The organism is Actinomadura opuntiae (genome assembly GCF_030283205.1).
Lineage (GTDB): Bacteria > Actinomycetota > Actinomycetes > Streptosporangiales > Streptosporangiaceae > Spirillospora.
Genome location: NZ_JASNWF010000008.1, coordinates 166,189 through 389,503 on the forward strand (window position 1 = coordinate 166,189; position 223,315 = coordinate 389,503).

212 protein-coding genes (2 of these 212 running past the window's edge) are annotated in these 223,315 nt (G+C 72.1%); 85 read left to right on the forward strand and 127 right to left on the reverse strand.

What is annotated here, in order from left to right:
* Window positions 1–136, reverse strand: partial view of an NADPH:quinone oxidoreductase family protein gene (locus tag QP089_RS18955; protein ID WP_285912987.1) — the 5' portion only. It extends 851 nt beyond the left edge of the window; 136 of the gene's 987 nt are visible here — the first part of the coding sequence; the start codon lies at window positions 134–136; the stop codon falls past the left edge of the window.
* A gap of 112 nt (window positions 137–248) precedes the next feature.
* On the opposite strand from QP089_RS18955, the gene QP089_RS18960 reads away from it, so the two are divergent.
* Window positions 249–932 (forward strand): TetR/AcrR family transcriptional regulator, encoded by a 684-nt coding sequence (locus tag QP089_RS18960; RefSeq protein ID WP_285912988.1) that lies wholly within the window; start codon window positions 249–251, stop codon window positions 930–932.
* A 42-nt stretch (window positions 933–974) separates the two neighbouring features.
* Window positions 975–1,802, forward strand: coding sequence for an acyl-CoA thioesterase (locus QP089_RS18965; protein WP_285912989.1), 828 nt, complete (start codon window positions 975–977; stop codon window positions 1,800–1,802).
* A gap of 4 nt (window positions 1,803–1,806) precedes the next feature.
* On the opposite strand, the gene meaB is transcribed toward QP089_RS18965, so the two are convergent.
* Genes meaB through QP089_RS18980 form a run of 3 tightly spaced genes read right to left on the reverse strand, consistent with a single transcriptional unit; the run spans window position 1,807 to window position 5,312 of the window.
* On the reverse strand, window positions 1,807–2,685 hold the full coding sequence (gene meaB, locus QP089_RS18970; RefSeq protein WP_285912990.1) for a methylmalonyl Co-A mutase-associated GTPase MeaB: 879 nt from the start codon (window positions 2,683–2,685) through the stop codon (window positions 1,807–1,809).
* Window positions 2,686–2,704: 19 nt separating this feature from the next.
* Window positions 2,705–3,859 (reverse strand): thiolase family protein, encoded by a 1,155-nt coding sequence (locus QP089_RS18975; RefSeq protein WP_285912991.1) that lies wholly within the window; start codon window positions 3,857–3,859, stop codon window positions 2,705–2,707.
* Window positions 3,852–5,312, reverse strand: a complete 1,461-nt coding sequence (locus tag QP089_RS18980) for a class I adenylate-forming enzyme family protein (RefSeq protein WP_285912992.1) — start codon at window positions 5,310–5,312, stop codon at window positions 3,852–3,854. The genes QP089_RS18975 and QP089_RS18980 overlap by 8 nt, the downstream gene beginning before the upstream one ends.
* Window positions 5,313–5,365: 53 nt before the next feature.
* Between QP089_RS18980 and QP089_RS18985 the strand changes: the two genes are divergently transcribed.
* From QP089_RS18985 to QP089_RS19015, 7 genes are all read left to right on the forward strand, one after another.
* Entirely contained in the window at window positions 5,366–6,133 is a 768-nt protein-coding gene (locus QP089_RS18985) for an SDR family NAD(P)-dependent oxidoreductase (protein ID WP_285912993.1), read from the forward strand.
* Complete coding sequence (locus QP089_RS18990; protein WP_285912994.1) at window positions 6,130–6,873, forward strand: SDR family NAD(P)-dependent oxidoreductase; 744 nt, start codon at window positions 6,130–6,132, stop codon at window positions 6,871–6,873. Before QP089_RS18985 ends, QP089_RS18990 begins: the two co-directional genes overlap by 4 nt.
* A gap of 210 nt (window positions 6,874–7,083) precedes the next feature.
* Window positions 7,084–8,064: a ferredoxin--NADP reductase gene (locus QP089_RS18995; RefSeq protein ID WP_285912995.1), complete on the forward strand. Its 981-nt coding sequence runs from the start codon at window positions 7,084–7,086 to the stop codon at window positions 8,062–8,064.
* A 91-nt stretch (window positions 8,065–8,155) separates the two neighbouring features.
* On the forward strand, window positions 8,156–8,551 hold the full coding sequence (locus tag QP089_RS19000; RefSeq protein ID WP_285912996.1) for a carboxymuconolactone decarboxylase family protein: 396 nt from the start codon (window positions 8,156–8,158) through the stop codon (window positions 8,549–8,551).
* On the forward strand, window positions 8,548–9,402 hold the full coding sequence (locus QP089_RS19005) for an NAD(P)-dependent oxidoreductase (protein WP_285912997.1): 855 nt from the start codon (window positions 8,548–8,550) through the stop codon (window positions 9,400–9,402). The genes QP089_RS19000 and QP089_RS19005 overlap by 4 nt, the downstream gene beginning before the upstream one ends.
* A 7-nt stretch (window positions 9,403–9,409) precedes the next feature.
* Window positions 9,410–10,321: a TIGR03619 family F420-dependent LLM class oxidoreductase gene (locus QP089_RS19010; RefSeq protein WP_285913257.1), complete on the forward strand. Its 912-nt coding sequence runs from the start codon at window positions 9,410–9,412 to the stop codon at window positions 10,319–10,321.
* 4 nt (window positions 10,322–10,325) lie between these two features.
* Complete coding sequence (locus QP089_RS19015; RefSeq protein WP_285912998.1) at window positions 10,326–11,198, forward strand: SDR family NAD(P)-dependent oxidoreductase; 873 nt, start codon at window positions 10,326–10,328, stop codon at window positions 11,196–11,198.
* A gap of 21 nt (window positions 11,199–11,219) precedes the next feature.
* Here QP089_RS19015 and QP089_RS19020 read toward each other — a convergent pair whose 3' ends face one another.
* From QP089_RS19020 to QP089_RS19050, 7 genes are all read right to left on the reverse strand, one after another.
* Window positions 11,220–12,626 (reverse strand): class I adenylate-forming enzyme family protein, encoded by a 1,407-nt coding sequence (locus QP089_RS19020; RefSeq protein ID WP_285912999.1) that lies wholly within the window; start codon window positions 12,624–12,626, stop codon window positions 11,220–11,222.
* Window positions 12,623–13,666, reverse strand: a complete 1,044-nt coding sequence (locus QP089_RS19025) for a CaiB/BaiF CoA transferase family protein (RefSeq protein WP_285913000.1) — start codon at window positions 13,664–13,666, stop codon at window positions 12,623–12,625. The genes QP089_RS19020 and QP089_RS19025 overlap by 4 nt, the downstream gene beginning before the upstream one ends.
* Window positions 13,663–14,619, reverse strand: a complete 957-nt coding sequence (locus QP089_RS19030; RefSeq protein WP_285913001.1) for a TIGR03564 family F420-dependent LLM class oxidoreductase — start codon at window positions 14,617–14,619, stop codon at window positions 13,663–13,665. The genes QP089_RS19025 and QP089_RS19030 overlap by 4 nt, the downstream gene beginning before the upstream one ends.
* A 187-nt stretch (window positions 14,620–14,806) precedes the next feature.
* Window positions 14,807–15,211, reverse strand: coding sequence for a cobalamin B12-binding domain-containing protein (locus QP089_RS19035; RefSeq protein ID WP_285913002.1), 405 nt, complete (start codon window positions 15,209–15,211; stop codon window positions 14,807–14,809).
* Window positions 15,211–16,791, reverse strand: coding sequence for a methylmalonyl-CoA mutase family protein (locus tag QP089_RS19040; protein ID WP_285913003.1), 1,581 nt, complete (start codon window positions 16,789–16,791; stop codon window positions 15,211–15,213). The genes QP089_RS19035 and QP089_RS19040 overlap by 1 nt, the downstream gene beginning before the upstream one ends.
* 24 nt (window positions 16,792–16,815) lie before the next feature.
* Complete coding sequence (locus QP089_RS19045; protein ID WP_285913004.1) at window positions 16,816–17,994, reverse strand: amidohydrolase family protein; 1,179 nt, start codon at window positions 17,992–17,994, stop codon at window positions 16,816–16,818.
* A gap of 36 nt (window positions 17,995–18,030) precedes the next feature.
* Window positions 18,031–19,569 carry an AMP-binding protein gene (locus tag QP089_RS19050; protein WP_285913006.1) on the reverse strand — a complete coding sequence of 513 codons (1,539 nt, stop codon included), beginning with the start codon at window positions 19,567–19,569 and terminating at the stop codon, window positions 18,031–18,033.
* Between the two features lie 216 nt (window positions 19,570–19,785).
* Between QP089_RS19050 and QP089_RS19055 the strand changes: the two genes are divergently transcribed.
* A complete protein-coding gene (locus QP089_RS19055) occupies window positions 19,786–20,505 on the forward strand; it encodes an enoyl-CoA hydratase/isomerase family protein (protein ID WP_285913007.1) in 720 nt (239 codons plus the stop codon).
* Window positions 20,495–21,226 (forward strand): alpha/beta hydrolase fold domain-containing protein, encoded by a 732-nt coding sequence (locus QP089_RS19060; protein ID WP_285913008.1) that lies wholly within the window; start codon window positions 20,495–20,497, stop codon window positions 21,224–21,226. Before QP089_RS19055 ends, QP089_RS19060 begins: the two co-directional genes overlap by 11 nt.
* A gap of 42 nt (window positions 21,227–21,268) precedes the next feature.
* Here the strand turns inward: QP089_RS19060 and QP089_RS19065 are convergent, their stop codons facing one another.
* The gene (locus QP089_RS19065; RefSeq protein WP_285913009.1) at window positions 21,269–22,474 is read right to left on the reverse strand and encodes a CaiB/BaiF CoA transferase family protein; all 1,206 of its coding nucleotides are present in this window, start codon (window positions 22,472–22,474) and stop codon (window positions 21,269–21,271) included.
* A gap of 293 nt (window positions 22,475–22,767) precedes the next feature.
* Here QP089_RS19065 and QP089_RS19070 point away from each other — a divergent pair, with 293 nt between their 5' ends.
* Genes QP089_RS19070 through QP089_RS19085 form a run of 4 tightly spaced genes read left to right on the forward strand, consistent with a single transcriptional unit; the run spans window position 22,768 to window position 26,507 of the window.
* Window positions 22,768–23,628 (forward strand): mycofactocin-coupled SDR family oxidoreductase, encoded by an 861-nt coding sequence (locus QP089_RS19070; RefSeq protein WP_285913010.1) that lies wholly within the window; start codon window positions 22,768–22,770, stop codon window positions 23,626–23,628.
* Between the two features lie 34 nt (window positions 23,629–23,662).
* Window positions 23,663–23,854 (forward strand): ferredoxin, encoded by a 192-nt coding sequence (locus QP089_RS19075; protein ID WP_285913011.1) that lies wholly within the window; start codon window positions 23,663–23,665, stop codon window positions 23,852–23,854.
* A 41-nt stretch (window positions 23,855–23,895) separates the two neighbouring features.
* Complete coding sequence (locus QP089_RS19080) at window positions 23,896–25,566, forward strand: thiolase C-terminal domain-containing protein (protein WP_285913012.1); 1,671 nt, start codon at window positions 23,896–23,898, stop codon at window positions 25,564–25,566.
* Window positions 25,563–26,507, forward strand: coding sequence for an alpha/beta hydrolase (locus QP089_RS19085; RefSeq protein WP_285913013.1), 945 nt, complete (start codon window positions 25,563–25,565; stop codon window positions 26,505–26,507). Before QP089_RS19080 ends, QP089_RS19085 begins: the two co-directional genes overlap by 4 nt.
* Before the next feature lie 34 nt (window positions 26,508–26,541).
* Here QP089_RS19085 and QP089_RS19090 read toward each other — a convergent pair whose 3' ends face one another.
* The gene (locus QP089_RS19090) at window positions 26,542–27,225 is read right to left on the reverse strand and encodes a TetR/AcrR family transcriptional regulator (protein ID WP_285913014.1); all 684 of its coding nucleotides are present in this window, start codon (window positions 27,223–27,225) and stop codon (window positions 26,542–26,544) included.
* Between the two features lie 66 nt (window positions 27,226–27,291).
* Here QP089_RS19090 and QP089_RS19095 point away from each other — a divergent pair, with 66 nt between their 5' ends.
* From QP089_RS19095 to QP089_RS19115, 5 genes are all read left to right on the forward strand, one after another.
* Complete coding sequence (locus QP089_RS19095) at window positions 27,292–28,623, forward strand: AMP-binding protein (RefSeq protein ID WP_285913015.1); 1,332 nt, start codon at window positions 27,292–27,294, stop codon at window positions 28,621–28,623.
* A 117-nt stretch (window positions 28,624–28,740) separates the two neighbouring features.
* A complete protein-coding gene (locus QP089_RS19100; protein WP_285913016.1) occupies window positions 28,741–29,619 on the forward strand; it encodes an acyl-CoA dehydrogenase family protein in 879 nt (292 codons plus the stop codon).
* Complete coding sequence (locus QP089_RS19105) at window positions 29,616–30,764, forward strand: acyl-CoA dehydrogenase family protein (RefSeq protein ID WP_285913017.1); 1,149 nt, start codon at window positions 29,616–29,618, stop codon at window positions 30,762–30,764. Before QP089_RS19100 ends, QP089_RS19105 begins: the two co-directional genes overlap by 4 nt.
* A gap of 63 nt (window positions 30,765–30,827) precedes the next feature.
* Window positions 30,828–31,682 (forward strand): NAD(P)-dependent oxidoreductase, encoded by an 855-nt coding sequence (locus QP089_RS19110; protein ID WP_285913018.1) that lies wholly within the window; start codon window positions 30,828–30,830, stop codon window positions 31,680–31,682.
* A 52-nt stretch (window positions 31,683–31,734) separates the two neighbouring features.
* Window positions 31,735–32,529 carry an enoyl-CoA hydratase gene (locus QP089_RS19115; RefSeq protein WP_285913019.1) on the forward strand — a complete coding sequence of 265 codons (795 nt, stop codon included), beginning with the start codon at window positions 31,735–31,737 and terminating at the stop codon, window positions 32,527–32,529.
* A 14-nt stretch (window positions 32,530–32,543) separates the two neighbouring features.
* On the opposite strand, the gene QP089_RS19120 is transcribed toward QP089_RS19115, so the two are convergent.
* From QP089_RS19120 to QP089_RS19145, 6 genes are read right to left on the reverse strand one after another with little or no spacing between them, the layout of a single operon-like run.
* Complete coding sequence (locus QP089_RS19120) at window positions 32,544–33,413, reverse strand: acyl-CoA thioesterase (RefSeq protein WP_285913020.1); 870 nt, start codon at window positions 33,411–33,413, stop codon at window positions 32,544–32,546.
* Window positions 33,414–33,418: 5 nt separating this feature from the next.
* A complete protein-coding gene (locus QP089_RS19125; protein WP_285913021.1) occupies window positions 33,419–33,808 on the reverse strand; it encodes a DUF427 domain-containing protein in 390 nt (129 codons plus the stop codon).
* A gap of 11 nt (window positions 33,809–33,819) precedes the next feature.
* Window positions 33,820–35,454 carry an AMP-binding protein gene (locus QP089_RS19130; RefSeq protein ID WP_285913022.1) on the reverse strand — a complete coding sequence of 545 codons (1,635 nt, stop codon included), beginning with the start codon at window positions 35,452–35,454 and terminating at the stop codon, window positions 33,820–33,822.
* A gap of 10 nt (window positions 35,455–35,464) precedes the next feature.
* The gene (locus tag QP089_RS19135; RefSeq protein WP_285913023.1) at window positions 35,465–36,658 is read right to left on the reverse strand and encodes an acyl-CoA dehydrogenase family protein; all 1,194 of its coding nucleotides are present in this window, start codon (window positions 36,656–36,658) and stop codon (window positions 35,465–35,467) included.
* 27 nt (window positions 36,659–36,685) lie between these two features.
* Window positions 36,686–37,450, reverse strand: coding sequence for an SDR family NAD(P)-dependent oxidoreductase (locus tag QP089_RS19140; protein WP_285913258.1), 765 nt, complete (start codon window positions 37,448–37,450; stop codon window positions 36,686–36,688).
* 2 nt (window positions 37,451–37,452) lie between these two features.
* Window positions 37,453–38,310, reverse strand: coding sequence for an enoyl-CoA hydratase/isomerase family protein (locus QP089_RS19145; protein ID WP_285913024.1), 858 nt, complete (start codon window positions 38,308–38,310; stop codon window positions 37,453–37,455).
* Window positions 38,311–38,465: 155 nt separating this feature from the next.
* Between QP089_RS19145 and QP089_RS19150 the strand changes: the two genes are divergently transcribed.
* Entirely contained in the window at window positions 38,466–39,686 is a 1,221-nt protein-coding gene (locus QP089_RS19150; RefSeq protein WP_285913025.1) for a CaiB/BaiF CoA transferase family protein, read from the forward strand.
* A gap of 34 nt (window positions 39,687–39,720) precedes the next feature.
* Window positions 39,721–40,950, forward strand: a complete 1,230-nt coding sequence (locus QP089_RS19155) for an acetyl-CoA C-acetyltransferase (protein WP_285913026.1) — start codon at window positions 39,721–39,723, stop codon at window positions 40,948–40,950.
* 28 nt (window positions 40,951–40,978) lie between these two features.
* Here the strand turns inward: QP089_RS19155 and QP089_RS19160 are convergent, their stop codons facing one another.
* Window positions 40,979–41,644 (reverse strand): TetR/AcrR family transcriptional regulator, encoded by a 666-nt coding sequence (locus tag QP089_RS19160; protein ID WP_285913027.1) that lies wholly within the window; start codon window positions 41,642–41,644, stop codon window positions 40,979–40,981.
* A 200-nt stretch (window positions 41,645–41,844) separates the two neighbouring features.
* Here QP089_RS19160 and QP089_RS19165 point away from each other — a divergent pair, with 200 nt between their 5' ends.
* Complete coding sequence (locus QP089_RS19165) at window positions 41,845–42,282, forward strand: Zn-ribbon domain-containing OB-fold protein (RefSeq protein ID WP_285913028.1); 438 nt, start codon at window positions 41,845–41,847, stop codon at window positions 42,280–42,282.
* On the forward strand, window positions 42,275–43,426 hold the full coding sequence (locus tag QP089_RS19170; protein ID WP_285913029.1) for a thiolase family protein: 1,152 nt from the start codon (window positions 42,275–42,277) through the stop codon (window positions 43,424–43,426). Before QP089_RS19165 ends, QP089_RS19170 begins: the two co-directional genes overlap by 8 nt.
* Before the next feature lie 101 nt (window positions 43,427–43,527).
* Here QP089_RS19170 and QP089_RS19175 read toward each other — a convergent pair whose 3' ends face one another.
* Both QP089_RS19175 and QP089_RS19180 read right to left on the reverse strand, forming a co-directional pair.
* On the reverse strand, window positions 43,528–44,691 hold the full coding sequence (locus QP089_RS19175; protein WP_285913030.1) for an acyl-CoA dehydrogenase family protein: 1,164 nt from the start codon (window positions 44,689–44,691) through the stop codon (window positions 43,528–43,530).
* 62 nt (window positions 44,692–44,753) lie between these two features.
* The gene (locus QP089_RS19180) at window positions 44,754–46,349 is read right to left on the reverse strand and encodes a FadD3 family acyl-CoA ligase (RefSeq protein WP_285913031.1); all 1,596 of its coding nucleotides are present in this window, start codon (window positions 46,347–46,349) and stop codon (window positions 44,754–44,756) included.
* Between the two features lie 206 nt (window positions 46,350–46,555).
* Here QP089_RS19180 and QP089_RS19185 point away from each other — a divergent pair, with 206 nt between their 5' ends.
* From QP089_RS19185 to QP089_RS19195, 3 genes are read left to right on the forward strand one after another with little or no spacing between them, the layout of a single operon-like run.
* Complete coding sequence (locus QP089_RS19185; protein ID WP_285913032.1) at window positions 46,556–47,608, forward strand: acyl-CoA dehydrogenase family protein; 1,053 nt, start codon at window positions 46,556–46,558, stop codon at window positions 47,606–47,608.
* A complete protein-coding gene (locus tag QP089_RS19190; RefSeq protein ID WP_285913033.1) occupies window positions 47,595–48,725 on the forward strand; it encodes an acyl-CoA dehydrogenase family protein in 1,131 nt (376 codons plus the stop codon). The genes QP089_RS19185 and QP089_RS19190 overlap by 14 nt, the downstream gene beginning before the upstream one ends.
* Window positions 48,722–49,507, forward strand: a complete 786-nt coding sequence (locus tag QP089_RS19195; RefSeq protein WP_285913034.1) for an enoyl-CoA hydratase/isomerase family protein — start codon at window positions 48,722–48,724, stop codon at window positions 49,505–49,507. The genes QP089_RS19190 and QP089_RS19195 overlap by 4 nt, the downstream gene beginning before the upstream one ends.
* Before the next feature lie 63 nt (window positions 49,508–49,570).
* On the opposite strand, the gene QP089_RS19200 is transcribed toward QP089_RS19195, so the two are convergent.
* From QP089_RS19200 to QP089_RS19210, 3 genes are read right to left on the reverse strand one after another with little or no spacing between them, the layout of a single operon-like run.
* Complete coding sequence (locus QP089_RS19200) at window positions 49,571–50,548, reverse strand: acyl-CoA dehydrogenase family protein (protein WP_285913035.1); 978 nt, start codon at window positions 50,546–50,548, stop codon at window positions 49,571–49,573.
* On the reverse strand, window positions 50,545–51,675 hold the full coding sequence (locus QP089_RS19205) for an acyl-CoA dehydrogenase family protein (protein WP_285913036.1): 1,131 nt from the start codon (window positions 51,673–51,675) through the stop codon (window positions 50,545–50,547). The genes QP089_RS19200 and QP089_RS19205 overlap by 4 nt, the downstream gene beginning before the upstream one ends.
* Before the next feature lie 11 nt (window positions 51,676–51,686).
* The gene (locus tag QP089_RS19210) at window positions 51,687–52,130 is read right to left on the reverse strand and encodes a nuclear transport factor 2 family protein (RefSeq protein ID WP_285913037.1); all 444 of its coding nucleotides are present in this window, start codon (window positions 52,128–52,130) and stop codon (window positions 51,687–51,689) included.
* Window positions 52,131–52,350: 220 nt separating this feature from the next.
* Here QP089_RS19210 and QP089_RS19215 point away from each other — a divergent pair, with 220 nt between their 5' ends.
* The 4 genes from QP089_RS19215 to QP089_RS19230 all read left to right on the forward strand — a co-directional run bounded on the left by QP089_RS19215 (window position 52,351) and on the right by QP089_RS19230 (window position 56,193).
* Window positions 52,351–53,640, forward strand: coding sequence for an aromatic ring-hydroxylating oxygenase subunit alpha (locus tag QP089_RS19215; RefSeq protein WP_285913038.1), 1,290 nt, complete (start codon window positions 52,351–52,353; stop codon window positions 53,638–53,640).
* 17 nt (window positions 53,641–53,657) lie between these two features.
* Window positions 53,658–53,987, forward strand: a complete 330-nt coding sequence (locus tag QP089_RS19220; RefSeq protein WP_285913039.1) for a hypothetical protein — start codon at window positions 53,658–53,660, stop codon at window positions 53,985–53,987.
* A gap of 45 nt (window positions 53,988–54,032) precedes the next feature.
* Entirely contained in the window at window positions 54,033–55,283 is a 1,251-nt protein-coding gene (locus QP089_RS19225; RefSeq protein ID WP_285913040.1) for a metal-dependent hydrolase family protein, read from the forward strand.
* 145 nt (window positions 55,284–55,428) lie between these two features.
* Entirely contained in the window at window positions 55,429–56,193 is a 765-nt protein-coding gene (locus tag QP089_RS19230) for an NAD(P)-binding domain-containing protein (RefSeq protein ID WP_285913041.1), read from the forward strand.
* 41 nt (window positions 56,194–56,234) lie between these two features.
* Here the strand turns inward: QP089_RS19230 and QP089_RS19235 are convergent, their stop codons facing one another.
* Window positions 56,235–57,557 carry an FAD-binding oxidoreductase gene (locus tag QP089_RS19235; RefSeq protein ID WP_285913042.1) on the reverse strand — a complete coding sequence of 441 codons (1,323 nt, stop codon included), beginning with the start codon at window positions 57,555–57,557 and terminating at the stop codon, window positions 56,235–56,237.
* A 103-nt stretch (window positions 57,558–57,660) separates the two neighbouring features.
* Between QP089_RS19235 and QP089_RS19240 the strand changes: the two genes are divergently transcribed.
* Entirely contained in the window at window positions 57,661–58,491 is an 831-nt protein-coding gene (locus tag QP089_RS19240; RefSeq protein WP_285913044.1) for an AraC family transcriptional regulator, read from the forward strand.
* Window positions 58,492–58,509: 18 nt separating this feature from the next.
* A complete protein-coding gene (locus QP089_RS19245) occupies window positions 58,510–59,928 on the forward strand; it encodes a pyridoxal phosphate-dependent decarboxylase family protein (protein ID WP_285913045.1) in 1,419 nt (472 codons plus the stop codon).
* Window positions 59,929–59,974: 46 nt separating this feature from the next.
* Here QP089_RS19245 and QP089_RS19250 read toward each other — a convergent pair whose 3' ends face one another.
* From QP089_RS19250 to QP089_RS19260, 3 genes are read right to left on the reverse strand one after another with little or no spacing between them, the layout of a single operon-like run.
* A complete protein-coding gene (locus tag QP089_RS19250; RefSeq protein WP_285913046.1) occupies window positions 59,975–60,391 on the reverse strand; it encodes a (R)-mandelonitrile lyase in 417 nt (138 codons plus the stop codon).
* Between the two features lie 31 nt (window positions 60,392–60,422).
* On the reverse strand, window positions 60,423–60,794 hold the full coding sequence (locus tag QP089_RS19255; protein WP_285913047.1) for a DUF2255 family protein: 372 nt from the start codon (window positions 60,792–60,794) through the stop codon (window positions 60,423–60,425).
* Window positions 60,795–60,854: 60 nt separating this feature from the next.
* Window positions 60,855–61,874 carry a zinc-dependent alcohol dehydrogenase family protein gene (locus QP089_RS19260; protein WP_285913048.1) on the reverse strand — a complete coding sequence of 340 codons (1,020 nt, stop codon included), beginning with the start codon at window positions 61,872–61,874 and terminating at the stop codon, window positions 60,855–60,857.
* Window positions 61,875–62,034: 160 nt separating this feature from the next.
* Between QP089_RS19260 and QP089_RS19265 the strand changes: the two genes are divergently transcribed.
* Entirely contained in the window at window positions 62,035–62,940 is a 906-nt protein-coding gene (locus QP089_RS19265) for a helix-turn-helix transcriptional regulator (RefSeq protein WP_285913049.1), read from the forward strand.
* Between the two features lie 13 nt (window positions 62,941–62,953).
* Here the strand turns inward: QP089_RS19265 and QP089_RS19270 are convergent, their stop codons facing one another.
* Window positions 62,954–63,874 (reverse strand): AraC family transcriptional regulator, encoded by a 921-nt coding sequence (locus QP089_RS19270; protein WP_285913050.1) that lies wholly within the window; start codon window positions 63,872–63,874, stop codon window positions 62,954–62,956.
* Between the two features lie 189 nt (window positions 63,875–64,063).
* On the opposite strand from QP089_RS19270, the gene QP089_RS19275 reads away from it, so the two are divergent.
* From QP089_RS19275 to QP089_RS19290, 4 genes are read left to right on the forward strand one after another with little or no spacing between them, the layout of a single operon-like run.
* On the forward strand, window positions 64,064–64,948 hold the full coding sequence (locus tag QP089_RS19275; RefSeq protein WP_285913051.1) for a carbohydrate ABC transporter permease: 885 nt from the start codon (window positions 64,064–64,066) through the stop codon (window positions 64,946–64,948).
* Window positions 64,945–65,766 (forward strand): carbohydrate ABC transporter permease, encoded by an 822-nt coding sequence (locus tag QP089_RS19280; RefSeq protein ID WP_285913052.1) that lies wholly within the window; start codon window positions 64,945–64,947, stop codon window positions 65,764–65,766. Before QP089_RS19275 ends, QP089_RS19280 begins: the two co-directional genes overlap by 4 nt.
* Window positions 65,763–68,531 (forward strand): alpha-L-rhamnosidase, encoded by a 2,769-nt coding sequence (locus QP089_RS19285; RefSeq protein WP_285913053.1) that lies wholly within the window; start codon window positions 65,763–65,765, stop codon window positions 68,529–68,531. The genes QP089_RS19280 and QP089_RS19285 overlap by 4 nt, the downstream gene beginning before the upstream one ends.
* 8 nt (window positions 68,532–68,539) lie before the next feature.
* Complete coding sequence (locus tag QP089_RS19290) at window positions 68,540–69,808, forward strand: ABC transporter substrate-binding protein (protein ID WP_285913054.1); 1,269 nt, start codon at window positions 68,540–68,542, stop codon at window positions 69,806–69,808.
* Between the two features lie 14 nt (window positions 69,809–69,822).
* Here the strand turns inward: QP089_RS19290 and QP089_RS19295 are convergent, their stop codons facing one another.
* From QP089_RS19295 to QP089_RS19345, 11 genes are all read right to left on the reverse strand, one after another.
* A complete protein-coding gene (locus tag QP089_RS19295) occupies window positions 69,823–71,283 on the reverse strand; it encodes an MFS transporter (RefSeq protein ID WP_285913055.1) in 1,461 nt (486 codons plus the stop codon).
* 87 nt (window positions 71,284–71,370) lie between these two features.
* A complete protein-coding gene (locus QP089_RS19300; protein ID WP_285913056.1) occupies window positions 71,371–71,970 on the reverse strand; it encodes a TetR/AcrR family transcriptional regulator in 600 nt (199 codons plus the stop codon).
* 92 nt (window positions 71,971–72,062) lie between these two features.
* Window positions 72,063–72,884, reverse strand: a complete 822-nt coding sequence (locus QP089_RS19305) for a hypothetical protein (RefSeq protein WP_285913057.1) — start codon at window positions 72,882–72,884, stop codon at window positions 72,063–72,065.
* A complete protein-coding gene (locus QP089_RS19310) occupies window positions 72,881–74,176 on the reverse strand; it encodes an MCE family protein (protein WP_285913058.1) in 1,296 nt (431 codons plus the stop codon). The genes QP089_RS19305 and QP089_RS19310 overlap by 4 nt, the downstream gene beginning before the upstream one ends.
* Window positions 74,173–75,213: an MCE family protein gene (locus QP089_RS19315; RefSeq protein WP_285913059.1), complete on the reverse strand. Its 1,041-nt coding sequence runs from the start codon at window positions 75,211–75,213 to the stop codon at window positions 74,173–74,175. The genes QP089_RS19310 and QP089_RS19315 overlap by 4 nt, the downstream gene beginning before the upstream one ends.
* An 8-nt stretch (window positions 75,214–75,221) precedes the next feature.
* On the reverse strand, window positions 75,222–76,265 hold the full coding sequence (locus QP089_RS19320) for an MCE family protein (RefSeq protein WP_285913060.1): 1,044 nt from the start codon (window positions 76,263–76,265) through the stop codon (window positions 75,222–75,224).
* Complete coding sequence (locus QP089_RS19325) at window positions 76,262–77,362, reverse strand: MlaD family protein (protein ID WP_285913061.1); 1,101 nt, start codon at window positions 77,360–77,362, stop codon at window positions 76,262–76,264. The genes QP089_RS19320 and QP089_RS19325 overlap by 4 nt, the downstream gene beginning before the upstream one ends.
* The gene (locus QP089_RS19330; protein WP_285913062.1) at window positions 77,362–78,525 is read right to left on the reverse strand and encodes an MCE family protein; all 1,164 of its coding nucleotides are present in this window, start codon (window positions 78,523–78,525) and stop codon (window positions 77,362–77,364) included. The genes QP089_RS19325 and QP089_RS19330 overlap by 1 nt, the downstream gene beginning before the upstream one ends.
* Entirely contained in the window at window positions 78,525–79,592 is a 1,068-nt protein-coding gene (locus QP089_RS19335; protein WP_285913063.1) for an MlaD family protein, read from the reverse strand. The genes QP089_RS19330 and QP089_RS19335 overlap by 1 nt, the downstream gene beginning before the upstream one ends.
* Window positions 79,589–80,440 (reverse strand): ABC transporter permease, encoded by an 852-nt coding sequence (locus QP089_RS19340; RefSeq protein WP_285913064.1) that lies wholly within the window; start codon window positions 80,438–80,440, stop codon window positions 79,589–79,591. The genes QP089_RS19335 and QP089_RS19340 overlap by 4 nt, the downstream gene beginning before the upstream one ends.
* Before the next feature lie 11 nt (window positions 80,441–80,451).
* On the reverse strand, window positions 80,452–81,273 hold the full coding sequence (locus QP089_RS19345; RefSeq protein ID WP_285913065.1) for an MlaE family ABC transporter permease: 822 nt from the start codon (window positions 81,271–81,273) through the stop codon (window positions 80,452–80,454).
* A 351-nt stretch (window positions 81,274–81,624) separates the two neighbouring features.
* On the opposite strand from QP089_RS19345, the gene QP089_RS19350 reads away from it, so the two are divergent.
* A complete protein-coding gene (locus tag QP089_RS19350; RefSeq protein WP_285913066.1) occupies window positions 81,625–82,251 on the forward strand; it encodes a TetR/AcrR family transcriptional regulator in 627 nt (208 codons plus the stop codon).
* 26 nt (window positions 82,252–82,277) lie between these two features.
* Here QP089_RS19350 and QP089_RS19355 read toward each other — a convergent pair whose 3' ends face one another.
* The 10 genes from QP089_RS19355 to QP089_RS19400 all read right to left on the reverse strand — a co-directional run bounded on the left by QP089_RS19355 (window position 82,278) and on the right by QP089_RS19400 (window position 93,786).
* On the reverse strand, window positions 82,278–83,486 hold the full coding sequence (locus tag QP089_RS19355; protein ID WP_285913067.1) for a cytochrome P450: 1,209 nt from the start codon (window positions 83,484–83,486) through the stop codon (window positions 82,278–82,280).
* A gap of 14 nt (window positions 83,487–83,500) precedes the next feature.
* Window positions 83,501–84,337: a mycofactocin-coupled SDR family oxidoreductase gene (locus tag QP089_RS19360; protein ID WP_285913068.1), complete on the reverse strand. Its 837-nt coding sequence runs from the start codon at window positions 84,335–84,337 to the stop codon at window positions 83,501–83,503.
* 28 nt (window positions 84,338–84,365) lie between these two features.
* Entirely contained in the window at window positions 84,366–85,031 is a 666-nt protein-coding gene (locus QP089_RS19365) for an SRPBCC family protein (protein ID WP_285913069.1), read from the reverse strand.
* Entirely contained in the window at window positions 85,028–85,531 is a 504-nt protein-coding gene (locus QP089_RS19370) for a (2Fe-2S)-binding protein (RefSeq protein ID WP_285913070.1), read from the reverse strand. The genes QP089_RS19365 and QP089_RS19370 overlap by 4 nt, the downstream gene beginning before the upstream one ends.
* Entirely contained in the window at window positions 85,524–86,471 is a 948-nt protein-coding gene (locus tag QP089_RS19375; protein ID WP_285913071.1) for an FAD binding domain-containing protein, read from the reverse strand. Before QP089_RS19375 ends, QP089_RS19370 begins: the two co-directional genes overlap by 8 nt.
* A complete protein-coding gene (locus tag QP089_RS19380; protein WP_285913072.1) occupies window positions 86,468–88,810 on the reverse strand; it encodes a xanthine dehydrogenase family protein molybdopterin-binding subunit in 2,343 nt (780 codons plus the stop codon). The genes QP089_RS19375 and QP089_RS19380 overlap by 4 nt, the downstream gene beginning before the upstream one ends.
* A 537-nt stretch (window positions 88,811–89,347) precedes the next feature.
* Window positions 89,348–90,430: an acyl-CoA dehydrogenase family protein gene (locus tag QP089_RS19385; RefSeq protein WP_285913073.1), complete on the reverse strand. Its 1,083-nt coding sequence runs from the start codon at window positions 90,428–90,430 to the stop codon at window positions 89,348–89,350.
* Window positions 90,427–91,632, reverse strand: a complete 1,206-nt coding sequence (locus tag QP089_RS19390) for an acyl-CoA dehydrogenase family protein (protein ID WP_285913074.1) — start codon at window positions 91,630–91,632, stop codon at window positions 90,427–90,429. Before QP089_RS19390 ends, QP089_RS19385 begins: the two co-directional genes overlap by 4 nt.
* 17 nt (window positions 91,633–91,649) lie before the next feature.
* Window positions 91,650–92,603, reverse strand: a complete 954-nt coding sequence (locus QP089_RS19395) for an acyl-CoA dehydrogenase family protein (RefSeq protein WP_285913075.1) — start codon at window positions 92,601–92,603, stop codon at window positions 91,650–91,652.
* A 37-nt stretch (window positions 92,604–92,640) separates the two neighbouring features.
* Window positions 92,641–93,786: an acyl-CoA dehydrogenase family protein gene (locus tag QP089_RS19400; protein WP_285913076.1), complete on the reverse strand. Its 1,146-nt coding sequence runs from the start codon at window positions 93,784–93,786 to the stop codon at window positions 92,641–92,643.
* 108 nt (window positions 93,787–93,894) lie between these two features.
* Between QP089_RS19400 and QP089_RS19405 the strand changes: the two genes are divergently transcribed.
* Entirely contained in the window at window positions 93,895–94,701 is an 807-nt protein-coding gene (locus tag QP089_RS19405) for a FadR/GntR family transcriptional regulator (protein ID WP_285913077.1), read from the forward strand.
* Window positions 94,702–94,712: 11 nt separating this feature from the next.
* On the opposite strand, the gene QP089_RS19410 is transcribed toward QP089_RS19405, so the two are convergent.
* Together QP089_RS19410 and QP089_RS19415 are read right to left on the reverse strand one after the other, a co-directional pair.
* Window positions 94,713–95,483: an SDR family NAD(P)-dependent oxidoreductase gene (locus QP089_RS19410; RefSeq protein WP_285913079.1), complete on the reverse strand. Its 771-nt coding sequence runs from the start codon at window positions 95,481–95,483 to the stop codon at window positions 94,713–94,715.
* A gap of 16 nt (window positions 95,484–95,499) precedes the next feature.
* Window positions 95,500–97,029 (reverse strand): class I adenylate-forming enzyme family protein, encoded by a 1,530-nt coding sequence (locus QP089_RS19415; protein WP_285913080.1) that lies wholly within the window; start codon window positions 97,027–97,029, stop codon window positions 95,500–95,502.
* Window positions 97,030–97,115: 86 nt separating this feature from the next.
* On the opposite strand from QP089_RS19415, the gene QP089_RS19420 reads away from it, so the two are divergent.
* The 3 genes from QP089_RS19420 to QP089_RS19430 are packed head-to-tail and all read left to right on the forward strand — an operon-like array spanning window position 97,116 to window position 100,437.
* A complete protein-coding gene (locus tag QP089_RS19420; protein ID WP_285913081.1) occupies window positions 97,116–98,279 on the forward strand; it encodes a CaiB/BaiF CoA transferase family protein in 1,164 nt (387 codons plus the stop codon).
* Window positions 98,276–99,169 (forward strand): HpcH/HpaI aldolase/citrate lyase family protein, encoded by an 894-nt coding sequence (locus QP089_RS19425; protein ID WP_285913082.1) that lies wholly within the window; start codon window positions 98,276–98,278, stop codon window positions 99,167–99,169. Before QP089_RS19420 ends, QP089_RS19425 begins: the two co-directional genes overlap by 4 nt.
* Complete coding sequence (locus QP089_RS19430) at window positions 99,166–100,437, forward strand: acetyl-CoA hydrolase/transferase family protein (protein ID WP_285913083.1); 1,272 nt, start codon at window positions 99,166–99,168, stop codon at window positions 100,435–100,437. The genes QP089_RS19425 and QP089_RS19430 overlap by 4 nt, the downstream gene beginning before the upstream one ends.
* On the opposite strand, the gene QP089_RS19435 is transcribed toward QP089_RS19430, so the two are convergent.
* The 7 genes from QP089_RS19435 to QP089_RS19465 form a co-directional block, all read right to left on the reverse strand.
* Window positions 100,434–101,879 carry an aldehyde dehydrogenase family protein gene (locus QP089_RS19435; RefSeq protein ID WP_285913084.1) on the reverse strand — a complete coding sequence of 482 codons (1,446 nt, stop codon included), beginning with the start codon at window positions 101,877–101,879 and terminating at the stop codon, window positions 100,434–100,436. The two genes, QP089_RS19430 and QP089_RS19435, sit on opposite strands and share 4 nt — an antisense overlap.
* A gap of 5 nt (window positions 101,880–101,884) precedes the next feature.
* A complete protein-coding gene (locus tag QP089_RS19440; protein ID WP_285913085.1) occupies window positions 101,885–103,591 on the reverse strand; it encodes a thiamine pyrophosphate-binding protein in 1,707 nt (568 codons plus the stop codon).
* Between the two features lie 5 nt (window positions 103,592–103,596).
* Window positions 103,597–104,523, reverse strand: a complete 927-nt coding sequence (locus QP089_RS19445; RefSeq protein WP_285913086.1) for an SDR family NAD(P)-dependent oxidoreductase — start codon at window positions 104,521–104,523, stop codon at window positions 103,597–103,599.
* Complete coding sequence (locus tag QP089_RS19450; RefSeq protein ID WP_285913087.1) at window positions 104,516–106,345, reverse strand: flavin-containing monooxygenase; 1,830 nt, start codon at window positions 106,343–106,345, stop codon at window positions 104,516–104,518. Before QP089_RS19450 ends, QP089_RS19445 begins: the two co-directional genes overlap by 8 nt.
* A gap of 68 nt (window positions 106,346–106,413) precedes the next feature.
* A complete protein-coding gene (locus QP089_RS19455; RefSeq protein WP_285913088.1) occupies window positions 106,414–107,790 on the reverse strand; it encodes an aromatic ring-hydroxylating oxygenase subunit alpha in 1,377 nt (458 codons plus the stop codon).
* A gap of 62 nt (window positions 107,791–107,852) precedes the next feature.
* Window positions 107,853–108,698 (reverse strand): SDR family NAD(P)-dependent oxidoreductase, encoded by an 846-nt coding sequence (locus QP089_RS19460; RefSeq protein WP_285913089.1) that lies wholly within the window; start codon window positions 108,696–108,698, stop codon window positions 107,853–107,855.
* Window positions 108,695–110,326, reverse strand: a complete 1,632-nt coding sequence (locus tag QP089_RS19465; RefSeq protein ID WP_285913090.1) for an SMP-30/gluconolactonase/LRE family protein — start codon at window positions 110,324–110,326, stop codon at window positions 108,695–108,697. The genes QP089_RS19460 and QP089_RS19465 overlap by 4 nt, the downstream gene beginning before the upstream one ends.
* 223 nt (window positions 110,327–110,549) lie before the next feature.
* On the opposite strand from QP089_RS19465, the gene QP089_RS19470 reads away from it, so the two are divergent.
* The 4 genes from QP089_RS19470 to QP089_RS19485 all read left to right on the forward strand — a co-directional run bounded on the left by QP089_RS19470 (window position 110,550) and on the right by QP089_RS19485 (window position 115,087).
* Entirely contained in the window at window positions 110,550–111,737 is a 1,188-nt protein-coding gene (locus QP089_RS19470; RefSeq protein ID WP_285913091.1) for a MaoC family dehydratase, read from the forward strand.
* A gap of 22 nt (window positions 111,738–111,759) precedes the next feature.
* Window positions 111,760–113,466: a class I adenylate-forming enzyme family protein gene (locus QP089_RS19475; RefSeq protein WP_285913092.1), complete on the forward strand. Its 1,707-nt coding sequence runs from the start codon at window positions 111,760–111,762 to the stop codon at window positions 113,464–113,466.
* A gap of 65 nt (window positions 113,467–113,531) precedes the next feature.
* Complete coding sequence (locus tag QP089_RS19480) at window positions 113,532–114,611, forward strand: NAD(P)H-dependent amine dehydrogenase family protein (protein WP_285913093.1); 1,080 nt, start codon at window positions 113,532–113,534, stop codon at window positions 114,609–114,611.
* Entirely contained in the window at window positions 114,608–115,087 is a 480-nt protein-coding gene (locus QP089_RS19485; RefSeq protein WP_285913094.1) for a carboxymuconolactone decarboxylase family protein, read from the forward strand. Before QP089_RS19480 ends, QP089_RS19485 begins: the two co-directional genes overlap by 4 nt.
* Before the next feature lie 4 nt (window positions 115,088–115,091).
* Here the strand turns inward: QP089_RS19485 and QP089_RS19490 are convergent, their stop codons facing one another.
* From QP089_RS19490 to QP089_RS19515, 6 genes are read right to left on the reverse strand one after another with little or no spacing between them, the layout of a single operon-like run.
* Window positions 115,092–115,397: a DUF4286 family protein gene (locus QP089_RS19490; RefSeq protein ID WP_285913095.1), complete on the reverse strand. Its 306-nt coding sequence runs from the start codon at window positions 115,395–115,397 to the stop codon at window positions 115,092–115,094.
* Window positions 115,398–115,437: 40 nt separating this feature from the next.
* The gene (locus tag QP089_RS19495; protein WP_285913096.1) at window positions 115,438–116,682 is read right to left on the reverse strand and encodes a metal-dependent hydrolase family protein; all 1,245 of its coding nucleotides are present in this window, start codon (window positions 116,680–116,682) and stop codon (window positions 115,438–115,440) included.
* On the reverse strand, window positions 116,679–117,011 hold the full coding sequence (locus tag QP089_RS19500) for a hypothetical protein (RefSeq protein WP_285913097.1): 333 nt from the start codon (window positions 117,009–117,011) through the stop codon (window positions 116,679–116,681). Before QP089_RS19500 ends, QP089_RS19495 begins: the two co-directional genes overlap by 4 nt.
* Window positions 117,008–118,267 (reverse strand): aromatic ring-hydroxylating oxygenase subunit alpha, encoded by a 1,260-nt coding sequence (locus tag QP089_RS19505; RefSeq protein WP_285913098.1) that lies wholly within the window; start codon window positions 118,265–118,267, stop codon window positions 117,008–117,010. Before QP089_RS19505 ends, QP089_RS19500 begins: the two co-directional genes overlap by 4 nt.
* A 24-nt stretch (window positions 118,268–118,291) precedes the next feature.
* Window positions 118,292–118,927, reverse strand: coding sequence for a carboxymuconolactone decarboxylase family protein (locus tag QP089_RS19510; RefSeq protein WP_285913099.1), 636 nt, complete (start codon window positions 118,925–118,927; stop codon window positions 118,292–118,294).
* Window positions 118,924–119,688 (reverse strand): SDR family NAD(P)-dependent oxidoreductase, encoded by a 765-nt coding sequence (locus QP089_RS19515; RefSeq protein ID WP_285913100.1) that lies wholly within the window; start codon window positions 119,686–119,688, stop codon window positions 118,924–118,926. Before QP089_RS19515 ends, QP089_RS19510 begins: the two co-directional genes overlap by 4 nt.
* Window positions 119,689–119,855: 167 nt before the next feature.
* Between QP089_RS19515 and QP089_RS19520 the strand changes: the two genes are divergently transcribed.
* Window positions 119,856–120,476 carry a TetR/AcrR family transcriptional regulator gene (locus QP089_RS19520; RefSeq protein ID WP_285913101.1) on the forward strand — a complete coding sequence of 207 codons (621 nt, stop codon included), beginning with the start codon at window positions 119,856–119,858 and terminating at the stop codon, window positions 120,474–120,476.
* Between the two features lie 24 nt (window positions 120,477–120,500).
* On the opposite strand, the gene QP089_RS19525 is transcribed toward QP089_RS19520, so the two are convergent.
* Genes QP089_RS19525 through QP089_RS19535 form a run of 3 tightly spaced genes read right to left on the reverse strand, consistent with a single transcriptional unit; the run spans window position 120,501 to window position 122,964 of the window.
* The gene (locus QP089_RS19525) at window positions 120,501–121,346 is read right to left on the reverse strand and encodes a TauD/TfdA dioxygenase family protein (RefSeq protein ID WP_285913103.1); all 846 of its coding nucleotides are present in this window, start codon (window positions 121,344–121,346) and stop codon (window positions 120,501–120,503) included.
* On the reverse strand, window positions 121,343–121,678 hold the full coding sequence (locus tag QP089_RS19530; RefSeq protein WP_285913104.1) for a hypothetical protein: 336 nt from the start codon (window positions 121,676–121,678) through the stop codon (window positions 121,343–121,345). Before QP089_RS19530 ends, QP089_RS19525 begins: the two co-directional genes overlap by 4 nt.
* On the reverse strand, window positions 121,675–122,964 hold the full coding sequence (locus QP089_RS19535; protein WP_285913105.1) for an aromatic ring-hydroxylating oxygenase subunit alpha: 1,290 nt from the start codon (window positions 122,962–122,964) through the stop codon (window positions 121,675–121,677). The genes QP089_RS19530 and QP089_RS19535 overlap by 4 nt, the downstream gene beginning before the upstream one ends.
* Before the next feature lie 128 nt (window positions 122,965–123,092).
* Between QP089_RS19535 and QP089_RS19540 the strand changes: the two genes are divergently transcribed.
* Entirely contained in the window at window positions 123,093–124,541 is a 1,449-nt protein-coding gene (locus QP089_RS19540) for an aldehyde dehydrogenase (RefSeq protein WP_285913106.1), read from the forward strand.
* Between the two features lie 28 nt (window positions 124,542–124,569).
* Here the strand turns inward: QP089_RS19540 and QP089_RS19545 are convergent, their stop codons facing one another.
* The 4 genes from QP089_RS19545 to QP089_RS19560 form a co-directional block, all read right to left on the reverse strand.
* Window positions 124,570–125,172: a TetR/AcrR family transcriptional regulator gene (locus QP089_RS19545; RefSeq protein ID WP_285913107.1), complete on the reverse strand. Its 603-nt coding sequence runs from the start codon at window positions 125,170–125,172 to the stop codon at window positions 124,570–124,572.
* Window positions 125,173–125,253: 81 nt separating this feature from the next.
* Complete coding sequence (locus QP089_RS19550) at window positions 125,254–126,939, reverse strand: nitric oxide reductase activation protein NorD (protein ID WP_285913108.1); 1,686 nt, start codon at window positions 126,937–126,939, stop codon at window positions 125,254–125,256.
* The gene (locus QP089_RS19555; protein ID WP_285913109.1) at window positions 126,936–127,754 is read right to left on the reverse strand and encodes a CbbQ/NirQ/NorQ/GpvN family protein; all 819 of its coding nucleotides are present in this window, start codon (window positions 127,752–127,754) and stop codon (window positions 126,936–126,938) included. The genes QP089_RS19550 and QP089_RS19555 overlap by 4 nt, the downstream gene beginning before the upstream one ends.
* Window position 127,755: 1 nt before the next feature.
* On the reverse strand, window positions 127,756–128,940 hold the full coding sequence (locus tag QP089_RS19560; RefSeq protein WP_285913110.1) for a spirocyclase AveC family protein: 1,185 nt from the start codon (window positions 128,938–128,940) through the stop codon (window positions 127,756–127,758).
* Between the two features lie 148 nt (window positions 128,941–129,088).
* Here QP089_RS19560 and QP089_RS19565 point away from each other — a divergent pair, with 148 nt between their 5' ends.
* Window positions 129,089–130,570, forward strand: coding sequence for an alpha/beta fold hydrolase (locus QP089_RS19565; RefSeq protein WP_285913111.1), 1,482 nt, complete (start codon window positions 129,089–129,091; stop codon window positions 130,568–130,570).
* Here the strand turns inward: QP089_RS19565 and QP089_RS19570 are convergent.
* The 17 genes from QP089_RS19570 to QP089_RS19650 all read right to left on the reverse strand — a co-directional run bounded on the left by QP089_RS19570 (window position 130,515) and on the right by QP089_RS19650 (window position 146,999).
* On the reverse strand, window positions 130,515–131,108 hold the full coding sequence (locus QP089_RS19570; RefSeq protein ID WP_285913112.1) for a TetR/AcrR family transcriptional regulator: 594 nt from the start codon (window positions 131,106–131,108) through the stop codon (window positions 130,515–130,517). The two genes, QP089_RS19565 and QP089_RS19570, sit on opposite strands and share 56 nt — an antisense overlap.
* Entirely contained in the window at window positions 131,105–131,941 is an 837-nt protein-coding gene (locus tag QP089_RS19575; protein ID WP_285913113.1) for an alpha/beta fold hydrolase, read from the reverse strand. The genes QP089_RS19570 and QP089_RS19575 overlap by 4 nt, the downstream gene beginning before the upstream one ends.
* A gap of 65 nt (window positions 131,942–132,006) precedes the next feature.
* The gene (locus QP089_RS19580) at window positions 132,007–132,213 is read right to left on the reverse strand and encodes a hypothetical protein (RefSeq protein ID WP_285913114.1); all 207 of its coding nucleotides are present in this window, start codon (window positions 132,211–132,213) and stop codon (window positions 132,007–132,009) included.
* Window positions 132,214–132,288: 75 nt separating this feature from the next.
* Window positions 132,289–133,419, reverse strand: coding sequence for a VWA domain-containing protein (locus tag QP089_RS19585; RefSeq protein WP_285913115.1), 1,131 nt, complete (start codon window positions 133,417–133,419; stop codon window positions 132,289–132,291).
* Between the two features lie 181 nt (window positions 133,420–133,600).
* Complete coding sequence (locus tag QP089_RS19590) at window positions 133,601–134,725, reverse strand: LLM class flavin-dependent oxidoreductase (protein ID WP_285913116.1); 1,125 nt, start codon at window positions 134,723–134,725, stop codon at window positions 133,601–133,603.
* 14 nt (window positions 134,726–134,739) lie between these two features.
* Entirely contained in the window at window positions 134,740–135,936 is a 1,197-nt protein-coding gene (locus tag QP089_RS19595) for an LLM class flavin-dependent oxidoreductase (RefSeq protein ID WP_285913117.1), read from the reverse strand.
* Window positions 135,933–137,297: an NtaA/DmoA family FMN-dependent monooxygenase gene (locus QP089_RS19600; protein WP_285913118.1), complete on the reverse strand. Its 1,365-nt coding sequence runs from the start codon at window positions 137,295–137,297 to the stop codon at window positions 135,933–135,935. The genes QP089_RS19595 and QP089_RS19600 overlap by 4 nt, the downstream gene beginning before the upstream one ends.
* Complete coding sequence (locus QP089_RS19605; RefSeq protein ID WP_285913119.1) at window positions 137,294–137,821, reverse strand: NADPH-dependent FMN reductase; 528 nt, start codon at window positions 137,819–137,821, stop codon at window positions 137,294–137,296. Before QP089_RS19605 ends, QP089_RS19600 begins: the two co-directional genes overlap by 4 nt.
* A gap of 18 nt (window positions 137,822–137,839) precedes the next feature.
* A complete protein-coding gene (locus QP089_RS19610) occupies window positions 137,840–138,880 on the reverse strand; it encodes an LLM class flavin-dependent oxidoreductase (RefSeq protein WP_285913120.1) in 1,041 nt (346 codons plus the stop codon).
* A gap of 3 nt (window positions 138,881–138,883) precedes the next feature.
* On the reverse strand, window positions 138,884–139,705 hold the full coding sequence (locus tag QP089_RS19615; protein WP_285913121.1) for a DUF1684 domain-containing protein: 822 nt from the start codon (window positions 139,703–139,705) through the stop codon (window positions 138,884–138,886).
* The gene (locus QP089_RS19620) at window positions 139,702–141,378 is read right to left on the reverse strand and encodes a dipeptide ABC transporter ATP-binding protein (RefSeq protein ID WP_285913123.1); all 1,677 of its coding nucleotides are present in this window, start codon (window positions 141,376–141,378) and stop codon (window positions 139,702–139,704) included. The genes QP089_RS19615 and QP089_RS19620 overlap by 4 nt, the downstream gene beginning before the upstream one ends.
* Entirely contained in the window at window positions 141,375–142,307 is a 933-nt protein-coding gene (locus QP089_RS19625; protein WP_285913124.1) for an ABC transporter permease, read from the reverse strand. The genes QP089_RS19620 and QP089_RS19625 overlap by 4 nt, the downstream gene beginning before the upstream one ends.
* Window positions 142,304–143,263, reverse strand: a complete 960-nt coding sequence (locus tag QP089_RS19630) for an ABC transporter permease (RefSeq protein ID WP_285913125.1) — start codon at window positions 143,261–143,263, stop codon at window positions 142,304–142,306. The genes QP089_RS19625 and QP089_RS19630 overlap by 4 nt, the downstream gene beginning before the upstream one ends.
* A 36-nt stretch (window positions 143,264–143,299) precedes the next feature.
* Window positions 143,300–144,220, reverse strand: coding sequence for an ABC transporter substrate-binding protein (locus QP089_RS19635; RefSeq protein ID WP_285913126.1), 921 nt, complete (start codon window positions 144,218–144,220; stop codon window positions 143,300–143,302).
* A gap of 159 nt (window positions 144,221–144,379) precedes the next feature.
* Window positions 144,380–144,853, reverse strand: a complete 474-nt coding sequence (locus tag QP089_RS19640; protein WP_285913127.1) for a flavin reductase family protein — start codon at window positions 144,851–144,853, stop codon at window positions 144,380–144,382.
* On the reverse strand, window positions 144,850–146,016 hold the full coding sequence (locus QP089_RS19645; RefSeq protein ID WP_285913129.1) for an LLM class flavin-dependent oxidoreductase: 1,167 nt from the start codon (window positions 146,014–146,016) through the stop codon (window positions 144,850–144,852). Before QP089_RS19645 ends, QP089_RS19640 begins: the two co-directional genes overlap by 4 nt.
* Window positions 146,017–146,129: 113 nt before the next feature.
* Window positions 146,130–146,999: an esterase/lipase family protein gene (locus tag QP089_RS19650; RefSeq protein WP_285913130.1), complete on the reverse strand. Its 870-nt coding sequence runs from the start codon at window positions 146,997–146,999 to the stop codon at window positions 146,130–146,132.
* A 145-nt stretch (window positions 147,000–147,144) separates the two neighbouring features.
* Here QP089_RS19650 and QP089_RS19655 point away from each other — a divergent pair, with 145 nt between their 5' ends.
* Window positions 147,145–147,837 carry a TetR/AcrR family transcriptional regulator gene (locus QP089_RS19655; protein ID WP_285913131.1) on the forward strand — a complete coding sequence of 231 codons (693 nt, stop codon included), beginning with the start codon at window positions 147,145–147,147 and terminating at the stop codon, window positions 147,835–147,837.
* Window positions 147,838–147,917: 80 nt separating this feature from the next.
* The gene (locus QP089_RS19660; protein ID WP_285913132.1) at window positions 147,918–148,340 is read left to right on the forward strand and encodes a cupin domain-containing protein; all 423 of its coding nucleotides are present in this window, start codon (window positions 147,918–147,920) and stop codon (window positions 148,338–148,340) included.
* 46 nt (window positions 148,341–148,386) lie between these two features.
* Here QP089_RS19660 and QP089_RS19665 read toward each other — a convergent pair whose 3' ends face one another.
* On the reverse strand, window positions 148,387–149,583 hold the full coding sequence (locus tag QP089_RS19665; RefSeq protein WP_285913133.1) for an MFS transporter: 1,197 nt from the start codon (window positions 149,581–149,583) through the stop codon (window positions 148,387–148,389).
* A gap of 211 nt (window positions 149,584–149,794) precedes the next feature.
* Between QP089_RS19665 and QP089_RS19670 the strand changes: the two genes are divergently transcribed.
* Both QP089_RS19670 and QP089_RS19675 read left to right on the forward strand, forming a co-directional pair.
* Window positions 149,795–150,874, forward strand: coding sequence for a helix-turn-helix transcriptional regulator (locus QP089_RS19670; protein WP_285913134.1), 1,080 nt, complete (start codon window positions 149,795–149,797; stop codon window positions 150,872–150,874).
* 426 nt (window positions 150,875–151,300) lie between these two features.
* Entirely contained in the window at window positions 151,301–152,932 is a 1,632-nt protein-coding gene (locus tag QP089_RS19675) for a sigma factor (protein ID WP_285913135.1), read from the forward strand.
* Window positions 152,933–153,028: 96 nt separating this feature from the next.
* Here the strand turns inward: QP089_RS19675 and QP089_RS19680 are convergent, their stop codons facing one another.
* Window positions 153,029–153,856 (reverse strand): amidohydrolase family protein, encoded by an 828-nt coding sequence (locus tag QP089_RS19680; protein WP_285913136.1) that lies wholly within the window; start codon window positions 153,854–153,856, stop codon window positions 153,029–153,031.
* A gap of 172 nt (window positions 153,857–154,028) precedes the next feature.
* On the opposite strand from QP089_RS19680, the gene QP089_RS19685 reads away from it, so the two are divergent.
* Window positions 154,029–154,814: a maleylpyruvate isomerase family mycothiol-dependent enzyme gene (locus tag QP089_RS19685; RefSeq protein WP_285913138.1), complete on the forward strand. Its 786-nt coding sequence runs from the start codon at window positions 154,029–154,031 to the stop codon at window positions 154,812–154,814.
* A 148-nt stretch (window positions 154,815–154,962) separates the two neighbouring features.
* On the opposite strand, the gene QP089_RS19690 is transcribed toward QP089_RS19685, so the two are convergent.
* The 3 genes from QP089_RS19690 to QP089_RS19700 all read right to left on the reverse strand — a co-directional run bounded on the left by QP089_RS19690 (window position 154,963) and on the right by QP089_RS19700 (window position 158,778).
* Window positions 154,963–157,779 carry a glycoside hydrolase family 2 protein gene (locus tag QP089_RS19690; RefSeq protein ID WP_285913139.1) on the reverse strand — a complete coding sequence of 939 codons (2,817 nt, stop codon included), beginning with the start codon at window positions 157,777–157,779 and terminating at the stop codon, window positions 154,963–154,965.
* Window positions 157,780–157,938: 159 nt separating this feature from the next.
* Window positions 157,939–158,430 (reverse strand): flavin reductase family protein, encoded by a 492-nt coding sequence (locus tag QP089_RS19695; protein WP_285913142.1) that lies wholly within the window; start codon window positions 158,428–158,430, stop codon window positions 157,939–157,941.
* Between the two features lie 78 nt (window positions 158,431–158,508).
* The gene (locus QP089_RS19700) at window positions 158,509–158,778 is read right to left on the reverse strand and encodes a helix-turn-helix domain-containing protein (RefSeq protein ID WP_285913144.1); all 270 of its coding nucleotides are present in this window, start codon (window positions 158,776–158,778) and stop codon (window positions 158,509–158,511) included.
* An 87-nt stretch (window positions 158,779–158,865) separates the two neighbouring features.
* Here QP089_RS19700 and map point away from each other — a divergent pair, with 87 nt between their 5' ends.
* Window positions 158,866–159,669, forward strand: coding sequence for a type I methionyl aminopeptidase (gene map / locus QP089_RS19705; RefSeq protein WP_285913145.1), 804 nt, complete (start codon window positions 158,866–158,868; stop codon window positions 159,667–159,669).
* 17 nt (window positions 159,670–159,686) lie between these two features.
* On the opposite strand, the gene QP089_RS19710 is transcribed toward map, so the two are convergent.
* Complete coding sequence (locus tag QP089_RS19710) at window positions 159,687–161,084, reverse strand: MDR family MFS transporter (RefSeq protein WP_285913147.1); 1,398 nt, start codon at window positions 161,082–161,084, stop codon at window positions 159,687–159,689.
* 90 nt (window positions 161,085–161,174) lie between these two features.
* On the opposite strand from QP089_RS19710, the gene QP089_RS19715 reads away from it, so the two are divergent.
* The gene (locus QP089_RS19715) at window positions 161,175–161,789 is read left to right on the forward strand and encodes a TetR/AcrR family transcriptional regulator (RefSeq protein ID WP_285913150.1); all 615 of its coding nucleotides are present in this window, start codon (window positions 161,175–161,177) and stop codon (window positions 161,787–161,789) included.
* Window positions 161,790–161,804: 15 nt separating this feature from the next.
* Here QP089_RS19715 and QP089_RS19720 read toward each other — a convergent pair whose 3' ends face one another.
* The gene (locus QP089_RS19720) at window positions 161,805–162,863 is read right to left on the reverse strand and encodes a sensor histidine kinase (RefSeq protein ID WP_285913152.1); all 1,059 of its coding nucleotides are present in this window, start codon (window positions 162,861–162,863) and stop codon (window positions 161,805–161,807) included.
* Between the two features lie 55 nt (window positions 162,864–162,918).
* The gene (locus tag QP089_RS19725; protein ID WP_285913154.1) at window positions 162,919–163,632 is read right to left on the reverse strand and encodes a response regulator transcription factor; all 714 of its coding nucleotides are present in this window, start codon (window positions 163,630–163,632) and stop codon (window positions 162,919–162,921) included.
* Between QP089_RS19725 and QP089_RS19730 the strand changes: the two genes are divergently transcribed.
* The 3 genes from QP089_RS19730 to QP089_RS19740 all read left to right on the forward strand — a co-directional run bounded on the left by QP089_RS19730 (window position 163,631) and on the right by QP089_RS19740 (window position 165,559).
* Window positions 163,631–163,948, forward strand: a complete 318-nt coding sequence (locus QP089_RS19730; protein WP_285913155.1) for a hypothetical protein — start codon at window positions 163,631–163,633, stop codon at window positions 163,946–163,948. The two genes, QP089_RS19725 and QP089_RS19730, sit on opposite strands and share 2 nt — an antisense overlap.
* A 46-nt stretch (window positions 163,949–163,994) precedes the next feature.
* Window positions 163,995–164,417 carry a M15 family metallopeptidase gene (locus tag QP089_RS19735; RefSeq protein WP_285913157.1) on the forward strand — a complete coding sequence of 141 codons (423 nt, stop codon included), beginning with the start codon at window positions 163,995–163,997 and terminating at the stop codon, window positions 164,415–164,417.
* A gap of 143 nt (window positions 164,418–164,560) precedes the next feature.
* On the forward strand, window positions 164,561–165,559 hold the full coding sequence (locus tag QP089_RS19740; protein WP_446474069.1) for an endonuclease/exonuclease/phosphatase family protein: 999 nt from the start codon (window positions 164,561–164,563) through the stop codon (window positions 165,557–165,559).
* Window positions 165,560–165,603: 44 nt separating this feature from the next.
* On the opposite strand, the gene QP089_RS19745 is transcribed toward QP089_RS19740, so the two are convergent.
* Complete coding sequence (locus QP089_RS19745; RefSeq protein ID WP_353070593.1) at window positions 165,604–166,125, reverse strand: EF-hand domain-containing protein; 522 nt, start codon at window positions 166,123–166,125, stop codon at window positions 165,604–165,606.
* Between the two features lie 274 nt (window positions 166,126–166,399).
* Between QP089_RS19745 and QP089_RS19750 the strand changes: the two genes are divergently transcribed.
* A complete protein-coding gene (locus QP089_RS19750; RefSeq protein ID WP_285913161.1) occupies window positions 166,400–167,194 on the forward strand; it encodes an IclR family transcriptional regulator in 795 nt (264 codons plus the stop codon).
* 47 nt (window positions 167,195–167,241) lie between these two features.
* On the opposite strand, the gene QP089_RS19755 is transcribed toward QP089_RS19750, so the two are convergent.
* The gene (locus QP089_RS19755) at window positions 167,242–167,736 is read right to left on the reverse strand and encodes a VOC family protein (RefSeq protein ID WP_285913163.1); all 495 of its coding nucleotides are present in this window, start codon (window positions 167,734–167,736) and stop codon (window positions 167,242–167,244) included.
* Window positions 167,737–167,873: 137 nt separating this feature from the next.
* Here QP089_RS19755 and QP089_RS19760 point away from each other — a divergent pair, with 137 nt between their 5' ends.
* The 7 genes from QP089_RS19760 to QP089_RS19790 are packed head-to-tail and all read left to right on the forward strand — an operon-like array spanning window position 167,874 to window position 174,742.
* Entirely contained in the window at window positions 167,874–168,689 is an 816-nt protein-coding gene (locus QP089_RS19760; protein ID WP_285913164.1) for a fumarylacetoacetate hydrolase family protein, read from the forward strand.
* 10 nt (window positions 168,690–168,699) lie between these two features.
* A complete protein-coding gene (locus QP089_RS19765) occupies window positions 168,700–169,680 on the forward strand; it encodes a hypothetical protein (RefSeq protein WP_285913165.1) in 981 nt (326 codons plus the stop codon).
* The gene (locus QP089_RS19770; protein ID WP_285913167.1) at window positions 169,677–170,363 is read left to right on the forward strand and encodes a class II aldolase/adducin family protein; all 687 of its coding nucleotides are present in this window, start codon (window positions 169,677–169,679) and stop codon (window positions 170,361–170,363) included. The genes QP089_RS19765 and QP089_RS19770 overlap by 4 nt, the downstream gene beginning before the upstream one ends.
* 20 nt (window positions 170,364–170,383) lie before the next feature.
* Window positions 170,384–171,961, forward strand: a complete 1,578-nt coding sequence (locus tag QP089_RS19775; protein ID WP_446474070.1) for a bifunctional 3-(3-hydroxy-phenyl)propionate/3-hydroxycinnamic acid hydroxylase — start codon at window positions 170,384–170,386, stop codon at window positions 171,959–171,961.
* Window positions 171,958–172,920 carry a TAXI family TRAP transporter solute-binding subunit gene (locus tag QP089_RS19780; protein ID WP_285913172.1) on the forward strand — a complete coding sequence of 321 codons (963 nt, stop codon included), beginning with the start codon at window positions 171,958–171,960 and terminating at the stop codon, window positions 172,918–172,920. The genes QP089_RS19775 and QP089_RS19780 overlap by 4 nt, the downstream gene beginning before the upstream one ends.
* Window positions 172,917–173,645: a dienelactone hydrolase family protein gene (locus tag QP089_RS19785; RefSeq protein ID WP_285913175.1), complete on the forward strand. Its 729-nt coding sequence runs from the start codon at window positions 172,917–172,919 to the stop codon at window positions 173,643–173,645. Before QP089_RS19780 ends, QP089_RS19785 begins: the two co-directional genes overlap by 4 nt.
* Before the next feature lie 5 nt (window positions 173,646–173,650).
* A complete protein-coding gene (locus tag QP089_RS19790) occupies window positions 173,651–174,742 on the forward strand; it encodes an alcohol dehydrogenase catalytic domain-containing protein (protein ID WP_285913259.1) in 1,092 nt (363 codons plus the stop codon).
* A gap of 60 nt (window positions 174,743–174,802) precedes the next feature.
* On the opposite strand, the gene QP089_RS19795 is transcribed toward QP089_RS19790, so the two are convergent.
* The 5 genes from QP089_RS19795 to QP089_RS19815 form a co-directional block, all read right to left on the reverse strand.
* A complete protein-coding gene (locus QP089_RS19795) occupies window positions 174,803–176,050 on the reverse strand; it encodes an MFS transporter (protein WP_285913177.1) in 1,248 nt (415 codons plus the stop codon).
* A 126-nt stretch (window positions 176,051–176,176) separates the two neighbouring features.
* Window positions 176,177–177,718 (reverse strand): FAD-dependent monooxygenase, encoded by a 1,542-nt coding sequence (locus QP089_RS19800; protein WP_285913178.1) that lies wholly within the window; start codon window positions 177,716–177,718, stop codon window positions 176,177–176,179.
* Window positions 177,715–179,328, reverse strand: a complete 1,614-nt coding sequence (gene mhpA / locus QP089_RS19805; RefSeq protein ID WP_446474066.1) for a bifunctional 3-(3-hydroxy-phenyl)propionate/3-hydroxycinnamic acid hydroxylase MhpA — start codon at window positions 179,326–179,328, stop codon at window positions 177,715–177,717. Before mhpA ends, QP089_RS19800 begins: the two co-directional genes overlap by 4 nt.
* Complete coding sequence (locus QP089_RS19810; RefSeq protein ID WP_285913180.1) at window positions 179,315–180,241, reverse strand: VOC family protein; 927 nt, start codon at window positions 180,239–180,241, stop codon at window positions 179,315–179,317. The genes mhpA and QP089_RS19810 overlap by 14 nt, the downstream gene beginning before the upstream one ends.
* A 40-nt stretch (window positions 180,242–180,281) precedes the next feature.
* Window positions 180,282–181,127, reverse strand: coding sequence for a fumarylacetoacetate hydrolase family protein (locus QP089_RS19815; protein ID WP_285913181.1), 846 nt, complete (start codon window positions 181,125–181,127; stop codon window positions 180,282–180,284).
* Window positions 181,128–181,211: 84 nt separating this feature from the next.
* Here QP089_RS19815 and QP089_RS19820 point away from each other — a divergent pair, with 84 nt between their 5' ends.
* Window positions 181,212–181,943 (forward strand): FadR/GntR family transcriptional regulator, encoded by a 732-nt coding sequence (locus QP089_RS19820; protein WP_285913182.1) that lies wholly within the window; start codon window positions 181,212–181,214, stop codon window positions 181,941–181,943.
* A gap of 190 nt (window positions 181,944–182,133) precedes the next feature.
* On the opposite strand, the gene QP089_RS19825 is transcribed toward QP089_RS19820, so the two are convergent.
* The gene (locus tag QP089_RS19825; RefSeq protein ID WP_285913183.1) at window positions 182,134–182,802 is read right to left on the reverse strand and encodes a TetR/AcrR family transcriptional regulator; all 669 of its coding nucleotides are present in this window, start codon (window positions 182,800–182,802) and stop codon (window positions 182,134–182,136) included.
* A 111-nt stretch (window positions 182,803–182,913) separates the two neighbouring features.
* Between QP089_RS19825 and QP089_RS19830 the strand changes: the two genes are divergently transcribed.
* The 3 genes from QP089_RS19830 (at window position 182,914) to QP089_RS19840 (ending at window position 186,742) form a co-directional block, all read left to right on the forward strand.
* Window positions 182,914–184,470 (forward strand): class I adenylate-forming enzyme family protein, encoded by a 1,557-nt coding sequence (locus QP089_RS19830; protein WP_285913184.1) that lies wholly within the window; start codon window positions 182,914–182,916, stop codon window positions 184,468–184,470.
* A 73-nt stretch (window positions 184,471–184,543) separates the two neighbouring features.
* Window positions 184,544–185,365, forward strand: coding sequence for an SDR family oxidoreductase (locus QP089_RS19835; RefSeq protein WP_285913185.1), 822 nt, complete (start codon window positions 184,544–184,546; stop codon window positions 185,363–185,365).
* 357 nt (window positions 185,366–185,722) lie between these two features.
* Complete coding sequence (locus QP089_RS19840) at window positions 185,723–186,742, forward strand: aminotransferase class V-fold PLP-dependent enzyme (protein ID WP_285913186.1); 1,020 nt, start codon at window positions 185,723–185,725, stop codon at window positions 186,740–186,742.
* 139 nt (window positions 186,743–186,881) lie between these two features.
* Here QP089_RS19840 and QP089_RS19845 read toward each other — a convergent pair whose 3' ends face one another.
* On the reverse strand, window positions 186,882–187,520 hold the full coding sequence (locus QP089_RS19845; RefSeq protein WP_285913187.1) for a hypothetical protein: 639 nt from the start codon (window positions 187,518–187,520) through the stop codon (window positions 186,882–186,884).
* A gap of 202 nt (window positions 187,521–187,722) precedes the next feature.
* On the opposite strand from QP089_RS19845, the gene QP089_RS19850 reads away from it, so the two are divergent.
* The gene (locus QP089_RS19850) at window positions 187,723–187,971 is read left to right on the forward strand and encodes a DUF4873 domain-containing protein (RefSeq protein WP_285913188.1); all 249 of its coding nucleotides are present in this window, start codon (window positions 187,723–187,725) and stop codon (window positions 187,969–187,971) included.
* A 28-nt stretch (window positions 187,972–187,999) separates the two neighbouring features.
* On the opposite strand, the gene QP089_RS19855 is transcribed toward QP089_RS19850, so the two are convergent.
* On the reverse strand, window positions 188,000–188,854 hold the full coding sequence (locus QP089_RS19855; protein WP_285913189.1) for an AraC family transcriptional regulator: 855 nt from the start codon (window positions 188,852–188,854) through the stop codon (window positions 188,000–188,002).
* A gap of 70 nt (window positions 188,855–188,924) precedes the next feature.
* Here QP089_RS19855 and QP089_RS19860 point away from each other — a divergent pair, with 70 nt between their 5' ends.
* Window positions 188,925–189,707 (forward strand): phytanoyl-CoA dioxygenase family protein, encoded by a 783-nt coding sequence (locus QP089_RS19860; protein ID WP_285913190.1) that lies wholly within the window; start codon window positions 188,925–188,927, stop codon window positions 189,705–189,707.
* Here QP089_RS19860 and QP089_RS19865 read toward each other — a convergent pair.
* From QP089_RS19865 to QP089_RS19895, 7 genes are all read right to left on the reverse strand, one after another.
* A complete protein-coding gene (locus tag QP089_RS19865) occupies window positions 189,655–193,374 on the reverse strand; it encodes a glycosylhydrolase-like jelly roll fold domain-containing protein (protein ID WP_285913191.1) in 3,720 nt (1,239 codons plus the stop codon). The two genes, QP089_RS19860 and QP089_RS19865, sit on opposite strands and share 53 nt — an antisense overlap.
* Window positions 193,371–194,198 carry a carbohydrate ABC transporter permease gene (locus QP089_RS19870; RefSeq protein WP_285913192.1) on the reverse strand — a complete coding sequence of 276 codons (828 nt, stop codon included), beginning with the start codon at window positions 194,196–194,198 and terminating at the stop codon, window positions 193,371–193,373. Before QP089_RS19870 ends, QP089_RS19865 begins: the two co-directional genes overlap by 4 nt.
* On the reverse strand, window positions 194,195–195,178 hold the full coding sequence (locus tag QP089_RS19875) for a carbohydrate ABC transporter permease (protein WP_285913193.1): 984 nt from the start codon (window positions 195,176–195,178) through the stop codon (window positions 194,195–194,197). Before QP089_RS19875 ends, QP089_RS19870 begins: the two co-directional genes overlap by 4 nt.
* Window positions 195,175–196,464: an ABC transporter substrate-binding protein gene (locus tag QP089_RS19880; RefSeq protein WP_285913194.1), complete on the reverse strand. Its 1,290-nt coding sequence runs from the start codon at window positions 196,462–196,464 to the stop codon at window positions 195,175–195,177. The genes QP089_RS19875 and QP089_RS19880 overlap by 4 nt, the downstream gene beginning before the upstream one ends.
* A gap of 77 nt (window positions 196,465–196,541) precedes the next feature.
* Window positions 196,542–199,259 (reverse strand): alpha-L-rhamnosidase, encoded by a 2,718-nt coding sequence (locus tag QP089_RS19885; protein WP_285913195.1) that lies wholly within the window; start codon window positions 199,257–199,259, stop codon window positions 196,542–196,544.
* 293 nt (window positions 199,260–199,552) lie between these two features.
* Window positions 199,553–200,341, reverse strand: a complete 789-nt coding sequence (locus tag QP089_RS19890) for a DeoR/GlpR family DNA-binding transcription regulator (protein ID WP_285913196.1) — start codon at window positions 200,339–200,341, stop codon at window positions 199,553–199,555.
* 443 nt (window positions 200,342–200,784) lie between these two features.
* Window positions 200,785–201,072 (reverse strand): hypothetical protein, encoded by a 288-nt coding sequence (locus tag QP089_RS19895; RefSeq protein WP_285913197.1) that lies wholly within the window; start codon window positions 201,070–201,072, stop codon window positions 200,785–200,787.
* A gap of 881 nt (window positions 201,073–201,953) precedes the next feature.
* Here QP089_RS19895 and QP089_RS19900 point away from each other — a divergent pair.
* The 4 genes from QP089_RS19900 (at window position 201,954) to QP089_RS19915 (ending at window position 205,904) form a co-directional block, all read left to right on the forward strand.
* A complete protein-coding gene (locus tag QP089_RS19900) occupies window positions 201,954–202,814 on the forward strand; it encodes an SAM-dependent methyltransferase (protein WP_285913198.1) in 861 nt (286 codons plus the stop codon).
* 658 nt (window positions 202,815–203,472) lie between these two features.
* A complete protein-coding gene (locus QP089_RS19905; RefSeq protein WP_285913199.1) occupies window positions 203,473–203,763 on the forward strand; it encodes a phage holin family protein in 291 nt (96 codons plus the stop codon).
* Between the two features lie 41 nt (window positions 203,764–203,804).
* Window positions 203,805–204,635 carry a DUF3618 domain-containing protein gene (locus QP089_RS19910; protein ID WP_285913200.1) on the forward strand — a complete coding sequence of 277 codons (831 nt, stop codon included), beginning with the start codon at window positions 203,805–203,807 and terminating at the stop codon, window positions 204,633–204,635.
* Window positions 204,636–204,848: 213 nt separating this feature from the next.
* Entirely contained in the window at window positions 204,849–205,904 is a 1,056-nt protein-coding gene (locus QP089_RS19915) for a YihY/virulence factor BrkB family protein (RefSeq protein WP_285913201.1), read from the forward strand.
* Between the two features lie 67 nt (window positions 205,905–205,971).
* Here QP089_RS19915 and QP089_RS19920 read toward each other — a convergent pair whose 3' ends face one another.
* From QP089_RS19920 to QP089_RS19945, 6 genes are all read right to left on the reverse strand, one after another.
* Window positions 205,972–206,610, reverse strand: a complete 639-nt coding sequence (locus tag QP089_RS19920) for a carbonic anhydrase (RefSeq protein ID WP_285913202.1) — start codon at window positions 206,608–206,610, stop codon at window positions 205,972–205,974.
* A 259-nt stretch (window positions 206,611–206,869) separates the two neighbouring features.
* Window positions 206,870–208,123, reverse strand: a complete 1,254-nt coding sequence (locus QP089_RS19925; RefSeq protein ID WP_285913203.1) for an ATP-grasp domain-containing protein — start codon at window positions 208,121–208,123, stop codon at window positions 206,870–206,872.
* 1 nt (window position 208,124) lies between these two features.
* Complete coding sequence (locus QP089_RS19930) at window positions 208,125–209,420, reverse strand: MFS transporter (protein WP_285913204.1); 1,296 nt, start codon at window positions 209,418–209,420, stop codon at window positions 208,125–208,127.
* The gene (locus tag QP089_RS19935; protein WP_285913205.1) at window positions 209,417–210,610 is read right to left on the reverse strand and encodes a YcaO-like family protein; all 1,194 of its coding nucleotides are present in this window, start codon (window positions 210,608–210,610) and stop codon (window positions 209,417–209,419) included. Before QP089_RS19935 ends, QP089_RS19930 begins: the two co-directional genes overlap by 4 nt.
* Before the next feature lie 54 nt (window positions 210,611–210,664).
* On the reverse strand, window positions 210,665–210,841 hold the full coding sequence (locus tag QP089_RS19940) for a hypothetical protein (protein WP_285913206.1): 177 nt from the start codon (window positions 210,839–210,841) through the stop codon (window positions 210,665–210,667).
* Between the two features lie 40 nt (window positions 210,842–210,881).
* Window positions 210,882–211,505, reverse strand: coding sequence for a TfuA-like protein (locus tag QP089_RS19945; protein ID WP_285913207.1), 624 nt, complete (start codon window positions 211,503–211,505; stop codon window positions 210,882–210,884).
* A 232-nt stretch (window positions 211,506–211,737) separates the two neighbouring features.
* Here QP089_RS19945 and QP089_RS19950 point away from each other — a divergent pair, with 232 nt between their 5' ends.
* Window positions 211,738–212,703, forward strand: a complete 966-nt coding sequence (locus tag QP089_RS19950; RefSeq protein ID WP_285913208.1) for an ATP-grasp domain-containing protein — start codon at window positions 211,738–211,740, stop codon at window positions 212,701–212,703.
* A gap of 5 nt (window positions 212,704–212,708) precedes the next feature.
* Here QP089_RS19950 and QP089_RS19955 read toward each other — a convergent pair whose 3' ends face one another.
* Window positions 212,709–213,608, reverse strand: coding sequence for an ArsR/SmtB family transcription factor (locus QP089_RS19955; RefSeq protein ID WP_285913209.1), 900 nt, complete (start codon window positions 213,606–213,608; stop codon window positions 212,709–212,711).
* Between the two features lie 272 nt (window positions 213,609–213,880).
* Between QP089_RS19955 and QP089_RS19960 the strand changes: the two genes are divergently transcribed.
* Both QP089_RS19960 and QP089_RS19965 read left to right on the forward strand, forming a co-directional pair.
* Window positions 213,881–214,759 (forward strand): hypothetical protein, encoded by an 879-nt coding sequence (locus QP089_RS19960; protein ID WP_285913211.1) that lies wholly within the window; start codon window positions 213,881–213,883, stop codon window positions 214,757–214,759.
* On the forward strand, window positions 214,756–215,193 hold the full coding sequence (locus QP089_RS19965; RefSeq protein ID WP_285913212.1) for a hypothetical protein: 438 nt from the start codon (window positions 214,756–214,758) through the stop codon (window positions 215,191–215,193). The genes QP089_RS19960 and QP089_RS19965 overlap by 4 nt, the downstream gene beginning before the upstream one ends.
* Window positions 215,194–215,283: 90 nt before the next feature.
* On the opposite strand, the gene QP089_RS19970 is transcribed toward QP089_RS19965, so the two are convergent.
* On the reverse strand, window positions 215,284–215,781 hold the full coding sequence (locus tag QP089_RS19970) for a MarR family winged helix-turn-helix transcriptional regulator (protein ID WP_285913213.1): 498 nt from the start codon (window positions 215,779–215,781) through the stop codon (window positions 215,284–215,286).
* A gap of 120 nt (window positions 215,782–215,901) precedes the next feature.
* Between QP089_RS19970 and QP089_RS19975 the strand changes: the two genes are divergently transcribed.
* The 3 genes from QP089_RS19975 (at window position 215,902) to QP089_RS19985 (ending at window position 219,760) form a co-directional block, all read left to right on the forward strand.
* Entirely contained in the window at window positions 215,902–216,846 is a 945-nt protein-coding gene (locus QP089_RS19975) for an NADP-dependent oxidoreductase (RefSeq protein WP_285913214.1), read from the forward strand.
* A 152-nt stretch (window positions 216,847–216,998) separates the two neighbouring features.
* Window positions 216,999–218,270 carry a PucR family transcriptional regulator gene (locus tag QP089_RS19980; protein WP_285913215.1) on the forward strand — a complete coding sequence of 424 codons (1,272 nt, stop codon included), beginning with the start codon at window positions 216,999–217,001 and terminating at the stop codon, window positions 218,268–218,270.
* A 362-nt stretch (window positions 218,271–218,632) separates the two neighbouring features.
* Window positions 218,633–219,760: a GDSL-type esterase/lipase family protein gene (locus tag QP089_RS19985; RefSeq protein WP_285913216.1), complete on the forward strand. Its 1,128-nt coding sequence runs from the start codon at window positions 218,633–218,635 to the stop codon at window positions 219,758–219,760.
* A gap of 72 nt (window positions 219,761–219,832) precedes the next feature.
* On the opposite strand, the gene QP089_RS19990 is transcribed toward QP089_RS19985, so the two are convergent.
* Window positions 219,833–220,963 (reverse strand): FAD-dependent oxidoreductase, encoded by a 1,131-nt coding sequence (locus QP089_RS19990; RefSeq protein WP_285913217.1) that lies wholly within the window; start codon window positions 220,961–220,963, stop codon window positions 219,833–219,835.
* 53 nt (window positions 220,964–221,016) lie between these two features.
* On the opposite strand from QP089_RS19990, the gene QP089_RS19995 reads away from it, so the two are divergent.
* Window positions 221,017–221,709, forward strand: coding sequence for a TetR/AcrR family transcriptional regulator (locus QP089_RS19995; protein WP_285913218.1), 693 nt, complete (start codon window positions 221,017–221,019; stop codon window positions 221,707–221,709).
* A 179-nt stretch (window positions 221,710–221,888) separates the two neighbouring features.
* On the opposite strand, the gene QP089_RS20000 is transcribed toward QP089_RS19995, so the two are convergent.
* The 3 genes from QP089_RS20000 to QP089_RS20010 all read right to left on the reverse strand — a co-directional run.
* Window positions 221,889–222,803 carry an alpha/beta hydrolase gene (locus QP089_RS20000; RefSeq protein WP_285913219.1) on the reverse strand — a complete coding sequence of 305 codons (915 nt, stop codon included), beginning with the start codon at window positions 222,801–222,803 and terminating at the stop codon, window positions 221,889–221,891.
* 67 nt (window positions 222,804–222,870) lie between these two features.
* Complete coding sequence (locus QP089_RS20005) at window positions 222,871–223,119, reverse strand: hypothetical protein (protein ID WP_285913220.1); 249 nt, start codon at window positions 223,117–223,119, stop codon at window positions 222,871–222,873.
* A gap of 92 nt (window positions 223,120–223,211) precedes the next feature.
* Window positions 223,212–223,315, reverse strand: partial view of a hypothetical protein gene (locus QP089_RS20010; RefSeq protein ID WP_285913221.1) — the 3' end only. 361 nt of this gene lie beyond the right edge of the window; 104 of the gene's 465 nt are visible here — the last part of the coding sequence; the start codon falls outside the window, past its right edge; its stop codon occupies window positions 223,212–223,214.

The window sequence follows — 223,315 nt, forward strand, 5'->3', positions numbered from 1 at the left end:
CGAGGATGTCGGCGAAGTTGACGGCGGCGGCCCGCACGTCGACGACGACCTGGCCGGTGCCGGCGACCGGCTCGGGGATCTCGCGCACCGCCAGGTCGTCCAGGGAACCGTGCACGGTGCAGCGCAGCGCTCTCACAGCGAAGAGAATATCATTCTCCAAATCGGATACTACTGATCTCGACACGTTTCCCGAGTGAACGGGTAACACTGCAAACGTCGTCCCGCCAGCGTGCAGTAAGGTTCTTGTCATGGCACAGAAGACGGATCCGTCCGCGAGCGCCCCGGCCGAGGAACCGGCCTGGAAGCAGCGCGCGGTCGAGCGCTCCACCAAGGCCGCCAAGCTCCGCGCCGAACAGCGGGTGGAGCGCTTCCTCGACGCGGCACAGGCGATCATCACGGAGAAGAACACCACCGACTTCACCGTGCAGGAGGTCGTCGACCGCTCCCGCCAGTCGCTGCGCAGCTTCTACCAGCACTTCGACGGCAAGCACGAGCTGCTGCTCGCGCTCTTCGAGGACGCCCTGCGCAAGTCGTCGGACCAGATCCGCGCCGCCGCGGCCGGGCAGCCCGACCCGCTCGACCGGCTCAGGGTGGCGGTGCAGCTGCTGTTCGAGCTGTCGCGCCCCGACCCGGGCGCGCAGCGGCCGCTGTTCACCGACTTCGCCCCGCAGCTGCTGATCTCCCATCCCGCCGAGGTGAAGATCGCGCACGCCCCGATGCTCGCGCTGTTCACCGAGCTGCTGACGCAGGTGGAGGAGGCCGGGCGGCTGCGCCAGGACGTCAGGCCGCGCCGCGCCGCCGCGCTGGTGATGCAGACCGTCATGTTCGTCGCGCAGTCCAGCGGCGTCTCCGACGACGAGGACGCGCATCCGCTCAGCGCCGACGAGGTCTGGGACTTCTGCGCGAAGGGCCTCGGCCGCCCCGGAGAGTGAGAACGCTCTTCTCATATTGAAGAGCATCGTTATGCTGAAGGCATGCCCGATCTCTGGAGCGACCTTCTGGCCTGCCTCGACCTGCGCGAGCTCCCCCCGGCCCGGGACGCCGGCGCCGGGGGCGCGCCCGCGGTGTACGAGGGCCGCAACCAGCGGCTGAGCTACCACCGGCTGTTCGGCGGGCAGCTGCTGGCCCAGTTCGCCCGCGCCGGGGCGCTCGCCTGCCCCGGCAAGGCCGTCAAGTCCCTGCACGTCCTGTTCCCCCGCGAGGGCCGCTCCGACGAGCCGGTCCGGTACGAGGTGGAACGCCACCGCGAGGGCGGCACCTTCGCGACGCTGACGATCGACGCGCGGCAGTCGTCCGGCGTCATCGCCACCGCCTCGGTGTCCCTGCACGCCGCCGAGGGCGGGCCCGACCACCAGACGGTCCCGAAGGCGCCGGCGGTCCTCGGCCCGGAGCACCGGGTCGAGATCGACCTGCTCCCCTGGGAGACCCGCGCGTCCGCCGACCTGGACGCCGCCGCCTCCGGGCCGCCCGAACTCGACCTGTGGATGCGCATCCCCGACGCCGGCCCGGACGGCGCGCCCGCCCTCACCGCCTACGCGACGGACCTCAGCCTCATCGGGACGGCGCTGCGCCCGGTCCAGGGCATCGGCCAGCGCGACGCCGGCACGGCGTTCATCTCCGCCGTCACCTCGCACACGCTCTGGTTCCACCGGCCGTTCCGCACCCGCGACTGGCTCCTGTTCCGCCAGCACAGCCCGCTGCTGGCCCATGGCCGCTGCTTCGGCCGGGGCGACGTCCTCACCGAGGACGGCGCGCTGGTCGCCTCGTACGCGCAGGAGGCCCTCCTGCGCTTCCGCCGCTGATCGTTCAGCCGTCCGGGCCGGGCGGCCGCCGGAGGAGTTCCTCGGCGGCTGCGTAGGCGTCGGTGCGGCCGGCCGCCACCTCGGCGGCCAGCTCCGCGAGGTCCGGGTGGACGCGCAGGCGGCTCTGCGCCAGGGACAGGATCTGCGCGCGTGCCCGCCCGGCGCGCCGGTCGGGATCGTCGGCGCGGGCGTGCGCCGCGATCGCCTCGACGAGCCGGGGCAGGCCCTCCCCCTTCGGCGCGACGAGGGTGAGGACCGGGGCGCGGGTCTCGGCGCGCAGGTCGCGGACGGTCCGCTCGGCGCCGTCGCGGTCGGCCTTGTTGACGACCAGGACGTCCGCGACCTCCAGCAGCCCGGCCTTCGCGGCCTGGACGGCGTCGCCCGCGCCGGGTGCGAGCACGACCACCACCGGGTCGGCGACCGCGGCGACCTCGATCTCCGACTGCCCGACGCCGACCGTCTCCACGATGACCGGGTCGTAGCCGAGCGCGGCCAGGACCGCGACGGCCGCGGGCACGGCGGCGGCGAGGCCGCCGAGGTGCCCGCGCGCCGCCAGCGAGCGGATGAGCACGCCGGGGTCGGCGGCGTGCGCGGACATCCGGATCCGGTCGCCGAGCAGGGCGCCGCCGCTGTAGGGCGAGGACGGGTCGACGGCCAGCACCGCAACCCGCCGCCCCTGCCCGCGGTAGGCGCCGACGAGCGCCGCGACGGTCGTCGACTTGCCCGCGCCGGGCGGGCCGGTCACCCCGACGACCCGTGCGGCGCCCGGGCCGAGGACGTCCAGGAGCTCGCCGCGGCGCGGCCCCTCGGCCAGGCTGAGCAGCCGGCCGGCCGCGCGGACGGACCCGCCGCGCGCCGCGGCGATCAGCTCCGGGACGTTCACCGGGCGCCGGCCCCCGCGGTCACGGCGCCGGGACCTCGATGACGGTGGCCGACCCCATGCCGCCGCCCGCGCACATCGCGGCGACGCCGACGCCGCCGCCGCGGCGGCGCAGCTCGTGCACCAGCGTGACCAGCATGCGGGCGCCGGTGGCGGCGACCGGGTGGCCGAGCGAGCAGCCGCTGCCGTTGACGTTCACCCGGTCGGGATCGAGCCCGAGCATCCCGACCGTGGCGACGCACATCGCGGCGAACGCCTCGTTGATCTCGAACACCTCGACGTCGTCGGGCTTGAGCCCGGCGCGGGCGAGCGCCTTGGGGATCGCCTTCACCGGGGCGAGCCCGGTCACGGCGGGGTCGACCCCGACCGACGCCCACGAGCGGACCGTGGCGAGCACGGGCAGGCCCTGCCGGGCGGCGAGCCGGTCGCTGGCGACGACGAGGGCGGCCGCGCCGTCGTTGCTGCCGCAGGCGTTGCCGGCGGTGATGCTGAACCCCTCGATCTCCGGATGGAGCGGCTTGAGCGAGGCGAGCCTCTCCAGGGACGTGTCGCGCCGCGGATGCTCGTCGACGGAGAACGTGCCGTGCGGCGTCTCGATGGGGACGATCTCCTCCTTGAAGCGGCCCTCGTCGATGGCACGGATCGCGTTGCGGTGCGAGCGCAGCGCCCAGGCGTCCATCTCCTCGCGGGACACGCCCGCCTTGACGGCCGCGTTCCACCCGACGGTGATCGACATGTCCAGGTTGGGGGCGTCCGGACGGTCGGGGTGGGTGGGCGGGTTCCAGGGGTCGACCCACTCCGCGCCGGCCCGGAACCGCGACTTCGGCGAGGTGGAGGCGGAGTTCACGCCGCCGGCGATGACGAGCTCGTCCATGCCGGCCCGGACGCTCGCGGCGGCGTCCTGGACGGCGGCCTGTCCGGCGGCGCAGTGCCGGTTGCAGGCCTGACCGGCGACGGAGGTGAGCCCGGCGGTGATCGCGGCGTGCCGGGCCACGACGCCGCCGCCGTAGAGCCCCTCTCCGAGGATCACGTCGTCGACCTGCTCGGGGTCGAGCCCCGATGCGGCCGCGGCGACCACGTGGTGCGCCAGGTCGTAGGCGGTGGTGTCGCGCAGGGTCCCCTTGAAGGCGGTGCCCACGGGGGTGCGCAGGGCGGAGGTGATGACGGCTTCAGGCACGGGTGTTCTCCAAGGTCGTGTCCATCTCGGACAGCAGGACGCGGCGCAGCAGCTTCCCGGTGTCGGTCTTCGGCAGGTCGGCGCGGAACACGATGTCGTCGGGCGTCTTGGAGGAGCGCAGCCGCTCGCGGACCCACCGGCGGATCTCCTGCGGGTCGCCCTCCCCGACGACGACGGCGACGAGGCGCTGCCCCCACTCGGGGTCGGGCACGCCCAGCACCGCGGCCTCCTCGATCCCGGGATGCGCGACCAGGACGTCCTCGATCTCGGCCGGGGCGATGTTCTCCCCGCCGCGGATGATGGTGTCGTCGGCGCGCCCCTCGATGAACAGGTAGCCGTCGGCGTCGAACCGGCCCCGGTCCCGGGTGGCGAACCAGCCCTCCGGGTCCAGCACGCTGTTCCCGCCGTACTCGCCCGAGATCTGCTCGCCGCGCACGAACACCAGCCCGGTCCGTCCCGGCTCCAGGGGCTCGCCCTCCTCGGAGCGGATCTGGAACTCGACGCCGGGCAGCGCGCGGCCGACCGATCCGAGGCGCGCCCGGATCTCCGGGTCGTCCGAGGCGAAGGCCGTGCGGTGGTCGTCGGGGTCGAGGACGGCGACGGACGACGCGGTCTCGGTCAATCCGTAGGCGTTGACGAACCCGGTGCCCGGGAAGATCCGCAGGGCCCGTTCCAGGACGGGCAGCGGGGTGCGCGCGCCGCCGTAGGCGAGGTTGCGCAGCGTCGGCGTCGCGGCGTCGTCGCCGGGTACCTCCGCGACGATCCGCGCCAGCATCGTCGGCACCACCAGTGCATGCGTGATCCGTTCGCGCCGGACGGTCTCCAGCCATTCCCGCGCGTCGAACGCGGACAGGTACACGAGGCGGCGGCCCGTGTAGAGGTTCGAGAGCAGGTTCGCCAGGCCGGCGACGTGATAGGGCGGGACCGCGACCAGCGCCGCGTCCTCCTCCCCCGCGGACCCGAATTCGAGGGTGTTGAGCACGTAGGCGAGCAGGTGCCGGTGCCGCAGCACGGCCGACTTCGGGGCGGCGGTGGTGCCGCTGGTGTACAGCAGCACCGCGACCGCGTCCCGGTCGTTGTCGGGGACCGCCTCCAGGCCGGGCTCGTTCGCGGACGCCGCCGCCTCGGTCTCCGCCATGAAGGAGTCGAGGTCGCCGGGCCGTAGGACCAGCGCGCCGGGGTGGCGGGATTGCAGCTCGTCCAGCTGCTGCTCGCCGAGCCGGTAGTTGAGGGGGACGAAGGGCACGCCCGCCACGGCGGCGCCGAACAGCGCCACGGGGTAGGCGAGGTGGTTCGCCGCCAGGTAGAGGACGGCGGGATGCCGCCGGAACCGGTGGGCGGCCGCCCGGGCCAGGCGCAGCAGCGCGGACGCGCCGAGCGAGCGGCCGTCCGCCGTCACCGCCGCCCGGTCGCCGGCCGAGGCAGCCATCTCGAGGATCATGATGATGTTCATGAGAATGCTATTCTCGCTTACTAAGATTCCTACTCGCAAGAGAGGGTAACGGAATGCAGATCGAGGGCAGCTCCGCGATCGTCGTCGGCGGCGCCGGCGGGCTCGGCGAGGCCACCGTCCGCCGCCTGCACGCGGCCGGCGCGAAGGTCGTCGTCGCCGACCTGGCCGACGACAAGGGCAAGGCGCTGGAGGACGAGCTCGGCGTCCGCTACGCGCGCACCGACGCCACCGACGAGGACTCCGTGCTGGCGGCGATCGCGGAGGCCGAGGCGGCGGGGCCGCTGCGGATCTCCGTGGACGCCCACGGCGGCCCGGCCAGCGGCGGCCGGCTCGTCGGCAAGGACGGCTCGCCGCTGGACCTCGCCGGCTTCCGCACGACGATCGAGGTGTACCTGACCGGCGTCTTCAACGTGATGCGCCTGGCCGCCGCCGCGATCGGGAAGCAGGAGCCCGTCTCGGAGGAGGGGGCCAGGGGCGTCATCGTCAACACCGCGTCGATCGCCGCCTACGAGGGGCAGATCGGGCAGATCCCCTACGCGGCCGCGAAAGGCGGGGTCGTCGGCATGACCATCGTCGCCGCCCGCGACCTGTCCCCGCTCGGCGTCCGCGTCGTGACCATCGCGCCGGGGACGTTCCTCACCCCGGCCTACGGCAAGGCGGGCGACCAGTTGGAGGCGTACTGGGGGCCGCAGGTCCCGCACCCCAAGCGGATGGGCCGGTCCCCCGAGTACGCCGCGCTCGTCCAGCACATCTGCGAGAACGACTACCTCAACGGCGAGGTCATCCGCCTCGACGGGGCCCTGCGGTTCCCGCCGAAGTGACCGGACCGCTGGCGGGCAAGGTCGCGTTCGTCGCCGGCGCGAGCCGCGGCATCGGGCGGGCGGTGGCGGTGGCGCTCGCCGACGCGGGCGCCGCCGTCGCCGTCGCCGCCCGGTCCGAGCAGGAGGGGCGGCTGCCCGGCACGATCCACTCGGTCGCCGAGCGGATCGGCAAGTCGGGCGGCCGCGCCCTGGCCGTCCCGTGCGACGTCACCCGGGAGGACTCGGTCGAGGCGGCCGTCGCCGCGACCGTCGCGGAGTTCGGCGGCATCGACATCCTGATCGCCAACGCCGGGGTCCTCTGGCTCGGCCCGGTCGAGTCGACGCCGCTCAAGCGCTGGCAGCTGTGCCTGGACGTCAACCTCACCGGCGTGTTCCTGGTGACCAGGGCCGTCATCCCGCACGTCAGAGCGCGCGGAGGCGGTTCGCTGGTGGCAGTGACGACCTCGGGCGTCGCCATGACGGACCGGGGCGCCAACGCCTACTGGGTCTCCAAGGCGGCGGTCGAACGGCTCTACCTGGGGCTCGCCGCCGACCTCAAGGCCGACAACATCGCGGTGAACTGCCTCGCGCCGTCCCGCGTCGTGCTCACCGAGGGCTGGACGGCCGGTGGCGGCGGACGGGAGATCCCCGCGGAGATGGTCGAGCCGCCGGAGGCCATGGGCCGGGCCGCGGTGCTGCTCGCCGCCCAGGACGCGGCCGGCATCACCGGCACCGTCCAGCGTTCGGAGGCCCTGCCCTGACCCGCCCGGTCAGTCGGGCCGCAGGCCGCGCAGGAACAGGCGCACCGCGACGCGCGTGTGGTGCTCCCAGGTGACCTCGCGGACTGCGCGGGAAGTGCCCTGCCGCGTAGGCGCGGCGGGCGACGTCGGGGTAGCGCGAGGCGTGCGTCACGGCGATCCGCCCGAGTCCGAGAATTGCGTTCTCTATGATTGAGAAGCTAGATTTCATATATGGCGCACGACCATGGCTTCCACCCGGTCCGGATCACGCGGGTCATCGACGAGACCGCCGACGCGCGCACGTACGCGCTGGACGCCCCGTTCCCCTACCAGGCCGGCCAGTTCCTGACGTTCCGGGCCTGCGGCGCCCTGCGCAGCTACTCGATGTCGAGCTCGCCGGACACCGACGCCGAGCTGCGCACGACGGTGAAGCGGGTGCCCGGCGGGCTGGTCTCCAACTGGATGCTCGACAACCTCGCGCCCGGCGACCTGGTCGAGGTCACCCGCCCGGCCGGCGCGTTCTGCCTGCGCGAGACCTCCGCGCCGCTGGTCGCGTTCTGCGGCGGCAGTGGGATCACGCCGATCGCGTCCCTCGTCAAGAGCGCGCTCGCCACCACCGACCGCCGGGTCCGGGTGCTGGCGGCCGACCGGGACGCGGACTCGGTCATCTTCCGCGACGAGCTGGCGGAGCTGGCCGCCCGGCACCCCGGGCGCTTCGAAATCGAGCACCACCTCGACGCCGAGAGCGGCTTCGTCACCGCCGACCGGGTGCGCGGCTTCACCGGCGCCGACCAGGACGCCGACTTCTACATCTGCGGCCCGGCCCCCTTCATGGACCTGGTCGAGCGGGCCCTGCTGTCCCTCGGCGTCGGCGAGGACCGGATCTTCATCGAGCGGTTCACGGCGGTGGAGGACGAGCCGGCGGGCCCGGAAAAGGAGGGCACGGTCACCATCGTCCTCTCCGGAAAGCGGCAGACCATCCCGCAGCGCGCGGGCGAGACGCTGCTGCAGAGCGCGCGCAGGGCGGGCCTCACCCCGCCGTTCTCCTGCGAGGCGGGCAACTGCGCCACGTGCATGGCCCAGGTCACCGAGGGCGAGGCCAAGATGCGCGTCAACAACGCGCTGGAGGACGACGAGGTCGCCGAGGGCTGGGTGCTCACCTGCCAGGGCGAGCCGATGACCGAGCACGTCACCGTCGTCTACGAGGACTGAGCCGGCGGAACCCAGATACACGAGTACGCCCGAGTGGAGACCGTCAGCCTTTTCCTGCGCCGCTGAACGTGCGGCCCCCTTGAGAGGACCCATGGACGAGAGCGAAGATCTGCGCGCCGCGCGCGCCGTGCGCCGCGCGGTGCTGGGCGACGCCTACGTCGACGGCACGGCCGCCGACCCGGGCTCGGTGGCCGGCGAGTTCCAGGACTACATCACCGCGATGGCGTGGGGCGTGTGGGCCCGGGACGGCGCCCTGACGTCCCGTGATCGGAGCCTGCTGGTGATGGCGATGACCGCCGCGCTCGGGCGGATGGAGGAGTTCCGGTTGCATGCGGGCGGCGCGCACCGGGCGGGCGTCAGCGACGCGGAGGTCGACGAGCTGCTGTTCCAGGTCGCCGCCTACTGCGGCGCACCGGCGGGCGTCGCGGCCAGGCGGAGCGTCAAGCAGATCCGGGCGGCGCGGGAAGACGACGGAGCGGCACGGTGACGGCCGTCGGGTTCGTGGGTCTCGGCAACATGGGCGCCGTGCTGGCGTCCAACCTGGTCGGGGCCGGGCTGACGGTGGTCACGTACGACGTCGCGGGTCCGGACAGCTCCCCCGCGGGCGCCGCGCGCGCCGAGGACGTCGCGGAGGTCGCCGAGAGGGCCGACGTCGTGGTGTTCAGCCTGCCGGACGGGGCCGCCTCCGAGCAGGTGGCCCGGAGCATCGCCGAAGCGCCCGTCCTCCGCGTCACCCACGTCGTCGACACCTCCACGATCGGCGTCGCCGCCGCCCGGGACGTCGCCGGCCTGCTGGCCGCGCGCGGCATCGGTTACGTCGACGCCCCGGTCTCGGGCGGTGTAGCGGGGGCCCGCGCCCGCACCCTCACGGTGATGTACTCGGGGCCGGACGACGCCTGCGACCGCGTCGAGTCGGTGCTCACCGGGCTCAGCGACCGCCGCCACCGCGTCGGTGACCGGCCGGGGCTGGCGCAGGCGCTCAAGCTCGCCAACAACTTCCTGTCGGCCACCGCGCTCGCCGCCACCAGCGAGGCCGTCGCGTTCGGTCTGGCCGCCGGGCTCGACATGGGCACCATGCTCACCGTGCTGAACACCGCGAGCGGCCGCAGCGGCGCGACCGGCGACAAGTTCCCCGACCACGTGCTCACCGGCCGCTACGCCTCCGGCTTCAGCAACTCGCTGATGTGCAAGGACGTGCGGCTCTACCTGCGCTCGGTCGCCGACCAGGGCGGCCCGTCCACGGTCGGCGCGGTCACCGCGTCGATCTGGGAGCGGTTCGCCAAGGCCGAACCCGGCGCCGACTTCACCCGGATCTTCCCCTTCGTCCAGCACCCGTGAGGTGACGATGCGGTTCATCTTCCACTACCCCGAGACCAGCGGGCTCGACGGCGACGTCCTGGACGCCGGCCCGCTGCGCGACGTCGCGGCCGCGGCGGAACGGGCCGGTTTCGACGGCCTGTCCCTCAGCGAGCACCCGGTGCCCGGCGCCCGGTGGCTCGCGGCGGGCGGGCACCAGACCCTGGACCCGTTCGTCGCGCTCGCCTTCGCCGCCGCGGCGACCGAACGGCTGCGGCTGCTCACCCACCTGGCCGTCGCGCCCTACCGCAACCCGTTCCTGCTCGCCAAGGCGGCGGCGACGCTCGACAAGCTGTCCGGCGGACGCCTGCTCCTGGGCCTCGGCACCGGCTACCAGAAGAGCGAGTTCCACGCCCTCGGCGTCGACATGGACGAGCGCAACGCGCTGTTCGACGAGGCCCTCGACGTGCTTCCCCTGCACTGGAGCGGCGAGCCGTTCGGCTACGAGGGCCGGCACTTCAGCGCCCGGGACGTGATCGCGCGGCCCCGGCCCGTCCAGGACCCGATCCCGATCTGGATCGGTGGCAACTCCAAGCTGAGCCGCCGCCGCGCCGCCGAGCGCGCGCAGGGCTGGATGCCGATGAACGGCGGCGCGCAGCTGAGCGCCACCGCCCGCACCCCCGCCCTCGGCTCGCTCGGCGACCTCGCCGCGGCCATCGCCGAGTTGCGGGAGGCGGCGGCCGCGGCAGGCCGCACCGACCGGATCGACGTCCTGCACTCCTACCAGGACGCGGGAATCGAGACTCCGGCCGCCGAAGCCGACCGGCATCGCGAAGCACTCGCCGAAATCGAGAAGGCGGGCGTGACCTGGGTGCTGGTGTCGAGCCGCACCGGTTCGCTCCCGGCCACGCTGGAGTTCCTCGAAGCCTTCGGCGCGACTTATCTCCAGGACGGGCGGTAGCGGCATGGGCTGGTTCGAGGAGCGGGGCGGCCTGGACGGCACCGTCGCCGTCATCACCGGCGGAGCGGGCGGGCTGGGGAAGGCCGTCACGACCGACCTCGCCGCCAACGGCGTCCGCCCGGCGGTGCTCGACATCGACGCCGACGCGGCTGACGCCCTGCGCCGCTCGCTGGACGACCAGGGACACGACGCGATCGTCCGGCACGGCGACGTCCGCGACCCCGAGGCGCTGGCGGCGCTCTTCGCGGCCGTGGACGAGCGCTGGGGCCGCCTCGACACCCTCGTCAACGTCGTCGGCGGCACGTTCCGCGCGCCCTTCGCCGACACCGCCCCCAAGGGTTGGGACGCGCTGCTGCGCGCCAACCTGTCCCATGTCCTGCACGCCTGCTCGCTCGCCATCGACCGGATGCGGGCGGGCGGGCGCGGCGGCAGCATCGTCAACATCACGACCATCGAGGCGCACCGCGCGGCGCCCGGCTTCGCCGTGTACTCGGCGGCGAAGGCGGCGGTGGAGCAGTTCGGCCGGACGCTCGCGGTCGAGCTCGCGCCCGACGGCATCCGCGTCAACAACGTCGCTCCCGACTACGCCCCGACCGACAACCTCGCGAAGCTCTCCACCGGCGACCACGCCCTCGCCGGTGCCGACGGCGTCCGCATCGCCTTCCCCATGGGACGCGTGGGCCGGGTCACCGACATATCGGGCTGCGTGGTGTTCCTCGCGTCGGGGCTGTCCGCGTACGTCACCGGGAGCACCCTGCACCCGGACGGAGGCACGTACGCGTCCTCGGGCTGGTTCAACTGGCCGGGGTCGGGCTGGGCGAACCACGTCCCCGCGCCCGTACTCAAAGCCATGGCCGCGCGCGACGGGCACGGCTGACCGGCCCTCGCGCGCCTGGGCTCAGCCGCCGGGCGCGCGCATGTGGCGTTCCTTGAGGAGCCGCCGCAGCACCTTGCCGGACGGCAGGCGCGGGATCTCCTCGACGAGCACGACCTCGCGCGGCCGCTTGTAGGAGGCCAGCCGGTCGCCGACCAGCGCGCTCAGCTCGCCGGGGTCGACCGGGCCGTCCGCGGCGACCGCCGCGACGACCGCCTCCCCGTTCGCGCCGTCCGGCACCCCGTACACCGCGCAGTCGGCGACGCGCGGGTGGCCGTGCAGCACGGCCTCGACCTCGGCGGGCGCGACCTGGAACCCGCGCACCTTGATCATCTCCTTGGCGCGGTCGGTGAGCCGGACCCAGCCGCCCGCGTCGATGTGCCCGACGTCCCCGGTGCGGTACCAGCCGCCGTCGAAGGCGGCCGCGGTCGCCTCGGCGGGCAGGTAGCCGGCCATCAGCGAGTCCGACCGCGCCTGGATCTCGCCGGTCTCCCCCGGCCCGGCCGGTGCGCCGGTCTCCAGCGACACCACCCGCAGCTCGACGCCGGGCGCGGACCGTCCGACGCTGTCCAGCCGCGCGCCGGAGACCGGGTTGCAGGCGATGACGGGAAGCTCGCTCGCCCCGTACGCGGGCACCCACCCGACGCCGGTCCGCCGGGTGACGGTCTCGGCGATCTCCGGGGTGACCGGCGTCGCGCCCCACATGATGTAGCGCAGCGACGACAGGTCGAACGCCTCCAGCTTCGGATGGGAGGCGATCGCCAGCGCGATCGGCGCGACGGCCATCTCGACGGTGATCCGGTCGGACTCGATGGTGCTTAGCAGCAGGTCCAGGTCGTAGCGGCGGTGCAGCCTCATCCAGGCACCGGTCTCCAGGGCCGTCTCAATGTTGAGCAGCCCGAGGATGTGGGAGGGCGGCGTGGCGATCTGGATCCGGTCGCGCGCGGTCAGCTCCAGCGTCGCGCGCCAGTTCCGGACCGCGGCACCGAACGAGGCGTGCGTGTGCCGGACCGCCTTCGGCAGGCCGGTCGTGCCGGAGCTGAACACCAGGAGGGCGTCGGCGTCCGGCGGCGGATCGGGGAAGGCGGCGCCGGACGGCCGGACGGGCTCCTCGTCCAGGTGCAGCATCGGCATCAGCCCGGCCAGCAGCGGATGGTCGCCCACCGCGTGCGCCGGCTCGGTGATCCTCAGGGCGTGCTCGACCTCGCCGCGCTTCCAGGACGGGCTGAACAGCACGACCGCCGCGCCCAGCCGCCAGACCGCCCGCACGGCGACGACGAGCTCCGGCCGGTTGGAGGCCATCAGCGCGACGCGGTCCCCGGCCCGCACGCCCCGCCGTGCCAGCGTCCCGGCGAGACCTGCGGCGAGCGCGTCCAGCCGCGCGGCCGTGTACGCATGCTCCTCGAAGACGAGGGCGATCTGCTCGCTCACGTCAGGTCTCCGTGCTCCCCCAGACGCGGCGGTGGCGTGTAACGGGGCTCGTATCCGGCGACCCGGATCGGGCTGCCGACCAGCCGGTATCCGCCGGCCTTCACGATGGTGTCGGGTGCGGCCGTCAGCGCCTCCGGCAGCGTCCGCACGGCCGCCGCCGGGATGCCGAGCGGGTGCAGCCGGGCCTCCCAGCCGGCGGCGGTGTCGGTAGCCAGGACGGCGGTCACGGCGGCGAGCACCTCCTCGCGACGCGCGACGCGCTCGGCCATCGTCGCGAACCCCTCGACGCCCGCCTCGGCGCAGAACGCCTTCCAGAAGCGGTCGTGCGTGATGAACAGCGCGAGATGCCCGTCCGCCGTCGGGAACAGCTGCGCCGGGACGTAGTAGGAGTGCGCGCCGAACGGCAGGCGGCGCGGCTCGACGCCCTCGTTCAGGTAGGCGGACGCGCGGTAGTTGAGCTGGGACAGCATCACGTCCCGCAACGACACCTCCACCTGCCCGCCGCGCCCGGACACGATCTGGGCGAGCAGCCCCAGCGCGGCGGTGAGGCCGGCGGAGTTGTCGGCCGAGGAGTAGCCGGGCAGCGTCGGCGGCCCGTCCGGGTCGCCGGTGAGCGAGGCGACGCCGGTGGCGGCCTGCACGACGTAGTCGAACGCGGGGTGGTCGCCCGCGTCCAGCCCGAAGCCGGTGAGCGCGACGCAGACGATCCGCTCGTTGTGGTGCCGCAGCGCGTCGTAGGTGAGCCCCAGCCGGTAGATCGCCGAGGGCTTGAGGTTGACCAGCAGGGCGTGGGCGTCGGCGACCAGTTCGCCGAGCCGCGCCCGGCCCGCCTCCGAGGCCAGGTCCAGCCGGACGCTGCGCTTGTTCCGGTTGAGGCTGGCGAAGTAGGCGTCGCCGACCTGCCGCGACAGGTCGCCGCCCGGCGGTTCGATCTTGGTAACCTCGGCGCCGAGGTCGGCGAGCAGCATCGTGGCGTAGGGGCCGGCGAGGATGTGGCCGACCTCCAGCACCCGGACGCCCGCCAGCGGCCCGGCGCTCATCTCAGCTCCGCCGCGAGCCCCGCGAGCATCTCCTTGGTCCGCTCCTTGGAGGCGACCAGCTCGTCCCTGCCCTCGCCGATCGGCAGCAGCCGCACCGACAGGTCGGTGACGCCCGCGTCGGCGAACCGGCGCAGCCGCGCCGCGATGGCCGCCTCGTCGCCCGCCGCGCAGATGTCGCCGACGTCCCGGGCGTCGCCGTACTGCAGCAGGCGCTGGTAGTTCGGGGAGATCTCGGCCTCGCCGAGGATGCGGTTGGCGCGCTCGCGCGCCGCGCCGACCTCCGACGGCCTGCACAGGCACACCGGGACGCCGGCGACGATGCGCGGCGCGCCGCGTCCGGCCTCCTCGGCGGCCTTGGTGATGCGCGGGACGACGTGCTCCCCGACGGCCTTCTCGTCGGCCATCCACAGCACGGTCCCGTCGGCGCGCTCCCCCGCGAGCTTCAACATCACCGGCCCGAGCGCGGCGACCAGGACCGGCAGCGGCGCCACCGGCCCGAGCCCCAGCGGGTTGTGCACGGTGAACGTCTTGTTCTCCACGTCGACCGGGCCGGGCCCGGCGAACGCGGCGTCGAGGACGTCGAGGTAGTCGCGGGTGTACGCGGCGGGCCGCTCGTAGGGCAGGCCGAGCATGTCCCGGACGATCCAGTGGTGCGACGGCCCGACGCCGAGCGCGAGCCGCCCGCCCGTGGCCGCCTGCGCGGACAGGGCCTGCCGGGCCAGCGCGACCGGGTGCTGCGCCTGCAGCGGCACCACCGCGGTCCCGATCTCGATCCGGGCCGTCGCCGTCCCCATCAGGGCCACCGCGAGCAGGGCGTCGAAGTCCGTGGGGACCTGGGGCACCCACACGGTGTCCAGCCCGGCGGACTCGGCCCACCGGGCGTCCTCGACCATCCGGCTCGCCTTGCGCGCGGAGTCCCCGCGCTCGGGCCCGCTCATCACACCGATCCGCACGGCTCCTCCAAGTTCGCTGGGTCAGTACCGCCCGAGGAGGCCGCCCCATTGGGGCCGGCTTCGCCGGGATCAGGTCGATGCGCACGCGGCCGGGAGCGCCGGCCCGGCCGCGTGCGCCTCCGCGCCGCGCCGGGCGCGGAGGGTCCGGTAGCCCCGGCCGGCCGCGGCGCGCCGCCGGCCGGGGCCGTCAGGTGGTGGCCGGCGGCGCCGCCGTCAGGGCGCGCACCTCGGCGACCAGGTCGTCCAGCGCGGTGCCGGTCGGGAAGACCGCGGCGGCGCCCGCGTCGCGGAGCCGGGGCACGTCGGCGGCGGGGATCGTGCCGCCGACGATGACGGTCATGTCGCCGGCGTCGGCGGCGCGCAGCGCCTCGACGGTGCGGCCGGTCAGCGCGAGATGGGCACCGGACAGGATGCTCAGGCCGACGACGGCGACGTCCTCCTGGAGGGCGATCGCGACGATGTCCTCGACGCGCTGGCGGATGCCGGTGAACACGACCTCGAAGCCGGCGTCGCGCAGCGCGCGGGCGACGACCTTCGCGCCGCGGTCGTGCCCGTCCAGCCCCGGCTTGGCGATCAGTATGCGCGTCGGCATCAGAACACCACCGGCTGCTGGAACTCGCCCCAGACGGCCTTGAGCGCGGCCACCATCTCGCCGACCGTGCAGTAGGCGGCCGCGCAGTCGATCAGCGGATCCATCAGGTTGGCGTCTCCCTCCGCGGCGCGGGACAGCTCGGCGAGCCGGGCGCGGACGGCCGCCGGGTCGCGTTCGGCCTTCACCCGCGCCAGCCGTTTGAGCTGCCGCTCCCGGCCCTCGGCGTCCAGTTCGTAGCCGGCGATGTCGGGCGCCGGCTCGGCGGAGGCGAACCGGTTGACGCCGACGACGGGCCGCTCGCCCGACTCGAGGTCGCGCTGGATCCGGTATGCCTCGTCGGCGATGAGGCCCTGCAGGTAGCCGTCCTCGATCGCGCGGACCATGCCGCCGTGCCGGTCGAGGTCGTCCATGATCTCGACGATCCGCTCCTCGGTGGCGTCGGTGAGCGCCTCGACGAAGTAGGAGCCGCCGAGCGGGTCGGCGACCCGGGCGACGCCGGTCTCGTGCGCGAGGATCTGCTGGGTGCGCAGCGCCAGCGTCGCCGACTCCTCGCTGGGCAGCGCGAACGGCTCGTCCCACGCCGCAGTGAACATCGACTGGACGCCGCCCAGCACCGACGCCATCGCCTCGTAGGCGACCCGGACCACGTTGTTGCGCGCCTGCGGGGCGTACAGCGACGCGCCGCCCGCCACGCAGCCAAACCGGAACATCGACGCCTTGTCGGTGCTCGCGCCGTACCGCTCGCGGACGATCGTCGCCCACCGCCGCCGTCCCGCCCGGTACTTGGCGATCTCCTCGAAGAAGTCGCCGTGGGTGTAGAAGAAGAACGACACCTGCGGCGCGAACTCCTCGATCGTCATCCGGCCGCGCTCGACGACGGTGTCGCAGTAGGTCACCCCGTCGGCGAGCGTGAACGCCATCTCCTGGACGGCGTTGGCGCCGGCGTCGCGGAAGTGCGCGCCCGCGACGGAGATCGCGTTGAACCTCGGCACCTCCGCCGCACAGAACTCGATGGTGTCGGCGATCAGCCGCAGCGACGGCTCCGGCGGCCAGATCCACGTGCCGCGCGAGGCGTACTCCTTGAGGATGTCGTTCTGGATCGTCCCGGTGAGCTTCGCGCGCGGCACGCCCGCCTTCTCCGCGGCGGCGACGTAGAACGCCAGCAGGATCGCCGCCGTCCCGTTGATGGTGAAGCTGGTGCTGATCCGGTCGAGCGGGATGCCGGCGAACAGCACCTCGGCGTCGGCGAGGGTGTCGATGGCGACGCCCACCCGGCCGACCTCGTCGGTCACCTCCGGGTCGTCGGAGTCGTGGCCGCACTGGGTCGGCAGGTCCAGCGCGACCGACAGCCCGGTGCCGCCCTGGTCCAGCAGGTACCGGTACCGGCGGTTGGACTCCTCGGCGGTACCGAACCCGGAGTACTGGCGGATCGTCCAGAGCCTCCCCCGGTACCCGGAGGGGTAGTTCCCGCGGGTGAAGGGGTACCGGCCGGGTTCGGGCGGTTCCCCGCGGACGTCCTGCGGCCCGTAGACGGGGCGGAGGGGGAGGCCGGAGGAGGTCCGGACGGCGTCGTCGTTCATGTCGGCCATGGCGCGGCGGACGCGTCAGACCGACATCAGGCGGGCCAGGTTGCCGCCCATGATCTTGGCCTGGTCGGCCTCGCTCATCGTGCCGAGCGCGTCGACGTAGCTGACCGGGTCGGCGAGGCCCTCGGGGTGGGGGTAGTCGGAGCCGAACAGCACCCGCTCGACCCCGATGAGGTCGGCGAGCTCGGCCATGTCCTCCTCCCAGAACGGGCTGACGTGCACGTTGCGCTTGACCGCCTCGACCGGGTCCTCGTCGAACGCCTCCGGCGCCTTCTTGCGCACGTCGGCGAGCTGGTCCAGCAGCGGCGGCAGCCAGGACGAGCCGTTCTCGATGACCGCGATCTTCAGCTCGGGGAAGCGGGCCAGCAGCCCGTGGCAGGCCATCGAGCCGACCGCGTCGGTGACCGGCCGCCACTCGGCCAGCATCCGGAAGGCGTTGGTCTTGAACGGCAGCATCTCCGCGCCGTGGCCCTCCCAGTCGTTGGCGTACCGGCTGTAGCCGCTGTCGGAGGAGTGCATCCCGATCAGCACGCCCTCGTCGACGACCCGCTTCCAGAACGGGTCGAACTCCGGCAGCGCGAACGAGCGGGGCCCCCGCCACCCGGGCACGGGCGCGGGCCGGATCAGCACGGTCTTGGCGCCGCGCTCCAGGCACCAGTCGAGCTCCTCGATCGCCTTCTCGACGATGGGCAGGCTGATGACGGGGGTGGTGAAGATGCGGTCCTTGTAGTTGAAGGACCAGGTCTCGTCCAGCCACTGGTTGAGGGAGTGGACGACCACGTGGATGAGCTCGGGGTCGTCGCGCATCCGCTCCTCGATGAGGCTGGCGAGGGTCGGGAACATCAGCGTGCGCTGGATGCCGAGCTCGTCCATCAGCTCCAGGCGCGGCCCGGGCTCGCGGAAGGCGGGGACGGCGCGCATCGGCTCGCCGAAGATCTCCCGCTTGCTCTTGCCCTCGGGGTTGCCGTGCCGGAAGTAGTCCTCCATCGCGCCCGGGCGGGCGACGACGTCGAAGGTCGGGTTCGGGATGTACTCGCTGATCTGGCCGCGGATGGCGATCTTCGTACGGCCGTTCACCTGGACGTACTGGATGGCCCCGGCGTACCGCTTCGGCAGGTGGCGGGTGAGCGCCTCCTGGGTCTCGTAGAGGTGGTTGTCCGCGTCGAACAGCGGATACGGCAGCGCGCGCGACGGCATCGATATCCTCCTTAGTCGATATTGAGAATAGTATTCTCACTCAGCGCGTACCGCAATGTCCCGGCGGAGCCGGAACTTCTGGACCTTGCCGCTCGCGGTGCGCGGGAAGTCGTCCACGACGTGCAGCTCCTCCGGCCACTTCTGCCGGGCCAGCCCCACCCGCTCCAGGTGGGCGCGCATCGCCCCGATCGTCGGCGCCGGCCCGCCCGGCCGCGGCCGCAGCACCGCCGCGGCGTGCTCGCCGAGCCGGGCGTCGGGCGCCGACACCACCGCCGCCTCGGCCACGCCCGGCATGCCGAGCAGCGCCTCCTCGACCTCCAGCGCGCCGATGTTCTCCCCGCCCCGGATGATGACGTCGGACTTGCGGTCGGTGATCGTCAGGTAACCGTCCTCGTCGAGCACGCCGATGTCGCCCGTCCGGTACCAGCCGTCCTCGTCGAAGGCGCGGGCGGTCAGCTCCGGATCGGTGTAGCCGACGCACAGGTCCGGCCCCCGGCTGAGGATCTCCCCGTCCTCGCCGAGGCGGATCTCCACCCCCGGCAGCGCCGCGCCGTCGGTGTGCAGGCGCTTGGCCGCGGGGTCCGTGTAGTGCGAGCCCGTGATGGACGGGTGCTCGGTGCTGCCGTAGGACCGGAACACCGTGATGCCAAGGTCCTGGAGCCGGGTGGTGACCGCAACCGGGACGGCAGCCCCGCCGAGGCCCGCGAACCGCATGTGCGGCAGGTGCTCGGCAGTGAAGTCGGGATGGTCGAGCAGGCTCGTCATGTAGTACGGGACGCCGCCGCACACGGTGAGGCCGTCGCTCTTCATCAGCGCCAGCACCCGCGCCGGGTCCCAGACGTCGGCGATGTTCACCGCCGCGCCGCTCAGCACCGGAATCAGGTACGCCGAGACCATGCCGATGAAGTGGCCCACCGGGGCGGAGATGATCTGCCGGGCGACGTCGGGCGGGTAGCGCTCGGAGAGCTGGCGGGTCTCGAACCCGAGCGTCCGGTGGCTGTGCACGACCCCCTTCGGGTCGCGGGTCGTGCCGGAGGTGAACGCGATCACCGCGGGGCCCGCCGGGTCCACGGCGGCCGTGCCGGGCAGCGGGTCGTCGGCGAGCAGGTCGTCGAAGTCGCGGCCGACGACGCCGACGACCGGCACGTCCGCGCACACGTCGGGCTGGAACTCCAGGCGGCCGAACCGCTCGGCGCCGACGAACACCTTCGGCCGGACGGCCTTCAGGATGTAGCCGACCTCCTTGCGGCCGTAGAAGTGGACGATCGGCACGACGGTCGCGCCGAGGAAGGCCGACGCCCAGAAGACCGCCGCCGCCTCCATCCAGTTCGGCAGCTGGAACGCCACCACGTCGCCGGGCCGCACCCCGCGGGCTCGGAGCCCGGCGGCGAGCCGGCGGGCTACCAACTCCACGTCGCGGAACGTGCCGGACCACGGCCGCACCGCCGAGTGCACCCGGAACACCGCGCCTGGCGCGCGGCCGAGCCCGCGCGCCAGCATCTCCCCGAGGGCCTCGTGGGTCCACCACCCCTCCGCCTCATATCGCTCGACCAGTGCGTCGGGGATCGTTCGCATGGTGATGGCTCCCATTCGCCGGTGCGGACCGCCGCCGCCCTGTGGATATCACGTTCTCATCGCAGAGAACAGTCATCTCTGAGTTGGCGCGGCCGGCAGCGATCACCCAGCCCCGGCGGTCGTCCGGCCTGCCGGAGGGTTGCCTGCGCGGTGACGGGCGAATACGCTATTTCCGTAAATGAGAATGTCAATCTCTCGTCATCTGGAGAGGCCCGCATGGTCGATCTCGAGCTGGAGCGGGGGGTGGCGGTCATCACCATCGACCGCCCGCAGGCCCGCAACGCCATCGCCCCGGCCACCATGGACCAGCTGGACAAGGCCCTCGACGCGGCGGAGGGCGCCGACGCGCTGGTGGTCCGCGGCGGCGGCGACCGGGCGTTCGTCTCGGGCGGCGACCTGAAGGAGCTCGCCGCCATCCGCACCGAGGACGAGGCGGTCGCGATGGCCCTGCGGATGCGCGGCGTCTGCGACCGGATCGCGGCCTTCCCCGCCCCGGTGATCGCCGCGCTGAACGGGCACGCGCTGGGCGGCGGCGCCGAGGTGGCGGTGGCCGCCGACATCCGGGTGGCCGCCGATGACATCAGGATCGGCTTCACCCAGTCGACGCTGGCGATCATGCCGGCGTGGGGCGGTGCGGAGCGGCTCGCGGCGCTCGTCGGCCGGGGCCGGGCGCTGCTGCTCGCGGGCGCGGGCACCGTGCTCGGCGCGGCGGAGGCCGAGCGGCTCGGGCTGGTGGACCTGGTGCTGCCGCGCTCCTGCTTCGAGGAGGGCTGGCGGTCGCTGGCCGCCTCGCTCGCCACCGGCGCGGCGCGGGAGATCAAGCGCGTCGTCGCGGGCGGGCCGACGGCGGACGAGGCCGCCCGCGCCTTCGCCCGGCTGTGGGTGGCGGACGAGCACTGGGAGGCGGCGGAGAGGGCGATGAACCGTGCGCGATGACGTGTGGCTGACCGAGAGCCCGGTGGGGCTCATCGTGCGTCCGGCTCGCCCCGCCGAGACGACCGTCCTGTACCTGGCCGGCGACGGCGACCCGCACGCGACGCCGGAGCCGGTCCTCGACCTGGCCGGGCACCTCGCGGTCCGGACGGCGTCCACCGTCGTCTGCGGCCGGTACGGGGCGTCGTTCGCCACCGCGCTGGACGACGTCGGCGCGGCCTACGACCACTGCCGGGCGTCGGGGCCGACGGTGGTCGCGGGCGAGCGGCTCGGCGCCGGGCTGGCCGCGGCGCTGCTGCTGCGGCTGCGCGACCTCGGCGCCGAGCCGCCGCAGTGCGCGGTGCTGGTGTCGGCGCTGCTCGACCTGACGCTGGAGGCGCCGAGCCTGCGGCTCAACGCGAGCGCCGATCCCGCGTTCGACATCGCCCGGCTGCGGCGGCGCGTCGAGCGCTACGCCGCCGGAGCGGACCCGGCCGACCCGCTGCTCAGTCCCCTGTACGGCAACCTGCACGGGCTGCCGCCCGTCAAGCTCCTGGCGGCCGGGCCGGATCCGCTGCTGGACGACTCGCTGGCGTTCGCCGCCCGCGCCGCCCGTTCCGGCGTCACCGTGGACCTTCGCGTCCTGCAGGACCGGTCGCTGCTGCGTCCCGAGACCGTCACGGCCATCGCCGGCTTCGCCGCCGAGTGGTCGCGCGCGAACGGTTCGCCCGTTCCCTCCCGCTGACGTCAGACTCCGGCCGGGCCGGCCACGCGCCGCGGATGGGGTTCAGGTGACGGCGCCCGCAGCCTTGAGGGCGATGATGCGGTCCCAGTCCAGCCCGAGTTCGGTGAGGATCTCCTCGGTCTGCGCGGCGAACTCGGGCGCCGGGCCGAGCTCGGGCTCGGCGACGTCGAACTGCACGGGGCTGGCGACCAGGTCCAGGTCGCCGGCCCGGACGACGTAGCCGTTGGCGCGGGCCTGCGGGTCGTTGCCGGCCTGCAGCGAGTCCTGCACCGGCGCCCACGGCCCGGCGAGGGTGGCGAACCGGTCGGTCCACTCCGCCAGGGTCCGGGCGGCGATGGCCTCGCGGAGGATGTCCACGGCCTGCGCGGTGTTGGCGGCGATCCGCTCGGCGTCCGCGAAGCGCGGGTCGTCGGCCAGCTCCGGCCGCCCGATGTGGCGGCACACGTCCGGCCAGAACTTGCCGGGCTGCAGCATGACGAACGCCAGATGGCGGCCATCGGACGTGGCGTAGAGGCCGGACAGCGGGTTGGTCGGCGAGCCGTGCGCGCCCGCCGGCGGCGGCACCAGCGGCTCGCCGGCGTGCAGCGACAGCGCGATCCCGTGCCCCATGGCCCACAGGCCGCTGCCGAACAGCGACACGTCGACGACCGACGGCTCGCCGGTGCGCTCGCGCCGGAACAGCGCCGCCGCGATCCCGCCGGCCAGGTTCGTGCCGGAGATCGTGTCGCCGTAGGCGGGGCCGGGCGGGCTGATCATCCCCTCCGTCCCGGCGGGCGTGAGGCTGGCGGCGGTGCCGCCGCGCGCCCAGAAGGCCGTCATGTCGTAGCCGCCCTTGCCGGCCTCCCGGCCGCGCGGCCCGAGCGCGCTGCCCCGCGCGTAGACGATCGCCGGGTTGACGGCGCGGACGTCGTCGACGTCGATCCCGAACTTGGTGCGCGCGCCGGGGAGGAAGCTGGTCAGGAACACGTCCGAGCGGCGGATCAGCCCGTCGAGGACCTCCCGGCCCTCGGCCACGGTCAGGTCGAGCCCGAGGGAGCGCTTGCCGCGGTTGGCGTGCTCGATGTTGGGGTTGGGGTCGCCCTCGACGCGGATCGTGCCGATCTGCCGCAGCCCGCGCTGCGGGTCGCCGGTGACCGCGTGCTCCACCTTGACCACGTCGGCGCCCCAGTCGGCCAGCACGGCGCCCGCCGAGGGGACGAACCCGTACATCGCGACCTCCAGGACGCGGATCCCCTCCAGCGGCCTCACGCGGCCACCGCCGCGACGAATCCGGTCTCCATGAGCTCCTCCAACCCCGCGGCGTCCGTCGTGCGCACGGTGCCCGGCGGCGCGCCGCCACGTAAGGCACGTCTGGCTGGAAGTTACATTCTCAAATACGGAGAATCAACTCATCATTCGGGGACGGCGCAGGCGAACGGCGGCCGCGGGTCTTCCGGGCGGGCCGCGTATGAGAGTAATGTTCTCATATCCGGAACGAAGGTTCTCTGGACCTGCGACCCGGAGCGGGCGGGCCGAGCGGCTCCAGACCGGAAGGACACTCGATGGGACGTGTTGCGGGAAAGGTCGCGTTCATCACCGGCGCGGCCCGGGGCCAGGGCCGCAGCCACGCGGTGCGGCTGGCGGAGGAGGGCGCCGACATCATCGCGGTCGACCTCTGCCAGGACTACGGGACGGTCGGCTACCCCCTCGCCCGGCCGGACGACCTGAAGGAGACCGTCCGGCTCGTCGAGGAGCTGGGCCGGCGGATCGTGCCGGTGCAGGCCGACGTGCGCGAGGCCGCGCAGCTGCGCGAGGCGGTGGAACGCGGCATCGCCGAGCTCGGCCGGCTCGACATCGTCGTCGCGCAGGCCGGGGTGGCCGGGATGAAGGGGCAGCCGCCGCTGCAGGCGTGGAGCGACGTCGTCGACACCAACCTCGTGGGGACGATCAACGCGGTCCAGGCGGCGCTGCCGCACCTGCCCGAGGGCGGCTCCATCATCGCGACCGGGTCGACCGCCGCGCTGATGATCGTCGGCACCATCGACGAGCCGGGCAAGGACCCCGGCGGGCACGCCTACATGTACGCCAAGAAGGCGCTCTCGCAGTACATCCACGAGCTGGCGAGGAACGTCGCGCCGCTGCGGATCCGGGCCAACGTCGTGCACCCCACCAACTGCAACACCGACATGCTGCAGAGCGAGCCGATGTACAGGTCGTTCCGGCCGGACCTGGAGCATCCGACCCGCGCGGACGCCGAGCCGGCGTTCAGCGTGCAGCAGGCGATGCCCGTCCCCTACGTCGAGCCGCGCGACATCAGCGACATGGTCCTGTTCCTGGCGTCGGACGAGTCCCGCTACGTCACGGGCATGCAGATGCGGGTCGACGCCGGCGGCTACCTCAAGTGGCACGACTACAAGGTCTGAGCCCAAGGCCAGAGCCCTCAAAGGAGGAGACATCGTGAAGGTACAGGTGGACTCGGAGCGCTGCCAGGGGCACACGCTCTGCGCCATGCGGGCGCCCGACGTCTTCGAGCTCGACGACGTCGACGGCCACTCCTCGCCGGTCAGCGAGGAGGTCCCGGCCGACCAGGAGGGGAAGGTCCTGGAGGCCGTCCGGTCGTGCCCGGAGCGCGCGATCTCGGTGTCCTGACCGGCCCGTTCCCAGCACAGCGAGGATGACTAGGAGGCCGTGTGGCCGGACCGTCGGGCCGCCCCCTGCCGTCGATCACCGATGAGAACGCCTTCTTCTGGACGTCCGGGGCGGACGGCCGGCTGCGCTTCCAGCAGTGCGAGGCGTGCGAGGCGCTGATCCATCCGCCGCAGCCGGTGTGCCGGTACTGCCGGGGCACCCGGCTGCGGGTGCGGGCGGTCTCGGGCGCCGCCACGCTCATCGGCTTCACCGTCAACCACCGGTTCGCGCTGCCCGGGCTGCCGCCGCCCTACGTCGTGGCGCAGGTGGCGATCGAGGAGGACCCCCGCGTCCGGCTGACGACCAACGCCGTCGAGTGCGATCCCGCCGACCTCGAGCTCGGCATGCGGATGGAGGTCGTCTTCGAGCAGGCCGAGGACGTGTGGCTGCCGCTGTTCCGCCCGGCGGCGGAGCAGGGCGAGCCGGCCGCGCCGCCGCGGGACGCGGTGGAGCCCGAGCGGATCGGGCGGCACGTCCGGCCGATGGTCGCGGCGGACAAGTTCGAGGACCGTGCCGCGATCACCGGCATCGGCGCCTCGGAGATCGGGCGCCGCCTGATGGTCCCGCCGCTGTCGCTGACCGTGGCGGCGTGCGAGCGGGCCGTCGCGGACGCCGGCCTCACCCTCGACGACATCGACGGCCTGGCGACCTATCCGGGGGCCGGGGCCTTCGGCGGGTTCGCCGAGGGCGGGATCACCGCGCTGGAGTCGGCGCTGGGCATCCGGCCGACCTGGTACAACGGCGGCGCGGAGACCTTCGGCCCCGGCGGCTCCCTGATCGCGGCGATGCTCGCGGTCGCGGGCGGCCTGGCCCGGCACGTGCTGTGCTTCCGCACGCTCTGGGAGGCCACGCACACCGAACTGATGCGGCAGGGGAAACTCGCCCCGCCTAGCGGCGGGCGGGTCTCCGGCGGCTCGGCCTGGATGCACCCCTTCGGTGCGGTCTCGGCGGCGCACACGCTCGCGCAGAACGCCCAGCGGCACTTCGCCCGGTACGGGACGACCCGCGAGACGCTCGGCTGGATCGCGCTGAACCAGCGGGCGAACGCCGCGCTGAACCCGGCGGCGATCTACCGCGACCCGATGACGATGGACGACTACCTCGGCGCCCGCCCGATCACCACGCCGTTCGGGCTCTACGACTGCGACGTGCCCTGCGACGGCGCGATCGCGGTCATCGTGTCGGCGGCCGACGCCGCCCGCGACCTGCCCAAGCCGCCGGTTCGCGTGGAGGCCGTCGGGACGCAGATCGTCGAGCGGCTGGAGTGGGACCAGAGCACCCTGACCCACGAACCGCAGGTCCTCGGGCAGGCCGCGCACCTGTGGACCCGCACGTCGCTGCGGCCCTCCGACGTCGACGTGGCGCTGCTCTACGACGGCTTCACCATCAACTGCCTGTCGTGGATCGAGGCGCTGGGCTTCTGCGGCATCGGCGAGGCCAAGGACTTCCTCGACGGCGGCAAGAACATCGCCCGCGACGGCCTGCTGCCGCTCAACACCCACGGCGGGCAGCTCTCGCACGGACGCACCCACGGCATGGGCCTCGTCCACGAGGCCGTCGTGCAGCTGCGCGGCGAGGCCGGGGAACGGCAGGTGCCGGACGCCCGCGTCGCGGTGGTGAGCAGCGGCGGCCTCACGCCGAGCGGAGCCATCCTGCTGCGGTCGGACGCGTGACGGCCGCCGCCGGTCCCGCACCGTCCCGCCTGGTCGCCGACGTCGGCGGCGTCGCGATGTCGGCGCTGCTGGCGGAGGCCCCCCGGCCCCGCGCCGTGGTCGTGGCGCTGCACGGCGGCGCGACGACCTCGGTGTACTTCGACGCGCCGAACCGGCCGCGGCTGTCCCTGGTGCGGACCGGGGCGGCGCTCGGCTTCACCGTCCTCGCCCTGGACCGTCCGGGCTACGGCGCGTCGGCGGCCCGCGCGGACCGGATGGCGACGGCCGGGGAGCGCGTCGACCTGGCGTACGCGGCGGTGGACCGGTTGCTGGCGTCGCGCCCGCGCGGCGCGGGCGTCGTCCTGGTGGGGCACTCGCTGGGCTGCGAGCTGGCCGTCCGGATGGCGGCCGACGAGCGCGGCCGCGACCTGCTCGGGCTGGAGATCTCCGGGACCGGGCGGCACTACCGGCCGTCCGCCGCGCGGATCCTGACGGGCCGGTTCCGGGACGGCGCCTCGCCGGCGTCCCGGGCGGGCGCGGTCCGCGACCTGGTGTGGGGCGGCGACGCCCTGTACCCCGAGCGCATCGCGAGCGAGGCGGGCGTCCTGGTGCCCGGTCCCCCGCACGAGGGCGGCGTCGCGCGGAGCTGGCCGCACGACTTCCCGGCGGTCGCCGCCCGGGTGCGCGTTCCGGTGCACTACACCCTCGCCGAGCACGAGGGCGTGTGGCGGTCCGGTCCCGCCGGCCTGGCCGACGTCACGGCCATGTTCACTGCCGCGCCGCGCGTCGCGGGCGAGGAGCAGGCGGGCGGCGGGCACAACCTGAGCCTGGGCCTGTCGGCGAGGGCGTACCACCTGCGGGTCCTGGCCTTCGCGGAGGAGTGCGTCCTGGCGCGCGAGCGAGCGGATCGCGAGCGGCCTTCGCAGCGGGCCCCCGTGCCGCGCGAGGAGACGCCAAGCTGAACCGTCCGGCCGGACGCCGCGACGGCCGCGGCGCTCAGTCGGCGGCGTTCGGGGCGCGGGACGCGACGGCGGCGCCGGAGATGCCGTGGAAGCAGAAGTCCCAGACCTCCCGCGAGGTGAAGGGCGCGGCGCGCCCCTCGACGGCGACGCCGTTGCCCTGGGCCGCGAACATGATCGTCTGCATCACGAGGGAGGCGCGGCGCCGCGGCCGGCCCGCGGGGATCGCGCCGGCCTCGGCGGCCTGCTCGATGAGCTCGGTGAACACCGCGAGCAGCGGAAGGTGCGCGGCCGCCACCTGGGCGGGGTGCCGGACGAGCAGCTGCTGCGCGAAGTCGCTGAACAGCGGGCGCCGCACGTCCGGTTTCGGACGGGACTGCTCGTAGAGCAGCTCGACGGCGCCCCGCAGGCGGCGCAGCGGATCGGCCTCGGCCACGGCGGCGTGCCTGATCTCCAGCGCCCCGCGGGCCAGCGCGTCCTCGAACAGCGCCAGCAGCAGCTCGTGCTTGCCGTCGAAGTGCTGGTAGAAGCTGCGCAGCGACTGCTGGGACCGGTCGACGACCTCCTGGACGGTGACGTCCGTCGTCCCCCTCTCGGCGATGAGCCCCTGCGCCGCGTCCAGGAAGCGCTGCACGCGCTGCTCGGCGCGGAGCTTGGCGGCTCGGGTGGAGCGCTCGACGGCCCGCCGGCGCCACGCCGGCTCATCGGAGACTTCGGTCACGCGCAGAACGATACTCCGCTGTCGAGACTCTTACTATCGATTCTTGAGAATGTTATTCTCTCGGCCATGCACCACCTGGGCTGGCAGGCGCGGCGGCGCCCCGACGCGGCCGCCGTCATCGAGAGCGACGGCACGACCGTGACCTACGCGGAGCTGGACGCCCGCTCCCGCCACCTGGCCGCCGCGCTGGACCTGGACCCGGGCGAGCGGATCTCCGTCCAGATGCCCAACGGCGCCGCGCTGCTGGAGGTCGCCTGGGCGGCCCAGCGCTCGGGCCTGTACTACACGCCGGTGAACACCCACCTGCGACCGTCGGAGATCGCGGAGATGACCGACGGCACGCTGCTGGTCACCACCGAGGTCTACGAGCGGCTGCTCGCCACCCCGGTCGGCGGCGGGCCCCGCGAGTGCGAGGGACGCGAGCTGCTGTTCTCCGGCGGGACCACGGGACGCCCCAAGGCGATCCGCAAGCAGCTCACCGCCGGGCCGATGGGCGATCCGACAGCCGAATGCGTCCGCGTCGCGATGGGCCTGGAGCGCTACGGCCTCGGCCCCGGGAGCGTCTACCTGTCCCCCGCCCCGCTCTACCACGCCGCGCCGCTGGTGTACTGCATGTCGCTGCTGCGGCTGGGCGCGACCCTCGTCGTCATGGACCGCTTCGACGCGGCCCGCTGCCTGGAGCTGATCGAACGCCACCGGGTCACCCACGCGCAGTTCGTCCCGACGATGTTCATCCGCATGCTGAAGCTGCCCGCCGAGCAGCGCGACCGCGACCTGAGCAGCCTCGAGCTGGTCTTCCACAGCGCGGCGCCCTGCCCGGTGGAGGTCAAGCGGCGGATGCTCGACTGGTTCGGCCCGATCATCCACGAGTACTACTCGGGCACCGAGGGGTACGGGCACGTCGCCATCGGCCCGGAGGAATGGCTCGCGCACCCCGGCTCGGTCGGCAAGGCCGGCGACGACGTCAGCATCAGGGACGGCGTCGTCCACTTCGGCGACCGCACGCTCGGCGACGTCGGCCACCTGGACGAGGACGGCTACCTGTACCTGACCGACCGCGTCGCCCACATGATCGTGTCCGGCGGCGTCAACATCTACCCGCAGGAGACCGAGAACCTCCTCGTCATGCATCCCCGCGTGGCCGACGCCGCGGTGATCGGGGTGCCCGACCCGGAGATGGGCGAGCGCGTGCTGGCGGTGGTCGAGCCGGCGGACGGGCAGGGCGGCGACGAGCTGAAGGACGAACTGCTCGCGTACTGCCGGGACCGCCTGGCCCACTACAAGTGCCCCCGCGACGTCGACTTCGTGCCCGCCCTCCCACGGGACCCGAGCGGCAAGCTGCGCAAGGCCCTGCTCCGGGAGGGCTACTGGCAGAACCACGAAACGAGGATCGTCTGAATGGCACCCGACTCCGACACCCCGACGATGTCCCACCACGGCGGCGCGGTCCGGCGAACGGCGGCCGAGGCCGCGGAGCCGGCCGCCACGACACGGCTCTGAGGGCGAGGGGCGCACATGGATTTCGAGTTCGACGAGGACCAGCGGCTGCTGCAGGAGATGGTCCGCGACACGGTGACGAAGTCGCGGTCGCAGCCCGAGGAGAAGCTGTGGCGGACCTACCAGGAGCTGGGCTGGCTGGAGACGCCGCCGGTGGAGCTGGCGATCGTCCTGGAGGAGCTCGGCTACGTGGCCGACCCCACCCCCTTCCTCGCCACGACGACCTGGTTCGCGCCGCTCGCCGGGCGGCTGCCCGCGGGCTCCGGGACGGGGGTGTGCGACGGCACCGGACGCTTCGTCCTGGACGCCGACCGCGCCGACGAGGTCGCGCTGCTCACCGGTGACGGCGTGACCGTCGTGGCCGGCGCGGAGCTGGCCGCCGAGCCGGTCCCGGTCTTCGACCCGACCCTGCACGTCGCACACGTCGAGGCTGCGGGCCTCGCCGCCGGGGTCCCCGACCTGACCCTGATGGGCCTGGCGGTCACCGCCGTCGGCGCGTGCCGCCGCATCCTGGACCTCGCGCTGGCGCACGTGAAGCGGCGCGAGCAGTTCGGCGTGCCGATCGGCTCGTTCCAGGCCGTCAAGCACAAGGCGGCGGACATGCACGTCGCGATCGAGCGGGCCAGGGCGCTGGCGTACTACTCGGCGCTGACCATCGCCGAGGACGACGCGCGCCGCCGCGAGGCCGCGCTGATGGCCAAGGCCGCCGCCGGGGAGTGCCAGCGGATCGTGTTCAAGCACGGGTACCAGCTCTTCGGCGCCATGGGCTACACGTGGGAGAACGACCTGCAGATCTACCTCAAACGGGCGAAGGCGTGCGACCTGCTGCTGGGCGGTGCGTCCGTGCACCGGCGGGCGCTGCTGGAGGAACACGCGCGGAAGGGTGCCGTCCGATGAAGCTCGCCCCCGACCCCGAGGTCGAGGAGTTCCGCGCCGAGTTCGCCGCGTTCCTCGACGCGAACCTCCCGAGCGCGGAGGAGGCCGCCGTCCGGCCGAAGTCCAGCGCCGACATCCCGGAGTGGGCGCGGCGCTGGCAGCGCACGCTGTTCGACGCGGGCTGGCTGCTGCCGGGAAACCCGCCGGAGTACGGCGGCCGCGACGCCACGCTGCCGCAGCAGCTCGCCCATCTGGAGGAGCTGTCCCGGCGGCGGATCTACCACAGCTTCAACCCGCAGGGCCTCGGCATCGTCGCCGCCTCGCTGCTGACGTTCGGCACCGAGGAGCAGAAGCGGCGGTGGGCCGTCCCGATCCTGCGCGCCGAGATCACCGCCGCGCTCGGGATGAGCGAGCCGGGCGCCGGCTCCGACCTGGCCGGGCTGCGCACCCGCGCCGTCCTCGACGGCGACGAGTTCGTGATCAACGGTCAGAAGGTGTGGACGTCCGGCGCGCACGACGCCGACATCCTGCTGACGTTCGTGCGCACCGACCCCGATGCGCCCAAGCACAAGGGCATCAGCGTCCTGATCGTCCCGACCGCCAGCGAGGGGCTGGTCCGCCGGCCGTTCGGGTCGATCGCCGCCCCCGACGACTACGACTTCAACGAGGTGTTCTTCACCGACGTCCGGGTCCCCCGCGAGAACCTCGTCGGCCCCCTGCACGGCGGCTGGGGGGTGGCGCACGGCTCGCTCGGGCACGAGCGGACGCTGCTGTGGCTGAGCTACGCCGACTGGATGAGCTACCTGATCGAGGACTCGCCCAGCACCCAGGAGTGGTACGCGACCCTGCTCATGGACCTCCAGGCGATCCGGCTGCTCGGCTACCGCCAGCTCGCCGGCGGCCGGGACCCGGCCGAGCTCTCGGTGCTCAAGCTGTTCGGGTCCGAGGCGGTGCAGGAGGCGTCCCTGCACGCGCTGGAGGAGCACGGGCCCGATTCCCTGATGCATCCCACGCTGACCGCCTCCTTCAACCACATGGACCTCGCCGACCACTACGCGAGCTGGTTCGAGCGGTACGCGCGCAGCTTCGGCGGGACGATCGCGGGCGGCACGTCGGAGATCCAGCGCAACATCATCGCCGAACGCATCCTCGGCCTGCCCCGGTAACGGGAGGCCCGCACAAGGCCGCGCCACTCGCGGCACCCGGTCGGATCTCAGTGAGGAGGGCGCATGAGCCCATCGGCAGTGCGCGTCGGCCCATCGGCAATGCGCGTCGGTTTCATCGGGCTGGGCAGCCAGGGCGGCCCCATGGCGCAGCGGATCGTCGACGCCGGGCATCCGACGACGCTGTGGGCGCGGCGTCCCGCGACGCTGGAGCCGTTCGCCGGCACCGGCGCGGCCGTCGCCGCGTCCCCCGCCGAGTTGGCGCGGGGCAGCGACCTGGTCTGCGTCTGCGTGGTCGACGACGCGGGGGTCGAGGAGGTCCTCTCCGGCGAGGACGGTGTGCTGGCGGGACTCGCGGACGGCGCGGTGATCGCCGTGCACAGCACCGTCCACCCCGACACCTGCCGCCGCCTCGCCGCCGAGGCGGAGAAGCAGGGCGTCGCGCTCATCGACGCGCCGGTGAGCGGGGGCGGGCCCGCGGCGGCCGAGGGGCGTCTTCTGGTGATGGCGGGCGGCGAGGAGGAGACCGTCGAGCGCTGCCGCCCGGTGTTCGCCTCCTACGGCGACCCGATCGTCCACACGGGGCCGCTCGGCTCCGGGCAGGTCGCCAAGCTGCTGAACAACCTGCTGTTCACCGCCAACCTCGCGACGGCGTCGACCGCGCTGGCGCTCGGCCGGGCGCTGGACGTCGACCCCGGCGGCCTGGCCGAGGTGGTCTCCCGCGGCAGCGGCGCCAGCTTCGCCCTGGACCGGGTCGCCCCCACCGGGGGAAGCCTCGACCGGCTCGCCGCCTACGCCGGCGGGCTGCTGCGCAAGGACGTCGGGCTGATCGCGGGCATCGCCGACGCGGCCGGCGCCGAGGCCGGCGCGGTCCTGGACGCCGCCGACGCCGCCCTCGCCCTCATGCGCCACCCCAGATGACCCGGCCGCCCGGTCCCATGAACGAATGTCAGCCCGCTCGGAGGAGAGTGCGATGGACCAGATCCTGTACGAGGTGAAGGACCGCGTCGCGGTCATCACGCTGAACCGGCCCGAGGCCGCCAACGCGCAGACCATGGCGCTGCTGGACGATCTCGACGCCGCGTGGAGCCGCGCCGCCAGCGACGCCGAGGTGCGGGTCATCGTGCTGAAGGCCAACGGCAGGCACTTCTCGTCCGGCCACGACCTCAAGGGCGGCGGCGGGCCCGCCCCAGACAAGATCACGCTGGAGCACATCTACGGCGTCGAGGCGCGCCGGTACCTGGAGTACACGCTGCGGTGGCGCAACGTCCCCAAGCCGTCGATCGCCGCCGTGCAGGGCAAGTGCATCGCGGGCGGCCTCATGCTCTGCTGGCCCTGCGACCTGATCGTGGCCGCCGAGAACGCGCAGTTCTCCGATCCCGTGGTGCACATGGGCATCGGCGGCGTGGAGTACCACGGCCACACGTGGGAGCTCGGCCCGCGCAAGGCCAAGGAGATCCTGTTCACCGGCCGTCCCGTCACCGCGGACGAGGCCGAGAAGGTCGGCATGGTCAACCGGGTCGTCCCGCTGGACGAGCTGGAGACGACCGCGATGGAGCTGGCCGGGCAGATCGCGCAGATGCACCCGTTCGCGCTGCGGCAGGCCAAGCGCGCGGTCAACCAGACCCTCGACGTGCAGGGCTTCTACGCGGCCGTCCAGTCGGTGTTCGACATCCACCAGACCGGCCACGGCAACGCGCTCAGCGACGGCGGGTTCCCCGTCCTCATGCGGCTCGACGGGATGAAGGACAAGCTCAAGAGCCAGTGAGCGCCGCGCGGCCGTCAGAGCGCGGTGGACGGGTCCGCGAGCGGGCCGGTCGGACGCCGGATCATCCCCTGCACGGAGAACGAGGCGACCATGCGCTCGTCCTCGGTGTACACGCGGCCCTCGCTCTGGGTCGTTCCACGGCCCGTGTAGACGACGCGGGTGGCGTACAGCAGCCACTCGGTGACGTCGGCGTCCTCGTGGTAGGCGATCGTGACCTTCGAGATGCCGGTGGAGATGGTCTTGTGGGCCATGGCCTCGCTGTAGCCGGCGTGCGGGCGCAGCGCTGCGGCGATCGTCCAGTGCGCGACCGACTGCGTCATCAGGGCGGTGTGCAGGTACGCGGCGGGTGGCGCGTCGGCGAAGCGGATCCATGCGAACAGCTCGGGCGGTCCGACGCGTCGCGGGTCGTCGTCGTAGGCGTCGTCGACGATGCGCAGCTCGCGGCCCCGCACCTGCATGCCGGGCCGCTCGAACGAACGCGCAGGGCGGGAGACGTCGGGCATCGGCGCCGTCTGCGTGATGAGGTCGCCGGCGTCGGCTCCCATGAGGATCAGTCCGGCGCAGCAGGGCCGGCCGTTCTGCGTCACCCGCGTCTGGACGGTGGAGTAGGTCCGGCCCCGGTGCGGCACGTCGAGGCCAACCTCGATCGGCGTGTCATGGCGGACGGCTCGCGAGAACACCATGGACGCCGACGCGACCCGCTGATCGGGGATCTCCTTCGACGCCGCGACGACGGCCGCGCCCAGCAGTTGCCCGGCCTCCACTACGTTGCGGGCGGTGGCCCCGTGGGCGGGAGCCGTGTACCGCCCGGGTCCGGCCGGGCGGACGTCCATCAGCCGGAGCAGCTCGCCTTCGTCCCACGCGTCCGCCGCCGGAGTCCCCATGGTCCTCACCCTCGGGCGGAGGTGACCGGGTCGGCCGCGCCCAGCTGGACGACGGCCCGGTCCTGGTAGAAGGCGATGTGGTCGCGCAGGAGGGCGACCTCGGTGTACGGCTCCGGATACTCCCAGGCGATGGGGTCGGCGTCGTCGTGCAGCCGCCAGTACTTCGCCCGTCCCTTGAACGGGCACCGCGACGTCCGGTCGGAGGGTGCGAGGTGCTCGGTCCGCACGTCCGCTCGCGGTATGTAGAGGACGAGCCCGTGGTCCTGCTCGTCGACGACGAGAGCCGCGGTGGTCTCGGCCAGAGTCACGCCCTCGTGCGTCACGCGGACGAGGTTGTGCTTGCGGCGTACGTCCACCCGGTAGTCCGGGCGGTCGATGTAACCCGATGGTTCCAACGCCTACCTCCTCAGGGCGTGGCCCGCAGCGTGCCGTCGCGGACCTGTTCGCGCAGACGGAACTTCTGGACCTTGCCGGTGGCGGTGCGCGGGAAGTCCGCGACGAGACGCACCGACTCCGGCCACTTCTGCCGGGCGAGCCCGGACGCGGCGAGATGCGCCCGCACGTCGTCCAGCGTTACCGGGGGCGTCCCCTCGCGCGGGCGGACGACGGCGCAGGCGTGCTCGCCCAGCCGCTCGTCGGGTTCGGCCACCACGCTGACCTCGGCGACCTGCTCCATCCTCAGCAGCAGCGCCTCGATCTCCTGCGCGCTGATGTTCTCGCCGCCCCGGATGATGACGTCGGCGACCCGGTCGGTGATGGTGAGATAGCCGTCGCCGTCCACCTCGCCCATGTCGCCGGTGCGGTACCAGCCGTCGGCGTCGAACGCGCGGGCGGTGAGTTCGGGGTCGGTGTAGCCGATGCAGCAGTCGGCGCCGCGGGTGAGGATCTCGCCGTCGTCGTCCAGCCGGAACTCGGCGCCCGGCAGCGCCCGGCCGTCGGTGCGCAGGCGCTTGCCCGGAGCGTCGTCCAGCAGGCTCGCGGTGACCGACGGATGCTCCGTGCTGCCGTACGACCGGTACACCGCGATGCCCTCGCGGGTGGCGCGCTCGGTGAACGCCTCCGGCACCGTCGCGCCGCCGAGGCCCATGTACGGGATCAGGGCCAGGTGTTCGGGCGTGAAGTCCGGGTGGTCGAGCAGGCTGGTCAGGAAGTAGGGCGGCCCGCCGGCGATGCCGACGCCCTGCTCGCGCATCAGCGCCAGCACCTCGGCCGGGTCCCAGACGTCGATCAGGTGCACGGGCTCCGCACGCAGCAGCGGCAGCAGGAACGCGTTGATCATGCCCATGAAGTGGCCGACCGGGGTGCCCACCACCTGCGGTGGCCCGCCCCTGCCGTAGAAGTGGTCGGCCTGCCGCGCCTCCCAGCCGATCGTCTGGTGGCTGTGCACCACGCCCTTGGGCTTGAGCGTCGTCCCGGAGGTGAAGCCCACGATCGCCGGGGACGCGGGGTCGACGGGCACCGGCTCCGGGAGCGGGTCGGCGTCCAGCATCCGGTGGAAGGGGACGGCGGTCCTCGGCAGTTCCCGTTCCGGACGATCGCTCACCACGAGCCACAGCGGTTCGCCGCCGCGCGACGCCGGCAGCTCCTCGTACTGGCGGAGGTGGTCGGTGCGGCCGAAGCGGTCGGGCGTGACGATCACCGCGGGACGGGTGTCGCCCAGGATGTGACCGACCTCCTTGGGGCCGTAGAAGTGCACCACCGGGACGACGATCGCGCCGGCGTAGGCGGCGGCCCAGAAGGTGATGGCCGCCTCGACCCAGTTCGGCAGCTGGAGCATGACCACCGAGCCGGGGCCGACGCCGCGGTCTCTGAAAGCTCGGGCGAGCGAGCGCGCGGCCCGGTCCACGTCGGCGAAGGTGCCGGTGTAGGGACGCACCCGGGAGCGGACATGGAACGGCAGGTGCGGGGCGCGGTCGAGCCCGGCGGCCACCGTCGAGCCGAGAGACTCCCCGGTCCACCTGCCCTCGTCGCGGTAGCGCCCGGCGAGTTCGGCCGGAACCGTTCGGACGCCCCAGCCGTCGGGAGCGGAGCTTCGGGTCATTGTTCCGTCCTCAGTACGACTTCGGCAGGCCGAGGACGTGCTCGCTGATGTAGTTCAGCACCATCTCCTGGCTGACCGGGGCGATGCGCATCAGCCGGGACTCCCGGAAGTAGCGCTCGACGTGGTACTCGCGCGCATAACCGAACCCGCCGTGCGTCTGGACGGCCGCGTCGGCGGCGGCGAAGGCGGCGTCCGCGCACAGGTACTTCGCCGTGTTCGCCTCCTTGCCGCACGGCTGCCCCGCGTCGTAGCGGGCGGCGGCGTGCCGCGCGGCCAGCTCCGCCGCGTCCAGCCGCATCGACGCCTCGGCGAGCGGGAACGCGATCCCCTGGTTCTGGCCGATCGGGCGGTTGAAGACCACGCGCTCCCCCGCGTACCGGACGGCCCGGCGCAGCGCCGCACGGCCGATGCCCAGCGACTCGTGTGCGAGCAGGATCCGCTCGGGGTTGATGCCGTCGAGCAGGTAGGTGAACCCGCGTCCCTCCTCCCCCACCAGCGCCGACGCCGGGACGCGGAAGTCGTCGATGAACAGCTCGTAGGAGGAGACCGCGTTGCGGCCGAGCTTCGGGATCGCGCGCATCTCGACGCCGCCGCCGGTCAGGTCGACCACGAACATCGACAGCCCGTCCGTCGGGCGCTTCCCCTCGCGCGGCTCGCTCGTGCGGGCCAGCAGCACCGCCTTCTGCGACTGCGCCGCCTTGGTGATCCAGACCTTCCGCCCGTTGATCACGTAGTCGGAGCCGTCCCGGCGGGCGAAGGTGCGGATCCGGCTGGTGTCGGAGCCGGCGTCGGGCTCGGTGATGGCGAAGCAGACGTGCAGGTCGCCGGTGGCCGCCGCGGGGAGCAGCTCGCGGCACAGCCGGTCGCCGCCGTGCCGGGCCACCAGGTTGAGCCCGAAGATCGTGAGGTGGAACGGGCTGCAGCCGTTCATGCCCGCCCCGGACGCGGCGATCTCGTACATCATGGACGACGCCGCCGAGATCCCCATGCCCGCGCCGCCGTACTCGCGCGGGATCGCGATGCCGAGCCAGCCCGCCTCCGCGAACGCGTTGTAGAACTCCCAGGGGAACCGGGACTCCTGGTCGGCCTCGGCCCAGTAGGCGTCGTCGAACCGCCCGGCCACGTCCCGCACGGCCGCGCGCAGTTCCTCGTCGGTGAGCGCCTCGTCGGCGGTGGCGCCGTCCGGCGCGGTGTCCTGGCTCATCGAAAGCTCCTCGATCGGTTTCCTGCGTCAGCGCACCGAGCGTCCGCCGTCGACATAGAGCACCTGCCCGGTCACGAACCCCGACTCCTCGGCGGCCAGGAACAGGGCGGCGTTGGCGATGTCGGCGGGCTTGCCGGTGCGCCGCACCGGCAGCGTGGCGGCCACCTCGGCCAGCCGCTGGTCGGCCGGGACGCCGAGGCGCTCCGCCGTCGCCCGGGTCATCTCCGTGTCGACGTAGCCGGGGCCGATCGAGTTGACCGTGATGCCGAACGGACCGAGCTCGATCGCGGTCGTGCGGGTGAAGCCCTGGATGCCCGCCTTCGCCGCCGAGTAGTTCGCCTGGCCGCGGTTGCCCAGCGCCGAGGTCGAGGAGATGTTGATGACCCGCCCGTACCGGCGCTCGACCATGATCTTCTGCGCGGCGCGCGTCACCAGGAACACGCCGCGCATGTGGACGTTCACCACGGTGTCCCAGTCGTCCTCGGTCATCTTGAACAGCAGGTTGTCACGGGTGACTCCAGCGTTGTTGACCACGATGTCGAGGCCGCCGAACTCCTCGACGACCCGCTCCACCGCCCGCTCGACCTGCCCGGCGTCGGTGACGTCCGCGCCGATGCCGAGGGCACGTCCGCCCTCCTTCTCGATCGAGGCCACGGTCTCGCGGGTCAGGTCCTCCTCGAGGTCCAGGACGCCGACCCGGGCTCCGGCGCGGGCGTAGGTCCGCGCGATCTCCGCTCCGATGCCGCGGGCGGCGCCCGTCACCAGCGCGACGCGGCCGTCGAGGTTCGTCATGGTCACTTGGCTCCTGTGTTCTCGGGGGCGGTGGAGGCGGGCACGCCGCGGGCCCGCCCGATTGCGCGGACCGCGTCGCGGTGGGCGCCGGACTCCAGGAGCCGGACGTGCCACTCGGCCTCGGCGTCCGCGCAGTCGGCGAGGTCGTGGTCATGGGCGCGGGCCACATGGCATTTCATCGCCGTGACGGCGTCCGGGGAGACGGCGGCGAGGCGTCGGGCCACCTTGTCGACGTGGCCGTGCAGCTCGTCGTCGGGGACGACCTCGGTGACCAGGCCGAGTTCGCAGGCGCGCGCGGCGCTCAGCGGCGGGGACAGGTACAGCAGCTCCAGCGCCCGGGAGGGGCCGACCAGCCGGTTCAGCGCCCACGTGCAGCCGAAGTCGCCCGCGAGCCCGAGCCTGCCGAATCCGGTGCGCAGCGTCGCGGACGCGGCCGCGTAGCGCAGGTCGCAGGCGAGGGCGAGGCCGAGCCCCGCGCCGACGGCCGCACCCTCGATCAGCGCCACGGACGGCTTGTCCAGCTCGCGGAGCCGGACGACGGTCGCGCGCTGGAGTCCCTTCTGGGCGGCCAGCCGCACGTCCGGGGCGTCCGCCGGGCCGAAGATGCTCTCCCCCGCCGCGAGCTTGGCGAGGTCGCCGCCGGCGCAGAACGTGCCGCCGGCCCCGGCGAGGACCACCGCCCGGACGTCGTCCGCGGTCGCGGCGAGGTCGAGCATCGCGGCCAGGCCGTCGAGCATCTCCCGCGAGAACGCGTTGCGGGCCTCCGGGCGGTCGAGCGTGAGGGTCAGCACCCCGCCGGCCCGCGCGGCGCGCAGGTGCGCGGTGCCCGTCGCCACGGCCCCGTCCGCATTACTTGACATAGACGTCGAAATTATAATGAGCCGATCGCCAGGTCAATGGCCGCGCCCCGGGTGGTCCGCGCGCCGGCCGCTGTCGATCAATATTGACGTCGAAGTTAGACTTCGTCCGTAGCCGGCCGGCCCGCGCCGGCGCCGCACGTCCCCGGAGGAGCCCGATGCCCGACCGGCCAGGCAGCCCCGACCCGGCGCCCGCCCCCGCGCCGCCCCTCGCCGGCACCGTCGTGGTGAGCTTCGAGCAGGCGGTGTCGGCGCCCTACTGCACGCGGATGCTGGCCGACCTCGGCGCCGAGGTGATCAAGGTCGAGCATCCGCGCGCCGGTGACCTCACCCGCTGGTTCGACGACGCGGCCGACGGCATGGCGACCTACTTCGTCTGGCTCAACCGCAACAAGCGGTCGCTGGCGCTGGACTGCAAGCGGCCCGAGGCCCGCCCGGTCCTCGACCGGCTGCTCGACCGCGCCGACGTCGTCGTGCAGAACCTCGCGCCCGGCTCGGCCCGCCGCCTCGGGCTGGACGCGGCGACGCTGGTCGAGCGGTACCCGTCAATGGTGGCCGTGGACATCTCCGGTTACGGCACCGGCGGCCCGCTCGACCACCGCCGCGCTTACGACCTGCTCGTCCAGGCCGAGAGCGGGTCGTGCGCCGCGACCGGGCAGGCCGACGCGCCCGCCAAGCCCGGCATCCCGATCGCCGATATCGGGACGGCGATGCAGGCCGCGTCCGGAATCATGGCCGCACTGCTCGCACGCGCCCGCAGCGGTACCGGCGCCGCCCTGCACGTGAGCATGTTCGACACGGCGACCGACTTCCTCGGATTCGCGCTGCTGTACGCCCGCTACACCGGCGAGGAGCGGGCGCCGATCGGGATGTCCTCGCCGATCGTCGCCCCCTACAACGCCTACCCGACCAAGGACGGGCGCACGGTCGTGCTCGGCACCACGAACGACGCCGAATGGCAGCGTCTCGCCCGCGACCTCATCGAGCGTCCCGACCTCGCCGACGACCCGTCCCTGGCCACCACCCCGCAGCGGTGCGGGCAGCGCGCCAGGCTGGACGAGGCCGTCGCCGCCTGGACGTCCACCCTCCTCCTCGCCGAGATCTGCGCGCGCGCCGACGCGGCCGGCATCGGCAACGCCGAGTTCCACCGGGTCACCGAGGTCGTCGACCACCCGCAACTCACCTCGCGCGACCGGTGGCAGGAGGTCGGGTCGCCGGTGGGACCGCTGGCCTCGCTGCTGCCGCCGATCGTCACCGCCGCGTGGACCACGCCGCTGGACGGCGTCCCCGCCCTCGGCGAGCACACCACCGCGATCCTCACCGACCTGGGCTTCGACTCCGACGCGCAGGACGGGCTCCGCAAGGCCGGCGCGGTCTGAACCCGCGGCCGGCTCACGAACAGTCAGGAGAGACATGAACGAGGCTGTGATCTGCCGGCCGCTGCGGACCCCGATCGGCCGGTTCGGCGGTGCGCTGCGCACGGTCCCCGTCCAGGATCTGGGCGTGACCGTCGTCAAGGCGCTGCTCGGCGGCACGGGGCCGGACGGCGGCGGGCTGGACGGCGCGCTCATCGACGACGTGGTGTTCGGCCACTGCTACGGCACCGCCGAGGCGCCCGCGATCGGGCGGGTCGTCGCCCTGGACGCGGGCCTGCCGACCACGGTGCCGGGCGTGCAGATCGACCGGCGCTGCGGATCCGGCCTCCAGGCCGTGGTGTACGCGGCGGCGATGGTGCGCTCCGGCGCCGCGCAGGCGATCATCGCGGGCGGCGCGGAGAACATGTCGCAGGCCCCGCACTACTCGCTGACCGCGCGCTGGGGATCGCGCGCCGGGGACATCACGCTGACCGACACGCTGACGCGCGGCCGCACGACCGCCGGCGGCAGGCACCACCCCGTCCCGGGCGGCATGCTGGAGACGGCCGAGAACCTGCGCCGCGAGTACAAGATCGGCCGCGAGGAGCAGGACGAGCTGTCCTACGCCTCGCACCGCCGGGCGCTGGACGCCCAGGACCGGGGCGCGTTCGCGGAGGAGATCGTCCCGGTGACGGTGCGCACCCGCAAGGGCGAGGTGGTGGTCGACGCCGACGAGCACCCGCGCCGCGACATCTCCCTGGAGAAGCTGGCCGCGCTCCGCCCGGTGATGGCGAAGGACGACGCCGAGGCCACGGTCACGGCCGGCAACGCCAGCGGGCAGAACGACGGTGCCGCAGCCTGCCTGGTGACGACGCCCGAGTTCGCCGCCGAGCACGGCCTGCGCCCGCTGGCCCGCGTGGTGTCGACCGCGATCGCCGGGGTCCCGCCCCACCTGATGGGCATCGGGCCGGTGCCGGCGACGCGGAAGGCCCTGGACGCCGCCGGGCTCGCGCTGGCCGACATCGACCTCATCGAGCTGAACGAGGCGTTCGCGGCGCAGGCGCTGGCGGTGACGCGGGAATGGGGACTGGTCCCGGACGACTTCGAGCGGCTCAACGTCAACGGCTCCGGCATCTCGCTGGGGCACCCGGTCGGCGCCACCGGGGCGCGGATCGTGGCGACGCTGCTGCGCGAGATGGAGCGGCGGGACGCGCGCTACGGCCTGGAGACCCTGTGCATCGGCGGCGGGCAGGGCATCGCCGCGGTGTTCGAGCGGGTGCGCGGCTGAGCGCGTGCCCTCGCCACGGGCGGAACGGTCAGGCCTTCGCGGCCCTCGCGGCCTCTGCGCCCCTGGCGCGCGCCTTGCCGCCGGCGTCCGGGCTCAGGCCGAGCGCGTTGGCCCACAGCAGCGTGAGCTGCTCCACCGCCTCGTTCATCGCGAACCGGGCGCCGCCGATGAACATCATCTCGGCGAACTTGGCGACCATGCCGCCGAGCGCGGTGGCCGCGTACCGCTCGTCGACGCGCTCGTCGGCCAGCCCCTCCGCCTGCAGCCGTTTGATCGCGGACTCCAGCCGGGCCGCGAGGTAGTCGTCGCGCTTGGAGCGCACCCGGCGGACGTCCTCGTCGTAGCGGCTGACCTCCTCGATGACCCGCATGATGCGGGCCTCCTTGCGGTAGGCGGTCAGGTAGGCCTTGTTGGCCGCGCGGATGCGCTCGATCGGACCGGCGTCGTCGGCCAGGTCCTGGGCGATGTCGTCCATCGACACCAGGCGCACCTCGACCTCCTCGGCGATCTCCCGGAAGAGGGACTCCTTGGAGTCGAAGTAGTGGTAGAACGACCCGTGCGACACGTTGGCCTCGGTGGCGATGTCGGTGATCCGCGCCTGGAGGAAGCCGTCGCGTTCGAACACGGTCTTGCCGGCCGCGACCAGGCGCGCCCGCGTCCGGCGGCCCTTCGCCGAGCGGGGCTCGGGATCCATGCTGCTCTCCCTACGGATGAATTCGACGTCGGAAACACCTTGACGTCGAGACTACCAACGTCCCCGCCCGCCTGACCCGCGTCCGACCGCCGCGCCGGACTCGGCGCCGACCTCGTCCCTTTATTTGACTTCGACGTCAGTATAAAATGATTCGTCACGGTATCCCCGCCCCCGGCGGGCGGGGACGCAAGGGAGATGAGATGGCAGCGGTCCCCATCGCCGACGACCTGTTCACCTGGCCCGACGACGAACCCCGCCTGATCGGCGGCAGGTGCGCCGAGTGCGGGACGCACGTGTTCCCGCTCCGCGCCGGCTGCGCGCGGTGCGGTGCCGCCGCCGTGGAGCGCGCCCTGCTGAACCGCGAGGGGACGCTGTGGACGTGGACGTCCCAGGGCTTCCCGCCGAAGGCGCCGTTCCGCGGCGAGTTCGCCGGGACCGACCCGTTCGAGCCCTGGCTGGTCGGCGTGGTCGAGCTGCCCGGCCAGCTGCGGGTGGAGAGCCTCATCACCGGGTGCGCGCAGGACGACCTGGAGTTCGGCATGCCGGTGCGGCTGGTCACCATGCCGTTCCGCACCGGCGAGGACGGCCGGGAGATCATCACGTTCGCCTTCAGCCCGGAAGGGGCCGAGCATGCCTGACGTCGCGATCATCGGAGTGGGGATCCACCGGTTCGGCCGCTTCCCCGGCAAGCCGGCCCTGGCCATGGGCGCCGAGGCGGCCCGGGACGCGCTGGCCGACGCGGGGCTGGGCTGGTCGGACGTGCGGTTCGCCGTCGGCGGAAGCTACGAGGTCGACCAGCCGGACGCCGTCGTCGCCGAGCTGGGCCTGACCGGCGTGCAGTTCACCAACGTCTACAACGGCTGCGCGACGGCCGGCAGCGCGCTGGCCTTGGCGAGCCAGACGATCCGGCTGGGCGAGCACGAGATCGGCCTCGTCCTCGGCATGGACAAGCACGAGTCCGGCGCGTTCACCGCCGACCCGCAGGAGTACGGCTGCCCGTCCTGGTACGGCGAGATGGGGCTGTTCCTCACCACCAAGTTCTTCGGCATGAAGATCAACCGCTACATGCACGACCACGGCATCACCCACGAGACGCTCGCCGCCGTGGCCGCGAAGAACTACCGCAACGGCGAGCTCAACCCGCACGCGCACCGGCGCAAGCCGCTGACCCCGGAGGAGATCCTCGGGTCGCGGATGGTCAACTACCCGCTGACCCAGTACATGTTCTGCAGCCCGAACGAAGGCGCGGCGGCGCTCGTCGTGTGCAGCGCGGACGTCGCGCACCGGTACACCGACAAGCCGGTCTACCTGCGCAGCGTCGTCACCCGCACGCGGCGGTTCGGCGCGTTCGAGGTGCACACGCCGTCCGCGTCCGTGGCCGCCGACCACGTCCCGGCGCCGACCGTGGACGCCGCGCAGGCCGCGTTCGAGGCGGCGGGCGTCGGCCCGGAGGACGTCGGGATCGCCCAGCTCCAGGACACCGACGCGGGCGCCGAGGTGATCCACATGGCCGAGGTCGGGCTGTGCGCGGACGGCGAGCAGAACGACCTCGTCGCGTCCGGGGCCACGGCGCCGGGCGGCCGGCTGCCGGTCAACACCGACGGCGGGCTGATCGCCAACGGCGAGCCGGTCGGCGCCTCCGGCCTGCGGCAGGTGCGGGAGCTGGTGCTCCAGATGCGCGGCCGGGCGGGCGAGCGGCAGGTCGCCGGCGAACCGCGGGTCGGCCTCGCCCAGCTGTACGGGGCGCCCGGCGTCGCCGCGGTCTCCATCCTGTCCACCTGACGGGACGCCGCCCGCGCGAAAGCGGAGCGGCCGCGCGAAAGCGGAGCGCCCGCGCGGAAGCGGAGCGGCCCGGGTGCGCGCTCCGGACCGCTCCGCCGCTCTCAGCCCGCCGCCGCGCCGAGCGTCTGGCGGGCGATGATGACCTGCTGGATCTGGCTCGTCCCCTCGTAGATGCGGAAGAGCCGCGCGTCCCGGTAGAACCGCTCGACCGGGACCGACCGCATGTACCCGGCGCCGCCGTGCACCTGGACGGCGCGGTCGGCCACGCGCCCGACGGCCTCGCTGCAGAAGTACTTCGCGGCGGCCGGTCCGGTTCGGCGGTCGGAGCCGTCGGCGTAGGCGCGCGCGGCGTCCAGGACGAGCGCGCGGGCCGCCATGGTGTCGGTCACCGAGTCCGCGATCATCGCCTGGACGAGCTGGTGCGACGCGATCGGCTTCCCGCCCTGCTTGCGGTCGGAGGCGAACCGGACCGACTCGTCGACCAGCCGCCGGCACATCCCCACGCAGGCGGCGGCGAGCAGCAGGCGCCCGTTGGACAGGCAGCGCATCGCGGTCCGGAACCCGCTGCCGGCGGCCGCCTCGCCGCCGACCACGGCATCGGACGGGACGCGCACGCCGTCGAGGTTCACGTCGGCGGTCCAGGCCCCGAACTGGCCCATCTTGTGGTCGCGCGGCCCGACGGTCAGTCCGGGGGTGTCCGCCGGGACGATGAACACGGCGATGCCCCGCGACGACCTGGCGTCCGGGTCGGTCCGGGCGAAGACCATGAACACGTCGGCGATCGGAGCGTTGGTGATGTAGCGCTTGACGCCGTCGAGCACCCATTGGTCGCCGTCGCGGACCGCGCTGGTCCGCAGGTCGGCCGGGTCGGACCCGGCGTCCGGCTCGGTGAGCGCGAACGAGGCGACCGCCTCCCCCGAGGCGAGCCGGGGCAGCCAGTGCCGCTTCTGCTCCGCCGTCCCGGCGTCCATGATCACCTGTCCGGCGATGCCCACGTTCGTGCTGAACATGGAGCGCAGCGCCGGGGTGGTGTAGCCGACCTCGATCAGCAGCCGGCACTGGTCGACGACGCCGAGGCCGAGGCCGCCGTACTCCTCGGGGATGGTGAACCCGAACAGGCCCATCCGCTTCGCGGTCTCGCGCAGCTCGGCGGGCACCTCGTCCTTCTCGTCGATCTCCGCCTCGCGCGGGATCACGTCCCTGCGGATGAAGTCGCGGACGGCCTCCAGCATCGGCTCGAGGTCGTCGTCGTGGGTGTCGGCCACCGGTCAGCCACCTTCCATGGGCATTAGTTTCGACGTCGGAGTCGGTAATATGCCGAGACGCGTCAGGTCGCCGCGCGGGCGGCGGCGCGCTCCTGCAGGGCGGTCTTGAGCACCTTCCCGCTCGCGGTGAGCGGCAGTTCCCCGATCAGCTCGACGAAGCGCGGCACCTTGTAGTTGGCCATCCGCTCGCGGCACCAGGCGATCACCTCGTCCGCGGACGGCGCGGGCGCGCGTGGCACGACGAACGCCATGCCCACCTGGCCGAGCCGCGCGTCGGGGACGCCGACGACCGCCGCCTCCCGGACGCCCGGGTGCTCCAGGAGCATGGCCTCGATCTCGGCCGGATAGGCGTTGAACCCGCCGACGATGAACATGTCCTTGGAGCGCCCGGCGATGCGCAGGCAGCCGCGCTCGTCGAAACGCCCCAGGTCACCGGTGCGCAGCCAGCCGTCGGGGGACAGCACCTCCGCCGTCGCGTCCGGGTCGTCCAGGTACCCGGCCATGACGGACGGCCCGCGCAGCACGATCTCGCCGACCTCGCCTCGCGCGGCGTCCTCGCCGGTGCCGTCCACGACGCGGATCTCGAAGCCGGGACGGGCGCGGCCGACGGTCGTGGCGATGGTCTCCGGGTCGTCGCCGGGCCCGGTGGAGCTGGCCGTCCCCGCCTCGGTCAGGCCGTATCCGGCGACGACGACCGAGAACGGCAGCTCGTCGCGGATCCGCCGGATCAGCTCGACCGGGATGTCCGCCGCGCCGGTCACCGCGACGCGCAGGCTCGACAGGTCGTACCGGTCGCGGCCGGGGTGCTCGAGGATGGCGTGGTACAGCGTCGGGGCGCCCGGCAGGACGGTCGCCCGTTCCTCGGCCACCAGCGCCAGCACCGCGTCGACGTCCAGAACAGCCTGCGGGTACATGGTGGCGCCGGCCGCCAGGCAGGCGAGGATGCCGGCCTTGAAGCCGAACATGTGGAAGTAGGGGTTGACCATCACGTAGCGGTCGCCCTCGCCGAGCCCGGTCATCGCGACCCAGTCGTTCGCCACGCGCATTGTCCGGCCGTGGGTCATGACCACGCCCTTGGGCGTCCCGGTCGTGCCGGACGTGAAGAGGATGTCGGAGGTGTCGTCCGGGCCGAGGGCCGCGCTGCGCCGGTCGACCTCGGCGAGGCCGTCACCGGTCGCGCACGCGAGGAAGTCGTCCCACGGCACGCCGGTCCCGGACGGGCCGCCGCGCGCGATGACGACGGTCCGCAGGTCGGGCAGGGGGACGCCCGCGCCGGCGAGCATCTCCACGTAGTCGGTGCCGAGGAAGTCCGTCACCGTCACCAGCACCTTCGCCTCGGCGCGGCGCAGGATGCCGGTGGCCTCCCGCCCCTTGAACCGGGTGTTGACCGGGACGAGGACGGCGCCCGCCTGGTGCAGGCCCAGCAGCGCGACGATCCATTCGCGGCTGTTGAACGCCCAGATGCCGACGCGGTCGCCCGGTCCGACGCCGCTCGCGACCAGCGCGGCCCCGAAGCGGCGAGCCTCCTCGTGGAGCCGCGCGTAGGAGACGCGGGCGGCGCCGTCCACGACGGCGGTCCGGTCGGGGAAGCGCTCCGCCGCGGCCGCGGCCATCGCCGCGATGCTCGGCCGGTCCGGCCCGGGGTCGTCGTCGCTCATGTCAGGCCTCCGTGATTGACATCGACGTCAGTATAGACTTTTATCGAGGGCAGAGAAGAGCTCCTCCGCATCCGCGCCGGCGGCCCGCGCGGCACACCCGCGGGCCGGGCGCGCCTCCCCCGAGGTCGCCGCCACATGATCACTGAGTCCGACCGTCCCCCGGCCGCCGCCGTCGCGGCTCGCACCGCGCCGCGGAGTGAGCGCTGATGGACGTCCGCCTGTCCGCCGAGCAGCGGGCGCTGCGCGAGGCGGCCGCCCGGCTCGTCGACGACCACGCGCCCGGCTCCGTCGCCGACCTGGACGACGCCGCCCGCACCGCCCGGCTGGAGGCGGCGCTGACCGGCTCCGGCTGGCGCGAGCTGCGCGTCCCGGACCCCGATGCGCCGGCCCGTCCGCTGGCCTCGGCCGTCGAGACCGCGATCGTGGCCGAGGAGCTCGGCCGCGGACCGGCCGACGCGTCCTTCCTCGGGCCCACACTGGCCGCCGAACTGCGGCGCCGCGCGGGCACCGACCCCGCCGCGACGCTCGAAACCGTCCTGCTGCGGCCCGACCTGTCCGGACTGGTCGTCATCGAGGACGGGCAGGCGCACTGCTCCGGCGTCGCGATCGACGCCCGCGGCGCCACGGCCGCCCTCGCGCTCGTCCGGACCGGCCACGGCTACGACCTGGCCCGCGTCCCGGTGCGCGACGCGTCGCCGGGACGCGACCTCACCCGTCCCGCGGCAGTGGTCGAGGACGCGGCGGCCGAACGGCCGCCCGGCACGACCCGCGGACCGCTCACCGCCGAGGACGTCGAGGCCTGGTCGGCGTTCGCCCTCGCGCTCACCTGCGCCGACCTCGTCGGGACGATGCGCGGCGCGATCGACCTTGCACGCGGGTACGCCGGCGTCCGGCACCAGTACGGCGTGGCCATCGGCACCTTCCAGAGCGTCCAGCACATGCTGGCGGACGCGTTCGTCTCGATGGAGGGCTCCGGCAGCGTCACCCGGCACGCGGCCTGGGCGGCCGACACCCTCCCGGCCGGGGAGGCGCTCGCCGCCGCGGCCGTCGCCAAGGCGTACTGCGCCCGCGCCGCGCGCGAGGTGTGCGAGACCGCGATCCAGGTGCACGGCGGCATCGGCATGACCTGGGAGTGCCTCGCGCACGTCCACCTGCGGCGGGCGCTGCTGTCCACCCGGGTGCTCGGCGACGCGGGCGTGAACCTGGCCCGCGTCGTCGCGCACCGCAAGATCGGAGGCCTGCACGATGGACTTCGCTGACTCCCCGGAGGAGGCCGCGTTCCGCGCGCGGCTGCGGGCCTGGCTCGCCGAGCACAACCCCGGGCTCCCCCACTCGTCCACGGCGGACGAGTACTGGGACGGCCAGGCGCCCTGGCACCGGGCCCTGTACGACGCCGGGTTCTTCGGGCTGTCGTGGCCCGAGGAGGTCGGCGGCCACGGGCTGCCGAGCGTGTACGAGGCGATCCTCGACGACGAGCTGGCCCAGGCCGGAGCGCCGCCGCGTCCGAGCCTCGGCTACCTGGTGCAGGGCATGATGCGGCACGGGAGCGAGGACGTGCGGCGCCGCTTCCTGCCCGGCCTGGTCAGCGGCCGGGAGCGCTGGTGCCAGGGGTTCAGCGAGCCGGACGCCGGGTCGGACCTGGCCTCGCTGCGCACCCGAGCGGTCCGCGACGGCGACGAGTACGCCGTCACCGGCCACAAGGTCTGGACGAGCTACTCCGACGAGGCCGACTGGTGCCTGGTGCTGGCCCGCACCGACCCGGACGTCCCCAAGCACAAGGGCCTGTCGGCGTTCGCGGTCCGGATGGACCAGGCCGCCATCGAGCAGCGCCCACTGAAGATGATCAACGGGGTGACCCGCGAGTTCGGCGAGGTGCTCTTCGACGGGGCGATCGCGCGGGCGTCCGACATGATCGGCGCGCCCGGCGAGGGCTGGCGGCTGGCCATGACGGTGGTCGGCCACGAGCGGGAACCCGGCGAGCTCGGCTACGTCGCGCGCTACAGCAAGGCGGTCAACGAGCTGGTCGGCGTGCTGCGCTCCGAGCCCGGCCGGTTCACCGAGGAGAACGTCCGGGACGTGGCGTGGGCGGTCGTCGAGGCCGAGATGCTGCGGCTGCACGTGTGCCGGCGGCTCTCCGACCGGCTGGACGGCACCTCGCACGGGCCCGAGGGATCGGTGGACAAGCTGCTGATGACACGGGTCGAACAGGCCGTCGGGCACGCCGCGCTCGGCATCAGCAACCTGACCGGCGGCATCGAGGAGGACACGTGGCTGAAGACGTACCTGTACAGCCGGGCGCAGAGCATCATGGGCGGGACGTCGCAGGTGCAGCGCAACCTGGTGGCGACCCGGATCCTCGGGCTCCCGGTCGCGTGAGCGGCGCGTACGGGATGCCCCCGGAGATCGAGGTCACCGCGGACGGGCCGATCAGGATCGTGACGCTCAACCGTCCCGAGTCGCTGAACGCGACGAACCACGTGCTGCACGAGGGCCTCGGCGCGCTGTTCCCCCGGCTCGACGCCGACGACGAGGCCCGCGCGGTGGTGCTGACCGGCGCGGGCCGCGCGTTCTCGGCGGGCGGCGACTTCTCCTATCTCGACGAGCTGACCAAGGACGACGGCCTGCGGCGGCAGACCCTCGTGGACGCGCGCCGCATCGTCACCGGGATGGTGCAGTGCCGGCTGCCGATCGTCGCCGCGGTCAACGGGCCGGCCGTCGGGCTGGGATGCAGCCTCGTCGCGCTCTCCGACATCGTGTTCATCGCGGAAAGCGCCCACCTCGCCGACCCGCACGTCATGGTCGGGCTCGTGGCGGCGGACGGCGGCCCGGTCACCTGGCCGCTGCTGACCAGCCTGCAACTGGCCAAGGAGTACGCGCTCACCGGCGACCGGATCAGCGCCCGCCGCGCCGCCGAGATCGGGCTGGCGAACCACGTCTGCGCCGACGGCGAGGTGCTGGAGTCCGCGATGGCCTGCGCGCGCCGGCTCGCGGCCCTGCCCCGCCGGACGATGGAGGACACCAAGCGCGTCCTCAACCTGCACCTGGAGCGCGCCGTCCTCGCCACGCTCGACTTCGCGATCGCCGCGGAGGACCGGTCGTTCCTGTCGCCGGAACTGCGGGCGACCCTGGACAGGCAGCTGGCCAAGCAGAAGAAGTAGGGCCGTACGTCCTGGTCCGCCGGTGGCAGGGGCTCGCCGTTGCCCTGCCACCGGCGGCGCCTTTCACAGGGGCGGCGCGTCCGGCAGGCGCCGCGTGCGCAGCAGCTCCTCGCCGAGCTCGCGCGTCAGCGTCCTGGAGTCGCCGAGCAGGCCGTCGAGGGCGAGAACGCGCCGGAAGAGGTGGTGGAAGCCGTGCTCGGCGGTGAACCCGACACCGGCGAGCACCTGCTGGCAGTGGCGCGCCACCGTGCGCGCGTTCCGGCCGGCGACGGCCTTGGCCATTGCGGCGAGCTGCGGGGACACCGCGTCGCCGGCCTCGATGGCGATAGTGGCGGCGGCCTCCGCGCTCTCGATCGCGATCAGGCAGTCGGCCAGGCGGTGCCGGACGGCCTGGAACGCGGCGATCGGCCTGCCGAACTGGACGCGCGTCACGGCGTGCTCGCGCGCCAGGCGCAGCATCGTCCGGCTCGCGCCGATCAGCTCGTACGCGACGGCCGCCCGTCCGGCCGCCAGCGCGCCCTCCCATGCGGCGGCCGTGATCGCAGTGCCATCGGACGCGGCCGGGCCCCGGCCTTCGACCGCGACCAGCCCGAGCCGGGGATCGGCGCCGCCGATCGGCCGTGTTTCGAGCTTGCCCGTCTCGACGGTGAAGGCCTGGAGCGCGCCGAACTGACCGGCGGCGAGCACCACGGCGCGGGCGGCGCCCGGCATCCGGACGGTGCCGAGGCCATGCACGGTAAGCCCGCCGTCCCGGACGGAACCGGGGCCAGCGTAGGCACCGAACTCCGGGAGCACGAACGCGGTGCGCGCGTCGGCCGGAAGCCCGAGCGCGGCCGTCAGCAGATCGTCCAGCGCGCCGGAGGCCGCGTTCGCCATGCCCTGCCGGGTGAACAGCAGCGGGATGACCGCGCTCCCCTCCTCCGCCAGCGCCTCCCGCCAGCCGACCTCGTCCAGCGACGCCTCGACCTCCGCGGCGGTCGCGTGCCGGAAGGCCCGGTCCAGGCTCTGCCCGAGCAGCTCGGCGGTGTCGGCGTCCATCATCGTTCCGCCCCCAGGTCGAGCAGGCGGCGCGCGATGATGTTGCGCTGGATCTCGGCACTGCCGCCGTAGATCGTCGCCGCCCGCGAGTACAGGAACCCGGTGCGCCAGCGGTCGGCGTCCGCGTCGTCGCCGACCGCGAGGGCCGCCGGCAGCGCGTCCGCGACAAGGTCGAACACCGCCTGCTCGGTCGTGGCGAGCAGCACCTTGTCGATCGAGGTCTCCGGGCCGAGCCGCTCGCCGCGGGCCATCCGGTGCTGCGTCCCGCGCGAGCGGGCGTGGAACGCGAACGCCAGCTGGACGGCCTCGCCGAGGTCGCCGGGGTCGAGCGCGCCGTCCGGCGCCGTCGCGAGCAGGTGCCCGAGCCGTTGCCGCAGGTAGGCGCTGCGATGCCAGAGCGAGGTGCTCCGCTCGTAGGGCAGCAGGTCCATCGCGACGGCCCAGCCGCCGTCGACCTCACCGAGGGTGCGGTCGAGCGGGACGCGCACGTCGTCGAAGAACACCTCGCAGAACTCGTCGCGGCCGTGCATCGCGCGGATCGGCCGCACGGTGATGCCGGGCGCGTCCATGTCGACGAACAGCGCGGTGATGCCCCTGCTCCCCGACTCCGGCGTGCCGGTGCGGGCCAGCAGGACGCACCGGTGCGCGTACTGCGCCAGGCTCGTCCAGACCTTCTGCCCGGTGACGCGCCAGACCTCGCCGTCGCGGCGCGCGCGGCACGCCAGGGAGCCCAGGTTGCTGCCGGTGCTCGGCTCGGAGAAGCCCTGGCACCAGGTCTCGTCGCCGCGCAGCAGCCGCGGCACCATCTCCGCCGCCAGCTCCGGCGGGGCGAACTCGATCATGGTGGGGGCGAGCACCTCGGTCATCGAGTAGATGCCGGGCTCGATCAGGTCGCGGTACGCCAGCGCCTCGCCGAGGTAGGCGCGCATGAGCGTGGACCCGCCGAGCCCGCCCACCCGCTCGGGCCAGCCCCGGCGCATCCAGCCCGCGTCGTAGGTCATGCGCTTGACCAGGGAGAGGTGCTCGACCTCCTGGTCGAAGGTGACGTCCGGCCCGGACTCGGCGCGCAGCTCGGGCTCGTGCTCGTCGAGCCACGCGTCCAGGCCGGTACGGAACTCGTGCAGCTCCATCGGGCCCGCGTTCAGTTCGCGGACGTCCGCTTCGGCTCCGGGCGCAGCGGGTCGTGGGGGCGCCCCGAGTCGCGGGCGCCGCTGCGCCGCAGGAACGTCATCGCCCGGGTCTGCAACCGCCATCCGTCCGGGGTGCGGGTGTAGGTGTCGGTGTACCAGCCGATCCGCATCGCGTGGTCGTGCTGGGCGACGAAGCACAGCGGCTGCTCGCCCCGGGCCGAGGCGTCCCCGTCGAACGTGATCGCCGGGGTGCCCACCGAGAACAGGCCCTTGGGGGCCGCCGCGACCAGCTCGGGGAAGTCGGCGACCCCGTAGCGCTCCCCGAATGCGCTGTAGGTGCCGTCCGGCGCGAACACGGCCACGACCCCGTCCACGTCGTCCTTCGTCATGCCGACCGCGTAGCGCGCGAGCAGCTGCTCGATCTCGATGATGTCGGCGATGCGCGAGCTGTCCACGCTTCGGCCTCCTTGGCGGGCGTCGGGATGCGGGCCGTGCGGCGCACGGTGCCCGCGATGCTATCTCGACTTCGACGTCAAAACCAGTATCGCCCGAGAGCGCCGCTCCAGGCCGTCGCGCGGTCGTCCGGCAGGGCTTCGCACGTGCGAGAATGAGCTTCTCATAAATTGAGATCCTTGCTACCATCGGCACGTCGACCCGACCGGAGAGGCAGAGCACATGGCGCACTTCCCCAAGCCCGCCGAGGGCAGCTGGACGGAGCATTACAAGATCGACAAGGGGCCGCTCTCCTACGCCGACTCGATCTCGCCGGAGCACTACGAGCTGGAGCGCGACGCCATCTTCCGGCGCACCTGGCTGAACGTCGGCCGCGTCGAGCAGCTGCCGAGGAAGGGCAGCTACTTCACCAAGGAGCTCGACGCGGCGCGCACGTCGGCCATCGTCGTCCGCGGCATGGACGGCGAGATCCGCGCCTTCCACAACGTTTGCCGGCACCGCGGCAACAAGCTCGTATGGAACAACTTCCCGCGCGAGGAGACCAGCGGCGTCTGCAGGCAGTTCACCTGCAAGTACCACGCCTGGGGCTACGACCTGAAAGGCGACCTGACCTACGTCCAGCAGGAGTCGGAGTTCTTCGACCTGGACAAGTCCGACTACGGGCTGGTCCCGATGCAGGCGGAGGTCTGGGAGGGGTTCATCTTCGTGAACCTCGACCGCGAGAACAGGACGCCGCTGCGCGAATACCTGGGCAAGTTCGGAAAGGGCATCGAGGGCTATCCCTTCGACAAGCTGACGCAGGTCCACAAGTACCGGGCCGAGGTCGGCAGCAACTGGAAGCTGTTCATCGACGCCTTCGCCGAGTTCTACCACGCGCCGATCCTGCACTCGGGCCAGTACATGCCCGAGGAGGCCCAGAAGATCAAGAAGTACGGTTACGAGGCGATCTCCTACGACGTCGACGGCCCGCACGGGATGGTGTCGTCCTGGGGCGGGATCGCGCCGCCGCACGACCAGAAGATGGTCAAGCCGATCGAGCGCGCGCTGCGCAGCGGGCTCTTCGGCCCCTGGGACGCGCCCGACATCGGCCTGGACGAATGGCCGCCGAGCGTGAACCCGACCCGGCACCCGCACTGGGGCATGGACTCGTTCGTCTTCTTCCCGAACTTCATGCTGCTGATCTGGCGGCCGAACTGGGTCCTCACCTACCACTACTGGCCGACCTCCTACAACACGCACATCTTCGAGGGGACGGCTTATTTCGTCCCGCCGAAGAACGCGTTCCAGCGCCTGCAGCAGGAACTCGCCGTCGTCTCGTTCAAGGAGTACGGCCTTCAGGACGGCAACACGCTGGAGGCCACGCAGACGATGCTCGAGTCCCGGACGGTGACGGACTTCCCGCTCAACGACCAGGAAGTGCTCCTGCGCCACCTGCACAACACCGCGGGCCGGTACGTGCGCGACCACCAGCAGGAGCGGGCCGGGACGCCGGCGGCCTCCGCCTCGTCCTGACCGAAGGAGATACGCATATGGCCAGCAAACTGCCGCCCGAATTCGCCGACCTGGAGCCGTTCGCGGATTGGGCGCTCCCGACCGAACGCGAGCGCTATGCCAAGCGCATCGCGAGCACCATGGAGGAGCTTCAGTCCTTCTATGACGCCGCGTACCCGCGCCTGGAAAACGCCACTCCCTATCTCGAGCAGCTCGAAATGGAGGGCATCTCCGAGCCGGACAAGCATCTTCTCTGGCTGTTCTGCGCGCTGGTGACGGTCGCCTTCCCGGTGGAGGCGTGGAGCCAGCCGACGGTTCCCGACAGCGGCGCCTCCAGCATCGACTCCGTTCTCGAACCCGCCGTCTGAGCAGCCGGTCCCTGTTCCCGCCCCCCGAGCGTCGAAGGAGCGCGCATGTCCCGCCCGAGGAAGCCGCAACCGCCGATCCACCTGCTGAGCGCCCGGCTGCTCGACGTCGACAAGGGCGAGCTCGTCGAGCCGGGCTCCCTGCTCGTCGTCGGGGACCGCATCGCCGAGACGGCGCCGTCCTCGGTGCCCGACGACGCGGTCCGGATCGACCTCGGGGACGTGACGATGCTGCCGGGCCTCATGGACATGGAGGTCAACCTGCTGCTCGGCGGGCCCGACCACCGCAGCCCGCTCAACCCCGTGCAGGACGACCCCGCCGTCCGCACGCTGCGGGCCGTGGCGAACGCCCGCCGGACCCTGCGGGCCGGCTTCACGACGGTGCGCAACCTCGGCCTGTTCGTGCAGACGGGCGGCCTCCTCCTCGACGTCGCCCTGAAGAAGGCCGTCGACCACGGCTGGATCGACGGGCCGCGCGTCGTGCCGGCGGGCCATGCCATCACCCCGACGGGCGGCCACCTCGACCCGACGATGTTCCAGGCCTTCGCACCGCACATCATGCCGCTCACGGTGGAGGAGGGCATCGCCAACGGCGTCGCCGAGGTCCGCAAGGCGGTCCGCTACCAGATCAAGCACGGGGCACGGGTCATCAAGGTGTGCGCATCCAACGGGGTCATGTCGCACACCGGTCCCGCCGGCGCGCAGCAGTACTCCGACGAGGAGCTGCGGGCGATCGCCGACGAGGCCCACCGCGCCGGGCTGAAGGTGGCCGCCCACTGCATGGGCGACAGCGCCATCCGCAACGCCATCGAGGCGGGCATCGACTGCATCGAGCACGGCTCGCTCGCCGGCGACGAGACCCTCGACCTGATGCTCGAACGCGGGACGTTCCTGGTGGCGACCACCTACCTCACCGAGGGCATGGACGTCTCCAGGGCGGCGCCCGAGCTCCAGGCCAAGGCCGCCGAGGTCTTCCCGCGCTCCCGGGCGACGATCAGCAAGGCCATCGCGAAGGGCGTCAAGGTCGCGTGCGGCACCGACGCCCCCGCCATCCCCCACGGCAAGAACGCCAAGGAGCTGCTCGCGCTGGTCGAGCGCGGCATGACGCCGCTCCAGGCGATCCGCGCCGCCACGACGGTCGCGGCCGACCTCATCGACGTCACCGACCGCGCCCGCCTCGCGGAGGGACTGCTCGCCGACATCATCGCCGTTCCAGGCGACCCCCTCGCCGACATCGGCGTGCTGGAGGACGTCCGGTTCGTCATGAAGGGCGGCCAGGTCCACCACCACAACGACTAGAAGACGTCTTCGTGCCTTCGCATGCGGGATGCTGACGTTGCTTCCCTGCGTCGCCGGGCCCGCCGCCGTGGTCGGTCTGGCGGCCCCTGCGCGCATGAACGCAACCACGCAGGGTCGCGGACAACCGCTCACATCGGAGGACGAAATGAAGCGCATCGGCATCATCGGGGTGGGCGAGATCGGGCGAGCCATCGTGATGGGCCTGTGCGATGGAGGCGGCGCATCCCCGGAGGTGTTCCTCTCGCCCCGCGGGGCCGGCACGGTCGCGGAGTTGTCCGAGCGTTACGAGAGCGTGCGGGTGTGCGCCGGCAACCAGGAGGTGGTGGACCGCTCCGACGTGGTGATCATCGCCGTCCGACGCCAAGACCGGCACGAGGCGCTCGCCGGCCTGCGCGTGGACGACGACAGGATCGTGGTCAACGTGATGGCCGGCGTCGGCAACGACGACCTGCGCCGGACACTGGCCACCGAGGCCCCGCTGGTGCGGGCCATTCCCCTGCCCGCCATCCGCGAGCGCCGCTCCGTCACGGTGACGTGCCCGTCGCACCCGGTCGTGGACGCTTTGTTCGAGCACCTCGGCGGAGCGCTCCCGGTCGCGGACGAGGCGGCCTTCAACGTCTTCTCCGCGCTGACGGGAACGCTGACCACCCACTATTCGTACCTCGCCACGCTCACGTCGTGGGCGATCGGCCACGGCATCGGCCCGGACGACGCGGAGGGCTACGTTCGCAGCCTCTTCCAGGGCGTCGGCCGCGCGCTGAGCGACGAGACCCGCTCCCTGCAGCGGATCGCGGCCGACCACGAGACCCCGAACGGGAACAACGAACGCATCCGCACCACCTGGTTCACCCCCGCCAACGCCGAGGCTCTGGAACAGGCCCTCGACGCCCTCCTCACCGACCTCGGATAGCGGAGAAGGCAGGGCGAGCATGACCTTGGGCAACCGCGAGATCAGACCCGGTCGTCTTCGCGAATCGCCTGCTTGAGGACGGGATGGTTGGCGCGGAAAACGCCGTGCGGGTCGCGGGAGCGCTTCAGTTCGCGCAACCGGGCGAGGACCGGTTCGGTGAAGGCGTCGGCGGCCGTCTCCTCGGGGGTCAGCAGGGTGTACGGCTTGCGGCCCGCCATGATGTCCTCGAACCGCCCGACGATCTCGGCCTGCCTGGCACGGACGGCGCGCGCACGGTCCGGGTCCGGTCCGGAGCCGACCATCTGGAGGAGGTACGGCTCGGGCAGGGCTCCGCTCGCACCCGTGCCCGGCTCCGCCAGCGCGCCGGACAGGTGCCGGATCTGGACGGAGATCAGCGGGTCGATCGGCTCCGTGGCCAGGCCCTCGTCCAGGCGGGTCAGCAGTTCCGCGCGGGGCAGCGAGGCGGCCGGGGCGGTCGGCTCCGCGGCGATCCCGCCGAGGTCGGGCACCGCGACGATCCCGCGATCGTCGCTGATGGCGCCGTCGATCCCGTCGATGCCGCGCACCAGCGCCGCGCCCTCGCGCGGGTCGCCCAGGAAGGTCAGGTCCAGCGCCACCATCGGCGGGGCGCCGGGGAATCCGAACCGGTTGAACCAGACGGTCAGCTCGCGCGGCGCCCCGTCGGTGAGCTTCCGGAAGAGCTCGAACACGGCGCCGGCGCGTTCCTGCGGCCAGATCACCCGCCCGCCGTACACCGAGGGCGCCGGGTGCAGGGCGAACTCCAGTGACGTCACCAGCGCGAAGTCACCGCCGCCGCCCTTCAGTCCCCAGAACAGGCCGGGGTCGGACGCGGCGCTCACCCTCGTACGGTCGCCGTCGGCATCGACGATGTCGAAGGCGCGCACGCTGTCGGCGGCCCAGCCGTACCTGCGGCCGAACCAGGACAGGCCGCCGCCCAGCGTGTACCCCACCACGTTGACGACGGGCGAACTGCCGGCCAGGCCCGTCAGGCCGTGAGGCCCGACCGCCGACAGCACGCTCCCCCAGTTCACCCCGGCTCCGACGCGGGCCACCCGTTCCGCCGCGAGCACCCGCAGGCCGTCCAGGCGGCCGGTGCGCAGCAGGATCGCGCCCTCCACGTCGCCCGAGGCATCGTGGCCGCCGGCCTGGGCGGTCACCGCCAGGCCCGATCGCCGCGCGTAGCGGACCAGCGCGGCCACGTCCTCGGCGTCCTCGGCCTCCACCACGGCCGCCACGGGCTGGTCGACCGTCAGGTTCCAGGCCTTCCGCGCTTCGTCGAAGCCCGCGTCGCCGGGCCCCAGCACCCGCCCCTTGATCACTTTCCGCATGTCCGCGCTCGTCATCTCGCTCCCCCTCCACGGCGGCGGGATCCGGGCGTCCGCCGGTCTCCGCCGTCCAGCTAACTTACTAAAATGCTAGCTTCCTTGCAGAGGTAACGTGCGGAGAGTGAGCGCAGCGGCGACCTGGTGGCGGCTTCGGGGCCTGGACGGCCTGGAGCTGATGCGGGCCCACTTCGTGCGGCACGCGTTCTCCCGCCACGGCCATGAGACCTTCGCGATCGGCGTGGTGCAGTCGGGCGCCGAGGACATCTGGTTCCGGGACGGCACCGAACGCGTCGGCCCGGGCGGCCTGGTGTTCATCCACCCCGAGGAGATCCACACCGGGACCGCGCCCGACCGCGGCGGCTGGCATTACCGGGTGCTCTACCCGGCGGCCGAGGTCATGGCCGGGCTCGCCGGGACGCGCGGCACCCCGCGCTTCCGCGAGCGGGTCGTCTACGCCGCCGATCTGGCCGACCGGTTCGTCGAGGCGCACGCCGCCACCGAGACCGAGGACGCGCTGACGGCCGAGACGCTGACGCGCCTCGCCCTGGCCACCCTGCTCCGCGGGTACGGCGCGGCCCGCGCCCCCCGGTCAGCGCGCTCGCCCAAGGGACCGCACACCACCAGGGCGCGCGAGATCCTGCACACCCGGATGGCGGATCCGCCGGGTCTCGACGAACTCGCGGCCGAGGTCGGGGTCGGCCCGTTCACGCTGCTGCGATCGTTCCGGGACGCCTACGGGCTTCCGCCGCACGCGCTGCTCATCCAGCTGAGGGTTCTCGCGGCGCGCCGGCTGCTGGAACGCCGCGTGCCTCCGTCCGGGGTGGCGACCGCGGTCGGCTTCTTCGACCAGGCGCACCTGACCCGTCATTTCCGCAGGGCCGTCGGTGTGCCACCGGGCGCCTACCAGCGGGCCGTCGGAGCGCAAGATCGTACAAGCCGCCCGACCCATTGACCTCGTAGGTTCGCGCCCATGCGAGAAGACACCGAGACGCCCCTACGGAGCCTGCCGCTGGAGCCGGACCGCCAAGCCGTTGAGGCGATGGGACGCGCCGTCCTCGACCGGATCGCCGCCTTCACCCGGACCATCGCGGACGCGCCCGCAAGCCGCTACGACGGCGTGGAAACGGTCGTCGAGGACATGCTGCGCCCGCCGCCGGAGGAACCGGGGGAGCTGCACGCGCTGCTCGACGCGTTCGAGGCCGCAGCGCGGCAGGGGGTGGACACCGCGTCCCCCGGCTATCTCGCCTACTTCCCCGCGGGCGGGCTGGTCAGCTCGGCCATGGCCGAGTTGCTCGCGCAGGTCTACAACCGGTTCACCGGGGTCGCCGAGCTCGCCCCGGCCCTGGTCGCGATGGAGCACGGCGTGCTGCGGTGGCTGTGCGACCGGTTCGCACTGCCGCCGGGTTCGGTCGGCATCACCACCACGGGCGGCTCGATGGCTACGCTGACCGCGCTGGTCGCGGCACGCCACGACCGGCTCGGAGACGCCATCGCCACCGGCACTCTCTACGTCACCGAGCACACGCATTTCTGCGTGGAGCGCGCCGCGCGGATCGCCGGGATACCCGACGACCACGTGCGGATCGTGCCGACCGAGGGACTGCGCATGGACCCCGCGTCGGCACGGCACATGATCCAGGCCGACCGCGCCCAAGGGCTGCGGCCCTTCCTGCTGGTCGGCACCGGCGGCACCACGAGCACCGGGACGGTGGACCCGCTGCCCGAGCTGGCCGCGCTGGCCCGCGCCGAAGACCTCTGGTTCCACGTGGACGCCGCGTACGGCGGCGGCTTCCAGCTCACAACGCGCGGCCGCGCGCGGCTCAGCGGAATCGAGCACGCCGACTCCATCGTCCTCGACCCGCACAAGAGCCTGTTCCTGCAGTACGGAACGGGTGTCCTGCTGATGCGGGACGCCGAGGCGCTGGCCTCGGCGCACCGCGGCGGCGGCCACTACGTCCAGGACGTGCGCACGGTCCAGGACCTTCCCGACTACGGCTACCTCGGCCCCGAGCTGACCCGCGACTTCCGCGGCCTGCGGCTGTGGCTCCCGCTGCACCTTCACGGCGTCGCGGCGTTCCGGAGCGCGCTGGACGCCAGGCTCGACCTGGCCCAGCACGCCTATCGGGACCTGGCCGCCGATCCGCTCCTCGATGTGCCGTGGGGGCCCGACCTGACCGTCGTGACGTTCCGGATGCGCGGGGACAACGAGCGCAACCGCGGGCTCCTCGAACGGATCAACGCGTCCGGGTGGTTCTTCCTCTCCAGCACGCGCGTCCACGACAGGCTGCTGCTCCGGCTCAACCCGACGAGCCACCGGACCGGCGCGGACACCGTCCGGCAGGTGCTCGACCTCATCCACGACCAGGCCCGGAAGAGCACCGCCGACTGACGGACCACGCGTCACGTCCCAGGACGCGTGGCCGCTGTCCGCGGGGTCAGCGGGCGGGCGTGCGCGGGGCGTTGTACTCCTCGTCGGTGACCTTGTCTCCCCAGACCGTCTCGGGGACGTCCGGATCGCCGGTGCCCTCCCACAGCGCGAGGTGCTCCATGAACGCGTCCGGCGCGGCGCCGTGCCAGTGCTCCTCACCCGGCGGCGTGTAGATCGTGTCTCCGGGACGCGCCTCGATGATCCCGCCGCCGCGGGCCTGGACGAGCGCGACACCGGAGACGATGTGCAGGGTCTGGCCCAGCGCGTGCGAGTGCCAGTCGGTCCGGGCGCACGGGGCGAAGCGGACGAGGTTCAGGCGGGCGCGGGACGGCTCCTCCCCCGCGTAGTACACGTCCCACCAGACGTCTCCGGTGAACCACTCGGCCGGTGCCTTGGCCGACGGCCGGCGGTCGAGGACTTCCATGTCTCCCCTTTCGGTCCCCCCGCCGCGCGGGTCAGCGGGGGACGAGTTGCAGCGTGGTGTCGCGCGGTCCGGGCCTGGTCATCGGCTCGGCCCACGGAGTGGTGCCGTACTTGGCCAGGTAGGCGGCGTCGATCCGCTCGTTGGCGGCCGGGTCGGCGGCCTCGGCGAAGGCGACGTCCCTGGTCAGCCCGGCGGCGGTGATCCGGCCGCGGTGGGTGCCGCCGGCGGTGCGGTACCAGCGGCCCTGCGGGCCGTTGACCGACCGGACGAACAGGTCGTCGCCGTCGCGGACGATCCAGATGGTGGTCGGCGGGCGCAGCGTGCCGTCGCCGTTCTCGGGCGCGATCTGGATCTCCTGGGCGTCGCCGATGCGGTCCAGGTCGTCGGTGCTCCATGTGGTCATGCCGCGGTGGTTCCCCCTGATCGCAGCGATGTGCGCGGTTTGACGGCGATTTGGCGTTGTTCAGGGACGCAGCAGGGTCTTCACGGCCCGGCGCTCGTCCATGGCCCGGTAGCCCTCGGCGGCGTCCTCCAGGGGCAGGGCGAGGTCGAAGACCTTGCCGGGGTCGATCTCCCGGTTCCAGATCAGGCCGATCAGCTCGGGCAGGAACCGGCGCACCGGGGCGGGCCCGCCGTGCAGGTGCACTCCGGAGAAGAACAGCTCCTCGCCGGGCAGTTCGACGCCGTGGGCGACGCCGACATAGCCGACGTGGCCGCCGGGACGGGTCGAGCGGATCGCCTGCATCATCGACTCCTGGGTGCCGACCGCCTCGACGACCGAGTGCGCGCCGAGCCCGTCGGTGAGCTCCTTGACGTCGGCGACGCCGCCGGCGCCGCGCTCGGTGATGACGTCGGTGGCGCCGAACTCGAGGGCGAGCTTCTGGCGGTCGGCGTACCGGCTGAAGATGACGACCCGCTCGGCCCCGAGCCGCCGGGCGGCCAGGACCGCGAGCAGCCCGACCGCGCCGTCGCCGACGACCGCGACGGTCTTGCCGGGTCCGGCCTCGGCGGCCACCGCGCCGAACCAGCCGGTGCCGAGCACGTCGGAGGCGGCCAGCAGGCCGGGGACGAGGTCGGCGTCGGGCATGCCGGGGGTGGCGACCAGGGTGCCGTCGGCCAGCGGGACGCGGGCGTACTGCGCCTGCGTGCCGATCGCCCCCATCGGCTCGGCGTGCACGCACCGGGACTGGTATCCGGCCCGGCAGATCGCGCAGGTGTTGTCGGAGGCGAAGAACGACCCGATGACGAAGTCGCCGGGCTTGACGTTCTCCACCTGGTCGCCGACCTGCTCGACCACGCCGACGTACTCGTGGCCCATCGGCTGGTGCTCGACCTTCTCCACGCCGCGGTAGGGCCACAGGTCCGAACCGCACACGCACGCCGCCTCGACGCGGATGACCGCGTCGGTCGGCTCGATGATCCGCGGGTCGTCGCGGTCCTCCACCCGCACGTCCCCGGGAGCGTGCATCACTACACCGCGCATGCTTCCACTTCCTTGGTCTGGTGTGTCCACGTTCTGCTTCCACGGCCGTCAGGCGGCCACTACCCAGCAAAGACGCTGGTCAGCCCGGCAGGAAGGCACTGGTGAAAGGTGTACTGGCAGGGCACCCCTGGCGGCCGCGGGGCCGCCTAGCCTGGAAGGCGTGGACCAGCGCAGCGAAGTCCGTGAGTTCCTGACCTCCCGCCGGGCCAGGATCACCCCGCAGCAGGCCGGGCTGCCGTCCTACGGCACGCGGCGGGTGCCCGGCCTGCGCCGCGCCGAGGTCGCCCAGCTCGCCGGCGTCAGCGTGGAGTACTACTCCCGCCTGGAGCGCGGCGACCTGTCCGGCGTGTCCGACCACGTCCTGGACGCCCTGGCCCGCGCCCTGCGGCTCGACGACGAGGAGCGCATCCACCTGGAGGACCTGGCCCGCGCGGCCGGGCCCGGGCCGCGCCGCCGGCGCCGCTCCGCCCCGCAGCGGGTACGGCCCACGGTGCAGCGGATGCTGGACTCCATGACCGACGCGCCCGCGATCGTCATGAACGGCCGCGGCGACATCCTCGCCACGAACCTGCTCGGCCGGGCCCTGTACTCCCCCATGATCGACGCCGCGCGCGGCAGCACCCCCAATCACGCCCGGTTCATCTTCCTGGACCCGCGCTCCCGCGAGTTCTGGGGCGACTGGGAACGCGCCGCCGACACCACCGTCGCCCTCCTGCACGCCGAGGCCGGCCGCGACCCCTACGACAAGGAGCTCACCGACCTGATCGGCGAGCTGTCCACCCGCAGCGACGACTTCCGCGCCCGCTGGGCCCGCCACGACGTCATCCAGCACCACATCGGCGCCAAGCCCGTCCACCACCCCCTCGTCGGCGAACTCCACCTCACCTACGAGTCCCTGGACCTGCCCGCCGACAACCTCACCCTCGTCGCCTACGGCACCGAGCCCGGCGGCGACTCCGAGGACAAGCTCCGCCTCCTGGCCAGCTGGGCCGCCGGCCAGGGCGACCGCGCCGGCACGGCCCGCGCCGACCGCGAAAGCGCGCCGCGCAGGGAATCGGACGCCTGACGCGCCGCGGCCGTCACTCCTGGACGCAGCCGCGTTCGGACGGGCTCAGGCCGAAGGCGTTGTGGCTGAAGCGCTGCCGGTAGGTGGTGGCCGACAGCCCGTAGTGGGCCCGGAAGCGGCGGGCGAAGTAGTTCTGGTCGGCCCAGCCGACGGCCTGGCCGATCTGGGTGATCGACTGGTCGGTGTGCAGCAGCAGCGAGGCGGCGGTCTCGACGCGGTGCTGGGCGAGGTAGGCCATCGGCGGCAGGCCGGTGGTGGTCTTGAAGATCCGCACCAGGTAGCGCGGGGACAGGTGCAGGTGGTCGGCGAGTTCGGTGAGCGTCCACCGGTGCGCCATGCGCGCCTCCAGCAGCCGCATCGCCTGCGCCACCGCGGGATGGGCGGCGCCCGACCCCGGCGCGCGGTGCTCGGCGACGGCCCGGGCCAGGTGGCTGAGGAACAGCGTGAGGCGGCCGATGATGTCGCCGCGGTGGTGGTCGATGCTCTGGCGGCTGAGCCGGTCGAGGGCGTCGAGGTGAACGATCGACGCTTTGAGCGCTTGTGCGTCGAGCCGCGTGGTGAGCATGCCGCGGCGCTGCATGGAGTTGGGCGCGGTCCACAGCAGGTATCCCAGCAGCGGGTCCTCGCGGGTCCAGGCGAGCTCGCGGTGCAGCAGCTCGGTGCTGAAGCAGCAGTTGTACAGGTCCAGGTCCTGGCAGTCCTCGTAGCCGTGCCAGACCCCCGGCCGCAGCAGGATGACCTCCCCGACCTCCAGGTTCCTGCGCCCGTCGAGGGACCGGTGCCTGCCCCGGCCGCCGGTGACCACGGCGATCTCCATGAAGCTGTGCGTGTGGACCGAATGGTCTCCCTGGTGCAGGTAGTGGCCTGCGTAGGCCAGGGAGCCGTCGGTGAAGTACAGCAGTCCCTTGGCCGTCCCGACGGGCGGTTCCTCCATGCCGGGCACCCTAACCCCTCCGCGCACCCATGAGGTGGGGTGAACATCGTGCTACCGCAGGACCATTCCGGGCTATCGGCGCCCCTGGTCGCGGGCGCACGATCCCTCACTAACCGGTGACGTGGTTCACCGGTCCGCAACGAGTTCGTCATCCGCCGTGCGCCGCGCGCACGGCGCTGGGAGGTGCTGATGTCCGCGCGACGTGCCAAGGGGGTGCCACCTGGATGGTTCGCGCTCCCCGCCCTGGTCCTGTACGCGTTCGTGGTGCTGGTGCCGAGCGTCAAGGGAGCGGGGTTCGCCTTCACCGACTGGGACGGGCTGAACCCGGCCAAGCACTTCGTGGGGCTCGGCAACTTCCGGCAGATGTGGTCCGACCCGGCGGCGCGCGGTGCGCTCCGGCAGACGCTGATCATCGCGGTGGCGATCACCGTGGTGCAGAACGCGCTGGGGCTGGCGCTGGCGATGGGCGTGCACAGCCTGGTCAAGAGCCGGTTCGTGCTGCGGGTGCTGCTGTTCGCGCCGGCGGTGATGACGCCGGTGGTCACCGCGGCGCTGTGGAAGTACATGCTCGCGCCGGACGGGGCGATCAACGGCCTGCTGGACGGCATCGGCCTCGGGTCCTGGCAGCAGAACTGGCTGGGCGAGGGGAACCTCGCGCTGGGCAGCGTGATCGGCGTGATCGTCTGGCAGTTCGCCGGCTACTCGATGGTCATCTTCCTGGCGGGCCTGCAGGGCATCCCGGCCGAGATCTCCGAGGCCGCCGCGGTGGACGGGGCGGGCGCCTGGCAGCGGTTCCGCAGCATCGTGCTGCCCCTGCTGGCACCGGCGATGACCATCAACCTGATGCTGTCGATCATCGGCGGCCTGAAGCTCTTCGACCAGGTGTGGGTGATGACCGCCGGCGGCCCCGGCAACTCGACCGAGACCCTGTCGACGCTCATCTACAAGAACGCCTTCCAGTTCAACGAGTACGGCTACAGCGTCGCCATCGCGATCGTGCTCACGGTCTTCGTCGCGATCATTTCCAGCGGCCAGTACGGGCTGCTGCGGCGGCAGGAGAGGTCGGCCCGGTGAACCGCTATTCGGCGCGCACCCTGCTGCGCGAGATCCTGATGATCGCGGTCACCCTGGTGATGGCGTTCCCGCTGTACATCCTGGTGAACCTGTCGCTGCGCGATCCCCACGACGGCTCGTCGGTCATCATGCCGACGACGTCCCCGACCCTGCGCAACTACGCCGACGCGTGGCGGGACGCCGGGCTGGCCGGCGCGATCGTCAACAGCGTCATCGTCACCGCCGTGAGCGTGGCGTTGATCGTGGTGCTGTCGGCCATGGCCGCCTACCCGCTCGCGCGGGTGACCGCCCGCTGGTCGCGGTGGCTGTTCTGGCTGGTCATGCTGGGGCTGCTGCTGCCGTTCCAGCTCGCGCTGCTGCCGCTGTACCAGACGATCCGCGACCTGCACCTGCTCGGCACGCTGTGGTCACTGGTGCTGTTCTACAGCGGTCTCCAGATCCCTTTCGCGACCTTCCTGTACGTGGGGTTCCTGCGGGCTATCCCCCGCGATTACGAAGAGGCCGCGCTCATCGACGGCGCCCAGCCGATGCAGGTCTTCTGGCGCGTCCTGTTCCCTCTGCTCCGCCCCATCACCGGGACGGTCATCATCCTCAACGCCATCTTCGTCTGGAATGACTTCTTGACTCCTTTCCTTTATCTCAGCGGCAGCGACCAGCAGACCATTCCGGTCGCCATCTTCGGTTTCCTCGGCCAGTACGTCTCGCAGTGGAACCTGGTGTTCGCGGGCCTGGTCCTGGCGATGCTGCCGATCCTGGCCGTCTATTTCGTCATGCAGCGGCACATCATCAAGGGCTTCGCCGGAGGACTGAAGGGATGACCGTGCCCCCGATCACCGTGTCGCTGACGCCTTACGGGCTCACCTGCGAGCAACTCGACGAGCCTCTCGGCCTGGACGAACCGACGCCCCGCCTGTCGTGGAAGCTGCGATCGTCGCGGCGAGGCGATGCCCAGAGCGCCTACCGGCTCACCGTCGCGCTGGCGGAAACCGACCTGGACGAGGGCCGTCTCCTCTGGGACACCGGCCGCGTGACCAGCCCTGACACTCTCCTGATCCCCTATGACGGGCCGCCGCTGCACTCCTCGACCCGCTACCACTGGCGCGTCACCGTCTGGGACGCGCGCGGCGAGCAGACCGCCGACGCCGATTCGTGGTTCGAGACCGGACTCTTGCACCCGGACGAGTGGAAGGCGGCGTGGATCGCCCGCGATCGGGACGCGGCACCGCCGCAGGATCCCCCGGCCGTCGAGGACCGCACGGAGCGCACCCGCCACCTGGAACCCTGCCCGCATCTGCGGCGCGCCTTCACCATCGACAAGCCCCTGGTGCGAGCCCGCGCGTACGTGAGCGCGCGCGGCCTGTACGAGCTGCGGTTGAACGGCCGCCGGGTGGGCGACGCCGAACTCGCCCCGGGATGGACCGAGTACCGGCATCGCGTCCTGTACCAGACCTATGACGTCGGTGACCTGCTGCGCGAGGGCGACAACGTGGTCGGCGCGGTGCTGGCCGACGGGTGGTGGAGCGGCTTCGTCGGCTTCGACTCGCGGCGGCACGCCCAGCACTACGGCGAGGCGCCGCAGCTGATCGTCCAGTTGCTGCTGGACTTCGCCGACGGATCGCGCCGCTGGATCCTGTCGGACGGCGACTGGCGCGAGCACGCCGGGCCGATCCGGCACTCCGACCTGCTCATGGGCGAGTACGTCGACGCCCGCCGCGAGCTGACCGGCTGGGACGAGCCCGGCTTCGACGACGGCGGCTGGCGTCCGGTCGTGGTCGCAGGCACCGACACCGCCGTGCTGCGGGCCGCGCCCGACCGTCCCGTCCGAGTGCTGGAGGAGCTGCCCGCCCGCTCGGTGGAGCGCCGCGCCGACGGCCGGTTCATCGTCGACCTCGGGCAGAACATGGTCGGACGCGTCCGGCTGACCGTCCGCGACGCCCCGTCCGGCAGCCGGATCCAGCTCCGGCACGCCGAGATCCTCGACGGCGGCGATCTGTACGTCGACAACCTCCGCACCGCCGAGGCCACCGACGTCTACGTGACCGCCGGACGCGACGTCGAGGTGTTCGAGCCGCGCTTCACCTTCCACGGCTTCCGCTACGTCGAGGTCACCGGTTACCCCGGCGACCTGGCCGCCGAGGACGTCACCGGACGCGTCCTGCACAGCGACACCCCCTGGACCGGCGAGTTCGCGTGCTCGGACGACACCGTCATGCGGTTGCAGTCCAACATCCGCTGGGGGCAGCGCGGCAACTTCGTGTCGGTCCCGACCGACTGCCCGCAGCGCGACGAGCGGCTCGGCTGGCTGGCCGACGCGCAGGTGTTCCTGCCCACCGCCTGCCGCAACGCCGACGTCGCCGCGTTCTTCGCCCGCTGGATGCGCGACGTGGTCGACGCCCAGCACCCCGACGGCGCGTTCCCCGACGTCGTCCCGGAACTGTGCATGACCCGCGAGGGCGCGCCCGCCTGGGGCGACGGCGGCGTGATCATCCCCTGGCACCTGTACCGCGAGTACGGCGACCGGCGCGTGCTGGAACGCAGCTTCCCGGCCATGAAGGCGTGGGTCGACCACGTCCACCGCGACAACCCCGACCTGATCTGGCGGCACGGCGTCGGCAACCACTACGGCGACTGGCTCCAGGTCAACGCCGAGACCCCGCGCGACGTCCTGGCGACCGCCTACTTCGCGCGCAGCACCGAACTCGTCGCCAGGACGGCCGAAGTCCTCGGCGCCGAGCACGACGCCAAGCACTACGGGGCTCTGCACACCGCCATCCGGGACGCGTTCATCGACGCCTTCGTCGACGCCGACGAGGGTCGCGTGGCGGGCGAAACCCAGACCGGCTACCTGCTCGCCCTGGCTTTCGGCCTGCTCCCCGAACGCGCCGTCCCGGCGGCCGTGGACCGCCTCGCCGCCGACATCGAGGCCCGCGACCACCACCTGACCACCGGCTTCGTCGGCGTGGCGCTGCTGTGCCCGGTCCTCGCCGCGCACGGCCGCCACGACCTGGCCTACGCCCTGCTGCATCAGGACACCTATCCGTCCTGGGCGTACTCGATCCGGCACGGCGCCACCACCATCTGGGAGCGCTGGGACGGCTGGACCGAGGAGCACGGCATCAAACCGCCCGCGATGAACTCCTTCAACCACTACAGCCTCGGCTCGGTCGGCGAATGGCTGTACGGCGGCGTCGCCGGCATCGGCCAGCCCCCCGGCTCGGTCGCCTACCGCGAACTCCGCCTCGCCCCCGCCGTCGGCGGACGGCTGACCTGGGCCCGCGCCCGCCAGGAGACCGCGCGCGGAACCGTCGAATGCGGCTGGTCCCTCGAAGCGGGACGGCTGCGGCTCCAGGTCACCGTCCCGCCCGGCGCCGACGCCACGCTGACCGTGCCGACCGGGGCTCCCGACGGTGTGGCCGAAGGCGGCGCGCCGTTGTCGGCCTCCGAAGACCTCCACGTCGTCGAGCGTTCCGACCGTTCCGTGACCGTCCGCCTGCGCGGCGGCCACTACGACTTCAGTGCGACGCCCCCCGCCGCCGACCCATCCCCGTCCCCGGTCCTGGCCCAGGACCAGCCCACCCCCTGAGGAAGACCATGTCCAAGACCCATCGCCTGGCCGCCGTCTGCGCGGCCTCGGCCCTCACCCTGTCCGCCGCCGCGTGCAGCAGCGGCACCAACGCCAACTCCGGCGGCGCCAAGAGCCTGCGCGTGTCGGCCGTCGCCACCGACCGCGCCGGCACCGAGGCCGCCATCAAGGCGTTCAAGCAGCGCAACCCGGGCGTGCAGGTCACCGCCTCCTACGCCGACACCGACCAGTACCAGGGCACGCTGCGCACGCAGCTGTCGTCCGGCACCGCGCCGGACGTCTTCTTCGCCTGGCCCGGCAACGGCAACCCCGGCGCGATCGATGTCCTGGCCCCCACCGGCTACCTCGCCGACCTGTCCGGACGGTCCTGGACCTCCCAGATCCCTCCCGGTATCAAGCCCGTCACCCAGGTCGGCGGCAAGACCTACATCGTCCCGCTGACCTTCGTCGGCATCGGCGCCCTCTACAACAAGAAGGCCCTGGACGAGACCGGCGCCAAGATCCCCACCACCTGGACCGAGACGCTGGCCTTCTGCGACGCCGCCAAGGCCAAGGGCAAGGTCGCCTTCGCCCTCGGCAACCAGACCGACTGGGTCACCCAGCTCGTCGACTACGCCCTCGTCCCCACCACCGTCTACGCGGCCACGCCCGACTTCGACCAGAAGATGAAGGCCGGCTCGGCCACCTTCGCCGGTTCCGGCTGGAAGACCGCGATGGACAAGTACCTGGAGATGGACAAGCGCGGCTGCTTCTCCAAGGACCCGCTCGGCACGTCCTTCGAGAGCTCGGTCTCGCAGCTGGCCAAGGGCAAGGCCGTCGCCGCCGTCCAGGTCACCTCCACCCTCAACCAGCTCAAGTCCGAAGCGCCGCAGGGCACGCAGTTCGCCCTGTTCCCGCTGCCCGCCACCGACAACGCCGCCGAGACCCGCATGCCCGGCGCCGCCGGCGGCGCGTTCGCCCTCAACGCCAAGGCCAAGAACAAGGACCTGGCCTCCAAGTTCATCGACTTCCTCGCCACCCCCGAGGCCATGAACCTGTACGCGAACGCCACCGGCAACCTGCCCAGCATCCCCAACGCCCAGTTCACCGCCGACCCCGCCCTCCAGCCGCTCATCGACTTCCAGAAGGCGGGCAAGACCGTCCCGTTCATGGACCAGCTGTGGCCCAACCCCAAGGTCCAGCAGGCCCACTTCACCGGCGTGCAGAACCTGTTCGCCGGCAAGGCCGACCCCGCCAAGGTCCTCAAGCAGATGGACGAGGCGTACGCGCAGAAGTAGCGACCGACCACCGGTCAGACGCGCGGGCGGCACCCGGGACGGCGGGTGCCGCCCCGCACGTCGTCGGGCCTGGTGGCGCGCAGGCCGAAGGCGGAGACCGCCGCCCCCAGCAGAATCATGACCGCCGGGACGACGAGCGCGGTGCGGTAGGCGTCCAGCACCGCCTCCGGTGAGCCGTCGCCGCCGGCCGAGGCGATCCCGTACACCGCGGTCACCGCGGAGATCCCGACCGCCGAGCCGAACTGGGTGAAGGTGTACAGCAGCCCGCCGGCCAGGCCCTGCTCCTCCGGGGCCACGCTGTCGGTCGCCGCGATGGTCAGCGGACCGTAGGCGAGGGCGAACGCGACGCCCGAGAGGATCAGGCTCGGGAACATCGCCGCGTAGGACCAGTCCATCCCGACCGGCAGGAAGAGCCCGTAGGCCGCGATCGCCAGCAGGAAGCCGCCGAAGATCACCCGGCCGTTGCCGTAGCGGTTCACCAGCCGCGGGGTGAGGGTCGGCGCCAGCACGGCGTCGCAGCCCATGGCGATCAGCGCTATGGCGGCCTGCAGGGAGGACCAGCCGCGCAGTTCCTGCAGGTAGAGCGTGATGATGAACTGGAAGCCGAAGAACGCGCCGAGAAAGAGCAGCGCACCGGCGTCGGCGCGCACCATCGCGGCATGCCGGAAGATCCCCAGCCGGACGAGCGGCACTCGGGCGCGCCGTTCGATCACCACGAACACCGCCACCAGTACCGGGCCTGCGGCGAGCGCGCCGAGGGTGAGCGCGAGCCCTTCGCCGCCGTGCTCGATCCGGACGATGCCGAAGGCGAACAGCAGCATCGCCGCGGCGGCGGTGGCGGCGCCGGCCAGGTCGTAGCCGCGCCGCGCGGGCTGGGGACGGGTCTCGGCCGGCACCAGCTTGAACGCCGCGAGCAGGATGGCGCCGGCCAGGAACACCGGGGCGAAGAACACCCAGCGCCAGCCGAGTTCGGTCAGCAGCCCGCCGATGACCAGGCCCAGCGAGAAGCCGCCGGCGCCGACGCCGGAGAACACCAGCAGGGCCTTGTCGCGCTGCGGCCCCCTCGGGTACGAGGTCGTGATGATCGACATGGCGGCAGGGGTCATGAAGGCCGACGCGACACCGGTCACGAACCGGGCCGCGACCAGCATCCAGCCGTCGACCGCGAAGCCGCCCAGCATGGAGAAGGCCAGGAAGACGCCCAGCCAGGTGAGGAACATCCGGCGCCGGCCCAGCAGGTCGGCGGCGCGGCCGCCGAGCATGGTGAAACCGGCGTAGCCGAGCACGTAGCCGCTCATCACCCACGCCGTGGTGCCGGTGGTCAGGCCGAGGTCGGCGCGGATGCTCGGGACGGCGACGGCCAGCATGGCGACGTCGCCGCCCTCAAGGAAGATCGTCCCGCACAGGACGAGCAGCAGCGCCCACCCTCGCCGACCAGGTCGAACCCCCGGTCCCGGAGCCCCTGCCATCGCCATGGCCGCGACCGTACCGAGCGGCGGCGAGCCGGGGCCACACGTTTTCGTCCGGCCCGGAAGGACGGATGGGCGGCCGGCCCCGTCCGGTCAGGGAGCCGCCCTGGCCAGCAGGGCAGGGGTCAGCCAGCGGCGCAGGAACGGACGCGGGTCGCTGCCGGTGGCCTCGGGCACCGAAAGGTAGGAGTAGAGCAGGCGCATGAAGAACTCGGCGAGACCGGCGAGTTCCTCGTCGTCGTAGCCGAGGGCCGCCCAGTCGATGTCCAGCCGGGACAGGAAGACCTTCATCTCGTCGAGGGCGGCGGCGGACAGGATGTCCGGGCCGAACATGGGGGCGCGCCCGGTGGCGAAGATCATTCCGACGTGCGGGTCGCGGGGCAGCTGCTCCACGGCCTGGGCGAAGACCTCGACGAGGATCTCGCCCGGGTCGGTCAGCGGCCCGATGTCGGCGGCGATCCGCGTCTCGAACTCGGCGGCCGCGGCGAACCCCGCCGCCTTCATCAGCTCGTCGATGTTGCGGTAGTAGCGGTACACCGTCGCGCGGGTGACGCCGAGCTCCTCGGCGACCTGCGTGAATCCGGTCTTGCGCGCGCCGTACCGGTCCACGCACCGGATCAGCGCCTCGATGATCCGCCGCCGGGCCTCGTCGTCGTCGCGAGGAGGGTCGCCTCGCCACCCGTGCGTGCGCATCAGTGCCTTTCACAGCGGACGCTCCGACCGGAGCGGTGAGGAAGCCGGTGGCCGGCCGGGGACGGCGTCGCGGGGCATCGGCCGGCCGTGCGTCAGTGCGCCGGCCGGGCCGAGGGGACGGTGCCCGGCAACCCGGAGGAGCCGGTCCCGCCCGAGACCGGCTTGCCGTTCTCGTCGGTGGCGGACTCCACACCCTGGCTCAGCAGCGTGATGTTACCAGCCAGCCATTTCCCCGAGACGAGCTTCATGCTGAGCGCGACCGTGGCGCCGCTGTTGGCCTGCACCGTCTTGCCCGTCGTCACCCTGGTGTTGATGACCACCATGACGTTGGCGGCGCCGCGCTTGACCGCGCCCGGGTAGACGCCGGTGACGGTGGCCCGCGAGCTCACCTTGTTGGTGGTGAAGTAGCTGGTCAGGGTGTCGGCGGTCGGGCGGATGGCGTCGGCGGCGGCCTTGGTGAGCAGCGGGTACTTCGCGGCGAACGACTGGGACATGTGCTGGTAGTCCCAGTTGAAGAAGACGTCGGCGACCTTGCGCGCGCTGGCGGCCAGGTCGCGCTGCCGCCGGGCGTCCGCGGACATGTCCTCCTTCTGCTGCCAGACGACGTAGAGGAGCGCGCTCACCGCGACCAGCGCGATGGCGGTGACGACCGTCAGGAGGCGCATGCCGATGCCCGTGAGACGGCGCGGCGGCGCTTCCTCCGCCGGGGCCTCCTCGGCGGCCGGCTCGTCCACTTCTCCGGCGGCCGGCTCGTCCGCTGCTCCGGCGGCCTGTTCTTCGCTCTCGCCGGGCTCGGCGTCCGCGCTCTTCTTCCTGACGACGACGTAGATCCGCTCGTACTCGTCGCCGTCCGGGAGCTCCTCGTCCAGGAGGTCCTCGTCGATCGTCCGGACGGCCGGGGCCTTGGCCTTCATCGGCTTCTCCTTCTCCAGATCGGGCGCCAGGCCAGCCCAAGCATGCCCATGACGACACGCAGCAGGACCAGCCCCGCCACCAGGGGCGGCAGGTAGATCAGCCACGCCGGCGGCCCGTGGCGGTCGGTGCCGGTGCCGGCGGCGTTGCGGGCCGGCACCGCGGCCGGCGTGGTCGCGGCGGCGGACCCGGAACCGCTCTTGCCGGTCGTCTCCGCCTTCTTCAGCGGCGGGCTCTGCCGGGCGGGCAGGTCCACGCCGGGGCAGGTCGGGATGCGCGGGATGGACGGCAGCGGCCTGAGGTTGCGGTACTCGACGGCGCCCTTCTCCGGTGTCAGCGTGAGGATGAACTTGATGTTGAGGTTGGGCTGGCCGTTGACGAAGGTGATGACGCCGCGCATCGCGGACGCCAGCTGGGGCGACCACTGCAGCCCCCGGGAGAGGGCGGACACGTTGGCGGGCGTCAGCAGCGCCGGCAGGGCGTCGCTCAGCGCGCCGAGCAGGCACTGCGCGGCCGGCTTCGACTCGCGCAGCAGCTTGGCGGTCCGCGCCAGCAGGTCGGGGGTCCGGTCGCGGATCTGGACGAGCGAGTCGTTCACCTCGGCGAGCGAGGAGGTGATGTCGGCGGTGGCGGAGATCCCGGCGGCCAGGTCGGCGCGCCGGCCGGCCAGCACGCTCGTCAGCGAGCCGAGGTTGGTGATGAGGCTGTCGAGCGTGTCGGTGTGGGTCGCGAAGGTCCGGGCGAGCTGGGAGGCGCCGTCGACGCTGAGCCGGAGCGTGTCGCCGCGCCCGTCCAGGCCCTGCGCCAGCTCCCGCGTGACGATCCTGAGGTTGGCCGGGTCGAGCCCGTTGACGGCCTTGGTCACCGACGCGAACAGGTCGCCGTAGCTCTCGCTGACGCTCGTCCTGGACAGCGGGATGACGTCGCCGGGACGCATCGGGGGCGCGCCCGCCCGGCCGCCCGCGGGCTCCAGGTCCACGTACGGCTCGCCGATCGCGGACTTGAGCGCGGCCGTGGCGGTGACGCCCTGCGGGACCCGCCGGCCCTTGTCGATGGCGAGGCGGACGACGACCTTGCCGCCGTCCAGCCGCACCGACTGGATCTTGCCGATGGCGACGCCGAGGTAGGTCACGTCGAAGCCGGGCTGCAGGCCGCGGGAGTCGGAGAACTGCGCGCTGATCCGGTACGGGCGGGACAGCGGGTCGAAGCCGAGCACGTTGCGCACCGCCCACACCGTCAGGACGGCGCCGAGCAGCGCGAACACCGCCAGGTTGAGCCTGATCCGGCGGTTCACCGCTGCGGTCCCAGCATCCGGACGAGCCCGGCCAGCGACGACGGCGCCGTCCCGCCGCCCCGGGTGGCCGAGCCGTTGAAGTCCATGACCGGATAGGTGAGCAGCTGGCCGTTGTAGACCTGCCGCGGCATCCGGGTCACGAACTCCTGGAGGCGGTTGATGAGCGTGCCGAGCCTGGTCTTGTCGGAGGCGAGCACCTGGAGCGTCGGCCCCATCTGCTCGATGAGCCGGCGGAGCTGCTCGGTGTGGCCGATGAGGACGGTGTCGTTCACCGTCCGGGCGAGGTCGGACAGCGAGTGCACGGCGGTGAGGATCTTCTGCCGGTCGTCGGCGAGGAGTTCGGTGGCGTCGGCGACCCGTCCGGGCAGGCTCTTCAGCGAGCCCTCGTGGGCGGCGAGCTTCTTGCCGAGGGCCGCGAGGTCGTCGACGGCCCGTCCGAGTTGCTCGCGCCGCTCGCCGAAGGTCTTCAGCAGCGTGTCGGCGTTGGCGATCATCGCGTTCAGCTGGGGGCCGCGGCCGGCGAAGGCGGTGCCCGCGGTGCGCACGAGCCCGGGGGCGTCGCCGTCGGCGAGGGCGCCGACGAGCGGGGCGGCCTTGCCGACGATGTCCTCGAAGCCGGGGCTGGTCGTGGTCAGCGCGAGGCGGGCGTGGTCGGCGAGGAAGGGCCCCTGGTTCAGCGCGCGTCCCGGCGGCGGCTGGAGCTGCACGTAGTTCTCGCCGAGCAGCGAGGTCGTGGTGACCTTGGCCGTCGTCCCGGTGGGGACGCGCACGCCCTTCTTGATCGACATGGTGACGCGGGAGCGGTAGCCGTTTCCCGCGTCCACCAGCGTGATCTTCGTGACGGAGCCGACGGCGACGTCGGCGACCTTGACGCTGTGCCCGGTGACGAGGTTCTGCACGTCGGCGAAGTCGGCGGTGAGGGTGAGCGGACCCTTCGGCGCGTGCAGCGTCTGGACCGAGCAGCCGGACAGCGCCGCGCAGCCGGCCAGCACCGCGCAGAGCACGAGCGTCCCGGCGCGCAGGAGGGTTCGTCTCACGGTGGCTCCTACTGGCAGTTGGAGTAGGGGGGCGGGAGCGGGCACGGCACGTTCTCGTCGATCGTGGGCGACTTCAGGATCGCGGCCAGGTAGGAGCGCGCGAAGTTGTCGAGGGTGACCCGCAGGACGATCGCGCGGTTCTTCGGTTCGTAGGCGTTGACGAACTGGAAGCCGAAGTTCGGCAGCGCCTGCAACACCCCGCCGAGCGTGTCCGCGCTGCCCTTGAGCGTCAGGCTGACCTGCGCGGCCTTCTCCAGGTCGGCGGGGATGGTGTCCTGGTGCATCTTGATCAGGACGTCGCCGCGCCTGGCGAGGTCGGCGATCGCCTCGACCAGCGTCCGGATGCTCGACCGCTCGCCGGCCAGCATCGTGGACGCCTTGGAGAAGTCGCTGACGAGCCTGCCGAGCGTCTTCTCCCGGCCCTTGACGATCCCGGCGAGCCGGTCGAGGTTCTGCGCGACCTTGAGGAGCTGCTCGTCCTGCCCGGCGAGGTTGTTCACCAGCTGCCCGGCCTGCTGGAACGCCTGGTTGAAGGCGGCGCCGTTGCCGTTGAGGGTGCCCGCGGCGTTGCCCAGCGCGGTGTCGGCCTTGGCGGGGTCGAAGTTGTCCAGGAGCTTGCCGAACGACTTGAGGGCGTCGTTGACCTCGACGGGGACCTGCGTGCGGTCGGTCCGCAGGACGGCGCCGTCCGCCATCTTCGCCAGGCCGGGGTGCCAGGCGGGGGCGAACGTCAGCGTGCGCTCACCGATCAGGCTCAGCGGCACGATGGCGGCGGTGGCCGTCGCGGGCAGCGGCACGTCGCCGTCGATCGAGGCGACGACGCGGACCTGCCCGTTCACCGGGGTGACCGAATCGACCTTCCCCACGTTGACGCCCATGACCTGCACCTGGGAGCCGGGGTAGAAGGACACGGCCCGGGTGAAGTAGGCGGTGACGCGGTAGGACGACCCGGACGACAGCGGGCCCGCCAGCACCGAGCAGGCGCTGAGGGCGGCGCCGAGCACCACCGCCATGGCGGCGGCGAGCGGGCGGCGCGGCGGTCGCATCCTCATCCTCCGACCTGTCCCGTCGGGACGAGCGGGTAGTTGGGCGGGTTGAAGTTCGGCTGCGGCCCGACCACGCCGGGCTGGACCGGGCCGAACCCGACGAACCCGCCCTCCATCCACCGGCCGGCCCGGCTGCCGGCCATGCCCAGCTGGTAGAACGCGGGCCCGAACCAGGCGAGGGCGACGTTCATCGACGGCAGGTTGTCGCCGGCCATCGTCTGCGCGGCGAGGTGGAAGTCGTTGAGCACCGTGTTCAGCTGCTTCTGGTGCGTGGCGAGGGTGTCGTCGAGGCTCTTGACGACGCGGCTGCCGCTGCCGAGCGCGGCGGCGAGGTCGTCGCGCCGCCGCACCAGCTCCTTCAGCAGGGTGTCGCCGTAGTCGAGCAGCTGGGTGAGCTGCCGGTCCTTGGACGCCAGCGCGCCGCTCAGCTTCCCGCTGTTGGCGATGATCGCGGCGACCTGGGGGAAGGAGTCGTTCAGGGCCGTGCTGACCTTCCGCAGGTCCGCGAGCATCTTCGCGGTCTCCTGCTGGGACGGCAGCTTCACCTTGGCGGCCTCGCCGAGCAGCCGGTCGACCGACCGGGCGTCCAGCCTCCCGGCGATGGTCGACGCGGAGCCGAGCGTGTTGCTCAGCGTGTACGGGATGCTGGTGCGCTCCAGCGGGATGCGCCGCCGGCCGTCCGGCAGCGTCTTCAGGTAGGGACGGGCGACCGGTCCCGACAGCCGGACGTACTGGCCGCCGAGCAGGTTCGACAGCCGGATGTCGGCGTGCATCCGCGGGCCCAGCCTGATCCCGGAGTCGACCTTCCAGGTCACGATGACGTGGCCGTCGCGGAAGTCCGGCCGGACCCCGGTGACCTTGCCGACCTTGACGCCGGCGAGCTGCACCTCGGCGCCCTTCTGCAGGCCGCCGGTGCCGGCGAAGACGCCGCTCATGGTGTAGCCGCCCTGGAAGAGGCCGAGGCTGCCGTAGGCGTAGGCCGCGATCACCAGCGCGGCCAGCGTCGGGATCGTCACCGCGGCGATCGCCACGGGACTGCGGTCGCGGAACGACCGCGCGAACGCGTCCTTGGTCCGGTTCCTCTTTCGGTCCGTCCGGCCCATCACCGGCCCCCGTTCTGGCCGCCCAGGAACGCCAGCTTGACCATGGCCCGGAAGACCTGCTGCTGGGCCGGGCTGAGCTTCGCGTCGTTGCCGGTCACCGCCGCCCCGCCGCCGGAACCGCCGCCGGAACCGCCCGGGCCGCTGGCGGGCGGGGGCGGCAGGTTCTCGGGGAAGGGGCAGGTGTCGCTGTAGACGACGTTCATGCACAGGGCGTTGCCGCGCACGAACTTGCCGCCGTCGGTGAGGGTCAGCAGCGCCTGCAGCGCCGCCGGCAGGCTCTTGATCATCTTGTCGATGTCGCGCATCCTGCGGTGCGCGATCTCCATCAGGTCGGTGGTGCCCTGCACCAGCCGGCCGAGCTGCGGGGCCGAGCCGCCGAGCACCTTGTCCAGGTTGGTCGCGACGTCGCCGAGCCGGGTGCTCGCGGTGCCGAGGGCGGCGCGGTCCTGGGCGAAGGCCCGGGTGAGGTCGGTCAGGTTGGTGACGGTCTCGGTGATCTGCCGGTCGCGGGCGGCCAGCGCGTCGGTGACCGTCGCGTAGTTCCCGATCATCTGCCGGATCGTGTCGCTGCGCGAGCCGAGCGTGCGCAGGAGCGCCGCCAGGTTCACCGACATCTGGTTGATCTTGTCCTGGTTGCCGTCCAGCGCGGTGGCGAACGACTGCAGGATCTTGTTGATCTCATCGGGGTCGATGCCGCCGACCAGCGGCCCGAGGTCGTTGATGAGCGCGCCGAGGTCGGCCGCCGACCGGGTCCGGGTGAGCCGCTGGCCGTCCTCGAGCATGACGCGGCTGGAGCCGGTCTCCAGGTAGATCTCGCGCTTGCCGATGAGGTCCTTCCACCGGATGACGGCCGAGGAGTCGGCGGGGATGTGCAGCGACGGGCGGATCTTCATCCCCACCACGGCCCGGCCGTCCACCACCTTCACCGAGGTGACCCGGCCGACCGGGGTGCCCGCCACCTTCACCTCGTCGCCCGACCGCAGGCCGCTGACGTCGTCGAACGTCGCCCGCAGATGCAGGCCCGACCCGAAGTCCGTGCCGACGATCCGGAACGCCATGTAGACGGTCAGCAAGGTCGTGACGATGGCGAACACGACGAACCGGCGCGCCGAGCGCGCGTCCAGGCCCTGCCTGCGCAGCCGGCTCCGGCGCGGGGCGGCCATCAGTCGCCCCCCTTCGCGGCCGGGTTCGGCTTGTTCGGGACCGCGGGCTCGATCGGCCCGCAGATCCCCGGCAGCGAGTCGCACAGCGCGGTGCTCGGGTTGATGTGGATGGTGACGCGCGAGAGCAGGGTCCCGTGCGGTCCCGGGATGTTGGCGATGCCGGCCAGCTGCGTCAGGATCAGCCCGCTGCTGCTGATGAGGTCGGGGAAGTAGCCGCGGTACCTGGACAGGACGGCGGCCGCCGGTGTGACCGCGTCGATCACGCGGCCGGCGCCCTTCGGGTCGGACGCGAGGATCTGGTTCAGGGTGCGGGCCGAGTCGTCCAGGCCGGCGAGCATCTTGGCGAACTGCCCGGGGTCGCCGGTGATGGACGGGGCGATCTTGTTCAGGTCGTCGGTGATCCCGCCGATCTCGTCGCCGTGGCGGGCGGCGGTGCCGGCCAGCGCGCCGCCGTCGCCGACGATGGAGCCGAGGTCGCCGCTGCGCCGCGCCGTCAGGCCGAGCAGCTTCGCGGAGTCGTCGACCAGGCCGGCGAGCTCGGCTCCCCGGCCGTCCAGGCCGGTGCCCAGCGACCGCATGATGGTGGCGACGTCGTCCGGGCCGAGCGCGTCGAGGAGGTCGACGGTCGGCGCCGCGACGTCGGTGAGGTCCTGCGGGTCGCTGGTCCTGGTGATGGTTCCGCCGTCGTGCAGGTACGGCCCGGTGCTCTCGCCCCGGCCGGGCCGCAGGTCGACGTACTTGGGGCCGAACGCCGACAGCGGCGAGATCGCCGCCTCGGACGTGACGGGCGCGTGGACGCCGTGGTCCAGCCGGATCCTGACGAGCGCCCGGCCCTGCGGGGTGAGCCGGACCGAGGCGACCTGCCCGACCTTGACGCCGCGGATCTTGACGTCGGAGCGGTCGTCCAGCCCCTCCCCGGCCCGGCCGAAGGTGGCCCTCAGGTAGGTCGAGCCGGGGTGGGTGTCGCGCGCGGCCAGGTAGGAGGCCAGCGCGGCGCCGGCCACCAGGGCGGCCCCGAGGGCGCCGAACCGGCGGCGGGTGCGCGGCGTGAGGTCGACGGTCCTCATCCGGTCAGGCTCACTGTTCCGCCGTTGCCCCAGAAGATGTAGGACAGCAGCAGGTTGACCATGACGATCGTCACCATGGACTCGCGGATCGCCTGCCCGGTCGCCAGGCCCACCCCGACCGGGCCGCCGGCGGCGTTGTAGCCGCGGTAGCAGTGGATCAGCACGATGATCACCGTGAAGACGACCACCTTGAGGACGCTGTAGAAGACGTCTATCGGCGGCAGGTACAGGTGGAAGTAGTAGTCGTAGATGCCGGGCGAGATGCCGAAGAAGTCGATCGAGATGATCCGGGTGGCGAAGAAGCTGGCGAACAGCGCCAGCAGGTACAGCGGGACGAGCGTGATCAGCGCCGCCGCCAGCCGGGTGCACACCAGGTAGGCGAGCGAGTTGATGCCCATGACCTCCAGGGCGTCGATCTCCTCGGAGATCCGCATCGCCCCGAGCTCGGCGGTGAACTGGCCGCCGAGCTGGAACACCATCGCGACGCCGGCGATGATCGGCGTCACCTCGCGCACGTTGGCGTAGCTGGCGATGATCCCGGCGAGCGACTGCACACCGACCCGCTGCAGCCCGGGGATGGCCTGCAGGCCGACGGTGGTGCCGGTGAAGAACGACATGAAGAAGATGACGACGACCATGCCGAGGCCCATCACGACCGCGCCGACGCCGGCGCTGATGTCGCTGACCTGCCGGATGACCGCCTTCAGATGCTTGCCCCGCGCGATGTCCACCACCATGTGGTGCAGGACCATCCCGGAGAAGACGAGGAACTCGGTGAACTCGGGATTGCGGGGGATCCACCGGCGGCGCAGGACGCGGGCCGCCCGGTACGGGACGATCGCGGTCATCGGGACTCCCGTCAGATCCGGGGCGGGAAGAGGCTGTAGGCCAGCGTGGACAGCACGTAGTTCGCCGCGAACACCAGCATCGCGGCGACGACCGCCGACTGGTTGACCGCGCGCCCGACGCCGCTCGCGCCGTACCGGCAGGTCATGCCCTTCCAGCAGGCCACCGCGGCGGCGATGAAGCCGAACACCCACGCCTTGAACAGGGTGATCAGCAGGTCGGACAGCTGCAGGAGCGAGGTCGCCCCGTCGAAGTAGGACCCGGGCGTCACCCCTTCCCGGATCACGTTGAAGAAGAAGCCCCCGGCGATGCCCGCCAGGATGATCAGCGAGCAGAGCATGACGCCGACCGTGCTGGCCGCCCAGAGCCGCGGCGTGACCAGCCGGTGCACCGGGTTGATGCCCATCACCTCCATGGCGTCCAGCTCGTCGCGGATCCGCCGCGAGCCGATGTCGGAGGTGATGGCCGAGCCGCCGGCCCCGGAGATCAGCAGGGCCGCCGCCATCGGCGCCACCTGCGTGACCAGGGCCTGCACGACGGTGGCGCCGGTGCCGGACTCGGCGCCGATCTGCCGGACGATCTGCCCGACCTGCAGCGCGATCGTGCCGCCGAGCGGCAGCGCGATCAGCATCACCGGCAGGGTCGTGACCCGGGCGATGAACCAGCACTGCTCGATCCACTCGCCCCACCAGCGGCGCACGTCCCAGGTCTTGCGGAACCCCTCCAGCGTGATCGCGAACAGCAGGCCGGCCTGCTCCAGCCAGCCGAACAGCAGCCGTCGCGGCGCCCCGGCCCAGGAGGCGCGCGGTGCGCGGTGTTCCGCGGCCGCGGTCATGGGCGTGTCCCCTGCCGATCGCGCATCCTCTGCTCTCCTCGCCGGACGGCGGCCCGAACCGCTGTGAGAACTATCGGTGTCGACTTCGAGAGTACAGTTCTTCACTGTGAGAACATGAATAGGCATTCAGAGAGTCTGTGACTCTCATCTCAGGCGAATGACAGTACATCCCCGGTCACGCCGTACTGTCAAGTGCCGTACGGAAAAGGATGCGGACGGTGCGTGACCGGGGGGTCGCCCTGGCCGCCGGGCCGCCGGGCCGACGACCGGCGGCTGCCGGCCCCGCTCCCCCGATACGATCGGGAGCGGAGGGGAAGCGGCCCCGGCCCGGGTGCGCGGGAGGCGAGAGGCATGGCAACGCGCCGCCGGATCGGTGCACCGGACGCCCGGAACCGAGGCGTCCTGCTCGACGCCGCGGAACGCCTCATGCTGGAGGAGGGCTACGCCGCGGTGACCTCGCGGCGCGTCGCCGGCAGGGCCGGTCTCAAGCCCCAGCTCGTGCACTACTACTTCCGCACGATGGACGAGCTCTTCCTGGAGCTGTTCCGGCGCCGCGCGGAGGAGGGCCTGCGCCGGCAGGCGGAGGCGCTGTCCTCGCCCCGCCCGCTGCGCGCGCTCTGGGAGTTCAGCACCGACCCCGCCGCGGTGGCGCTGACGATGGAGTTCGCCGCGCTCGCCAACCACCGCAAGGACCTGCGCGCGGAGATCGCCCGCTACGCCGAGCGGTTCCGGCACGCGCAGGCCGAGGCCATGGCGGGCCTCGCGACCCGGTACGGGATCGACACCGCGGAGTTCCCGCCGATCGCACTGTCGCTGCTGATGACCAGCGTCGCGCGGGTCCTCGTGATGGAGGAGGCCGGCCTCGGCATGTCCGCCGGGCACGCCGAGGCCGTCGAGATCGTCGAGCGGTGCCTCCGCCGATACGAGGGCGGTCCGGAGGCCGCGGGCACGGCCCCCGGGCCGCCGGAGTCCCGCTAGGGCGCGGCCGGCTCCGGCCGGGCGCATCAGCGCAGGACGAGCGGCAGCGTCTCCCACCCCCGGACGGTCGAGGTCTGCGCGAGCCTGGCGCCGTCCCAGTCCACCTCCCAGCTCGGGAAGCGCCGCAGCAGCTCCTCCAGCGCGAGCCGGCCCTCCAGTCGGGCGAGCGCGGCGCCGAGGCAGTAGTGCGCGCCGACGCCGAACGCCAGATGCTGGCCGATCTTGCGATGGATGTCGAAGCGGTCCGGGTCGGGGTAGCGCCGCTCGTCGCGGTTGGCGGCCGCCGCGACGAGCATCAGGGCGCTGCCCTCCGGCACCGTCCGCCCGTGGAACTCCACATCCCTGTTCACGTAGCGCGCGATATAGGGGCCGGGCGACTCGTAGCGCAGCACCTCCTCCACCGCGTTGTTGACCAGCGAGGGGTCGTCGACGATTTCCTGGCGCTGGTCGGGATGCTCGGCGAGGACCGAGGCGATCCACCCGATGAGCCGCCCGGTGGTCTCGTTGCCGGCGCCCGCGACGACCGTGCAGTAGGTGAGCACCTCGTCGCGGGTGAGGGTGCGCCGCTCCCCGTTCTCGTCCTCGAACTCCGCGGTCATCAGCATCGTCATGAGGTCGTCGGACGGGTTCTCGCGCCGCCAGTCGATGTAGTCGCCGAACATGTCGTTGCTGAGGCCGGCGCCGCCGCGCACGTCCATCTGCCCGCCGGCCTCGGTGCGCAGGCTCTCGTCGGCGGACTCGCGCAGCGCGGGCAGGTCGGCCTCGGGGATCCCGAACAGCATGCCGATGACCCGCATCGGCATGTCGGTGGCGACGGCCTCGATGAGGTCGAACCGGTCCCGTCCCACGAGCGGGTCGAGGGTGCGCGCGCAGAACTCGCGCACCCGCGGCTCCAGCTCGGCGATGCGGCGCGGGGTGAAGACGCGGACCAGCAGCCTGCGGTGGATGTCGTGGATCTCGGGGTCCTCGAAGATGAGGGTGCCGGGCGGCATCTCGATGCCCGACTTGACGAACTCGAGGATGTTGCCGCGCGCCGAGGAGAACGCCTGCCAGTCCGGCAGGCACCGGTCCACGTCCTCGTACCGGCCGAGCGCGTAGAAGTCGTGCTTCTCGTTGTAGTAGAGAGGCGCCTCGTCTCGGAGCCTGCGGTACGTCGGGTAGGGGTCGGCGGTGAACCGCGGGTCGAAGGGGTCCCAGTAGAAGGCGTCGTCGGTGCTCATGTCGTCGGTGCTCATCTGGTCCCTCCGGGTCACTTGAGCATCGAGCCGGCGTCGATGGGGAGCGGGACGCCGGTGATGTAGCGGCTCTCGTCCGAGACGAGGAAGAGAACGGCGTTGGCGATGTCCTCGGCCTCGACCCAGGGCACCGGGAGCGCGTTCATCATCTGCGAAATCGGCGCCATGTCCTCCTGGGTCGGGTTCTCCAGGTCGGGCCGGAACATCCGGTAGGTGAGGTCGTTCAGCAGCATCGGCGTGCCCACCTGGGTCGGGTGAACGGAGTTGACGCGGATGTTGTGCGCCGCCAGCTCGACGGCCATCGACCGCATGAGCCCGACCACGCCGTGCTTGCCGGCCACGTAGTTGGCGATGTTCGGATGCGCCTTGAGCCCGCCGACGGAGCTGGTCAGCACGATGGAGCCGCCGCGGCCCCCCTCGATGAGGTGCGGGATGGCGGCCTTGCCGGTGTGGAAGACGCCGGTGAGGTTGACGTCGATCGAGTCGCGCCACAGCTTCTCGTCGAGGTCCTGGACGGGGGCGCCGTCGGCGGCGAGCCCGGCGTTGGCCACGACGATGTCGAGCCGGCCGAGCTGGGTGACGCCGTCGTCGACGGCTGCCTTCAGCGCGTCGTAGTCGCGCACGTCGGCCTGGGCGGCGACGATGCGGCGGCCCGTGGCCTTCACCTGCGCCACGGTCTCGTCCAGGTCCTCCGGGGTGGACATGGGGATGGGCACGGTGTCGAGCTGCTTGCAGATGTCGATCGCGATGATGTCCGCGCCCTCCTGCGCGAGGCGCACGGCGTGGGCGCGTCCCTGCCCGCGGGCGGCTCCGGTGATGAACGCGACCTTGCCTTCGACTCGTCCGGGCATCGCTTCCTCTTCTCTTCGGTGGGGTGGGCTACGGGCGCCGGGCCCGCCGCCGGCGGCGGACGGCCAGGGCCATGAGCAGGGCGAAGACGGCCGCGGCCGGGGCGGCGGCGAGACGGACCGCGCCGGGGCCGGTCGCGCGGAGCAGGTCCACGGGCGCGGCCGCCCGTCCGGGTTCCGCAGGTACGGCGGCGGGAGGGGGCGGCGCGTCCCGGGTGCCGGAGGAGGTGTCCGGGGCCGGGGCCGCGTCCCCGCCGGGCGCGATCTCCTCGGCGAGGTTGGCGGCGAACCGGTCGAGGAGGGCGGCGGACACGTCGGCGAGGGCGCCGCGCCCAAACTGCGCGGGCTTGCCGGTGATGGCGAGGTCGGTCTCCACGTGGACGTCGGTGGCGTCGCCGCGTCCGGTGAGCCGGCAGGTGACGACCGCCTTCGCGGTGCCGCCACCGCGGGTCTCCCGCCCGGTGGCCTCCATCACCGCGACCCCGGCGTCCTCATCGAGGAAGGCGAACGCGACCGACCCGCTGTAGGTGAGGCCGATCGGGCCGAGCCTGACCTTGACCTTCCCGTGGTAGCGATCGCCGTCGCGGGAGGTCAGCGTCGCGCCCGGCACGCACGGCGCGATCCGCTCGATGTCGAGCAGGACGCGCCACGCCTCGTCCACCGGCACCGGGAGGGTCAGGGTGTTGTCGAGCTTCATCCGGTCTCCTCCGGCGCGACGGCGGCGCCACCGGTCGTGCGGGCGGCCGCGCGGACGGCCTTGAGAATCCCCTGGTAGCCGGTGCAGCGGCACAGGTTGCCGGACAGGCCGTCGCGGATCTGCTCGTCGGTCGGGTCGGGGTTGTCGCGCAGGAACGCGGTGACGGAGACGACGAAGCCGGGCGTGCAGAAGCCGCACTGAAGCCCGTGGTGGTCGCGGAACGCCTCCTGCACCGGGGACAGCTCGCCGTCCGCCGAAGCGATCCCCTCCACGGTCGTGATCTCGGCGCCGTCGGCCTGGACGGCGAGGACGAGGCAGGCGCGGACGGCCTGCCCGTCCAGCAGGACCGTGCAGGCGCCGCACACGCCGTGCTCGCAGCCGAGGTGCGTGCCGGTGAGCCCGCACCGCTCGCGCAGGAAGTCGGCGAGGGTGAGCCGGGGCGGGACGGCCGCGCTCCGCGGCCCGCCGTTGACCCGCATCCGGACGGTGACGTCAGCCATTCGCGGCCTCCTCAGCGGCGCGCCGCCCTGCTTCCTCGGTGGCGCGCCGCCCTGCTTCCTCGGCGGCGCGCCGCCCTGCTTCCTCGGCGGCGCGCCGCCATGCGCGCGCCACGATGACGGCGCCGACGTGCGCGCGGTGGTCGGCGGACGCGTGCAGGTCGGCGGGGACCGAGTCCAGCTCCCCGAGGGCCGTGCGTCCGAGTTCGTCGGCGTCGATGTCGGTGAGCGCGGCGCCGGTCGCGGCCGCCTCCGCGGCCGGGGCGCGCAGCGGCGTGGAGCCGAGCCCGAACAGCCCGATGCCGCACCGGGCAACCCGGCCCGCATCGTCCAGTTCGACGGCGACGGCCGCGCCGGCGATGGCGAAGTCGCCGCCGCGCCGTGCGAACTCCTCGATCGCGAAGCCGCTGCGGCCGCGCCGTACCGGGAAGTCGACGGCGGTCAGCAGCTCGTCCTCGTCCAGCGCGGTGCTCCACAGGCCGGTGAAGAAGTCGGCGGCGGGGATGGTGCGGGTGCCGCGCGGCGAGACCGCCTGGAGTTCCGCGTCGAGCGCGAGCACGACGGCGGGGTACTCGGCGGCGGCGTCGGCGTGGGCCAGCGAGCCGCCGACGGTGCCGCGGTTGCGGATCTGGAAGTGCCCGATCAGCGGGGTCGCGCGGGCCATCAGCGGGACGGACCGGGCGACCTCGGCGGACCGCTGCACGGCGGCCTGGGTGGTGCCCGCGCCGATCCGGACCGTCGCGCCGCGTTCCTCGACGCCGCGCAGGCCGTCCAATCGGCGCAGGTCCACGAGGTGTTCGGGGTTGGCGAGCCGGAGCGCGAGCATCGGGACGAGGCTCTGCCCGCCCGCGATGGCCTTGGCGTCCTCGCCGAGGCCGGCGAGCAGTCCGACGGCCTCGTCCACGTCCCCGGGGACGTGGTACTCGAAGGACGGCGGTTTCATCGCGCCACCGTCCCGTCCGCGCCGCGCACCAGCGCGACGACCGTCTCGGGCGTCAGCGGCAGGCGGGTGATCTCGGCGCCGAACGGGGCGAGCGCGTCGGCGACCGCGTTCGCCACCGCGGGCGGCGCCCCGATCGCGCCGCCCTCGCCGACGCCCTTGTAGCCGCCGGGCCCGGGCGACGGCGTCTCGACGTGGCCGTACTCGATGTCGGGTATCTCGGCGGCCGTGGGCAGCAGGTAGTCCATGAAGGTGGTGGCGACGGGGTTGCCGTCGGCGTCGTAGGCGAGGTGCTCGCAGAGCGCGTTGCCGATGCCCTGCACGACGCCGCCCGCGATCTGCCCCTCCACGACGTTCGGGTTGATCATCGGGCCGCAGTCCTCGCTGACGATGTAGCGCAGCAGCGTCACCGCGCCGGTCACCACGTCGACCTCGCAGGTGCACAGGTGGGTGGCGTTGGCGTAGATGAGCGGGTGCTCCGGCCGGTACCGCCCGGACGCCTCCAGGCCCGCCGGCACGTCCGGCGGCAGGGTCTCCGGCTGGAAGTAGGCGGCGTCGGCGATCTCGGCGAGCGTGACGCCCGACTCCGGCACGCCGCGCACGCGCGCGCGTCCCCCGGCCAGCTCGATGTCGCCGGGGTCGGCCTCCAGCCGGTGCGCGGCGATCGCGACGATCCGCTCCCGCAGCACCGACGCCGTCTCCGCCACGGCGCCCGCGGTCATCGAGCCCGACCGGCTGCCGGCCGCGCCGCCGCCGAACGGGGTGACGGCCGTGTCGCCCTGCACCGTGCTGACGTCGGCGATGTCCACGCCGAGCGCGTCGGCGGTGAGCTGCACGACCGTGGTCTCGATGCTGTTGCCGCTCGACCCTCCGGACACGTACACGTTGACCTTGCCGGACGGCTCGATCCGGATCGTCGCGCCCTCGGTGGCGTGCAGCGCGATCGCGGCCGAGGTCGGTTCCACGTACGTGCAGGTGCCGACGCCGATGTAGCGTCCCTTGGCGCGGGCCCGCTCCTGCTCGTGCCGGAAGGCGTCGTAGTCGAGCATCTTCAGCGCCTGCTCGAACGTCTCCAGCGGCGTGATGCCGTCGTAGGGGATGCCGCACGGGTTGGTGTACGGCAGTTCGTCGCGGCGCAGCAGGTTGCGGCGGCGCACCTCGGCCGGGTCGAGGCCCAGCTTGCGGGCGGCCGAGTCCAGGAGCAGTTCCCGCGCCAGCGACTCGAACTGCCACGGCCCGCGGTAGGCGGTGCGGCCGGAGGTGTTGGAGAACACCGACGTCGTCGCCCACGCGGCCTTCGGCACGCGGTACGGGCCGGGGAAGAACATCCCGACCGCCGCGGACGTCCCGACCGGCCACGGCACCGGGTAGGCGCCGACGTCCTCGACGTAGTCGATCGCGGCGGCCAGGATCGTCCCGTCGGCGTCGAGCGCGATGCGGGTGTCGGCGTGCGCGTGCCGGGACATGCCCGCCGACTGCAGGTTCTCCCGCCGGTCCTCGATCCACTTCAGCGGGCCCGGCACCTTGCGCGCGGCCAGCATGACGCACATGTCCTCGCGCTGCGGGATCACCTTCTGCCCGAAGCCGCCGCCGGTGTCGCGCATCAGCACCCGCACCCGCTGCTCGGGCAGCCCCAGCAGCCGGGAGCAGAACAGCCGCACCTCGTGCGGGGACTGCGTCGCCGCCCAGATCGTCAGCTCGCCGGTGGGCGCCGACCATTCGGCGATGATGCCGCGCGTCTCGATCGGCACCTGGCTGCACGCCTGCTGGTGGACGGTCCGCCGCACGACCACGGGCGCCTCGGCGAAGACCGGCTCGACCTCCTCGAACGGCGCACCGGGGAACTCGCCCGCGAGATTGTTCGGGTAGCCTTCGTGGACGAGTTCGGAGGACTCGCGTGCGGCGGCGTAGTCGGCGACCGGGGGCAGCGGGTCGTAGTCGACGGCCACCAGCTCGGCGGCGTCCTCGGCGACGTAGCGGTCGGTGGCGACCACCATCGCTACGGGGTCGCCGACGAACCGGACCTCGCCCTCGGCGAGCGGCGGGCGCGGAGTGTCGGGCACGTCCTTGCCGATCAGCGTGTACCACTGCTCGCGCACGTCCGGATTGAGGTCCGCGGCGGTGAACACCGCCTGGACGCCGTCGAGCGCGAGCGCCTCGGCCGCGTCGACGCCGAGGATCCGGGCGCGGGCCAGCGGGCTGCGGACGAAGCACGCGTGCAGCATCCCGGGCCGGGCCACGTCGTCGACGTACGTGCCGTGGCCGGTCAGCAGCCGCGGGTCCTCCACGCGCGGGACCCGCGTCCCGGCGTACCGCGCCGCGGCGGTCGTCGCGCCGGTCACGGGCGCACCGGGCCGGGCGTCCGCGCGCCGGCGGCCGGCCGGGCGGAGGGGGACAGCTCACCCAACGGAAGACCTCCCTGTGCCAGGTGCGCGGGCGTCGCCGCGCACGCCTTTCGCACTCGCTTCTCGTGCCGCCGGCCGGTCGCCCGGCCAATGCTGAGCACTTGCTTAGCATCGGCGCGAAAAGCCGGTCAATACCCCGCCTGAGCAGGGCTTCTGCGGTGTCGGTCGGTGAATCAGGGCATGCCGGGACGAGCGTCTCGCGCGGCCTGCGAGAACGGCCGGACGGGAGCGGCCACGCGCTCGAAAAGAATGTTCTTGTTTTTTGGAAACGGGCTTATCATGAGGTCATGGCCGTCCGCCCGCCCCGCCGGATGACCGGAGGGGCGGCCACGGAGCCTCCCACGACCTCGACTGAACAGAATCGAAGAATCTGTATTGTCTTGCTGTCGAGTCCACCTCATCCGGACACGGAACGCAAGAGGCGGAGCGGCACAATGTCACCGGATCGCGGGACCGGGACCGGTCAGCTCGCGATCACCGGTAGCGGCGGGCGAGGCGGCGCCGGTGCTCCGTGGGCGAGCCGAACAGGGAGCGGTTGAGCATCGCGCGCTTCAGATAGGCGTGAACGCCGCTCTCCCACGTGTAGCCCATGCCTCCGTGCAGTTGCATCGCCTTGCCCGCGACGTCCACGGCGGCCTCGCAGGCGTACGACTTCGCCATGGAGACCGTCGCCCGATCGTCTGAGGACAGCGCCCGCGCGGCGGCGTCCACGAGGCGGCGCGCCACGGTGACCTGGACGAACATGTCGGCGCAGGCGTGCTTGACGGCCTGGAACGAACCGATGGGGCGGCCGAACTGCTCGCGGACGCCCGCGTAGGCGACGGTCGCGTCCAGCATGGCTTCGCTCAGGCCGAGGCTGTCGCAGGCGACGGCCACGGCGGCGCGATCGTGCAAGCGGCGCAAGGCCGCCGCGGGGTCTCCGGCGAACCGCCGCATCGAATCTTCGGCCATAACCGCGCCGGCGGCGGTCACGCGTCCGAAGCGTCGGGTCGCGTCGAGGAGCGGCTGGGCGGTCACCTGAATTCCGACCGTGCCCGGAGCGGCGTCGACCATGACGGGTTCGCCGTCGGGTGCGAGCGCTGGCAGCAGGAGCCGATCGGCCTCGACCGCGTCGGGCACGAACGCCGCGTCTCCGTGCAGCGCAAGCCCGTGTGGCGAGCGCTCCAGGCGGAACGCGGGCTCGGCGGTGCCGGTGTCGCCGGGCAACGCGACGGCCGGGACGGCGGCTCCTGACGCGGTGCCGCGCAGCAGCGCGTCCGTGCCCGGACCCGCTTGCAGAAGCTTCAGTGCTCCCACGCCGAGGACCGCCGCCCCGAAGTAGGGAATGCACGCGGCGGCGCGGCCCATCTCCTCAAGGACGACGGCGACCTCGGCGAAGGTGGCGCCCGCACCGTCGAGCGCTTCCGGCACTTCGAGGCCGGGCCAGCCGGATTCAATGATGGCCTTCCAGCCGACCGCCCGTCCCGGACCGGTGCCCGTGCCGGTGCCGGTGCCGCCGAGCAGGTCGCGCGCCACGGCGCGCAACTCGTCGTGGACGTCGGAGAACTCCGGGGTCATCGGCCGCCCCGGGGTTCGCGGGGCAGTCCGAGGCCGCGTTCGCCGATGATCGTGCGCTGGATCTCGCTCGTCCCGCCCGGGATGGTCCATTCCCACGAGCCGATGAAGTCCAGCGCCCAGGCCCCCGACTCCCATCCGCTGGACAGGGGTTTTCGCAGCTCGGCGTGGGCGGCCGGCCCGGCGGTCTCGGCGCCGAAGCCGGTCATCCGCTGGAGCAGCTCGCTGTAGAACAGCTTGACGACGGAGGCGTCGGCCGGGCCGGACGTGCCCGCGTCGTGGCGCTCCACCAGGTCGCGGCAGAGCGCGCGGAGAGCGGTCAGCTCGGTCTCGAACCCGGCCAGCCGGTCGGCGACGAGCGAGTCGTCGATGGGACGAGCGCCGGTCGGTCCGGGGCGGGCACACGTCTCAAGCAGCCACCGGAAGCCGGCGTTGCCGAGCCGCTCGGCCAGCTCCAGCATCGTCATGCCGCGTTCCGCGCCGAGCGTCTCCTGCGCGACCCGCCAGCCGTCGTTCTCCCGTCCGACGAGGCAGGTCCGGGGAATGGCGACGTCGTCGAGGAAGATCTCGCAGAAGTGCGACTCGCCGGTGGCCTGCCGGATGGGGCGGATGTCGATCCCCGGCGTGCTCATGTCCAGCAGGAAGTAAGAGATGCCGCGCCGTTTCGGGGCGTCGGGGTCGGTGCGCGCGAGCAGCAGGCACCAGTCGGCATGGGCGGCGCCGCTCGCCCACACCTTCTGCCCGTTGACGACGTAGCCGTCGCCCTGCCGGCGGGCGGTGGTCGAGAGCGCGGCCAGGTCGGACCCGGCGCCCGGTTCGGAGAAGCCCTGGGCCCAGATCTCGCCGTCCAGGATGGCCGGGAGGTGGCGGCGGCGCTGCTCGTCCCTCCCGGCGGCCAGCAGTGTGGCGGCGGCGTGGTGGATCGCGACGAACGCCAGCACGAGCCGTGGCGCGTCGTGGGCGGCGAGTTCCTGGTGCAGCACGATCTGCTCGGCCACCGGCATCCCGCCGCCCCATTCACGAGGCCAGTGCGGGACGGCGAACCCGGCACCGCGCAGTTCCTGGAACCACGCCTTCTGGAACGCGACGAACTCCTCGTCCGGGACGCCCGTCTGTGCTCGCCGCCAATCCGCGGGGATGTGCGCGCGGCACCAGCGGCGGACCTCGGCGCGGAACTCGTCGAGGTCCGGCGCGGCACCCTTCACGCTCCTGCGGGCTCCGGTCACCGTGCCGCCCGCTCCGGTTCCTCGCCGAACGGCCCGGTCAGGCCGCGCCGGCCCAAGCGGCGCGTCAGCCGGTCGCGCGTCCCTGACAGGCCCAGCGGCAGGCGCCGCAGCGGCTGGCTGTAGCGGGACAGCCACGACAGGAACGCCTCGTCGCAGAAGCCGGTGGCGCCGTGCAGCTGGTGCGCGACGCGGAAGACGACGTCGGCCGCCTCGACGGCCGCCAGCCGGAGCGCGAGCGCGTCGTCCACCGCCTCGTCGCGGCCGGCCTGGACGCTCCAGAGCGCGTACCTGGCGAGCGCTTCGACCCCGCTGCGCTCGACCTCCGCCTCGGTGAGCTGGAACCGCACGCCCTGGAACCGCGCGAGCGCCCGCCCGAACTGCTCGCGGACGAGAACGTGCTCCCGGGTGAGGTCGAGCGCCCGGTCGAGCATCCCGAGCAGCGTCCAGCACGGCAGCACCAGTCCGAGGGCGAGGTCGCGCGCGCCGTCACCGTCGACCGGCCGCAGCTCCAGGTCCGTGACGAACGCCGAGGTGCGGGGCGGACCCTCCGGCGACCGCGCGACGGCGTCGCAGCGGCGACCGTCCAGGGTCACCGCCGTCCAGCGCAGGTCGAGCGCCGCGACGGCGGCGGCGGGACGGGCGCCGTCGACCACGAGCAGCCCATCGGTACCGAGGCCGGCGGGCCGGCACAGCCGCTCGGCCACCGGGAACGGGACCGCGAAGTAGCCGGCGGCGCGGCACAGTGCGGCCGCCGCTTCGAGTTCGCGCGCGTCGCCGCGGGGGTCGAGGTCCAGCGCGCCCAGCTCGTCCAGCACCGGCGCCACGAGCGACGCCCTGCGCTTGGGCTCGTGTTCGGCCTTCCGGGCCAGCACGTCCCCTCCGGCCGCCTTGAACGCCCGCCTCGCCTGCCGCCCGTACTCGGCCGCCTCGTCGCTCAGATCGATGTTCATCGGGCCGCCGCCGCGAGGCCGGTGCTCAGCGGGCAGGTCATGAGGCCAGCAGCGAGCGGGACAGCAGGATCTGCTGCATCTCGATGCTCCCCGACGCGACCGTGGACGCCCGGGAGTAGCGCCAGTGGTCCTCCACCTGGAGCCGGAACCGGCGGGCCCGCGCGCCGTCCGGCATGGCCGACGAGACGATCTCCATCAGCACCTCGGCGCTGTCCTGGTCGAGGCGGGTCACCGCGATCCGGTACGCGGCCGCGTCCGCGGGCCGGACCGTGCCCCGGTCCTGCTTCGCCACCACGTCGTAGGCGAGCAGCCGGGCGCGGCGGCAGTGCGTCAGCATCCGCGCCCACCGCCCGCGCAGCTCGTCCGGCAGGTCGTCCCAGCGGTCGCCGAGCACCGACGGCGCGGCCTGGAGCAGGCGCTCGCACCGGGCGTAGCGGGCGATGCCGACGCGCTCGAACGACAGCACCTCCTGCACCACCTCCCAGCCCCGGTCGACGGTGCCGAGGACGTCCGCGGCCGTCACCCGCAGATCGCTGAAGAAGACCTCGTTGAGGTGATGCGGGCCCATCATGGACGGGATGGGCCTGACCTCGACGCCCGGCGCGTCCATCGGCACGAGGAAGATCGTCAGGCCGTCCTGCCGCCGCTCCCCCGTCGACGTGCGGGCGAGCAGGAAGCACCACTGCGCCATGGTGGCGTAGGACGTCCAGATCTTCTGCCCGGAGACGCGCCAGCCGTCGCCGTCCCGGCGGGCGGCCGTCCGCAGCGCCGCGAGGTCGGATCCGGCGTCGGGCTCGCTGAATCCCTGGCACCAGATGACCTCGCCGCGCGCGATCGGCGGCAGGTGCCGGCGGCGCTGCTCCGCCGTGCCGTGCCGCATGATCGTCGGCCCGACCCAGTTGACGCCCATGTACTGCGCGCCGCGCGGCTCGTGGTGCGCCCACATCTCCTCGCGGACCACGGTCTGCTCCCACACCGACGCGCCCGAGCCGCCGTACTCCTCGGGCCAGGCGAGGCACAGCAGCCCGCGCCCGGCGAGCAGCCGGCAGAAGCGCTGCGCCGCCTCCAGGTCGGACGGGTCGTCGGTGAAGGCTCCCAGGAAGTCGGGCGGGACGTGCTCGGCGACCAGCCTGCGCAGGTCGCCGCGCAGGGCGGTGGCGGTCTCGCCCATCGTGAAGTCCATGGCGCCGACGCTATTTCAATCATTGTAAGGATTGCAATACTGCCTTTGGTTATCCGGTCACGATAGACTCGGCGCCATGGTCCCTCTGCTCCACGGGAAGCGGCCTGCGTGACGACGCCGCGACGCAGCCGAGTCCACCAGCACCGCATCGCCGAGACCGTCGCCGGCGAGCTGCGCACCCGCATCCTCGCCAGCGACTACGACTACGCCCTGCCCACGCAGGACCAGCTGGTCAGGGAGTTCGGCGTCAGCTACCCGTCGGTCCGGGAGGCGCTGCGCATCCTGGAGACCGAGGGCCTGGTGACCGTCCGGCGGGGCAATGTCGGCGGCGCCGAGGTGCACCGGCCGGACAAGTCGTCGGCCGCCTACCATCTCGGCCTGGCGCTCCAGGGCGACCGGGTGTCGCTGGGCGACCTGGCGGCCGGGCTGCGGATGCTGGAGCCGCTGTGCGCCGCCGAGTGCGCGCGGCGCGAGGACCGCGCCGAGGTCGTCGTCCCCGCCTTGCGCGCCAACGTCGAGGAGTGCACCGCGCTGGTGGACGACGGCGTCGCGTTCACGCAGACCGCGCGGGAGTTCCACGACCTCCTCGTCGCCTTCACCCCGAACGCGACGGTCCGCAACGTCGTCGGCAGCCTCGTCGCGCTGTGGTCGGCGCAGGAGGAGGCGTGGGCCGAGGCGCTGACCCGGCGCGGCGAGTACCCGACGCGGGACGAGGCGATGACGGCCGTCCGCACCCACCGGCGGATCGTCGACGACATCGCCGCCGGGCGGGCCGGGGAGGCGGAGCGGATCGCCTGCGCCCATCTCACCGCGACCCAGTCCCTGCTGCTGGAACGTTTCGACGACGGGATCGTCAACGCCGCGTCGCCCGCCGCGCGGCAGGCGATCCAGTCCGGCGTCCGCGCGCGCCACTGAGAGCTGAGGCGCTAGCGGGCGGTCCAGCCGCCGTCGACGACGATCGTCTGCCCCGTGACGTAGGACGCGGCGTCCCCGGCGAGCCAGACGATGGCGCCGACGATGTCGTCCGCACCGCCCTCCTTCGGCAGCGGCGTGTTGCGGCGCAGGTACTCGGCCGGCCGCTCGTTCTCGTAGAGGGGGGCGGTGATCTCGCTGCGGAAGAAGCCCGGCGCCACCGTGTTCACCCGGATCGAATGCCGCGCCCACTGCACCGCCAGCTCGGCGGTGAGGCCGGACAGTCCCGCCTTGCTCGCCGCATAGGACGCCTGCGGGATGCCCGGGACGCCGACGCGTCCGCTGATGGACGAGACGTTGACGATCGAGCCCCGGCCGGCCGCGCGCATGTGCGGGAAGACTCCCTGCGCCAGCACGAACGGCGCCACCAGGTTGAGGTCCAGGGTCGCGCGGACGGCGTCGAGCGGCTCCGATTCGGCGCGCTCCTCGGTGAACATGGCTCCCGCGGCGTTGACGAGGATCTCCGGCGGACCCAGGCCGTCCTCCACCGCGGGCACGACCGACCCGGCCCGCGCGGGATCGGACAGGTCGCAGGCGACCGCCAGCCCGCCGATCTCGGCGGCGAGCGCGTCCAGCCGGTCGCGGCGGCGGGCGACCACACCGACCCGGGCGCCGAACGCGGCCAGGGCGCGGGCGACCGCGGCACCCAGCCCGGACGACGCTCCCGTCACGATCGCCACACGGCCGTCGAGGCCGAACATCCCGCGTGCGGCTTCGACGTCCACGCGCGCCTACCTCCGATCATGTAACGGTGCCCCGGCTCTCGGGTGCGCGGCGTTGGACGAGGTCGGCCAGCCCGGCGCGCTGCACCTTCCCCATGGCGTTCACCGGCAGCGCGTCGACCCGCGTCCAGATCTCCGGCACCTTGTAGGGCGCGAGTTCCCGCCGGCACGCCTCGGTGAGCGCCGCGACGTCCAGCCGCGCACCGGCGCTCTGGACGATCGCGGCCACCCGCTGCCCGAGGCGGTCGTCGGCTACCCCGCACACCGCCGCGTTGACGACGTCGGGATGTGCCAGCAGCACCCGCTCCACTTCGAGCGGGTAGACGTTCGCGCCGCCTCTGACGATGACCAGCTTCTTGCGGTCGAGCACGGTCAGCCATCCGTCGCCGTCGACCGTACCGACGTCGCCGGTGGGCACGGGGCCCGGCTCCGGCGGGCGGACGCGGCCGTTCTCCCAGTAGCCGAGCAGCGGCGTCCAGGCACCCGCCCAGGGGCCCGACGTCGCGCCGCTCAGGCGCAGCTCGCCCAGCTCGCCGGCGGGGAGGCGGCGGCCCTCGTCGTCGTAGGCGGCGACGTCGAGGTGGGGAAGCACCCGTCCGCTCGCGCGCGGGCGCCACGGCTCGCCGGGCGGGTCGATGGACACGACGGTCGGCGCCTCGGTCAGACCGTAGGTGGCTCGGGGCGCGAGCCCGTGCGTCGCGGTGAACGCCTCGCGCAGCGCGTCGGAGGTGTCGCCGCCTCCGCTCCAGACCTCCTGGAGCGGGCCGAGGTCGAGGTCCGGACGCCGGGCGAGGTCGTAGAGCTGTGCGGGGGCGCCGTTCCAGACGGTGACGCCGCGCTCGGAGATCCAGCCGGCCAGGCCGGCGGCGTCGCGCCGGTCCGTGATGATCGAGCAGCCACCGGCCTGCGCGGCGAGCAGGGTCGACAGGACCATGAGGTTGAGGATCGTGAGCGGGAAGCCGTCCCCTTTGCGCAGTTCCGGGCCCCAGCCTCGGGTGGCGGCGAGCACCGCGGCCGGCAGGAGCAGGTTGCGCTGGCTGTGCACGACCGCTTTCGGGCGGCCGGACGTCCCGCTGGTGAACGCGATCCCGGCGGGGGCGTCGACGTCGAGGGCGACCTTGGGGGCGGTCTCCTCCCCCGCCATGAGCCGCGCCCACCGGTCGGGATCGACGCGGCCCGGCACGTCGAGGCGGCAGCGCGGCCCGGCGAGGGCGACCGCCGGGCCGCAGATCTCGTGCAGTTCCTCCTGCTCGCGGGGCGCGAGCGCCTCGCCGATCCCCGCCCACACGGCTCCGATCCGCTGGACGCCGTGGAAGGCCGCCACGATGTCGAGGTCGTTGGGCAGGCACGCGGCGACGCGGTCGCCGGGCCGTACCCCGAGCGACCACAGCGCGCCGGCCGCCCTGCGCGCCCGGTCGTCGAGCTCGGCGTACGACCAGGCGCCGGAGGGCGCCTCGATCGCGGTGGCATGGGGGCGCGCGGCGAGCGGGGCGTCCAGTGCCGCGGCGATGGAGGGCGGAGGGGCGCTTCCGGCTTCGGTGCTCCTCATGACCCTCTTGATATCATCATCCTTGTAAGGATTGACAGCATCGTCCGGATACGGTTCCGGGGGCGAGAATCCGGTGGGAGCGGCCGATGTCGGACGAACGCGGACACCATCCGGGCCCGCTGTCGGGAGTGCGGGTCATCGACCTGACGGCCATGGTGATGGGCGCGCACTGCACCCAGATCATGGCCGACATGGGCGCCGACGTCATCAAGGTCGAGCCCCCGGCCGGCGACAACACCCGGCACATCTCGGCCGGGCCCGAACCCGGAATGGCCGGCGTCTTCGTCAACGTCAACCGCGGCAAGCGCAGCGTGATGCTGGACCTGCGTACCGACGAAGGCAAGGACGCCCTGCGCGGACTCATCGAGCACGGCGACGTCTTCATCCATTCGATGCGCGCGAAGGCGGTCGCCGGTCTGGGATTCACCTATGACGACGTGGCCGCCATCAACCCGTCGATCGTCTACACCAATTGCTACGGCTACGGCCGGCGCGGGCCGGACGCGGACCGCACCGCCTACGACGACACGATCCAGGCCGAATGCGGGCTGCCGTCCGTCCAGGAGAAGCTGACCGGGGAGGCCGGCTACGTCGGGACGATCATGGCCGACAAGGTCGCCGGGATAACGGCGCTGTACGCCACCATGATGGCGCTGTTCCATCGCGAGCGGACCGGCGAGGGCCAGGAGATCGAGGTCGCGATGTTCGAGACCATGGCCGCGTTCATGCTGGTCGAGCACGCCAACGGCGCGCTGTTCACCCCGCCCCTGGGCCCCGCGGTCTATCCGCGCGCCGTTTCCCGGAACCGCAGGCCCTATCGCACCAGGGACGGCCACGTCTCCGCGCTCGTGTACAACGACAAGCAGTGGTCGGCGTTCGTCGGAGCCGTCAAGCCGGAATGGGCGGGCGAGCATTTCGCCACCCTCGAACAGCGGGCGCGACAGATCGACACCGTTTACGCGCTGCTCGGCGAGACCTTCGCGCAGCGCACGACGCAGGAATGGCTGGACCTGCTCTCGTCGCTGGACATTCCCGCCGCGCCGGTCCGCACCCTGGACGAACTGTTCGACGACCCGCACCTGAACGCCGCCGGCTTCTTCGAGACCGTCGACACCCCGAACGGGCCGGTGCGGTTCCCCGGCACGCCGGCCTGGTTCTCGCGGACGCCGGGCCGCGTCGCCGGCCCCGCCCCGAGGCTCGGCGCCCACACGGCGGAAGTGCTGGACGAACTGGGAGGGAAACGGAAATGACCCGCAGTGCGGAAACGTTCGGCGCGCGCTCCTGGCTGTTCGCCCCCGGCGACAGCGAACGGAAGATGGAGAAGGCCACGGCGTCTCCGGCCGACATCGTCCTGTTCGACCTGGAGGACGCGGTGGCCGAAGAGCGGAAGCCGTCCGCCCGGACGATGGTCGCGGACTTCCTGCGCTCCCGCCCGGACGACGGCAAGGACCGGCTGTGGGTGCGCATCAACCCGCTGGACGGCCCGCACGCGCTGGCGGATCTGGCTGCGGTGATGCCCGTCCGTCCCGGCGGCGTCATGCTCCCCAAGGCACGTGGCCGCGCGGACGTCGAGAGGCTCGACCACTACCTGTCCGCGCTGGAGGTCGCGGCGCGCACCGAGGAGGGCTCCACCAAGGTCATCGCGCTCGTGACGGAGACGGCCGGGGCCATGTTCACCACCGGCACGTACGCGGGAGCGCCGCGCCTGGTCGCCATGACGTGGGGCGCCGAGGACCTCGCCGACGCGGTGGGCGCCGCCGGCAACCGCACCGCCGACGGCGAGTACGGGTTCACCTACGAACTGGCCCGCAGCCTGTGCCTGCTCGGCGCGGCGGCGGCCGGTGCGGTGCCGGTCGACACCATCCACGGCGACTTCCGCGACCTGGACGGGCTGCGCGCGCGGGCCGAGCGGGTGCGCCGGGACGGCTACCGCGGCATGCTCGCCATTCACCCCGCCCAGGTCGACGTGATCAACGCGGCGTTCACGCCCACGGAAGAGGAACTGGCCGCCGCGCAGGAGGTCGTCGACCTGTTCGCCGCCAATCCGGGCGCGGGCACCCTCGCCCACGACGGCGCCATGCTCGACCGCCCCCATCTCGCCCGCGCACGGGCCGTGCTCGCGCTGGCGGGACGCGCATGAAGGCCGTCACGGATCCCGCAGGCCTCGATCTGAGCCGGTTCCTGCGCCCCGGCGACCACATCGTGGTCGGTCAGGCGTGCGGCGAGCCGACCACGCTGGTCGAGGCGCTGATCGAGCAGGGCGCCGCGATCGGCGGGCTGTCGGTCTTCATCGCGACGAGCTTCTCGGGCCTCCTCACCCCGGACGCAGTGGACGGCATCGCCGTGTCGAGCATGGGGGCAATCGGCGCGCTCCGCGCCTTGTCCGGGAAGCACCGGCTCAGCGTGATCCCGTGCCATGTCGGCCAGGTCGGCCCGATGATCGAGGCGGGGACTCTGCGGTGCGACGCCGCGTTCGTCCAGGTCAGTCCTGCCGACGCGAACGGGGATCACAGCCTCGGCCTCATCAGCGACCACGTCCGGGCCGCTGCGGCGAAGGCGCGTGTCGTCATCGCCGAGGTGAACGAGCAGGTGCCCCGCACCTACGGAGAAGCGCTCCCCGCATCGGAAATCGACTGCGCGGTGCACGTCTCGCGGACCCCGGTTCAGGTGCCTCCGGCGACGATCGGCGAGACCGACCGGGCCATCGCGGAGCACGCCGCCGCCTACATCGAGGACGGCTCGGTCATCCAGACGGGGATCGGGGCCGTCCCGGACGCCCTGCTCCGCCTCCTCCACGACCGCGCGGACCTCGGCGTCCACTCCGGCATGCTCGGCGACGGTCTGGTCGACCTGGTCGAGGCGGGTGTCGTCACCAACGCCCGCAAGCCCGTCGACCGGGGCGTCTCCGTCACCGGCGCGCTGATCGGCACCGAGCGCCTCTACCGGTTCGCCGACCGCAACCCGGCGATCCGGATGTGCGCCACCGACCACACCCACGACGCCGCCGTCCTCGCGCGGCTGCAGAAGCTGGTGACGCTGAACTCGGCGATCGAGGTCCATCTGACCGGGCAGGTGAACGCCGAGCAGACCGGCGCGGCCTACCTGGGCGGCACCGGCGGGCAGGCGGACTTCGTCCGCGCGGGCGCGCGCTCGCCCGGCGGTCACGCGATCATCGCGCTGCCCGCCACGGCCCGGCGCGGCACCGTCAGCAGGATCACCGCCGCGCTGTCGGGCCCGGTCACCACGGCCCGCAGCGACGTGGACGTCATCGTCACCGAGTTCGGGGCGGCCGAGCTCAAGGGCATGCCGCTCGCCGAGCGCGCCCGCCGCCTCGTCGCGATCGCCCACCCCGATTTCCAGGAGGAGCTGGCGCGTGAAGCGGACGCGATCGGGAAGCGCGGATTCTAGCCCGTGGCCTGCTCGGGTTCGTAGCCGAGAACGCCCTTGGTCTCCAGGTAGTCGTGGAACCCGGACTCGCCCCATTCGCGGCCGTTGCCGCTCTTCTTGTAGCCGCCGAAGGGGCAGCCGAAGTCGAATCCGTCGTTGATGGAGACCCAGCCCGCGCGGATGCGGCGGGCGACGGCGCGGGCGGCGTCGAGGTCGGCGCCGGCGACGTTGCCGGCCAGGCCGTACTCGGTGTCGTTGGCGATCTCGACGGCGTGGTCCACGTCGTCATAGCCGAGGATCGTCAGGACCGGGCCGAAGATCTCCTCGCGGGCGATCGTCATGTCGTTGGTGACGTCGGCGAAGACGGTCGGCCTGACGTAGAAGCCGGTGGACAGGCCGTCCGGGCGGCCGGTGCCTCCGGCCACGAGGCTGGCGCCCTCGTCGATGCCCTTCCGGATGAGCGCCTGGACCTTCTCGAACTGGGCCCGCGATGCGACCGGGCCCATCACGACGTCGTCGGCGGGGTCGCCCACGGTGACGCCGGCGGCGGCCTCCCGGGCGACGGCGACGGCCTCGTCCATGCGCGACCTCGGCACCAGCATCCGCGACAGCGCGCTGCAGGTCTGCCCGGAGTTGCCCATCATGGCGGTGACGCCGGACGCGACGTTCCCGGCGAAGGCGGCGTCGTCCAGGACGATGTTCGCGCTCTTGCCGCCCAGTTCCTGGGTGACCCGCTTGACGCCGGGCGCGGCGTTCCGCGCGACCTCGACGCCCGCGCGCACCGACCCGGTGAAGGACACCATGTCGACGCCGGGGTGGGACGACAGCGGCACGCCGACGCCGGGGCCGTCGCCGTGGACGAGGTTGAACACCCCGGCCGGGACGCCCGCGGCGTCGAGGATCTCGGCGAAGATCCGTCCGGCGGACGGCGCGATCTCCGACGGCTTGAGGACCATCGTGCAGCCGGTCGCCAGCGCCGGGAACACCTTCACCGCGATCTGGTTGAGCGGCCAGTTCCAGGGGGTGATGAGCGCGCAGACGCCGATCGGCTCCCGGACGACCAGGGTGGCGCCGCGCCGCTCCTCGAACGCGAAGTCCTGGAGGATCTCGATCGCCTTGGCCAGGTGGCCGGCGCCGAGCCCGACCTGGAACCCGTTGGCGAGCGAGGCGGGCGCGCCCATCTCCTCGGTCAGCGCCGCGCCGAGGTCGCCGGACCGCTTCTGGTACGCCTCCTGGATGTTCTGCAGCACCTCGGTCCGGTCGGCGACGCTCGTCCGCGACCAGGAAGCGAACGCGCCGCGCGCGGCGGCCACCGCCCGGTCCACGTCGGCGGCGGACCCGACCGCGACCGTGCCGCAGACCTCCTCGGTCGCAGGGTTCACGACGTCGAGGGTCCGCGACCGCTCCGGATCGGCCGGGCCGGTCCACTCGCCGCCGATGTAGAACTCCAGGTTGTCGCCCATGGCCGTCACTGCATCCCTTCCGCGTACCAGGTCCGGAACTCGGCGTAGCTCGGCATCTCCTCCGAGTTCGCCTTGGGATCGACCGCGACGTGGACGACCGCCGGTTTCCCGCTCGCGTAGGCGCGCTTGATGGCGGGGGCGATGTCCACGTCGCGGTCGACGTATTCGCCGTGGCAGCCGAAGCCCTCGGCGACCCGGTCGAGCCGGGTGCCGGTGCTCCAGTGCACGCCGGGCATTCGCGCGTCCTGGCCGAAGGTGCGCTTGTAGACGCCCACCTCCAGGCCCCACGCGTAGTCGACGGCCACGACGCAGACCAGCGGCAGGTTCAGGCGCGCCGCCGTCTCCAGCTCCGCGATCTGGAACAGGAACGACGAGTCGCCGGTGATCAGCATCAGGGGGCGCGCGCCGCCGTCGGCGACCCCGGCGCCGACGGCGTAGGGCAGCCCGGTGCCGAGGTGGCCGAAGTTCTGGTTCCAGAGCACGTCGTGCGGCTTGGCCTGCGAGTACGTCCAGCCGAAGATCGTGGTGGCGCCGCCGTCGCGCACCATGATCCCGTCCGGTGGGAAGGCCCTGGTCGCTTCGACGATGAGCCGCGCGGGGTGGACGGGCGACCCGCCGGACGGCGCCGTCTCCGCCAGTTCCGCGAGCCGGGCGGCGTCCTGCTCGATCCATCCGGCGAGCTCCGCGGACGGCGTGCGCGGCGAGCCGGCGAGCGCCTCAACGAGCTGCGGGACGACCGCGCGCAGGTCGCCGACCAGCGGGATGTCGATGGGGCGGTTGACGCCGATCGCCTCGGGGTCCTGCTCGATGAGGATCCACGTGCGTCCGGCCGCGTTCTCCAGCCAGTGCCGGCCCCGGCCGTAGTGGACGGGCTCGCCCAGCTCGGTGCCGATCGCCAGGCACAGGTCCGATTTCACGACCGCGTCCACCGCCGACGGCGAGAAGCCGTAGGACCAGGTGCGCTCCTCCAGGCCCCTGATGTAGGAGGTGCCGCCGGACGTCTGGACGACGGGGCAGGCCATCAGGTCGGCGAGCGCCTTGACCTGCTCTCCGGCGCGGGCGGTGTGGACGCCGTGGCCGACGAGAAGGATCGGCTGCTTCGCCGCGCGCACGGCCGCCGCCGCTTCGGCGATCCTGTCCGGCCCCGCCGTCTGCCCGACCAGCCGGTACGTCTCGGGCGGCGCCGCCGGCGGGACGTCGAGCTCCTCCTGGATCACGTGGGACGGGTACTCGATGTAGACGGGCCCGGGCGTGCCCGACAGCGCCTTCCGCAGCCCCTCGCGGACGATCTCGTCGGTCTGGTCGGCGTACTCGATGCTGGCGGCGTACTTGACCGACGGCGCGAACAGCTCGGACTGCTTGACGAACTGGATGCGGCCGCGCCGTACCCGCTGCTCGGTGATGCGGGCCCGCTGCCCGCCGAGGAAGACGACCGGGGAGTTCTCGACCTTGGCGCACATCATCGCCCCGGCCATGTTCGCCATGCCGGGGCCGAGCGTGCCGATGCAGACGGCCGGCTTCCCCGTCATCCGCGACACCGCCTCCGCCATGAAACCGGCGGCCTCCTCGTGGTGCGGCGCGACCACGTTCCAACCGCGCTCCTCGGCGAGGTGGAACAGGTGCACGAAGTTCGGGTCGGGGATGCCGAAGATGGTGCTGATCCCCTCGGCCTCGAAGAGCTGGAGGATGCGTTCGTAGACCTTGACCGCCATGGCGGCTAGCCCTCCCTGGCCGTTGTGGAGCTCGCCATCGTGAAGCTCCTGCTGATGTGGTCGTTGTGGGCCGACGGGACGACCGGCAGGATCCAGGGGTCGCGGGTGTCGCGGATCTCCGCGATCCGCTCGCCGACCTCCTCGATCGTCCAGGACGGCCGGTGCACGCCCGGGGTCTCGCCGACGAACGCCCGCGCGACCCGTCCGGCGATCGCCACCAGCATCTCCCCGGTGATCGAGCAGGACTCGTGCGCGAGCCAGCCGACGGCGGGCGCCGCGAGCTCGGGTTCCATCGGCGGGTAGGCGGAGGTGTCGATGCCCGCGGCCATCCGCGTGACGGCGGCGGGGACGATGACGTTGCATTTCACGCCGTGCTCGGCGCCCTCCAGCGCGACCACGTTCGACAGCCCGATCACGCCCGCCTTGGCCATCGCGTAGTTCGCGACCCGGTGGTTGCCGTACAGGCCGCCGATCGACGAGGTCAGTACGACGCGGCCGTAACCCGCCGCGCACATCGCGGGGAACGCGTGCCGCACGACGTTGAAGGCGCCGCGCAGGTGGACGTCCAGGACGGCGTCGAGGTCGTCGGGCGTCATCTCCGCGAGCGGCACCGGACGGTGGTTGCCCGCGTTGTGGATCAGCACGTCGATCCGGCCGAAGCGGTCGAGCGCCGCGCCGGCGATCGCCCGGCCGCCCTCGAACGTCGCCACGGACGCGGGGCTGGCGACGGCCTCTCCCCCGGCGTCCTCGATCTCCCGGACGACCTCGTCCGCCGGTGCCGGGTCGGTGCCCTCGCCGCTCATCGCGCTGCCCGGGTCGTTGACGACGACCTTGGCGCCCTGCGCGGCGAGGAGCCGGGCGTAGGCCCGGCCGAGCCCGCGCCCGGCGCCGGTGACGACGGCGACCCGGCCGTCGAACCTCAGGTCAGCCATGGACGGCCATGCCCTCCAGTTCACCGGCGTCGCGCCACACCCGCAGCAGGTCCTCCATGGCGTAGAAGCCCGGCCAGTACGGCTCGCCGAGATGCGACCGGATCTTCTTCTCGCCCTCGCCGTTGTAGTAGCCGGGCGTGCATTCCCGCTCGAACGTACTGTTGTCGATCGCCGTCTCCTTGACGGTCCGGCACCACCGGGCCTGGGCGTCGGCGGTCGGTTCGAGGGTCGTGGCGCCGCGCGCCAGCGTCTCGCCGATCAGGTAGGAGATGTGCCTGGCCTGCTGCTCGAACATCGCCGTCGTGCTCGCGGTGACGCCGCCTTGCAGGAACCCGGTGAAGAACAGGTTCGGGAAGCCGTGCGTGGTGATGCCGTGCAGCGTGCGGTACCCGTCGGCCCAGTGGTCGTACAGCGACGCGCCGCCGCGTCCGGTGAAGGGCTCGATGCCGAACCGCCGGTCGAGGTCGGTGGTGATCTCGAAGCCGCTGGCGAAGACGATGCAGTCGACCTCGTGCTCGACGCCGCGCGCCATGACGCCCTTCGCGGTGATGCGCTCGACGCCCTTGGTCGCGGACACGTCGACGAGGGTGACGTTCGGGCGGTTGAACGTCGGCAGGTACTGGTCGTTGAAGCACGGCCGCTTGCACAGGAAGCGGTAGTAGGGCTTGAGGACCTCGGCCGTCTCCGGGTCGTCGACGAGGGCGGCGACGCGGCCGCGCAGCCGCTCCATCACCCGGTAGTCCACGAGCTCGCGCAGCTCCATGAACTTCGCGGGGTCGGCCATGAGCGCCCAGCCGTCCGTCTCGTCCAGATGCGCGGCCAGGTTGCGGCTGATCTCCGTCCAGCCGTCGCACACCAGGTCGGGCTGACCGGGCGCGAACGCCTCGAACGCCGCGGCGTGGAAGTTGCGGCGACGCTCCTCCTGCCAGCCCGGACGCAGCGTCTTCGCCCACTCGGGGTCGGTGGGAACGTCGCCGCGCTCGTCGATGGTCGACGCCGTCCGCTGGAAGACGTACAGGTGCTCGGCGGCGCGGGCGATGTGCGGGATCACCTGGACGCCGCTCGCGCCGGTGCCGATGACGGCGACCTTCCTGCCGGCCAGGCCGCTCAGCCCGCCGCTCATGTCGCCGCCGGTGTAGGCGTAGTCCCAGCGGGCGGTGTGGATGGCGTGGCCCTCGAAGTCGGTGATGCCCGGGACGCCGGGCAGCTTGGGGCGGTTGAACGGGCCCTGGCACATGACGACGAAGCGGGCCGTGATGCCGTCGCCGCGGTTGGTGCCGATCCGCCAGCGGCTGATCGACTCGTCCCATTGCAGCGAGGTGACCAGGGTGTGGAAGAGCGCGTTGTCGTAGAGGCCGAAGTGCTTGGCGATGCGTTGGCAGTGCTCGTACACCTCGTCGCCGAAGGCGTACTTCTGCTTCGGCATGTAGCCGACCTCTTCGAGCAGCGGCAGGTAGCAGTAGCTGTCGGTGTCGCACTGGATGCCGGGGTAGCGGTTCCAGTACCAGGCGCCGCCGAAGTCGCCCGCCCAGTCGACGACGCGCAGGTCCGTGACGCCGGCCTCCTTGATCCGGGCCGCAGCGATCAGGCCGGAGAAGCCCGCGCCGAGGACCACCGCGTCGACGTCGCCGACGACCGGCTCGCGCGGCTGGACGGGCAGGTACGGGTCGGACTCGTAGAAGTCCGCGAACTCGCCCTCGGTCACCACGTACTGGCCGCGCCCCTCGGGATGCAGGCGCTTGTCACGCTCGGCCAGGTACTTCTCTCGGAGGGCGTCGCGGTCGACCTCGGGGGTCCGCGTCGGCGCGCATTCGTGCGGCATCCAATGATTCCTCGGCTCGGGGCGGTGACTCCGGGTCGTCCGCCGTCACGTCGGTGCGGGTGGGCGGCTCAGGCGAGGGCGCTCGGCGCGCCGGTGCCCATGTACTGCGCGAGGTTGCGGTGCAGGTTCACGACGCTGCGCTCGCGGTACGGGTTGGGCTTGGGACCGGAGAAGCCGCGCGACTTCATCCCCTGCTGGACGGCCGCCATGTTGGAGAAGTCCTGCGGCAGGACGGTGCGCCAGCCCGGGTCGTCCTGCGGCGTGTGGATCCACTCGGTCTCGGGCTCCTCGCCTGGCGGGAACAGCTCGTAGACGGCGGCCTCGAAGACGCATTTGTCGGGGTCGTGCCCGTACGGCCGGAACCGGTAGCAGAGCATGTTGTTGGGCGCGTGCCCGATCTGGAAGTTGGGGAAGATCTGCCAGGCCGTGCCGGACTTCGCGGTGATCTCCGGCGGGACGGTCGGCCAGACCACGCCGCGCTCGGCGTCCCGCGCGCGGGCGGTGGACAGCCAGCGGGCGAGCACCTCGGGCGCCGGGGTGCCCTCCGGCAGGTCCTTGACGAGTTCCTGCGCCGCCTCCACCAGCGTCCAGGTGGTGTTGGTGTTGGCGTTCTCCCAGGTGAAGCGCTGCAAATCGGCCGTCGACACGCGCGGGTCGTCGCCGGTGCCGAGCCGGAGCTTGGCCTGGTTCTCGTCCATGCTCTTCGGCGCGTCGTAGCCGATGTTGCTGTGCAGGCCGTGCGAGCGGGCCCAGCCGAGGAACCCGCCGAACTTCATGAACTCGGGGTGGGTGTAGGGGACGTGGTAGGTCTCCATGAACGCCTCGAAGGCGACCTTCCAGTTGCAGTCGAAGACCAGCCAGCGCCGCCAGCGGTAGCGCATGTTCTCCAGGTGGAAGGGGTCGAGCAGGGAGGCGGCGGGTTCGAGGTAGTCGCGCAGCGGCTCGCAGTCGGGGTCCATGTTGATCCAGACCCAGCCGCCCCAGGTGTCGACCGCGACCTGCTTCAGCGCGATCCGCTCGTCGGTCAGCCCGCACGGCCAGTCCTCGCGCTCGGGGACGTGGGTGCAGTCGCCCTCGATGCTGTACCGCCAGCCGTGGAAGCCGCAGACGAACTGGCGGCCGTGACCGCGCGCGTCGTGCGCGCCGGGCGGGGTGTCCACCAGCCTCCGGCCGCGGTGCGAGCAGACGTTGTGGTAGGCGCGGAACCGGTCCTTGGCCGTGCGCACCACGATGATCGAGTCGTCGACGATGTCGTAGGTGAGCCAGTCGCCGACCTCGGGCAGCTCCTCGACGCGGGCGACCTGCTGCCACACCCTGCTCCAGAGCCGGTCGCCCTCGGCGCGGGCGTACTCCTCCGAGACGTACGCCTCCACGCCGATCGTCATCGGCTCCGACAGCGGTTCCTTGGAGGCGGCTTCCGGGACGTTCTCGAGGGTCTCGCTCATGACTTTCTCCAACCCGCGTCGGGGGTGCGTCGGGAGGTCGGGCAGGTGGCCGGGCCTTGGGGTCAGTGCGTGATGGCGTCGCGGAAGCCCTCGTCCTTGAGGAAGAGGGAGGTGTTGTCGGCGCCGAGGTGGGTCCACTTGAGGTTGAGGCCGCCGTCGACCAGGAGCGTCTGCCCCGTGATGTAGGACGACAGGTCCGACAGCAGGAACAGGACGGCCCCCGCCTGCTCCTCGGGACGTCCGCGCCGTCCCATGGCGATGGCGCGGCGGTCGCGTTCCTCGTCCTGGTCGACGTAGGTGCCCGAGGCCGGGGTCTCGGTGACGCCGGGTGCGACGGCGTTGACCCGGATGCCGTCCAGCGCCAGTTCGACGGCCATCGTGCGGGTCGCCGCGACCAGCGCCGCCTTGGCCGTGCCGTAGGCGATGTGGAACGGCGCGGTGTTCATGCCGCTGATCGACGACAGCGACACGATCGAGCCCGGACGGCCCCGCGCCTTCAGCTCGGCGGCGACGGCCTGGCTCATGAAGAACATCGTCTCCAGGTTCTGGTGGAGCAGCGCCCGCCAGTCGTCGCGGGTGACGCGGGTGGCGGGCATCCAGGTCGCGGGCGCGGCGCCGCCCGCGACGTTGACCAGTCCGTGCAGGTCGCCGCCGGCTTTGGCGGCGTGCTCCATCACCTCCGCGACGCCCTCGTCGGTGGACACGTCGGCCGGAACCGGGACGACGGGCAGCCCTTCGTCCGCCAGCGGGCCGATGTGCTCGTCGAGGTTCTCCCGGCGCCGGCTCACCGCGATCACGGTCGCTCCGGCGCGGGCGATGAGGGCCGTCGTCGCGGTGCCGATGCCGCCCCCGCCCGCACCGGCGACGATGACGACGCGCCCGTCCAGACCGAGCAGATCGTGCTTCATGCGAGGCTCACCCTTCCCTGCGGGAGATCGCGCAGTGCCAGGACGCTGCCCTCGGCGTCGCCGGAGACGTAGACGGTGCCGTCCGGCCCGGTGGCGACGCCCGCGAACAGGCCCTGCGGCCCGCTGAACGGCGGCAGGCCCTTCAACGGCTTGGGGTCCACGCCGGGCGGAGGGCCCACCGGCAGGTCGCGGGCGATCGTCGTGCGGGACCCGCCGTCGAGGGCGGCGCCGATCAGCGTCTTCGCCTCCGCGTCGACGACGAAGAGGGTCCCGCCGCGGACCGCGATGCCCTGCGGCGCCGCCAGCCCGTCCGCGACCGTGCCGGTGCCGGAGCCGGTGAGCGAGACGACCCGTCCCGCGCCGGACTCGGAGACCAGGCAGGTGCCGTCGGCGGCGAACGCCACCCCCATCGGCCGGTCCAGCCCCGCGGCCAGGGTCGTGACCTCGCCGGTGGGCCGCACCGACACCACGCGTCCGGTGCCCAGCTCGGCGGCCACCACGTCACCGCCGGGCCCGACCGCCACGCCGTAGAGCCGGTCGAACGGATCGCTCCCGCCGGCCAGGACCTCGTGCTCGCCGCGTGCGGGCGTCCACCGCGCGATCTGGCCGTTGGACGTGGTGACGACGAACGCACCGTCACCGACGGCGGCGGCCCCGCGGACGTAGCCCGGCCAGCCGGGGCTGAACAGCATGCCCAGCACCTCCAGGCCGGTGCCGGGCGTGAACCTGTGGAAGTAGGTGCCGTCGGCGACGTACAGGACGCCGTCGCCGTCGACGGTGAGGTCCAGCGGCCAGGTCAGCCCCTCCGGCAGGACCGCCCGGGTCCGGCCGCCGCCGAGGATCTCGGTGATCTGCCCGGTGAAGCCCGAGACGAAGAGGCGGCCGTCGACGAAGGTCAGGTTGTCCAGGCCCGGGGCGACGGTGGCGAGGACGGTGCGCTCGCCGTTGCGGGGATCGATCCGCAGCACCTCGCCGCTGCCGACCTGGGTGGAGACGATGCGGCCCTCGGAGTCGAACTTCACCGCGTCCGGGACGCCCAGGTCCGCCGCCACCCGCTCGGGTTCGCCGCCGTCCGGGTCGATGCGCCAGATGTCGTTGCCGCCCAGCGTCGGGAAGTACAGCATGCCGTCCGGGCCGACCTCCATGGCGTTCGGCATCGGCAGGTTGTCCAGCAGCACGCGGGGCGCGCCGCCGTTCAGGTCGAGTTCCATCAGGCGCCCGCCGATCCGGCACTCGTTCACGAACAGCCGGCCCTGGTGGAAGGTGATGCCGTTCGCGCCGGGCAGGTCGTCGCGCAGCACGCGGGACGCGCCGTCCGCGCCGCGCACGCTGACGCGGCCGTCGTAGTACTCGGTGATGTAGAGGTCGCCTTCGGGACCGAAGTCGACGTCGTCGGGCGCGACGACGTCGCCGCCCTGGGCGCTGATCGTCTCCAGGTCGCCGGTGCCGACGTCGAGCGCGCTGATCTGGCTGCCGGCCACCTGTGCCACGTAGACGCGGCCGTCCGGGCCGGTGCGCAGGCCGTTCGCGCCGAACAGCCGGCTCGGCGGAGCGAGCCGTTCCAGGCTCCAGCCCTCGGCGAGGCCGACGGGGGCCGCGCCGGTGTACCGCGCCTTCGTACCCGCCATGCCGACCGACCTCCAGCAGCCTCGACGCTGCGGTTACGCCGGTTCTTCCTGCGAGAACCGACCTCTCATATCGAGCGAATCTAACGAGCGGAGCAGGTGAACGCAATAGTCTTGCAATCCTTGTAATGATGGCCGGGCCGTGCTTACGATGCGGGCCGTGCCGATCCGCGCGGCGTACGGCCGGCGCCCCGGCCTCGCCGTCGACCGCCAGCCGGGAGCACCCGTGAGCGCAGAGTCCAGCCAGCCCGCACTCGACCTGTCCGACGTCGACCACCGCGTGGGCCTGCCCGTCGGCGGCGGCCAGCTGTGGGACCCGTGCAGCTCCTCCGACGTCCGCCGCTGGGTGATGGCGATGGACTACCCCAACCCGCTGCACTGGGACGAGGAGTTCGCCCGCGCGTCCCGGTTCGGCGGCATCGTCGCGCCCCAGTCCATCGCGGTGGCGCTGGACTACGGGCACGGCGCGGCGCCCGCGTGCGTCGGCCGCATCCCCGGCAGCCACCTGATCTTCGGCGGCGAGGAGTGGTGGTTCTACGGCTGCCCCGTCCGCCCCGGCGACCAGCTGTTCCAGGAGCGGCGCTTCCACGACTACAAGGTGACCGAGACCCGGTTCGCCGGACCGACGATGTTCTCCCGCGGCGACACCGTCCACACCAACCAGCACGGCGTCCTCGTGGCGCGCGAGCGCTCGACCGCGATCCGCTACCTCTACGAGGAGGCGCGCAGGCGCGGCATGTACGAGGACCGGCTCGGCGAGGTCAGGCGCTGGACCGCCGACGAGCTGGCCGGGATCGAGAAGGTGCGGCGAACGTGGCTGGAGTCCAACCGCGCGGGCGCCTCACCCCGCTTCGAGGAGGTGGAGGTCGGCGACCGGCTGCCGCGCCGCGTGATCGGCCCGCACAGCATCGCCTCCTTCACCACCGAGTACCGGGCGTTCCTCTTCAACATCTGGGGCACGTTCCGCTGGGTCGCTCCCCCGGGCGTCGACGACCCCTGGGTCAACCAGGACCCCGGCTGGGGCGACGACTTCCGCTTCGACGAGGAGGACGCCAGGATCGACCCGCGCAAGCGCGACGGGCTGTACGTCGGCCCGTCGCGCGGGCACATCGACGCCGAGCGGGCGAGCGAGGTCGGCATGGCGCGCGCCTACGGCTACGGCGCCACGATGGGCGCGTGGTGCACCGACTACCTCGCCTACTGGGCCGGTCACGACGGCATGGTGCGCCACTCCAAGGCGGACTTTCGCGGCCCGGCGTTCGAAGGCGACGTCACGTACTTCGACGCCGAGGTCGCCGGCAAGAGGACCGAGTCGGAATGGGGGGTGCCGCTCGTCCAGGTGAAGCTGCGCCTCACCGACCAGGACGGCGGCGTGCTGGTGACCTGCACGGCCGAGGTCGAGCTGCCGTTCTGACGCTGCCGGACGGAGGCGAGCGATGAATGCTGCGAGGGGCACCGGACCCGAACGGCCTCTCTCGGTGGTGGCGGGGCCGCCGCTGAGCGAGGAGCCGGGCCTGGGCTCGCTCACCCTTCCGGGCTTCCTGCGGGAGGTCACGGAGATGTACGGCGAGCGCGAGGCGATCGTCCTGCGCGGCCGCGACGGCACCGTCCGCTGGACGTACGCCGACCTCTGGGAACGGGCGATGGAGATCGCCCGCGCGTTGCGCGCCTGCGGCGTGGGCAAGGACGGCCGCGTCGGCGTCCTGATGACGAACCGGCCCGAATGGATCGCCGCCGTCTTCGGGGTGTCGCTCGCGGGCGGCGTGGCCGTCACGCTCAGCACCTTCTCCACGCCGTACGAGCTCGACCATCTGCTTCAGGTCTCCTGCGTGTCGGTGCTGCTCTTCGAGCGCGCCGTGCTGAAGACGGACTTCGCCGCCGTCCTTACCGGACTCGAACCCGGGATCTGCAGCGTGGCGCCAGGCGGGCTGCGGTCGGCGCGGTACCCGTACCTCCGCCACCTGGCGATGATCGGTGACGCCGTACCTGACGGGGCGTTCGAGGGCTGGGAGGCGTTTCTGGCGCGGGGCATCACGGAACCGCGCGACGTGGTGGAAGCCGCCGCCGCGGCCACCCGTCCGGGCGACCCGGCGGTGCTGTTCTTCTCCTCGGGCTCGACCAGCAGGCCGAAGGGCATGCTGAGCGCGCACCGGGGCGTCTGCGTCCAGCTGTGGCGCTTCCGCCGCCTGTACGGGTTCGGCCCGGAGGACCGCGTCCGGGGCTGGACGGCGAACGGCTATTTCTGGTCCGGCAACTTCGCCATGTCGCTCGGCTCGACCCTCGCCGCCGGCGGCGCACTCGTGCTGCAGCCCACCTTCTCCGCCGCCGAGGCCCTCGACCTCATGCAGGCGGAACGGGTGAACTTCCCGTTCGCGTGGCCGCACCAGTGGGCGCAGTTGGAAGCGGCTCCCAACTGGGCCGACGTGGATCTGAGCCACATGCGTTTCGTGGACCAGGCGACCCCCGTCGCGCGGCACCCCACCGTCACCGCCGTCTGGTACGAGCCCGGCCACGCCTACGGAAACACCGAGACCTTCACCATCAGCACCTGCTACCCGGCCGACACGCCTCCGGAGGTGCACGCGGGCAGCAGCGGCGTGCCGCTGCCCGGCGTCACGGTGAAGATCGTCGATCCGCTGACCGGTGCCGTCGTGCCGCTCGGCGAGCGGGGCGAGATCTGTGTCAAGGGCCCCACCCTCATGCTGTGCTACCTCGGCACACCGCTCGACGAGACCCTCGACGGCGAGGGCTTCTTCCACACCGGCGACGGCGGCCGCCTCGACGACGCCGGCCGCCTGTACTGGGAAGGCCGGCTCACCGACATCATCAAGACGGGCGGCGCCAACGTCTCGCCGCGCGAGGTCGACGAGGCCGCGTCCGCCCATCCGGGCGTGCGGTTGGCGCAGACCGTCGGGGTGCCTCACGAAACGCTCGGCGAGGCCGTGGTCACCTGCGTCGTCCCCCATGACGGCGTACCCCTGGAGGCGCAGGAGATCCGCGCGTTCCTCCGGGAGCGGCTGGCGAGCTACAAGGTGCCGCGCCACGTCCTGTTCTTCCGCCAGGACGAGATCGCCCTCACCGGGACGGCGAAGATCAAGTCCGGCGACCTGCGGGAGCTGGCCGCCGCCCGGCTCCGGCACTGAGGGACGCGACGCCCGCGGCGAACGGCGCCCTGTACCTTGCACCAAGCGCTTGCTACGCTGCGCGCATGATCCCGACGGTCGTGTGGGGCACCGGCAACGTCGGCCGCCTGGCCGTCCGGGCCGTCGACGCCCACCCCGCGCTCGGCCTCGCGGCCGTGCTCGTCCACGACCCCGCCAAGGCCGGCCGCGACGCGGGCGACCTCGCCGGGCTCGGCCGCGACCTCGGCGTCGCGGCGACCACCGACATCGACGCGGTGCTCGCCGCCGGGCCGCGCGCCGTCGTGTACGCGGCGTCCGGCGACGTCCGTCCCGACGACGCGCTCGCCGACATCGTCCGCGCGATCCGGGCCGGCGCCGTTGTCGTCACCCCGGCCGTCTACGCGCTCTACGACCAGCGCAACGCCCCGCCCGAGGTGCGGGAACCGGTGCTCGCGGCCGTCAGGGACGGCGGCGGCTCGCTGTTCGTCTCGGGAGTCGATCCCGGCTGGGGCAACGACGTGCTGCCGCTGCTGATCAGCGGACTCGGCACCACCCTGGACGCGATCCGCTGCCAGGAGATCTTCGACTACTCCACCTACGACCAGCCCGACGCGGTCCGGTTCCTGGTCGGCATGGGCCAGCCGATGGACTACGAGCCGCCGATGCTGGCGCCGACCGTCCCGACCATGGTGTGGGGCGGGCAGGTGCGGTTGATGGCCCGCGCCCTCGGCGTCGACCTCGACGAGGTCCGCGAGACCGTGGAGCGGCGCCCGCTCGACGCGACTGTGGCCACCGAGGCGATGGGCGAGTTCGAGGCGGGCACGCAGGGCGCGGTGCGCTTCGAGGTGCAGGGCGTCGTCGACGGCGAGCCGCGCATCATCGTCGAGCACGTCACCCGCATCCACCCGTCCTGCGCGCCGGGCTGGCCCGTGCCGCCCAGCGGCGACGGCGCGCACCGCGTCGTCATCGAGGGCGACCCGCGCATCGAGGTGACCGTCGAGGCCACCGGCGAGGACGGCAACCGCTCGGTCGGCGGGAACGCCACCGCCGTCGGCCGGCTGGTGGGCGCCATCGACTGGCTCGCGGCCGCCGAGCCCGGCCTCTACGACGCGCTCGACATCCCGCTGCGCCCCGCCGTGGGAAGGCTCGGAAGGAAGCACGCGTGAACATCGACGTCCCCGACGGCAAGGACCCGATCGAGTACGTGTGGGGCCAGATGGTCCCCGGCATCGGCCTCGCCGCCTCGCGCCTTTCCCTGGCGGTGTACTCCGACAGCACCCTCGGCCTCCGCGAGTTCGAGGCCGCCCGGCTGCGGATCGCGCAGATCAACGGCTGCCTCTTCTGCATGGACTGGCGGACCGAGCGGGACGGGCAGAAGGTCGAGGAGGAGTTCGCCGACGCGGTCACGGAATGGCGCACCACGACGGCCTTCGACGACCGCACCCGGCTGGCCGCCGAGTACGCCGAACGCTACGCCCTGGACCACCACGGCCTGGACGAGGAGTTCTGGGCCCGGATGGCCGCGCACTACAGCCAGGCGGAGATCGTGGAGCTGAGCATGTGCATCGGATCCTGGCTGGCGTTCGGACGCCTCAACCACGTGCTGGGCCTCGACACGATGTGCATGCTTCCCCGCCCCTGAACGGCTATCCGCCGATCTGGCGGAGGTAGCGGATCTTCGGCGGCGGGTCGAGCCGGACCCCCTCCGGCCGCGACAGCCTCCCGGACGACTGCGCCTCGCCCAGCGCCGCCTTGGCCTTCTCCAGATCGCCCTCGATCTCGTAGATCACGACGAAGGTGCCGCCTTCGACGGACTCCAGCCGCCGGGCGGAGACGAAGCCCTCGATCTGCAGCATCTCCGGAATGTGCTTGTTCTCGTACCAGTCGTGGTATGCCGGGGTGTCCCGGTCGGACGAGGGGGACGATTCGACGATCATCACGCCGCTGGGCATGTGCGCTCCGTTCGCGGGGTCTGCGTTCGGGTGTTCTTGCTCAAGTGCTCTTGTGGACGCGGCCGTCCTTCATGACGAACCGCACGTCCTGGGTGACGGTGATGTCCTGCGACGGGTCGCCGGGGACGGCGATGACGTCGGCGAGGAAGCCTTCCCTCAGCCGGCCGAGCTCGTGGTCCAGCTCGACCAGCTCCGCGCTGGTGACGGTCGCGGCCCGCAGGGCCTGCATCGGGGTCATCCCCCGCGCCACCAGCGCGACCAGTTCCTTGGCGTTGTCCCCGTGCGGGACGGCCGGGGCGTCGGTCCCGCAGGCGATCTTGACTCCGGCGGCGATCGCCTTGGGAAGCATCGACCTCGCGCGGGGAAAGACCTCGGCCGCCTTCTTGCGCAGTTCCGGCGCGGCCCGTTCGATGTCCATCGCGTCGGTCAGGTAGGTCGTCGACACCAGGAACGTGCCGTGCTCGGCCATCAGGTCGAGGGTCTCGTCAGTGGCGAGGAAGCCGTGCTCGACGCAGTCGATACCGGCCCGGACGCACGCCCGCACCGCCCGGTCCCCCACCGCGTGGGCGGCGACGCGGACGCCGGCGCGGTGCGCCTCGTCGGCGATGGCCTCCAGTTCCTCGTCGGAGTACTGCTGGGAGCCGGGGCCGGTGCTGTGCGACATCACCCCGCCCGACGCCGACACCTTGATCACCTTGGCGCCGTGCCGAATCTGGTAGCGGACGCAGGCCCGCACCTCGCCCACGCCGTTCGCGATGCCCTCCCCGATGCTCAGCGGCATGATCCCCGGCGCCAGCCGCTGGAAGACGGTCGGGTCGAGGTGGCCTCCGTACGGGGTGACCGCGTGCCCCGCCGGGATGATGCGGGGGCCGTCCACCCATCCCTGGTCGATGGCGCGCTGTACCGCGACGTCCAGCAGGTAGCCGCCCGTCTTCACCATCAGGCCGAGGTTGCGGACGGTGGTGAAGCCGGCGAGCAGCGTCGTGCGGGCGTTCAGGGTCGCGCGGATCGTGCGGTACGCCGGGTCGTCCTGCACGCCGTGCATCGGCAGCGGCAGGCCCGTCGGGGTCTCCGGGCCGCCGATCAGGAAGTTGAGCTCCATGTCCATCAGGCCGGGCAGCAGCGTCACGTCGCCGAGGTCGATCTCGGCCGCCCCGGCGGGGACCTCGGCGGGGTTCACCGCGGCGATGCGGTCCCCCTCCACCACGATCACCGCCGGCGACCGGACCTCCCCCGCGTCGACGTCCGCCCAGCGCCGGGCCCGCAGGACGAGGGGCGCCGTCACGGCACGGGCTCGACGATGCAGTCGAAGCTCGACGACCCGCTGTCGGGGACGCAGGGCTGGCGCCACACCTCGACCGGGAACGACACCTGGATCATCGAGTACAGCAGGTGCAGGAGGTTCGTCGCGTCGTCGGGCAGCGCGTCGAACGGAAGCTTCTCGATGTAGGCCATCGCCTCCTCGGCGCGGGGCACGGCGGCGTCGTAGAACTCCTGCATCTCCTCCGTCGTGCTGGCCAGCCGGGTGCCGTACCGCTCCTGCTCGGTGGCCAGGCACCACTTCTCGGCGAACGGCTCGAGATCGGCGAATTCCTTGGGCAGCAGCGCGCTCACTTGCGGACCCCTTCGTGGTCGTCGACCCAGTCGCCCACGACCTTGTGCAGGTGGCGGCAGAGGATCTCCTGGTCGTTGAGAAGGAAGCGGTCGATGTACCGGGTTTCGAGCATCATCTGCGTGGCCTCCAGGGTGTTGGAGTCCTGGAGTGCGAACTCCTTGAACGTCACCGCCGCCATTTCCTGGGCGATGCGCTCGCGGACGTTCGTCGCCGGCACGAAGTAGACGCTGCCCTCGAAGATGTGCGTGTTGTAGGACGTCGGCCAGTAGTGGTAGGTCAGGTACCAGCCCTGGCTCCAGATGAGGATCACGAAGTTCGGGAACAGCTGGAAGGAGTCCAGCCCCCACGGGTCGCATTTGGCCGGGTTGACGCCGGGAGGCATCTCCCCGAGATCGACCTCGTCCCACGGGCCGAACAGCCCGCTGCGGGTCAGCACCTCCATGGGCTTGACCAGTTCGGAGTCCATTTCCCAGAAGCGGACGCCGGACGTGCTCACCATCCGGTGCGGGCCGTCGATCTGGTAGTGCGGCGCCTCGAACCCGGCCTGCTGCGCGGCCGTGGAGTACTTCTCCGGCGACTGCTTCGCGTGCAGGACGGGCGCGTGGTAGAACTCGGCGAAGGCGTCCATGTACAGCTTCCAGTTCGCATGGATCGTGGTGCTGTATCCGAAGCGGGCGGTCTGCTTCTCGAACGGATAGCCTTCGAGCGCGGTCACCATCGGGCCGAGGAAATCGCGGAGCGACTGCTCGGGTTCCCGGGCGAAATTGACGAAGATGAAGCCGGCCCAGACGTCGCAGTGCACCGGCGCGAGACCGTACCGGCTCTTGTCGACGTCGAAGAACTCGCCCTCCTGCTGGATGAAGGTCAGCGCGCCGTCGAGGCCGTACCGCCAGCCGTGGTACTTGCAGGTGAACTGGCGGCAGAAGCCCGCGGTGTCCTGCTTCGGGTCGTCGGACCAGACGAGCTTGTTCCCGCGGTGGCGGCAGATGTTGTGGAAGGCCCGGACCTGCCCTTCCTTGTCGCGCAGGACGATGATCGACGCGTGCGCGGCGTCGACGTCCTTGGTGAAGTAGCTGCCCTTGCGCGGGAGCTGCTCGACCCGCCCGACGTTCAGCCAGGCCCGCTTGAAGATCGCTCCCTTCTCGCGCTCGTAGAACTCGGGAGTGATCGAGTCCTCGTAGGACACCGGGTCCGTGCCGAGTTCGGGATAGTGCTCGGTCCAGCTGCCTTCCGGTGGTTTGGGGAAACGCGGCATGGTCCTCCTCCTTCGGGGGTGCGGTTACTGGGCGGACGTGCCGGAAGGGCCGGTGGCGGGTGCGGGGTCCGGGACGGCGTCCGCGGCGGGGCCGGCCGCGGGCTCCAGCCCGACGCTGTTGAGCACCATGGCCAGGCAGACGTAGGCGCCCACGACGAAGAGCAGTTCGAGGAGCCGGCGCTCGTCGAAGCGTCCGGCCAGGCGCTCCCAGAGGGCGTCGTCGATGGTGTGCCCGTCGACGAGCTGGTCGGCGGCGCGCAGGATGTCGCGGTCGCGCTCGGACCAGCTCCCGGCCTCGACGTCCTCGCGGAGGGCGGCGATCTGCCCGGGTTCCAGGCCCGCGGCGCGCGCCATGCCGACGTGCTGCGCCCACTGGTAGCGGCAGCCCGTCCGGTGCCCGACCCGCAGGATCAGCATTTCGCGGTCGCGCGGATCGAGGGTGCCGTCGTCGAGCAGCGTGCCGCTGAACGCCAGCCAGGGCGCGCTGAGCCGGGGGTGCCGCGCGAACAGGCCGAGGATCGAGGGCACCGGCGGCGCGTCGGCGGCGCCGGTCAGGTACCGGTCGGCGCGGGCCATGTTGCCGCGGAGCAGCTCGCGCTCCTCATCGGCCCACTCGGCGATCGGCAGCGGCTCCATCCGGGGCGCGGCGGCCCGCGTCACAGGACCGACCCGCCGTTGACGCCGAGGACCTGCCCGGTGATGAAGCCGGCCTCCTCGGAGGCGAGGAAGGCCGCCGCCGCGGCGATGTCGTCCGGGGTGCCGAGGTGGCCGAGCGGGATGGCCGCGGCCATGGTCTCGTTCGGCGGCAGGTTCCCCTCAGCCTGGGACCGGTGCTGCATCGGCGTCTCGATCCCCGACGGCGGGATGCTGTTGGCCGTGATGCCGTGCGGGGCGTAGGCGCGGGCCAGGGACTTGGTCAGCACGATCACCCCGCCCTTGGCCGCGGCGTAGTGCGCCATCTCGGGCGAGCCCCGCTGGGCGCTGGACGAGGAGATGGTGACGATGCGGCCCCAGCGGGCCGCGACCATGTCGGGCAGGGCGAGCTGGCAGCAGGTGAAGGTGCCGGTGAGGTTCACGTCGATGAGGCGGTTCCACCGCTCGGGAGTGATCCGGTCGAAGCGGTCGAACGCGACGAGGCCCGCGCTGGTCACCAGGATCTCCGTCGGGCCGAGCGCCGAGCGGACCTCGGCGAACGCGGCGCCGAGGGCGGGCCGGTCGGTGACGTCGGCGGCCAGCCCGAGCGCCTCGGCGCCGCCCGCCCGCAGCTCCTTGGCGACCCGGTCCGCGCCGTCGCCGTCGAGGTCGAGCACGGCGACGCGGCGCCCCCGCCCGGCCAGGCGGCGGCAGACGGCCTCGCCGATGCCGGACGCTCCGCCCGTGACGACGGCCACCCGGGGCCGGTGTCCCTCCGTATGCGGCATCGCTCCGTCCTTCCGCTCGCGCCCCGGCTCGCGGCGCGGCGCTAGTCAACCGACTAACATCCTTTGGTCACATGGCTAACACGTGCGGCCTGCCCAGGGCAAGCCCCCGGCCGCGGCGGACTGAGGCCATACTGGGAGGGCACCCGCAGCCGAGAGGGAGGACGCGCATGCCGGCACGGCGGAGCCCCGTCGACGACTCGGCCAGCCGCACCGCGCTGCTCGACGCCACCCAGCAGCTCATGCTCGAGGAGGGCTACGCGGCCGTCACCACCCGCCGCCTCGGCGCGAAGGCCGGGCTGAACAACGCGCTCGTCTTCTACTACTTCGGGACGATGGACAACCTGTTCGTCGAGCTCTTCCGGCGGGGCGCCGAGCGCAGCCTGGAGCGGCTCAAGCGGGCGCTGCGCTCGCCCCAGCCGCTGTGGGCCCTGTGGGACCTGACCCACGACTACTCGAGCAACGCGCTGACCATGGAGTTCATCGCGCTGGCCAACCACCGCAAGGCCATCCGCTCCGAGATCGCCGCGTACTCGCGCAGGTTCCGGGCGGTCCAGCTCGAGATGCTGTCGGACGTGCTGGAGGGCTACGGCGTCGACCCCGAGCGCTGGCCGCCCGTGACGCTGATCCTCTTCATGACCGGCATCTCCCGCTTCCTGCACATCGAAGAGGGGTTCGACCTCGACGTCGGTCACGCCGAGACGGTCGCGGTCATCGAGCGCGAGATCCGCGCCCTGGAGGGCGACCGGCTGCCGGCCGACGCCGGGGCCGTCACCGGCGGCACCGACTGAGCCCGGCGCGCGGCCCCGCGACGCTCACCGGATCGGCTCGTCCCCGAAGACCGTCGTGCGGAGCAGTTCGCGGGGCGAGTCCGGCGGATAGGGCGCGGCGCGGTGCACCACGCCGGTGTTGTCCCAGATGACGGTGTCCCCCACCGACCACGCGTGGCGGTAGACCCGATCGGGCGCCGTCGTCCGGTCGAGCAGGTCTTGCAGCAGCGCCCGGCCCTCGCCGGCGTCCATCCCGACGACGTGATCGGCATGGACGCCGACGACCAGCGACCTGCGGCCGGTGCGGCGCGTCCACACCAGCGGGTGGGTGGACGCCGGCCGCCTCCGCCACCGTTCGAGCTGCTCGGGCGTCGGATCGGGGTGGACGCGGCGCTGCGACGCCTCTAGCGTGTGCACGACGCGCAGTGAGCCGAACCGCTCCCGTTCTTCGTCGGTGAGCGCCTCGTAGGCGGCGTAGGTGCTGGCGAACTCCGTCTCCCCGCCGTCCTCGGCCACCTGCTTGGCGCTGAGGACCGTGGCCTTCTGCGGCGGCTCGCCGTGCAGCGGCGTGCAGCCGTCCATGTGCCACTCGAACGTGCCCTTCAGGTAGTCGGCCGAGGCGTTCTTCGACCTGTCGAGGGTCACCCGGTAGATCCCGCGGACGGGGTGATGCCCGGGCTCGTAGTCGATCTCGCCGAGCCGCCGCGCGAAGGCGACCTGGTCCTCCGGGCCGAGGTGCAGACCGCGGAAGACCAGGACGCCGTACCGCTCCAGCGCCGCCATGAGCGCTCCGGCCACGCCGTCGTCGCGGGCCAGCCGCTCGGCGTCGACGCCGCCGACCTCGGCGCCGACGGTCGCGGCGAGGGGAACGCAGCAGATCGTCGTCGTCACGGCGTGGGCTCCAGGTGGCGGTCGAAGTACGCCGTGCCGGAGTCGATGACCTTGGGCTGCTGCCAGACCTCGACGGGCAGCGAGATCATGATCAGCGAGTAGACGAGGCGGAGCAGGTTCAGCTCCGGCTCGGGCAGCTCGTGCAGCGAGAACTTGTCCAGGTGCGCCATGGCGTCGCGCACGCGGGGGTACATCGCGTCGTAGAACGCCTGCATCTCGACCATCGTGCTGTCCAGCCGCTCGGCGTACCGGGCCGCCTCGGTCGCGATGCACCACTTGGCGGCGAAGGGCTCGCAGTCGGCGAACTCTTCCGGGAGCATCCTGTCGCTCATGCCGGCACCCGCTTCCCGTCCCGCAGGTACGACTGCACCCAGTCATCGACGATCTTGTGCAGGTGCCGGACCGTCACCTCCTGGTCGCACAGGGGGTAGGCGTCGATGACCCGCGACTCCAGGCCCATCTGGGTGCCGTCGAGGGTGCCCGCGTCCTGGAGGCCGGCCTCCTTGGACACGACCGCCGTCACCTCGTGGCGGATCCGCTCGCTCGCGTTCCGGGACGGCGGGAAGTAGTACGACATCTCCCACATGTGCGTGTTGTGGGACGTCGGCCAGTACTGGTACGTGAGGTACCAGCCCCGCTCGTAGACCAGGATCACGAAGTTGGGGAAGATCTGGAAGTTCGAGATCGACCAGGGGTCGAGCCCGCCCGGATTGAGCCCGGCCGGCAGGTTGGCGGGGTCGAGCTCGGGGATGTCAGGGCGCTCCCACGGGCCCATGAGGCCGGACTCGGTGACGTGCTCGATCGGGTACATCTGGTCCGGCGGCGTCATGTGCCGGGGCACGCCCTTCCAGCCGCCGGTGCTGATCAGCCGGTGCGGCCCGTCCATCTGGAAGTGCGGGACCTTGAAGCCGTTCTGGAAGCTGCGCAGGGCCGGGACCTGCTGCTGCGAGTGCAGGATCGGCGCGTGGTAGTACTCCTGGAACGCGTCGAGGAAGATCTTCCAGTTGCTCAGCAGGTTCGCCTTGAACGCATAGCGCTCGGTGAGCAGGTGGAACGGATACCCCTCGAGACCCCGCACCATCGGCCCGAGGAATTCGAGCAATGACTGGCTCGGCTCCTCGGCGAGGTTGACGAAGACGAACCCTTCCCAGACCTCGCAGTGCACCGCGGCGAGCGGGAACTCGGCCTTGTCGAAGTCGAAGTACTCCTCCTCCTGGAGGACGAACTTCAGCGCGCCGTCCAGGCCGTACCGCCAGCCGTGGTACTTGCACATGAACTCGCGGCAGACGCCCTTGGTCTCGTCGCGCGGCGTCTCGCCCCACAGCAGCTTGTTGCCGCGGTGGCGGCACACGTTGTGGAAGGCGCGGACCCGGTCGTCGAGGCCGCGCGTGATGATCAGCGACGTCCTGGCGACGTCGAGGTCCTTGGTGAAGAAGCTCCCCTTGCGGGGCAGTTGCTCGACCCGGCCGACGTTGAGCCACGCCCGCCGGAAGATCGCCTCGCGTTCCAGCTCGTAGAACTCCGGCGATATCGAGTCCTCGTACGACACGAGGCGGGTGCCCATCTCCGGAACCCGTCCGGTCCAGCTGGCCTCCGCCGGTTTCCCGGAGCGCGCCATGGCCGATCCTCCGTTCTGAGTCCGTGCCCGATGACCTCTGGCCACGATGTTCATCGACTGACTAACATGACCTGGATAACACGACACGGACCGGGGCCGCAAGGGCGCGTTTCCGGAGAGGAGCGTCCATGGACGAGCGGAAGGGCCTGTTCATCGGGGGCGAATGGACCGCCCCGAGCACCGGCCGGACGATCGAGGTGATCTCGCCCCACACCGAGCGCCCGCTGGCCCGCGTGGCCGCGGCGGGCGTCGCCGACGTCGACCGCGCGGTCGCGGCGGCGCGGCGGGCGTTCGACGAGGGGCCGTGGCCGCGCACCGACCCCGCCGAGCGGGTCGGGACCGTCCGCCGGCTGGCCGGGCTCTACGGCGAACGCCGCGACGAGCTGGCCGAGCTCATCACCGCCGAACTGGGCGCCCCGATCTCCTTCGCGAGACGCGCGCAGGTCGCGCTGCCCTGGTCGATGATGGGCGCGCTCGCCGACATCGCCGAGAAGCATCCGTGGCAGGAGAACCGGCCCGGCGTCTACGGATCGGACGTCGTCCTGCGCCGGGAACCCGTCGGCGTCGTCGCCGCGGTGGTCCCGTGGAACATGCCGCAGTTCCTGACGGTCGCCAAGCTCGTCCCGGCGCTGCTCGCGGGCTGCACCGCCGTCCTCAAGCCGGCGCCGGAGTCACCGCTCGACGCGCTCTTCCTGGCCGAGCTGTTCGAGCAGGCCGGCGTCCCGCCGGGCGTGGTGAGCGTCCTGCCCGCCGATCGCGACACGAGCGCGTACCTGGTCGCCCACCCCGGCGTCGACAAGGTGTCCTTCACCGGGTCGACCGCGGCGGGGCGGCAGGTGGCGGCGGCGTGCGCGGCCAACCTCACCCGGGTCGGGCTCGAACTCGGCGGGAAGTCGGCTGCCATCGCCCTGGCGGACGCCGACCCGGCGGCGGTCGCCACCGCCGTCCGCTTCTCGGGCATGGGCATGGCCGGCCAGATCTGCAACGCCCTCACCCGCGTCCTCGTGCCCGCGAACCGCGCCGCCGAGCACGCCGAGGCGCTCGCGTCGACGCTGTCGGCCATCAGGATCGGCGATCCGGCCGATCCCGAGACCGAGATGGGGCCGCTCGTCTCCGCGTGGCAGCGGCAGCGCGTGCGGCACTACATCGACACCGGCGTCCGGGAAGGCGCCCGTCTCGTCACCGGCGGCACCGGCATGCCCGAGGGCGTCCGGCACGGGTGGTACGTCCGGCCCACCGTGTTCGACGGCGTCGACCCGTCGATGACGATCGCCCGCGAGGAGATCTTCGGCCCGGTGATCGCCGTCATCCCCTACCGGGACGAGGACGAGGCCGTCCGCATCGCCAACGACTCGGAGTACGGCCTGGCCGGCTCGGTGTTCACGGCCGACGTCAAGCGGGGGCTCGACGTGGCCGCCCGGGTGCGCACCGGCACCTTCGGCGTGAACCAGGGGTACTCGATGGACCCGGCGGCGCCCTTCGGCGGCGTCAAGGCCAGCGGCTACGGCCGCGAACTCGGCCGCGAGGGCCTCGACGGCTACCTCGACATCAAGTCGATCTCGATCGCGTCGCCGTGAACGGCGCTCCAATATCTCCGGGCGGGAGTCAGGGCAGTTTGATGACCGACATGTACATCTCGAGGATCGGCCGGTAGAGGTCGACGTCGTCGAGCTGGCTTCCCAGCACGACCGAGTCGCTGGTGGCGATGAGCACCTGCGCGAACGTCAACGCCGGGATCAGCAGCGTCCCGCCGATGTGGTCAATCCCCTCCATGATGAACTCCGCCAGCGCCTCCGCGGCCTCCAGCCTCTTGGCCTCCACCCGCTGCTTGGCCTCGGGGTTGCGGAGCAGGTACAGGGTGAACTCGTAGCCCAGCGCGGCGTGCTCGGCACCGCGTTCCTCGCTGAGCCGGCGCCACCGCCGCGCGACCTCGTCGAGCTCGCGCGCCCCGACCTCCGTCACCGCCGACACCACTTCGGCGAAATTGTCGAAGTAGCGGCGCCAGTGCCGGTCGCTGACCGCCAGGAAAAGGTCTTCCTTCGTGCCGAAGTGCTTGTAAATGGCGCCTTTCGTAAAGCCGGCGGCATAAGCGATGTCGTCGAGCGTCGCCTGCGTGAAGCCCTTTTCGGCGAACACCTCCTCCGCCGCGTCCACGAGCAGGGAACGGGTGTGGTCGCGGCGGCGCTCCCTCGTCCAACGCTCAACCATGTCGGCAATTATGCCAGCACCGGCGCGCGGACCGCCGACGACCGGCCCGCCGTCCGGCGCCGGTGACCTCGGCGGCGGCCATCACTTCGGTATCGGTTCGCCGAGCCGCCGGAGGGCGGCGAGGAACAACTCGTCCATTCGCGGGCTCAGGTCGGCCAGCGTGGCGGCGCCGGCGTGGCTCGCGGGGCCGAAGACGCGTTCCAGCGCGTCGACCGCCGTGGTGGTGCCGATGGAGAGGCAGAGGCAGGCCACTCCGTCGGCGTGAAGTTCTTCGAGCGCTTTGCGAACATCGGCCTCCGCGTAGCGGCCTTCGTAGCCATTGTCGTAGGGAAAACCGTCCGAAAGGACGATCAGCAGGCGATGCGGTGTGCCCGCCTCGGCCTTGAGGATCTCGGCCGCACCGCGAATTCCGGCGCCGAGGCGCGTATAGCTGGACGGTTGGAGCTGGTTGAGCCGGGCGCGCCCGGTGGCGTCGAAACGCTGACCGAACGCCTTGATGGCGGGCAGATGGACGGCGTGCCGGCCCTGCGACCGGAAGGCGTAGACGGCGACGCGGTCACCGAGCTCTTCGAGCGTGGCCGCCAGGATCGCGGCCGCCCGCCGCTGGTGGTCGTGGACGGCGAGGCCGTCCGGATCGGCGTCGGTGACGGAACCGGAGGCGTCGAGCAGGACGAGGACGCCGAGATCGCGCGCGAGCTTGCGGCGCTCCAGGTAGACGTGCTCGGGTGCCGAGTGGCCGGAGCGCACGTCCACGAAGAGGTCGATGAGCGCCTCGACGTCGATCTCGTCGCCGTCGGGACGGCCCCGCAGGATCGTGGGGCCGAGGCCGATGCGCGACAGGCGTCGCCGGAGCACGTCGTCGCGCGGGACACCGGCAGCGGAGATGTCGGCGTCGGCGGTCAGGGGGAAGTCGATGACCCGGCACCAGTCGGGCCGGTACCGGTTGTTGTGGACGTCCCATTCCGGATGCAGGGCGCCGCCGACGCCCATGGCGATGCCGGGCCTGTCGTCGGTGAAACGGATCCGGGTGGGGAGCGGGCGGGCGTGCTCTCCTACCTTGTCCGTCCGCCGGACGGAGCGGACCTTCGCCTCCGCTCCGGCGGCGCCGTCCCCGGACGTCCGCGACCCGCCGAGCAGCTTGCGGAAGTAGTCCGAGAGGGCCCGCGAGGCGAACAGCGGATTCTCGAACAGCTTCACAATCTTGCTTTCCCGGGGCTGCTCCTGGTCGCCGTCGTCATCGGCCTCGGGCAGGTCGATGGGATCGAATTCCAGTCGCACCTCCTTGTCGCTGGCGCGCGCGCCAGGACCGGTGGGGGCAGCCATCAACCGGGACGGCTTGATGACGCCGAACCATTCCGGCGGGTCGGGCACCTTCGCCCGGCTCCTGGCCGTATCGAGCGACTCCTGAGCGCTCGCGGTGCTCGGTTCCCCGTCGAGGTCGAGCGCGGCCGCGAGCGGATACCGTCCGGCGAGTTCGGCGAGCACTCGGCGGCCTTCGAGGGCCAGGTACCGGTGCGCCGTGGAAGGACGCGCCCACACAGCCCTGACCCATCGCTGGTCCAGGCTCCCCGCACCGAGCAGAGCGCTCTGGACCAGCACCTCGCTGCGCTGCCGGGCGACGGAACCGGCCGCCGAGACGAAGATGACCTGCCCGTTCGTATGGGCGGACTCGCCGGCCCGCGCCTCGGCGATGTCGACGGCCCTGCCGGCAATGGAAGTGGCGAGAAGCCGGAACCGGTCAGGGCCGCCGGGGTCGGGCGCGGTCATGTCCGGGGCAGGACGGCGTCGGCGAGTTCGCCCAGGGCGCGCACGACGTCCGGATCGTCGGAGAGGGTCTGGACGATGGCAGACCGGGCGGCGGCGCGCAGGCTCAGCCCCTGCGCGACGAGACTGCCGGCCAGGATCAGCATCCGCGTCGAGGACACCTCGCGCAGCGGCGAGCCGTCCAGATTCCGGATGGCGTTGCCGAGCCTGACCAGGGCTTCCGCGGTCTCGGCGTCGAGTCCGGCCTCGCGGGTCACGATCTGCGCCTCGACCTCGGCGGGCGGAAAGCCGAGCTCGATCGCGACGAAGCGCTGCCGGGTCGACTCCTTGATGTTCTTCAGGACGCTCTGGTAGCCGGGGTTGTAGGAGATCACCAGCTGGAACCCGGGCGCCGCCGGCAGCGTCGTGCCGAGCCGGTCGAGGGCGAGCTCGCGGCGGTGGTCGGCGAGCGGATGGATGACCACGATGGTGTCCTGGCGCGCCTCGACCACCTCGTCCAGGTAGCAGATGGCGCCCTCGCGCACGGCCCGGGTCAGGGGGCCGTCCACCCAGACCGTCTCCCCGCCCTTGAGCAGGAACCGGCCCACCAGGTCCGCCGACGTCATGTCCTCGTGGCCCGCGACGGTGATCAGCTCGCGGCCGAGCTCGTGTGCCATGGCCTGCACGAAGCGGGTCTTCCCGCATCCCGTGGGCCCTTTCAGCAGCACCGGGAGGCCGCCGGCGGCCGCCGCGCGGAACACCTCCTCCTCGTCGCCGACCGCCCGGTAGAACGGCGCCTCCGAGACGGTGCGGACGGCGGTGGATCGATCGGTCAGCATCTCAGTGGCCCCTGTCGAGAGGAACGATCGTCGGAAGCTCCTTGCCCTTCGGCGGGACGACCTTGCCGTCCGGGCCGATGGTGGCGGAGCCCTTGCCGGGGACCGGGAGGGCGGGGTCGGGGCACAACCGCCCCGTCCCCTCACCGCAGATGCCCATCAGGAAGTAGGAGCGCTTCTGGACGTCCTTGGGCCAGGGATCGGTGTGCAGGGCGAACCATTGTGCGGGCACGTTGTAGAGCACGAAGAAGAGGAGGCTGCACGCCGCGAAGATCGCCAGGAAACGGGTGAGCTGCTGCCGCACGAACCCGCCCCGGACGCGTTCCAGTCCCCGCTCGACGACCGTCCGGCCGCGGTCGTCGGTGAAGTAGCGCAGAGCGCACAGGCCCGCCTGGACGCCGCCCCACATGATCCCTTCGTAGATCGGCCACTGGTAGTAGGTGCCGGCGTTGATCGACAGCGACCGGATCGCGCCGGGGTAGGTGAACAGCCCCATCGGCATCAGGAACAGGCCCTCGATGACGAGGTCGAAGAAGAACGACCAGGCCACCAGGACGCCGATCAGCCCGACGTTGCTGATCCCCGGCCACCGCGCCTTGACCCGGCGCATGATCCAGCAGCCGAGGATCGTGCACAGGAGGACCCCGTAGGAGTAGCCCGGCGCGTTCATCAGCAGCGGTTCGGCCATCATGTGGCCCGGTTCCCCGAACGACTGCCAGCCCGGGACGTCCTGCGTCCACGAGCCCATGTTCCACATCCAGGTGTTGTAGGTGCTCCAGGTGTTGAAGTAGTTCAGGAGCGGGTCCTGGAAGAACAGCAGGCCGCAGGCCACCAGCAGCATCCCGTCGAGCGTGATCCGCCGCTCCCTGCGCCAGGGCCTGACGATGAAGTAGTAGATCCCGACGGGCAGGCCGACGATGATCGCGGCCGTCCAGGTGATGAGGATCGCCTTCATGAGCGCCGGCGGGTCGCTCGGTCCCTTGGGCACCCGCTCGAAGTGGGATCCGGCGATCCACCGGATCCACACGTAGAGCTGGAAGGCCAGGATCGCGCCGCCGATGACGGCCCAGATCCGGACGGGTTTGGTCGGCGACTGGGCCTGGGCGCCGAGCGACGCCCTGTCGAGCGATGCCTTGTCGAGCGGTTCGGTGAGGGTGGGCGCCTTCGTCTTCTCCGACTGTTCGCTCACGAACTGTCTCCTTCTGCCCCGGCGGCGGGACGGGCACCGCCCGCCGCGCCATTCGGCATCCTGGTGGCCACAAAGATACTCATGAGAATCTTTTAGGGGAAGGGGTATCTGAGGCGCCGCTAGGATCGAGGCGGCGGAAGGGGACAGGGTGGCCACATTCGTGCTGGTCCACGGTGCCGGCGACGTCGGCTGGTACTGGCATCTCGTGGAGGCCGAACTGCGGGCCCGGGGCCATGACACCGTCGCGCCGGATCTGCCGTGCGACGACGCGGCCGGGCTGCCCGAGTACGCCGACGCCGTGGCCGCCGCGATCGGCGGCCGGACCGATCTGGTCGTCGTCGCGCAGTCGCTGGGCGCCTTCACGGCTCCGCTCGTCTGCGACCGGGTGGCGGTGGAACTGCTCGTCCTGGTCGCGCCCATGATCCCCGCACCGGCGGAAGCACCCGCCGACTACTGGGCCAACACGCGGTATGAGGATGAGGAGCGGGTCGGCTACGACGACACCGTCGAGCTGTTCTACCAGGACGTCCCGCCGGAACTGGTCGCCGAAGCGCGCAGGCGCGGGCGGGCTCAGTCCGAGGCCCGGATGGGGGAACCGTCGCCGCTGCGGGCCTGGCCCGACGTCCCCACCCGGGTCCTGATCTGCCGCGACGACCGCCTGTTCCCCACCGGTTACCTTCGCCGCGTCGCCCGGGAGCGCCTGGGCATCACCCCGGACGAGATGGACGGCGGGCACACCCCCGCGCTGAGCCGCCCCCGCGACCTCGCGGACCGCCTCGAGGCGTACGCCGCCGAGGAGGGGCTGCTCGGCGGCGTCCGGCATAGCGGCTACGACGCCGAACTGCGTCGGTACGACCGGGCGCTGCTGAAGGCCTGGGATCTCCAGGCGGATGATCACGTCCTGGACATCGGATGCGGGGCCGGGTGGACTACCCGGCAGGCCGCGCGCATGGCCCGCTCCGGCAGTGCGCTCGGTGTCGACGTCTCCGCCGCCGCCATCGAGCGCGCCCGCGAGATCGCCCGGACGGAGGGGCCTGGAAACGTCGCCTTCGAGCACGCCGACGCACAGACCCACCGGTTCCCGCCGGAGCGCTTCGACCTGGCCATCAGCAGGTTCGGCACCATGTTCTTCGAGGACCCCGTCGCCGCGTTCGCCAACATCGGGCGGGCGCTGCGCCCGGCCGGGCGCCTGGTGATGATGGTCTGGCAGTCGAGCGAACGCAACGAATGGGACGTCGCCCTCCGCCGAGCCCTCGAAGAGGGCGGGGCCGCGCAAGCGGCCGCCGCTTCCACCGGACCGGATCCGTTCTCGCTCGCCGATCCACCGGCCGTGACGCGGATCCTGGAAGCCGCGGGATTCGCCGACGTCGCCTTCACCGACGTTCACGAACCGGTCTACTACGGCCCGGACGTCGCCGCCGCCCTGGAGTGGGTCCGCGGCTTCACCAGCACCAGCGAGGCACTGGACCGGCTGGCCCCCGCCGCCGCGGCGCGCGCGGTCGGGCGCCTGCGCGAGACGCTCACCGCACACCTCGGCGACGACGGCGTCTGGTTCGACTCCCGCGCCTGGATCGTCACCGCCCGTCGCCGCCGGGAGGAGCCGGCGCGCGCAGGCCGTCGAGGAGGGTGAGGAGGGTCTCCTCGGTCTCGCGGCGCGGGTTGCCCGCGGCGATCAGGAGGGCCGCCTCGATGCACGCGCTGAGGAGCAGGTGGGCCACCGTGCGGACGGGCCGGCGGGACAGGACGCCCGCGTCCATGGCCAGGTTGAGGCCGGCCTCGATGAGGGCGAGGTTGTGGCGGGCCTCGATCTCGCGCCAGGCCTGCCAGCCGAGCACCGCGGGCGCGTCGCGGAGCGCGATCTGGACCAGCTCCGGCTCCTCGCAGGCGTCCAGGAAGCGGGCGAGGCCGCCGGTGAGGAGCTCCCAGGGGTCGTCGGTGGGGACGAAGATGCGCTCGGAGAGCTCGACCTCCATCTGGTCGAGGACCGCCGCGAACAGCGCCTTCTTGTCGCCGAAGTGGTGCTGGAGCGCGCCCCTGGTCACCCCGGCCGCCGCCACGATCTGCTCGGCGGACACGGCGGCGTAGCCGCGCTCGGCGAAGAGCTTGCGTGCGGCGGTGACCAGGGCCGCGCGGGTGGCGCGCGTGCGGTCCTCCTGGGTGCGTCTCACCGCGTCAGTATGGCGAACTCCTTGACCTTCTCGGCGAGCAGCCCGGGGCGGTCCTCGGAGATGAAGGTGTAGGAGTCCTCCACCAGTTCGAGGCGCGCGTCGGGGAGCTTCCGGGCGAGGCGTTCGGCGAGTGGCAGCGGGAACAGCCGGTCCTCCTTCGCCCAGAGCAGCAGGACGGGACGGTCGTAGTCGCCGTTGGCCTCGAAGGCGTCCAGGGTGTGGCGCTTGTCGAAGCCGCGCACGAGCTTGCCGAGGTCGCGGCGGACGGCGCGGCTGGTCTTGATCGGGGCCAGGTAGGAGTCGGTGACCTCGCGCGGGACCGGCCGCTTGGCGACCCAGCCGAGCGCGATCGGCAGGCGGAGCAGGGCGGGGATCCGGAACAGCTGGGCGGTGACCCAAAGCGAGCCGGGCAGCCGGGAGACGGGCGCGAGGAACCCGAAGGGAGGCGGCGGGAAGCGGTCCAGCACGTCGCAGGAGGCCAGCACGACCCGGCCGACCCGCTCGGGCCGCCGCGTCATGAGGATCTGGACGAGCGCGCCCCCGGTGTCGTTGCCGACGAGCGTGACGTTCTGCAGGTCGAGGGCGTCGAGGAACTCCCCGACGAGGCCGGCGAGGCCGGACGGGGTCAGGTCGGCGTCGGGGCGCATGGGCTCGGGGTGGGCGCCGAGCGGCCAGGTCGGCACCAGGCAGCGGTAGCCGGCGTCCACCAGCGGTCCCGTCTCGCCGCGCCAGATCTCGCCGTTGACGAGCAGGCCGTGCACGAAGACGACCGGCGGCCCGTCGCCGAGGTCGCGGTACGCGATGGGTCCTGCGGAGAGGTTCACGGTTCTCATGCCTCCAGACTTACATACATTCGGCATGAATGTTTCTTGGAGAGCAAGAAATCCGTGCCGGTTCTTCACCGGGCGCCGGTGAAGAACCGGTCGGCGAACAGGTCCCACTGGGCGAGGAAGTCGATGCCCGGGTCGCGCAGCCAGTGGTGTTGCAGGCCGTCGAGGAAGGAGAGCAGCTCCACCGCGGCCAGGTCGGGGCGCGGATGCCAGGCCAGGAGGTAGCGCTCGACCATGGCGTGCGCGGGGGGAGAGAGAACGTGCGAGCCGCCCATCCTGCTGCTCGGCCTCCCGCAGACGACCATCGACGCGACCGCCTTCCGGAATCCCCGCTGCGAAGTCCCGCCTTTTCAGTTGGAGCCGAGAGGTATTCCGCCGGCTCTCGCCGCTCTCAGCCAGTCGGGGAATTCCGAGAGGATCCGCTGGTAGAGCTCGGCGTCACTGATGCCGGCGATGTCGTCGACGGCGAAGAAGCCCGCATTGTCGACGAACCGTCCATCGAGGGTGTCGAGCTTTTCCAGGATGCCGTACCGGCCGCGGCCCAGGCCGATGAACTGCCAGAAGACGGGCCGGTCCGACGCCTCGCGCAGCAGGCGGGCGATCTGCCCGTCCTTGGCCACTCCCCCGTCGGAGAAGAACAGCACGAGGACCGGTTCCCCGGGGCGGTTCTCGTAGTAGGCGAGAACGTCCTCGATGACCCGGGGTTCGTTGTTGCGGCCGCCGAGGGCGACCCGGCTGCCGTCGGCGGCGACGGCCTCGTGCATGCGCACGTTGTCGCGCGTCCACGCCTCGATCTCGGCGACCCGCAGCGGCGGGAGCCGCGCGAACTCCGTCGCGAAGATCCACGCGTCCAGCGCCCCGTCGTCGTCCACCTGCAGGGCGATCGCCGCCATCCGCTCCACGATCTCGGCGACCACTCCCTGCTTGTAGAGCTTGCGCATCGAACCGGACGCGTCCAGCGCGACGGCCACCCGCGCCCGCACCCCGCCGATGCCCTTCTTCTCCAGCGAGACGCGCACGGCCTCCTTGCGCAACGAGATCCGCTTGCGCAGGTCCACCTCGGCGGGCGGCTCGTCGTTCACGTCCACGCCGAAGTCGGCCGCCAGGCCGGCGAGCCCGCTCGCCCAGCCCTGGCCCACCGGCCGAACCTTCCACGCCCCGGCGCGCCGGTACGCCTCGACGATGACGACGACGGTCTCCCCCGCCGCCATCGCCGGGGCCTCGAACGCGGACCCGCCGTGCACGTCGGCCCGCACCGCGACGCCGTCGAACGTCCCCGGCCCGTCCACGCTGGCGACCACCGCGATGGTCGACACGTCGGTGGGCACCGCGTCCAGGTCCATGACGACCTCGGCGCCGTCCAGCCGCACCCCTTCCTGAGCAGGGTGGTTGAAGAAGACCAGGTCCTCGTCCGACCGCACCCGCCGGTCATCGCCCAACAGCACCGCCGACACGTCGATGGCCCTGTCCGCGGCAGACACAGCGATCCGTACGCGCCCGCCGTCCAGCGGGGCGTTCTCCCCCTTGCGCAACACCGACCGCCTCCGTCCCACACGCCACCGCCCCGAACATTACGGCCTCTCCCCGACACCTTTCCGGGAAAGCAGCCCGTCCGATACGCGGCGTCCTCCGGCACTGTTTCGCCGGACGTCAGGAATCGAGCTAGTCGGTGCGTTTCCAGGCGTCGGCGAGCAGTTCGTAGGAGCGGACGCGGTCGGCGTGGTCATGCGTGATCGTGGTGATGAGCAGTTCGTCGGCGCCGGTGACGCGTTGAAGGGTCCGCAGACGTTCGACGACGGTTTCGGGTGAGCCGGTGAACTGCGTGTCGACGCGGTCGGCGACCAGTTCCCGGTCTTCGGGACGCCATTGGTGGGCGGCGGCCTGCGCGGGCGTCGGGAACGGGATCGCCGCGAGACGGGACCGGATGCTGTGCACCCACAGCGCGTACGGCGACGCCAACTCCTCCGCCTCGTCGTCGGTGGGCGCCGTCACGACGTCCGCCGACACGACGACGTACGGTTCGTCCAGCACGTCCGACGGTTTGAACGCCTCCCTGTACGCCTCGACGGCCTCCAGCACGTTCGACGGGCTGACGTGGTAGTTCGCGGCGAACGGCAGCCCGCGCTCGCCCGCGACCTGAGCGCTCTGCCCGCCGCTGCTGCCGAGGATCCACAGCTCCAGCGCGGCGCCCTCACCGGGATTGGCGTGCGCTTCGTGCTCGCCCTTGGCGTAGGTGCCGCCGATGAGCGCGGCTATGTCGTCGACGATGCCGGCGAAGTCGGGCGTCTCGGCGCCGGGCTGCTGGAGCAGGGCGCCGTGCAGGTCGAACACCGGGGACTTCGCGAGCCTGGTGAAGTCGAACGGCTCGGGGATGAGCAGGCCGTCCACCACCTCGGCCTTCCGGCGCTCGCGAGGCTGCGGGGCGGCCGCGCTGCGGGCGGCCTCGGCGCGCCGCTGCCCGGAGCGGCCGAGTCCGAGGTCGATCCGGCCGGGGTGCAGCGCGTCGATGGTACCGAACTGCTCCACGATCGACAGCGGCGTCCAATGGCCGGTCTGCACGGCGCCGGAGCCGACGCGGATGTGGGACGTGGCCGCGGCGACCGCCTCGATCAGCACCTGCGGCGCCGAACTGGCGACGCCGGGGGCCAGGTGGTGCTCGGCCAGCCAGTACCGGTGGTAGCCGGCGGCCTCCACCCGCCGGGCCAGGTCGAGGGTGTTGCGCAGGGCGTCGCGCGCGGTGCCGCCCTCGGGGACCGGCGCGAGGTCGAGGACGGACAGCCGTGTCACGGGCGCCTCCCGGTTCATTTCGCGACGTAGCGGTTGGCGGGACGGGACAGGCCGAGATGGCCGCGCAGGGTCGCGGCGTCGTAGCGGCTGCGGAACGCGCCGCGCTCCTGCAGGACGGGCACCAGCCCGCGCGTGATCCCGGTGAGGTCGGGCGGGAGGACGCCGGGACGGAGCCGGAACCCGTCCAGGCCCGCGTCGCGCCAGTCGAGCAGCAGGTCGGCCAGTTCGCCGGGGGTGCCGGCGAAGATCTCGGCGTCCGACGTCAAGGTGGCGCCGTCCAGCTCGTCCAGGCGGGCCTTGCGGGCGAACGCGGCGCCCGGCGCCTCGTCGACGAACACCACCAGATCGGCGAAGATCTTGAGGGGTTCGCCGGCCCGGCCGACGGTCCGTTCCGCCTCGCGGACCTGCGCGATGATGGTGACGGCGTCGGGCCGCGAGTGCGGGGTGATGTAGACGACGTCGGATCCGCGGGCGGCGAACTCGTACGGCCGGACGTCGTGGGCGAGCGAGGTGACGAGCGGCTGCCCCTGCGGCGGGCGCGGGGTGATCGACGGTCCGCGGACGCTGAAGTGGGGGCCCTCGAAGTCGATGTAGTGCAGCTTGTCGCGGTCCAGGAAGCGGCCGGTCGCGGCGTCGCGGATCTCCGCGTCGTCCTCCCAGCTGTCCCACAGCCGCCGCACCACCTCCACGAAGTCGTCGGCCTCCCCGAACAGCTCGGCGCTGAACGCCTTCCCCTCCGGGGTCGCGAACCAGGGCAGGTCGAACTCGGGGAAGGCGCGGCGGCCGAAGTGGGCGGCGTCGGAGAGCCGGGCGCCGGCGACCTGCGGCCGCCAGCCCGCGCGGCCCCGGCTCGCGTAGTCCAGGGACGCGATGCCGATGGAGACGTGGAACGGCTCGGTGTACGTGGTGCTGGTGGTCGGGACGAGCCCGATCCGCGACGTCGCCGGTGCGAGCCGCGCGGCCAGCAGGACGGCGTCGAGGCGGCCCCTGACCTGGTCAGTGCGGTCGTCGGGCGCGGTGGGGGTGGACGACTGGAGCCCGAGGGAGTCCTCGATGGTGAGGAAGTCGAGCAGCCCCCGCTCGGCCTCGGCGGCCAGGTCCGTCCAGTAGCGGGCGGTGAACAGGTCTTCGGGACGGGCGGCGGGGTCGCGCCAGGCGGCCGGGTGCCAGCCGGCGTCCTGAAGTGCGACGGACAGGTGCAGGCCGGTCATGACGCCTCCCTTTCTGATCGGCGCGAGTGCGCGCGCGGGACCCGGAGACCGAGGTGGTCGCGCAGCGTGGGCCCGGTGTAGTCGGTGCGGAACACGCCCTTCTCCTGCAGCAGCGGGACGACGTGCTCGACCAGGTCGTCGAGGCCGCCCGGGGTCAGGTGCGGGACGAAGACGAAGCCGTCTGCGGCGTCGGTCTGCACGAACTCGTCGATCTGGTCGGCGACCGAACGCGGGGTGCCGACGAACGTCTGCCGTCCGGTGGCCTCGATGACCAGGTCGCGGATGCTGAGGCCGCGTTCGGCGGCCAGCGCCCGCCATTTGCGGACGGTCTCGCCGCGGTCGCCGCGGAACTGCGCGCGGCCCTTGGAGACGCCCTCGTCGAGGTCGGGTTCGATGTCGGGGAGCGGCCCGTCGGGGTCGTAGGCCGACAGGTCCCGTCCCCAGTAGCCCTCCAGGAACGCGATGGCGTTCTGCGGCGAGACCTGCGCGCGGCGGATCCCGGCGGCGCGCTCGGCCGCGTCCTGCTCGGTGTCGCCCAGCACGTAGGTGACGGCCGGCATGATCTTCAGGTCGTCCGGCTGCCGCCCGTACCTGGCGAGGCGGCTCTTGACGTCCTTGTAGAAGGCCCGGCCGTCCTCCAGCGTGCCGTGGCGGCTGAAGATGACGTCGGCGTCCGCGGCGGCGAACTCGCGCCCCTCGAACGAGTCGCCCGCCTGGATGATCACGGGGTGGCCCTGCGGCGGGCGCGGCACGTTGAACCGGCCGGCGATGTCGAACTGCGCGCCGCGGTGCGCGAACGCGCCGGCGCCGGGCCGCGCGAACTCCCCGGCCGCCGGGTCGGCCACCAGGTCGCCGTCCCCCCAGGAGTCCCAGAGCTCGCGGGCGGTGTGCAGGAACTCGGCGGCGCGGGCGTAGCGGTCGGCCTCCTCCAGGAATCCGCCGCGCCGGAAGTTCTCGCCGGTGAACGCGTCCCAGCTGGTCACGACGTTCCAGGCGGCGCGGCCTCCGCTGAGGTGGTCGACGGTGGCGAGGCGGCGGGCCACCTCGTAGGGCTCGTTGAAGGTGGAGTTCACCGTCGCGGCGAGGCCGAGGCGGGTGGTGACGGCCGCCAGCGCGGACAGCACGGTCAGCGACTCGGGACGTCCGGCCACGTCCAGATCGTGGATGCGTCCTTTCATCTCCCGCAGCCGCAGCCCTTCGGCGAGGAAGAAGAAGTCGAACTTGCCGCGTTCCGCGGTCTCGGCCAGGTGGACGAACGAACCGAAGTCGATCTGGCTGGCCGACCGGGGGTCCGTCCACACCGTGGTGTTGTTGACGCCGGGAAAATGCGCCGCCAGATGGATCTGTTTCGCGGGCATCATGCGACTCCTGCTGCCTTGCGCGCGAGCGCGGCGGACACCTGCGGGGCGACCAGATCGGCCCATGCGCCGAGCACGTCGGCGGCGTCGGGCACCTGTGATTCCAGGAATGGCAGGCCGGGCGTCGGGACGGTCGCGCCCAGCTCCACCAGGAGCGGACGCAGATGCACCTCGACCCCCAGCGAGTGCTTGGCGTCGCCCATGACCAGCAGCGGCAGCGCCACCGTCGACGCGAGCGCACCGCCCGGAAACCTGTCGAGGAACACCTTCAAAAGCCCGGTGTAAGTCGCTTTGTAGGTGGGGCTCGCGACCACCAGAACGTCGGCGGCGACAACCTGCTCCAAGGCTTTTCCGACCTCGGGCGGCGGCGCGGAATCGAGTAGCCCGGGCGCGAGAAGGGACAGGTCGACGACGTCGGCCGCGCCGGTATCACCGACCCTTTCGGACACCGCCGCCGCAGCCTCTCGCGCGATCTGGAGCGTCCGGGATTGCGGTCGTGGATTTCCCACCAGGACGAGGAATGCCATGCTTCACCAATCGTTCTGTCAGGCCGGGATCCCCGCCGACCCCACGCCGGACGTCGCGGGACGCCAGCCGAGGCGGGGCGCGATCAGGGTGCGGGCGTCGTAGAGGATCTGCTCGTAGTCGTGCTCGTCGAATTCGTAGGGCAGTTCGAGGCGCAGCTCGGAGACGGCGGAGACGGCGGCGTCGGCCTGCAGCCGCTCGACGATCTCCTCGGACGTGCCGACGAGATCGGGCGCGAACAGGATCCGCCGCTCCCCCATCGGCTTGAGGGTGCGCTCGTGCCGGCTCGCCGCGTAGCGCCGGTAGCGCTCGCGGGTCGCGGCGTCCGCGCCGTCCAGCGGGACGATCACCCGGCCGAGCGCGATCCGGCCCGGACGCCCCGGCGGCAGCAGCCGGCGGTACTCGGCGATCAGCGCGAGCTGCGCCGCGACGAAGTCGTCGGTGCCCTCGCCCTGGACGATGTTGCCGGCCAGCAGGTTCAGCCCCTGCTCGGCGGCCCAGCGGACCGACCGCAGGCTGCCGCCGCCGTACCAGACCCGGTCGGTCAGGCCGGGGCTGTGCGGCTGGAGCCGGGGCCGCTGCACGTTGCCGGGCGAGTGGATCACCGTGTCCGGGCCGCCGAGGTACTCGCCGCGCAGGTGCCGGACCAGCCGGGCGATCCGGCCGTAGGCGAGGTCGTAGCCGCGCCAGTCGCCGTCGTGGACCAGGTCGCCGAGCAGCTCGGCGTGCGGCATGCCGGTGCTGAACCCGGCCTGGAGCCGCCCGCCGGACAGCACGTCGACGGTGGTGAGGTCCTCGGCGAGCCGGAACGGGTTCTCGTACCCGATGGGAATCACCGCGGTGCCGAGCTCCACGTGGTCGGTGCGCTGGCTCGCGGCGCCGAGGAACACCGCCGCCGACGAGACGCCGTGCTCCAGATGCCGCTGCCGGATCCAGGCGCCGTCGAACCCCTCGGCCTCGCCGAACTCGAACAGCCGCAGCGTCGCCTCAAGACCGGCGCGCGGGTCGTCGTCGGGGTAGTTGCCGGGGGTGAGGAAGGACAGGGAACGGATCGCGCTCATCGGTCAGCCGCGCTCGTAGGGGGTCTTCTCGCCCGCCTCGACCGCGACGGGCAGCCGGTTCTCGGCGGGCGGAAGCGGGCAGGTGGCGAACTCGGTGTAGGCGCAGGGCAGGTTGTGGGCGCGGTTGAAGTCGAGGGTCACCGTGCCGTCGGCGGCGGGCGCCTGGACGAACAGCGCGCGGTTGGCGGCGTAGGTGGTGACGCCGGACGTCTGGTCGGTGAACAGCACGAGCAGGTCGCCGGGCTCCTTGCCGTTGAACGCGGTGAGGGCGAGGGGCCGGCCGTCCAGCTCGAACTCGATCCTGCCGGGGGCGTCGTAGACGTGCTGGAGCCCCTCGACGGCGGCGCCGACGGTGGTCGGGCGCGGCTCGTCGAACGGGACGTAGCGGCCGGTGACCGACCAGCGCGGGTCGGGCGCGTAGGCGGGGGTGCCGCGGAAGGAGGTGCGCAGCGGGTGGCCGGGGTGGCGCGGCCGGACGATGTCGTGCCCGCCGCGCTTGGCGACCTCGATCGCCGCGTCGCCCCACAGGGCGGTGACGCCGGTGCGCTCGGGCAGCACGCCGAACCGGTGCTCGCCGCGCACCGGCTCCCCGTCCACCAGGAGTTCCTCGCCGTCGCCGAGGACGACGATCACGCCCTCGGCCCCCGTCCACCACAGGCCCGGCGCGCCGGGGAACCGGCGCGGTTCCCCGTCGAGGAAGTGCAGGCCGGTGATCGCGAGAAAGCCGTGCGGGTCGGCCAGGTGCGCCTCGTGCGCGGCGTGCCAGGCGCGCCATTCCTCGGCGAAACGGTCGGTCACCGTGCTCGTGGTGGTCTGTGCGGTCATGTCCGCTCCTTCGTGAGCAGCGTCGTGGCTGGGTCGTCGGTGTGCGCGGTCCCGCCGGGGATGGCGGCGAGCAGTTCGCGGGTGTAGTCGTGGGCGGGCTCGCCGAAGATGGCGCCGGTCGCGCCGGTCTCGACGACGCGTCCGGCCTTCATGACCGCGACGCGGTGCGCGATCTGCCGGACGACGGCGAGGTCGTGGGAGATGAACAGGTACGCGACCCCGGTGCCGTCCTGCAGCTCGGCGAGCAGGTCCAGCACCTGCGCCTGGACCGACACGTCCAGGGCCGAGACGGGCTCGTCGCACACCACGAGGTCGGGTTCGAGCGCCAGCGCGCGGGCGATCGCGACCCGCTGCCGCTGCCCGCCCGACATCTCCGCGGGCCGGCGCTCCAGCGTCGAGGCCGGGAGCGCGACCCGGTCGAGCAGTTCGCGGGCGCGGGCCGTGCGGGACGCCCGGTCCCCGACCCGGAACGCCCGCAGCGGCTCGGTGATCACCTCGCCGATGGAGAAGCGCGGGTCGAGGGAGGCGTAGGGGTTCTGGTAGACGAGCTGGGCGCGGCGCCGCAGCCGCCGCAGCGCCGCTCCGCCCGCGGCGGTGACGTCCTCGCCGTCGAAGACGATCCGTCCGGCGGTCGGCTCGACGAGCCGCAGGATCATCCGGGCCGTGGTCGACTTGCCCGATCCGGACTCGCCGACCAGGGCGAGCGTCCGGCCGCGGTGCAGGGTCAGGCTCACGTCGTCCACGGCGCGGACGGTCCGGCCCCGCGGCAGCGGGAACTCCTTGACCAGGTGCTCGGCGGTGACGAGCACCGCGTCCTCGGTGCCGTGGGACCGTTCCGGCGGCGCGTCGGCGGGACGGGGGCGCGACCGGACGGCGGTCAGGCTGGGCGCGTTCCGCAGCAGGCGGCGCGTGTAGTCATCCTGCGGGTCGTCGAGGATCCGCCGGACCGGCCCGGCCTCGACGACGCGGCCGCGCGACATCACCACGATGCGCCGGGCGCGGTCGGCCGCGACGCCGAGATCGTGGGTCACGAGCAGTACCGCACTGCCGAGCTCCTCGGTGAGGTGCTGGAGGTGGTCGAGGATGCGGCGCTGGACGGTGACGTCGAGGGCGCTGGTCGGTTCGTCCGCGACGATCAGCTCGGGTTCGGCGGCGATCGCGATCGCGATGAGGGCGCGCTGCCGCATCCCGCCGGACAGCTCGTGCGGGTACTGCCGCGCCCTGACCCCCGGCTCGGGCATCCCGGCGCGGTCCAGCACCTCGACCGCGGCGGCGGGCGCCGAGCGGCGGGTGGCCAGGCCGTGCAGCCGCAGCACCTCCGCGACCTGCTCGCCGATCCGCTTCACCGGGTTCAGCGAGACGCCGGGGTCCTGCGGGACCAGGCCGATCCGGGCGCCGCGGACGGTGCGCAGCTCCCGCTCGGACAGGGCCGCCAGGTCGCGGCCGCCGAACTCGATGCGCCCGGCGTCGAGCGAGGCGTTGTCGGCGAGCAGCCGGGTGACGGCGTGCGCGGTGGTGCTCTTGCCGGATCCCGACTCCCCCACCAGCGCGACGATCTCGCCGGGCCGCACGTCCAGGCTCACCTCGCGGGCCGCCTCCACCCGCCCGCTGCGGGTCCGGTAGGAGACCGACAGGCCGGTGACCTCGAGGACCGGGGCGTCCTGGCCGCTCATCGCCGCCTCGCCCACTCGCCGTCGAGCGCCCGCGCGATCCGGTTCGTCGCGAGCACGGTCGCGGCGATCGTCAGCCCCGGCAGCGCGGTCATCCACCACGCGTTCGCGAGGTAGTTGCGGCCGTCGGAGATCAGCGTCCCCCACTCCGGTGCCGGGGGCGCGGCGCCGTACCCGAGGAAGCTCAGCGACGACACCGCGAGCACGGCCGTGCCGAAGTCGAGGGTGGCCAGCACCAGCACCGGGCCGATCGCGTTCGGCAGGACGTGCCGTCCCAGCACGCCGTACCAGCGCGTCCCGCAGGAGCGGGCCGCCTCCACGTAGACGGCCTGCCGGACCCGCAGCACCTCCGACCGCATGACCCGCGCGAACGTCGCGACGCTGGCGACCCCGACCGCCACGGCGACCTTCACCGTGCCGTACCCGAGGGCGGTGACCAGGGCGAGCGACAGGAACAGCGCGGGAATGGACAGCAGCACGTCGACGAACCGCATCAGCACGTCATCGATCCAGCGGCCGGCGAACCCGGCGAGCAGGCCGAGCAGGCCGCCGACGGCGAACGACACCGCGACGGCGATCAGCGTGGCCTTCAGCGACAGCGCCGCGCCGTGCACCACGCGGGAGTACAGGTCCCGGCCGAGTTCGTCGGTGCCGAACCAGTGCGCTCCGCTCGGCGCGCGGAAGCTCTGCGCGGGAATCCCCGTCAGCGGGTCGCGGGAGGTGAACAGGGCGGGCCAGAACGACGCCAGGACCACCGCCGCGATCACGAGGACGGACAGCACGAGGCCGGGACGACGCAGAAGGAACCGTGCGACCTGGGCGGCGCCGGCGCGGCTGCGGACGGCCGGTCCGGGTACGTCCGGCGCGTCCGGAGCCACCGGGACGCCGAGGACCGCCTCCGCCGCGATGTCGTTGTCGAGGGTGCTGCTCATGCGGGACTCCAGCGCCGGCCGGACGCGGCGGCGATCCGCGGGTCCAGCAGCGGGTAGACGAGGTCGACGATCAGGTTGACCAGGACGAAGACCAGCGAGCCGAACACCACGATGCCCTGCACCACCGGGATGTCCTGGGTGGTGACCGCGCCGGCGGTGACCCGCCCGAGGCCGTTGCGGGAGAAGACCGTCTCGATCACGACCGAGTTGGCGATGAGCTGCCCGACCAGGACCCCGACCACCGTCAGGGCCGGCAGCGAGGCGTTGCGCAGCGCGTGCCGCAGGTGGATCCGCGGCCGTCCGCCCCCCTTCGCCCGGGCCGTCTGTATGTACGGCTCGTCCAGCGTGGTGAGCAGGCTCTTGGCCAGGACCTGCGCGACCACCGCCCCGGTGGGGACCGCCAGGGTGACGGCGGGCAGCACGAGGCCGCGCAGCCCGCCGTTCCCGAACGCCGGCAGCAGCCGCGCCTGGAACGAGAACACCTCGACGAGCATCAGCCCGACCCAGAACGTCGGGACCGACACGCCGAGCGGCGGCAGCGACAGCAGCAGCTGCCGCAGCCAGCGCCAGGACGTGTAGGTCGCCGCCATCGCGAGCCCGCCGCCGAACAGGACGGCGAGCCCGAGCCCAGCCGCGACCAGCTGGAGCGTCTGGGGGAGCGCGTCGCCGATGACCGAGGCCACCGGCCGTCCCGTGGACACCGAGTCGCCGAAGTCGCCGCGCAGCGCCTTGCCGAGGTAGTCGAGGTACTGCAGCGGGACCGGCTTGTCGAAGCCGTACTCGCTCTTCAGCCGCTCGATCTGCGCGGGGTCGATCCCCGCCTGGTCGGCGCCCTGCCCGGCCATCGCCGAGACCGGGTCGCCGGGCAGGAGGTCGAGGACCAGGAACGACAGCGTGTACGCCGCCCACAGCACCCCCGCGGCCTGCGCCAGGCGCAGGGCCACATAACGTCGCATCGGTTCACCTCTCTCCGGAGCCCCGCCGCGGTGCCTCTAGCCGATCCAGGCGTCGTGGAGCTGGATGCGGCTGGACGCGTCGAACAGCACGCCGTGGACCTTCTTGGCGACGCCCAGTTCGGTCTGCAGCTCCACGACCGGGACCGTGTAGGCGTGCTGGACGATGTCCCGCTGCGCCTTGGCCACCAGTTCCCACCGCTCGGCCTGGTCGGACGCTGCGGCCTGGCCGTCCAGCAGACCGTCCAGGCCGGTGGCCGGGACCTTGTAGAGGTTGGCGAGCCGGGTGGAGAACGAGCTGCGCAGGATGTCGGGGTCGGCGCGGGTGACGTTGCCCCACAGCAGGTCGAACGCCCCGGACCGCTGGACCTGGGTGAGCTGGGCGATCGGCTTCTCCTGCAGCGCCACCTGCACGCCGACCGCCTTCAGCTGCTGCTGGAGCAGCTCCAGCGCCGGCTTGTTGGTGGCCGCGTTGGCGAACCAGGTGACGGTCAGGGCCAGCTTCCTGCCGCCCTTCTGCCGGACGCCGTCGCTCCCGGGCGTCCAGCCGGCGGCGTCCAGCAGGGCCTTGGCCTGCGCCTGGTCGAGGGCGAGCGACGCGCCGACGTCGGTGTAGCCGGGGGTCGTGTGCGCGAGGACGCTGGTGGCGGGCCGCGTCCCGGACGGGAAGACGGTCTGGGCGATCTGCTTCCGGTCGACCGCCAGCGTGATCGCCCTGCGGACCTTCTCGTCGTCCAGCGGGGGACGCGCGTTGTTCGAGTAGATGGTGTCGTTGCTGCCGACCTGCTGCGGGTCGACGCAGCCGGCGTCCGACCCCACCGCGAAGGTGAGCGTCCCGCCGGTGCGGGGCGTCCCGTCCGCGGCGCCGGACGCGCCGCCGCCGGAGCCGCAGGCGGTCAGCGCCGCCAGGGCGGTCGCCAGGACGGCGGCGGTTCTCCATGGGCTCGACGTCGCTCTCACGGGGGCTCTCTCCCATCACGGTGGCCGGGTCACAGCGAACGTAAGCGTCCGGCCATGTTCCCGTCAATACCAACCAATTAAGTATGAAATCACATCGGCCCGGCCGCCGAGCGAGCCCACGCCCCGGCCGGGACGTGGGCTTCGAACGTTCCAAAAGGATCAATCCAGGCGGCGGAAGCCGCTGGCGTGGAACACCAGCGGCGGGACGTCGGACGCGGCGTCCAGGTCGTGGATGCGGAAGACGACGATGTCGTGGTCGCCGGAGCGGAACTGCTCCTCGACGGTGCAGTCGTACCAGGCGGACGCGCCCTCGACGAGCACGCAGCCGTCCGGGGTCGCGCGCCAGTCGACGCCGGCGAACCGGTCGCCCGTGCGGGCGCCGAGCCGGCGTCCGACGTGCTCCTGGTGGGCGCCGAGCACGCTGATGCCGATGCGAGGCAGCTCGCGCAGCAGCGGCCACGTCGTCGAGGTGTGCGCGACGCACACCGACACGAGGGGCGGGTCCAGCGACACCGGGACGAACGAGCTGGCGGCGATCCCGGCGGGGCGCCCGCCGACCAGGCCCGCGACCACGGCGACGCCGGTCGGATAGGCGCCGTAGACGCGGCGCAGGTCCACGCCGAGCACGGTCATCGCGAGGTCTCCTTCGGCGCAGGGGCGGTGCGGCCGGGACCGAACGGCTCGTGGAACAGGCCGCGCCGGGCCAGCCGCGGCAGGACGCCCTCGCCGAACCAGTACAGCTCCTCCAGATGCGGGTAGCCGGACAGGACGAACTCGTCGATGCCGAGCTCGGCGTACTCGGCGATGCGGTCGGCCACCTCGTCGTGGCCGCCGACCAGCGCCGTCCCCGCGCCGCCGCGGACCAGGCCGACGCCGGCCCACAGGTTCGGCGCCACCTCCAGGGCGCGCGGGTCGCGCCACGAACCGTCGGCCCGGCTGCGTTCGTGCAGCGCGCGCATGCGGCTCTGGCCGGTGGACTCGCTGCGGGCGAGGGACTCCTGGGCGGCGGCGACGGTGTCCTCCCCCAGCGCCTCGACGAGCCGTCCGGCCTGCCGCCAGGCCTCCTCGGCGGTGTCGCGGGCGATGACGTGCAACCGGATGCCGAAGCGCGGCTTGCGCCCGTGGGCCGCGGCGAGCCCGCGGATCCACTCGATCTTGCGCTGCACCGCGTCCGGGGGCTCGCCCCAGGTCAGGTACACGTCGGCGTGCTCCGCCGCGACCGGCCCCGCCGCCGCGGACGAGCCGCCGAAGTACAGCGGCGGGGCCGGGTCGGGGACGGTCGACAACCGCGCGGCGTCGATGTCGAGGTGCGCGCCGCGGTGGGTGACGGTCTCACCGGCCCACAACCGCCGCACGACCGACAGGAACTCCGCACAACGGGCGTACCGCTCGTCCTTCGACAGGTGGTCGCCGAAGGCGCGCTGCTCCTGGGCCTCGCCACCGGTGACGACGTTGAGCAGCAGCCGCCCGGGGGCGTGCAGGTCGAACGTCGCCGCCATCTGCGCGGCGAGCGTCGGGCTGATCAACCCCGGCCGGAACGCCACCAGGAACGCCAGCCGCTCGGACTCGCGCGCCAGCATCGCGGTGGTCAGCCAGGCGTCCTCGCACCACGCGCCGGTGGGGGTGAGCGCGCCGGTGAAGCCGAGCTCCTCGGCGGACCGCACGATCGAGGACAGGTAGCCGATCGAGGCGCGCCGGTCGCCGGACGCGGCGCCGGCCGGCCGGCCGTGGCCGCCGCCCACGATGAGACGCGAGTCGCCGTAGGTGGGCAGGAACCAGTGGAACGTCAGGGTCACGCGGCTCTTCCTTCCTCACGGCCGGCCAGCTTCTCCATATTTCCTACTGACATGGTTAGGATTGTGCGCGCACTCCCCCGCGCCGGTCAATGTGGCGTTCCCGACGGCCCCGGTCAGAACGGCAGGCCGGTCCCGCACTCCACCGGCTCGGGGTGCGCCGGGTCGAGGGCGTTGCCGACCAGGTCGGCGACGGTGATGTCGTAGGCGAGTCCGATGTGCCCGACGGGGTCGTTCGGGCAGCGGTCCTGGACGTAGGTGTTGGCCACGCCGGGCTCGTCGACGAAGGAGACGCCCTTGGGAGTGACCAGGACGTCGGAGGTCGAGGCGATCACGGTGTAGGCGATGCCGGGCTGGGCGATCGGACCGGTGTCGAGCTTGGCGACGGTCGGCGCGCCCGTCGTCAGCTCCGTGCAGGCCTTGCAGCCGGCCGCCGACATCACCTGGTTGACCTGGTCCATGATGCCGAGGCTGCGCGCGATGGCGACCAGGTTGGAGAAGGACGTGCCGTGGGTCGGCGGCGCGATCGCCACCACGCGGCCGATCTTCGCGGCCTGGCCGGGGACGAACTTGGGGATGTAGAGCGAGAGGAACCCGCCTTCGGAGTGCCCGACGATGTCGACTTTCGAGGCGCCCGTCCGCGCGAGCACCTTGTCGATCAGAGCCGAGACCTCGCCGGCCGAGGCGTCGATCGGCTGGAAGCCGCCCACCGGGACCGGCGGCAGCGCTTCGCCGTAGGTCTCGGCGTAGACGCAGTACCCGGACGCCGCGAGCGTGGGGCCGAGGCTGAGGAAGTTGCCGGGGCCGTTGCCGCCGAGCCCGTGCAGCAGCACGACCGGGTCCGGGTGCGCCGCCGAAGGACGGCAGTCGTAGTCGTTGAACCCGGACGAGGACGCGGCGGCCGCCGGCGCGGCCTGCCACGCCGGCACGGCGAGCAGCGCGACCAGGCAAGCACCGAGCCTTCTGCGAAGCGACTTGAAGCCCATGGTGACCTCCATGTTCTGGGGTGGCGCGGTCTGGGGTGGGCGCGGTCTGGGATGGCGCCGCCAGTAGAGCACGATGCCTTGTTACGAACAAGGCATCTTTTTGCTAAATCGCGGGCGTTCCCCTGCGCAGGTAGACTCGCGTCCGATGAACGCTGGGAAGCCCGCAAGCGGGGTGCGGCAGCGGCGGATCCGGGGACTCGATGCCGAACAGCGCCGCGAGCAGCGCCGCCGGCAACTCCTGGACTCGGCGTTGGACCTGTTCGCCGCGCACGGCTATCACAACACCTCGATCGAGCAGATCTGCCAGAACGCCTACGTCGGCACCAAGGGCTTCTACGAGACGTTCGACGGCCGCGAGGACTGCTACATCGCCCTGCTCCGGCACATCACCGAGCAGCTCCAGACGCACATGCTCGAACGCCTCGAGACGCTCCCGGCCGACCGCGACGAGGCCGAACGGGCGCTGGTGGAGGCGTTCACCCACGCCCTGATCGACGACCCGCGCCGCGCGCTGGTCACGTTCGGCAGCGCGGGCGCCATCTCCCCGGCCGTCGAGCGGCAGCGCCGCCGGAACCGCCGCTGGGCCGCCGAGTTCGTCGAGTCCCTCTGGAACCGGCACGGCGTCGCCGCCCCCGGCCCCGGCGTGCACCGCATCGCGATCGGCCTGGTCGGCGGGCTGTTCGACCTCATCGCCGACTGGCTGCTGGACGCCGACCCGCGCGACCCCGCGGACGTCGAAGCCCTGATCGGCGACCTCGGCGCCTTCTACACCGCCGTCCGCACCGGCGTCGCCGCCCGCACCACGCAACCGGAGACGCCGCGCAAACACCGCGCATAGCCGTCACGGCCGGCAGCGTGTTGACCGCGCTTCCCATTCGTCCAAGACCCGGCCGACCTCACCTGCTTATCGTCGAGGGCATGGAGACGAACTCGGACGAGCGGATCCCCGTTCACCGTGCGCCCGGTGAGGGGCGCCGTTACGACATGGGGCGCATCAACGCGGTGTTCAAGGCGGACGGCAGGGAGACGGCCGACCGCTACTCGATCTCGGAATGGTGGCTCGAGCCGCACACCACGGGGCCCGGTGCGCACACCCATCCGGAGGACGACGTCTTCTACGTCCTCGACGGCACGATGACCTTCCTCGTCGAGGACCGCTGGTTCGACGCCCCCAAGGGATCGTTCGTGCTGGCTCCCGGCGGCACGCCCCACGACTTCCAGAACCGCACCGGCGAGCGGGCGGGGGCGCTCAACATCTCCGTCCCCGGAGCCTTCGAACCGCGCATGCCGGACATCGTGAAGTGGTTCCTCCAGCACCCGCCCGGCGACCCCGGGCGGTAGGCCGAGTTCGACCGCGCCCGTCCCCGGGCCGCCGGCGTGGCGCGCGCTACTTGAGGGATTCGCGGAGGACGGGGGCCGGCGGGGTTTCGTCCGGGACGTGGTGGCGGCGGTCGAGCCAGAGGGAGCCGGCCAGGGCGGCCAGTCCGATGAGGCCGGCGCACAGTGCGGCGTAGCCGATGCCGGTGCGTCCGCCGAGGGCGTGGCCGGCGGCGCCAATGGCGCCGCCGACGCTGATCCCGATGTAGATGGTGCTCTGGTGCAGGCCGAGCACCAGCGGTGCGGCCCCCGGCGCCGCGGCGGTCGCCCGCAGCTGCTGCGGCACGTTGATCATCCAGTGCAGCGTCCCCCAGCAGACCGCCGCGGCCAGCGCGCCGGGCAGGCTGGCGGCGGACGGCGGGACCAGCGCGACGGCGAGCGCCAGCAGCGGCGCGGCGCAGACGATCGTCCGGGCCGCGCCGAACCGGTCGGTGAGCCGCCCGACGGCGAGGTTCCCGGCGACCGCGCCCGCGCCGAACAGCAGCAGGACCAGCGACGCCCGGTCCGCGTCGCCGCCGGTGGCGGGCCGCATGACCTCGTCCACGCGGGTGTAGACCGTCCAGCTCGCGCTGAGGCACAGGCAGGTCGCCGCCAGCGCCGCGACCACCCGCGCGTTCCCGAGCGGGGCGAGCCGGGCCCGCAGTGCCAGGCGCGGCGTGCCGGGCAGGGCGGGGACGGCGGCGGCGATCCCGGCGGCGGCCACGGCCGCGAGCGCGACGATCAGCCAGAGCGCCGCCCGCCAGCCCACCCGGGCGCCGAGCTGGCTGCCGAGCGGCAGGCCCAGCACGATCGCGGTCGTCAGCCCCCCGACGACCACCGCCGTGGCGCGTCCCTGCCGCTCGGCGGGCGCCATCGCCCGCGCGGCGGCGAGCGCGTTGGCGGTGTAGAGCGCCGCGCCCGCGCCGGCCAGCGCCCGCCCGGCGAACGCCGCCGCGTAGCCGGGGGCGACGGCGTTCAGCGCGTTCCCGGCGGCGAAGACGGCGAGCCCGCCGAGCAGCAGCGTCCGGGGCGGGCGGTGCCCGACGGCGGCGGCCAGCGGCGGCCCGCCGGCCGCGTAGGCGAGGGCGAACGCGGTGATGAGCCAGCCCGCCGTCGTCCGGGAGACCCCGAGGCCCTGCGCCATCGGGTCGAGGATGGGGGCGATCACGAACGTGTCGACCCCCATGGCGAACGTGCCGATCGCCAAGATGACCAGTCGCAACCGCATGGCTCGTCCTTCCTTCTCGGTGCCACGGCCACCAACGATCACTCCGGGCGCGGCCCGCGGCGATCCCCCGTTTGAGGGATCGCGCGGCGGCGCCCGGCCGCCAACGATCGGCGGCGAGTACCCGCTGGCGGCCGCGCGCACCGCACACGAGGATCTCGAAGCCCGGCGCAGTGTCGGGAAGCTCCTGCTCCGTCCGGAGGTTTGACAGATCATGCAGAGCGACCGGCGGGACCGCATCCTCGGCGGGGCGTCCCGGGCCGCCCACGCCACCGACCTGTTCGCGGGGCTGTCGGCGCGGCTGCGCCGGACGGTCCCGTTCGACGCGGCGGCATGGCGCACCACCGACCCGGGGACCGGGCTGATGACCGCGCCCGTCCTCGTCGAGAACCTCGACGACGACGGCTGCGCGGTCTACTGGGACAGCGAGCTGCTGGACGAGGGCGTCAACCGCTACCCCGACCTCGCCAGAGCCGCCGTCCCCGCCGCCGCCCTGCGCGACACCACCGGCGACGACCCCGAGGTCAGCGCCCTGTACCGGCGGCACATGCGCCCGCGCGGCCTCGGCGACGAACTGCGCGCGGTCCTGCGCGTCGACTCCCGGTCCTGGGGCGCGATCAGCCTCTTCCGCGAGGCGGGACGGCCCGCCTTCACCCCCGACGACATCGCCTTCGTGTCGGCGCTGTCACGCCCGCTCGCCGCGCGCCTGCGGGAGTTCGCCCGCGCCGCGTCCGCCGCTCCGGCCGAGGACCACGGCCCCGGGCTGCTGCTGTTCTCCCCGTCCGGCGCGCTGCTGTCGGCCAACGACGAGGCGCGCCGGCACCTCGGCACCGTGCCGCCCGGACCGTCGGTCACCACGGCCCTGGGCCTCCCCCTGCCCGCCGCGCTCTACAGCGTCGCGCGCCGCGCCTTCGCGGCGGCCGGCGAAGGGGAGGGCGGAAGCGCGCGCATCCGCATCCGCACCGGCTCCGGGACCTGGCTGGCCTGCCACGCCTCCTGCATGCGCGGGCCGGACGGCGAGCCCGGCCAGGTGGCGCTGATCGTCGAACCGGCGAAGGCCTCCGAGGTGACTCCCCTGCTGATCGCCGCCTACCGGCTCTCCGCCCGCGAATCGGAGATCACCGGATGCATCGCGCGCGGCCTGGCGACCGGCGAGATCGCCGCCCGCCTGAACCTGTCGCCCCACACCGTCCGCGACCACGTCAAGGCCGTCTTCGAGAAGGTGGGCGTCTCCAGCCGCGGCGAGCTGATGGCCCGCCTCCACACCGACCTCTACCGACCCTTCACCGGCTGACGCAGAGGCGGGCGCCTTCGTGTCCGCTCCCGGTCACGGGGCCGTGCGGGCGCGGCGGAGACCGTAACGTTCAGGTGTGGCCGCCTGGCGCTGTGTGACCGGAGCAGGCGGTTCGCGTGCCCGGACGGGCGGCATCGAAAGCCCCGTGACCTGCGGATTGTCAGACCCGACATCTCCCGGTGCTCCTACCTGGTCGAGGGAGCGCCACAGCGGCGCCCAGAACCGAGAGGAAACCACGATGAGCGCTGGTTTCACCGAAGCGCTTGTTCTGTCGGTCGCGTCCGGACTCCTGGCGGACCTGACACGCGGCCTTGCCCAGCGGGTGGTCAGGCGATCGGCGTGCCCGGGGCCCGTCCGGCGTTCGGACGCCACCGGTCGTCCCGGCACGGGAGCGCGGGTCGACGACGCGGAGCGGGGGCCGGTCTCATGAGCGTGCGGAATCCAGGGAACGGACCGCTCGACGGGGAACGCGAGTCGCTGCTCCTGTCGATCATCCTCGACGACCGTCGCGCGGAGGGAATCACCGCACCCGAGGCCGTCACCGAACTGCTTCAGGGTCACCGTCCCAGCCTGGAGCGGATCTGCTGGACCTGGTTGCGGCGGCAACCCGGGCTCGTCGAGGACGCGATGCAGGACATCGCGGTGGCACTGATCGACGCCCTGCGCCGCAAACGCGCAAGGCGGCAGTCGATCGACGACTTCGGGGCGTACGCGCGGGTCGTGGCCGCCAACACCTGCCGGCGCTACGCCGAGTCGGCCCAGCGGGCCGCGGTTCCGCTGGACGGCATCGAGACCGCCGACGCGTCCGGCTTCGGCGACCTGTTCCGCCGGGCATGGAACGGCCGCGCCCTGAGGTTGATCGACGAGGCCGTCGAGCAGCTGACACCGCGCACCCGCGAGATCGTCCGGGACCTGATGCTGCGCGAGCTCGCCGGGGTGCCCACCGAGACCGGCGGGACCGCGAGCTCCATCTACAAGGCCCGAAGCAGAGGACGCCACCACGTCATCGCCGCACTCCGGGTGAGGCTGCGCGGGGAACTCGACTCCGGCAGCGCCTGCGACGAACTCCACCGGCTGCTCGACGCGGCGGAAGGCAGGCGCGACGAGACGGGACGCTTGCCCGCCACGTCCCTGGAGGAGATCGCGGAGCATCTGCGGCAGTGCCCGCGCTGCAAGGACACGGAACGCAAGCGCATGTTCGCCGCTCTTCGTGCGCTGCCGTTCGTGCTTGCACCGCACGCAGCCGATCGCCTGGACGGACGGATCCGGCTGGTTTCGGCCCGGACCTTCACCTCGTCCGCCGGCGCTCACCGGCAGCCCCGGCCCAGACCGCCGGCCCGGCCGTCCGGCCGCCCCCGCCCCCAAAGCCCACGTCCGCGCAGAAGACACCGTGGGCTGACCTCACTGCTCGTCCTGCTGGTGCTGTTCGGCGGAGCCCTCACGCTGGGCCGCTGGTCCCCTGCCGCCCGGGAAGCACTCCCCAGCCTTCCCGCCTTGCCCGGCGCTTCACCGGCCACCGAACACGAACGCCCCGTCCCCCAAGGCTCGCGGCCTCAGCCGGGGAGAACACCCGGCTCCACCCACGAGCCCGCCAAGGGCGAACCGACCCGAAAGCCGCGAGGCCAGGCCCAGCAGAAGAACGAGGAACCATCCAACGATCAGAGTCGGGATCCGGACCCCGGCCAGACCTCGGACAACCCCAAGCCCCCCGACACCGGCCAACCTCCGAACGACGACCAGGAGCCGGACGGCGAGACCGCCCCGCCCGCGCCGCGCACCCTGACGATCGAGATGGACGCAGGAGGCGGCGGAGACGCGATCCACTACCTGGACATCTCCGTCAACGGGACACCGGCGGGCGCCTGCAACGCTCCGGCCACCTGCACCTTCCCGGTGCACGACGGCGACGAGGTCGGCTACGTGCACAACCCCGAACCGCACGAGAACCCGGCCGGCAACTGGACCACGGGCCCCTGCGCGGGATCCCCCGCCACCGAACCGTGCACCTTCACCATCACCGAGGACGTCACCCTGCACCTCCTCTTGCCCTGGCCATAATCGTCACCCCGCACCGGACGCCGGCGGATGGGCCGAAAACCGGCCACCCGCCGGCTCCGGCCGCACAAGGCGATCGACGTGAATCGATCCGGTCTTTCAGTCGGGCAGCCGGTATCGCCGGCGGGCGTTGGCGGCGAAGAGCTCGCCCTGGGTTCGGGTACCGAGCGGTGCGGTGATCTGACGGTAGGCATCGATGAGATCGCCGTAGGTTCCGGCGACGCTGTCGACGGGGAAGTTGCTTCCGAAGAAGCAGCGGTCGACGCCGAAGAGTTCGAGGCATGCCTCGACGTAGGGGCGAAGCCGGTCGGCGGCGGTGGTGCCCAGGGCCATGCCGAGTCCGGAGATCTTGCAGTCGACGTTGTCGAACGCGGCGAGCGGGGCGAGGCTCTGGCGCCAGGCGCGGAACTGCTCCGGGTCCGGGCCGTCCGGCCAGCCGGCGTGCTCCAGCACGATGGCGGTGTCGGGCGACTTCTCGATGAGGGGCAGATAGGACGCCATGTCAACCGGGTGGGCGATCAGGTCGAAGACCCAGTCCTGATCGGCGAGCATCCGCAGCAACTGCACGGCCATCTCGGTGGTGGGATCGAGTCCGGAGAACACGCGAATACCGCGGAAGGCGTCGTTCTCGGCCTGGGCTCGTATGTCCCGCTCGATCTCCGTGAACGGAGCGGCAGGGTCGATCGTGCCGATGACGGCGGAGGGAAATCCGGTCTCGCGTCGCAACTGCTCCAGCCAGCGCGACTCCTCGACCACCCACCGCGGTGACGACACCGCCGAGACGTGCACGTGCCCGCCGCCGGCCGGGAAGTCGCCGGGCAGGATGTCGCGGTAGACGGGTCGGGACCGCAGCGCCGGGTACCAGTCGTTGACGCTGGGCTGCCAGTAATGGACATGCGCGTCCACGAATTCGAGATCGGTCGTCACTCCCCCACCGTACGAGCCACCGGAACCGCGACCTCCGCGTATCTGCTGCGGGCGGATCCGCTGCAGGCGTAGAAGCAAATGGTCACGACTGCGACCGCCACAGGTCACCGATGAGTTCGACCGGCACCCCGAGTCGGTCACAGCACACCGAACCCGCCGAAGGGACGATCCAATGACCGAACTGAACGCCGAACATGCCCGGCGGGCGATCGTCGAACACACCCGACGTCTGGCGGAATCGGCCGCCGCGGCCGGACCCGACACCGCCGTCCCGACCACCCCGGAGTGGACCATCACCGACCTGGTCGAGCACGTGGGCCAGACCCAGCACTGGGTCGCGGAGGTCATCGAGCGGCGCGTCACCGACCCCGCACAACTGCCCACGGAGATGGCCGTACTCCCCGCCGACCCCCGCGAGTGGCAGGCGTGGCTGTCGGAGTCCGCGCAGCGGGTCGCGAGCGCGTGCTCCGATGAGGCGCTTGACGCGCCGGTGTTCAACGCCGCGGGAGACGAGCGGTCCGGGACGCGATTCTGGATGACCACCGTCCTCAACGAGTCCGTCGTCCACGGCTTCGACGCGGCCGGCGCGGCGCACCGACCGGCCGACATCGACGCCGACATCGCAGCCGCGCTCATCACCAACCACTTCGCGATGCTCACCTCCCCCACGTGGGCTATGCAGAGGTCGGAGTCCGCCCACGCCATCCGGGGCACCGGGCAGACCCTGCAGTGGCTGGCCACCGACACCTCCGAAGCGGGCGCCTGGTTCGTCGAACGGCGGCCCGACGGGGCGACGTGGCAGCCCGGAACCCGGCAGGCCGATGTGACGGTGACCGGCCCGGCACGATCGCTCCTGCTGACCTTGACCCGGCGCCTTCCCCTCACCGACATCAGCGTCGACGGGGACACCGACCTCGTCCAGCACTGGCTCGACAACACCGCTCATGTCAGCGGCTGAACGGCACCGAGCCGCCCACCGCCACGGCGAAGGAGCGTTCGGCATGATCTGACCTCCACCACGCGGTGCGGTCACGCTGGTGGACGGCCCGGAGGGGCTGGACGTGCGAAGGCCGGACGGGGTGTCCCGTCCAGCCTTTCGTGCGGGTTCAGCCTGCGTGGCGGGTCTGCTCGGGGACGTTGAAGCCGTTGACGCGGACGTCGGGCTTACCGGACGTGGCGGAGTAGCGGGCGGTGAGGGTCTGCTGCTCACCCGGCCACAGCGTGACGTCGTTGTCGCTCCAGCGGATCGGCAGCACCTGCTTGCCGCCGGCGAACAGGTCGGCGCGGGTGAACAGCGCCGGGGTGGTGCCGCGGCCGACGTTGCGGACGGTCACGCGCGTCACCATCTCGCCGCCCTCGCGGCGGGTGGTGGCCTGCACCTTGATGTCGGCGGGCTTGAGGGAGCGCAGGCCGGTGAGGTCGGCGTAGCCGTCCTTCTGGAAGACGGCGAACCCGTTGGACGGGGTGTACTTGCCGGGCGCATGGGTCTTCGGCCAGTCGACCTGGTCGGCCTTGGTGGACAGCCAGTACACGTTGCGGCTGACGACCTCGGAGCCGCGGGTGAGGGTGAGCTTCTCGAAGTAGGTCTTGGAGATCCCGGCGGGCACCTTCGGGCGCAGCACGGTCCGGACGTCCTGGCTGCCCAGCGCGCCGACGGGGGCGCTCGCGGTGGCGCGGACCTTGCCGTCGAGGTCGATGATCTGGGCGGTGGCGCGCAGCCCGTCCTGGCGGGCGCCGGTGAGGTTGGCGGCCTTGATGGAGCCGTCGGCGTAGGAGTACATGATGTGCACCGGCTCGTTGGCCTTCTTCGCGCCGAAGTAGACGCCGGGCTGGTCGAAGTCGGAGCCGTACATGCTCCACTGCAGCGACGGCCACGCCTTGTTCAGCATCCAGTAGATGATCCCGGTGCTGGGGTTCGCCTTGTCGGTGGAGTTGCCGATGTACGACTCGAACTGCGCGCGGGTGACCTCGTACTGACCGAGCTGGACGGTCTTCTGGTACGAGCCGGCGTCCTTCCAGGGGCCGTACCGGTGCCACAGCGGCGTGTTGTAGACGCCCATCCGGGACAGGCGCGTGTAGTCGGAGTAGAGGAACGTGTGGTACATGTCCTGGCCGGCGGTCTGGCCCTGCGCGGTCGCCGGCTCCCAGATCTTCTTCTGCTCGGCGGCGCTGAGGAAGCGGTTCAGCGAGTCCTGTGTCGGGATGGTGTTGCCGGTGCTGACCTCGGTGTCGAAGCCCCAGGCGCTGCCGGTCATGCTGAGCGTCGGGTCGTTGGTGTTGACGGTCTCGCGCTTGTTGTTCCACAGGGCGTTCGGCGGGAAGTAGTTGTAACCGCCCTCCTTGGCGCCCGCCGGGCCGAGCTTCGGCGACGACTTGTACTCCGCCGCGGCGACCTGCGGGAGCCGGAAGTCGGCCTCCTCGAACGCCTTGAGGTAGAGGGCCTCCTTCTCGGGGTCGGGCGCGTCGTCGCTGCCCTGGAAGAAGGTGAAGACGCTCGGGTGGTCGCGCAGCCGCTCGGCCATGGTGCGGGCCTGGTTGGCCGCGTTGGCCTTCACGTCGTCCGACCACGTCGACGACTTGTTCTCCCACAGGGCGCAGCACTGCCAGCCCGGCATGGCGAGGACGCCCGCCCGGTCGAGCTGGGCGAACATGTCGTCCGGCGGGAAGTTGCCCTCGAACCGGACCGCGTTCAGGCCCATGTTCCGGATGTAGGACACCTGGTCGGCGATGTTGGACGGGGAGTAGCGCAGGAACAGCTCCGGCGACCAGCCGGCGCCGCGGATGACCAGCGGCTTGCCGTTGACGATGAACTGCCGGTAGCCGTCCTTGCCGTGGGTCTTGCCGGGCACGGGCTTGGTGAGCCGCGAGGTGACGGTGCGGATGCCGAAGTCCTCGGCGGCGCTGCTGGAGACCGTCCCGCCCGCGGACGCGTCGAGCGCGAGGTGGTACATCGGCTGGTCGCCCATCTGGTACGGCCACCACACCGCCGGGTGCTTCAGGTGCAGGCCGGGGCAGTCCGCCTTGGTGATGGTGACGGTCCGGGTCGCGTGCGCGGGCACCGTGACGGTGGCCTTGCAGGCGATGCGGGTGGCGCCGTGCGACACCGTCCCGGACACCGTGACCTGCTGCGGCGTGCCGGTGTTGTTGCGCACGTCGGCCTTGACCGTGAGGTCGGCGGTGGACAGGTCGGGCGCGTTGTCCTGCAGGACGTGCGCGTTGCGGACCGAGACCGGGCCCTCCTGGACGATCTGCGGCGCGTATTGCAGCCCGGTGTTCTGGTCGGGAGCCATCGGGTTCCAGTCGACCTGGTTCTGGGTCAGGTACCGCATGGGCGTGTCGAACTTGGTGATGTCGGAGTCGTTGCGGGAGACGTCGAGTGCGATCGCGTTGGCGCCGTCCCGGACGTAGGGGGTGATGTCGTACTCCAGCCGCGCGTACGAGCCCTGGAGCTGCGCGCCTGCGGCGATCTTCTTCCCGTTGATCCAGAGGTCGGCCTTCCCGGAGACGCCGTTCATCACCAGGAAGGTGCGTTCTCCCTTGCGGGGGTGGACGGTCAGCTGCTCGCGGTACCACCAGTTCGCGTCGAACTGCTTGGCCGGCACCTTGGCCATGTTGTCGTTGCGGAAGATGTCCGGGTAGCGGCCGTTCTCAAGCAGGCCCGCCATCAGCGTCTCGGGCCGCGACAGCGCAAGCCATCCCTTGGTCGAGTAGTCCGGCTGCGAGATCTCCGCGCCGGTGTCGCGGGTGTCGGCGGACGACCGGATCGCCCAGCCGGAGGTGAGGTCCGTCGTCCCCGAGGACCGGATCTTCTGCACGGCCGTCCGGTGCGGCGTGAACGCGTGGGCCGGCACCGCGGGGGCCAACGTCCCGGCGAGGGCGAGCGCGGCGCACAGCGCCGTGGTTCGAGTCCTGGACCCGCTCATCTGTCCATCACTCCTTCGTGCGGCAGGAGCCGGGCGCTTCCCGGCGGCTGGTGCCTTCATGCTCGTGCCGAGGACACCCGCCGGGCCGTAGGGCCAGGACGTCGATGGGGGTAGGGCTAGACCTACTTTCCAGGGGCGAGGACGCGCGGGGCGAGCGGTTCAGCCGCCCTCGTGGCCCGGTTCCATGTCGGGCAGGGAGCGGAAGGTGAGCGGCGCGGTGTCGGCCCCGATGGCGACGTCGACGGGGTCGAGCAGGAACCCGACGTGATCGCCGAGGTCGACACGCTCCAGGACCCGGCCGATCAGGCGGCGGGGTGCACCGGTGAGCAGCGGCACGCCTTCGGGGCCCGTCCGCCAGGAGCAGCGGGTGAACTTGTCGACCTCGTCGCCGGTCTCGGCTCCGAACAAGGTCGCCAGCTCCCGCTGCTCCTCGTCCCGGCCGAGAACGTGCACGGCCAGGACCTTCGCCTCCTGGGCCGCCCGGAAGGTGCGGTTGCGGCGGGACAGGCACACCAGGAACCTGAACGGATCGATGCTGGTCTGCGTGGCGAATCCGACCAGGCAGCCGGCACGCTCTCCCGTGACGGGGTCGGTGGTGGTCACCACGAACATCGGGTAGTCGAATCGGGCGACGAAATCATCGGTGTCCACCCCGGCAGCCTATGCAGCAACCTGCGGGCATGCGTGCGCGGCTCTCCGGACGGCGTTCACCGGGGCGCGCGACGGCGGCTACGAGACGGCTTCCAGCGGCAGGTCGTTGCCGCGCCAGGTGGCCGCCAACCGCTCGACCGGCACGTCGAGCGCCTCGCCGAGGCAGACAATCGTGCCGAATCCGGGGGACGGCAGCCGTCCGGTCTCGATCTTGCGCAGGGTCTCCGGCGAGATGCCGGCCGCGTGCGCGACCTCCGCCAGGTCGCGGCCCGCCCGCGCGTGCCGCAGCAGGGCGCCGAGACGTCTGCCGGCTTCGATCTGCTCAGGGGTGAGCGGTTGGCGAACCATGCTCCCAGGATAGGGTTGGTATTACTATACCGGCAAGTGCTAGAGTCTCGGTATAGTAATACCAACACCCTGGGACGCGAGGTATTCGTGATCGAACTGAAGTCGCCTGCGGAGATCCAGCGCATGCACATGGCCGGGCGCTTCGTCGCCGAGGTGCTCACCGAGGTCGGCCGGCTCGCCGACGTGGGCGTCAACCTGCTGGACCTCGAACACCACGTGCGCGGCATGATCAAACGGCGCGGGGCGGAGTCGTGCTACTGGGACTACGCGCCGTCCTTCGGGCGCGGCCCGTTCCGCAACGTCATCTGCCTGTCCGTCAACGACGCCGTCCTGCACGGCCTCCCCCACGACTACACGCTGCGCGACGGGGACGTGCTCAGCGCGGACATCGCCGTCGGCATCGACGGCTGGGTGGCCGATTCGGCGCGCACGGTCGTCGTCGGCACCGCCGCCGAGGAGGACCTGCGGATCGTCCGCGCCACCGAGGAGGCGCTGGAGGCGGCGATCGAGGCGGCGCGTCCAGGCAACCGCCTGGGCGACATCTCGGCGGCCATCTGGGAGGTGGCCCACGACTACGGCTATCCGGTCAACACCGAGTTCGGCGGCCACGGCATCGGCCGCACCATGCACGAGGATCCCCACGTCCCCAACCGGGGCCGGGCGGGCCGCGGCCTGAAGCTGCGGCCGGGGCTGACCCTCGCGATCGAGCCCTGGCTCGCGCGCACGACCGACCGGATCGTCTACGACGCCGACGGCTGGACCATCCGCTCGGCCGACGGCTCGCGCACGGCCCACTCCGAGCACACGGTCGCCGTCACCGAGGACGGACCCTTGGTGCTCACCCGCCGCGAAGCGGAGAACCCGGCAGCGCGGGACGCCGCTCAGGGCTGACGCAGGACCGTCACCGATCAAGACGCGGCCTTGCCGTCCGGGAGGGCGATGGCGGGGATGACCGCGGCGACGGCGATGCCGATCGCCCACCAGAACGCGCCCTGGAAGGCACCGATGGCGCCGTGGACGAGGAGCGACTGCAGGACGACGGCGACGATCGCGGTGCCGAACGAGGCCCCGACCTGCTGGGCGATGCGGGTGTTCATGGTGGCGTGCGGGATGCCCGCCGGCCGGACGTCCTGGTAGGCGACGGACATCGGGGGGATCAGCACCGTTCCGACCCCCAGACCGCGGACCAGCAGCACGGCCCCCAGCCACCACAGGCTCGTGCCCGGTCCGGCGAGCGCGAAGGGGACGGTGGCGACGGCGGCGAGCAGGAAGCCGGCGACCGTCACGGCGCGCGCCCCGAACCGGTCGACCAGCCCGCCGACCGCGAAGCGCGCGGCGAGCGCGCCCACACCCTGCGGGATCATCAGCAGCCCGGCGTCCAGCACGCTGTCGCCCCGCAACTGCTGGTAGTACAGCGGCAGCAGGAACATGCCGGCGTACATCGCCGCGCCGGCGGTGAACAGGACCGTGGAGGCACTGCCGAGCGAGCGCGCGCGCAGCAGCCGGACGTCGACGATCGGCTCGCGCTCGCCGGGCCGTGACGCCCAGGCGACGAAGGCGGCCAGCAGGACGACCCCGGCCGACAGGGGCGCCAGCACTCCGGCGCGGCCGATCCCGCCGTCCTCGGACAGTTGCGAGAGGCCGAGCAGGATCCCCGCCAGCGCGGGCGCGAGCAGCAGCAGGCCGATCCAGTCCAGGCGCCCGCGTCCGGCCGGTGAGCCGGGACGGTCGGCGGGCAGGAACCGCCAGGCCAGCAGCAGCCCGACCGCGATCACGGGCACGTTGACGAGGAACAGCCAGCGCCAGCTCAGCCAGTTCAGGATCACGCCGCCGAGCACCGGGCCGAGGATCGGGCCGAGCGCTATCGGCAGGCTGACGGCCGCCATCAGCCTGCTGCCGACCCGTCCGCCCGCGGCCCGCACCGCGAGCGTCTGCATCAGCGGGAAGATCAGTCCGGCACCGAAGCCCTGCAGCACCCGGAAGCCGATCAGGCTGGTGTCGTCCCACGCCATCGCGCACAGCACCGAGGCGATCACGAACAGCACCAGTGCGGCCGTCCAGACCCGCTTGCCGCCCCAGCGGCGCTCCGCCCATCCGGTGACCGGGATCGTCACGGCCATCGCCAGCAGGAAGCCGGTGGTGACCCACTGGATCGTGCCGGCGGTCGAGTGCAGCTCCACCGCCAGCGTGCGGATCGCGAGCGTCACCATCGTCGAGTCGAGGATCGCCGCGATCCCGCCCACGACCAGCGCGATCAGCGCGTTCCTCACCTGCGGCGACAGCTTCGCCTCGGTGGTCGCCGTCATCGTCCCGCCTCCGACATAAGAGAGGAATTCATCTCTTAGTGAGAGTAGGGCGCTCCCGTAAGGAAGGCAAATCTTCCTTATACTGGGCCCGTGACCCCATCTGCCGCCGAGCCCTCGCGCCGGCGCCGGCGCGGGCCCGAGCTCGAGGCCGCGCTGCTGGACGCGGCCTGGGACGAGCTGGTCGAGGCCGGCTTCGCGAAGCTGACCATGGAGTCGGTCGCCTCCCGCGCCGGCACCGGCATCGCCGTGCTGTACCGCCGCTGGGCCAACAAGGACGAGCTCGTGCTCGCCGCGCTCGAGCACTACCGCCGCACCCACCCGGTCGACGCCCCCGACACCGGCACCCTGCGCGACGACCTCGTGGCCGCGCTGACCGGCATGGGCCAGGCCCGCGCCGCCTTCTTCGCCGTCGCCGCGGCCGCCGCCTTCTCAGGGTTGCTGGCCAGCACCGGCCTCACCCCGGCCCAGGCCCGCGACCGGATCCTCGGCGGCCAGCGGCTCTCGATCGTCCGGACGATCTACGAGCGCGCCCACGCCCGCGGCGAGATCGACCTGGAACGGACCCCTCCGGCGGTGCTCGCCATGCCGTTCGACCTGGTGCGACACGACCTGCTCATGGACCTCGAACCCCTGAAGCCCGCACGCATCGAGTCGATCGTCGACGACCTCTTCCTCCCCCTCGTCCACCACCACAACGCCTGTTGACCGTGGGGGGCGGGCCTACAGAACGCCGCTGCCCATCGGGATGCGGGCCGTCGCGGGCAATTCCACGGTGATGCGGATTCCGCCGGCTGAGCGCGGGGTCAGGGTGAGCGTTCCATCGTGCGCCTGGGTGATGGTTTTGACGATCGCCAGGCCGAGGCCGACGCCTGCGTGATCGGTGCGTATGCGCTCGGTGCCCCGCTGGAATGGTTCGGTGAGGGTCGCGGCCAATTGCGGGGTGAGGTTCTCGCCTGTGTTCTCGACGGTGAGCACCGCCGTCTTGGAGCGCACGCTGGTATCGACCCATACGGTGCCCTGCCCAGGCAGGTTATGCACGATCGCGTTGTGCACGAGGTTCATGGTCAGCTGCAGCAGGAGCGCTTGCGACCCGCTCGTGGGAGTGATGTCACCACAGGTCTCGATGGTGACGCCGTGCTTTTCCGCGAGAGGGAGGAGCGTTTCGGTGGCTTCTTCCGCGACGAGGGAGAGGTCGACGTCTTCCCGGGCGAAGGATCGCTGGTCGGCACGGCTGAGCAGGAACAGCGCCTCGGTAAGGTCGATCGCCCGGGTGTTGACGGCGTGAAGGCGGTCGATGAGCTCGCCGGTGTCGTGGGCCGGATCGGTGCGGGCCACGTCGAGCAGCGTCTTCGAGATCGCGAGCGGTGTGCGCAGCTCGTGGGAGGCGTTGGCGGCGAACCTCCGCTGTTCGGCGACGTGCGCTTCGAGCCGTGCGAGCATCGTGTCGAAGGCGTCGGCGAGTTCGCGGAACTCGTCATTGCGGCCCGGCAGGCGGATCCGGTGGGAGAGCGATCCGTTCGTGGCCATTCGCGTGGCTTCCGCGATCCGGGTCAGCGGGTCCAGCATCCGGCCGGCGAGAATCCACCCTCCCGCGAGACCGAACACCAATAGGAACGCCAGAACCGCGACCGCCCGCGGAGCGAAAACGCGCAAAAGGTTGGACCGAACGGGAAAGACACCGGTATCGGGAGTACCGGAGGGGACGATGAGCGCGCGGTCGGGGACGTAGCGCAGGAGGAACACCCACACCGCCGCGAGCAGCAGAGCGCCCGCGAGCATGAGGAACCCGGCGTAGCTGAGGGTGAGCCTGAGGCGAACGCTCAGCCCCGGGGCCCTACCCACGGTCTCCTCCCTCGCCTCCGGCCTCTGCCTCTGGCTCTGCCTCCGGCCGCGCGTCGATGCGGTAGCCGACGCCCGGCACGGTGGCGATGATCTGCGGCTCCCCGAGACGCTTGCGCAGTGCCGAGACGGTGATCCGCACCGCGTTGGTGAACGGGTCGGCGTTCTCGTCCCACGCGCGTTCCAGCAGCTCCTCGGCGCTGACGACGCCGCCTTCGGCCGCGATGAGGACTTCGAGCACCGCGAACTGCTTCCTGGTCAGCGCGACGTAGCGGCCGTCCCGGTAGACCTCCCTGCGGAACGGGTCCAGCCGCAGACCGGCGATCTCCCGCACGGGAGGCCTGCTGTGGCCGCGCCGGCGGTCGAGCGCTCTGAGCCTGAGCACGAGTTCGCGCAGTTCGAACGGTTTCGTGAGGTAGTCGTCGGCGCCGAGCTCGAACCCGGAGGCCTTGTCGTCGAGACGGTCGGCCGCGGTGAGCATGAGGATCGGCATGCCGCTGCCGGAGGCGACGATGCGCTTGGCGATCTCGTCACCGGAAGGCCCGGGGACGTCGCGGTCGAGGACGGCGATGTCGTAGCCGTTGACGCCCAGAAGCTCCAGCGCGGTGTCGCCGTCACCGGCGATGTCGGCGGCGATCGCTTCCAGGCGCAGGCCGTCGCGGATGCCCTCCGCCAGGTAGGGCTCGTCCTCAACGATCAGTACACGCATGCTTCAAGGTTACGAGCCGCCGCATATCGTCTGCGTATCGAAAACCGCATACGTGCCTGCAACACCACGCCGCCTTCACTGGCAGCATGGCTCAGATCCCGCCATCGGCGCGAACCTCGAAACGCCGATCTTACACATTCCTTATCGTCGGCCTGATAGTCGTCATAGCGGCGTTCGTCGCGGCCCTCGGTTATCGGTCGCTGAAAGCCTCGCCCTCCGCATCCTCCTCGCCATCTTCGTCATCGCGGCCATCTTTGACGTCCTCGTCATCCTCGCCGCCCTCGGCCGCACCACCCCCGGAGACTCTTCACAGTGAGCATCGTGGTGCGGTCGGCAGGGCCGACGGTGTCGTCCCCGACGGCGTGACGGTGTTCGATGGCGCGTTTCCGGCCGTTGCCAAGCTTGATCCGCATCTGCTCAAGGCCCTTCGCCGGGCCGCGTCGGACGCCGCGGGCGACAAGATCACGTTCTACGTCAACAGCGGCTGGCGTTCCCCGGAGTACCAGAACCGGCTTCTGCGCGAGGCGGTCTCCAAGTACGGGTCCAAAGCCGCGGCCGCCCGATGGGTGGCCACCGCCGCGACGTCTCCTCACGTGTCGGGGGACGCGGTCGACATCGGGCGCTCCGCCGCGACGGCGTGGCTGTCCCGGCACGGCGCCGAGTACGGCCTGTGCCAGATCTACCGCAACGAACCCTGGCACTACGAGCTGCGCACCGGAGCGATCGATCACGGCTGCCCGACCATGTACGCCGACCCCACCCAGGACCCGAGGATGCAGCAGTGACCGACAATGAGCGAGGACAGGCGACGGCCCCGGTGGACACGGTGGACACAGACTCGGTGGACTCGGTGAACACGGCGGACACGGTGGTGGCCGGGCGCGGCGCCGACCGTCCGGGTGCCGGCGCCGGTTCCTGGCGCGCGGGCATCCGCCGGGCGGTCCGCAATGGTTCGCGGCCGGAACCCTGGAGGCGCGGCCTGGTGCTCGCGGCGCTGGCGCTGCTGCTGGGCCTGTCCATGCTGCTGCACGCGGAGATCCCGAACGGGATCGGGAACCTCGGCAGCCTGGTGGAGACCGTCCTGCCGTGGTTCGGCCTGTTCATCCCCGTCCTGCTGATCGCCGCGCTGTGGCGCCGCTCCGCTTCCGCGGTGACCGCGCTGCTGCTGCCGGCCATCGTCTGGCTGAGCCTGTTCGGCGGGCTGCTCGGCGACAGGTCCCACCCGGGCGGCGATCTCACCGTGGTCAGCCACAATGTCGGCGCCGGCAATCCCGACCCGGCCGGCACCGCCGGCAAGCTGGCCGCGTCCGGGGCGGACGTGCTGGCACTGGAGGAGCTGTCGCGGGAGGCCCAGGGCGCCTACGAGAAGGGGCTGGCGAAGGCGTACCCGTTCCACACCGTTCAGGGCACGGTCGGGCTGTGGAGCAAGCTGCCGCTGTCGGACTCCCGGCCGGTCGAGATCGAGACGGACTACGGCCCGCTCGCGGCCACCAAGCCCGCCGCCGCCAAGCTGGTCGACAACCGGGCGCTGCGCACCACGGTGGCTACGGACCACGGGCCGCTGGCGGTGTACGTGGCGCACCTGGGGTCCGTACGGGTGAATCCCAGAGGCGGCTTCGTGACGGTCTCGCGGGACAGGAACGCGCAGGCGCTCGGCAGGGCCGTCGCCGCCGAGCGGAACGCGCGGGTGGTGCTGCTCGGCGACCTGAACGGCACCATGGACGACCGCGCGTTCGCCGGCCTCAACGCGCAGCTGCGCTCGGCCCAGGACGCGGCCGGGGACGGCTTCGGCTTCACCTGGCCGACCGAGTTCCCGATGGTGCGGATCGACCAGATCCTCGTCCGCGGCGTGAAGCCGATGAGCTCGTGGGTGCTGCCGCCCACCGGCAGCGACCACCGGCCGGTGGCGGCCCGGATCAGCTGGTGAACGGCCCCGCGGCGCCGGCTCCGTGCCGGCGGTTCGCCTCGCGGTCAGCCGGGGACGTGCCCGAAGATCCGGCTGCCCGCGGCGGCGGGGTCGTCCCCGGCCCAGAACTCGTACCAGTGGGCCGCGAACTCCTCCCGGGAGATCGCGCCGTCGCCGTCCAGGTCCAGCAGGGCGAAGGCGTCACCGCCGTCGATGCGGCCGCTGCTCCACGCCGCGATCATCCGCTGGTACTCGGCCAGGGAGATGAGGCCGTCGCCGTCCTCGTCCACGGCCTCGAACATCATGTCGGCGGTCGTGGTGACCGCGCCGGGCATGCTCCTGAGCAGGTCGACGACGGCCAGGACGTCGTCGATCATGACCGCGTCGGCCGTGCGGGAGTGCGTGGCCAGGGTGTCCCACCAGCCGCGCATGACCGCCAGCAGCCGTTCCTCGTCGCCCGCGACCCGGACCGCCGCCCACCGGCGGGCGAGGGCCTCGAAGTCGGCCTTGCGGAGAACGCCGTCCCCGTCGCCGTCCATGGCATCGAAGATCGACTGCACTTTGTCTCGCTGAAAGGGACTCGCCACACTTCCGTCGTCCCCGCTCCCCCGAAGAGCGACACTGCCCCCACAGCGCCCTTGCCGTCACAGCCGAGTGACATCGCGATTGCCCGGAGTCACGATCATTCGCCGCCCAACTCGACGGCGCGGCGCAGGTCTCCGGCCTAGGCCTCCGGCTGTTCCCACGCTGCGAACTCCAGGCCTGGCTGAGCACCTGCATCCAACGCCTGCCGACGGGTGACGCCCGCCATGGACCGCAACGTCGGTCGCGGGCGTCTGTTATCCATGTATGTTCTCCTGCATGGCAGGACAGCGATCGGAGCGGGTCAGCGGGTATCGGGAGCGGAACTCCACCGCCGACCGCGCGCTGGACATCTTGCTGCTCTTCGACGACTCGCGCCTCGTGGTCGGCGGGCAGGAGGTCGCCGACCACCTCGGGGTCGCGCGGTCGACCGCCTACCGGTACCTGCAGAGCCTGGCGTCCTCGGGGTTCATCGAGGAGCAGCGGCCGGCGGGGTACCGGCTCGGACCGCGGGTGTTCGAGCTGGCGCGGCTGGCCCGCAAGGGCATCGGGCTGTCGGAGGTCGCGCGGCCGGTGATGCGGGAACTGGTCGAGCAGGTCGGCGAGGCGGTGCTGCTGACGCGCCGGACGGGCGCGACGGTGGTCTGCCTTGAGCGGGAGGAGGCCGACCATCCCGTCCGGCTGTCGTACGAGCGCGGGCACGTGCTGCCCGTCAACGCGGGCGCGTCGGCGCTGGTGCTATTGGCGTGGGCGCCGGAGAAGGAGATCGACGAGGTCGTCGAGCAGAGCGGCCTGCCCCGGTTCACCGACGCGACGCTGACCGACGCGGCCGCGCTGCGGGATCGGCTGGAGCGCATCCGGGAGACGGGGACGGCCGTGTCGCGCGGCGAGCTCGACGCCGACGTGCTGGGCGTGGCGGCCCCGATCCGCGATTCCGGCGGCGCGGTCGTCGCCGCGGTGAGCGTGGCCGCGCTGTCGTACCGGGTCCCGGACGAGCGGGTGCCGCAGGTCACCGAGGCCGTGGAGAAGGCCGCCGCGCGGATCAGCGAACGGCTGGCGATCCTCGACTCCTAGACGGGGCGAGCGGCGCGGCACTCGGCGGTGCCGCGCCGCCGGCGCGTCTACTGGACGGGGCGGTAGGCGGGGCCGCCGTCGTCGAGGAGGCGCTCGGCCTCGGCGTAGATCTCCTCGGGGGGCAGGCCGAAGTCGATGCTCTTGCGGAAGGGCTGGGGGATGTCCCGGTCGATGCGCAGGTAGACCTCGTTGCGGTTGCCCTCGGGGTCGAAGAAGTAGATCCCGAGGGCGTTGCCGTGGGTGACCTCCTGCTGCACCCGGACCCCTTCCTCGGCGAACCTGCGGTGGAACGCGCGGATGTCGTCGAGGGTCTCGACGCGCCAGGAGATCTGGTGCTGCTGCTTGGCGCCGGGCGGGGCGGTGCGGCCGGTCTGCAGGACGAACTCGTGGTGCTCGACGTCGGGCCGGGCACTGAGGAAGACGATGCCGATGTCGTCGTCGTGGTCGGTGACGGTGAGGCCGAGGACGCGCTCGTAGAAGTCACGCATCAGCGGGAGGTCATCGACCCAGAGTCCGGTGTGTCCTAGTTCGGCGATGGCCATGGACGGCTCCTTGTCCTGTTTAACAGGATGCTGATCCTGAATATCGAGCACGCTAGCTCATTGACCCTCGATCGATCTAGCTCTAGCTTGTATCGAAAAGCAGGATGTCTGCTTCGAAAAACAGGACAGGACGTGGGATGCGGTTCGTCGCCTATCAGGACGAGGACGGGGCCGAGGCGCTCGGCCGGCTCGACGGGACGCGGGTGCACCGGCTCCGCGGCGCCGACCGGATCGACCGGGCGGTGCCCGATCTGGACGGGGCGCCCGCCGCGGAGACGGGCGTGGAGCTGGACGGCCTGACGCTGCTCCCGGTCGTCCGGCCGGAGAAGGTCTTCTGCGTCGGCCTCAACTACCGCGCGCACGTCGAGGAGACCGGCCGCGACCTGCCGGACTACCCGGTCCTGTTCCCGAAGTTCGCCTCCAGCCTGATCGGGCACGGCGCGCCGATCACGCTTCCGCCCGAGTCGTCCCAGGTCGACTACGAGGCGGAGCTCGCCGTGGTCATCGGCAAGGCGGGCCGCCGCATCCCGAGGGACCGGGCGTTCGAGCACGTCCTCGGCTACACGATCGCCAACGACGTCACCATGCGGGACTTCCAGTACAGGACGCATCAGTGGATGCAGGGCAAGGCGTGGGACGCCTCCACGCCGCTCGGGCCCGTCCTCGTCACCGCCGACGAGCTGGACCCCGCAAAGCTGGACATCTCGCTGCACCTGAACGGGCGGGAGATGCAGTCCTCGAACACCGACCGGCTGATCTTCGACGTGCCGCGGCTGATCGAGGTGACGTCGCAGTTCACGCGGCTGGAGCCGGGGGACGTCATCCTCACCGGGACGCCCGGCGGCGTCGGGTACCGCCGCGATCCGCAGGTGTTCCTGGCCGATGGGGACGTCGTCGAGGTGACGATCGCCGGCATCGGCACGCTGCGCAACACCGTCCGTGCCGAAGCCTGAGGAGGAGACCATGGGCACCGTCAGGGAGAGCTTCGAGACCTTCCCGTTCGACGCGCCGCCGCGCGTGTTCGAGCGGCGCGAGGAGCAGTTGCTGGGCGACCCGCACACGCGGCCGGGCGCGCCCCGGATGGGGCGCGGCCACCCGCCGATCGAGGTCGTCCACTTCGACGCCGAGTACGTCCAGCGGGCGTTCGCGCCGCCGCGCGGCGTCTACGAGAGCGACTTCATGCGGCTGGAGTGGCAGACGATGAACGGCCGGCAGCCGTTCTACCACCGCAACTGCGACGTGGACGAGATGTCGCTCCAGGTCGCGGGCGTGCGGTCGCTGATGACCGAGTTCGGCACCGTCGACCTGGTTCCCGGCGACTTCTCCCGCATCCCGGTCGGGGTCGCGCACGACAACTACGGGCGCGAGGACATCCACGTCCTGTTCTACGTGCCGGCTCCGGTCGTCGAGGCGGTTGCGGCGCAGCGGACGTCGGAGGTGGTGATCCCGCCGTTCGAGGGCTGGGAGCCCGGCGAGGTCAACGAGATGATCACGCAGTGCCTCGCCGGCCCGGGTCACGACATCGTGCTGGCCCCGACCGACGAGCGGGCCCTGCTGGAGCAGGCCAAGGGCGAGACCGAGCGGATCCAGGTGCTGCGCCCGGACGACGCGTCCGGCACGACCTGGCTCTACCGGTCGTCCCACGTCCTGATCGGGCGGACCGTCGCCGAGGCGTCCGACGGCCGCGTCTACCGCCGGATCCGCAACGCCGAGGAGATCCAGTACCAGATCAGCGGGCGCCGGACGCTCGTCACCCAGCGTGGAACGGTCCTGCTGGAACCCGGCGACTTCGTGAAGGTGCCGGTCGGGATCGCGTTCACCTCGATCCACCACGAGCCGAGCATCCATCTGACGGTCGCGTCCGCGCGCGAGGTCCCGCAGGTCACCGACGCGACGAGGACGGCCGAGCGGCTGCCGGCGGCGGAGATCGAGGCGCTGCGGTGACGGCACGCGAACGGGCGGTCGCGGCGAACCGGGCGCTGGCCGCGGCCGGGCAGTCGGACATGGTGTGGGGGCATGCTGCGGTCCGCGACCCGGACGGGCGCGGCATCTGGATCAAGGCGCCGGGCTGGGGCTTCGAGGAGATCCGCGACGACCGGATCCAGCTGGTGTCGTGGGACGCCGAGGTCGTCGAGGGCGAGGGCGCGCCGCACAAGGAATGCCACATCCACCTGGAGATCCTCCGGCAGCGGCCGGAGCTGCACTGCTCGGTCCACTCCCATGCGCAGGCGGCCGTCGCGTTCGCCGCGCTGGACGCGCCGCTGCTGCCGATCTCCCATGAGGGGGCGCTGTTCGGCGGCGCGGACGTGCCGCGCTTCGCCCTGACCGGCGGGCTCGTCCGCACTCCGGAGCTCGGGCGCGCCCTGGCCGAGGCGCTGGGCGACGCGCCCGCCGCGCTGATGCCCAAGCACGGCCTGGTCGCCGCCGGGACGAGCGTCCAGGCGGCCGTGATGCACGCCGTTCTGCTCGACGGGGCCTGTCGGACGCAGCTGACGGCGATGGCCGCGGGACCGGTCCGGGTGTGGTCGGACGGCGCGGAGGCGGCGGCGAAACGGGACGAGTGCTGGCCCGACAGCCAGATCGACGCCGGCTTCGCCTACCTCGCGCGCAAGGACGGCCGTCCGTGACCGCCCCCGCGAACGCGCCGGTGCTCATCGTCGGCGCGGGCCCGGTCGGGCTGGCCGCCGCGAACCTGCTGGCGGCGCGCGGCGTGCCGGTCGTCCTGGTCGAGCGGAACTCCGCCACCAGCGACGAGGCCAAGGCGATCAGCCTGGACGACGAGTCGCTGCGCACGCTCCAGGCCGCCGGGCTGGACGAGGCCGTGCTGGAGATCGTCGTGCCGGGCACGGGCACCCGCTACTACGACCGCAGGGACCGCCCGCTGTTCCAGGCCCGCGGCCCGGAGCCGTACCGCCTCGGCCACCCGTTCAAGAACCAGTTCGCGCAGCCGGAACTGGAGCGCGTCCTGCTGCAGAACCTCAAGGACCGCGACGGCGTCGACGTCCGGTTCGGCACCCGGCTCGTCGAGGCCGAGGACGGGCCCGGCGGCGCGACCGCCGTTCTGGAAACCGCCTGCGGCACCCGCACCGAGCTGGGTGCGAGCTGGGTGCTCGGCTGCGACGGCGGTCGCAGCACGGTCCGGGAACTGAAGGGCATCGGGATGACCGGGACCAGCCACCGCGAGGTCTGGCTGGTCGCCGACACCACCGGCGACCCCCACGACGAGCGGTACGGCATGCACCTCGGCCGCCCCGACCGGCCGACGGTGATCGTGCCGGGGCGGGACGGCCGCTGCCGCTACGAGTTCCGGCTCCGCCCCGGCGAGGGCGAGGGCAGCACACGGCCGGACTTCGCGACCATCGAGCGGCTCGTCTCCCCCTACCGGACGATCACCCCCGAGCAGGTCGAGCGCGCGACGAACTACACCTTCAACGCCGTGGTCGCCGACCGGTGGCGCGACGGCCGCTGCTTCCTGCTCGGCGACGCCGCGCACATGATGCCGCCGTTCGCCGGGCAGGGCCTCAACTCCGGCGTCCGCGACGCCGCCAACCTGGCGTGGAAGCTGGCGGAGGTGTGGCACGGCCGCGCGGACGAGCGGCTGCTGGACACCTACGAGCCCGAGCGGCGCCCGCACGCCGAGGCGACCGTCGCGTTCTCCGAGCGGCTCGGGCGGGTGGTGATGACCGTGGACCCGATGCGGGGGCGCCTGCGGGACACCGCCGTGCGCGCTCTGCTGCTGGTCCCGTGGAGCCGCCGGTACCTGACCGAGATGCGGTTCCGGCCGCGCGCCGTCCACGCCGAGGGCGTCGTGGTCCGGACGGGGCACGGCGACGAGCGGCTGGTCGGGACCCAGCTCCCCCAGCCGCGCGTGCTCGTCCCGCCGGGTCTGCGCCCGCGGCGGCTCGACGACGTCCTCGGCGACGGCCCGGCGCTGCTCGGCGTGGACGTCACGCCCGCCGCCTGGGAGCGCGCCGGCGATGCGCTCGGGTCGTGGCGACTGCGGCGGATCGACGTCGTGCTCGGCGACCGGCTGCCGCGCCCGCGCGACGGCCGGCAGGCCGTCGCCGACGCCGACGGGCGGCTCGAATCCGCGCTGGGCGCCGCGCGCGGCCGGTTCGTGCTGGTCAAGCCCGACCGCTACGTCGCGGCCGTGTTCCCCTCCGCCCGCGCCGCGCGGGTGCGCGACGCGCTGGCCGGCTACTTCGACATGGAAGGCACGACATGACCCGTCCGCCCGAACCGAAGATCGACCGGTCGCTGACGTTGCATCTGCGCGGCGACTGGGGCGCCGCCAACCTGCATCGGGTCTGCGGCTGGATCTCCCAGGAGCTCACCGACCGGTGCGGCCCGTACACCAGGGTCGCGATCTGGAACAGCCGTGGCTACGCCGACGCCGTCCGGGCGGTGGGGCGGGGCGAGGTGGACGTGGCGCTGACGACGCCCGCCGCGTTCGCCAGCGCCGCCCTGGACGGCCGCGGCCTGTACGCCGAAGAGTCGTTCCCCGAGCTGCGCGCGCTCGGCGTGGTCCCGCAGCGGGACCGTCTGGTCGTGGGCGTGCGCCGGACGCTCGGGATCACGTCGTTCGCCGAGCTGCGCGAGGCGAAGCCCTCGCTGACCCTCGCAACGTCCGGCCATGACGGGGAGAACCACGTCGGGGTCGGCGCGCACGAGCTGCTGACCCGCTCCGGTGTCGACGTCACGGGCTGGGGCGGGACGATCCTGGCCGACGAGCGTCCCTGGGAGACGTTCGCGCACGTGCTGGCGGGACGCGCGGACGCCGTCGTCCACGAGGCGGTCATGCTGCCGCACTGGCAGGAGTTCGGCGGCGACCTCCACTTCCTGGAGGTGGAGCAGGACGTCCTGGACGGCCTGTGGACCGACTACTCCTGGCCGGCGGCGACCGTCGAGGAGGGCCACTTCCCCGGCTGCCCGCGCTTCCGCACGCTCGACTTCTCCGACTTCCTGGTGCTGACCCGCTCCGACCTGCCGGACGACGTCGCGTACGCGATCGCGTGGGTGCTGGGCGAGACCCGCGAGGTCATCGAGCGCCAGTACCGGCACCTCCCGCCGGAGAAGAGCCCGGTCACCTATCCCCTCGACCCGGTGGCGATGGGCCGCACGCCCGTCCCGCTGCATTCCGGCGCCGCCGAGTACTACCACGCCCTGCCGCAAGGAGAGTCATGACCGAATGGATCACCGTTGAGACCGCCGACGGGCCGATGCGGGTCTACGCCGCACGGCCGGACGCCCCTGCCGATCGGGCCGTCGTGGTCCTCCAGGAGGCGTTCGGCGTCAACGACCACATCCAGGACATCGCCCGCCGGTTCGCGGCGCGCGGCTTCCTGGCCCTGGCCCCCGACCTGTTCCACCGCACCGGTGTCGCCACCCTCGGCTATGACCAGCACGCCGAGGCGATGCCGCTGATCGGCGCGATCGGTCCGGACGCGATCGTCACCGACGTCGGCGCCGTCGTGGACCACCTCGCCGCCATCGAGGGCGTCCCGGCCGATCGGACCGCGGTCGTCGGGTTCTGCTTCGGTGGCCGCGCCGCGTTCACCGCGGCCACCGCGATCCCGGGGCTCGCCGCGACCGTTGTGTTCTATGGTCCCGGGATCGCGGCGGGCCCGCACGCCGTCCTGGACCGGGCCGGGTCGATCGACGCGCCGATGCTGCTGCACGTCGGCGCCGAGGATCCGACGATCCCCGCAGACCAGGTGAAGGCCATCGACGCCGCGCTTCAGGACGCGGGCGTCGACTTCGACCAGCACGTGTACGACGACGCCGGGCACGCCTTCGCCTGCGACGCGCGCCCGCACATGTACCGGCCTGCCGCAGCCGAGGCCGCGTGGGAGCGTACGCACGCGTTCCTCGACCGGCACCTGCCCTCGACCGCTGCGGGGGCCCGGTGAAGTCGATGCTCGCCGCGCGCGCCGACCGCGGCTCCGACGCGCTGCAACTCGTCGAGATCCCCGTTCCGGAGCCGGGACCGCTGGACGTCCTGGTCAAGGTGGCCTCCGCCGGCCTCGCTCCCGGCATGATGCGGCTGCTCGCCATGGGCGCGTTCCGGCATCTGCCGACCACCCTGGGGCACGAGGCCGCCGGGACGATCGCGGCCGTCGGCGACCAGGTCACCGGGGTCGCGGTCGGCGCCCGGGTCCGCGTCCATCCCAACCTGACCTGCCGGTCGTGCCGGTACTGCCGCACCGACCGCGAGATGATGTGCGTGCAGCAGGCGATGATCGGGCACGCCGCGTTCAGCGACGTCCCGATGCCGCTGTACGACGCGTACCACGACGGCGGGCTCGCCGAGTACGTTCGCGTCCCGCACTGGCTGGTCGACCCGCTGCCGGACGCGGTGAGCTTCGACGTGGGCGCGAAGGTGCACGACCTCGCCAACGCCGTCCGCGCCCTCAAGCTCGCCGACCTCACGCCGGGCGCGACGCTGGTCGTCACCGCCGCCACCGGGACGATGGGCACCGCAACGATCGCGCTGGCCCGCCACTTCGGCGTGGCGCGACTCGTCCTCGTGGGGCGCAGCGCCGAGCGGCTGGAGGCGGTGCGCCGCCTCTCCGCCGGCGTCGCCACCGACATCGTCGCGCTGGACGAGCTGCCGTCCGGCTGGGACGAGAAGCAGGGCCTCACCCGGGCACTGCGGGACCTCGTGCCCGCAGGCGCCGACGCCGTCCTCGACTACGTCCCGCAGGGCCCGGTCACCTTGCAGGCGACCACGGCGCTCTCCACCGGCGGGACGCTCGTGCACATGGGCGCCAACCAGGCGCCGGTGACGCTCCCGATGATCGCGCTGATGCGGAACTGCTGGCGGATCGTCGGCACCCGCGCGTGCACCCGCACCGACGCCGAGCAGGTCCTCGGCCTGCTCGGCAGCGGCGCGCTGGACGCGGCCGACCTGATCACCCACCGGTACCCGCTCGCCGACGCCGTCCGCGCCGTCGACGCCATGCAGAGCCGCACCGAACCGATCTGGATGGCCGTGGTCAATCCCTGACGACATTCGCGAAAAGGCCGGCCCGGTGCGACGCGCACCGGGCCGGCCTTTCGCCTCCGGTCAGGGGACGACGGGTGCGGTCTCCTGCGCGGCGGCCCGCTTCTCCTGCGAGGGCGGCAGGATCCGGGGCAGCCCCGCGATCACGGCGGCTCCGAGGACCGCCGGGACCATGAAGGCGAAGAACCCCGCCTTCGACGAGGTGAACAGGTCGGTGGCCACCGCGACGTAGGACGGGCCGGCGACCGCGCCGAGCCGCCCGACGCCCAGCCCGAACCCGAGACCCGTGCCGCGCAGCCGCGCCGGGTAGAACGCCGTCATGCAGGCGATCACCATGTTCTGGCCGCCGAGCGTGCCGAGCCCCGCCAGCGCCGACACCGCCAGCAGCAGGACGTGCGGCTGCGGGGTGCTCAGGACGAACAGCGCCACCGCCGCGAGCACGAAGCCGCCGAGCGTGACCGGCTTGAGGTGGCCCCGGTCGGCGACCACGGAGCCGCCCAGGCTCCCCGCGGTCGCCCCGACGGTGAAGGCGATGGTGAACTCCAGCGACGAGCCCAGGTCGTAGCCGGACTTCATCATCACCGCGGGCAGCCAGGCCGTGGTGCTGTAGACGAGCGCCATGCTCATGAAGGAGGCGCAGCAGAACAGGACGGTGGCGCGCCGGCTGCCGGAGGTGAACAGCTCGGACAGGCGTGTCCGCTCCCGTTCCGTCCCGCCGCGCCCGGCGGGCGCGTCCTCCTTCATCCGCCAGATCAGCGGGACGAGCACGATCGGCAGCGCGCCGAACAGGAACAGCCACTGGAAGTGCACGTCCGGCAGCAGCAGCCGACCGAGGACGGCAGACGCGGTGCCGCCGACGCCGATGGCGCCGAGCGCGACCGTCAGGTGCAGGGTCCGCCGCCGCGGAGGCGCGGCGTCGGTGACGTAGGCGCTGACCAGCGGGGCGAGCGCGCCGATCCCGACGCCGGTGCAAAATCGGGCGGCGGCGAACAGGCCGAGGGACGGCACGAACGTCGCCGCCGCCATCGACGCGGAGATCCAGACGACGGCGACGGTCAGCGGAAGGCGACGTCCGCGCCGGTCGGCGGCCCAACCCGCGAGGACCGAGCCGAACGGCATGCCGAGCGCGGTGACGCTGCCGAGCATCCCGAGGGTGTCGTGGGTAGCGCCCCACGGCTTGTACTGCATCAGGCTCGGCCCGACGGTGCCGATGGCGAACACGTCGTAGCCGTCGATGAACAGGATGAGGCAGGCGAGGACGAGGACACCGGCCTGCCGTCTGCCGGTGGCGGGTTCTGGGGTCGCGGACATCGGATCTCCTTACGCAGGGGTGGGTGCACGCGGGGTTCGGAGTCGGACAGCGCAGGAGCAACCGAACGCAGCATGGGCAGGGCGCGCGGCCGTGGGCCGGGCGCGCCAATGCGTCTTCGGGGCGTGTCAGTCGAGGTGGCCGGCCGCCCGCCGGAGGATCTCCGGCGGGGAGGCGGGGGCGTCACCGGTCCAGGCGACGTGCTGGTCGGGCCGGACGAGGCGGAGGCCGGCGGTGTGCGGGTCGTTGAGGATCTCGAGCGGGATGCCGTGGTCGGCGGCGGCCTTGGCGAAGCCCGAGGGGTCGGTGGCGGACGGGTTCGCGACGAGCGTGAAGCCGCGTCCGAGATGGTCGTAGAGGGAGTCGCCGGATGCGAGCCAGCGATGCGGGAGCCGCCCGCCCGCGTCGTCGGCCACGATCGGTGAGCCTTGGTAGGTGTAGCCGAGGACGAGGTCGAGGCTGTGGAACTCGGCGTCCTTGGTGCGCTGGACGGCCGCCGCGACCGCCGGGCGGGCGGCGGCGAACTCGGCGTCGGTGCCGGTCAGCCGCGGGTCGGCGAGTTCGGGGGCGAGGGTCGCCATGTTGCGGGCGGCCTCCGCGATCGTCCGCGCGGCGATGGGCCGGCGTTCGGGTTCGTAGCTGCGCAGCAGTGTCTCCGGCGCCCATCCGGACAGGACGGCGGCCAGTTTCCAGCCGATGTTGACGGCGTCGCCGATGCCGGTGTTGAAGCCGTGCCCGCCCCACGGCGGGTTGAGGTGCGCGGCGTCGCCGGCGAGGAAGATCCGTCGCGTGGCGTACCGCGTGGCCAGCAGCATCTTGGCCTTCCACGGGTCGGTCGCGACGATCTCGGCGTCGATGTCGGCTCCGACCAGCTCGCGGACGAGCGCCAGCGGATCGGCGTCCCCTTCCTGCTGGGTGACGCCCTGCGCGATGCACCACCAGGTGTCGCGCAGGTCGAGCCGGCCGACCAGCCCCGGGCGGCTGGGATGCAGCACCCAGTAGTGGACGGCGGGTCCGTGCGGCACCCGCTCGGCGAGGCCGGGGGCGCGGAAGACGATGTTGAAGTTGGGGCGTGCGTCGGCGGTGCCCTCGTAGCTGACGCCGATGGCCTCCCGGACGGTGCTCCACGCGCCGTCCGCGCCGATCAGGTACGCGGCGCTGACCTGCCGATCCCTGCCGTCGGGCGCGGTGACGGTGGCGGTGACGCCGTCGTCCTCCTCGCGGACGGCCCTAACGGACCGGCCGGTGAGCAGCTGTGCGTACCGGGAGCGCGCGACCGCTTCCCTGAGCACCTGCTCGACGGCCGGTTGCGGGATCTGCTGGCCGGGTTCGGCGACCAGGTCGTCCCCGGCCAGGTCGAGGCCGAAGCAGCCGTGGATCCGGGTGATCTCGCGGCCGAGCAGCCCGGTGGTGAACACGGCCTGGTCGGACCAGGCCACCGGCAGGGCGGCCCGTTCGCGCACGGCATCGGCGAGGCCCCAGCGGCGGAACAGCTCCATCGTGCGCGCCGAGGTCGTCTTGGCGCGCGGCCGCAGCCACGACACCTCCTCACGAGGCTCGACGACCAGCGATCGGACGCCATGGTGGGCGAGTTCCAACGCCGCCGCCAGGCCCACCGGGCCGCCTCCGGCGATCAGCACAGGCACGCGGTGCGGCGGTTCGTTCGTCACGACGCCTGCCCTCCCCCGGCCGAAACGCACAGCCGCGCCCGGAGTTGACCGATGAGTTCGTGCAGCTCAGCCGGGCTTTCCGCAGCGCCGAACAGGTAGAAGTCCGGGCGGATCACGGCGGCGGTGTGGTCGTGCTCCCGCATGTGGGGCAGGTAGGCGTTCTCGGTGTCGACATAGCAGTCGGCGGGTGTCCCGGCATCATCCGGCGAGTAGAGCGGAATGATGACGGCGCCGATGCGCCGGAGGAACTCTCGGTCGTCATCGTCCATCGCCTCGCCCGCGGCGGTTCCGTCGAGCAGGACGGTGAAGCCGCCTCCGGTGATCTCGTCCAGCAGGGCGGTCTTGCCCTGGCGGGTGACGCGGTGCTGGGGCGTGAGGTGTCCGACGTCGGCGCGGCGGAGCCCGTCCGGGCCGCGCTGCAGGACGCCGTCCCCGAGGACGGGCGGCGGAGTGTCGGGGAGGACGCGCGCCGGGTCGGCGCCCGCCGCGATCATGCGGTCGTCGCGGGCGGCGGCCTCGTCCTCGTCGAGGACGCAGATGACCCGGCCGAGCGCCATCGACATGCCGATCGCGTGCTGGACGTGCTCGCGGCGCTCGGTGGTGTAGGTGTCGAGCAGGTCCGGCCCGGCGACGCCGCGCAGGACGAGGTCCAGCTTCCAGCCGAGGTTCATGGCATCGCGCAGGCCCGAGCACATGCCCTGGCCGGCGAACGGCGGCATCAGGTGGGCGGCGTCCCCGGCGATCAGCAGGCGGCCGTCGCGCCACCGCTCGGCCCAGCGCGCCTGGAAGGTGTAGAGCGCGTGCCGTTCCAGCATGGTGTTCTCGGGGGTTCGGCCCCAGGGCTCCAGCAGGCGCCACGCCGATCCGAGGGAGTTGAGGTCCTCGGGGCTCTCCCCCGGCAGCCGCATGAACTCCCAGCGGCGGCGTCCGGGGCCACCCGACACGATCGTGGTCGGACGGGCGGGATCGCACAGCTGCCAGTTCATGGGCGACCATTCCCGCTCGTCGCGCGGAATGGTGTCGACGATGAGCCAGTCGAAGAAGAAGCCCAGGTCGGTGACGCCGGCGCCCATCCGGTCGCGGACGAAGCCGTTGGCGCCGTCCGCGCCGACGACGTAGCGGGCATGGAAGGTGGAGTCGCCGCCTTCGTCTGCTCGCGCAGTGAGGCGTACGCCATCGCCGGTGTCGTCGAGTGCGGTCACCTCCAGGCCGCGGCGGACGGTCACGCCGGGCAGTTCGGCGACCGCGGCGGTGAGCACGGCCTCAAGCTCCGGCTGGGAGAAGAAGTTGGCGGCGGGCCAGCCGCTGGGCCCGGTCCCCGACCAGTCGATGCGGACCAGGGTCTGCCCGTCCCGGTTGCGCCATTCGTAGAAGTCGGGCACGGGCTCGGTGACGCCGCGGACCTGCTCGGCGACGCCCGCCGCCTGGAAGATCCGGCCGATCTCGTCGTCGAAGTGGACGGCGCGGGGCAGCGGGTAGGGGCGCGGCCGGCGCTCCAGGACCAGGACGCGGTGCCCCGCGCGTCCGAGCAGCAGGGCCAGCAGCTGCCCGACGGGCCCGAAGCCGACGACGGCGACGTCGTGCTCGGTCACGCGGTCACCGTCCCGCACCGTGCGTGCCGGTCATCAGCTCGGCGAGGTCGTCGGGGCGCAGGAAGGACGGGGGCGGCGGCGGACCCCAGTTGAACAGCCCCCTGGCGCCTTCGAGGGTCTCGGGCGTCCAGAGCTGGTCGTCGACGATGCAGTCGAGGTCGGAGTAGTACTCGGAGAAGTTGCCGGCCGGGTCCTTCAGGTACCAGAAGAAGTTGGAGCCCGCGTGGTGGCGGCCGAGGCCCCACACGTGCCGTTCGGGGTGGCCCTCCAGCATCGCCGACGCTCCGCGTCCGACCTCGTCGACGTCGTCGACCTGCCAGGAGGTGTGGTGCAGGAAGCAGACGGGCGCGGCCAGGACCAGCAGGTTGTGGTGGTCGGTGGAGCAGCGCAGGAAGACGCCGGCGTCCTTGATGATGTCGCTGGTGCGGAAGCCGATGCCGTCGCGGAAGAACGCGCTGGTCGCGGCGAAGTCGGTGGTGGCCAGCACCGCGTGGCCGAGCTTGCGCGGCCGGACCGGTTCCTCGCGCAGGACGCCCGGTGCCCGGGTGCCGGTCCGCTCGTAACGTCCGGGCCCGTTGTAGGGGGTGGGCGGGACGGGCTCCTGCCGCAGCCGGGGCGCCGCCTCCACCACGGCCCGCACGCCCGTGACGGGCTCGACCGCGGTGAGGGTCGCGGCGGACCGGTCGCAGGCCACGCCGAGCCGCTCCAGGCGGGCGGCCGCCGCACCCAGGTCGTCGGGCGAGTCGGCGCCGACGTGCATCTCGACCAGGCGGCGCGTCGGGCTCGGCACGATGCGCAGCTGGCGTCCGCCGTCGCGGGTGCCGAACCAGCCTCCCGTGTCGGGCCGCAGCCCGAAGTCGGCGTAGTAGTCCGCGGTCTCGGCGACGTTGGGGACGCCGATGGTGACCGAGATCAGGCGGTGCAGGGACATGGGTGTCTCCTCGGCTGGAGGGGTGGGAGCCCGGAGTCGGTCAGGCCGGGACGAACCGCTGGCGCAGCTCGCCGATGCCCTCGATGTGGCTGACCAGCTCGTCGCCGGGGCCGAGCCAGCGCTGCGGGTCGCGGCCGAGGCCGACGCCCGCGGGGGTCCCGGTGAAGACCAGGTCGCCGGGCAGCAGCGGAAGCACCGCAGACAGCCGCGCGACCAGCAGCGGAACCGGGAAGATCAGGTCGCGGGTGCGGCCCTTCTGCACCTCCTCGCCGTTGATCGCCGAGGTCAGCTCCAGGTCGTCGGGGTCGTCGAACGCGTCCGGCGTGACGACCCACGGGCCGGTCGGGGCGAAGCCGGGGAACGACTTGCCGAGGCTGAACTGCGGGGCCGGGCCGGCGAGCTGCGTGACGCGCTCGGAGACGTCCTGGCCGACCATGAGCCCGGCCACGTGGTCCCAGGCGTCGGCCTCGGCGACGTTCCGCGAGTGCCGCCCGATCACGGCGACCAGCTCGACCTCCCAGTCGGTGTGGCCGTCCGGCGGCAGCGTCACCTCGGTGACCGGGCCGGTGATGCTCGTGACGAACTTGGTGAACACCGGTGGCAGCCCCTCGGGCACGTCGAAGCCCGACTCGGCGGCGTGGTCGCGGTAGTTCAGCCCGATCGCGAAGACCTGCCGCGGCGCCGGGACCGGCGCGCCCAGCTCGGACGGGTCGAAGGCGGTGCCGGCCGGCAGCGTCGCCGACGCCGCCCAGTCCCGGAAGCCCTCCCAGTCGGCGTAGACGGCCTGCGGATCGGACCCGAACCTGCCGCCGCTCGCCTGTTCGACGTCCACCGCCCGGCCGTCGCGCACGATGGCCAGCCGCCCGCCGAGGTTCCCGATCCGCATCCGCACTCCTAATTCAGCATGATGATTAGGGCGATAATGCATGCAGGTCTCGTCGGGCGTCAAGGGATCGGCCTGCTAATGTGCATGACGAATTCAGCAGAGGAGGACCGGGTGCGTCCCGTACACGCCGACGGGTCGGCCGGCACCGGCCGCGCCGAGCAGGCCGCCGACCGCATCGCCGAGCTGGCCCGCGCCGCCGAACCCGGCGCGCGCCTCGGCACCAAGGGCGAGCTGCGGGCGCTGTGCGGTGTCTCGGTCAGCACCTTCAACGAGGCGCTCCGCCTGCTGCAGTCGCGCGGCCTGGTCGCGGTCCGTCCCGGCCCCGGCGGCGGGCTGTTCGCCGCCGAGCAGTCCCCCATGGTCCGGCTCGGCAACTCGATGCTGGCCCTGGACGCCGAGCAGACCTCCGTCGCCGAGGCCATCCGGATCCGCGACGCCCTCGACCCGCTCCTGATCGAGGACGCGCTGTGGCACGCGTCGCGCGCCGACATTGGCGAGATGCGCGAGATCCTGGCCGACATGGGCAGCGCCGCCGCCGACGGTGACGCCACCGCGTTCGTGCACGCGAACTGGCGGCTGCACGCCCGCATCGCCGCGGTCAGCCCGCACGTCCTGCTGCGCTCGCTGTACGCCAGCCTGCTGGACCTCATCGACGCCCACACCCGCTCCGTCCAGCCCGACGGCGACCGCCCCCTCACCCCCTACCTGCGGGAACGCCACGAGCTGCACACCGGCCTGGTCGACGCCATCGCCGCGCACGACCGCGCGACCGCGATGCGGATCATCCACGACCACAAGACCGCCGGCTCCCTCTGACCGCCGCGCTCCCCCGAGAACCGACCCCAGATCACCCACTGCCGCGCCTCTCCTCGCGCACTTTCCGGCAGCCTACACATTCCCGCATTACGCCACCAGCGTCCCAAAAATCAGGACATGGCTGTTCATCTTCAGTGGAGGCGAATGTGGAGATCGCCTGACGACCGGTTGCACGTGTCCCCGGCTCGTGTCAGCCAGGTTCCGTACTTGGGGCGGGGCATTCTGGCCGTTGGCCCGACTGGCCGGGCAGTGCCCATGCGCCGGCGAGGATGATGTCGACCAGCGTTTCGGCATAGGCGGGAAACGTCCGGCGGAGACGGGCGCGGCTGCTTTCGGGGGTCGATTCCCAGTGCGTGGACATCGCGCCCACGAGCAGGTCCGCGAGCGTCGAGGACCGCAGTGTCGGCGGCAGTTCGCCGCGGGCGATCGCTCGCCGGGTGACCTCGCGGGCCGCCTCGGTGCGGGGCCTGTTGATCATTTCTTCGTACAACGTCGCGAGGGCGGGACGGGCGCGGGAGTCCAGGGATATCCGCCGGCCGGCCAGGGCGCGGTCGGGGTGCCGGTACCAGTTCACCCATTGCCGCGCGTAGTCCTGGAGGTCGGCGCGGACCGAGCCGCAGTCCCGAGCGGCCGGGAAGTCCAGGTTGTGCAGGGCCGAGACGAGCAGTTCCTCACCGCACGTCCAGCGCCGGTAGATGGCCGGCTTGCCGACGCCCGCCTCCCTCGCCACCGCGTCGAAGGTGAAACCGCCCCAGCCCGCGCGTGCATAGACGCGGACCGCCGCCTCGAAGACGCGGGGCTCGATCAGCGGGTCCCGCTTGCGCCCCGCCGTCGAACCGGACGTTCGGGCCTCGGGCATGGCGGGTTTCCTTCGCGGCGGTCGGCGGGTGCCCATTGTAGATCCGGCCCTTTACGTACGGGAATCGTCCGTAATAGGCTCCGGGCACCGCGATCGTCGAGAGTGGGGCCCATGCCGCCGGCAGACACCGAGTCGCGAGCGACCATCGCCGGACTGCTCAAGCGCGGCGCGCGCGAGTTCGGCCAGGAGCGGTACCTGGTGACGCCCACGGACGGGCTGAGCTACGCCGAAGCCGACCGCCGGTCGGCGCTCGCGGCGCGGTGGCTGCTCCACCACGGCGTCGGCAAGGGGACGCGCGTCGGCCTGTTCTTCACCAGCGACACCGAATGGGCCGTCTGGTGGCTGGCCGCAAGCCGCGTCGGCGCCGTGGTCGTCCCGCTGAGCACGCTCTACGCCCCGGCCGAGATCGCGAAAGTGCTGCGGCTGGCCGACGTCGCCGTGCTGATCGCCCCGACCCGCGTCGTCACGATCGACGTCGCCGAACGGTTCGAGGCCGCGCTTCCCGGGCTGCCCGATCAGGAGGCCGGGCGCCTGTGCCTGCCCGGCGCGCCGTACCTGCGCCGCATCGTGCTGACCAGTGAGTCCGACCGTTCCTGGGCCACGGTCTGGGACGCCGCGAGCACCGCCGTCGTGCCCGCCGAACTGCTGGCGGCGGCCGAGGACGAGGTCACCCCCGCCGACCTAGCGATCATGGTCCACACGTCGGGGTCGACGGCCGACCCCAAGGGCGTCCTGCACACGCACGGCACCCTCGTCCGGCAGACCTCCACCTGGCCGGCCGCGATCCGGGCGCTGACCGGGGCCTCGGGCGTGCCGCGGATCCTCTGCGCGATGCCGTTCTTCTGGATCGGCGGCGTGCTGGCCACGACGGGGGCGCTCCACGAACCGGTGACCGTGCTCGTCCTGCCGCGATTGGAGGCCGGGGCGGCGCTGGACCTGATCGAGCGAGAACGCGGGAACGGCGTCGTCGGCTGGCCGACGTTCACCCAGCAGTTGCGCGACCACCCGTCCTTCGCCGGGCGCGACCTCAGCAGCGCGCCCATGCTGCGGGACGGGCCGCTCGACCTCGCCATGCACGGCGTCCCGGACGGATACCCCGTCCACCGCAGCATGTCCGAGACAGCCGGCAGCTTCGCGTTCACCGATACCGCGATCGTCGACGGCGAGGGCCGTCCGGTTCCCGACGGCGACGTGGGCGAACTGCTGATCCGCGGCGCGGGGACGATGGCGGGCTACAACAAGCGTGAGCGGTCGGAGGTGTTCGACCAGGACGGCTGGTATCACACCGGCGACCGCGTCTACCGCCACGCCGGCGACCCGCGGCTCTTCTACGTGGGGCGCACCAGCGAACTCATCAAGTCGGCCGGAGCGAACGTGTCCCCGCGCGAGGTCGAGTCGGCGATCGAGGAGTGCGAACAGGTCACGCAATGCGTGGTCATCGGAATCGATCACCCCACGCGCGGCGAGGAGGTCTGCGCGGTCATCGTGCCCGCCGCTGATGACATCGACGCGGAGGCCCTCGCTGTGGAAGTACGTCAGCGCTTGTCCGGCTACAAGGTCCCGACGCGTTGGGTCATCGCGTCGAGCGAGAAGATACCGACGCTTCCGAGCGGCAAGTTCGACCGAAGAAGGCTTCGCGCACTGGTCGCGGGCGGTGCGCTCAAGTGAGACCCCGGTTTTTGCGCGAGGGGGCATCTCGCACCGATCGTGTCCTGTCCAGGCACGGCCCCGAGGAGAGAGCATGACGCAGCACGTTGCGGTGGTCATCGGAGCCGGGGGCATGGGACAGGCCATCGCCCGGCGCATCGGTCCGGCCGCCCACGTCCTGGTGGCCGACCACAGCCAGGAGATCCTGGACGCGGTCGCCGGGCAGCTCGCCGACGAGGGCTATCAGGTGACCGCTCAGGGGGTGGACGTGTCCTCGCGCGAGGCGGTCGCCGCGCTGGCCGAGCGGGCCGCCTCCCTCGGCCCGGTGCTGTCGGTGGTGCACACCGCCGGGCTTTCGCCCGTCCAGGCACCCGTGCCGGCGATCCTGGCGGTCGACCTGCTGGGTCCGGCGCTCGTCCTGGAGGAGTTCGGCGAGGTCGTCGCCCCCGGCGGCGCCGGAATCGTGATCGCCAGCATGGCCGGCCGCTTCCATCCGGACCTCCCCCGCGAGCAGGCGCAGCAACTGGCCACCACCCCCGCCGACCGGTTGCTGGCACTTCCGATCTGCGACGCGGCCGCCTTCGCCGACAGCGGAGCCGCCTACGCCTTCGCCAAGTACGCCAACCAGCTGCGGGTCCAGGCCGCCAGCACCACCTGGGGTGCCCGGGGCGCCCGGATCAACTCCATCAGCCCCGGCGTCATCGCCACCCCCATGGGCCACGCCGAACTCGCCAGCGAGCACGGCGCCGGCATGAAGATGATGATCGACGCCTCCAACGCCAAGCGGTCCGGCACGCCCGCCGACATCGCCGCGGCCACCGAGTTCCTGCTCGGCCCCGCCGCGTCCTTCATCTCCGGCACCGACCTGCTGGTCGACGGCGGCGCCGTCGCCGCGGTCACGACCCGAGCCTTCTGAAGCCGCGCCCGCACGGTGCCCACGGGCCGGAGCGACCACCATCGTCAACGGACGCTCCGAGAACAGCGTCACCGGCGCCCTGGACGCGCTGCGCACGCAACTCCCGGATGCGGATCTGCGGGGCGTGGCCGCAGACGTCGCCACCGCCGAGGGCGCCGAAGCAGTGCGCGCCCAAGTGCCCGATGTCGACATCCTGGTGAACAACCTCGGCGGCTACGTCGACGCGATCCTCCCCTAGCCGAGCCGACCGTCTCCCACCCAGCGCACCCGCGAGGCTGGGAACAGGACCTATGCGGTTCGGGATCCACCACAGGCCGGCATGCCGCCCACCCCACCGGCCCCTCTAGGCTCACGAGCGTGAATCTGGACGAAGCGGTACGTATGTGGGATCCGGAGCCGGGCTGGCTGAACACCGCGAGCTACGGCATTCCGCCGGAGCCGGCCCTCGAGGCGCTGCAGAGCGCGCTGGCCGAGTGGCGTCGCGGGGCCAACGGCTGGGACAAGTGGGACCGATCCACCGGCCGCGCGCGCAACGCGTTCGCCCGCCTGGTCGGCGTCGCGTCCGACGACGTGGCCGTGGGCGCCTCCGCCTCGCAGGTCCTGGCCCCGGTCGCGGCCTCGCTGCCGCCCGGCTCGCGCGTCGTCGTCCCCGACATCGAGCAGACGTCCAACCTGTTCCCCTGGCTCGTGCACGATCTCGACGTGCGCACGGTGCCACCCTCAAAGCTGCCCGACGCGATCGACGAGCGCACGGACGCGGTCGCCTTCAGCCTGGTCCAGTCCGCGACGGGTGAGGTCGCCGCCGCCGCCGAGATCGTCGCGGCGGCGCGGGCGCACGGCGCTCTCGTCGTGGCCGACGCCACGCAGGCGGTCGGCTGGCTCCCGGTCGACGCGACGCCCTTCGATGTCCTCGCCGTCTCGGCGTACAAGTGGCTGATGTGCCCCCGCGGCACCGCCTTCTGCTACGTGAGCCCCGCCGTGCGCGACCGCATCCGACCGCTCGCCGCCAACTGGTACGCCGGTGAAGGCGACGCCTCCTACGGCCCGCCGCTCCGGCTGGCCAAGGACGCGCGCCGTTTCGACATCGCCGCCCCCTGGTTCTCCTACGTCGCGGCGGCTCCCACGCTGGAATTGCTCGTGGAGATCGGCATCGCACAGATTCACGACCATGACGTGCGGATGGCCAACCGGTTCCGGGCCGGCCTCGGCATGCCGCCCGGCGACAGCGCGATCGTCACCGTCCCCCTCCCGGACGCGGCCGAGCGCCTCACGGCGGCCGGCATCCGGGCATCCGTCCGCAACGGTGCGGCACGCCTGGCCTTCCACCTCTACACAACCGAAACCGACGTAGACACCGCCATCACCGCCCTGACCTGACCCGGACGACCTGCTTCGCGGTGTAGCCGAGCATGTAGGTGTGCACGCCGAAGACCAGCGTGGCCAGGTCGCCGCCGCTCAGAGCGCCGGGATACATGGAGCTCGACCACGCGGCGCCGAATTGCTTTCTAAGTGGTTCTCAGGTGATTGTGCGCTCGGCGTAAGGGCGCAGGGCTTTGCGTAGCTTGGACGCGTCCGGTGCTTGCTCGATGGAGGTCCGGTCGTCGAGCTTGACGCTCCACGGGCATGCCTCGTCGCCGGGCACCTCGAAGCGGCCCAACGGCTTTGCGGTCTTCGCCTCGTAGATCTCGAAGACGTAGGAGGCCTTCAGGAGCGAGATCTTGGTCGTGTTCTTGGGCCGTGTGCTTCCCGAGAGCTGCCAGTACAGCCTCGCAGTGGTTTCGGGGACGTATTCGCAGACCCGGGTCTCGCGCGTCCCGGCCGTGTCCTGATAACCGCAGGCGACGAGCTGGGCCTTCGGCTTCACGTCGGTATCGCCCACCTGCCAGCGGGAGGGGAGCTCGTCGGCGCCTTCGCCGGTGTTGGCGTCCGCGAACAGCAGCTTCACCGCGTGCGGGCCCCTCCCCCGGTAAGGATCGGCGGTCTCCTTGAAGGACGTGTCGTCCCGCGCCTTACCGGTCGGCTGAGGCGGGCAGAACTCGTCCACGGAGGCCGGCTCCCGCGGAGGCGGATCGGCCAGCATGCCGGACACCGCCACACCGCCCAAGATCACGACGATGCCGAACGCCCACCACGCGATCCGATCCGACCTTCGCATGCACACGATTCTGCACGCCCCTACCCGGTCGCGTCACCGCGCTGGTCGGGGCGCTCGCTGCGGCAGCCGCCCGTCATCCCGGAGCGACCGCGCGCCGCCCAAGAGCCCTGAGCAGCGATACAGGACGGGAACGTCCGACCTCGACGCTATGGTGCGTGTTCATGAAGACACTCCACGCAGGCCTTAACGAGAAGATTCAGCCGTGAGCCGCTACCGGGGGCCCGCCACCCTGATCGACAACGGCGGAGCCGAGATCGAGGTCTACGTCGATCTGCGCTCCAAGCAGCGGGAGTGGTCCGGGACCGCGACCATCGCCGACTTCGATGCCGGTGATGACGACGACCGGACGCTGAGACTTCCCGACGGCCGCGAGGCACAGGTAACGCTCGGCGGTTCGGAAGCCTGGTCCGACGTCATCACGCTCGTCGGAAGCGGCCCGCCGCCCTTCTGAGCAGACCGTCCGATCGGAGGGGGGATCGCTATTCCGAGGCTCTGTTGCGTCTCCGGTATTCCGTGGGTGTCAGGCCGACCAGTGTCCTGAAGCGCCGGGCGAAGTACGTCGGGTCGTCCCACCCGACGGCGGCGCCGACCCGGGCGGCGGGCAGGGTCGAGTTCACCAGCAGCGCCGCCGCCCGCTCGGCTCTCAGCCGGGCCAGGAAGCCCATCGGGGTCGAGCCGGTGCACTGCCCGAACAGCCGGCCGAGGTAGGCGGGGTCCAGGTTGACGGCCCGCGCGAGGTCGTCCAGCCGCCACGGCTCCGCGGGCGCCGCTTCGAGCCGCGCGATGGTCGCGGCGACCGCGGGATGGACGGCCGCTTCGAGAGGGACGGGTTCGGGTCCGGCGGCGTCGGCCAGGATGCCCAGCACGGTCATCAGGCGGCCGACCGCCCGGCCGGGCCGGTGGCGGCCCGCCTCCTGGTCTCGTTCGAGCAGGCTGATCTGCGCGATGGCCTCGTCCGCGTCCGAGGGGGCGAGGGATCGAACCGCCACACCGCGGGCGCCGCGGGCCACCGGGTCGGTCCACAGCAGCCGGCGCAGCATCGGCAGCTGGTACAGCTCGGCCCGCAGCGCGTGGGCGGACAGGCAGCAGTTGGCGACGGTGAGATCGGCGCAGTCGCCGAAGGCGTGCCACGCGCCGGGCCGCAGCACGATCGCGTCGCCGTGCCGCAGAGGACGCTCGCCATGGCTGGTGACGTGCCGGCCGCCGCCGGGGCCGATGACCGCGATTTCGAGGAAGTCGTGCGTGTGCGGCTCGACGCCGGCGTTCAGGTGGTGGACGCCGCCCCAGATCGGACCGTCGACGAACAGCGCCTGCTCGTGCAGCGTGGCGAGCATGTCGTGATCGTACGACTTCCCGCCGGGATCGGCCTAGCCCTCCGCCGCGTGCCCCGGCGAGGCTTGGCACATGATGAACGAGCAGGCGAGCAGCGATGTCGGAGCCGACGGCCGAGTCTCCCAGGAGCTGGTGGGGGCGTATCGCCAGTACGGATTCGTCCGAGTCCGAGGCGTCCTCGAACCGGACCGGATCGAGCGGTTCAGGAGCGGCGCCGAGACTTTCCTGGAGGCCCATCGCGCCGAGAGCCTGGAGACCCGCGGCGCTTTCAGCCAACTGGTCAACGTGTGGCGGCGCGACCGGACACTGCGCGATCTCACCCTGGACCGGCGGCTCGGCAGGATCGCCGAGCAGCTCGCCGGATTCCCGCTGCGGCTGTGGCACGACCAGATGCTGGTCAAGGAACCGCACAGCGGCACCGCCACGGAGTTCCATCAGGATCGTCCGTACTGGCCGCACCAAGGCGACCGTCTGCCCCTCTCAGCCTGGATCGCGCTGGTCGACGTCCCACCGGAACGGGGCTGCATGACATTCCTGCCCGGCACCCAGCATCACACCGGTCTCCGCGCGCAAGATCTGCACGATGCGGACGATCTGTTCGCGGCGGAACCGGCACTGCGATGGGCGCCCCGCGTCACCCTCCCTCTGCGAGCCGGCGACTGCACCTTCCACAGCGGATACACCGGGCACATGGCGCTGCCCAACCGGACGGGAACGGCCCGGCTCGCGCACGTCAACATCTACATCGACGCGGAGACCGCCTTCAGCGGTGAAGCCCACCCCGTGACCGACGACCTCGGCCTCACGGCGGGGGCTCCGCTGGGCGGCGAGCTGTTTCCCCGTCCGTGGGCATGAGCAGGCGCACCGGACCGAACAGGCCGGAGACCCGCTGACCTGGGAAGACGAAGTGGGTCGGGCTCACCTCGTCGAGGTAGGGCGCGAGCGTGCCGCAGACCAGGATCTCGATGTCGTTCGGGCCGTCCCGCAGGGCGGCGCCGAGGTCGAAGCGGTAGGGGGCGCAGATCCGCACGCCCGCGTGCACGCCGTTGACCGTGACCTCAGCGGTGCCGCGGACCCGTCCGAGGTCGAGCGTCGCCGCGGCCGGGGCCGGGGCCGGGGCCGAGGGCAGGTCGACGCGGCGACGATAGCGGACGGCCCCGCTGTAGCCCGCCAGTCCCGCGTCCTCCCAGTCGCCCAGCTCGATCGTTCCGGGTCCGGCGGCGAACCGCACGGGCCCCGCGAGCGCGGCGCCGGCCTGGTGTCCGGGGATCGTCCGGATCCGCAACTCCGCCGTCCTCCGGCCGGGCGCCTGGCCCTGGCCAGGGTGGGCAGGCAGTCGCATCTCCGGGCCCGGTCCCAGCGGCTCGCCGTCCAGGAGTACCTCCAGCAGTTCACCGTGCACGTCGACGGCCATCCGGGTGGCGCCCGGTGGCACGGTGACGCGCAACCACTCGACGCGCGGGCCGATGCCCGGTGCCGCGAACCGCACGGGCAGGACGTCGCCGGTCTCCGGGACGTCTTCGAGCCAGGCCGCGCCGGGCAATGGGTGGGGGCGCCGTCGCAGATGCAGCGAGGCCGGGTCACCGTACTGGCGGCGGCTCGGCAGGACGGGCACCGGCTCGCCGTCGCGCGCGGCCGTCCACCCGGCGCCGGAGACCACCGCGCCGTCCACCATGACGGACGGGGCCGCCTCGCCCTCGGTGAGGACCAGCGTCACCTCACCGCCGGTCACCTCGTAGCGGCCGACGCGGGGCACCTCGTGCTCGGCGTACGGGTCGAAGCCGCCCTGGCGGCCGATCTCCTCGCCGTCGACGAGGATCCGGCAGGCGGCCGCCGAGGCCACCTGGAGGATCGAAGCGCCCGGAGGCAGCGCCGCGGTGAGCGTGACCCGCGCGCCCGGCCTCCCGGGCCCCGCGACCGTGATCCACTCTGGTCGCCGGTAGCGGCCGGGATCGGTGACCACGGCGAGGTGGGCGCGCAGGCGCACCTTCTCATCCGGGACGAACCGGACCTCGACGTCGTGCTCCCCGCCCGCGACGGGGACCGTGGCGATCGCCAGGTATCCCCGGTCGTCGAGCGGGACCTCGCCCCCGTCGACCAGCAGCGTCTTGGCCGCCGGCGCGCCGACCGCCACGAAACCGCCGTCCGCCGGCACGGTCACGCGGGAACGGAAGAGCACCGCCTCCCCGGCAGCGACGTCACCGAAGTCGAGGAACTCCTCGGGCACGTGTCCCTTGGGCCCGAGGAAATCGCGATGTACGGCGTCCTTGCGGATGCCGCGCGAGTCGGAGTACACGGCGGGGCGCCACGAGCCCTCGGACTCCAGCGTCCAGACGCCGTGCGGGCCGAACGTGGCATAGGCCTCGGACCAGGACGTCTCGCCCTCCACACGGTGCCGCAGGCTCCAGCATTCCAGCGGGACGTCCCGGCCGGCGGGGCGGGCGAAGTCCCCCCACGAGTTGTCGAGGGTGGGCACCGTCTCCATCATCCAGGAGGTACCGAGGTCCAGGCCCTTACCCGTCTGCTGCTCTTCGGCCGGGAAGGCTCCCGGGTGGTCGTCGCCGCCGGGGAAGATGAGCAGCGCGGCGGGCCCGTCGTCGAACGGCACGACCACCTCGACCCACGTCGCGTCGACCTCCCGGACCTCCAGCGGACGCGGCGGCCCTCCAAACGGGCCGGCCAGGAACGCCGGGCCGCGGACACCGCGCACCCGCAACCGCATGTCGCGCAGGTAGCGGTCGGGGTCGAAGTCGTAGGTCACGTCGAGCCAGCCGAGGTCGATGCCGCGCTCGCTAGGACGCTCGACCGACACGCGGCTGGCCATCGACTGGGCGGCGCTCACGAACACCACGGTCGCGCCGTCGACCTCGCGGACGAGGGCGGGGACCGGTGCGTCCACCCGGCGGTCGGCGGCGATGGCCGCCCCGAGGCCGTCGGCGTCCGGCACGGCCTCCGCCAGGGCGCGGAGCTTCGCCACCGCCGCGTCGGCGTCCAGGTCGCCGACGCCGTGGCGCGGCGGCGGACCGACCGCGATGACGCGCCCGCCGGCCTCGGCGAACGCGACGAGCCTGCGCGCGGTCTCCCCTTCGAGCACGGTGCACGCGGGCAGGAGGACGGTGCCGTACGACTCGTCCGCGACCTCCAGCCGCCCCCGTGAGATGGCGGCCCGCTGCACGGAGTCGTCGTCCACGACGTCGGCGTCGATGCCAAGCCGGTCGAGCGCGCCGGGAACCATCCGAAACCACGCCATGTCGCCGACCAGACTCCGGTAGACATCCTGGGCGCGGACGGTGTCCGGGTCGACGCCGTCGAGGCGCGTCCCGGCCTGCGCGGTGGCGGTCGGGAACAGCACCGCCACGTCGCACACGTGCTTCCCGAGCGACAGCGCGGCGCACAACCGGGTGACGGCGTCGGCGAAGACCCGGTGGTGCCTCCAGTAGGGCTGCCGCCAGTCGGTGGACGGCGGCGCCCACTCCCACCAGCCCGCCTTGGTCGTGTAGTAGACGGCGTGCGGGTTGTAGAGGGTGGCGCCCGAGCGCAGCCAGGGAAGCAGCCAGTCGAACGTCTCCTCCAGCGTCCCGCCCCAGCCGCTGGAGTGGAACGCCTCGATCCAGGTCCGGTCCCGGCCGTACAGGTGTGCCAGCGAGGAGTGGATGCGGGCGTCGCCGTGGTGGTCCGAACCGGGAGCGCCGAACCAGCGGTGCGTGCGCACGTAGTCGGCGTAGATCTTGACGCCGTCGACCGGGAGCCCGGCCCGCGCCGGATCCTGCTGGTCGCAACCGTGCAGCAGGCCGTGCGCCTGGTGCCACTCGGCGAGCGGCCGGAAGAACGCGTCCTCGGCCAGTTCCGCACGGGTGAGGTGGTAGTCGCGGCGGATCCGGAAGGCGTCCGGCCCGCTCCCCCACAGCGCCCCGAGGTGCGGCGTCAGGTCGTAGCCCCGGCGCCGCGCGAACTCGTCGGCGAACGCCTGCGACCAGGTCGGCAGCGACGGCAGCTCGTCCTGGAACGACCCGACGATCACGTTGCCCAGCCGGTGGCCGAGCCGCCGCGCGAACTCGCCGTGCACGCGGTCGAACAGCACCTCGCACGCTTCGGCCGACAGGTAGTCGAACCCCCGCACGCCCACCGTTCCCGACCGTTCCAGCCACTGCCCCGCGTAGGCGGGGACGTCGCGCACCAGCCGGGCCTGGAGGTCGGCGCCGGAGAAGCCGAGCTGGTCGTAGAACCAGAGCGACACCCCCAGCTCGGCGGCGTCCTCGCACACCGCGTCCAGCAGGTCCCACCAGGCGTCGGAGAAGAACGGCGGGTCGTCGGCGTCCGAGCCGAACATCGGTCCCGAGGGCGCCAGGTTGAGCACCACCAGGTTGTGGACGCCGCCCTCGGCGAACCGTTCGAGCTGGTCGCGGAGCCGCCGCCGGTCGAGCCGCTCGCCGCTCCACCACCAGATCGGCGCCGGGGAGTACGCGGGCGGCGGTGCGTCCAGGACCGCCCGCAGCCGGGACGGTATCGCGGCCGCGCTCATCCCTTCAGCCCGCTGGCGAAGCCCTTGATCACGTACCGCTGCAGCACCAGGAAGACCACGATGATCGGCAGTGCGGCGAGCACCAGGCCGGCGAAGACCAGCCCGTAGTCCGACACGTACTGCCCCACGAACGCGAAGATCCGCACCGGGACGGTCTCCCGCGCCGACCCGCCCAGGTAGAGCAGCGGCGTGAAGAAGTCGTTCCAGACGAACACGGCGTTGAGGATCAGCACCGTGCCGGTGATCGGCCGCAGCAGCGGGAACACCACCCGGGTGAACGCCTGGAGATGACCGGCGCCGTCGATCAGCGCGGCGTTGGCGTAGTCGCCCGGCAGCGCCCGGATGAACCCGGTGTAGAGGAAGATCGTGAACGGCAGCTGGATGCCGGTGTAGAAGATGATCATCCCCTGGTAGGTGCCGAGCAGCCCGGCCGAGTCGGCCAGCTTGAACAGCGGGATCATGCCGAGCTGGAACGGCAGCACGATGCCGAGCAGGAACAGCACGTACAGCACGAACCCCATCCGGGTGGCGCACCGGGCCAGGAAGTAGGCGGCGAACGACCCGATGGCGATGAGCGCCACCAGGCTGACCACCGTGATCACCGTGCTGTTCAGCAGCGCCGACCCGAGCGAGGCCCGCGACCAGGCGTCGGAGAAGTTCGCGAACGTCGGCGACGTCGGCGGGGACAGCGGCGCCGAGGCGATCTGCTGCTTGTCCTTCAGCGACAGCGTGATGAGCGCGTACACCGGGAACAGGAACGCCAGCGCGACCACGATCATCAGCATTTCCAGCAGGAACGTGCGGAACCCGTACCGGAGGCTCATGCGGTCACCTCCCGGCTGCGCAGGTAGTAGATCTGGATCAGCGAGACCGCGGCGACGAACAGCGCCAGGACCAGCGCGATCGCCGTGCTGTAGCCGTAGTTCCCGAACACGAACGCCTGCTTGTACAGGACGGTCGAGAGCGTCTCGCTGGAGTGGCCGGGGCCGCCGCTCGTCGCCGCGTAGACCTGGTCGAACAGCTTCAGCCCGCCGATGGTCGACAGCATCACGTTGATCGTGACCGCGGGGGCCAGCAGCGGCCAGGTCACGCTGCGGAACCGCTGGAACCGGCCGGCGCCGTCGATCATCGCGGCCTCGTGCAGCTCCGCGGGGACGCCCTCCAGCCCGGCCAGGAAGATGACCATCGAGTAGCCGGCGAACTGCCAGATCACCATCCCCGCCACCGACCACAGCGCCAGCGACGGGTCGCCCAGCCAGTCCTGGCGAAGCGACCCGAGACCGAGCGCGCCGAGGATCCCGTTGAGGCCCGCCTCCGGTGCCGGGTTGTAGACGTACTTCCACAGGAACGCCACCATCACGGGGCTGACGACGGCGGGCGCGAAGAACACGACCCGCAGCACGACGCGCGATTTGATGCGGGTGTGCACCCCGAGCGCGAGCAGCAGCCCGATGCCGTTCTGGACGACGACGATCGCGACGGTCAGCAGCAGGGTGTTGACGAGCGATCCGCGGGTGGCGTCGTCCTGCAGCAGCCGCCGGAAATTGTCGACGCCGTTGAAGGACCGGTCGCCGATGCCGTTCCAGTCGGTGAAGGCGTAGACGACGCCGCTGGCGCTCGGATACAGCACGACCAGCACGTACACGAGCAGGGCGGGCGCCGCGAACCACCAGGGCGGCGTCAGGAAACCGCCGCGCCGCCGTCGGCCGCGAGGCGGCCGCCGGGCACCGCGCGCCTCCGGTGCGCCGGCGGCCGGCGCACCGGCCGCGGGTGCGGCCGGTGCGCGCTGTGGGGACGGGGTCACGGCTGCTTCTTTCGGTAGGTCTCGTCCAGCTTCGCCAGCCCTTGCGCGACCGTGGTCTTGCCGGCGAGCAGCTCCTGGACCATCGCGAAGTGAGCGGGCTGCACCTCGGCGTTGGGCCATGCCTGGTCCATGAACGGGACGGCCTTGTTGCCGTCCATGTACGGCAGGAACGGCGTCAGCACCGGGTCGATCCTGGAACTGGAGTCCCGGACGAGCGGGACGCAGGCGACGGCCTCGGCCCAGCGGTTGATGTTCTCCTGCCGGCCGAGGAACTCGATGAACGCCTTGGCGGCGTCGCGGTTCTTGCTGCGGGCGCTGACGCCCAGCCCGACGACGACCCCGGCGGGGATCCACACCTGAGCGGGGTCGTCCGCACCCGGCACCGGGAACATCGACAGGTCGTCGGCGCTCGGCGCGGCCTTGCGGAAGTCGGGCAGGACCGCGGAGACCTGGATCGCCATGGCGGCCTTGCCGGTGGCGACCATGGACGTCTGCTGCTCGAACGTGGTGCCGTTGGGGTTGTCGTTGAAGAAGCCCCGCTTCTGCAACTCCAGGTACATGTCGAGCGCCTGCACCCAGCCGGAGTTCGCGAACGTCGCCGTCCCCGCCTTCATCTGGCTGTCGAACTGCGGGTTCTTGGCGTACACGGTGGACGGCACCAGCGCGTACGTGATCAGCTGCGTGACCCACTGGGTCTGCGCGCCGAGCGCGATCGGGACCTTGCCCTTCTTCTTGATCTTGTCGCAGACCTGGAGGAACTCGCTCCAGGTCTTCGGCGGCGTCACCCCCGCCTCCTGGAAGACCTTCTTGTTGTAGATCGCGCCGATCACGCTGGAGCCGGCCGAGTACAGGAACGTCCTGCCGTCCTTCTGGAAGGCCGGCTTCAGCCCCGCCGGGACCCGCTTCGTCCAGGCCTGGTCGCTCAGGTCGGCGAGCAGCCCGGCCTGCGCGATCTGCGCCATGCTCATCGCGCTGCCGTTGCCCGGGTAGACCACGTGCACGTCGGGGGCGTTGCCCGCGCCCAGCTGGGTGCGCAGCGAGGTCTCCACCTGGTCGGTGGGGGCGAACGAGGTGCTGAACTTCGCCTTGGTGTAGGCCTTGGTGAGCAGGTCGACCGGCTTCTGCTGGTCGGCCACGCCGACCAGGCGCAGGGTGCCGCCGGACCCGCCGGACGATCCCCCGCAGGCCGTGAGGGCCGCCGGCAGCGCGGCCACCGCGGCCGCTCCGCCCGACAGCCGCAGGAAACCGCGGCGGCTGAGGGCCGCCCTGTCGAACGACGATGTCATCTGTCCTCCTCGCGTTCATGGCGCGGGTCGCCGAGGTGACGGCGGCCGGCCATGCCCGTCCCACCCGGGGACGGTGGTCAATGAAGTTCCGCGGTGAAGCGGTACTCCCCCGAAGCTGTGCGGCAGCGGAGCTCCCCCGGCTCCGCGCCGACGATCCGCACCCCGGCGGCCTCGGCCACCGGGACCCCGCTCTCGGTGACCCCGCCGGGGTCGTCGGCGGGGATGTGGACGGTGGCGGTCGCGCCGGGCGGCACCGTCACCTGAAGGTGGAGCAGGCCGTCCCGGCGGGTCCAGCGGGTGGCGACGGTCCCGCGTACCGACTCGTATCTCGCGCCGGCGGAGGTGAGGTCGCCGGGCCTCGGCCGGACCAGCAGCTCGCGGTAGCCGACCGATCCGGGCGCCTGGTCGAGGCCGGCGACGCCGCGGTAGAGCCATTCACCGATCGAGCCGAGCGCGTAGTGGTTGAAGGAGTTCATCGCCGCCGCCTGGAAGCCCCGCTCGTCGGTGTAGCCGTCCCACCGCTCCCAGATGGTGGTCGCGCCGTGCCGCAGCGGGTGCAGCCATGACGGCGGTTCGGTGCGGCGCAGCAGCGCGTGCGCGAGGTCGGCGTGGCCGTGCGCGTCGAGGACGGGCGCGATCAGGCTCACCCCGAGGAAGCCGGTGGTGAGGCCCGGGCCGGCTTCCCGGACGAGCTCGACCAGGCGCCGCACCGCACCCGGCAGGAGGTCCGCCGGGAGCAGGTCGAACGCCAGCGCAAGGAGGTAGGCGGTCTGGGTGTCGCCCTGGATCTTGCCGTCCGGGGTCACGAACCGCTCGGTGAAGGTCTTGCGGATGTGCTCGGCCAGCACGCCGTACCGTCCGGCGGCCTCCGTCTCGCCGACGACCTCGGCGGCCCGCGCCGTCAACTCGGCGCTGTGGGCGAAGTAGGCGGTGGCGAGCACGTCCCGGGGCGTGGGTGCGGGCGCGAGCCAGTCGGCGAAGTGCGGGCCGACGCGGCGGCTCCACACCAGGTCGGGGTTGTGCCGGTGGACGTGGTCGACCCAGGCGCACATGGCGTCGAGGTTGCGTTCGAGGAAGCGCTCGTCCCCGTACACGCGGTAGAGATGCCAGGGCACGAGGACCCCCGCGTCGCCCCAGCCGGGAGCACCGTCGTCGGCGACCCCCGCGAGCCTCGGCGCCACGTTGCCGAACGCGCCGTCCGGCGACTGCGCGCCCCGCACCTCGCGCAGCCAGCCGTCGAAGAACGCGGCGACGTCGGCGTTGAGGCACGCGGTGGGCAGGAAGACCTGCGCGTCGGCCAGCCAGCCGAGCCGCTCGTCGCGTTGCGGGCAGTCGGTCGGGACGCTGACGAAGTTGGAGCGCTGCCCCCAGCCGATGGCCTCGTACAGGCGGCCGACGTCCGGGTCGGAGCACGCGAACTCGCCCGTCCAGGGGGTGTCGCTGTGCAGCACCACGCCGGTGATGTCGCCGATGCCGAGCGTGCTCAGCCCTGTCACCTCGGCGTACCGGAAACCGTGGTAGGTGAAGCGGGGCTCGAAGACGGTCTCGGCGGGCCCGGCCGCGATCAGGACGTCTGTGGCCGCGGCGGTGCGCAGGTTCGCCGTGTACAGGGCGCCGTCGTCGTCCAGGGTCTCGCCGTGCCGGATGACCACTCGGTCGCCCCGGTTCAGGCCGCGCACCGTCAGCCGGACCCGGCCGGCGAAGTTCTGCCCGAAGTCGACCAGGAACCTTTCCCCGCCGACGGGGGTCACCGACCGTGCCGCCAGCTCCCGGACGGCGCGGACCGGCTGCGCGACCGACGCGGTGAGGCGGCTGCGGTCCGTCCCGGTCACCCGCGCGGGTCGCCACGGCTCGTTTCCCGGGACGCTGGCGTTGGCCGCATTCCCCTCGGCGGGGAGATCCCAGCCCGGCGTCTCGCGGCGGAGGTCATGGCACTCCCCCATCAGGAGGTCGGCGTACCGGATGGGCGAGCGGGCGCTCTCCCAGTCGGAGCCGGTCGCGATGACCTCGCTGGTTCCGTCGACGTGGACAAGGTGCAGCTCGGCCAGTAGTTGCGGGAACGTCCCGTAATGGGCGCCCGAGCGGCGCGGATCGAAACCGACGAAACCGCTCCACCAGCCGTCCGCGATCGTGACGGCGAGCGCGTTCGCGCCCGCTCGCAGCATGTCGGTGACGTCGTAGACCTGGTAGTCGATGCGGTCGCGGTAGTCCGTCCAGCCGGGGGCGAGCTCGGCGTCACCGGCGCGCACGCCGTTGACGCGCGCCTCGTAAAGGCCGCGGGCGGTGACGTACAGCCGGGCGCGGACCGGCGCGGTGGGGACCGCGAACGCGCGGCGCAGCCGGACGGCCGGCTGGAGCCCGTGGTCGGTGAGGGCGAGCGCGCCCTCCTCGGGAGCGTCGACCACGTCGAGATCGGACGGATCGTGGGCGATCCAGGCGGCCGTCCACGCCGCTGGGCTCAGCATCCCCGTCTCGAACCAGGACTCCCGTTCGGCCGAGGTGCCGTCCGCGCCGGTGACCGTGACCGTCCAGCGGTAGCGGGTGCGGGGCCGCAGCCGCCGCCCCTGGTAGCGTGCGCCGACCGCCGCCGGGTCGCTCACTTCACCGGTGTCCCAGACCTGCTCGCCGTCCTCCGCCCGCACGCGCACCCGGTACGCCGCGGGCGCGTCGCCGCGCCGGCCGGACACCAGCCGCCACGACAGCAGCGGCGCCGGCTCGTCGACGCCCAGCGGCCGGACTCGGTGATCGCAGCGGAGACCGTACGGCGCCAGCGTCACCCCCTGGGACTCGGCCACTGACCCACTCCGATCGCGATCCCAACAGGACTGTGAAGATAACGCCTGAAAATGTGAGCTTGAGCGTAAGAGGCCCCTGATCGGGGTGTCAAGATGTCTGCTGGATCACTTCGGCGAACCTCCGGCGAGCCCCGTCGCACCGTCACCCTCACCGGACTGACCACACCACTCATGGTCAAGACGCGTGCGAAGACGCTCGGCGACGGAACCGGCTACTCGGGCTCACCGAACGTGAGATAAGAACAGCCGAAAACGTTAACAAGCTCCGGGCGGCGATGCGGCCGGGGCGGCGCTCAGGACGCCGCCAGCTCGTAGGCCACCTTCTGCTCCTCGAGATCCCGCAACGCCTCGACACCGGCACCGTCGTCGACGATGACGCAGTCGAACGCCGACAACGGCGCCACCCGATGCAGCGCCACGCGGTTGAGCTTGGAATGGTCGATGAGGAGCACGCTGCGCGCCGCGGCACGGAGCATGGCCCGCTTCACCGGCACGATGCGCTGCTCCTGGTGGTAGGCGAACCCTCCGCCGACCGCGGACGTGGATACGAAGCACAGGTCCACGTTCAGCGCCTCGATCGCGTCGACGCACGAGACACCGAGGAAGGAATCGTGCAGCGGATCGTAGTCGCCGCCGAGCGCCATCAGCCGGATCTCCTGCTCGCGGGCGAGCAGGTTCACCGCCTGCAGGAAGTTCGTGACGACCGTCAACGGAACGATGCCCGCCAGGCGGCGGGCCAGCGCCAGCGCCGTGGTGGAGTCGTCCAGCATCACCGCCATCCCGGGCTCGACCAGCTTGACAGCCCTTTCGGCGATGGCGTCCTTCGCGGCCCGCATCGACTTCAGGCGGTAGGCCACGCTGCTCTCGAACACCCCTGACGGCTGGGCGGTGACCCCGCCGCGATGCTTGCGGACGATGCCCCGGCGGGCGAGCTCGTCCAGGTCGCGGTGGATCGTCATGAGGCTGACGGCGAAACGCTCGGCGAGTTCCGCCGCGGTGACCGAGCCGACGGACAACACGACACCGGCGATGTCCTGCCGGCGCCGCTCCGGACCGCGCGGGCCCCCGCCGTCCTTGCTCATGGCCGTTCCTCCCGTGGTCCGCACCGCGCGACCGGCTACCGGCAGAGACCGGGCGGCACCGAAGATAACACTCCCGGATGCTTTGTTAACAAAACTACCGGAGCCGCACCGACCGAGACGTACGTCCACACAGGTCAAGCGGCACTCTCGCCCTCGCCGAGGAACCCACCCGAACGCCGCATCCTCCGGCTGCCCAGACGAGCGCCACGGACGTAGCCAAGGATCACCTCGTCGGCAGGCATCCACGGCGTACCCATGGGCGCGCGCACGATGATTCACGCAATAGAACACGAAAATGCTTCAGGAACGGCCGATCGAGGAGGCCGGACGCGAAATAGGGAAGCGCACCGTCGCGCGGCGGTGAAACAAAAAGGGGGAAGGGCCGGCGGGAGAACGCCGGCCCTTCCCATGCGGGCCGGAGCCCGCGAGCACGTCGGATCGGATCAGTGACCCGAGACCACCGAGCTGCCGGCGCAGGTGAAGGACGTGTTGGGGTTCTCGGAGCTGAGGCCCAGCGCGCCGATGAGGCCGCCCTGCGAGTGGTTGATGTTGCTCTGGCAGTTCGGGACGACCGCGGTGGTGCCGCCGTCGTGGCCGCCGCCGTTGCCGAAGTTGAAGTTCTTGTTGTCGTTGTCGCTGTCGCCACCGACGAGAAGGGTGGACAGCACGGCGCGCTCCGGCAGAACCTCGCCGGCCAGCTTGTCCAGCTCGGTGTAGCTGAAGGAGTTCATGTGATTCCTTTTCTTCCTTGTCACGCCCGGATCCCCCAATGTGGACACCGGATGCCCCCTCCCCACCCTGAACCAGGTGAGGTGACTATACGTATAGCAGAAGTGACTAACGGTGGCCACCTGGCGGCCTCGACGGCGATTCCGGCGGACTTGTCCGGACGCATCATGTCGTTCCCGCGCTGGGCGATACCGGACGCCTCCGGCGACAAGGAGGGGGTTCACCGGCAAATCAGCAATAGACGCCGCCACTTCAACGCAGCGGCTCAGCCATCATCCGGCGCGAGTCGCATTCCGGCCTTTCCGGGAACCGGATCGGAGGCCCGGCTCGTTTAGGACGACGGAGACGCGGCGTCCGTCGCCTCCCGCTCGGCCGGCCAGTCCTTGATCGTCCAGCCGTTCACTCCAAAGCATCCGGCTTTGTCCCGCGCGCTCATCACCCCCCGGCTGCTCGTCGGCCAGTATCCTCGAGGTGGCGGTGGCAATCCGATCCACTTGTCCGTCCCTTGTGGGTGCCCGGCAACCATGCCGGGCACCCACGGCCCATGTAGGTCCGGCGGTTCTGAAGGCGGACCTTAAAATCCGAGAATTCGCAGAATGATCTTGCGCGCACCGGCACACCTCCCGCCCGCAGCCCTCATACCGCCGATCTTGATCGACTGACCTTCTGTGCCTGGGGGGCATAAGAGATCGGTCTCCGATGCCGCAGGTCGGGATCGTCCCCGAACTAGGCCGTCTTCAGCCGCAGCGCGTTGCCAGGGCCAGCCCGGCAGCAGCGCCCGCCGCACCGCCAACCGGATGAACCTAGACAGCCGAACCGGCGTTCCGGCCGCTCTCACCGAATATGATCATCTGTGGCGGCGACGAGCGATATGCGGGAGGCCATGGTGTCCGAGCGTGCCCGGAAGGCGTGGGAGGTGCCCAGCGCCGTGTCCCGGCCGGTCGCCGAAAGGGTGGAGATCGACACGACCGTCGCGCATTCGGCCCGGATGTACGACTACTACCTGGGCGGCAAGGACCACTACCAGGTCGACCGGGACACCGCGGAGGTCGCCGCGCGCAGTTGGCAGGCCGTGCGGGTCGCCGTCCGGGAGAACCGCGCGTTCCTGGCCCGGGCCGTCCGGCACCTGGTCCGCGAGCAGGGGATCACCCAGTTCCTCGACATCGGCGCCGGGCTGCCCAGCGCCGGCAACGTCCATGAGATCGCCCAGGCCGAGGATCCCGCCTGCCGCGTCGTGTACGTCGACAACGACCCGATCGTGCTGGCGCACGCCCGCTCGCTGCTCATCGGGACCCCCGAGGGCAAGACCGCCTACGTCCACGCCGACCTGCGCGAGCCGGACGCGATCCTGGCCGCCCCCGGCGTCCGCGACACCCTGGATTTCGACAAGCCGGTCGCGTTGATGCTGGTGGCGATCCTGCATTTCATCGTGGACGAACAGCACCCCGAGCAGATCGTGCGGAACCTGCTGCGCACGCTGGCGCCGGGCAGCTTCTTGGTCGCCTCCCACGTCACTCCCGAACACGACCCTCAGGGTGTGCACGGCCTGGAGCAGGCCTACCGCGATGGTGGCGTGCCCGCCCAAGCCCGCACCCGCGATCGCTTCACTGCACTGGCCTTTGACGGCTTGGAGCTGGTGAGCCCCGGGGTGACGCTGGTGTCGGAGTGGCGTCCCGAGGGCGACGCTCCCCGTCCGCCCGCCGACCAGGTCAACTGGTACGGCGGCGTAGCCCGCAAACCCTAACCTCTCCTCTCCTGCGCCCCTCGACCGCGGGCACCGGTATGGGTCGTCTGTCACGGCAGAACGCCAGCCACACCGCCGGAACTCACAAGGGCACGACCTGACTCAAACACTCACGGCCCACGCGCACCGCGCCTGCCTGGAAGAGCACTGAGCAAGACGACACCGCCGACGAGAGCGCCGCCGTCAGGAGGCCAAACCGATGGTGGTGCGGGCGAACGAACGCTACGCCCAATTGCATGCGCTCAAGACCGAGGACGCGTCCTTGAACGCCATCAGCCACGAACTTGGCCCGCAGTTCCGCACCGTCCCCGAGTAGGCCGCCACCAGCGTCGACGAGCTGCTGACCCCGACGCTCAACCGCTCCAGCAAGCTGGACAGGTCAGTCCAAGGCTCCCCCGCACCTGGCTGCCTTTAGCACCGGGCTCCGCGGCGACGCACGACGTGTTGCGATCCGACTGACGTCCTGCAGAGGGGTGGGGACGTCGTGGCACTCGGTCCTCGCTCGGACGAACCTCTTGCGGCGTGTGCAGTCGCCTTGCGTGCATGCGTGGGCGCAGAGTTTACGGCGGTGTGAGCGGGCACCCCTCATGGGCGTAAGGGCCGGCGTGTGGCGGCGCGCCGAGCTGACGCTGGAATTGCCGGGAGAGCGGGGTGAACTGTGGATGAGTTCGCCGCGATCGTCGGATACCGGGCTGAGGTCTCTGAGGCTGTCAGCGCCGGAGGGCGGGAAGCTGACCAGCCGGATGTTGGTGAGTTGGTCACGCAGGTCACCCAGCAGGTGTCAGAGCTGGTGCGGGGTGAGCTGCGGTTGGCGGTGGCCGCGCTGAGCGGCAAGGGACACCACGCCGTCAAGCGGGCGGGGCTCTCCGCGCTGGTCGTCGCTGCTGTGCTGCTGGCCTTGGCCGGACGTCGGCGACCCCGGCCCGATGGAGCAGAAGGCCGCCGATGACATCTAGCAGGAACTGTCACGATCAAGGAAAGGGCACTTCGATGACCGACGACATAGCGTCGTCCGACACCCCCGAGAAAGCCGCTGGTAACCACGCCAGCACCCCACACGGCGCCTCTGCCGGCGCCGGTTCCGACCGCGATTCCGGCGGTTCCGGTGAGGCGCGGGGCGAGCAGGGAGAATCTCCGGAGGAACTGCAGGCCGAGGTCGAACGCACTCGCGAGGCCCTGGGAGACACCGTTGAGGCCCTGGCGGCCAAAGCCGACGTACCGACCCGCGCCAAGCAGAAGGCCGAGCAGGTCAAGCAGCGGGCGGCCGAGACGGTGCAGCAGCGCTGGCACCAGGCGCGCGACGCCGCCGGCGATGTGAAGGTCGGCTCGGTGGCGCGGCAGGTGCAGGGCCAGGCCAAGGAGGGGGCCACTCGCGTCGCGAGCAAGGCCCGCGAGGTCTCCGCCTCACAGGACGCGCGCACGAAGGCGCGGCGCGGCGCGATCGCGGGCGGAGCGCTGGTGGCCGCCGGGCTGGCGGTCGTCCTGATCCGGCGTCGCCGTTCCAGGAATGTGCCTGCGCCCACCAAGTGGCAGCGGGTTACACAGGCCGTACCGCAGACCACGCAGCAGGCCGCTGCTCAAGTGCGGGACAAGGCCGCTGATCTGGGCACGGCGGCGCAGCGGAGAATCCAGGACAGCGACCTTCCGGCGCAGGTCGCCGACCGCGGCCGTGTGGCCGCGTCCCGGTTGGCGGCGCAGTCGCGCCGGGCCGCCGCCGACCCCGAGACCCCGCCACGGCTGCAGGGCGCTGCGGTCACGGCTGCGGTGCTGGTGGTGGCCGGCTGGGTCCGGCGGCGTCGCGCGGCCCGCCGGAGCCGGTGAGCGATTCAGCGGACGAGTAAGGAAGGTGCCGCGATGAAGCCGGCGTACAAGGCGCCGTCTTCGCTGCGGTGAAGGACGGTCCCCCGACCCGGCGTCCGGCCCGGCCCCCACTAACTCCGGGCCGGGCCGGGCGCCCCGTGATCATGGCTCCGGGCGGCCCGGCCGTCCGGAGACCGACCAGAACAACCGAAGACAGGCAGATCGAGGCGCAGCATGACCCAGCACCCCCACACGGACGACAAGCCGCACCACCCCCAGGACAACACCTCCGGCCAGGCGCGTGAAGACCGCCCGGCGCCGGACGCCGAGACCAAGACGCCGGACGCGCCGACCGATCTGACGCCGCGCTCGTGGTGGGGCGCGGTCAAGCGCACCGTCAGCGAGTTCGGCGACGACAACATCGGCGACTGGGCGGCCGCGCTGACCTACTACAGCGTCCTGTCGATCTTCCCGGCGATGCTGGTGATCGTGTCGCTGGTCGGGCTCGGCGGGAAGTCGCTGACCCAGGACCTGATCACCAACCTCGGGGACATCGCCCCCGGCTCGGTCAAGCAGATCCTGGTGAACGCCCTGACCCAGCTGCAGAAGGGACGCGGCGGCGCGAGCCTGGTGGCGGTGCTGAGCCTGGCGGCCGCCGTCTGGTCGGCGTCGGGTTACGTCGGCGCGTTCATGCGGGCCTCCAACGCCGTCTACGACGTCCCCGAGGGCCGTCCGATCTGGAAGACGCTGCCGCTGCGCATCGCGATCACGGTGGTGACGCTGGTGCTGCTGGCCGCCTCGGCGATCGCCGTGGTCGTCTCCGGACCGCTGGCCCACCAGATCGGCGACATGATCGGGTTCGGGTCGGCCGCAGTGACCGCCTACAACATCGCCAAATGGCCGCTCATGCTGGTGGTCATCAACTTCCTGTTCGCGCTGCTTTACTGGGCGGCCCCCAACGCCAAGCAAGGGTTCCGGTGGGTCACCCCGGGCGGCATCCTGGCGCTGGTCCTCTGGATGGTCGCCTCAGCGGCCTTCGCCTTCTACGTGGCCAACTTCAGCTCCTACAACAAGACCTACGGCAGCCTCGCCGGAGTGATCATCTTCCTGGTCTGGGTCTGGATCACCAACATCGCGATCCTGCTCGGCGCCGAACTCAACGCCGAACTCGAACGCGGTCGCGCCATCGCCGCCGGCACGCCCGAGAACCAGGAGCCCTACGTCGAACCCCGCGACACCCGCAAGTTCGACGAGGAAGACCTCCGCGACAACGACCTCAACGAGCGCTGAGGCGCGTGCCCGGTCACCCCGTCGCGCCCGCACCAAGCGGCGCTGAAGCGCCTGGCGGAGCTCCGGATCAGGATGCGGTGTCAGCGACGGCTTCGAGGCCGCGTGCTGCCACCACCTGCGCGCTGCCGTCGGCCAGGCGGTAACACAGGCCGACGACGGCGGCCTGGCCGGCGTCGACCCGTTCGGCGAGCACCCGCGAGCGCTCCAGCAGCAGGTCGACCGTCTGCCTGATGTGCTCGGCCAGAATCTCGCCGGCGTCCACGTGACCTGCGGCCCGCGCCGCGAGCACGCTGGGCGTCACCCGCTCGACGACGTCGCGCACATATCCAGTCGGCGTCATTCCGTCGTCCAGCGCGGCGCACGCGGCTCCCACCGCGCCGCACGAGTCGTGCCCGAGAACCACCACCAGCGGGCAGTCCAGCACCTGCACTCCGTACTCGATGCTGCCCAGCACCTCCGCGCCCATCACATGACCGGCGGTGCGCACCACGAACAGGTCACCGAGACCGCGATCGAAGACGATCTCAGCGGCCAACCGGGAGTCCGAACACCCGAACAGCACGGCGAACGGACGCTGGCCCGGAGCGATCTCGGCACGGCGCGCCGCGTCCTGGTTCGGATGCTCCGGAGCGCCCGCGAGGAAGCGCCGGTTACCGGCCAGCAGCAGGTCGAAGGCTTCCTGGGGAGTCGACGTGATCTCGGCCATGATCGCAGCCTAGGCCAGGCCGAATTCTCGCCAAGCTCCGGGGGTGTCGCACTGACCGCTCCTGCGGTGGCGGGGAGTGATCGGCGACGGGCGGCCGTAACCGCGCGGGCTCTGGATCACGCCCGGGGCACCGCGCTTATCGAAGAGCTCGACGCCGGCCAGAGCCGATGAGGCTTCTGGAGACCCGATCATGGTCAACGTCGAAGCACCGGGGGCCGGCCTCGGCATGCGCGCGGTCCCCACAGCCGGTCGGGCGCGTTCATTCGATGATGGGCGTGAGACGGGCTAACGCGGCGGTGGCCGTCTGGCGGCATCGGGCACGCGTGGTGCCGGTGGTCAGGACGTAACCGAGGCGGTCGGCGTTCGATCCGGTGAGTTGGACGGCGGTGCCGTCGGGGATCTTCTGGACGATGCCGCGGACGCCGGGGACGGCGCGGGCGGCGGGGATCCCGGCGATCTTGCGGAGGGTTCCTGAGCGCGGGGCGACCAGGTGGGTGAGGCAGGCGGCTCCGCGAGGCGACGGCAGGGCCGCGGACTCACCGAGATAACCGTGAAGGACGGCTTCAGCGCACGAGGACGCCGTGGTGAGGTCGATCGCTTGGTGGATGCCCGCCCCGGCCAGGCGGGGGTTGAGCTCGACCAGGACCGGGCCGTCCTCGGTCACGATGATTTCCAGATGGAAGGGGCCGGTGCGGTAATCCAGTGCTTCCAGAACCTTGCGCACATACGGGACCAAGCCGGGATGTGGCTCGTCGGCGGCGAAGGCCCCGCTGGTCTCGACGAAGCAGGGTGGCGGCCCGAGGGTGCGGTCGGTGAAACCCCACACCGACAGATGCCCGTCGACGACCGTTCCCTCCGCGCTGACCAGGGGCCCCACCAGTTCCTGCTCGCACAACAGCCGGTGGGAGGGGACGAACCCGCGGCCGTAGCAGGGGCGGTCGCGGTGACGCCGGACGATGGCGCGCAATTGCGTGTCGCTGGTGATGCGCTGGGTGTCGATCCCAGAGAAGCCGTCCACGGGCTTGGCCACCAGCGGGAACGGGGGGATGCGCCAAGGTGGAGGGCTCGTCGCGTCCAGAACCGACCAGCCGGGGTTGGCCAGGCCGACCCGTTCCAGGCGTGCCCGCACCGCGGCCTTGTCGGCCAGAGTCACCGGGCTGCCGGGGTTGGCGGTCCGTGTGCAGCCCAGCAGCAGTGCCGCGCGGTTGGCGATCGTCACATACGGGTCGACCCAGGAGAACACCACGGTGGGCGCGACCGGCGCCAGTGCTTCCGCGACGTGATCGGCCGAGGCGGTGTCGCAGTGGATCCAGGCGTCGGCCAGCGCAGACGGTAGGGCGGGGCGGTGATCAGCGGTGAGCACGACGGTGCGCAGGCCCAACCGCCTGGCCGCGCGCAGTGCCTGGACGCCGTGGTTGGGCAGCCGTCCGTCCGCCCCCGCGGGCAGTGCCTCCACGATCGCGACGGTCGGCCGCGCGGGGCCGGTCGCGCCGTCGATGTTCCGGCTCGTCATGTCAGGTGCCGGTGGTCAGGCGGGGGTCGACGCTGGACTTGAGGTCACGGACGTCGGAACACAACACGATGGCTCCCGACAGGGTCGACACTGCGCCGCCGAGCATCACGGTGAGGATCAGCCCGGTCCGGTCGCCCATGGCGGCACTGGTCCCGGCCGCCAGCGCTCCGCCGGCCAGCGCGCCGAGCGGGATGACGCTCAGGTTGATGGTGCGGGCGGTGGCATGGACGCGTCCCAGCAGTTCGGGCGGCACGATCGACTGCCGCAGCGTGGTGACGCCGGCGTTCCAGACCGGAAGCCACAGCGAGGAGACGAACAGCAGCACGACGACCACCACGGGGCCGGGAAGCACGAGCGAGGCGGGGGTCAGCAGCCAGACCGCCCCCTCCAGGCCGGTGACCACCAGGGTGGTCCCCAGGCCGAAACGGCCGGTGAAGCGGGTGCACAGCAGCGCCCCTAGCACGGCGGCGACCGCCCCTGCCGCAAGGACCGCCCCGGCCTGGCCTGCGGACAGGTGCATGGGCCGGTAGAGCAACAGCAGCAGGACCGTCTCGACGATCGTCATGCCGAAGTTGCGGACGGCCGCGGCCAGGGTGAGCGGCAGCAGCAGTCGATCGTGCCGCACCACGCGCAGCCCCGTCGCGATCCGCCGCAGCACGCTTTCGTGGGCGTCATGCACCCGCGTCCGCGGTTCGGGAGCCCTGATCAGCGTCACTCCCAGCACCGAGGCCAGAAATGACAGCCCGTTGGCGCCCAGCGCGCCGGCTGCGCTGAGAAACTGGCTGAGGACACCGCCCAGCGGCGCCCCGGCCAGCCGCGACACGCTGCTGGACAGTTCCATGCGGGCGTTGCCGACCGCGAGCCGTTCGGGCGGCAACAGCAGCGGTAGGTAGGTCTGCGAGGCGATGTCGAACACGACCGCGAACACGCCCGCCACAGCCGCCACCACATAGAGCTGCACCATGGTCAGGGAGTCCCGCCACACCGCGAGCGGGATGCTGAGGAAGGCGGCACAGCGCACCAGGTCGGCCACGACCATCGCCGGACGGCGACGGCGCCGTTCCAGCATCGCACCGGCAGGCAGCCCCAGCAGCGGGTAGGCGAGGGTGCCGACCGCCCGCAGCGCGCCGACCTGCAGGCTGCCGCCGTGCAGCGTCAAGATCGCCACCGTCGGCAGGGTGAACAAGGCGACCTGGTCGCCGACCATGCTGACGCTCTGCCCCAGCCACAGCCGCCGAAAGTCCCCTGCAACGGTGGACGCCCTCGCCGCGGCCGTCCGGGCCCCGACGCCGCTCACCCGTCCGCCAGGGGACGGCACATGCCGAACGGCCCCTCCAGCCCGGGGACGACCGACTTGGTGACCGGTACCCCGTGCGCGGTGCTCAGGTCCACCACCGTCACCTGCTCGGCACCGGCCCGGCGCAGCGCGTCGACCACGACGTGGACGTCGGATTCGGCGGCGCCGGTCGACCGGTCGGCGACCTGGCCGAAGTCGTGGCGGCCGGCGGAGGAAGAGATCTCCTCCCAGACCGCGGCATGCAGCTCGGGAGAGGCGGCACGGGCCATCTCGGCCCGGTCGATGTCGTCTCGGCTTCCGGAGATGTAGGTGAGGCGCTTCTGCACGGCCTCGATGATCGCACCGAACAGCGCGCGTTCCGGGGAAGGATGGCAGGCGAAACCGTCGTGCACCCCGACCGGGCACCACAGTTCGGTGTCGGGGTCGGCCAGCACGACGCAGCCGAAACACGCGATGCCGACAGCCGAGGTCACGTCCCACACCACGGTGGTCAGCCCCGCGCCGCTCAGAAGCTCCAGCAGGCCGATGACGGCGGGGGAATCGATCGTGGCCAGGTCGACGCGCCGTGCGTCCTCGCTGGCACGCCAGCGCGTCTCGGCGTCACGTTCGATGATCTCGCACAGACCGTGGACGGTGGCCTCGGCGGCGCTATTGCCCGAGGCCAGGCCATTGGAGTTGCGCGCCAGCCCGGTCTGCGGGGACCGTGTGAAGTCCATGGAGACGATGTCGTAGGGAACCAGAACCCGCTCGCCCGCCAGCAGGTCCTCACCGCCGACCCAGTCGATCGCCTCATCGGCTCCCCCGCTCCACACCGTCGCACCGTCGACGGCGAGGGGGATGCCCTCGAGGTCCACGGTCACGAGGCCGCGTTCGCGCACCTGACGGGGTGAAACGCGTGACCGGCCCGGCAGCGGCTGCTCGGCGTGCCAGGTTTCGATGCTCTCCATCAGCGCCGCCGTCTTGGCGGCTTCCGGGGCTGTCCCCTTCCCGACGCTGACGACCAGTGACCGGGCCAGGGGACGGATCGCCAGATAGACCGGGACTCCGACGCTGTCGAGCCCGGTGATGTTCGCCAGACGGGTGATGCCGAGCGGCTCCATCAGGTGCCGGAAACGCAGGAAGGTCTCGCCGGGAGGAACCGTCCCCCCAAATCCCTGGCAGGACGGACCGGTCTGCTCTGGAGTCGGCATGAAAGGCCAGGTCCGGGGGCCGGCAGCACCTTGCCGGCCCCCGGACCTTGATTCCTACCTGACCGCGTTGGCCGCGCCGGCGCTGTGCACCGACGACTTGACGGCGTTGGCGGCACCGGCACTGTGGACCGACGTCTTGACGGCGTTGGCCGCGCCGGCGCTGTGCACCGATGTCTTCACGGCGTTGGCGGCACCGGCGCTGTGCACCGACGTCTTGATGCTGTGCGACATGCACACTCCTCAACTCGGTGAATACTCGCCACAGCGAGGCTTACACATCATTCACTTCAATGTCAAGCATCGCCTCTTCACCCTCTGTCGCCATTAGCAGACGCCAGCTTTCGGTAACCTCGAAGTGCGGGGGCGGGGAAGCCTTCGGAGCAGGAAGAACGCCGTCGCGAAGACCGGACAGGCAGGCAATGGCATCCTGCCTCTTGACGTCGACATCGGCAGTGGAAAGAAAATCTCTGAGCACATCCCGGCGCCGCTCAGGGAAGTACCGGGTTGATGCCAGGATGGTCTCCCAGTGGCGTTCTGGATAGAACAGGTCCTTGGCGGAACGCGCCAGTGCGCGCGCCTCTTGCAGAGTGACGACGTCCTCCCGGACGGCCTCTGAGAGACCGTGACGGATGTTCACCATCGGCTCGGACGTCGGCCGGTACCCGGTGTCCGCACCCTCGTGCGCCACCGCCACCTCGTCATCGTCTTCGCAGGTACCGGCTGCGTAGGCGGCGAAGACCGCCCCGACACCGACCATTCCGAACGGATGCAGTTCAGCCGCCCGCAGGGCTCCCATGCTGGAGCACCCGTACACCTCGACGCCGTTGACCAGCGCAAAAACTATTTCTTTATGCCAGACCGCCGGGACCCGCTGGAAGTATCCGTCGATGATCACGATACGGGTCGCTCCACGCCGGGTCGCGCGATACACATCACCGACAGAAGCCGGCGGAAGATAAGTCGCCGAAAGCACCCGCCGAGCCAGTCGGCCAGGCAGAGTGGGGCCCACGAAGACATGAGTCGACATCGAGGAGATCGTAAGCACAGCCGGGTGATCCATTTCAACCCTGGAACAGGGGCGGCGAACCATGACACCCTGAATCCCGTGAAGCGAAGGAGCCCGGACATTGCCTACAGATGATGTGTGGATTCTCGACCGCCTGGGTCCCGACTGGGAGGTTCGCGCACTTCAGGAGGCCCTGCGGCAACAGGAAATCCCTACCCGGATCGTCGAGTTCTCCGAACTTCGGCCCACGATCGAGGGGCTGGCAATCCCTTCATCGAACTGGGGAACGCCCTCGCTGGCAGTGGTGACCGCGCGTGTACTGACACGGCACACCGAAGGAGATCTGGCCTTCCTGTACGACTGGCTGACGATGCTCGAAGACCAGGGCGTCCGCCTCGTCAATCCCGCCGGCGCACTCCGGCGTTGCCAGAACAAGATCCACCAAGCGGCCACCTTGCGTGCCGCCGGAGTGCCCGTCCCGGACACGGTCGCCGTGCGTCAGACCCGCGACGCCGAGGAATGCCTCGACCGTTGGCGCGATGTCATCATCAAACCGGTCTTCGGGCACGCGTCAGTCGACGTCCTTCGCATCCTGCCGAGCGGAACCGGCGGCCGAGACGGAGTGCTGCTCGGCCTCCGCGAAGACATCGTCCTATGGCACCTGTTACGCCGCCACCATGTCCTGTGCGCGCAGCCGTTCATCGAGAACCCCGGCCGCGATCTGCGCGCCATCGTCATCGGTGACCGCGTAGCCTCCTGCCATTACCACATCAGCACCACACCGGACGGCAGCGTCCGCAGCCTCTTCCACCCGCTCAAATGGGCGCCCGCGCCGCTGACGGCCGAGATCGAGCAGATCCTGCTCGCCTCCACCTCCGCCCTGAATCTCGACCTGGCCACCATCGACATGGTCGAAGGACCGAACGGCCCCGTCGTGATCGAGGTCAATCCCACCGTGTCCCGCTGGGAGCCGATCGAGCGGACCGACCTCGACCTGACACCCCACGGCATCACCGCCGCCCAAGTAGAACTCCTGAAAGACCTGGCAGGAACCCCGACGAAAAGCGCGCCCGCCCAAGGCGAGTAGGGATCTCACCTCGTGCTTTGAAGAAGCCGGGCTCCCAGGGGCGTAAGGGAGTGGCACACCCGGTGACGGTCACGGTGGGAGGCCAGAAGCCCGGCGTCCCTGAGCACCCGGGCATGTTCACTCGCGGACGCGGCCGAGATATGGGCCCGGCGAGCCAACTCGGTGGTCGAGACCGGCAACTCGGCGACGACCGTCATCACCACCGCCCTCGTAGGGCCGATGAGCGCCGCGAGCGGGCGCACAGCTGACGTCACGTCGCGAGTGAGCCAGGTCAGGTCGTGCTCGATCGGGTAGACGAGGACCTGCGGACCGTCGGGGCTCCGCAGCGTCGTTGGTGCGCGCCAGCAGAAGAAGGCAGGCTGGAGGATCAGCCCGCCGCCGTCCAGGTAGATGTCGCGGTCGGCAGGATGCCGGGGCAGGCTCAGCACCGGCGGTTCCCACACCGCCAGCGGGCGCAACGCGGCCAGGACCCCTTCGGTGCCACCGTCGAGGAAGGCCCGCGCGAGCCGGGCACGTTCCGCCTGTACGCCGGCGTCGATCGTGTCCCAATAAGGCTCGACGCTTTCCCGGTGATAGCGGCTAAGTGCCGTCCCGAGTTCGCGTAATGCTTCCGGGTCGCCCAGGCGTATCGCGCTGACGAATCCCTTAGAAGGGCGACGGACGGGTAGCTGGTCGGCATTCTGTCTCAACTGCTGCTTCGGCGTGCTCAGGACGGTCTCGATAGCCACTTGCAGACCACCGCCGGCGTCCGGCGGGGTCAGGAAATCCGCTGAGTAACCCCATGGCGGCGCCAGCGCGAACAGCGGCTGCATCACCGGATCCAGCCGCGGCCGAGTGCGCCGCCGCCATCGGTCGAACGCCAGGGCTCCCTCACGCTTCCCCAGAAGATGCACGCTGAGCAGCACCTCCCAGAGCCGATCGGATCCAGGCGCCACCCGCACCCGCGGTAGATCATCGCTGGTCAGATGGAACCGCAAAGCCACAAGAACACCGTCCCTGCTCTGGCGTCCCCCGCACAGATATCGCCCTCGGGGCTCTGGACACACGGTGAATGATCAGCACGCGGGGATCCAGATGGTGGCACGGACCGGCCAATCGACCACGCCCGTGGCGCGGACATTCGGACGTGACCGAAAGATGGTGAACCCGGCACCGGGGCGGGTCCACTCTGCCGACCATGGTGGCGATGCTTCTTCGATGTCTCGTGGCGGCACTCATCGGCGCAACGGTGGTGGCGTGTGGAACTGACCGAACACCGCCCTCCGGTTACGCCCGTGACCTCACCCCCGCCGAAAAGGCATCGGTAGAGGACGCGAAGAGCGTCCTGATCCGCGACTGCATGAATCGGCGAGGATTCCCCTATTGGATCAGGCCGTACGCGACGGCCCCCAAAGGATGGAACTTCCCGTACGTCGTCGATGACGTGGCCTGGGCACACCGGCACGGATATGGAAGCGATATCCAACGGCTCCTCGACGAGCGACGCCGCAACGACCCGAACCAGCGGTACCTGGCTTCACTGCCGGCAACGCGTAAGGCCGCCGCGCTCACAGCCATCAACGGACGACAATCCGTTGGCCTGTCCGCACGGCTGCCCAGCGGGGGCCTCGTCCGGCGGAGCCGCTTGGGCTGCCGCGCCGAGGCCGACCGGCGACTTTACGGCGACCTGGGCACCTGGTTCCAATTCGACACCACCGAAACCGACCTTGCCGCCATGCGCCGCGTAGAGGTGCAACGCGACAGCGAGTTCAAGGCCGCACTCCTGCACTGGGCCGCCTGCATGCGAAGCAGCGGGTCCCCCTATGCCACACCCATGCAAGCTCATAACGCGGCACAACTCGCGCCCAGCAACGAGATCCACCTTGCCGTGACCGAGGCGACCTGCGCTGACCGCACGGACTTCGCCGCAACCGCGCACCGACTCGACCTGCGTTACCGCGACGTCCTCCGGCAACAGCATCACACCGTCGAGGCCCTCGGATCACGGATGCAGCTCCGGGCAGCAACCCATGCTCGGTCAATCCTGTCCCACCACCAGATGATCGGAGAATCATGAGGAGAACGCTCACACTCCTGGCCCTCGCCGGCCTCGCCGCGGGTACCGCAACCGCTGTTCCCGCCTCGGCTCAGGCCGCCGTCACCGCGCAAGCCCAGGACGGATACTTCTACGCTTGGACCGGCACCAACGAGACGGGAACACGCTGCCGCTGGTACGGCAACTCAAGCGACTGGGGGACGTGCCGAAACGAGGCCTCATCGCTCTGGGACAACGGATACACCGACCCCGGAGACCCGGCTTACGTGCGCGTCTTCTGGGGACAGAACTGGACCGGCGCCTACACCTGCATCCGTCCCGGCTGGTACATCTCCGATCTCAGGCCGCGCGCGTTCGATGACTACTCCGACAGCGGCACCGACACCCGCGGTTTCGGCCAAACACTGAACGACAACATCGCCTCGCACTCCTGGATCACAGACTGCGAGCAATGATCGAAGCCGGCGGCCCGCGCCACTCGCACTCGTCGCGGGCCGCCGCTCCCCCGGGTCGCTGCGGGGCCTGACCGGGGCGAAAGGCAGGGGTTATCGCTGGCGGCGGGGGGTCGCCGAACGGGGCGGTGCCGAGCGCATGTGGTCGCGCACCGGCGTCAGCAGGTCGGCCAAGGCCTTGGTGTCCTTGCGCGATAGCGGTTGGAAGAGCTGCTGCCTGACGACCTCGGTGTGGCCGGGGAGCACCTTGGCCAGCAGCGCCCGTCCGGCATCGGTGATCGTGACCGTGACTCCCCGGTCGTCGTCCGTGGAGCGCGTACGGCTGACCAGGCCCGCCTTTTCGAGCAGGCCGGCCTGATACGTCAGTCCGCTGCGGCTGTACACGACGCCGTCGGCCAGGTCGGTCATGCGTTCGCTGCCGCTCGGCGAATCGAGGCCGAGAAGCGCCAGGAGCTGGAACTGCACGTAGCTGAGGTCGCCGGCCTCGCGCAGCTGCTGCTCGACCGCGTGCCGGAGCAGGCCCGCCACCTCCATGAGGGCGAAGTACGCGCCGAGCTGCGCGGCGTCCAGGGACGGCGGCGTGTCAGGCATGGCCTCACCCTATCAGCTGCTTCATCTTCGAAGCACTTGCTTCGAAGATGAAGCCCTGCTACGGTTCGGACAGTGCTTCGGATTCGAAGCACTTTGCCGACCGGATGTGAGGCATCCCAAATGAAGGCAGTTCGCTTCCACGAGTACGGCGACCCCGACGTCCTGCGGTACGAGGACGTCGACCAGCCGGTGCCGGGCGCCGGGCAGGTGCGGGTGCGGGTCGCCGCGACGACGTTCAACGGCATCGACGGCAACATCCGCGCGGGGCTCATGCAGGGCCCGATGCCCCTGACCTTGCCGCACATCCCCGGCCTGGACGTCTCCGGAACGATCGACGCGCTGGGTGAGGACGTCGGCGGCCTTGAGGTCGGTGACCGGGTCGTCGGCTTCCTGCCGTTCGTCGACGACGGCGCCTCGGCGGAGTACGTGCTCGCCCCGGCCGAGAGCCTGGCACCGGCCCCGACGAACGTCCCGCTCGCCGACGCGGCCGCGCTGCCCCTGGTCGGTCTCACCGCATGGCAGGCACTCTTCGACCACGCCGAGCTGAAGGCCGGGCAGCGGATCCTGATCAACGGCGCCGGCGGAGCCGTGGGCGGTTACGCGGTTCAGCTGGCCAAGGCTGCCGGCGCCCACGTGATCGCCACCGGCAGCCCCCGCAGCATCGGGCACGTCAAGGCGTGGGGTGCCGACGAGGTCATCGACCACACCACCACCAAGGTGACCACCGAGGTGACCGAGCCGGTCGACGTCCTGCTCAATCTCGCGCCGATCGACCCCGCCGAGTTCGCGGCGCTGGCCGGCCTGGTCCGCGACGGCGGCGTGGTGGTCAGCACCACCGTGTGGATGCCCGCCCCGGCCGACGAGGACCGCGGCGTGCGAGCCATCGACCTCTACGTCCGCAGCGACGCCGGGCAACTGTCGGAACTCGTGTCGCGTGTGGACCGTAGCGAGCTGACCGTCGACGTCACCGAGCGCGTCCCGCTGGCAGACCTGGCCTCGATCCACGCCCGCGCGACCGCCGGGACCCTGTCGGGCAAGGTCATCGTCCTGCCGGACACCGCCTGACCCACCCCTCCGGAAAGCCGCATCCCCGAGCCTGGTCGGGACGTGCGGTGCTCGCTGGTCGGGGCCGGGGTCGCCTGGATTTGTTAAACGATCGGCTAGCAGATTGTTAGTCGATCGTTTAACCTCTAGGGCCGGACGGTGAGAGGACTCCCATGCTCGAACCCCGCCATGAGGCGCTCGATCCCAGTCCCGCGGCCATCGACATCGCCGCCCTCCTGTACCCCGAACTGGCCGCCCTCGCGGTAGAGATCGTCGACCAGATCCGCGAACAGATCCCCGAGTACGCCGTCCCCCTGGGCGGAGCGTCCAGCGCTCCCATCCGGAACGGCATCGAGGAGGGGCTCCACCAGCTTCTCGCGCATTTCATCATCGGCACCCCGATCGAGAACCGGAACGCCGAGTTCTACCGCCGCCTGGGCCGGGGCGAGTTCCGCGAAGGCCGCAGCCTGGACGCGCTGCAGGCCGCCTACCGGATCAGCGCCCGGGTCACCTGGCGGCACTTCGCCCAGGCCGGGCACAAGGCCGGCGTCTCCCCCCGCCTGATGTACCTGCTGGCCGACAACGTCTTCGCCTTCACCGAGGAGATGGCGGCGTTGTCGGTCAGCGCGTTCACCGAACTTCGCGACCTGACGACCAGCGCCTTCGAGCAGAGCCGGCAACGGCTGCTGCGACTCCTGCTGACCGAGCCCGCGCAGGCCGTCCGGACGCGCCTGGCCGACCTGTCCCTCACGGCGCGGTGGCCGCTCCCCGACAGCGTGGCATGCGTGGCGATCAGCGAGGACTACGACGCCAGCCGAATGATCTCTCCAGCGTTGGACGCCGACATCCTCGCCGACCTGCAGCACCCCGATCCGTGCCTGCTCATCCCCCATGCCCCGTCGCCGGCCCGGTTCCACAACCTGCGCCGCGCCTTCAGGGGTGTGGAGTTCGCCCTCGGCCCCACCGTCCCGTTGGAGGACGCGGCGCATTCGCTCGCGCTGGCCCGTCAGACGCTGGCCCTGAAGTCCCAGGGCGTCCTGTCCGACGAGGAGCACATTCGCAGCGAAGACCACCTCGCCACGATGCATCTGCTCAGAGACGATGCCATCATGCGTGTCCTGTACCGGCGCGCACTCGCCCCCTTCGGCGAGCTCAAGAAGGAACAGCGCGACCGCCTCTGCGAAACGCTCCTCGCCTGGATCAGCACCGGTGGCTCGGTCATGGAAGTCGCCGCCCTCCTCCGGATTCACCCGCAGACGGTCCGCTACCGCATGCGCCGCATCGAGGAGATCTTCCCCGACCGTCTCAACGATCCCGACTGGCGATTCGAGATGCAGCTCGCCCTGCGCGCCCGCCAACTCACGCTTCACTGCCGAAGACGAAAACAAAGCCAGACATCCGGCCGGCGAAGACCGAACACCGCCAGCCCCCGACCCGCGAGATGACGCCCTTACCGCACCACGTTGCTAGGTGCGTCGAATTTGATTATCGCGGTCCGTAGTAGCGGCCGCTCAGTTCGGTCCTATCTCCTTGGCGCCGATCCACGCATTCGTGCCGGGGTGCTTCGCACCGATCCCACCGCAGATGCTCAGTGATCGACGAGGAGATAAAGATGCGATTGACCGCGCGAAGACCGCTCAGTGGGACGCTGGCCGCGGTCTGTGTACTGGCGGCCTCGGGATTAGCTCCGTTATCGGCGGCGGCCGCTCCGCAGCAGAGCAGTGCGGCCGTTTTGTGCCCGGCGCCGGGATGGGTGGCCGGTTGGGCGGCCAGCCCCACCGACGCAACGGTGGGCTTCGATGCTTCCTTGGGCGCTGTCCCTACAGCCCTCACCGACCAGACCGTCCGCATGGTGATCACCCCGCACCTGGGCGGTTCGTCGGTCAGAGTGCGGCTCAGCAACCGGTTCGGTACCCGCCCGGCGACGTTCGGGCGGGTCACGATCGCACCGCAGACCCAGGGCGCCGCGACCGGCACGCAGGTACCGCTGACCTTCCGCGGAGGCGCCTCGGTCACCGTGCCCGCCGGTCAGGACGTCGTCAGCGACCCGGCCGCGCTCGGCTTCACGGCGTTCACCCCGCTGGCGGTCAGCGTGTTCCTGCCCCGGTCCACCCAGACGGTCACCAAGCACTGGAACGCCAACGCCACCTCCTACTTCTCAGGCCGCGGCAGCGGAGACCTGACCGCCCGCACCACTGCGGACGGCTTCACCGACAAGACGCTCAGCTGGCTGCTGGTCACCGGCCTGGACGTGCAGTCGGACGCTCGCGCGGTAGTAGCGTTCGGCGACTCCATCACCGACGGCTTCGTCGGCGGCAGCCAGCTCAGCATCCCCGCCGACGCCTCCGTGGCCGACAAGAACGGCCGCTACCCCGATCTGCTCCAGCGCCGCCTGGACGCCGCCGGACTGCCGATCTCCGTCGTCAACGCCGGCATCGGCAGCAACCAACTGCTGGGCAGTCTCGGCCTCATGGACGGTCCCAGCGGCCTGACCCGCTTCCAGAAAGACGCCCTCGAGATACCTGGCGCCACCGGCGTCCTGGTCCTGGAGGGCATCAACGACCTCGGCCTGCACCCAGGCGTCACTCCCGCCCAGATCCAGGACGGCTACACCAGGCTCATCGCCGAAGCCCACACCGCCGGCAACAAGATCTGGCTCGCCACCCTCACCCCCGCCGCCAACTCCATCATCGACGGCACCGCCACCGCCCCCGACAGCGAGCGGTATCGGCAGCAGATCAATACCTGGATCCGCACCCAGACCCTCGCCGACGGCGTCGTCGACTTCGACGCCGCTGTCCGCGACCCCGCGATCCCCTCCCAACTCCTGCCCGCCTACGCCAGCCCCGACAACCTTCACCCCAGCCTCACCGGCTACAAAAAGATGGCCGACACCGTCCCCCTGGACCTCTTGAACACCGCCCCCTGCCCCTGACCCGACTCTGGGTGCACAAAGGACGCAGAACAAGTTGCACCGCAGGGTGAGAGACGGCTTTCGTGCTCGGCGTCAGGATGGTTGGACTTCGTCGAAGACGGCGACGGCTTGGGCGGGGTCTGGGCTCACGAGGCGTTCCAGACCGGCCGCCGTGATCTTCGCCCACTTGCCGGCCCGCGTCCACATCTGCTCCTCGAAAACGCGGACGGTCTCGTCCAGATCTCCAGGGCCGGCGGCAATGGACTCGGCGAGTTCGGCGCCTTCGAGCATCGCGAGGTTCGCACCCACTCCCAATGGAGGCATCAGGTGGGCGGCGTCGCCCAATAGCGTCACCCCGGGGACGTGGATCCAGGTGTGCGACACGGGCAGGACATAGAGAGGGCGATGGATAAAAGCGGTGCCGCGGCGGAGGAGCTCGAGGACGGGATCGGCCCAGCCCTCGAACAGTGCCAGCAGGCTTGATCGCACGGCCTCGACGTCGTCCAGGTCCGCGCGCCGGTTCAGGTTCGTGTTCCAGTCCAGCGGCGCGCGGAACCGGGCGTACACCTTGACGTGGCCGCCGCTGTTGCGCTGGGCGACGAGTGCGCGGTTCACGCCGTACACGGCCATGGAACCGTCGCCGATCAGCCGGGCGAGGTCGGGGTGACGGGTGTCGACGTCGTCCAGGGAGGTCTCGACCGAGGTGACGCCGGTGTAGTGCGGTGTCGCGGGCGAGAGTGCCGGGCGGACTCGGGACCAGGCGCCGTCCGCGCCGACCACGAGGTCGAACGTCTCCTGTCGCCCGTCCGCGAAATGGACCAGCACGCCGTCCCCGGTCCCCGGCACCACCTGCGTCACACGTCGCCCCCACTGAACGTCCAGGGGGCCGAGCAACAGGTCACGGAGTTGCCCGCGGTCGATCTCGGGATTGGCCCGCTCATCCGGATCGGGTCGCCAGTCGCGCAGCACGGTCCCGTCCGCGGTCAGAATGCGCATGGCCTGCCCCTCGGGACGCGACAGCGCCTGGAACTCCGCCAGCAACCCCGCCTTGTCCATTGCGAGCTGCCCCAGCTTCTCGTGCAGGTCCAGCGTGCCGCCCGGGGGACGGGCGTCGCGGGCGGGGTCGCGTTCGAGGACGGTGACGGGGTGATCGTGGCGGTGCAGGACGCGGGCAAAGGTAAGGCCCGCGGGGCCGGCCCCGACCACGGCGATACGATGTCTCATGACAATACACTGTATTTTGCCAATACGCTGTATCGCAACAGTACGATGTAGTCATGACTGTGTGGGACCGGCCGGAGCCGCCGACTCGCCCCGTGCCGCTCGACCGGCAGCGGATCGTCGCGGCCGCCATCGCGCTGGCCGACGAGGGCGGGCTGGCCGCAGTGTCGTTGCGCAAGGTCGCCGCCCGGCTGGACGTCGGCCCGATGCGGCTGTACGGATACATCTCCACCAAGGAGGAGCTGTTCGACCTCATGGTGGACGAGGTCTACGCCGAGATCCTGCCCGAGGAGCAGCCCGGTGACTGGCGGGAGGTGCTGCGCGTCCGCGCCCACCGCACCAGGCAGGCCGCCCTCCGTCACGAATGGCTGGCCGACCTGCTCGGCGGCCGTCCGTCACTAGGCCCCAACGCCCTCGCCGTGGCCGAAGCCACGCTGTCGGCCCTCGACGGCCTCGCCGACCTCGACACCGTCACGCGCGCCGTGGAGACCGTCAGCGCCTACCTCACCGGCGCGATCAGGCGCGAGATCGCGAACCTGCGGGCCGAGCGCGCCACGGGCCTGTCCGAGCGCGACTGGCAGCACGCCTCCGGCCCGTACCTGCGGAAAATGCTGGACACGGGCCGTTTCCCGGCGCTGACCAAGTTCGTGTACGACGGCACGGAGGTGGACGCCGAGGTGTCCTTTGCGACCGGCCTGGACTGGGTCCTCGACGCCGTCGCCGCCAAACTCGCCCGTCCACAGCCGTGACGCTCAGATCGTGCCGAATGTGAGCGAGGCCGGGGTCGGCGTCCGCTTCTTGGGTCGAGCCGCGCTGCTGACGCTGATGGAGAAGGTCCCGACACAAGGACACGCACAAAGAATCCAAGCGCCGCCCCACCGCAGGTCGAGCAGTTGTCGAAAGGGGGCTGAGGTCGAGCTATGGGTGTTCAGGAATCGGCCGGTGACTGATCCAGCAGGTGGCGGCGCAGGAAGGACAATTCGGCCGCGACGGCCTGTTCGTGTCCGTCGAGGAAGGGCTGGTAGTGCCCGCCGGGCAACCGGACGAGCTCCGCGCGGGCGGCACGGCCGGCCGCGGCGACGGACGGTGCGACGAGCGCGGACCGGTCCTGGTCGCAGACCAGGACCAGCAGCGGACAGCTGATCCGGGACGCGTCACGGCCGGGCCGGTAGAAGCCGAGACTCAGCGCGAAGCGGGCGGCGGCCACCTGCTGCCAGTCCGGGTACCGGTTGTCGGGGTTGAGTGCCTTGTCGGTTTCCAGGGCGTCGGGCGTGGTGAGGAACGCGACGGTCCCCGGCTCGCCATTGAGAGGGACCAGCAGGGGTGGCCGGCCGACCAGACCGCCGAGGGCATCAAGGACACCCCGGCCTGTCAGGCGCAACATCGCCAGCGGCGTCTGGTGACGCGCGGCGTTGCGGACGATGGCCTGACAATCGGCGTTCGGTGTCTGCGCGATCGCCGCAGCGACCCGCGGGTCGCGCGCCGCGACGTGCAGGACGTGGCCTCCCGACAGTGAGAAACCCCAGAGCGCTACCTTGGTTGGATCGACTCCCGGCAGCGTGGCCGCGAACCCGATCGCGGCCTGCCAGTCGGCGAGCTCGTCCTTGATGCGCACCACCTGGCGCGGCCTGCCGCCGCTGTCCCCGAGACGGCGATGGTCGAAGGCCAGGACGGTGAACCCCGCATCGGCGAAACGTTCCGCGAACGGGTCGGTGCCCGGCTCCTTTGTCACCGCGAACCCGCCCGCCATGACCACACAAGCGCCGTTCGTGCCCGGGTAGTGCCAGGCCCCGCACTCGGTATCGCCACTGACGAAACGAACCTTCTCCCGATTCACGGACATCTGCGTGCTCTCCGTTCGGTAAGCGCGGGCGCCATTCGCGTGGGCGAGGGCGTCACATAGGCGGTAATCATGAGGCAATCCAGAGTTCGTAAGGGAAGCTCGTGCCGTCGAGAGAGCACCTATATGCCTTCCATCCCTCTCGTTCGTACTGCTGGCCGGCGTCGATGCAGGCCCTCTTGCTCGGGTAGTTCTGCACGTACGTCCAGGCGTACTGAAGGCTGGTGCCCGTCTTCGGGGCCGCCTGGGCGGGCGCGTTGAGTCCGCCGACCACGAAGATCGCGGTAGCGGCGCCGGCGGCTGCGGTGCGTAGACGCATTCAGGTGGTTCCTTTCGATGTGAGTTCGTATCGACGAGTTGTCTGGCCGAAGACCGGCGGGCTGCGCGCTCGTCCCGTCGCGTGTTTTCCGGTCAGAGGGTGATCTTCGGTGTTCCGACGCTTGTCGAACTACCGGCGGGGACCATGTTGGCGGTGACGACGAGTCCCTTGGAGAAGGTCCGATTGATGTTCCACT

What these genes read in the sequence shown, in the direction of transcription:
- QP089_RS18960 (WP_285912988.1), top strand. Translation starts at nt 249, where the DNA reads ATGGCACAGAAGACGGATCCGTCCGCGAGCGCCCCGGCCGAGGAACCG.
- QP089_RS18965 (WP_285912989.1), top strand. Translation starts at nt 975, where the DNA reads ATGCCCGATCTCTGGAGCGACCTTCTGGCCTGCCTCGACCTGCGCGAG.
- QP089_RS18980 (WP_285912992.1), bottom strand. Translation starts at nt 5,312, where the DNA reads ATGAACATCATCATGATCCTCGAGATGGCTGCCTCGGCCGGCGACCGG.
- QP089_RS18985 (WP_285912993.1), top strand. Translation starts at nt 5,366, where the DNA reads ATGCAGATCGAGGGCAGCTCCGCGATCGTCGTCGGCGGCGCCGGCGGG.
- QP089_RS18995 (WP_285912995.1), top strand. Translation starts at nt 7,084, where the DNA reads ATGGCGCACGACCATGGCTTCCACCCGGTCCGGATCACGCGGGTCATC.
- QP089_RS19000 (WP_285912996.1), top strand. Translation starts at nt 8,156, where the DNA reads ATGGACGAGAGCGAAGATCTGCGCGCCGCGCGCGCCGTGCGCCGCGCG.
- QP089_RS19010 (WP_285913257.1), top strand. Translation starts at nt 9,410, where the DNA reads ATGCGGTTCATCTTCCACTACCCCGAGACCAGCGGGCTCGACGGCGAC.
- QP089_RS19015 (WP_285912998.1), top strand. Translation starts at nt 10,326, where the DNA reads ATGGGCTGGTTCGAGGAGCGGGGCGGCCTGGACGGCACCGTCGCCGTC.
- QP089_RS19025 (WP_285913000.1), bottom strand. Translation starts at nt 13,666, where the DNA reads ATGAGCGCCGGGCCGCTGGCGGGCGTCCGGGTGCTGGAGGTCGGCCAC.
- QP089_RS19035 (WP_285913002.1), bottom strand. Translation starts at nt 15,211, where the DNA reads ATGCCGACGCGCATACTGATCGCCAAGCCGGGGCTGGACGGGCACGAC.
- QP089_RS19040 (WP_285913003.1), bottom strand. Translation starts at nt 16,791, where the DNA reads ATGAACGACGACGCCGTCCGGACCTCCTCCGGCCTCCCCCTCCGCCCC.
- QP089_RS19045 (WP_285913004.1), bottom strand. Translation starts at nt 17,994, where the DNA reads ATGCCGTCGCGCGCGCTGCCGTATCCGCTGTTCGACGCGGACAACCAC.
- QP089_RS19050 (WP_285913006.1), bottom strand. Translation starts at nt 19,569, where the DNA reads ATGCGAACGATCCCCGACGCACTGGTCGAGCGATATGAGGCGGAGGGG.
- QP089_RS19055 (WP_285913007.1), top strand. Translation starts at nt 19,786, where the DNA reads ATGGTCGATCTCGAGCTGGAGCGGGGGGTGGCGGTCATCACCATCGAC.
- QP089_RS19070 (WP_285913010.1), top strand. Translation starts at nt 22,768, where the DNA reads ATGGGACGTGTTGCGGGAAAGGTCGCGTTCATCACCGGCGCGGCCCGG.
- QP089_RS19095 (WP_285913015.1), top strand. Translation starts at nt 27,292, where the DNA reads ATGCACCACCTGGGCTGGCAGGCGCGGCGGCGCCCCGACGCGGCCGCC.
- QP089_RS19100 (WP_285913016.1), top strand. Translation starts at nt 28,741, where the DNA reads ATGGATTTCGAGTTCGACGAGGACCAGCGGCTGCTGCAGGAGATGGTC.
- QP089_RS19105 (WP_285913017.1), top strand. Translation starts at nt 29,616, where the DNA reads ATGAAGCTCGCCCCCGACCCCGAGGTCGAGGAGTTCCGCGCCGAGTTC.
- QP089_RS19110 (WP_285913018.1), top strand. Translation starts at nt 30,828, where the DNA reads ATGAGCCCATCGGCAGTGCGCGTCGGCCCATCGGCAATGCGCGTCGGT.
- QP089_RS19115 (WP_285913019.1), top strand. Translation starts at nt 31,735, where the DNA reads ATGGACCAGATCCTGTACGAGGTGAAGGACCGCGTCGCGGTCATCACG.
- QP089_RS19120 (WP_285913020.1), bottom strand. Translation starts at nt 33,413, where the DNA reads ATGGGGACTCCGGCGGCGGACGCGTGGGACGAAGGCGAGCTGCTCCGG.
- QP089_RS19130 (WP_285913022.1), bottom strand. Translation starts at nt 35,454, where the DNA reads ATGACCCGAAGCTCCGCTCCCGACGGCTGGGGCGTCCGAACGGTTCCG.
- QP089_RS19135 (WP_285913023.1), bottom strand. Translation starts at nt 36,658, where the DNA reads ATGAGCCAGGACACCGCGCCGGACGGCGCCACCGCCGACGAGGCGCTC.
- QP089_RS19140 (WP_285913258.1), bottom strand. Translation starts at nt 37,450, where the DNA reads ATGACGAACCTCGACGGCCGCGTCGCGCTGGTGACGGGCGCCGCCCGC.
- QP089_RS19145 (WP_285913024.1), bottom strand. Translation starts at nt 38,310, where the DNA reads ATGTCAAGTAATGCGGACGGGGCCGTGGCGACGGGCACCGCGCACCTG.
- QP089_RS19150 (WP_285913025.1), top strand. Translation starts at nt 38,466, where the DNA reads ATGCCCGACCGGCCAGGCAGCCCCGACCCGGCGCCCGCCCCCGCGCCG.
- QP089_RS19155 (WP_285913026.1), top strand. Translation starts at nt 39,721, where the DNA reads ATGAACGAGGCTGTGATCTGCCGGCCGCTGCGGACCCCGATCGGCCGG.
- QP089_RS19160 (WP_285913027.1), bottom strand. Translation starts at nt 41,644, where the DNA reads ATGGATCCCGAGCCCCGCTCGGCGAAGGGCCGCCGGACGCGGGCGCGC.
- QP089_RS19165 (WP_285913028.1), top strand. Translation starts at nt 41,845, where the DNA reads ATGGCAGCGGTCCCCATCGCCGACGACCTGTTCACCTGGCCCGACGAC.
- QP089_RS19170 (WP_285913029.1), top strand. Translation starts at nt 42,275, where the DNA reads ATGCCTGACGTCGCGATCATCGGAGTGGGGATCCACCGGTTCGGCCGC.
- QP089_RS19180 (WP_285913031.1), bottom strand. Translation starts at nt 46,349, where the DNA reads ATGAGCGACGACGACCCCGGGCCGGACCGGCCGAGCATCGCGGCGATG.
- QP089_RS19185 (WP_285913032.1), top strand. Translation starts at nt 46,556, where the DNA reads ATGGACGTCCGCCTGTCCGCCGAGCAGCGGGCGCTGCGCGAGGCGGCC.
- QP089_RS19190 (WP_285913033.1), top strand. Translation starts at nt 47,595, where the DNA reads ATGGACTTCGCTGACTCCCCGGAGGAGGCCGCGTTCCGCGCGCGGCTG.
- QP089_RS19200 (WP_285913035.1), bottom strand. Translation starts at nt 50,548, where the DNA reads ATGATGGACGCCGACACCGCCGAGCTGCTCGGGCAGAGCCTGGACCGG.
- QP089_RS19205 (WP_285913036.1), bottom strand. Translation starts at nt 51,675, where the DNA reads ATGGAGCTGCACGAGTTCCGTACCGGCCTGGACGCGTGGCTCGACGAG.
- QP089_RS19215 (WP_285913038.1), top strand. Translation starts at nt 52,351, where the DNA reads ATGGCGCACTTCCCCAAGCCCGCCGAGGGCAGCTGGACGGAGCATTAC.
- QP089_RS19220 (WP_285913039.1), top strand. Translation starts at nt 53,658, where the DNA reads ATGGCCAGCAAACTGCCGCCCGAATTCGCCGACCTGGAGCCGTTCGCG.
- QP089_RS19225 (WP_285913040.1), top strand. Translation starts at nt 54,033, where the DNA reads ATGTCCCGCCCGAGGAAGCCGCAACCGCCGATCCACCTGCTGAGCGCC.
- QP089_RS19230 (WP_285913041.1), top strand. Translation starts at nt 55,429, where the DNA reads ATGAAGCGCATCGGCATCATCGGGGTGGGCGAGATCGGGCGAGCCATC.
- QP089_RS19235 (WP_285913042.1), bottom strand. Translation starts at nt 57,557, where the DNA reads ATGACGAGCGCGGACATGCGGAAAGTGATCAAGGGGCGGGTGCTGGGG.
- QP089_RS19245 (WP_285913045.1), top strand. Translation starts at nt 58,510, where the DNA reads ATGCGAGAAGACACCGAGACGCCCCTACGGAGCCTGCCGCTGGAGCCG.
- QP089_RS19250 (WP_285913046.1), bottom strand. Translation starts at nt 60,391, where the DNA reads ATGGAAGTCCTCGACCGCCGGCCGTCGGCCAAGGCACCGGCCGAGTGG.
- QP089_RS19255 (WP_285913047.1), bottom strand. Translation starts at nt 60,794, where the DNA reads ATGACCACATGGAGCACCGACGACCTGGACCGCATCGGCGACGCCCAG.
- QP089_RS19260 (WP_285913048.1), bottom strand. Translation starts at nt 61,874, where the DNA reads ATGCGCGGTGTAGTGATGCACGCTCCCGGGGACGTGCGGGTGGAGGAC.
- QP089_RS19270 (WP_285913050.1), bottom strand. Translation starts at nt 63,874, where the DNA reads ATGGAGGAACCGCCCGTCGGGACGGCCAAGGGACTGCTGTACTTCACC.
- QP089_RS19275 (WP_285913051.1), top strand. Translation starts at nt 64,064, where the DNA reads ATGTCCGCGCGACGTGCCAAGGGGGTGCCACCTGGATGGTTCGCGCTC.
- QP089_RS19285 (WP_285913053.1), top strand. Translation starts at nt 65,763, where the DNA reads ATGACCGTGCCCCCGATCACCGTGTCGCTGACGCCTTACGGGCTCACC.
- QP089_RS19290 (WP_285913054.1), top strand. Translation starts at nt 68,540, where the DNA reads ATGTCCAAGACCCATCGCCTGGCCGCCGTCTGCGCGGCCTCGGCCCTC.
- QP089_RS19295 (WP_285913055.1), bottom strand. Translation starts at nt 71,283, where the DNA reads ATGGCGATGGCAGGGGCTCCGGGACCGGGGGTTCGACCTGGTCGGCGA.
- QP089_RS19300 (WP_285913056.1), bottom strand. Translation starts at nt 71,970, where the DNA reads ATGCGCACGCACGGGTGGCGAGGCGACCCTCCTCGCGACGACGACGAG.
- QP089_RS19305 (WP_285913057.1), bottom strand. Translation starts at nt 72,884, where the DNA reads ATGAAGGCCAAGGCCCCGGCCGTCCGGACGATCGACGAGGACCTCCTG.
- QP089_RS19320 (WP_285913060.1), bottom strand. Translation starts at nt 76,265, where the DNA reads ATGAGGATGCGACCGCCGCGCCGCCCGCTCGCCGCCGCCATGGCGGTG.
- QP089_RS19325 (WP_285913061.1), bottom strand. Translation starts at nt 77,362, where the DNA reads ATGGGCCGGACGGACCGAAAGAGGAACCGGACCAAGGACGCGTTCGCG.
- QP089_RS19330 (WP_285913062.1), bottom strand. Translation starts at nt 78,525, where the DNA reads ATGGCCGCCCCGCGCCGGAGCCGGCTGCGCAGGCAGGGCCTGGACGCG.
- QP089_RS19335 (WP_285913063.1), bottom strand. Translation starts at nt 79,592, where the DNA reads ATGAGGACCGTCGACCTCACGCCGCGCACCCGCCGCCGGTTCGGCGCC.
- QP089_RS19340 (WP_285913064.1), bottom strand. Translation starts at nt 80,440, where the DNA reads ATGACCGCGATCGTCCCGTACCGGGCGGCCCGCGTCCTGCGCCGCCGG.
- QP089_RS19345 (WP_285913065.1), bottom strand. Translation starts at nt 81,273, where the DNA reads ATGACCGCGGCCGCGGAACACCGCGCACCGCGCGCCTCCTGGGCCGGG.
- QP089_RS19350 (WP_285913066.1), top strand. Translation starts at nt 81,625, where the DNA reads ATGGCAACGCGCCGCCGGATCGGTGCACCGGACGCCCGGAACCGAGGC.
- QP089_RS19355 (WP_285913067.1), bottom strand. Translation starts at nt 83,486, where the DNA reads ATGAGCACCGACGACATGAGCACCGACGACGCCTTCTACTGGGACCCC.
- QP089_RS19360 (WP_285913068.1), bottom strand. Translation starts at nt 84,337, where the DNA reads ATGCCCGGACGAGTCGAAGGCAAGGTCGCGTTCATCACCGGAGCCGCC.
- QP089_RS19365 (WP_285913069.1), bottom strand. Translation starts at nt 85,031, where the DNA reads ATGAAGCTCGACAACACCCTGACCCTCCCGGTGCCGGTGGACGAGGCG.
- QP089_RS19370 (WP_285913070.1), bottom strand. Translation starts at nt 85,531, where the DNA reads ATGGCTGACGTCACCGTCCGGATGCGGGTCAACGGCGGGCCGCGGAGC.
- QP089_RS19375 (WP_285913071.1), bottom strand. Translation starts at nt 86,471, where the DNA reads ATGAAACCGCCGTCCTTCGAGTACCACGTCCCCGGGGACGTGGACGAG.
- QP089_RS19385 (WP_285913073.1), bottom strand. Translation starts at nt 90,430, where the DNA reads ATGACCCCGGAGTTCTCCGACGTCCACGACGAGTTGCGCGCCGTGGCG.
- QP089_RS19395 (WP_285913075.1), bottom strand. Translation starts at nt 92,603, where the DNA reads ATGAACATCGATCTGAGCGACGAGGCGGCCGAGTACGGGCGGCAGGCG.
- QP089_RS19400 (WP_285913076.1), bottom strand. Translation starts at nt 93,786, where the DNA reads ATGGACTTCACGATGGGCGAGACCGCCACCGCCCTGCGCGGCGACCTG.
- QP089_RS19415 (WP_285913080.1), bottom strand. Translation starts at nt 97,029, where the DNA reads ATGAGGAGCACCGAAGCCGGAAGCGCCCCTCCGCCCTCCATCGCCGCG.
- QP089_RS19420 (WP_285913081.1), top strand. Translation starts at nt 97,116, where the DNA reads ATGTCGGACGAACGCGGACACCATCCGGGCCCGCTGTCGGGAGTGCGG.
- QP089_RS19425 (WP_285913082.1), top strand. Translation starts at nt 98,276, where the DNA reads ATGACCCGCAGTGCGGAAACGTTCGGCGCGCGCTCCTGGCTGTTCGCC.
- QP089_RS19430 (WP_285913083.1), top strand. Translation starts at nt 99,166, where the DNA reads ATGAAGGCCGTCACGGATCCCGCAGGCCTCGATCTGAGCCGGTTCCTG.
- QP089_RS19435 (WP_285913084.1), bottom strand. Translation starts at nt 101,879, where the DNA reads ATGGGCGACAACCTGGAGTTCTACATCGGCGGCGAGTGGACCGGCCCG.
- QP089_RS19440 (WP_285913085.1), bottom strand. Translation starts at nt 103,591, where the DNA reads ATGGCGGTCAAGGTCTACGAACGCATCCTCCAGCTCTTCGAGGCCGAG.
- QP089_RS19445 (WP_285913086.1), bottom strand. Translation starts at nt 104,523, where the DNA reads ATGGCTGACCTGAGGTTCGACGGCCGGGTCGCCGTCGTCACCGGCGCC.
- QP089_RS19450 (WP_285913087.1), bottom strand. Translation starts at nt 106,345, where the DNA reads ATGCCGCACGAATGCGCGCCGACGCGGACCCCCGAGGTCGACCGCGAC.
- QP089_RS19455 (WP_285913088.1), bottom strand. Translation starts at nt 107,790, where the DNA reads ATGAGCGAGACCCTCGAGAACGTCCCGGAAGCCGCCTCCAAGGAACCG.
- QP089_RS19460 (WP_285913089.1), bottom strand. Translation starts at nt 108,698, where the DNA reads ATGAAGCACGATCTGCTCGGTCTGGACGGGCGCGTCGTCATCGTCGCC.
- QP089_RS19465 (WP_285913090.1), bottom strand. Translation starts at nt 110,326, where the DNA reads ATGGCGGGTACGAAGGCGCGGTACACCGGCGCGGCCCCCGTCGGCCTC.
- QP089_RS19475 (WP_285913092.1), top strand. Translation starts at nt 111,760, where the DNA reads ATGAATGCTGCGAGGGGCACCGGACCCGAACGGCCTCTCTCGGTGGTG.
- QP089_RS19480 (WP_285913093.1), top strand. Translation starts at nt 113,532, where the DNA reads ATGATCCCGACGGTCGTGTGGGGCACCGGCAACGTCGGCCGCCTGGCC.
- QP089_RS19490 (WP_285913095.1), bottom strand. Translation starts at nt 115,397, where the DNA reads ATGCCCAGCGGCGTGATGATCGTCGAATCGTCCCCCTCGTCCGACCGG.
- QP089_RS19505 (WP_285913098.1), bottom strand. Translation starts at nt 118,267, where the DNA reads ATGCCGCGTTTCCCCAAACCACCGGAAGGCAGCTGGACCGAGCACTAT.
- QP089_RS19515 (WP_285913100.1), bottom strand. Translation starts at nt 119,688, where the DNA reads ATGCCGCATACGGAGGGACACCGGCCCCGGGTGGCCGTCGTCACGGGC.
- QP089_RS19520 (WP_285913101.1), top strand. Translation starts at nt 119,856, where the DNA reads ATGCCGGCACGGCGGAGCCCCGTCGACGACTCGGCCAGCCGCACCGCG.
- QP089_RS19530 (WP_285913104.1), bottom strand. Translation starts at nt 121,678, where the DNA reads ATGAGCGACAGGATGCTCCCGGAAGAGTTCGCCGACTGCGAGCCCTTC.
- QP089_RS19535 (WP_285913105.1), bottom strand. Translation starts at nt 122,964, where the DNA reads ATGGCGCGCTCCGGGAAACCGGCGGAGGCCAGCTGGACCGGACGGGTT.
- QP089_RS19540 (WP_285913106.1), top strand. Translation starts at nt 123,093, where the DNA reads ATGGACGAGCGGAAGGGCCTGTTCATCGGGGGCGAATGGACCGCCCCG.
- QP089_RS19545 (WP_285913107.1), bottom strand. Translation starts at nt 125,172, where the DNA reads ATGGTTGAGCGTTGGACGAGGGAGCGCCGCCGCGACCACACCCGTTCC.
- QP089_RS19550 (WP_285913108.1), bottom strand. Translation starts at nt 126,939, where the DNA reads ATGACCGCGCCCGACCCCGGCGGCCCTGACCGGTTCCGGCTTCTCGCC.
- QP089_RS19555 (WP_285913109.1), bottom strand. Translation starts at nt 127,754, where the DNA reads ATGCTGACCGATCGATCCACCGCCGTCCGCACCGTCTCGGAGGCGCCG.
- QP089_RS19575 (WP_285913113.1), bottom strand. Translation starts at nt 131,941, where the DNA reads ATGAGAACCGTGAACCTCTCCGCAGGACCCATCGCGTACCGCGACCTC.
- QP089_RS19580 (WP_285913114.1), bottom strand. Translation starts at nt 132,213, where the DNA reads ATGGGCGGCTCGCACGTTCTCTCTCCCCCCGCGCACGCCATGGTCGAG.
- QP089_RS19595 (WP_285913117.1), bottom strand. Translation starts at nt 135,936, where the DNA reads ATGACCGGCCTGCACCTGTCCGTCGCACTTCAGGACGCCGGCTGGCAC.
- QP089_RS19600 (WP_285913118.1), bottom strand. Translation starts at nt 137,297, where the DNA reads ATGATGCCCGCGAAACAGATCCATCTGGCGGCGCATTTTCCCGGCGTC.
- QP089_RS19605 (WP_285913119.1), bottom strand. Translation starts at nt 137,821, where the DNA reads ATGGCATTCCTCGTCCTGGTGGGAAATCCACGACCGCAATCCCGGACG.
- QP089_RS19610 (WP_285913120.1), bottom strand. Translation starts at nt 138,880, where the DNA reads ATGAGCGCGATCCGTTCCCTGTCCTTCCTCACCCCCGGCAACTACCCC.
- QP089_RS19615 (WP_285913121.1), bottom strand. Translation starts at nt 139,705, where the DNA reads ATGACCGCACAGACCACCACGAGCACGGTGACCGACCGTTTCGCCGAG.
- QP089_RS19620 (WP_285913123.1), bottom strand. Translation starts at nt 141,378, where the DNA reads ATGAGCGGCCAGGACGCCCCGGTCCTCGAGGTCACCGGCCTGTCGGTC.
- QP089_RS19625 (WP_285913124.1), bottom strand. Translation starts at nt 142,307, where the DNA reads ATGAGCAGCACCCTCGACAACGACATCGCGGCGGAGGCGGTCCTCGGC.
- QP089_RS19630 (WP_285913125.1), bottom strand. Translation starts at nt 143,263, where the DNA reads ATGCGACGTTATGTGGCCCTGCGCCTGGCGCAGGCCGCGGGGGTGCTG.
- QP089_RS19640 (WP_285913127.1), bottom strand. Translation starts at nt 144,853, where the DNA reads ATGACCGTGCTCGGCGTGGACCTGCGCCGCGTCTACGGCGCCTATCCG.
- QP089_RS19650 (WP_285913130.1), bottom strand. Translation starts at nt 146,999, where the DNA reads ATGGGCTTCAAGTCGCTTCGCAGAAGGCTCGGTGCTTGCCTGGTCGCG.
- QP089_RS19655 (WP_285913131.1), top strand. Translation starts at nt 147,145, where the DNA reads ATGAACGCTGGGAAGCCCGCAAGCGGGGTGCGGCAGCGGCGGATCCGG.
- QP089_RS19660 (WP_285913132.1), top strand. Translation starts at nt 147,918, where the DNA reads ATGGAGACGAACTCGGACGAGCGGATCCCCGTTCACCGTGCGCCCGGT.
- QP089_RS19665 (WP_285913133.1), bottom strand. Translation starts at nt 149,583, where the DNA reads ATGCGGTTGCGACTGGTCATCTTGGCGATCGGCACGTTCGCCATGGGG.
- QP089_RS19670 (WP_285913134.1), top strand. Translation starts at nt 149,795, where the DNA reads ATGCAGAGCGACCGGCGGGACCGCATCCTCGGCGGGGCGTCCCGGGCC.
- QP089_RS19675 (WP_285913135.1), top strand. Translation starts at nt 151,301, where the DNA reads ATGAGCGTGCGGAATCCAGGGAACGGACCGCTCGACGGGGAACGCGAG.
- QP089_RS19685 (WP_285913138.1), top strand. Translation starts at nt 154,029, where the DNA reads ATGACCGAACTGAACGCCGAACATGCCCGGCGGGCGATCGTCGAACAC.
- QP089_RS19690 (WP_285913139.1), bottom strand. Translation starts at nt 157,779, where the DNA reads ATGAGCGGGTCCAGGACTCGAACCACGGCGCTGTGCGCCGCGCTCGCC.
- QP089_RS19700 (WP_285913144.1), bottom strand. Translation starts at nt 158,778, where the DNA reads ATGGTTCGCCAACCGCTCACCCCTGAGCAGATCGAAGCCGGCAGACGT.
- QP089_RS19710 (WP_285913147.1), bottom strand. Translation starts at nt 161,084, where the DNA reads ATGACGGCGACCACCGAGGCGAAGCTGTCGCCGCAGGTGAGGAACGCG.
- QP089_RS19720 (WP_285913152.1), bottom strand. Translation starts at nt 162,863, where the DNA reads ATGCTCGCGGGCGCTCTGCTGCTCGCGGCGGTGTGGGTGTTCCTCCTG.
- QP089_RS19730 (WP_285913155.1), top strand. Translation starts at nt 163,631, where the DNA reads ATGCTTCAAGGTTACGAGCCGCCGCATATCGTCTGCGTATCGAAAACC.
- QP089_RS19725 (WP_285913154.1), bottom strand. Translation starts at nt 163,632, where the DNA reads ATGCGTGTACTGATCGTTGAGGACGAGCCCTACCTGGCGGAGGGCATC.
- QP089_RS19750 (WP_285913161.1), top strand. Translation starts at nt 166,400, where the DNA reads ATGGCAGGACAGCGATCGGAGCGGGTCAGCGGGTATCGGGAGCGGAAC.
- QP089_RS19755 (WP_285913163.1), bottom strand. Translation starts at nt 167,736, where the DNA reads ATGGCCATCGCCGAACTAGGACACACCGGACTCTGGGTCGATGACCTC.
- QP089_RS19760 (WP_285913164.1), top strand. Translation starts at nt 167,874, where the DNA reads ATGCGGTTCGTCGCCTATCAGGACGAGGACGGGGCCGAGGCGCTCGGC.
- QP089_RS19765 (WP_285913165.1), top strand. Translation starts at nt 168,700, where the DNA reads ATGGGCACCGTCAGGGAGAGCTTCGAGACCTTCCCGTTCGACGCGCCG.
- QP089_RS19780 (WP_285913172.1), top strand. Translation starts at nt 171,958, where the DNA reads ATGACCCGTCCGCCCGAACCGAAGATCGACCGGTCGCTGACGTTGCAT.
- QP089_RS19785 (WP_285913175.1), top strand. Translation starts at nt 172,917, where the DNA reads ATGACCGAATGGATCACCGTTGAGACCGCCGACGGGCCGATGCGGGTC.
- QP089_RS19790 (WP_285913259.1), top strand. Translation starts at nt 173,651, where the DNA reads ATGCTCGCCGCGCGCGCCGACCGCGGCTCCGACGCGCTGCAACTCGTC.
- QP089_RS19795 (WP_285913177.1), bottom strand. Translation starts at nt 176,050, where the DNA reads ATGTCCGCGACCCCAGAACCCGCCACCGGCAGACGGCAGGCCGGTGTC.
- QP089_RS19810 (WP_285913180.1), bottom strand. Translation starts at nt 180,241, where the DNA reads ATGTCCCTGCACCGCCTGATCTCGGTCACCATCGGCGTCCCCAACGTC.
- QP089_RS19815 (WP_285913181.1), bottom strand. Translation starts at nt 181,127, where the DNA reads ATGCGGATCGGGAACCTCGGCGGGCGGCTGGCCATCGTGCGCGACGGC.
- QP089_RS19820 (WP_285913182.1), top strand. Translation starts at nt 181,212, where the DNA reads ATGACGAATTCAGCAGAGGAGGACCGGGTGCGTCCCGTACACGCCGAC.
- QP089_RS19825 (WP_285913183.1), bottom strand. Translation starts at nt 182,802, where the DNA reads ATGCCCGAGGCCCGAACGTCCGGTTCGACGGCGGGGCGCAAGCGGGAC.
- QP089_RS19830 (WP_285913184.1), top strand. Translation starts at nt 182,914, where the DNA reads ATGCCGCCGGCAGACACCGAGTCGCGAGCGACCATCGCCGGACTGCTC.
- QP089_RS19835 (WP_285913185.1), top strand. Translation starts at nt 184,544, where the DNA reads ATGACGCAGCACGTTGCGGTGGTCATCGGAGCCGGGGGCATGGGACAG.
- QP089_RS19845 (WP_285913187.1), bottom strand. Translation starts at nt 187,520, where the DNA reads ATGCGAAGGTCGGATCGGATCGCGTGGTGGGCGTTCGGCATCGTCGTG.
- QP089_RS19855 (WP_285913189.1), bottom strand. Translation starts at nt 188,854, where the DNA reads ATGCTCGCCACGCTGCACGAGCAGGCGCTGTTCGTCGACGGTCCGATC.
- QP089_RS19860 (WP_285913190.1), top strand. Translation starts at nt 188,925, where the DNA reads ATGATGAACGAGCAGGCGAGCAGCGATGTCGGAGCCGACGGCCGAGTC.
- QP089_RS19865 (WP_285913191.1), bottom strand. Translation starts at nt 193,374, where the DNA reads ATGAGCGCGGCCGCGATACCGTCCCGGCTGCGGGCGGTCCTGGACGCA.
- QP089_RS19870 (WP_285913192.1), bottom strand. Translation starts at nt 194,198, where the DNA reads ATGAGCCTCCGGTACGGGTTCCGCACGTTCCTGCTGGAAATGCTGATG.
- QP089_RS19880 (WP_285913194.1), bottom strand. Translation starts at nt 196,464, where the DNA reads ATGACATCGTCGTTCGACAGGGCGGCCCTCAGCCGCCGCGGTTTCCTG.
- QP089_RS19890 (WP_285913196.1), bottom strand. Translation starts at nt 200,341, where the DNA reads ATGAGCAAGGACGGCGGGGGCCCGCGCGGTCCGGAGCGGCGCCGGCAG.
- QP089_RS19895 (WP_285913197.1), bottom strand. Translation starts at nt 201,072, where the DNA reads ATGAACTCCTTCAGCTACACCGAGCTGGACAAGCTGGCCGGCGAGGTT.
- QP089_RS19900 (WP_285913198.1), top strand. Translation starts at nt 201,954, where the DNA reads ATGGTGTCCGAGCGTGCCCGGAAGGCGTGGGAGGTGCCCAGCGCCGTG.
- QP089_RS19910 (WP_285913200.1), top strand. Translation starts at nt 203,805, where the DNA reads ATGACCGACGACATAGCGTCGTCCGACACCCCCGAGAAAGCCGCTGGT.
- QP089_RS19915 (WP_285913201.1), top strand. Translation starts at nt 204,849, where the DNA reads ATGACCCAGCACCCCCACACGGACGACAAGCCGCACCACCCCCAGGAC.
- QP089_RS19920 (WP_285913202.1), bottom strand. Translation starts at nt 206,610, where the DNA reads ATGGCCGAGATCACGTCGACTCCCCAGGAAGCCTTCGACCTGCTGCTG.
- QP089_RS19925 (WP_285913203.1), bottom strand. Translation starts at nt 208,123, where the DNA reads ATGACGAGCCGGAACATCGACGGCGCGACCGGCCCCGCGCGGCCGACC.
- QP089_RS19935 (WP_285913205.1), bottom strand. Translation starts at nt 210,610, where the DNA reads ATGCCGACTCCAGAGCAGACCGGTCCGTCCTGCCAGGGATTTGGGGGG.
- QP089_RS19940 (WP_285913206.1), bottom strand. Translation starts at nt 210,841, where the DNA reads ATGTCGCACAGCATCAAGACGTCGGTGCACAGCGCCGGTGCCGCCAAC.
- QP089_RS19960 (WP_285913211.1), top strand. Translation starts at nt 213,881, where the DNA reads ATGGTGGCGATGCTTCTTCGATGTCTCGTGGCGGCACTCATCGGCGCA.
- QP089_RS19965 (WP_285913212.1), top strand. Translation starts at nt 214,756, where the DNA reads ATGAGGAGAACGCTCACACTCCTGGCCCTCGCCGGCCTCGCCGCGGGT.
- QP089_RS19970 (WP_285913213.1), bottom strand. Translation starts at nt 215,781, where the DNA reads ATGCCTGACACGCCGCCGTCCCTGGACGCCGCGCAGCTCGGCGCGTAC.
- QP089_RS19975 (WP_285913214.1), top strand. Translation starts at nt 215,902, where the DNA reads ATGAAGGCAGTTCGCTTCCACGAGTACGGCGACCCCGACGTCCTGCGG.
- QP089_RS19980 (WP_285913215.1), top strand. Translation starts at nt 216,999, where the DNA reads ATGCTCGAACCCCGCCATGAGGCGCTCGATCCCAGTCCCGCGGCCATC.
- QP089_RS19990 (WP_285913217.1), bottom strand. Translation starts at nt 220,963, where the DNA reads ATGAGACATCGTATCGCCGTGGTCGGGGCCGGCCCCGCGGGCCTTACC.
- QP089_RS19995 (WP_285913218.1), top strand. Translation starts at nt 221,017, where the DNA reads ATGACTGTGTGGGACCGGCCGGAGCCGCCGACTCGCCCCGTGCCGCTC.
- QP089_RS20000 (WP_285913219.1), bottom strand. Translation starts at nt 222,803, where the DNA reads ATGTCCGTGAATCGGGAGAAGGTTCGTTTCGTCAGTGGCGATACCGAG.
- QP089_RS20005 (WP_285913220.1), bottom strand. Translation starts at nt 223,119, where the DNA reads ATGCGTCTACGCACCGCAGCCGCCGGCGCCGCTACCGCGATCTTCGTG.